Here is a 187545-nt window from a genome sequence, read left to right as displayed (position 1 = left end):
AAAGGCCGCACAGCGCACTGAACTACCTTGCGCCGTCAGAGTTTGCGGCGAAACATCGAGCAACCGCGGACGCTCCTACCGCTTTCCAGGAGTTGGTTTAAAGGGACTTTGCTAGAAGCCCATTGGCCCGATTGAAGGGGGCATGTCACGAGAGTGCGTAAGAATTATTTAATCGCTGACTGCGGCAGCCTTGAGGTGCGCAGTCAACTTTTTTGAGAATCTAGCTAGGCAGTGCCAGCTTTTTTGAGAGATCTGTGGAGGGTGTTTTCACATAAGATCGACAACGCCTTGATTTTTCTAGATGCGGTTGGTCAAGTATTTTGAGAGCCTACAGATATTACGTCGTCGCGCGCATCCCCCCAAAAAGCCCCATAAGTCAAAAGACCTACGGGGCTTTTTCCTTCTCACCCTTCCCCGCAGGGAATCCCGTCAATCGGGCATTCCGGGGTGCCGGGTGTCGACCGGGTGATGGCCTCGACCTTTTTCTGCGTCGCTTGGGGATCCGTCACCCAATCCCGGTAGAAGCCGAACGGGCAGTCGGCCACGCCGTTCACGCTTTCGCCGGAATGGATCGTCCCGGTGTAGCCACGGTGGAGTAGCTTGTAAAGATGGTTCTGCGACTGCATGTTCTTGCGGGCGTCGCGGATCGCGCTCACGGAAAGCTCGGCGTACTGCACGCCCATCTCCTCCTCACCGCACTCGCCGAGCGTGCGGCCGTCGAAGCCCACGATGGCCGAGTGGCCGAAGTACGAATACACACCGTCCCAGCCCGTGGCGTTCGCCACGGCGACATACGTGTTGTTCATCCACGCCATCGCCTTCGCTACGAGCACCTGCTGATCCTTGGCGGGATACATGTACCCCTGACAACGCACGACCAACTCCGCACCGTTCATCGTGCAGTCGCGCCAAATCTCCGGATAGTTGCCGTCGTCGCAAATGATCAGACTGATCTTCAGCCCCTTCGGCCCCTCCGTCACATAAGTCCGATCGCCAGGGTACCAACCCTCGATCGGCGTCCACGGCATGATCTTGCGGTACTTCTGTACGATCTCCCCGCGATTGTCGATCAGCACCAGCGTGTTGTAAGGGACCTTGTTCGGATGCTCCTCATGCCGCTCGCCCGTCAGCGAAAACACGCCCCACACGTTCGCCTTTCGACACGCCGCCGCAAAGATATCCGTCTCCTCACCCGGCACCGTCGCCGCAGTATCGAACATCTCCTGACGGTCGTACATGATCCCGTGCGTGGAATACTCGGGAAAGATCACGAGATCCATGCCAGGTAGTCCCTGCTTCATGCCGACCACCATGTCCGCGATCTTGCGCGCGTTCTCCAACACTTCCGCTTTCGTATGCAGGCGCGGCATCTTGTAGTTGACGACCGCAACCCCCACGCCGTCGCGGCTACTCGAAATATCCCCATGTCGCATGAATCCCTTCTCCTTCAAAACACATCGTCCGGTCGCACGGCCCCGCATAGTCGGGCCGCCCCTGACCCATTCAACGAATCAATGGCTGATCATCCAGGGCCGCCCTGCCGGCCGCTTCAGCCCACCTGTCGCGTCCGACGTCGGCGCACTCACCCCCGCCAACGACACCTTGCCGCCGGCGCAGCAACTGCATCCGGGCCGGTGACGCGACGACGGCCCGTCACCCGAATGTCGCGGCGCATGCGCCGCGCGCTCGTTCGTGGCATGCGCCGCGCGATTCGCATTTCCCATCAATGCCAGCGCCGGCGCCGTCATCACGCGCGTGCCCTCGCTGCCGCAATCGGGACAGTGACACGGCGTGTCGCGATCCGCGATCCGCCGCATCACGGTGAACGGCCCGCACGTCGCACATTCGAAGTCGTAAATCGGCATGTCTGCCTCCTGATGTCTTAACGCGTTGCGGTGTTCGTGACGTTCGCTGCGTCAGGCTTTCACCAGATCCGGCGAACACGGCATGTCGACGCCACCCTTCACATGACGAATCGGCCCGTCGGCATTCGGCCGGATGTCGAAGTCGAAAATCTGCGTCGGCAACCACAACGTCGCACACGCATTCGGAATGTCGACCACGCCGCTGATGTGCCCCTGCACCGGCGCACAACCCAACAACGAGTACGCCTGCGCCCCCGAGTAACCGAACTTCTTCAGATACTCGATGGCGTTCAGACACGCCTGGCGATAAGCGACCGTTACGTCCAGATAGTGCTGCCCGCCCTGCTCGTCGACCGAAATGCCCTCGAAAATCAGATAGTCGTTGTACGCCGGCGTGATCGGACTCGGCTGGAACACCGGATTGCGAATGCCGTACTTCGCCATGCCACCCTTGATGACGTTTACGCGCATATGCACCCAGCCGGCCATCTCGATGGCGCCGCAGAAGGTGATCTCGCCGTCGCCCTGACTGAAGTGAAGATCGCCGACGGACAATCCTGCCCCGTCCACATACACCGGGAAAAACACCTTGGAGCCGCGCGAAAGATCCTTGATGTCGCAGTTCCCGCCGTGCTCGCGCGGCGGAACCGTGCGCGCGCCCTCGGCGGCCGCCTTGTTGCGCGCATCGCCCGTGAGCTTGCCCATGTGAGCCGTGGCCGCAAACGGCGGATTCGCCAACGGCGGCACACGATCCGGCTGCGTCGCAATGAGGCCGACTTCACGCTCGTTCCATGTCTCGAGCAACTTCGGATCGGGAAGACAACCGATCAGTCCCGGGTGAATCAACCCCGCGAAATTCACCCCCGGGATATGGCGAGAACTCGTGTAAAGACCGTGGAAATCCCAGATCGATTTCTGTGCGTGCGGGAAATGATCGGTCAGAAACCCGCCGCCGTTCATCTTCGAGAAAAAGCCGTTGAAGCCCCACTGACTATCCTGCTTCGCACCGATGTCGAGCAGGTCGACGACCAGCAGATCGCCGGGCTCCGCACCATGCACGCCGACCGGCCCCGAAAGAAAGTGCACGATGGACAAGTCGATGTCGCGCACGTCGTCCGCGCTGTCGTTGTTCTTGATGAAGCCGCCGGTCCAGTCGTACGTCTCGAGAATGAAGTCGTCGCCCGGATTGACCCAGCACGCCATCGGAATGTCCGGATGCCAACGGTTGTGCACTTGCTCGTTTTCGTAGGCGGATTGGTTCAGGTCGACCTTGATGAGAGTGTCAGTCATTGCCCTCGCTCCTGGTTTTAAATGCCGGTGCCAGACACCAGCGATCAAATGACGCCTCGTGGCGCCGGGTTACACAGACAGGTATTCGCGGATACGCTCGGTGTCGCTGGCGTCGCGCGTGCTTTGATGCACGAAGCGTCCGCCCTCGATGACGAACAGCCGGTCGGCCACGTCCATCGCGAAACTCAGCACCTGTTCGGACACAACGACCGCGATGTTGCGCGTCGCACGTATCTGGTTGAGCGCTCGGGCAATATCCTTGATGACGGACGGCTGAATCCCCTCCGTGGGCTCGTCGAGCAGCAATACCTTGGGATTGGTGGCCAGCGCGCGTGCAATGGCGAGTTGCTGTTGCTGCCCGCCCGAGAGGTTGCCGCCCTTGCGACGGCGCATGTCGAACAACACGGGGAACAGCGCGTAGAGATCGTCGGGAACGGACTGACTCGCGGCGTTTTCGAGACCCGTCTGAATGTTCTCCTCGACGGTGAGCGAGGCAAAGATCTGACGCCCCTGCGGCACGTAACCGATCCCTTTGGCCACCCGACGAAAACTCTCGTCCTTCGACACATCGACACCGCCCACGCGAACGGTGCCGCGATTGGCGGGCAACATGCCGATCAACGATTTGAACAGCGTCGTCTTGCCCATGCCATTGCGTCCCATCACGGCAACGCTCTCGCCACTGGCGACGGAAAACCCGATACCGTGAAGCACCTCGCTCTGACCATAGCTGACGACGAGATCATCGACTTCCAACATGATGTGTCCTCCGATCAGTGTCCGAGATAAACATCGATCACCCGGGGATCGGACTGCACCTTGGCCATCGGGCCCTCGGCGAGAATCTTCCCCTGATGCATCACGGTGACTTTGTGTGCGATCCGCTCGACGAACGCCATATCGTGCTCGATAACGATCATCGAACGGTTCCGACAGATTCGGTCGAGCAGCTCCGCCGTCAATTCGCGCTCGCGCACACTCATGCCGGCAATCGGCTCGTCGAGCATCAACAGTTCGGGATCCTGCATAAGCAGCATACCAATTTCCAACCACTGCTTCTGCCCGTGCGACAGCAGGCCGGCTTCGAAGTCCAGCGACGCCGACAGTCCGATTTCGTCCGCGACGGCACGCACGCGGTCCGCCACCTCGGAATCGGTGCGGTAGAGCAACGCGCCGAACACGCCACGGCCTCTCGGGAACGACACTTCGAGGTTTTGCGCGACGCTCAGGTTTTCATAGATCGACGGTGTCTGGAATTTGCGACCGATCCCTTTGTGTACGCGCCGGAATTCAGCCAGCCTCGTAATTTCCTCGTTGCGAAACTTGATGCTGCCGGCCGTCTCTTTCGTCTTGCCGCAGATGAGATCGAGCAGCGTGGTCTTGCCAGCGCCGTTCGGTCCGATCACCACTCGCAGTTCGCCGCGCTCCAGATACAGATTCAGCGAATCGATGGCCTTGAAACCGTCGAACGACACGCTCAGGTCCTCGACCGCCAACAGAAAGTCGGTGTTGCTCATGCGTCATGCTCCTTTGTTCTCGGCGCCCAGGAAACGGCGAATGCGCGGACGCACATGCGCCTCGTAGAGACCGGCCAGTCCGTTCGGGAAAGCCATCACAACACCGATGAACATCGCTGCCATCAGATACAGCCAGAGGTTGGGGAAACTCTCCGAGAACCAGCTCTTGCCCAGATTCACGAGGATCGCGCCGTACACCGCACCGACAAGCGACATGCGTCCGCCAACCGCCGCATAGATCACCATTTCGATGGACGGCACGATGCCGACGAACGACGGCGACATGAAGCCGACCTGAAGCGTGAACATCGCGCCCCCCACGGCGGCGAGCAACGCCGCGAAGCAGAACGAGAACACCTTGAACATCGAGACGTCGTAGCCGGAGAAGCGCACGCGATCTTCCTTGTCGCGCATCGCCAGCAGCAACGTGCCCAGCTTGCCGCGCTGCACCCAGCGGCACACCAGCAACGCGACGATCAGCAATGCCGCGTTGACGAAGTAAAGAATGAGCTTCGCGTGGTCCGTACGAATGTCCCAGCCGAGCAACGTGCGCAGGTCGGTGATACCGTTCACCCCGCCGGTGTATCCCTGCTGCCCGATGATGAGCACCGACAAAATCAGCGCGACCGCCTGCGTGATGATGGCGAAGTACACCCCGCCGACTCGCCGCTTGAACATCGCGTAACCGATCACGAACGCGAGCACCGTCGGAACGATCAGTACCGCGAGAATCGAGACCGGCAGGTAGTGAAACGGCTTCCACCAATCCGGCAACGCGGTGAGCTGGTTCCAGTCCATGAAATCCGGAATGCCGGGGGTGGTCTGCGTGCTCGTGGCGGCCGGGCTCGACGCTTCGAGCTTGAGAAACATGGCCATCGCGTAACCGCCGAGCCCGAAGAAAACCCCTTGTCCGAGACTGAGCACGCCGCCATAACCCCACGCGATGACCAGACCGATCGCCACGAATGCGTAGGTCAGATACTTGCCCATGAGATTCAGACGGAAGGTATCGAGCGCGAGCGGAAACACCACGACGATGAGCGCAGCAAGTATCACGATGCCCGCGTAACCCGACGCGTCGAAGCGCGCGAGCGTTGCGCGCCAGCCGCTGGACGCCGCCTGCGGCTCCGGTCGGAGGGAGACGCCGCCCGCCGCGGTTTGGATGGGTTCCATATACATCTCTCCATACAGAAGATTCGGTAGACGACCGGCGCCCGGAAGCGCCGGTCGTCGGTTCACGGCCGACACCTGCGCCGCAAGACGCTGTGCCGTGAAGCCGTGTCATGCGGCTCGGTCATACGCGCCGGACTTTCGAGGCGAACAGACCTTGCGGGCGCATCATCAGAATGACCACGACGGTCAGCAGCGTGAGCACACGGGCAATCGAGCCGGAAAGGAAGAATTCGCTGATCGACTGCATTTGTGCGATGCCGAACGCCGACGCGACCGTACCGAGCAGACTTGCGGCGCCGCCGAAGGTCACCACCAGGAACGAATCGACGATGTAGAGCGAACCGCTGGTGGGGCCCGTCGAGCCGATGGCGGTGAAGGCCGCCCCGGCCACACCGGCGATGCCGCACCCGATGGCGAACGTCATGCGATCGGTGCGACGCGTGTTGATCCCTGCGGCGTTCGCCATGGGGCGATTAGCGACCGTGGCTCGCACGCGCAGGCCCCAGCGGGAGCGATACAGCGCGAGCAGGAGGCCGCCCGTCATGACGAGCGCGAGCGCCATCACGAACATGCCGCTGATGGGAATGTCGAGACCCGGCGCCGGCTCCCACGATCCCATCAGCCAGTCGGGCAGCGCCGGGCTGACTTCCTTCGGTCCGAACGTCGAACGAAACACTTGCTGCATGCCGAGGCTCAGGCCCCAGGTCGCGAGGAGCGTGTCGAGCGGTCGTCGGTACAGATGCCGGATCAGCGCCCATTCCGCGAGCCATCCCGCCGCGAAGGCGAACACGAAGGCGGCGACGATGGCGAAGAAGAAGTACACCGGCGCGAACACCGGCCAGACGTTCTGCGTCACCCACGAGAACATGTAGACCGTATAGGCGCCGATGGTCATGAACTCGCCGTGCGCCATGTTGATCACGCCCATCTGCCCGAAGATGACGGCGAGCCCGAGTCCCATCAGTAGCAAAACGCTGAACAGGCTCAGTCCCGCAAAGCCCTGCATCAGCGTGATATTGAAAATGTCGTTGGCGGACATCTGACGCTCCTCGCGCGACGACCGTGCGGTCATCGCGCCTGTGCGGGTTGACGGATTACATGTAGCCCTTCGGGAACGGATCCGGATGGATCGGCTCCGGCGAACTCGCCACGACCTTGAACTGGCCGTCGGCCTGTCCCTCGCCGATCAGTGAACGGCTCCACAGGTGATGGTTCGGGTCGACCTTCGCGTAGCCCTGCGGCGCATTGGCCAGCTCGATGCCGGCCGACGCGGCGACGACCTTGTTCACGTCGAAGCTGCCGGCACGCTCGCACGCGGCTTTCCAGATCCACGGCCCGAGGTAGGCAGCCTGCGTCACGTCGCCGATCACCGACTTCGCGCCGTAGCGCGCCTTGAAGGCGGACACGAACTTCTTGTTGTTGTCGTTATCGAGCGACTGGAAGTACTTCATCGAGGAATAGAAGCCCGCGAAGTTCTCGCCGCCGATGCCCAGCACTTCGTCTTCCGTGACGGACAGCGTGAGGAGGAACTGCTTTTGCGGCGTAATGCCGGCGGCCTTGAGTTGCTTGTAGAACGCGACGTTAGACCCGCCCACCACCGTTGCGAAAATGCAGTCGGGGCGTGCGAGCTTGATCTTGTTCATCAGCGAATTGAATTCGGTTGTGCCGAGCGGGTAATACTCCTCGCCGACGACCTTCGCCTTGAGATGCTGCTCGATATGGCGACGCGCGATCTTGTTCGACGTGCGCGGCCAGATGTAATCGGAGCCGATCAGGAAGAAGGTCTTCGCCTTCTTCGTGTTCGACGCCCAGTCGAGCGCCCAGAGAATCTGCTGCGTGGCTTCCTGGCCGGTATAGAAGACGTTCTTCGATTGCTCCAGGCCCTCGTAGAACGTGGGGTAGTAAAGCAAGCCGTTGTCTTTCTCGAACACGGGCAGCACGGCCTTGCGCGAGGCCGATGTCCAGCAACCGAACACCGCAGCGACATGGTCGTTTTCGAGCAGCTTCTTGGACTTTTCGGCGTAGGTCGGCCAGTCGGACGCACCGTCTTCCTGAATGACGTTGATCTTGCGGCCGAGCACGCCGCCCATGGCGTTGATCTGTTCGATCGCGAGCCGTTCTGCCTGAATCGAGCCCGTTTCCGAGATCGCCATCGTGCCGGTCGCCGAGTGCAACTGGCCGACGGTGACGGTGGTGTCGGTGACGGCGAGGCCCGTCGTGTTCACCTTGGCCGTCGGGGGCACCTGAGCGAATGACGTGCGCGGCAAGCCCAGCGCCATGAGCGGCGCAGCGGCGAGCCCGCCGAGCAGTCGCCTGCGCAACGGCGAAGCCATGCGCTCGTCATCTTCGAATCGATCGTCTGCGGACATCACGTTCTCCTGGTCTTAGGCCCTGTGCGAAGGCGCGTCGGGCGGGTTACACGGGTTTGAACGCAATGTAGGGAGCCAATTTGGCGATCGAAATACGTCGATTGACGTATTCCCCGAGGGGAGCGGTGGAATGTAATTTGCTTCGGGCCTTACACCCGCGTTGTCTACGACGTTTTTGCACCAATCCGGATCGTCTGCACGTCTTCATGGCCAAGATGCACCAAAGTTCAGTAACCGCGCCCAGTACCCAGCGCATCGTCAAGGTGCGGCGCGATTACAACGCATGGGTCGGCGACGAGACGCTGGAGGACTACGCCCTGCGCTTTACGCCACGTTCGTTTCGGCGCTGGTCGGAAGCGCGCGTCGCCAGTACCGCGATCGGCGGCGTGTCGTTTCTGGTGCTCGAGGCGATCGGCGGCAGCCTTGTCATCAATTACGGCTTCACGAATGCGGTCTGGGCGATCGCCGCCGTCTCGATCCTGATTTTTCTGACGAGCCTGCCGATCAGCTACTACGCGGCGCGGTACGGCGTGGACATGGATCTGCTCACGCGCGGTGCGGGATTCGGCTACATCGGCTCGACGGTGACGTCGTTTCTTTACGCGATCTTCACGTTTCTTTTCTTCGCGCTCGAAGCGGCCATCATGGCGCTCGCGTTGCAGCTGTATTTCCACATTTCGCTGGCGATCGCGTATGTCGTGAGTTCGCTCGTCGTCATTCCGCTGGTGATGTTCGGCATCACGCTGATCAACCGCTTGCAAAGCTGGACACAGCCGCTGTGGATCGTGCTGTTCGTGCTGCCTTACGCGGCGCTCCTGTGGCATCACCCCGGGCTGGTCGGCGAGTGGACCACCTTCGCGGGCTTTGCGCCCCAAGGCCGGGCGTTCAGCCTGATTGCATTCGGGCAGGCGTCGACGGTCGTGTTCGCGCTGATCGTCCAGATCGGCGAGCAGGTGGACTATCTGCGGTTCCTGCCGCCGCTGACGTCCCGAAATCGGAAGCGATGGTGGCTGGCGCTGTTATCGGCCGGCCCGGGCTGGATCGTGCCCGGTGCGCTGAAGATGCTCGGCGGCGCATTTCTCGCGTTCGTTGCCATTCAGAACGAGGTGGATGTCGCGCAGGCGGCGCAGCCCACGCAGATGTACCTCGTCGCGTATCACATCCTGCTCGATCCGGCGGGCCTGGCGAGCTGGGCGCTGCCGGTGATGACACTGTTCGTCATCGTCTCGCAACTCAAGATCAACGTGACGAATGCCTATGCGGGCTCGCTCGCCTGGTCGAACTTCTTTGCGCGTCTCACGCACAGCCATCCGGGACGCGTGGTTTGGCTCGTCTTCAACGTGATGATCGCGTTGTTGCTCGTCGAGATCGGCGTCTTCGAGGTCATCGGCAAAGTGCTTTCGCTTTATGCGAACGTCGCCGTTGCGTGGGTCGGCGCGCTGTGTGCGGACCTCGTCATCAACAAGCCGCTCGGCTACAGTCCGCGTCATATCGAATTCAAGCGTGCCCATCTCTACGATGTGAATCCCGTCGGTCTGGGCGCGATGTTGCTCGGTGTCGTGGCGGCGCTGACGGCTCGCGCGGGTGTCTTCGGTGAGCTTGGCGAAGCGATGTCGCTGTTTCTCGCCTTCGGTGTGGCGTTCGTTTGCGCGCCGGGCATCGCCATCGCCACGCGCGGCGAGTATTACCTCGCCCGCAAACCGCAATCGACCGGCGATGCGCGGTCGCTCAAGTGTGCGATCTGCGAGCATGCCTTCGAGCCGGAGGACACGGCGCACTGCCCGGCCTACGGCGGCACGATCTGCTCGTTGTGCTGTTCGCTTGACTCGCGTTGCCACGATCGCTGCAAGCCGCATGCGCGCTTTTCGGTGCAGGCCGACCGGGCGCTGCACCGTGTGTTTCCGCGCCTGCGCCTCGGGCCGGCGGCGTTGCGGCTGATTCGCTACGCCAGCCTCGTGCTCGCGATACTGGCGGTGCTGGCCGGCGTGCTCTATCTGATCTGGACGCAAAGCATGGCGTCGATCAGCGACGCCGAAGGCGGGATCATCGCGAGCAGCTTCCTGAAGATATTCTTCTCACTCGCGCTGGTGGGCTGCATTGCCGCGTGGTGGTTCGTGCTGGAGCGCGAGAGCCGGCGCGTCACGGAAGAGGAGTCGCAGCGACAAAACGAGTTGCTGATCCAGGAGATCGACGCGCACCAGAAAACCGACGAAGCGCTCAAGCGGGCAACCGCCGCCGCCGAATCGGCGAATCAGGCCAAGAGTCGCTACGTCTCCGGACTCAGCCATGAACTTCGCACGCCGCTCAACAGTATCCTCGGTTATGCACAACTGCTGATGCAAGCCCGGGACGAATTATCGCCAACGCGTTACAACGCCGTGCGCACGATTCACCGAAGTGGCGAGCATTTGCTCGCGCTGGTGGACGGACTGCTCGACGTGGCGCGCATCGAAGCGGGCAAGCTGCAACTGAACATCACGAAAGTGTCGCTCACCGATTTCGTGTCGCATGTGTCGTCGATGATGAGTCCGTTGGCGATGGAAAAGGCACTCGCCTTCGACGTGCAGGTGGTCGGTCGAATTCCTGCGACGGTGAAATGCGATCAGAAGTACCTCGGGCAGATTCTCACCAATCTGATCGGCAATGCGATTCGCTTCACGGCGGCCGGAACGGTGACGTTGCGTGTGAGTCACGCGCTCGACACGCTGAAATTCGAAGTGATCGATACGGGCCCCGGTATTCCCTCCGAAGAGATGGCGCGTCTTTTCCTGCCGTTCGAGCGTGGCGACGCGGCGCATGCGGACGATCACGGCGCGGGGCTGGGGCTGACGATCTGCCGCTTGCTCACCCACGCGCTCGGTGGCAGTCTCGACGTGCACAGCGAGGTCGGACGCGGCACGCACTTCGTCGTCAAGCTCTTTGCGCCGGCCGTGCAAAGCGCCCCCGATGTCTACACCGAGTTGGCGGCGATTCGCGGATACACGGGGCCTCGCCGCGCGATTCTGGTCGTCGACGATCTCGCCGACCAGCGCGGCATCGTGGTGCAATTGCTCACCCCGCTGGGTTTCGATGTGACGGAGGTCGGCAGCGGGCCGGATGCGCTGAGGTGGCTGGGCACCCATACCGCCGACGCGATCATCATGGATATCTCGATGCCGTTGATGGACGGCTATGAAACGAGTCGTCTGATTCGCGAGAACCAGTTGTCCGATGCGCCCGTCGTGCTGCTCTCCGCGAATGCTTTCGCCGACGACCGGGAACGCGCCAGCGCGACAGGTTGCGCCGGCTATCTGGCCAAGCCGCTGCGGGTGAATCTGTTGCTGGATAAGCTCGCGCAACTGCTCTCGCTCGAGTGGATTGCCGCCGACGCACCGGTGCTCCCCGCCACCACCGATGCCAGCGATGCCACCGCCATTCCATCCGATGCTGCCGATGCCGCCACCCTGTCGGCATCGACCGGCACTGCCTTGTTGGCGCCGTTCTTGCTGCGCATTCGCGAGCATCTCGATGTCGGTTATGTGCAGGGGGTGATCGAACAACTCGACGCGGCGCGCGCTGCGCATCCTGCCTTGTCCGCGCGGATCGACACGCTACGTGCCCTTGCCGAGCGCTTTAAGTTAAGGGAATTCGAGAATGAACTGGCCAGCCTGTCCCGTGCCACTCGCGCCTGATGTCCGGGCGACGACGAGCGACCCGTCCGAGTGGCTGGGAAACCGCCCTGTCGTGCTTATCGTGGACGATACGCCCGACAATCTCGCGTTCCTCTCCGATACCCTGCAAGCGAACGGTTATGCCGTGCTCGTCGCACTCAGCGGCGAGGCCGCGTTGAAGTGTCTGTCGCGCGTCACGCCCGATGTGGTGCTGCTCGACGCGATGATGCCGGCAATGGATGGATTCGAAACCTGCATGCTGATCAAGCGGGATCCGCGCCATGAGCATCTGCCGATCATTTTCATGACGTCGCTGACCGAAAGCGAGCATGTCGTCAGGGGCTTTCGCGTGGGGGGGATCGATTATGTGACGAAGCCGGTGCGCCCGGAAGAGGTATGCGCCCGCATCGGCGCGCACGTGGTGCGCTCGCGCGCGCAGTCATACGCGCAAGCGGCGCTGTCGCACGATGCGCGCGCATCGCTCATCGTCGCGGGGGACGGCACGATTTGCTGGCAGAGTCCGCAGGCCGCGCGACAGATCGCCGCGTACGGAAACACGGTTGGCGACACCGAGCGCGAAAGTTGCGGCGATACGCGGGGAGGCGAGGCCAACCCGCGATTACCCGCACCCTTGCTGCATTGGTTCGTCGAATGGCTCGCACACGGCGCACCACCTGACGTCGTGTACGAATTCGCGCTGGGTAACGTCAGGCGGTCGGCCACGGCCGCACCCACGACGAAGGCAGGTGAGTGGATCGTCACGCTGACGGAGGCCGACGACACGGCGCATTGCAATGCACTCGCCTTGCGTTTCGGCCTGACCGCACGGGAAGCGGAAGTCCTGCTGTGGGTGTCGCGCGGCAAGGCCAATCGCGACATCGGCGATATCCTCGGCATGGCGCCGCGCACGGTCAACAAGCACCTCGAACATCTGTTTCGCAAGCTGCATGTGGAAACCCGCGCCACGGCTGCGGCACTCGCGGTAAAAGTGCTCGATCGAATGTAAGTGCAATGTAGGGAAATCTTCTGCGAAACAGTGCAGCACAACTGATTGGCACTACATTGGATCACAGCACAAACCACCGTATTTCCCCTGATTTTTTCTTTTTTCGATCATGTCGCGATCCTAAATGGTGCAAAATGCTTTTTCTGCATAAGAATAAGCACCATTGATGGGCATCCGAGATGAAATATCAATCACTTGACGATTTCCTGCGCGCCACTCGCGAGCGCAATCCTGGCCAACCGGAGTTCCTGCAAGCTGTCACGGAGGTGATGGAGAGCCTTTGGCCGTTCATATCGCAGCATCCCAGATATGCCGAACACGGTTTGCTCGACCGTCTCGTCGAACCGGAGCGCACCGTCATGTTCCGCGTCTCGTGGGTCGACGATCATGGCGACGTGCAGGTCAATCGCGGCTATCGCATCCAGCACAGTTCGGCCATCGGACCGTACAAGGGCGGGCTGCGCTTCCATCCGTCGGTGAACCTGTCGATCCTCAAATTCCTCGCCTTCGAGCAGACATTCAAGAACGCGCTCACCACGCTTCCGATGGGCGGTGGCAAAGGCGGCGCCGACTTCGATCCGAAGGGCAAAAGTCCCGGCGAAGTCATGCGCTTTTGTCAGGCGTTCGTCAGCGAACTTTTCCGCCATGTGGGCAGCGACACCGATGTGCCCGCCGGTGATATCGGCGTCGGTGGCCGTGAAGTCGGCTTCATGGCCGGCATGATGAAAAAACTCTCCAATCGCGCCGATTGCGTTTTCACCGGCAAGGGGCTGTCCTTCGGCGGCTCGCTGATTCGTCCCGAGGCGACCGGCTACGGCACGGTGTACTTCGCCGAAGAGATGCTCAGGCAGGCCGGCCGCAGTTTCGACGGTCTGCGCGTCAGCGTTTCCGGTTCGGGCAACGTCGCGCAGTACGCTGTCGAGAAAGCGATGGCGCTCGGCGCGAAGGTGGTCACCGTTTCCGATTCGAGCGGCACCATCGTCGACGAAGACGGTTTCACCACCGAAAAGCTCGCCGAGTTGATGGACGTGAAGAACCATCACTACGGCCGCGTCAGCGACTACGCCAAACGTACCGGCGTCAGGTTCCTTGCGGGGGAACGCCCGTGGCAGATCCCGGTGGACGTCGCACTGCCGTGCGCCACGCAAAACGAACTCGACGCCGACGACGCCGAAACGCTGATCCGCAACGGCGTGATCTGCGTCGCGGAGGGCGCCAACATGCCGTCGACCAACGAAGCCGCGAAGCGCTTCGAAAGCCAAGGCATTCTGTACGCCCCGGGCAAGGCCAGCAACGCGGGCGGGGTCGCAACATCGGGGCTGGAAATGAGCCAGAACGCCATGCGCCTCTCCTGGCCGCGCGAGGAAGTCGATGCGCGGTTGCACGACATCATGCGCAGCATCCACGAGGTCTGTGTCCGGCATGGCCGTCGCGCAGACGGTTCGGTGAGCTACGTCAACGGCGCGAACGTTGCGGGCTTCGTGAAGGTCGCCGACGCGATGCTCGCGCAAGGCGTCATCTGAGCGCCACCGCTTACCGTTGCATCGCGTCGATGACGATGCGCTGCCTGGAGCGGCAGTGCATTTTTCTTTCGACGGGATTCTCCGATATCGGATGACGCCCGGCACACGCGATGACACCGCCTGCGCCGGGCGTGTCATTCGCTACCCGGCTTTCATCAGGCGCCAGAACGTGGTGCGGCTGATGCCCAGCGACCGCGCCGCAGACGCGCGATTGCCACCCGCCGCCCGCAACGCCGCAAGGGCGGTCTCGCGCGTGACGGCGGGAGGGCGTGCGTCGTCGTCGCTCGTTGCCGCCCGCTGCGCAGCGGGTCCCGATGCATGCCCCGCGCCCAATCGCTGCAACTCCGGAAAGACCTCGGGCAATGTCTGCCCATGTCGGACGGCATCGTGATCGAGATAGATCGCCGCACGCACGAGCAGATTATCCAACTCACGCACGTTCCCCGGCCAGTCATAGCGCGCGAAGAGCGGCGATAGCATGTCGAGGATGGAGGTCGACATGCGCGCATCCAGGCCGTACTGCACCGCGTTTCTCGCCAGCAACGTCTGTGCGAGCCGACGAATGTCGTCGCGCCGCTCGCGCAGCGCCGGTAGCGTCACTTGCAGCAAATTCAGACGGAAGTAGAGATCGGCACGGAAGCGTCCCTCGGCGACCAGCGCATTCAGATCCCGATGCGTCGCCGCGATCACCCGCACATCGACCGGCACCGCACGCCCCGAGCCGAGCCGCATCACCTCTCGCTCCTGCAACACGCGCAGCAGCCGGCTTTGCATCGCCGCGGGCATCTCGCCGATCTCGTCGAGGAAGATCGTCCCCGTGTGGGCGATCTCGAACAAGCCCGCTTTTCCGCCACGCCGCGCGCCTGTGAACGCCCCCTCGTCATGCCCGAACAGCTCGCTTTCGATCAACCCTTCCGGCAATGCCGCACAGTTGAAGGCGACGAACGGATTGCCGCGTCGCGCACTCGCGTTGTGAATGCCCTGCGCAACCAGTTCCTTGCCGGTGCCGCTCTCGCCCGTCAGTAACACGGTGGCGTCGTGCGATGCGCCCGCGCGTGCGAGACGTCTTACCTTCTCGATCTGCGGCGAGTCACCGACCAGGTCGGTAAGCTCATGCTTCGCCACGAGATGCTTCGGACGCTGTGTCGTGCGTAACGAACGATCGATGCGCTGCGCCATTTGCGCGTCCTGCACCGTGACGACTGCACCGGAGCGCATGCCGTGCTCGTAGATCGGCACGCAACTCGTGATGAACGCACGACCGTCGATATGCTCCAGTCGCTCCTCGATGGCCACGCCATTCTGCGACAGCTCCCGCAGCATCGGGCCGAGTTTGCGCGTGAGCTCGAACTGCCGTGCGCCATGGGTCGCGATTCGCTCCGCGTCCACATCCAGTAGCGTGAACATCGCCGGATTCACCGCTTCCAGTTGCCCGTTCTCGTCGAAGGCCGCCACCCCGTCGCGCATGTGCGCCACGATGGTGTTCAGGCGCATGCGCTTCGATTCTTTCTCGCGGCTCACGCGAGCCAGCTCGACAGACCGCTCGAAGGCCTCCTCCACCGCGCCGAGCGAGTACAGGAAGACGTGTTCGAGTCCTGCCTGCTGAGCGAAGTCGCATGCCATGCCCGGACCGATGATGACCTTGCAGCCTTGTGCGGCGAGCGTGTCGACGGCGTTCTGAACTTCGTCCACCGAGCGGTAGGCGCGCTGGCGAATCTGAATCTTCAGCAACTGGCCGAGGTCGTCCAGTTCGCGCGATACCGTCTCATGCAACACCAGCCCCAACGGCTGGTCGGGCCACGTGGTCGTGGCGCGGGTGATTGCACTGAGTACGTCGAAGCCGTTGACCTTCACCGTCACCACCGGCACGCAGAGGTTCTCGCGCAGATACGCGCCGTTCGAGCCGGCTGCGAGCACCACGTCGACCGCCCCCGATTCCACGTACGACTGCAACGCCGCCACGGCCGCGCCGTACCCCTCGCGCACCGCATAAAAACGCGCGCGATCGGTGTAACGCGGGGCGACCGTCTCGCAAAGGGTCTGCAAGCGGCTGATGCTCACGAGAGCGATGCCCGGACGACGGGCACGGGGGTCGCCAGGCAGCGATGCGGCGAGGGGCGACGGCTCCGCATCGGAAAGGCTGGGGGGCATGACGGTTGTCTCCGAAGTTTGCTGGCGGCGGGGCTGATAGCGCCGATGGCGCTGCGAAGCGTTTCACATCGCTGTTCTCGAAGTGTTTTACCGGCGTTTCATGAAACGTTTCAAGTCGCGTTCGCGAATTCTGCCACAGCCGCGGCAAACGGGCCGCACAGCACAAGCTCATGATTTGTCGACTGTTTTTTCTTCGTTCTCAAGTTGCCGATCGTCTGGCACACAGATTGCGGAAGCTGTCTCCATTTACCGATCCACCACACGGAGACCGCCATCATGACAACCGCGACCGCACAACGCCGCGCCGAATTCCGCCGCAAGGTCGACGCTCGCCGGGGCTTGCTCGTGCCCGGCGCCTTTAACGCCCTCTCGGCGCGCGTCATCGAAGACGCCGGGTTCGAGGCGCTGTACCTCACGGGAGCCGGCGTCACCAACATGTCGCTCGGCCTGCCCGATCTGGCGTTCATCGGGCTGTCGGAAATCGCCGAGCACACCGCGCGCGTGCGAGACGCCGTCTCGCTGCCGATCGTCGTCGATGCCGACACCGGCTTCGGCAACGCGCTGAACGTGCGCCATACGGTCCGCGTGCTCGAACGCAGCGGCGCCGACGCCATCCAGTTCGAAGATCAGGTGCTGCCCAAGAAGTGCGGCCATTTCAACGGCAAGGCCGTGATCGGTGCCGACGAGATGGTCGGCAAGCTCCGGGCCGCCGTCGATGCGCGTGAAGACGGCAATCTGCAAATCATCGCCCGCACCGATGCGGCCGCCGTACACGGCATCGACGCCGCCATCGAGCGCGGCCACCGCTTCATCGAAGCGGGCGCGGACATTCTCTTCATAGAAGCGACGGAAACCCTCGCCGATATCGAACGTCTGCCGGCGCTCTTCGAGCGTCCGCAACTGATCAACATCGTCATCGGCGGGAAGACGCCGACGCAATCGCAGTCGCGCCTGGCCGAACTGGGTTACGGCATCGTGCTTTACGCGAACGCCGCGCTGCAAAGCGCCGTGCTCGGCATGCAGAAGGCGCTGGGCACGTTGCGCGACAGCGGTCGGCTGGACGAAGACCCGTCGCTGGTGGTGCCGTTCGCCGAACGCCAGCGTCTCGTGAACAAGCCGTTCTACGACGCCCTCGACAAGCAATACGCGGCCGATTGAGCGGTTCGCGAACGTCGTGACCGCAACCCTTCGGAAGCACGCAGGACGGCAATGTGCCGCACGGCGCGTTGCCGCTTTTCACCGGTAGCAAAGCATTGCCGACGTCCCGCTGCAACCGTTGTTCGGGCTGCTGTCGGACGTGATCGGCCGCCGCAAGGTGCTGATGATTTTCGGGGTGAGCACCACACTCTTTTCCGTACCGCTCTTTACCGCACTGAGCCACACCAGGGATCCGCTGGTGGCGTTCGCCTTGTCGTTCGCCGGTCTGGTCATGCTCTCGGGCTTCACGTCGGTGCATATGCTCGCGAAAACGGAACTGTTCCCGCCAAGCATCCGTGCGCTCGCCGTCGCTTTGCGCCCTTTCCCTCGCCGATCCGCATGCCGATTCCCGAACCCGCCGGATTTGCGAAGCCGGTTCGCCGAACCGCAAAAGGCGGCGCGTTTTGCGTGGCATCTTGGTCGATCCATTGCTGTGGAGGTGCCTTCATGATGTCGTCCCCGATTCCGGATATCAGTCTCGTCGCGCCGTCCGACATGGAGGAGGCGTCACGCGCGAGCGCGACGCCCGATGTCGCGCAGGAGATTCAGGGCGTCGCCAACATTCCCGAAGCGCCCGGGCTATTGCCGTTTCCGCCAGTCCCCCCGGACCCGGATACGGCGTTTCAGTTTCAGTCGGAATTCCTCGGGTTCGGCGAGGCGGCGTCCGAGGACATCTTGTCGGATTGGCGCCGGGCCGTGCGGCGCGGCGGCGCAACGCTGGAGTGGCGGGCGTTCGTCGCACGATGGCAGGCGAGGATGTCCGGCGATCACACGCGTTACGCGCTGTTCCACCTGCTGATCTTCCACTTCGGCCGTCTGGAGCCGCAGTTGCGGCTTGCGGCGCTTGCGTGCTTTCTTACGGACGGTTCCGACGGGCGCGATGCGGTCAAGCGCAACTGGAAGCGGATCGGGCTGGGGGCGTTTTCGCGGGAACAGTGGCCGTCGGTGCAGCGGCTGCTGCGTGAGGCCGGCATGCTGCGATGAGTCGGCGGCACGGGCCGCCGGCGCGCGTCTCACGTCGAGACGAACGGGCGAAGGCGGCAAAAAGTAGAAAAAGCAGAAAGGGTAGAAAGAGCGGGCAAGGCAAACGAAAAAGGCAGAAGACCTTTCGATCTTCTGCCTTCTGAAACCTTGGTGCCGACGGCGAGACTCGAACTCGCACAGCTTTCGCCACTACCCCCTCAAGATAGCGTGTCTACCAATTTCACCACGTCGGCTTTGTCCTGCAAGGGAGCGCGATTGTAACGGGAAAATTAAGTTTTGTGAATGCTTCGCTCACGAAACCGCCCCGCCCTCGTCGTCCGTGTTCATCGGAAAGCGCGTACTCGCCGCTCGCGCCCGTGCCAACGTGGTTTGTCTCGGTCTTTGTCTCTATCTCTATCTGTGCCGTGCCCCGGTCCCTGGCGTCACGCCGCAAGCCGCTGCGAACCGCCGACCAGCGACAGCGACGATGCGTGGCCGCCGCCAAAGCCGTGAGCGTCGATGGCATGGCCTTCACGCAGACGGAAGCGCGCGACCGTCTCCGCGAGCACGCGGGCCTGTTCGCTGAGCATGGCCGACGCGGCCGCCGACTCTTCCACCAGCGCGGCGTTCTGCTGTGTGGCCTGATCCATCTCCGACACCGAGCGGTCGATCTGGCTGATGCCCGCGCTCTGCTCCGTCATCGCCCCGTGAATCTCGCTCACCAGACGCTGCACGCGGGTGATGCCATCGACGATCTCGTTCATCGTTGTGCCCGCCGCCTGCACGCGTTCGGTCCCGCTCTTCACGTTCTGCACCGACGTCTCGATCAGCGCCTTGATCTCCTGCGCCGCCGCCGCACTGCGCTGCGCCAGCGTACGGACTTCGCCCGCCACCACGGCGAAGCCGCGACCCTGCTCGCCGGCGCGAGCGGCTTCCACTGCCGCGTTGAGCGCGAGGATGTTGGTCTGGAAGGCAATGCCGTCGATCACGCTGATGATCTCGGTGATGCGCTCCGACGACTGGGTGATGGCGGCCATGGTGCCCACGGCGTCGGTCACGACCTGACCGCCGCGTGCGGCGGCGGCGCTCGCATCGTTGGCCAGACGCGTCGCATGCTCGGCGGTGTCGGCGGTCTGCTTGACGCTGGACGTCAGCTGCGTGAGGGCCGAGGACGTCTCCTGCAACGACCCCGCCGACGCCTCCGTGCGTTGCGACAGATCGCGGTTGCCCATTTCGATCTCGCTCGTGGCCGAGGTCATCGACGACACGCCGGTGCGTACGTCCACCATGACCGTGCTGATCTTGTCGACGAAGGCATTGAACGACTTCGAGATCTGCGCCACTTCGTCCTGACCGGAGACGTCCAGACGCCGCGTCATGTCGCCGTCGCCCGAACCGATGGTGTCCATCGCATCGCGCACCATCGACAGACGCTTGAACGCGCGGGATGTGAAGATCGACGCGATCAGCAGCGCAGCCAGCGTGAGCACGACGAGCGTGACGACGGTGGCCGTGAGCACATGCGTGAGACCGGCGGTGGCTTCGGCGCGGTCGAGAGCGACGACCAGATACCAGTCGGTGCCCGGAATGCGCTTGGCCCTGAGCAGCTTGGTCGTGCCGGACAACTCCATCGACACCGGCTTGGCGCCGTCGGCGCTCATCGCGACCAGCGAATCGGCGGTGAGGGTGGCCGACACATCGGTAGACGGCTTGAGCGAGTACTTGCTATCGGGGTGGGCGATCACCTGACCGTCGCCGGAGACCACGAGCGCGAGGCTCGACGGCGTCGGGTGCACGGCCTTGATGATGTCCTGCACGCCCGTGAGCGCCACGGCGCCGCTGAGGGCGCCGATGGTCTGCCCGTCGCGTACGAGCGGTGTGGTGAATGCTACGTAAGGAATGCCCGTCGACGAATCGCCATACGGCTTGGTGAGCGTCAGCTTGCCGGCGGCTACCGCACTCTTGTACCAGGGGCGCGCGGTCGGGTCGTAGTCCGGTGGCGTGGGGGCGGTGGAGAAGAACGTCTTGTCCGACCAGCCGATGCTCGTGATCGGGAAGTCGTTGGTCTTGCCCATGAGCTTCACGAGACCTGCCGGGTCGCCTTTCTCGACGACCTGCGACGTGGCGACGACGGCCTGTGCCTTGTCGGCGGACCAGCGCTCGATGGTGCCGGCGCTACCATCGGCCACGGCGGAGAGCGTTTGCTCGATGCTGGACATCATGCTGTCGCGCACGACCACGTAAGTCGTGATGCCTGAAAGGATCAACGCGCCGATCACTGTCAGAGACGTGATGAGCAGAATCCGGGTTCGCAACGAAGTGACTTTCATGAGCTTTCATCGGTAGGCTCGCGGGCGAGCCGTTGACAGGGGGGAGCCACTGCGCGGGCATGACTGCCGATGCCCTTGCAGCGAAACATTGATGCCATGGCAGCCATACTCTCTGGACTTACGGCTCAACGCAGCAGTAACTTTAGTGAGCGCAGATGAATACTCGTGCGTCGCACTTCAACGCAAGTCGCCATCCCCTTCAACACAGCACAACGCTCGCGGGATTCCTGTTTGGTTGGGTGAAACTGACGGGCTTTCGCGCTGCGCTTTTCGCCGCCCGTCGTTTTCATCGACGTCTTCAGCGACGCTCGCCATTCGAGTCGTCGATGAAGGGTGAATCGGTATCGGGATTGCCCTGCCGCAACGCCAGACGCGCCGCGTCGGCAAGCGCTTCGTAGCGTTTGCGAAAGCGCGCCAGTTCCTTCTCGTCGAGTTCTTCCAGATCGAGCAACGCGTTGTGCGCACCTTCCATGGCGCGGATCAGTTCATCGAGCTTGATGTGCATGGCCGCGGTGTCGCGGTTCTGCGTGTTCTGGATGAGGAAGACCATCAGGAAGGTGACGATGGTGGTCGAGGTGTTGATGACCAACTGCCATGTGTCGCTGTAACCGAACAGCGGTCCGGTCAGCGCCCAGATCAGGACCAGCGCGACCGCCAGCACGAACGAGACCGGACGTCCGGTCAGCGTGGAAAGGTAGCTCGAGAACTTCGAAAACCATTTGCCGTTCATGACCGTCTCCCATTGTTGAAACGATAGACCGATGATGGCACAGGCGTTGCCGGAGGAGATTCGCTACCGATCAAGACCATTCCCCAGGCGGTTGTGTCGCGAACGTCCCAAGTGCCATCGCGTTGATTCACGGTGCCAAAGCTGCGGGTCGAAAAGCGCAAGTGCGCCGCGCCATCGGTGCCACTCTGGAACTCCGATCAACGGAATTTGAAGGAGTGGGAACATGGATTCGATTTCAAAGGCGAACGTGGCGACAGCCGCCGTATCAAATGTCGTTCCCGAGGAAGCGATAGAGGACCTTACCGTCGCGCTGAGTCGTGACCTGCATGCCGCCGCTCAGGCGCCTGCCGATTCGTCGTTGCCTACGTCCGAGTCTACGCTTGCCTCATCACACACCAATATCGCGGTGTGCTCGGTAGGTCGCGTGGATAGTGAGGCGAAGGTCGAAACTGCAAAACAAGAGATGTGGCAAATGATTCGTGATGGAGTGTCCGCAGGACATGACATGATCATGCCGTACTCGTTTATTGCGCTGGATGAGGCGGGGCGGAAGCGAATAACCAAGCTGACCGTCGATTGGGTATTTTCTCCTGTCAATAGTGATACGGGAAAATGGTTCGATTGCCTGACGGAAAATGAGATGATCAGGGAATATCTGAAAGATACGGTTTCAGAGGAAATCAAAAATGAGGTAAAAAAATTCGCTGAATTGAAAAGTGTTCTCGGTGGCATTGATTACTACGATATGTTTCGCGGAAGGTCGAGCGACAGCATGGCGACACGTTTGGTGTCACCTATTAATATCGCGTTAAGTTCGGTAACGGGTGAGGACAGCGAGGCGCGGGTCGAAAGCGCGAAACAGGAGATGTGGCAATCGATTCGAGATGGCGTGAATAATTCACACGACATGATCATGCCGGCTTCGTTCATGTTGCTGGATGAAAGCGAAAAGAAGAGGGTTGCCAAGCTGACGGTCGAGTGGGTGTTCAGTCCTGTCAATCCTGGCTGTGAAAAATGGTTTAATAGGTTGATAGGAAATGAGGAAGTCAAACCATATTTAAAAGGAACCGTATCTAGGCGAATTTATTGTGATGTGAACAGTTATTGCTCACGTATTGTCCCTCACGGCAAGCCGCCGTTGTGGTATGTCCGCGAAAGGATTGGGCAACTTGGAATGTTTAGTAAGTGAGTCAGAGCATGGGGGCGATGGGGTTTTCATCCGGCAGACCTCTTGCATCGCTCCCCTGTCGAGCGTTCCGCCAACGTTAGTGATAACGAACGTTGGCAAGCGTAGAGTGCCGATAAGCGCTTTCCTATCGCTTTGTGTGGGATCGCGCCACGCGCATCCCGAATAGCAAAGACAGGGGGGGTATCGCAAAAGGTGGCGCTACGTGAGTGACAAGATGAAGACTCCATTCACTCAAGGAGTCAAAGGTCATGGACAACATCAACGCAGCCGGAACCACCGGATTGCAGTCGATCAGCTTGCCCGAGTCGTCGTCGCCGCAGCCCAATGCTCCCATCGCCGCAGATCTCGACAAGGCGCAATCCGCACCGACATCGGTGTCGATCCGCGCTAACTCATCGTTGTCGTTACCCGATTGGGCCTATTCGAAGTGGGCTTCCATGCACGAATCCCAGGATGGCAGAAGCTTCGATGAGCTGGTCGAAGCGCTGGCGTGTCAGCAAGATTGTTTGCCAAACGATGTATCGGTAGCTTTACTAACGAACATCAATTGCCTCGAATCATCGGTGAGATTCGGTGCGTTCAATGCGTTCAGGAACTCGGACCCGGCCGACAATAGCGGCCGGTTCGGTGCCATCGCCACTGACACGTGGCTGGAAAACTTTGCGGAAGATGTGCGGGTTGAGGTACGAGACGCGCTTAAAGGAATGACCATCCGTTCCTGAGCGCGGATCGAAATCAACCTGCGCTGTTCCCCGCCAGCGCGGGAAAACCGAGGGCTGTCGCCCCACAGCCCTCGGCCAGTTCGTCGTCGTGCGTCGAGAAAAGCACGCAGCGGTCTTTGCCCAGCGCAGCGAAAAGGTCGATGAGCACCGCCCGCGAGGGACCGTCGAGGCCCGCGCTCGGTTCGTCCGCCAGGATGACACGTGGCGCGCCGAACAGGAGCGCGCTCAGATAGAACTTGCGGCGTGTGCCCGTCGACATTTGGTCGAAGCGCTTCTCCATGTGCGGCATCAGGCTGAAGCGTTCGGCCAATGCAAGGACGTCGGCGCCCACTTCGGCGCCACGCTGCGCGGCGCGCTGTTGAAGAAACCCCCGCCCCGTTTGCGACGGCTCCGTCAGGCAATCGAAAGGTACGACCGCCAGCGCGGCTCTCGCCGCCTCGCGGGCGCTCTGCATCGAATGGCCGTCGATCCACACCTTGCCGTCCCCGGCATCGATCGTGCCCGCGAGCATGCCGAGCAGCGTGGTTTTGCCGCCGCCGCCTTCATCGCGCAATGCGAAGCAACCGGCGTCGGCGCACAAACCGAGATTCTCGAAAAGTATGAAATCGTCGAAACGCCGGGTGAGCCCTTCGAAGCGAAGCAGCGGCGTTCGAGACATGGCTTCGCTCATGACACTCATCTCACTCATTTCAGGTAAGCCTTGATGACGTGAAGTACGGGCGCCAGTTCGGCATCGCGGTTCGCCTGATCGGGCTCGTTGATGACGTGATCGACCAGATGACTTTCGATGACCGCGCCCATCAGGCCATTGATCGCGCCACGAATGGCCGCGATCTGCTGAAGGATCTCGACGCAGTCGTCCTCCTCGCTCAACTGACGCTCCAGCGCCTGCGTCTGCCCCTGAATGCGACGCACGCGTGCCAGCAATTTGTTCTTGTCCCGGATCGTGTGCACGGTCGGTCGCGCTCCTGTCTGTCACAAATTAGATGGAAAAAATCCTAACACAAATATACTAAGGGGGAGTATATTGCGCGAACGACATTCCCCTTATCGAGCGATGTGCCATGACCGAGTTTTCGACCCTTCTTCAGCAGGGCAATGCCTGGCTGTTCATTCCGAGCGCGATCTTGCTCGGCGCGCTGCACGGACTTGAGCCGGGGCATTCCAAGACGATGATGGCGGCGTTCATCGTCGCGGTGCGCGGCACCGTCGGGCAGGCGATATTGCTCGGATTGTCAGCAACGGCCTCGCACACGGCGGTCGTGTGGCTCGTTGCCATGGCAGGCTTGTACTTCGGCCGTAACTGGAATGCGGAAGCGACCGAATCGTATTTTCAGATCGCGTCGGGGGTGTTGATTCTCGTTATCGCGACATGGATGCTGTGGCGCACATGGCGCGACAACGTGCGCGCGAAGGCGCATGCGGGCGCACACACGCACCATCATCACGACCACGAACATCGTCACGACGACGGCCCTGCGCATGGCCACGCGCACGGTCATCGCCATGAATACGCGCAACCGTCGCATGCGGCGCCGCATATCCACGACCACACCATCGCGTCCTCCGGCGAGTATCAGGACGCTCACGAGCGCGAGCATGCCCGCGACATCGAAAAGCGCTTCGTCGGACGTCAGGTCACGACGGGGCAGATCGTGATGTTCGGGCTGACCGGCGGACTGGTGCCGTGTCCCGCGTCGATCACCGTGCTCCTGCTGTGTCTGCAACTCAAGCGCTTCGCGCTGGGGGCGGGGCTGGTGCTGTGCTTCAGCATCGGACTGGCGCTGACCATGGTGGCGTCCGGCGCGCTGGCGGCGCTCAGTGTGCGGCAGGTGTCGCGTCGGTGGACCGGCTTCGGCGAGTTCGCGCGCAAAGCCCCCTATTTCTCCAGTGCGCTGATCATCCTCGTTGGCCTGTATGTGCTGTATCAGGGGATGTCGCACGTTGGTGTCGCCGCGTGATCGACGCGTCAGCGTTTTGAAAGCCCGCAGGTTCGGCAGCGCGACGGCTGCGAACTGCGGACGTCGCTCGGCCCGGCTTCGAGTGCTCGTTCTGTACTGCGAAATGTGCGAGATCGCGATAAGCTCCCCGGGCGGTGCGGTTCGCCGCCCATATTCAGAAAAGTCCACCGGAGGGACCATATGACGCTGACCGAACTTCTTATCCCCACATTCGTGCAGATGCTGCGCAACCATTCGGCGTGGCTCGACCAAGCCGCCGCCTACGAGAAAACGCAGGGCAAGGACCCGGATGCCCTGATGACATTGCGTCTTTCGCCCGACATGTACCCGCTCGCCGCACAGGCGCGCTTCGCAAGCTATCTGTCGATGGAGCCGGTGTACCGGCTGCGTAGCGAAGCGATCCCGGAAGCCGCGCAGGCGATTCAGCGCGAGGGCTGGAACAGCGGGCAGCATCCGGGCACGTTCAACGAAGCGAAGGCGTGTCTCGCCCATGCGATCGCGTTTCTCGAAGCGTTGCCGGACAACGCGCTCGATGCTGGCGAATACATCGACATCGCACTCAAGCTGCCCAACGGTGTGATCTTCGACATGACCGGCGAGCAATACGCGCGCGACTGGGCGCTCGCGCAGTTCTACTTCCACACCAACACCGCTTACAGCATCCTGCGTCAGCACGGTGTCGCGCTGGGCAAGGCCGAGTACGTCGCGCATGCGCTCGCCTACGTGCGTCCGGGATCGTTGCCGACGGCGTGATGTCGACGACGAACGGGACTCGCGCGCCGGTCGTCCGGCCCGCGCCTCACTCCCCCATCAGAAACGGCGGCCCGAAGCGCGTGGCGATGTGTTCCGTCGACTCGAACAACTCGCGCAACACCTGACTCGTACATGTGGGTTGCACGTAGAGATAAAACGCGACGTCCGGCAAACGCGGCAAGCCGTCCGCTTCGGACAGCACGCGCATGTTCGCGTCGAGGAGTTCGGTCGTGCGCGCCGTCACGCCGAGGCCCGCACTGATCGCGGCCTTGATGCCGGTGAGCGTGGGTGAGATGAAGCTCGTGCGCCACGCGATGCCGGCCGCGTTGAGCCGTTCGATGGACAAGCGCCGGAACAGGCTCAGTTCGTCGGCCATGACGAGCGGCACGGGGGCCGCCGCGTTGAAAATGAAGTCGTCCGCGCAGATCCACACCATGGGCGACGTGCGCAACTTGATGCCGGGAAAGCCCTCGTCGTAACGCGTCGAGATCGCCAGGTCGAGTTCGTTGTCGCGTAGCGCGTCCATCAGATGCGGGCTGCGTCCCACGATGATTTCCAACTGCAATTCCGCCGAAAGCTTCGAGAGCCGCCGCAGCATGCTCGGCAGGATCGACTCGGCGACGTCGTGCGGCGAGCCGATGCGCAGCTTCTCCGCCGGGCCCCTCGTCTGCATGACCTGCACCGCCTGATCGTTGAGCGCGAGGATCTTGTTCGCGTACGCGACCAGACGCACGCCGTCGGTCGTCATCGTCTTCTGCCGCCCCTGCTTTTCGAACAGCGCACACCCCATTTCCTGTTCGAGCCGTTGCATTTGCTGCGTGATGGCGGACTGCGTGCGACCTACGCGCGTAGCGGCGGCGGCAAAGGTCTCATGCTGCGCAATCGCCACCAAAGTCCGCAGCAGATCGATATCGAGATTTCGCATGATCGTCCGGATAAACACTTCAGAGACGTTAATGTTTCCAAGATAAAAATTAAATTGTTCTTGAGGATTTTGGTGGATAACCTGCCTGACACTCAAGCAATATTTATGTGACTGGGGGTGGAAGCCAGCGCTGACTTGTCCCCCGCTAATCGATTTACGTCATAAGCTTTCCCGTAAATCGATGCACCCTTCGGTCGAACCCCCCAAGGAGACTCAGCATCATGTGGCAACGACACCTGGCAGCTGCGCTGTTCGCGACACTTGCGATGACGGGCATGGCGCACGCCGATCAACTGGCCGACATCAAGGCGCGCGGCACACTCGTGTGCGGCACGCAAAACGCCAGCGAGCCCTATGCCTTTCCGGACGCCGCCACGCGCAAGATCGTCGGCTTCGATGTCGACGTTTGCAACGCGCTCGCCAAGGGGCTCGGTGTGAAGCTCGAGCACCGTGCGCTGTCGACCGATGCCCGCATTCCCGAACTCAAGACCCGTCGCGTCGATCTGCTCGCCGCTGCGGTTGCGTGGATGCCCGCGCGCGCCGCGCAGGTCGACTTCAGCGATCAGTACTTCGTGGCGCCGATTCGCGTGCTGGTGCGCGCCGATTCGCCGGTGCAAACGCTCGAACAACTCGCGGGCAAGAAGATCGCGGCGTCCGAGGGGTCCAGCTCGGCGGCGGTGTCCGTCACGCGCCTGCCCGATTCCAATCTGCTGACCTTCCATGACATTTCGTCGGCGTTTCTCGCGTTGCAACAAGGCAAGGTGGAAGGACTCGTGGCAGGGCAACTGATCCTGGCGCGTTTCGCCAACGAAGCGGCCACCAAGGGCGGCCAGCAATATCGCATGCTCCCCAAGTCGGTGTTCGAAGAACGCTGGGGCGTGGTGATGAACAAGGGCGAGCCGGCGTTGCGCGAGGCCGTGAACAAGATCCTCGGCGACTACGACAAGTCCAACGGCTTGCAGGACAGCTTCGAGAAGTGGCTCGGCAGCAAGTCGGTCTACAAATTCACGCGCGACTACAAGGTCGAGCCGATCAAGGTGCAGTGAGCGAGACGTCGCGCAATGTTCGATCTCTCGTTCCTGCTGGAAGACGGCTACCTGAAACTGTTCCGCGACGGGGTACTGACCACGCTCCGGCTGTTCGTGGTCTCGGGGTTGCTGGCCATCGTGGTGGGCGTGGCGCTCACCACGTTGCGTGCGATGCCGGTGAAGCTCTTCAAGGGCTTCGTGATCGTGGTGGTGGAGTATCACCGCAACGTGCCGGTGTTGGTGCAGATCCTCGTGTGGTACTTCGGTGTGCCGCAGCTGCTGCCTGACGGCGTGCGTGACTGGATCAACGCGGGCAACACCGAGTTCTTCTTCGCGACGGTGGCGCTCGCCCTCAATGCCGGCGCGTTCATCTCGGAAGACCTGCGCTCGGGCCTGCGCTCGATTCCGCACACGCAGCAAGAAGCTGCGTGGTCCATCGGCCTCACGTACTTGCAGACGTTTCGCTACGTCATCCTGCCGCAAGGCATTCGCGTGGCGCTGCCCGCGCTGCTCAACCAGTCGCTGCTGCTTTTCAAGAACAGTTCGCTGGCGATGGCGATCGGCGTGCACGAATTGCTGTATCGCACGCGCCAGATCGATAACCTGACGTTCCGCACGTTCGATGTGTTTCTCGTGGCGACGATCCTCTACCTGATCGGCACGCTGGCCCTGATGGCGCTCTCCGAGCACTTCGCCAAACGCCGCACGGCGCCCTCGGGAGTCTGACGATGTACGAGATTCTTCACGATCATCTCGCGCTGTTCCTCGTCGGCAGCTGGCCGAACGGTCCGCTCGGCGGTGTCGCCGTCACATTGATTCTGTCGGCGCTCGGGCTGGTGATCTCGTTTCCGATTTCGGTGCTGATCGGCCTGGCACAGGTCTCGCCGTGGCGCTGGATGCGGCGTATCGCCGGCGTCTGGACACGGCTCGTGCGCGGCATTCCGTTGCTGATGATCATCTTCTGGGCGTACTTCGCGGTGCCGTTGCTCGTGGGCGCCGAGGTGTCGGCCTTCACGACGGCCGTGTGCGCGATCATCGTCTACGAAAGCGCTTTCCTGTCGCAGATCGTGCGCGCCGGGCTCGAAGGCCTGCCGCGCGGCCAGATGGAAGCGGCCCGCTCGAATGGTCTGTCGTGGCTGCAAAGCATGCGCTACGTGCAATTGCCGCAGGCGCTTGCGAACATGCTGCCGTCCATCGTCAATCAGTTCGTGTCGATCATCAAGGCGACGTCGCTCGCTTACGTGATCGGTGTGCCCGAGCTGACTTACTCGGCGGCGCAGGTCAACACGATCACGCTGACCAAACCGTTGCAGACGTTCCTTGTTCTCGCCGCTTTCTATTTCGTGCTGTGTTTCGCCATCTCGCGCTTCGCCGGGTGGCTGGAGCGGCGCATTGCCCGCCAGCGTGCAGGGCTGGCGTGAGGCGGCGCGCATCGAAGCACGCAAGGCTGGTCCCGAGGCATTCAAGACGTGGGGGCATTGGGACTGTGGGGACTTTGGGGACCTTTGGGATTTTGGGACTTTTGTGACCGAAAGTCCCGAAGCATTCAGGCATCAAGCAGGAGAGCACGCTCATGACCATGCTCGCATTCGAGAAAGTCGATAAGTATTACGGCGATCACCATGTCCTCAAAGGCATCGACGCCAGCATCGGGCGCGGTGAAGTCGTCGTCGTGTGCGGACCGTCAGGCTCGGGTAAGTCGACGCTGATTCGCACCGTTACGCGGCTCGAAGCCATTCAGAAGGGACGCATTCTTTTCGAAGGCCGCGACGTCGCCTCGCGCGATGTGAAGCTCAATCAGCTACGTGCGCGCATCGGTTTCGTCTTCCAGAGTTTCAACCTGTTTCAGAACCTGTCGGTGCGTCAGAACCTGATGCTCGGGCCGACGAAGGTGCTCGGCATGTCGCGCGACGAAGCCGTCGCACAAGCGGAATCGTTGCTCGCCAAAGTCGGCCTTGCCCACAAGATCGACGCCATGCCGGCGAACCTGTCGGGCGGCCAGCAGCAGCGTGTGGCGATTGCCCGCGCGTTGGCGATGAAGCCGCCGCTCATGCTGTTCGACGAACCGACGAGTGCGCTCGATCCCGAGATGGTGCAGGAAGTGCTGCAAGTCATGCGCTCGCTCGCGGACGACGGGCTCACCATGATGATCGTGACGCACGAGATGGGGTTCGCGCGCGACGTATCGAGCCGTGTCTGGTTCATGGATCAGGGGCAGTTGCTCGAAGACGCGCCGCCCACCGAGTTCTTCAGCCAGCCGAAGCACGCCCGGGCGCAGCGATTCTTGCAGGACGTGTTGCGTCCGTCGCCGATGATCAGCGTGCCGCGCGGCGAAGCCGTGCCCGCCTGACGACCGGTGCGTGACACCGCCGTCCCCAGACCGGATAACCACTCGACACACGACAACACGGCGACGTCGCCTCACATCGCTGCATACACCGCTGTATTACACCGCTGCATCACAACGCCGCATCACCAAGCACTACGGAGAAGACTTTCATCATGTCCACGTCCCCACTCCCCGAACAACGGCAGGCTGCCGTCGGCGAGGCCATCGCCGCCATGAAAGCCGCGCTGGCGCCGGCTGGCGAGACGCGCCCTGCACTGGCCGCCGTGCTCGAACAGGTCAAGTCGCTCGCCGCGCGCACCGCGCTGTGGAGCGAAGCCGACTTCCCGCCGCCGACCGACGGCGAACTGCAAGCGCGCTATCTGATTCACGAAGACGCCGACAAGACCTACGCGCTGTACCTCAACGTCATGCGTCCCGGCAAGAAGATCACGCCGCACAACCATACGACGTGGGCATGCATCGCGGCGGTCGACGGCGTGGAATACAACTACGTTTACCGTCGTACCGATGACGGCAAGACGCCCGGCGTGGGCACGCTGGAAGTGAGCGATACCGTCGTCGTCGATCCGGGCAACGGCATTGCGCTTGCTTCGGACGACATTCACGCGGTCGAGATCAGGGGCGAGGCGCCGATCCGCCACCTGCATATGTATGGCCGCGCGCTGGAGACGCTCACCGAGCGCATCACCTTCGATCTGGCCAAAGGCACCTATCAGGTGATGGACATCGGTGTGAAGACACGCCGCTGATTCCCTGATTCGCCCGCCGCACGGACTGCCGAGACGCATGTCGCCAGTCTCGGGCGGCGACCGATCTGCCTGAAGGCGCGAGCCGTCGCGCCGCCCGCATTACACCGCCCTTGCCGGCGGTGCGGGCCTGCTCATCCCTACGCTTTGGCTTCGGCCGGGCGGAAACCGACAACCGACGCAACGTTATGACTTCGTTCACTCCTCATTTTGTGCCGCCTGCCCGACTCAAGGCATGGCTGCACGACGGCGCCGAGATCGCCGTGTTCGACGTGCGCGAGCACGGCCAGTACGGCGAGGCGCACCTCTTTTACGGCGTGACGCTGCCTTATAGCCGTCTGGAAATCGACGTCGTGCGTCTGGCGCCGCGCCACGATGCGCGCGTGGTCGTGTACGACACCGACCAGAGCGTGGCCGTGTTGGCGGCGCAGCGTCTGCACGCGCTCGGCTACACCGATGTGTCCGTCCTCGAGGGCGGCACCGACGCGTGGCAGCAAGCGGGTTTTACGTTGTTCGCGGGCGTGAACGTCCCGTCGAAGACGTTCGGCGAACTGGTCGAGATGGCGTATCACACGCCACGTGTGACGGCACGTGAGCTTGCCGCGATGCGTGAGCGTGGCGACAACGTGGTGATTCTCGACGGCCGCCCGGTGAGCGAGTATCTGAAGATGACGATCCCGTCGTCGATCTGCTGCCCGAACGGCGAACTCGGCTATCGCATTCGCGAACTGGTGCCCGATACCAGCACGCCCATCGTGGTGAATTGCGCGGGTCGCACGCGCAGCATCATCGGCGCACAAACGCTGATCAATCTCGGCATTCCCAACCCGGTGATGGCGCTGGAGAACGGCACGCAGGGCTGGTATCTGGAAGACCTGCCGCTGGAGCACGGCAGCACGCGTCGCTATCCCGACGTGGTGACGCCGTCGAGTCTCGCGCAGATGCGCGAAGCAAGCGTCGCGCTGGCCGAGCGTTTCGCGGTGCCGGAAGTGGATGCGTCGACCTTTGCACAGTGGTCGAACGACCCGTCTCGCACGCTGTTCCTGTGCGACGTGCGCACCCCGGAAGAGTTTGCCGCAGGCACGCTGCCGGGCGCGCAGCATGCGCCGGGCGGGCAGTTGATTCAGGCGACGGATCAGTATGTGGGCGTACGTCACGCGCGCGTGGTGTTGTTCGATAGCGACGGCGTGCGTGCCCCGATCGTCGCGAGCTGGTTGCGTCAACTCGGTCACGAGGCCTACGTGCTGCGTGACGGTCTTGCCAGCGGCGCGTCGTTGCCTGCGCTGGCGAGCGGTGTGGCCACGACACTCCCGGAAATCGATGCCGGGGCGCTCGCCGCCGCGGTGGCCGACGCTCGCGTGACGGTCGTCGACGTGCGCCCGAGCATGAGTTTCCGCCGTGCGCATGTGCCGGGGGCGCAGTGGGCGATTCGTCCGCGTCTGCCGAAGCTGCCTGCGACCGGCGACGTGGTGCTGATTGCCGACGAGCACGGTGTCGCCGAGTTGTTCGCGGCCGACTGGCGTCGTGAAAATGTGCAGGACACGCGTACGTTCTCGCGGCTCGCGGGGGGCTTCAAGGCGTGGACCGACGCCGGATTGCCCGTGCAGACGACACCGGATTCGCCGCCCGATGCGCAGTGCATCGACTACCTGTTCTTCGTGCATGACCGTCACGACGGGAACAAGGCGGCGGCGCGTCAGTATCTGGCCTGGGAGACGGGCTTGCTCGCGCAACTGGACGAGCAGGAGCGAAGTGCTTTCCGTATTGGTGATGCCGCCGTCACCGGGTAAGCTGTGGCCCTGGCGTGCGCGATTTCCGTTCGAACGCGTCGCGCACGCCTGAGACGCATGACCTGACTCGACTTGATTCGCTCGAACCCGCTCGGACCCGCTCGGACCCGCTCGGACCCGCTCGGACCCGCTCGGACCCGCTCGAACCCTCTTCTACGCAGACCATGTCCCGACAAGCCCCCCCTCCTCGTCATTCTCGCCTTGCCACCCGTCTCGCGAAAGGCGGTGTCGACGCCGTCGTCGTTGGCGGGCGCGCCGTGAATCCGCCCGTAGTACGGGCGTCCACCGTTCTGTTCGACACCATGGGCGACTTGAACGAGGCACGCCGGCGGCGCGCAACCGAGCGCATGTTCACTTACGGCGCTCGCGGCAATCCCACGGGCTTTGCGCTTGAGGATGTGGTCGCAGGGCTGGAGGGGGGCTATCGCACGCGTTTGTTCCCGACGGGGCTCGCGGCGATCTCGATGGTGTTTCTGGCTTACGTGCGCCCGGGCGATCACGTGTTGATTGCCGACTGCGTGTATCAACCGGTGCGTCATTTCGTGGAGACGTTCCTGAAGCCGTGGGGCGTGCACGTCACGTTTTTCCGCGCGGACGGCAGTGACGCCGACGCGCACATCACCGCGCGCACCAAAATGATTTATATCGAAGCCCCGGGATCGCTCGTCTATGAGATGTGCGACATTCCGGCGCTGGCCGATCTGGCGCATCGTCATGGCGCGTTGCTCGTGGCGGACAACACGTGGGGATCGGGCGTGCAATGCCGTCCGCTGATGCTGGGAGCGGATATTTCGGTGATGGCCGCGACGAAGTACCTCAGCGGTCACTCCGACGTGATGATGGGCACCGTCACCACGACCCAGGACGTCTGGCAGACGCTATCGACGATGGCCGATGCGCAAGGGGCTGCCGTGAGTCCGGACGACGCGTATCTGGTGCTGCGGGGCACGCGCACACTGTCGGCGCGTTTGCAGATGCACGAATGTCACGCGATGGAGGTCGTGCATTGGCTCAATGGCCTGCCGGATGTGGCGCGTGTGTTCTGCCTCGCGTTGCCCACGGACCCGGGGCACGAGTTGTGGCGACGCGATTGCCTCGGCACGAACGGGCTGGTGTCGTTCGAGTTCGCGAACGCAACGCCGGCCCAAGCCGACCGGTTCGTCGACTCGCTGACGCTGTTCGGCATCGGCGCGTCTTGGGGCGGCTTCGAGAGTCTGGCGACCGTGTCGAACGTCGCCGGCACACGCACGTGCGAGGACTGGTCGAGTGCCGGGCCGATCGTGCGTCTGCACATCGGACTGGAAGATCCGCAGGATCTGATCGACGATCTTGCGGCGGCGTTCGAGACGGTTTTCGGCGGCTGATGGCCGGACGATTGCCTGACGAGGCGACGCGGGGGCGTTCGACACAGTGGGCGTACCCGACGCTGCCGCGGCTTTTGTCCGGTGTCGACGTCGGACCGTGCCGGATGGCGGTTCGCCGTTATTTGGCCGGTTCAGCCTTCGGGCGCAGGCCGTCGAGAGTGGTGAGAATGCGGTGCGCGGCACGGATGCGCTCGTCCATCGCATAGTTCTTGTTGGCGAGGAGCACGATACCCATCTGTTTCGACGGCACGAACGCCACGTACGTGCCGAAGCCATTGGTCGATCCGGTCTTGTTCACCCAGGCGACCGGTGACGGCGCCATCGGTGGCGCGAGTTCGCGCACCGGCGTCGGTTCGTACGCCATGCGCGACGAGTTGCCGTCGAGTAGTGTGTCGACCGTCACCGGATACGGGTACTGCTCCCAGATGACGTCCTGCGTCATCGGCGCGTCGAAGAAATAGCTCGTGCGCGTGGCGTACAACGCGTGGCGCAGACGACGGTCGTGCACGGTGTCACCGAGGTTGGCTTGCACGAAGCGCAGCAGATCGCTTGCGGTCGTCTTCACACCATAGGCCTCTTGTTCGAAGACGCCCGGATTCACGCGCACCGGCTTCCCGTCCTTATACCCCCATGCGTAGTTCGCCTGCTGATCTTCCGGCACACGGAGATACGTGTGTGCAAGGTTGAGCGGTCGCAAGACATGCTCGGTCATGAGCGAGGCAAAATCGCCATGCATCGCGCGGGCGGTGATCCAGCCGAGCGCACCGATGCTCACATTGGAATACGTGCGCACGGTGCCTGTGGGCTTCGCGGGTTTCCATGCCTTGAGGTACTGCGTGATTTCGTCGGTATTCGTGACGTTGTCCGGGACTTGAAGCGGCATGCCGCCCGTGGTGTGCGTGGCGAGATTGAGGAGTTTGACGTCCCCGAACGGCGTGTCTGTGAACTCGGGGGCGAAGCGGCTGACCTTGTCGGTGAGCGCGAACACACCGGCGGCTTGCGCGTAGGTCGCGAGTGTGGCGGTGAAGGTCTTGCTGACGGAGCCGATTTCGAACAGCGTGTTGGGGGTGACGGGTTTGTTGGCGGCTTTGTCGGCGACACCGTAATCGAAGACATAAGACTGTCCGTCGACGACGACACCGACGGCCATGCCCGGAATGTCCTGACGCGCCATGAGCGGCGTGATGGTTTCATCGACGAGCGATTTGATCTGTTCCTGACGGGGATTCGTCTGAACCTGCGCGCCGGACTCGGCGGCATAACTGCGCGCACTGAAAGCCATCCAGCTAATAGCGGCGGTGGCCGCAAGGGCGGCAAACAGAGTGATATGGGGTTTGGTCATCGACGCTCGTCTCCGTATGAGGGCTCACCGGGACGTACATTCTGCATCGCCGTGAGCTGTGGACGAAGCGTAAACCCAAAGGGGAGTAGGTTTTGGGTGGTTGTATGTAACTGTTGTAACGGTTGCAACTTACATGACATAAATCAAATGAAGCGCGCAATCGACATTGCGCGAAGCTTCCTGATCGGGACACCCAATGAAACGATGTAAATTGCGCAATCTCATCCGCGAAGTCCGTTGAAGCGGGGTTTCATCTCGGTGCTTAAGGAGAGCCGGGTATCAGCCATGCACGACGCCCGAAGTATCGCTCTTTGACTTCCCGAAAACCGCGTTTCGCTCATAGATCAATGATGCAATACCCGCGACCGAAACCACGGTGCTCAAAATCGGCATGATGGACAGTTGCGCAAGCATCGCTAGCACATTGACGATCACAGCCACCCCAAGGACGATCAACGCTATCCGCCAAACGACTTTCGTACACCGCTCCAGGCTCATGGCCATGACTGAGAATCCGAGCGTTATCAGAAATACGTTCGCGATGGTGCTCGCCAAAATCGATATTCTTTGAAGTAATGGTGCGCCGTTCAAAGAATAGTCGGTTCCGATCAACGCCAGTACAAGAACAAATGCGTTGAATACAGCAAAATAACAAAACGCAACTTGGGCAATCAGAAAATTGTCTTTTAGGGATTTCTTTTCCATCAAACATTCACTCTTATCAATCAGACTCCGGACTTCGCCGCGGCAGTATTCCGGCCCCGCATCGACTTCCGCCCACGAATGATCGAAATTACCCCTCCCATTGAGAGGATGCTCAGCAGCATCGGAAGCGGCCCGGGTTTGACGGTCATCAACTGCGAGCTCCAGATCAGATTTAGCAAGAAGACGCCTAGCGTCACTCTCCATGCCAGCATGGAGCAATTTGAGAGACGCCTTGCCAAAGCGTAATAGACGACGGCTGAGAATATTTCAAAAATCAAGGCAACGGTTAGGACGATCGCTCGCTGCTCAAAGGAAAGACCTGGGGCCAGAGAGTATGGACTGGCACCTGCCAACAAGATAAGCGCGTCCAAAATACTCAACATCGCCAGCAAGTAACACGCAACCTCTGCAAACGCGAAACTATCGTCGCCCACGGAATTATCAAAATGCTTTTCAAGTCTCACCTCTTTGCCAAATGCCCATGAGGGAGTTTTTTTGCGATTCATGTACCACAACTTAAAATTTCGCATTAGGGTTGGAAGTAGCGCTATCAGACAGACAACGGTTGCTCCGATAGTCGGAGCAAAAATATATAGAAGCCATTTCAAACTAGCGGTCCTCGTCTTTATCGGATGAGGTGTAGGTTTTTCTGGCTTTCTTGTATTCATTGTCGAATGGTTTTATGCCTAGCATGTGTGCGTTACTCGCTAGGCCTCCTAGAGCGGCAACGCCAAATCCGAGAAGTAAAAGCCACCCACCAAACGTGGCTGGTGGCACGTACTTCACGGTGATCACCATGATGGATATTCCGCTAATTACCAGAGCATCAAGTACCCAAGGGGAGAAATTCCCATTCTTAATTATCGTTATTTTCACTGCCGCCTCCTCTAGGATTTAAAAATTTTGACCAAATTTCATTAACTTTTGCTTGAGCTTCCTTCGCAGCCGAGCTGTTGTTGACGGCGTTGGCGGTTTCATTAATCGCGGGACTGAGAACAGGCACTCGGTCAGATAGGCGTTTCACAACGACACTGACGGCACCGTTGACCGCGTACTCACCAACATCAGGCTTCATAATTTGAACCACCGCGCCGGCGACAAGTCCAGTCGCTGTGGCAAGGTAAGATGCCGTAGCGAGCGCAGGTGCGTATGGGGTCGGCAAAGTGGCTCCCGCAGCAGTGATGGCACCAAATCGACCCGCAGAAGTTGACATGCCATCGGCAACATTTGCGACTGTCACTTTCAGGTCGGTTTCAACCGGGGTCGGCACGCAGGTGAAGTTGAGGGGAACCTGGCCCGGAATTGCGGATTCGTAAGTCGACATGATGAGCGCCTGCAGTTCTCTATCCATCAACGGCATCGATTGAACGATCAATGGATTTCCTTGCGCGTTTTCTACGCCGGTATTAATCCACCGTGCTCCAGGGTCCGAAGGCGTACGTTCGTTCAATTCCTCCGCCGTGTTAGGTGGTACAGACGAGCCATCAGAGTATTCAACGCCCATAAGCCGCAACTGATCTTCAACCTGTTCTTTGCGGTATTTGCCATTACTCCGGTTTGCGATGTGTTCAGCGAGCGTTCTATCCGGGGCGCCCAACTGCCGATTAAACCGATCCGTATTAAACCCAGTGAACGCGCCCGAACTACCACCGACCACCGCACCGACTGCAGTACCTAAGCCCGTTGCGACGATCTGTCCGAGGGCTTCGTCCATGTCGGCGTTTCCGGCGGGACGTTACTTGCGAATGTCATCGCTCACGCCGTTGAGTACCGGACCGAGCTTCGACGTCAGGCCTGCGCCCAAAGCACCACCCAACGTATTACCACCACCCAAACCCCGCGATGATTGCGCCATCGCTTCTCCGGCCGTCGTCGCCGCAATTAATTAGTAGGAACCAAGTGGCAAAGCGCATTATTCATTTAGCATCTAGCTCTGGATTCTGCTGGGTAGAACATATATAAATAACCATGGAATCTGTTGTTTTTTTCAATTTGCAAAATTGATGTTGAAGCGCCATCTTTGCAAAAAAAATCCTCCCCCTCCTGGGATCTAGAATAACGCCACCCGAGCGACCCCAAAAGGGATTTGTATTTATCAAACGAAGTAAAATTCCAATAATCAGGAGATATTTCTATTGAAATACTCGCGCTACCAATTTTCGTTTTTTGATCATCATTGAAATCAATTATTCCGTAAGAATTTTCACGGATAATTTTCATGTCTTCCCTCATCATCGCTCGCGCTGCCCTAATTTCATAGATTGACGGCCCGGTCGCGCATGAATAGACCATGCCCGCTGAAATTGCAATAAAGAAAACTATTGAAAAAAGAAATCCGCCACCATTTTTCAAAACCCACCTCTAATAGGTTTGCTCACTCCAGTCCCTGCGGATACTCCGACAGTGCCCATGCCTATTTCAATGGCATATTTACCACCGACTGACTTGTTAATGTTCACACAAATCCCAAAGCACCCCCCAGCCACGTAAGACGCCCCATCCAAGAATTCGTTTGTGGCGAAAACTGAGGAGCCCTGCTTATTAAGAACGAATCCATATACGACGCTTCTTGCAGGTGATACAGGAACGGCCCCACCCCCACCTAAATACACCGTGCCATCGTGAAGGTTCATTGCGACGTTTCCCGCCAGGCCGAGACCGGTTTTGTTGGCGCTAACATAGTCCGCCTCGAAGAGTGAGCGTGATAGGGGGCGTGCGAATTGTTCTGGCGCAGGAAGTCCCTCCTTACGCCCCAGTGAGAATAGATCGTGATATTCGGCGACTGAAGCTGTGAACAACATGCCTGCGTTTGCTCGAATGTAGGCCTCAGCTATTGAGTCTCCTTTAAGACTTCTGCTGGCTAACTCATCAACCATCCGATATCCGGTTTCCAACAGCATGACGTTGGCTTGTTCGAATGTCAGATTTTTTCCAGTCTCGTGCAAATACAGTTCAGCAAACTCTCGTGCATTACGTTTCGCCCACTTCTTCTCATCCGGATGCAACTGCCGATTAAACCGATCCGTATTAAACCCAGTGAACGCGCCCGAGCTACCACCGGCTACCGCACCGACGGCAGTACCTAAGCCCGTTGCGACGATCTGTCCGAGGGCTTCGTCCATGTCGGCGTTTCCTGTGGGGCGTTTCTTCCGGATGTCGTCACTGACGTCGTTGAGGACGCCGCCAAGCTTGGATGTCAGGCCGGCACCCAATGCGCCTCCCAATGCATTTCCTCCACCCAATCCCGCAACGAGCGCGCCGCCTGCCGCATGCATCGTGGCGCGATAGTCGCCGCCTTCAGACCATTGTTTCGCTTCTTCCAAGTACTGCGCTTTCAGCGCGGGATCATTGGTTTTCTCGGCCAGCTTCTTCGCCTCGTCCGCCTTCTTGTTCGCGTACGTTCCAATATCACGCGCCACCGCCTCGCCCGCAGCCGTCGCCGCTTGCATCAAACGTGACTGATCGCTGAGAAGATTCTGCAAATCTGGCGTCCGCGTGACCGTTCCGTTCAGGTCTTCAGTATCTCTGCTGAGATTTGCCAAATCCTGCGTCTGGTTCGCTGTGTCGGTGATGACAATCGTCCCTTCGCTCACGCCGGTGCGTGTCGTCGCGCGCTCGCTGCCGCTCTCCATTTGCGGCAACATCGGAGAAATCCCACCCTTGTTCTTGCCCGACGTCTTGCCAGTGGTACGTTCGTTAGCGCCCCCGTTGCCGACGGTGAACCCGCCGCCGAAGCCGAAACTGTTGGCGCTGTAGTCGGAGTGGTTTTCGATGTCGCTGAACGTCAGCGTGCCCGTCGTCAGGTGGTTCTGCGAGGCGTCCGCCGTACTCTCGATGTATGCGCCCTTCAGATCCGTATTCCCGGCGACGGCGATGTCGAAGCCGCCCCCGCCGGCCTGCAATCCCGATTGCTCCACCACGCCTGCGTAATTTCCACTCGCATTGCCGCGTGCATAGCTGGCGCTTCCAGAAGCCCCGGCCATGCTGAGGTTCACGCCGCCGCCCATGCTTTGTTGATGCGCGGATCCTTCGGTCGTGTCCTGCGCGCTCGCCACGTTCAGGCCTCCACCCACGCGCGCCACGACAGTCTTCGCATCGACAACCGCACCGACGATGTTCGTATCCCCACCGCTGACAATCACTGCGGCGTTGCTCGCGTTGATGTGCGTGTTGTTCTGGAATGTCGAGTCCGTATTGGCGTCGCCGTTCGCCTTCGACATGGATGCCGAAACGCCGAACCCGCTGGTCCCGTATGACACGCCGAAGCCGAGATTCTTCGATTGGTTATCGCTACGCGTCGACTCGGTGTTGGTGCTGTTGCGCAAGTTGACTTGATGGGTCGCCTGAAGGAGAACGTCCCGGGCGTCGACATCCGAACCTGTGACGTTGACGTCGCCCTTGCCCGAGGCGGCATCGCCAGTGGCGATTAGCGCGACGGCGCCACCCGCTCTGATGTGGCTGGCATCGTTCTGCGCCATATCCATCGACGACGTCGATTTGCTGCTCGATGACCCCCAGCTCAACTCGATCTTGCCTTCAGGAACTTCGCCCTTCTTCAGCGCATCGATCGCCGCCTTGCCTTCGCCATACGCGCTGTATGCGCCGCTCCCCGCCGCATAGCCGCGTAGTGCCGACACGCGGGCGTCGCCGCCGTTGTCCACCACTGCGCGGGTCTGATTCGCGACGTTCTGCACAGCGTCGATGACCGGCGACTTGATCGCCAGCGTGAAGCCGGAGCGCTTCATCTCGTGCGTCTCGTCCTGCTGCTGACGATTGACGGACGATTCCACTGTCACGTTCTGGCCAATCCCCGTGACGTCACCGTTCGCAACGATATCGCTTCCGCGAACCAGCAACTCGTTGCCGGCAATCCTGCTGACGTTGCCATCGAGTGCACCCACGAGACTCCTGGTTTGCGTCACGCGGCTCTCGTTCGTCCGGTCGCGCTGTTCGCTCGCGCCGTAAGAGATGCCCACCCCGCCGGAGGTACCGAATCCCGACCGCTTCGCCTCATAGAAGGAATGGCTTTCGCTCTGGTTATCCGTCGATTGAATCGTGAGATCGCGCCCCGCCTGAAGCGCGACGCCCTCACCCCCGACAATCGTGCTGCCGCGTACGCTCAGATCGTTACCCGCAACGATGGCGACGGCATCGGCGGAGATCATGCTGCCGTTGGCTTGTTCCGCCTTCGAATCCATCGTGCGCGTTGTGCGCTTGCTACTGGCGAAGCCACTGCGACTGCCTTCATGACGGCTACGATACTCATGCGTCTCGGCGACCTCGCCGACGATCACATCCCGCGCGGCCGCGAGCGTTGCCGTCCCACTTTCCAGTGTGACGCCGCTGCCTCGCAAGGCGATGTCGTTGCCGGACGCAATCGTGAGAGTGTCCCCCGCTCGCACGGTGGTACCCATGATGGTGTCATCGGACCGATACGACGACTCCGAGTAATCGCTGTCCGCGCTACGGCTTCGCACCGTGGACGTCGTCACCGCCGCCTGCAACGTGACGTTGCCACGGGCCGCAATCGCGCCGCCTCCCTTGAGATTGATGTCCGCCCCGGTCGCGCTCAGATTGCCGCCCACGCCGATATCGGAAACACCCCCCACAGTCGCTGCGCTGCCCGTCGCGGCGTTGATGTTGGTATCGGATACGCCGTTCGCCCGGGAGACGACCTTCTGCTCGCCCGTCTGCACGGTGTTCAGTTCCCAGTCGCCACCGATCGCCATGCCGAGATTTCCGCCGACGTTCAACGCGCCGGCGTTTTGCTCGAAGTTGCCACCCGTGGCGATCACCGCGTCGCCTGTGACGTTAAGCGTCGCGACGGGACCGAGCGTGGTCGAGGTGCGCGTCGCGCCCGTGTCGCTGACCTGATCGACACGGTTGACCGTGGTATCGAGTGTCAGATCGCCGCCCGCTTTCAGAGCGAGGCTACCGGCGTTGACCGTCGCTGAACTCAGATCGACGTCACCGACGGTAGACAACGTCATGAGTCCGCCGCTCTGCAACGCGCCGAAGGCGTTGTCGATGGCCTTGCCGTCGACGGCGAGCGTTCGCTCTGCGCTAAGCGTCCCGCTATTGGTGAGTCGCTGCGTGTCTTTCAGATCGACGTCGCGTGCCGCAATCAGTGGGCCGTTCAGGGTTTGCCGCCCCGTCTGCGCGAGGTAGACGACCGGTACCAGCACCGTCTGTCCGTCGACTACCTGCGTTTGCATTACGATCACATCGCTCGTTAGCGCGGCGACCTGTTCGGCCGACAGGCTCATGCCAAGCGACAAGTTCAGCGACCTGGAGAGCGCAGCGCCGGACGCCATCATCGCCTCGAACATGCGCTCCGTATCGCCGAAGGGACCGGGCACGGGGCGTCCGGTGAGCGCGGTGATCTGATTTCGGACCAACTGCTGCTCGTACATACCGTCGCCCAAACGTTTGATGACCGTTTGCGGATCGACGCCGATCTGCTTGAGGTAGTAGTCGCTGGAGATAAACGTCTTCGCGTTGGTAAAGGCGGGATTCGATTCGATGACGTAGGTGGCGCCCGGCGCGGTCGTCGGTCGGAACAGGCCGCCTTGCGGGATCGTCAGGTTCGCGATCACGTCGAGCGCGACGGCGCTGGCGATGACCGGATCGATGAGTATGCCGTCGTGCTGGAACGAAGCGACGCCGGTGTTTGCGCCGCTCGCATGCCCGTCGAAAGTCCCGACGTTTACACCCGTCGCATTCTGTCCTGGCAGTAACCCAAGCGACGGCGTACCCGCGTTCCCTGCGGTGTTCTCAATGCTGACACCCGAGCCCGACAGCGTGCCATTGGCGACAAAGCTCGATTCATAGGCGGGAAGCGCATAAGTACGAACGTCCGCAGGCGCGACCTGCGAATACCCACCGGGGCGGTGAGTCGTGAAGGTTGCGTCGCCGAAGGGAAGCTGCCAGTCATGCTTGCTGTTGTCGTAATTGTTGTAGTGGTAGTGTCCTGAGTATCTGACGCTGACCGCAGGGGCGGTCTGATCCCGCCAGCTGTTCTGATCCAGTGTCGCGGGCATCGCAATGTCACCCGTCGCGGAAACCGCGCTCCAGTAGTTCTGGAACAGGCCCACCGCCGACGCGTTCAGGTTCGCGCCCGACATGATCTGCGCCTGCGGGCTGATCGACGTCACGGTGTTGGCCGTCGCCACGCCCCAATACGATGTGAATATGTAATCGCTGTTCCATTCCCCGCCATGCGGTTGCTCGATGTAGACGCCGCCAATCGCGTTCGGATTCCGGGTATTCACCTCTCCCGTGCGTCCGCTCAGGCTGATGCCGAGACGCGTAATCAGCTCGGGATCGACCGAAGTGCTGAATCCCGAGGTTTGCATCGAGCGTCGGGTGTTAGTCACCTGATCCGCGTGAAGCGCCATGTCCTTACCGGACTGAATGAGGGCCGAGTGGTTTTGAATCCGGCTCGCGTTCAGGTAGCGACCGCTTACATCCTTGAGACCGGCAATCACGACACGGCCCAAACCATAGATGGCCGTCGTCGCCTGTGAATCGGTACCGGTCGTGTCGTCGACGTTGTCGATGACCGGTGCGAGCAACGCCAGCGTTCCGTCGGCATTCGTCGCGCCAATCAGGGCGCTCGCCCCGATGTTCGACAACCGCGATGTGGCGGTGAACGAGACATCGCCACCCACGAGCGAGCCGACATTTCGCAACGTGCGCGAACGCGTTGCCAAGGTGCCGCCTGCCGTGATCGAGCCGTAGTTTGTGATGTCGCCAGCGCTCACCGTCAAATGACGGATCGCCGAGAATGCGTTGCCGTTGGTGAACGTGCCCGGCAGCGTGATCGACAGATGGCGGCCCGCAGAGAATTGAAACGTCGGCTGGTGGGTGAAGTCTCCGCCGACGTCGATGACGACATCCTGAGTCGCACGATATCCGCCGCCACCAACGAGCGAGGCGGCACGGACGTCGAGATCGCGAGTGGCACCGATCTCACCGCCGGCGTTGGTGAGGACGCCCGTTGCCGCAAGCGAGATATCCCCGGGCAAGCCGGCGATATTGCCGATGTTGCCGCCGGTGTTGTCGAGTGTGTCGGCGCTGGCGCTGATGCTCGCACCGCTTAACTGCGCGCCGTCGGTATTGTCGATGGTGGCGGCCGTCACAGCCACACGACCGCTTCCGGTGACGACGCCGCCACGATTGACGATTCCGCCCAGGCTTCGCATCGCGGTGTCACCCTTCCCCAGATTGCCGACGAGGCCTTCAGCGTTGTCAATCGTCGCTGCGCGAGCCGAGAGTGAGTGACTGCCGCCCTCGGTGCCGGACTGAATCCGCCCCCCGGCGTTGCGCAAGTCGCCGTCGGTGTCGAGCGAGATGGGCCCCAGCGAGCGAATCAGGCCATGTGAATTGATGAGGTTGCCAAGCGTATTGGCCTGAAAGGCACCGCGTGCGGACAGCGCGCCTTGCGTGTTATCGAGATGCGCCGCGAGCACCGATAACGCACCGCCTGCCACAATCTCGCCGCCGACATTCGTTAGCGTTCCCATCCCCCCTCCCGGCGCGATGGTCAGCTTCCCCGCACTGGCGGACAGAATCTTCCCGCCGTTGTTGTTGAGCGACGATGGCGTCAACGTGAGGTCGGACCCCTTGCTTTGCAGCACGCCGCCCGCAGCGTTGTCCAGCAAACCGTTGACGTCGATCCGCATCGGACTTGCGCCGTAATGCGTGATCGTCCCGCCCCGGTTCAGAAGGTCGGTCGCCGTCAATGAGAGTTGGTTCGCTTTGAGCGTGCCGTGGTCGTTGTCAAGTGTGGTGCGGCTTGTCACCTCAAGGTCGGGCGAGACGATGGCGCCGCCGCGATTGGTCAGCGCGTCGACGTGTATCGTCGATTTCGCGCCCCCGGTGATGACACCGTCCGTGTTCGTCAGCGTCTTGCTGACAAGTGTGACGTCGCCGTTAGTGAGCCACTTGCCGCCCGCGTTGGCCAATGCGCCTCGGAGCGTTGCACTGAGTCCGCCTTTGCTACTGATCGAACCCGCTGAGTTGTCGAGATCGTCTGCGCGGATGATCGTGTCGCCATTGCTGCGCACGGTGCCGCCAACGTTGAGAATTTCGCCAGGTCCGCCATGGGCATCAAGCGTGAGCGTGCCGTTGCCTGCATGAGTGATGGTGCCGCCGTTGTTGTTGATTCGGACGGGCGATAACGCAAGGTCAGCGCTATTCGTTTGCAGCGTGCCGCCGGAAGCATTGTCGAACTCGCCGGAGATCTGGAGCGACATTGCGTCCCCGTGACGTACAGCGAGCACGCCAGTAAAAGCGTTCTTGTTTTCGTTGTTGGCATTGCAAAAGTTGAATGAGCGACGACACGCCAGGCGCAGAAACAGCCGAAAAATCTAAAGCGTTTGTGCTAATTCAACTTCTTGATATGGCTCAACGTTTTGGCGTCCGGACGCACTGGATGCCGCGAAGTCCCGAGACAAAAAAAACCGCCCTCAAGGGGCGGCAACACGCTGAAACAACACGGGGGGAGGGGGACAGCTTTTCAGCGCGTGGGTATGTGGTCGATGGATGTCGCGGTGTTTGAGATGCGACTTCGCACGTCGTGAAGTGACTTGGCGATCAGGCCGGTTCGAGTTCGCGATTGTCCGATTCGCGCATCACGCGAATGGCGTCGGCCGAAATCATCGCGTCGGCGTTGAGCGGCGGCACATCGCCGAACAGCGGACGGTAGACGAAATCGCCCGCGTCGATGGTCTCGTTCGTGAGCGCACATATGCCCGGATGCGGCGCTTTGCGGATGCGCCAGATCTGCGCACCGTAATTGCCGCCGGTCGCGTCGTTCCACGACACCGTAATCGTCAACTCGCTCGATATTTCCAGCACGCGCACGATGGGCGCGCGCCGTGTGTACGGAATCACCGGCTGACACACGACCGGCTCGGCATCGAGCATTGCCACGGTGTGTTGCCATGGGGAATAAGTCCCGCCCTGATCGCGTGCCGCACGCGATGCGCGTGACGCACGGGACGTCTTGGACGAGGCTGAAGACGAGGACGCCGCAGAGGACGTTCCAGAGGCGCGGCGGGTGCCGCTTCGGTTCGGGCAATTGGTTCGGTCGCTTCGCATGATCAGGCCAGCCGGATGCGCGGCCCGCGAAGGCCGCCGAGTTTTTCCGCGCTCATCAATATCGTCGCACGCGCAAATCCGTGCAGTGCATGCTGATGACGTCGGTACAACATGGCGTGGCTCCACTGCGCAAAGCGTCCGCGCACGATGCCACCTTTGAAGAAGCCGAATCGCCCGAGCGCCCCGAACGCGTTGTAGCCCGAGAGCGACAACGACGCGCCAGGATCGCGATAAGCGAACGGCGGAATTGCGCGGCCTTCGAGCCACGCGCCGAGATGGCGGCCCAGATGCGCCGCCTGTTGTGTCGCCACCTGTGCCGTCGGCGGCAATGCACACGCCCCCTGCCCCATGCTCAGCGATGCACAATCGCCAATGGCAAAGATGCGTTCGTCCTGCGCCGTCTGCAACGTGGCGCGAACCACGATCTGATTCGCTTCGTTGGTCGTCAAGCCGCCAATGCCGCGCAGACAATCCGGCGCCTTCACGCCCGCCGCCCACACCAGCAGATCGCCGGGAATCAACTGACCGTCGTCGCGGTAAAAACCGTCGCGATCCGCACACACGACGCGCGTTTGCGTCAGCACACGAAAGCCCAACCGTTCGAGCCTTGCTTGCGTCGACGCCGAAACGTCCGGCGGGAACGCGCCGAGCACACGTGCTCCGCGCTCCACGAGCGTGAGCTTCAGACGCTCGCGAATCTGCGGATCGCCATATCCCGCTGCGAGCGCGAACGAGTGGCTCAGCTCGGCAGCGAGCGCTACGCCCGTCGTGCCGCCACCCGCAATCACCACGCGCAATGCGTCGTCGTTCACGGCGCTGCGCAGCGCCTCGCATTGCAATGCGGCGTTGAACGCTTCCGCCTGGGGGCGGCTGTCGATGAAGTGACAGACGTCACGAACGCCTGGCAGGCACGCGTCGTCGGCCTGTGAACCGAGCGCGAGCACCAGCGCGTCGTAAGGCACCCGGCGCTCGCCGAGCAGGCGCTTGCCGTCGTGCCCGTCCATCTCCTCCAGCACAATCTCCCGACGCATGCGGTCGAGCCCGATCATGCGCCCCGCCTGATACGTGAAACCATTGCCGCACGCATGCGCGAGGTAGGCCACCTGCGTGTGAGCCACGTCGCACGTGCCTGCCGCAACGGTATGCAGCATCGGCTTCCAGAGATGGGTGGGATGACTGTCGACAAGTGTCACGCGCGCAGCGCCGGCACGGCCGAGCGTTTTGCCCAGACGAGTGGCCAGCATCAGGCCGGCGATACCGCCACCGACGATCACGATTCGGTTTGCGCGAGACATTTGGGGGGAAATGTCAATTCAACAAGTGATGAATAAGCGCATAATAGCGAGCGTGTACCCGGCATGTCAAATAGGAAGTGTCTGGGCAGGCAGGCGCGTTCGGGTCGGGTAGACTTGACGCATTGTTCTCGCGAATTCCACTCACGCATCACTCAATGACTCCGACCAAAGCCGTCTCGCAACCCGATCCGCCTCGCAAACGCACGCGCGGGCGTCCCACGTGCGATTGCACGCATGGGGCCGACGCGTTGCTGCTCAACGCCCGTCGCATCTTTGCGCAGCGCGGGTTCTATGCGAGTAGCGTGCGGCAGATCGCCGAGGCATCCGGTGTCGATGCTGCGTTGATTTCGCATCATTTCGGCTCGAAAGAGGCCCTGTGGGTCGCGGTCGTCGATCAGATCGCGGGACTCACGCATTCGATGGTCGAGCAGACGAACGCGCTGCGCGACGCACCGATGGCGCCGTTCGAGCGTATCGAGCACGCCGTGTGCCTGTTCGTCGAGGCCGTGTTCGAGAACCCGGACATCGGCATGTTCTTCTCGACCGCGGCGACTGAAGAAGGCGAGCGGCTCGATATCCTGACGCAACGGCTCGTGCGCCCGTATCGCGATGCCATGGTCCCGCTCGTCGCGGACTGGCTCGAAGCGCAGAAGCGTCCGGTGTCTGACGCCGACGTCATGTTCTTCATGCTCACGTCCGCCATCAGCAAGACGGTGTCGTATCGCCACATGATGGGGCCGTTCCTGCCGCCCGAAGGCATGGCCGATCTCAAACGCACCGTGCTCGATTGCGCGATGGCGCTGATCCGGCAGTGATGCGCCGGTAGTCTCGTGCCGATGCCGTTTGTCGTTTTGAGGTCGATCTGACGTCGATCCGGCACCGATACGGAATACTACGCAAGCGTCGTATAAGATAGCGGCACTCGGGCCGACTCCCGGCCCGTCTTATTTTTTCGATGCCCCCTATGTCGAACGAAATCAAACGTCTGCACACCAACGCTCGCATGAGCCAGATCGTGATCGCCAACGGTGTGGTGTATCTGGCCGGTCAGGTCCCCGATACGGCTAACGTGTCGGTTACGCAGCAAACTACCGAAATCCTCACCCGCATCGATTCGCTGCTTGCCGAAGCGGGCGTCGACAAGTCGCGTCTGCTCACCGCCAACATCTGGCTGTCGGACGCCAAGCACTTTGCCGAATTCAACGCCGTGTGGGACGCCTGGGTGCCCGAAGGCCACGCCCCGACCCGTGCCTGTGTGCAGTCGCCGCTCATGCGCGCCGGTCTCGAAGTCGAAATCGCCGTGACCGCGCTGGCGTAACGCGTCGCACCGGATGTCATCGCCGGTGGGTACTTCCCGGGCTCGCTGCCGCGAGTGTCGTGTGTGTTGTGTGTGTCGCGCGTGAGCCCACCCCCCTTCCTCGCTTTCTCCTGATCGTCTGACGACTCGTCAGGCGCACGCCCATGACGTTCGACGCGCTTGTGCTTGGTGCCGGTATCGTTGGTGTTTCCGTCGCGGTCCATTTGCAGCGACGCGGCATGTCGGTCGCGCTCGTCGACCGTAAATCGCCCGGCAACGAAACGTCGTTCGGCAACGCCGGGCTGATTCAACGCGAAGGCGTCTACCCCTATGCGTTCCCGCGCGATTTCGGCACCCTGCTCCGCTTCGCCCGCAATCGCTCCACCGATGTGCGTTACCACCCGTCGGCGATGGGGACCGTCGCGCCCTTTCTCGCGCGCTACTGGTATCACTCGGAACCCGCGCGCCACGCGGCGATTGCGCGTCATTACAGTACGTTGATCGCACATTGCGTGACGGAGCACCGCGAACTGATCGCCGCGTCGGGGGCAGAACATCTGCTGCGCGAAGGCGGCTGGGTGAAGGTGTTTCGCACCGGCGCTGCGATGCAGGCTGCGCAGCGCGACGCGCAGCGTTGGCGCGACGAGTACGACGTGCCGTTCGAGCGACTCGACGCGTCGCGGTTGCGCGATGCAGAGCCCTCGCTCACGCACGCCCTCGTCGGCGGGTTGCGCTACACGGCATCGGAGTCCGTCAGCGATCCGGGGGCGCTCGTTGCCGCCTACGCGCGATATTTCGAATCGCTGGGCGGTCGCGTGTTCACCGGCGACGCAACGTCGCTACAGCCGCACTGGTCGGTACGAACGGAAGCGGGCCGCATCGAAGGGCGTCGTGCAGTCGTGGCGCTCGGGCCGTGGGCCGACACCGTCACGCGTGCGCTGGGCTACCGCTTCCCGCTGGCCGTCAAACGCGGCTATCACATGCACTACCGCGCGCAGCCAGGCGCCACGCTGCATCAGCCGGTGCTCGATGCGGAGCACGGCTTTCTCATCACGCCGATGACGCGCGGCATCCGTCTGACGACAGGCGTCGAACTCGGGCTTCGCGACACACCGCCGACGCCGGTGCAACTGGCGGCCGTCGAACCGCTGGCGCGCGAGACATTCCCGCTGGGCGAGCGCGTCGATCCGACGCCGTGGCTCGGGCGCCGGCCCTGCACGCCCGACATGAAGCCGATTATCGGCCCGGCCCCCGATCATCGCGATCTGTGGTTCGCGTTCGGTCACGCGCATCACGGTCTGACGCTCGGGCCGGTGACGGGCCGTCTCGTCGCCGAGATGATGACCGGCGAGACGACGATCATCGATCCGTCGCTTTTCCGTGCGCAACGTTTCTGAGGGTGCACTCATTGCGGCATTTCTGCCTCGGACTCGACGTCGGGCGCGTGCGTCGCTTCACTGGCATCTGCGGCATCTGCGGCATCGCCGCCGATCACACTGATCTCGAATAGCGGCTTGCCGGCCAGCGAGCGCGCCTCAGGGTCTTCGGGATACGTCTTGAGCAACGGCAGGATGACCGAACCGCCGATGACGTTGCGACGGCTGTTATCCGCGGGCGACAGGCCCCAAACATTTTGATAGGTCATCGGCACGCGCGCGCCATCGCGCCCGGCTGACTCGGCATTGCCCAGGTACAGCATGATGTGCCCGTTGATGTGAATCAGTGTCATGAGCGGGCGTCCCTGCTCGGCCAGCGTGCGCAAGCGCGTATCGATATCGGCCTGGCGCAAATCGGTGCGTTTGCCCGCTTGCAACTGGTGGGACGAATGACGCGGCAGCCACACGCCGAACGGTGCGAAAAGACTGCGCGTCTCGGCGGAGCAGTCGTTGTAGAACAGCGTGTTGCCCCAGCCGTAGGGGCGTCCGATCTGTTGCTTCATTACCTGCGCCATGTGACGCGGCGTCAGCGTCCACGGCATCGGCACGAGGCTCGACGCGTCGAGCGCGGCCATGCGGATCTGCGCGCGACGCTGTGCGTCGGCCACGGGAATCATCGCCATCGGACGCCCGTCACGCGGGCGCGCCATGGGCAACACCGTGCCGATCGGCGCGAACGTCCGGTAGATCGCGCTCGCCGTGCCCGGCACGGTGTCCGCCAGCGGGACGTCGGCTTGCACGATAGCGCCGAGTTCACGCTGCGCCGCCGCGCGCCACACGGCGACGAAGCGTTCGTCGACTGCCGCCACCGTGCGCGCCTCGACCCAGCCGGTCAGATCGGGCGAATAGACGAGCAGCCATGCACCGTCGCGACTGCGCGCCAGCGTGTAGACGGGCGTGCCGGGGCGCAGCGCGGAGTCTTGCAGGGCGTCGAACGGATAGCCCTCGCCGGCTTCGCGGAAATCGTAGAACGCGGGATCGCGGGTCGGCAGCAGACGCACCAACGCATTGTCCACGGTGATGCCGCGACGCCGCGCATCGTAGGACCCGCTTGCGTGATCGGCGTCGAGTTGTGCGAGCGCCATGTTCGTTTCGATGGCGCGGTTCCATGCTGACGTGTGCGGCTGGAAGTTCTCCCCGTACGTTTTGCGCACACCGGCGCGGCCGTTGTCGAAGCGCCGCACGCGGCGTGCCTGGGCGTCCGCGAGGAGCGACATACCGGCCGCATTGAGTAACGACGTTGACAGCCACGTGCCGTTCCAGGGCGACGGATCGCGGGGGGCTGTGCCGAAGTATCGTGCGCGAAACGCCTCGAATCGCCGGTTCTGTTCCGATGCGGAAAGCAGCGGCCGATCGTAGCCGGGGGCGTCGGGTCGAATCCAGTGATCGACGTCCTGATCGTAATGCTCGATGGGGAAGCGGCCGACGTTGTCGCGTCCGGCCGGGATCGACGTCGCGTGTGGTTGCGACGTCGATGGCGTCTGCGGTGCGCCGGCACACGCGGCGAGCATGACGAGGGGCAGGAGGATCGCCAGATGCGCGATGCGTCCGGACATGCGGTCAATGAGGGAAATGCGGGAAATGCGGGAAATGCGGCAGGTGCGCGATGTGCGGCGCGATCGCGGCATGTGCCGCACGACGTCGGTCGGCACGTCGATCCGGTCGTGGATCGATGCGACGTCCGAGGCATCGACCGAAGTCGGCGGGAGGAGGCGTCGCATTGCGCCACGCGCCGCGTGAAGTGCACCCATGTCGTGCAGGAGAGAGCCGGAATCTCGTCATCCTACTCCATCCGCGCGCGTCGGCCGGGGCGCAATGCTGGGTCGATGCCCAATTCGCCCCGGCGTTCCGGATCACGTCTTCAGGTCGCTCACCAGCGCGCCGTGACGCTGCCGATTACCGTGCGTCCCGTGCCGTAGTAGCACTGCACGGTGCTGTTGCAGCCAGCGACGTAAGTGCGGTCGAACAGATTGCTTGCGTTGAGTTGCAAACGCCAGCGCCAGCCGATGTCCGCATGCAGCGAGGCATCGACGAGCGTCGTGCTCGCCACGGAGAAAGTGTTCGCCATATCGCCGGCCGTCTGTCCGAGATAGCGGATGCCGGCGCCCGCACCGAGCCTGGCATCGCCCACGCTGCCGAAGTTGTAGTCCGCCCACAGCGACGCCATGTTGCGCGGCACCCCATAGGGGCGCTTACCCAGATCGGCATTGTTGCTGCGCGTGACCTCCACGTCCTGATAGGTGTAGCTCGCCACCATGTTGAGCCGCGACGTCAGGCTCATGCGCGCTTCGAGTTCCACGCCGCGCGAGCGCACTTCGCCCGTCTGGATGGTGTTGCGCGTGTTGGCCGGATCGGCGGTGGAGACGTTCTGCTGCGTCAGGTTGAAGAGCGACGCCGTGAAGATGGCATCGGTGTTGACCGGCTGATACTTCAGGCCGATCTCATACTGCTGACCGGTCGTCGGTTGCAGCGGCGTGCCCGCGAGGTTGGTCGAGAGCGTGGGCAGGAAAGACGTCGAATAGCTGAAGTACGGCGACAGGCCAAGCGCCGATTCGTACAAGAGACCGGCGCGCCACGTGAACTTGTTCGGCGTTTGCTTCACCGAGGTTTTCGCGATGTTGTTGTCCGTCGTCGACCATGTGAAGTCTTCGCGCCCGCCGAGCGTGAGATACCAGCGGTCCCAGCGCATCTGATCCTGAAGGTAAAGGCCGAGCTGCGTTTGCGTCTGGTCGGTGCTGGTCGTCGGATTGGCGGGCAACACCCCCTTCACACCGTACACGGGGGCGTAGAGATCGAGCGACGGCGCGGTGCCCGACCATACGCGGTTCAGGAAGCGCTGCGTCTGGAAGTCCACGCCGCCGACCACCTTGTGTGCGACCGCGCCGGTGGTCGTGTCGTACTGCACGTTGTTGTCGAGCTGCCAGCCGTTCAGGATCGGTTCGGCCTGATACGCGGTGCGTTCATAGGTGCGTTGATCGGCCAGCAGTCGGGTGCCGTAGATCGACTTGTAGTCGAGATCCATGTGCGTGAAACGCGCCGTCGAGCGGATTTGCAGGGCGTCGCTCACGCGATGCTCGAAACGGTAGCCGGTCGCGACCTGCGTTTTGCGATAGCGGTCGAACGCGGGGTCGCCGGTGAGCCGTTCGCGGTCGATACGCCCCCAGCGCGACGGGTTCACCATGCCGAGCGCCGGGCCGTAGCTGACCGACGAACCCATGTTGTCCTGCGTGTAGTTGACGAACCACGTGAAGCTGGTGCGCGCGTTCGGACGCCAGGTGATCGCCGGCTGGATCATGATGCGGTCGTCGCTCACATTGTCCGTTTGCGCATTCGACATGCGGCCCAGCCCCGTAATGCGATACAGCAGCGTGCCGTCTTCGTTGGCCGGGCCCGTCATGTCGACGCGAAGCTGGCGGCGGTCGAAGGTACCGTAGTCGATGCCGATCTCGCGATACGGCTCGGCGCTCGGCGCCTTGCTCACGAGATTGACCAGGCCGCCGAGGTTGCCGGCACCGTAGAGGATCGAGCTGGGACCGCGCAGGACTTCCACGCGCTCCAGCGTGTACGGGTCGACGCGTACGGCGGCGTAACTGCCCGGACGGTTGGCGATCTGCGGCAGGCGCAGGCCGTCCCAGTAGACGTCGGCGTTGAAGCCGCGAATGTAGAACCAGTCGGCGCGGGTGTCGCTGCCATACGGGTCGGCGTTGATCCCGGCGGCGTACTTGAGCGCGTCCGTCACGGTCTGCACGGCCTGATCGTTCATCTGGTCGCGCGGGATCACGCTGATCGACTGCGACGTCTGCATGATCGACGTGTCCGACTTCGTCGCCGTGTCGCTGCGGGTCGCCACGTAGCCGACCACCGGCCCGCGCGCCACGTCGCGCTCGGCGCGGGCGTTGACGTTCGTTTGCGGCAGGGCGACGGCCGGACCGGCGGCCGCGTTCTGACCGGGCGCAACGATATAGCCGCCATTGGGCTGGCCGCTCGCTTGCAGGCCGGTGCCCTCGATCAGGATCGCCAGTGCGAGCGAGGGGGTGTAGGTACCGGACACGCCCGCCGTGCGCTTGTCGGCGATCTGGGTGGCGTCGTACGAAATCATCAACCCGGTCTGCTGAGCGAAGGCGACGAGCCCTTGTTGCAGCGAGCCGGCGGGGATATGCAGCGACTGTGCGGCGCGCGCGGTCGTGGCGGCCGATGAGGACGGCGGCGTCGATTGGGCGTGGGCGTTCGACGCGGTGAGCGCCCCGATGGCCACGATGGCGCTCAGCGCGAACAGCGCCCCGGTGGCCAGCGTGATGGCGCGTTGGGTGAGTTCTCGGGTTCGGGCGGTTTCAGCACGGACGGGCGTGCGGACACGGGCAACACGCGGGTGCGTGGGGCTGACGTGAGAAGGCATGACGGCGGATTCCTTTCGTTGGAGCATCGAAACATCGAAACGGGCTTTCCTGTCTATGCCCCGCGAGATGCGAAAACCCCTCATCCGACGTCAAAATTTTTGCTTGCGGCACTTCATGTGTGGTTGCGATCGCCGCCGATGGCGCGCAACGTGGGCGGACTGTCCGGCGATTTGCCGGCGCGGTTGTTCGCGGGGTCGCCGGGTTGCACGCGCACGAACCAGCGCGTGAACCGCTGTACCTCGACGGGCAACGCGCGCGCGAGCATATCGAGCACGCGGTCCGTGTCGTCAACCGGATAGATGCCGGAGACGCGCAGGCCCGCGACTTCCGGCGCACAACCGAGGTGGCCGCGCCGGTAGCGGCCGAGTTCCGTGAGGAAGTCGCCGAGCGGCATCGCGTGCACGACGAGCATGCCCTGCGTCCATGCGGCGGCGGCGCTGGCGATTGCGGCGTCGTCGAAGCGCGAGCGCACAGTGGTGGCGTCGAAGTTTGCGCCCTGCCCGGCGGTGAGGATCGCACCACCGTTTGCGGCGCCTAGTGCATTCGCAGGCACGACGCGTACCGCGCCTTCGAGCACCGCCACCGTGGCGCTGTTCTCGTGCTGACGAACGGTAAAACGCGTGCCAAGCGCCTGAAGGCTGCCTTGCGCGGTGTCGACGAAGAACGGGCGATGACCATGGTCGGCATCCGCACCGGTCGAGACGGCGATCTCGCCGCGCACCAGGCGCAGACGCCGGACATCCTGCGAGAAATGCACGTCCACAGCGGTGTCGGTATTGAGCGCGAGCAAGGTGCCGTCGGCGAGTTGCACGGTGCGTCTCTCGCCGACGCCTGTACTCAGGTCCGCGCGCCAGGCGCGCATGGCGTTCGAGTCGCCGACCGACCAGACGGCGCCCGTCGCGCCCGCGACCACGAGCAGACCGAGAGCACGCCGTCGTCCCTGATGGGGTTGCGGCACCCGGGCACGCACGAGCGTGTTGTGCGCGACAAGCGGGGGAATCGTCCGAAGATGCGCACCGAAGTCGACAAGGCGTTGCCACGCGAGTGCGTGACGTGCATCGGCATCGTGCCAGTGCCGCCAGGCCGCTTGCGTGTCGGCGTCGGTGTCGACGTCCGTCGCTTGCAGGCGCACGAACCACTGCGTGGCCGCGAGGGTGATCGCTTCGGGCAGCGGGGTCGTTGCGGCGGCGCTTTGACCGGATGGCGCGCGTGCACTAATGCGTGCGTCCCGCCGAAGCAGCAGGCGTGAAGCGCCTTGACGATATGGCGTTGCACCGTGGCGATGGAGATGCCGACGGCGTCGGCGATGTCGCGCTGGGCGAGGCCGTCGAGTTGGGACATCAGGAAAACCCGTCGCACGACCGGCGGCAGGCCGTCGAGACGCCGGTCGATGTCGATGAGCGTCTGAAGCAGGATCGCGCGGGTCTCCGGATCGGGCGCGACGGCCTCGGGCTGTGCGGCGAGCGCTTCGAGGTAAGCGGCCTCGATCTTGCGACGCCGGTGGAGGTTGGCGACGAGTCCCTGGGCGACGACGGTCAGGAAAGCGCGCGGTTCGCGCGGGCAGACCGGCGTGTCCTTGCTCAGCAGACGCACGAAGGTGTCGTGTGCGAGGTCGGCGGCGTCGCCGTGGTTGCCGAGCTTGCGGTGCAGCCAGTTGCGCAGCCAGCCGTGATGATCGTGATAGAGCGCGGCCACGCCGGCCGCGTCGGCGCGTGCGTGGTCTTGGCGTCCCCCGTTGTCGTCACGCATCATGGTGTTGGCTTGGCGGCGGAAATCCGCAACCGTCGCTGATTTAGCAGCTTCTGAGGTTAATGATAATCATTCGCATCATATCATGACCCATCGCGCGGTGACGGATGGAAAGCAAATCGGAATGTCGAGGGACCGATCCCGTGGCTGTGGCCGAGATGGCTGAAGTGGCCGACATCGCGAGATCACCCGCGCCGCACGGCGCAAGGCGTTGTGCGACGGATTCGGGGGGGCGTCCCGGAGAGGGACGCGCGCCTTCTGCCGGATTAAGACCACCGCCAACGCGGGAATCGATGGGTGCTGTACAAACATACAGTACAATCCCAGCGTGCCGGGCGACGCGTAGATGCTGCCAGCGACTGTCGTATCGGCCTGATAGAGTAGTCACCCCAAGGCGCGTATGCGCTTTCTCGCCTGCCCAGAGACCAAGTGGATAAGTCCTCCTCGAAACCCGTCCCGTCGGCCAGCCACGCCATCCGTATCCGTGGCGCCCGCCAGCACAACCTCAAGAACCTCGACATCGATCTCCAGACCGGCGAGATGACTGTCGTGACCGGACCGTCCGGCTCCGGCAAGTCGAGCCTGGTGTTCGACACGCTGTTCGCCGAAGGCCAGCGGCGCTATGTCGAGACCTTCAGCGCCTACGCCCGTCAGTTCCTGGATCGCATGGATCGTCCGCAAGTCGACCATGTGGAGGGGGTGCCACCGGCCATCGCCATCGATCAGACCAACCCCGTGCGCAGTTCGCGCTCGACGGTCGGCACGATGACCGAGCTCAACGACCACCTCAAGCTCCTCTTCGCGCGCGCGGCGGCGCTGTTCGATCGCGAGACCGCGCAGCCGGTGCGTCACGACACCCCCGAGACGATCTACGCCGATCTCATGGCGCGCACCGCGCAGAACGATCCGCGGCTGGTCGTCACGTTCCCGGTCGAACTGCCGGGCAGTGTCACGGCCGACGAGGTCGAGCAATGGCTCTCGGCCTCCGGCTACACACGCGTGCAGGCCGAGCGCGAAGTCACGACCGCCGAAGGCACGCGCAAGGTGCTCGATGTCGTTGCCGACCGCTTCCGTTTGCAAAACACCGAAAAGGCGCGCGCGATGGAGGCGATCGAATCGTCGCTCAAACGCGGCCGCGCGCGCGTGAACGTCTATGTGCTCACCGAGGACGGCGAGCCGGAAATCTGGCGTTACTCGCAAGACCTGCATTGCCCTGACAGCGATCTGCATTACGCCGATCCGCAACCGGCGCTTTTCTCGTTCAACTCCGCCTATGGCGCATGCGAGGCCTGTCGCGGATTCGGCCGCGTGATCGGCGTCGATCTCGGGCTGGTGATTCCGGACGAGCGCAAAACGCTGCGCGGCGGTGCGATCAAGACCATCCAGACGCCGGCGTGGAAAGAGATTCAGGACGACTTGCTGGAATATGCGGGCAAAGCGGGCATTCCCCGCGATACGCCATGGTCGAAGCTGTCGCCGGAACACCGCGAGTGGGTCATCGAGGGCGATCCCGACTGGCAGGGCGAGTGGAACAAGCAGTGGTACGGCATTCGTCGCTTCTTCGGCTATCTGGAGTCGAAGGCGTACAAGATGCACATCCGCGTGCTGCTCTCGAAGTACCGCAGCTACACCACATGCGAGACCTGTGGCGGGGCGCGTCTGAAGACAGAGGGCCTGCTGTGGCGGCTGGGCTCGAAAGAGAATGCCGACGCCGTGCTGCCGCCCGCGCAGCGCTTCATGCCGCGTGGCGTATCGTGGTCGCGTGAGCAGCTCGAAGCGCTGCCGGGCCTGACCATGCACGATCTGATGCTCATGCCGATCACGCGCGTGCGTCAGTTCTTCGATTCGCTCACGTTCCCCTCCAGCCTGCTCGACGATGCGCTCAAGCTCCTGCAGGAGGAAGTGGGCACGCGTCTGAAGTATCTGTGCGACGTCGGCATCGGCTATCTCACGCTCGATCGTCAGAGCCGTACGCTCTCGGGCGGCGAGGTGCAACGGATCAACCTGACGACGGCGCTCGGCACGTCGCTCGTCAACACGCTTTTCGTGCTCGATGAGCCCAGTATCGGGCTCCACCCGCGCGATATGGACCGCATCGTGGCGGCCATGCATCGTCTGCGCGACGCGGGCAATACGCTCGTGGTCGTCGAGCACGATCCCGCCGTAATGCTCGCGGCCGATCGTGTCATCGACATGGGGCCGGGACCGGGCGAGCGCGGCGGCCAGATCGTGTTCGACGGCACGCCCGAGGAAGTCCGCCGCGCCGATACGCTGACCGGCAGCTACCTCGGCGGACGCAAGCATGTGGCGAACGCGTCGAACTGGAAAGCGCGTCCGGTGGACGACGCCACGCCGCGCCTGACGCTCACTGGCGCGCGCGAACACAACCTCAAGCATGTGAGCGTGGACATTCCGCTGGGACGCCTCGTGTGCGTGACCGGCGTGTCCGGCTCCGGCAAATCGACGCTGGTGCAGGACATTCTCAGCCCGGCGCTGGCGCGTCACTTCGGCGACCCGACCGAAGCCCCGGGCGCACACGACGAACTCATCGGCGCCGAACAACTGTCTGGCGTGGTGTTCGTCGATCAGTCGCCCATCGGCAAGACGGCGCGCTCGAACCCGGCGAGCTATGTCGGGGCGTTCGACGAAATCCGCAAACTGTTCGCCGCCGAGCCGGTGGCGCTGCAACGCGGCTACAACGCGAGCACGTTCAGCTTCAACTCCGGTAACGGCCGCTGCCCGACTTGCGGCGGCTCGGGCTTCGAGCACGTGGAGATGCAGTTCCTGAGCGACGTGTATCTGCGCTGCCCGGACTGCGACGGCAAACGCTACCGCGCCGAAGTGCTCGACGTGAAGATTCAGCGCGCCGTGCCGGGCGAGGCGATGCGTGCGCTGAGCGTGTCGGACGTGCTCGAACTCACCGTCAATGAGGCCGTCAAGCTGTTCTCGTCCGATCGCGACGTGCTGCGCGTGTTGCAGCCGATCGTGGACGTCGGTCTGGAATACGTGAAGCTCGGTCAGCCGGTGCCCACGCTCTCGGGCGGCGAGGCGCAACGTCTGAAGCTTGCAGGGTTCCTCGCGGAAGCGGCCCAGAAGAAGACGGCCAGCGGCCAGAAGGTGGCGCATCGCGGGCGTCTTTTCATCTTCGACGAGCCGACGACCGGCCTTCACTTCGACGACATCGCGAAGCTCATGCGCGCGTTCGGCAAGTTGCTCGACAGCGGCAACTCACTGCTCGTCATCGAACACAACCTGGATGTGGTGCGCGCCGCCGACTGGATCATCGATCTGGGGCCCGAGGGCGGCGAAGGCGGTGGCGAAGTGCTGTGCGCAGGCACGCTCGTGCAGGTCGTGGCGTGCGATGGGTCGCACACCGGCCGTGCGCTTGCCGACTATGAGCGCACCGTGGTCGCGCCGGCGCTGGCCGCAGCGACGGGCAACGCCGACACGGCGGGCGGGTCGGGCGTGCCGCTGCAAACGGCGTTGCGCGCCGCACGCGCGCATCGCAAGCCTGCGGGCGGCGACGATATTCGTATCGTCAACGCGCGCGAGCACAACCTCAAATCGCTCGACGTCGCGATTCCGCGCGGCAAGTTCAGCGTGATCACCGGGGTTTCCGGGTCCGGTAAATCGACGCTCGCGTTCGACATTCTGTTCAACGAGGGACAACGCCGTTATCTCGAATCGCTCAACGCTTATGCGCGTTCCATCGTGCAGCCGGCGGGACGTCCGGAGGTCGATGCCGTGTACGGCATTCCGCCGACGGTCGCCATCGAGCAGCGGCTCTCGCGCGGCGGGCGCAAGAGTACCGTGGCGACGACGACCGAGGTCTGGCACTTCTTGCGTCTGTTGTACGTGAAGCTCGGCGTTCAGCATTGCATTCACGACGGCGCGCCGGTCACCGCGCAAAGCCCCGATTCCATCGTCGCGCAACTGATGCGCGACCGTCGCGGCCAGCATGTGGGCCTGCTCGCGCCGCTGGTCGTCGGACGCAAAGGGATCTACACCGATCTGGCGAAGTGGGCCAAGGCGCGCGGGCATTCGCATCTGCGTGTCGACGGTGTTTTCCTGCCCGTCGATCCGTGGCCGAAGCTCGACCGCTTCCGCGAGCACACCATCGAATTGCCGGTCGGCGATGTGGTGATCACGCCGGAGAACGAGGGACTGCTGCGAACGCTGCTCGCGGCGGCGCTGGAATTGGGCAAGGGCGTGATGCATCTGCTCGCGCCGCTCGACGGCCTCGGCGACACCATGTCCGGCGAGCAGCCAGGCGAAGGCATCGGCGAGATCGAGGTGTTCTCGGTCAAGCGCGCCTGCCCGGTGTGCGGCACGAGTTACCCGGATCTCGATCCGCGCATGTTCTCGTTCAATAGCAAACACGGCTGGTGCACCACTTGCGTGGGCACCGGGCTGGCGCTTACGCGCGAGCAGCGGGAAGCGTTCGACGATACCGTGCTCAATCAGGACAATCGCGGGCGCGAACACTCGCTGCCGTCGCAGGATCAGGAACCGGAGGGCGTGGGCGATCAGCCGTGTCCGGATTGTCATGGTGCGCGGCTCAATGGCGTGGCGCGCGCGGTGACGTTCGACGAACACGCTATTTCCGACGTCGCCCAATGGACCGTGACGGATGTGCGTGAGTGGATTCAGGGCCTCGAACTGACGGGGCGCGATGCGAGCATTGCACGCGATCTGATCAGCGAGATTCAGGGGCGTCTGGCGTTTCTGGAAGAGGTCGGCCTCGGGTACCTCACGCTCGATCGTGCCGCCCCGACGCTCTCGGGCGGCGAGTCGCAGCGGATTCGCCTCGCGGCGCAACTCGGCAGCAACTTGCAGGGCGTGTGCTACGTGCTGGACGAGCCGACCATCGGTTTGCATCCGCGCGATAACGGCATTCTGCTCAGCGCGCTGCGCAAGCTCGGCGATCAGGGCAACACGCTGGTCGTCGTCGAACACGATGAAGACACGATCCGCCGCGCCGATCACATCATCGATATCGGGCCGGGCGCGGGCAAGCGGGGCGGCACGCTCGTGGCGCAGGGCAATGTGGCGGATCTCGCGTCGCATCCCGATTCGCTGACGGGCAAGTTCCTCGCGCAACCGTTGCAACATCCGATTCAGCCGCGCCGGGAGGTGGTCGCACCGGCTGAGGTGATGAAGGCAACGAAGACAACGGGGGCAGCCAAGGGAGCGAAGGACGTTGAGCCGGTGCCGCCGAACTGGCTTACGGTGCACGGCGCAACGCTGCACAACCTGAAGCACGTGACGGCATCGCTGCCGCTCTCACGGCTTACGGCGATCACCGGCGTTTCGGGGTCGGGCAAATCGACGCTCGCACGCGACGTGCTCATGACGAATCTGCTCGATGCCGTGGGGCGCTCGGTGCTGTCGTCGCCGGCGGAGCGTCGTGCGCGCAAGGGTACGGTGCGTCATGCCGTGAAGGCCGACGGCAAACCGCGCGCCAAATCGGAAGCGCCGGCCGAGGTCAGGCGTCCGGTCGTGCACGCGTGGCATGGCTGCGAGTCGGTGACGGGCTGGGAGACGATCGATCGCGTGCTGGAAGTCGATCAGACGCCGATCGGCAAGACACCACGTTCGTGCCCCGCGACGTACATCGGCTTCTGGGACACGATCCGGCGCTTGTTTGCCGACACCCTCGAAGCGCGCGCGCGCGGCTATTCGGCATCGCGCTTCTCGTTCAATACGGGTGAGGGGCGTTGTCCGGCGTGCGAAGGACAAGGGGTACGGACCATCGGCATGAGCTTCCTCGCCGACGTGAAGGTGCTGTGCGATGTCTGCCACGGACAGCGCTTCAATGCCGAGACGCTGGCCGTGACATGGCGCGGCAAGAGCATTGGTGACGTGCTGACGATGGAGGTGGACGAAGCCGTCGAGTTCTTCGCGTCGATGCCGAGCATTGCGCACCCGCTGCAACTGATGCAGGACGTCGGGCTCGGTTATCTCACGCTGGGGCAGCCGTCGCCGACGTTGTCGGGCGGCGAAGCGCAACGTATCAAGCTGGTGACGGAATTGACCAAGGTGCGCGACGACATCACGCGTCGCGGTCAGAAGTCGCCGCACACGCTGTACGTGCTCGATGAGCCGACCGTCGGTCTGCACATGGCGGACGTGGCGCGTCTGATCAACGTGCTGCACCGGCTGGTGAACGGGGGGCATACGGTGATCGTCATCGAGCACAACCTCGACGTGATCGCCGAGGCCGACTGGATCGTCGACATGGGGCCGGAAGGCGGTAAGGACGGCGGGACGGTCGTTGCCGCCACGTCCCCGGAAGCCCTGGCGACGGTCAAGGCGAGCCACACCGGTATTGCGCTCAAGCCCGTGCTCGCACAGACGGCGGTCGCCGGCGCCGTGACCACGACGGCACCGGAAGCCGCCACGGCGAAGTAGGCTCGTTGGCGACGAAGCGACGAAGCGACGAAGCGACGAAGCGACGAAGCGACGAAGCGACGAAGCGACGAAGCGACGAAGCGACGCTGGGCGCGGTGACTGTGACGCTGCCCCGTGTTGCCCCTGAGGATTCGCGACTGTGACGGGACGCCCGAGTACGGCGTCCCGTTTTCATTTCTGCTCGCGCCTCGGGCCGAAGTCGAAGCGTGTTCGCAGGCACGGACAAGGACACGCCGGGATCGAACGCCCCGCGCACGCGAGTGAAACGCGGCGGTCCGGGGCGGTCAACCTCAGGTGACGGCAGGTCGGCGCACGACAGCAGAAACTGCTCTCGACCCTAATAATATATTTTTAAATATATCAAAAGAGCACTCAAAACACCCCCGCCATTCGGCGTAATCATCGAGAGTGTGCATTCACTTCCTAGGTGGCGTCTTCATGAGCCCTCCGTCAGAAATGTTTCTAATTATTTCTAATTCCACAATTAAAAATAGACAATTATCATCTTTATTGCGATTGATGACGGCAATAGACTGCAACTGTCGACGATGAATTGAACATCGCCTTTTTCAAACAGACAGGAGAATCATCATGAAGCGCACCCTTATTACCTCGGCTCTGGTTTCTGCAATGCTGGCCGTGTCGGCCGGTTCGGCTTTCGCCAGCGACGCGTTCGACGGTCCGTCGGAATTCTCGTGGGTGCCGCAGACCAGCGTGCTGACTCGCGCACAAGTTCGTGAAGAACTGGTGCAAGCGCAAAAGGCCGGCCTGCTGCAACAACACGACACGGTGTACCCGAAGGCCGTCGCGACGGTGGGCGGTGCGGTGTCGACCGTCACGCCGGGTTCGGTGGGCAACGCTCAACGCGCCGGTAGCACCTACTTCGGCAACTAATCGCGTTCGCAAATCGTTGGACTGGCTCGACCCCGCGAGCCTGCGCAAATCTTGCGCATCGTGACGCCGGGACGCAGTCTCCGATACCCAATCGGCCGCCTCAGTCGCGGCCGATTTTGTTTTTGTGGGCTCGCTCGCCCCCCTCACGGGTCGCCGGTGCAGTCTTCCCCCTGCTGGCCGGACTCGAAAACAACCGTAGGGTCCGTGACCGTTGCCGCGCGACGCCGCCATCCGAGACTGTGAATAACCCTGTAGATAAGGTTGTGAACAAGCTGTGTCGAGGATGTGGGCAACCCTGTGGATTGTCGGGGGGTAGCCTGTGGAAAGCGCGGGGAAAAGTACGGGAAAAATGCGGAAAACAGCGGGGATAACCGGTGAATATCTCGTGGATATGTGGTGGATATCCCATGCATCACCGGGGGATAAGCGCGTGGATTTCCTGTGGAAATCTCGGGATTTTCTGTGATTAAGCTGTGGATGAGCGGTGAGTAACTTTTCCGCTGTCAGTCCCAAAGCCCCGTCGTGTCGGCCTCCGTGGCCATCGGTGGCTTTGCCGTGCGAGCTTGTCCGCTGGCCCACGGTCATTGCGCATCGTGCGCTAAGCATCTGCGAATCGAAGATAAGGCGTGTGCAGGCCTGCGTTTAGAATGCCCTCGGAGACCTAATCAAATCGTCAGATCCGTTCCGTCACAGGAACGCAACGTCTATCCGGAGACAGTCGACATGAGCGGCACCCACGATACGCATGATACGAACGGCACGCATAGCGCTACCTCCCCGGGCGCCCAGGTGCCGCAATGGCGTCGCGAGACGCTGGCCGTACACGGCGGCTACCGTCCGGATCCGACGACGCGCGCCGTGGCGGTGCCGATTTATCAGACGGTCGCCTACGCATTCGACGACACACAGCATGGCGCGGATCTGTTCGACCTGAAGGTGCCGGGCAACATCTACACCCGCATCATGAATCCGACGCAGGACGTGCTGGAGCAGCGCGTTGCCGCGCTCGAAGGCGGCGTGGCGGCACTGGCGCTTGCCTCGGGGCAGGCAGCCGTGACTTACGCCATCCAGACGATCGCCGAGGCGGGCGACAACATCGTGGCGGCAAGCACGCTCTATGGCGGCACCTACAACCTGCTCGCGCACACGCTGCCGCTCTCGGGCATCACCACGCGCTTTGCCGATCCGCGCGAGCCGGAATCGTTCGAGCCGCTGATCGACGAGAAGACCAAGGCGATCTTCGCCGAATCGGTCGGCAACCCGTTGGGCAACATCACCGACATCGCAAAGCTCGCGGAGATCGCGCATCGTCACGGCATTCCGCTCATCATCGACAACACCGTGCCCTCGCCCTATCTGCTGCGGCCGTTCGAACACGGCGCGGACATCGTCGTGCATTCGCTCACCAAGTATCTCGGCGGACATGGCACCAGTCTCGGCGGCGCGATCGTCGATTCGGGCAAATTCCCCTGGGCCGAGCACAAGACACGTTTCAAGCGCCTGAACGAACCCGACGTGAGTTATCACGGTGTCGTCTACACCGAAGCGTTCGGGCCTGCGGCCTACATCGGTCGCGCGCGCGTAGTGCCGCTGCGCAATACCGGCGCCGCCATCTCGCCGTTCAACGCGTTCCAGATTCTTCAGGGCATCGAGACGCTCGCGCTGCGCCTCGACCGCATTACCGAGAATGCCCTGAAGATCGCGCAATTCCTGAAGACGCATCCGAAGGTGGAGTGGGTGAACTACGCCGGTTTGCCGGAGCATCCCGATCACGCGCTCGTGGAGAAATACCTGTCGGGACGCGGGCCGGGCATCCTGACCTTCGGCGTGAAGGGGGGACGCGCGGCCGGCGCAGCGTTTCAGGACGCGCTGCAACTCTTCACGCGTCTGGTCAACATCGGCGACGCCAAGTCGCTCGCCACGCACCCGGCGTCAACCACGCACCGTCAGCTCTCGCCGGACGAACTGCGCAAGGCCGGTGTGAGCGAGGAGACGGTGCGTCTGTCCATCGGCATCGAACACATCGACGACCTGCTCGCGGATCTCGATCAGGCGCTGCGCAAGTGAGTCAGCCGACGGATCGTGCGGCGGGCGCCTCCATCGATACGGCCGCCGCACGCCGCCACGCCGAAGCGCAGTGAGACGCTGCGTCAGCCCGTCGGCCGGTGAACTGCCCGGGGTCTGTTTCGACTGGGGAAACACGGCGCCGGGCCTGCCATGCCGGCGCAGGCCCCGAATGACCGGGCCAATCCTCAACCTCATTTCCTGCCAAGTCTGTCGGCGTATCATGCGCGGCATTCGGTCGTGGGCAGGCGACCGGTGCCGCCGTCATATGAGCGTCACACCATCGTCACAATGACGGCGTAATGTCCTTGCCCATTTTTCAAGGATTGCGCATGGACTATCTGCAAGTGCTCGTACTCGCCATCGTTCAAGGCGTGGCGGAACTGCTCCCGGTGTCGAGTTCGGCCCACGTCATCATGGCCGAGAAACTCATGGGTCTCGACCCGTCCACGCCCGCCATGACGTTGTTGCTCGTCATGCTGCACACCGGCACGATGCTCGCCGTCATCGTCTACTTCTGGAAGTCGTGGCGCGAGCGCTACTTTTCGTGGAAGCACGATTTCATCCATAACGCGAAGCAGGTGATCATTGCGACGGCGTTCACCGGTGTGATCGGTCTGGCGCTGATGGTCTTCATCGAGAAGGTGCTGATGCGCGGCGCCGAGCATGCCGAAATCGAGCACCTGTTCGGCAATCTCTATATCATCTCGGCCGGCCTCGCGATGGCGGGCGTGCTGATTCTGATTTCGGGGAGCAAGCGGCCGCCGATGGGCGATCGCCCGATCCGCGGCGCGGATTCCGCATGGATCGGCGCGGTGCAGGGTATCTGCCTGCCCTTCCGTGGTTTTTCGCGCTCGGGCTCGACCATCTCGACGGGCATGCTGCGCGGGCTCGACAAGTTGCGCGTGGAAGAATTCAGTTTCGCGCTGGCCGTCGTGCTCACGCCGCCGGTGATCGCCAAGGAGGCGTACCGCCTGTACAAATCGGGCGGCGCACAGACACTCTCGAGCCACTTCACGGCAGTCCTCACGCCGAGCCTCGTCGGCATGGTGTTCAGCTTCCTTGCCGGGCTCGTGGCGCTGCGCTGGCTGTCGCGCTGGCTCGAACACGGCCGGTGGTACCTGTTCGGCATCTATTGCCTCGTGGCGTCCGCCCTGGTGCTTGCCGCCAGCCAGTACCTGTAAGCCGAGGGCTTCGGAGGGCGACCGTCATGGCCGCCCCGCTCAGGTCGCATTGCCGCGCGGCATGTCTGGCGGAGTGCCTGGCGCGAAGGCGCGGGCCCGCGTTACGCCAATTCCGCAACGACATCCATGAATGCCGCGATGGCGCGTGACTCGCGTCGCTGCGCGAGGCAGACTACGACGGTCGTGGTTTCCACGCGCGCGTCGCCGATCGCAACGGTGGCGAGCCGCGCATCGGGCGTGTGCTCACGCGCCGAAACTGCCGCTATCCCCAAGCCCAGGATTACCGCTTCGCGAATCGCCTCGCGGCTGCCGATCTCTATCGCCACCGTGGGCGACACGCCTGCGTCCTGCATCGCCGTCTCCAGCGCGTGACGCGTGGTCGAGCCCGGCTCGCGCATGAGCATGGGTTCGCCATCCAGCGCCGCGAGCCTCACGCTGCGATGTCGCGCGAACCGGTGCGTGCGCGGCACGAGCAACACCACCGGATGCGTGCGATACGGCACCGCATGCAGACGCACGTCGTCGTGATACCGCGCCAGTACGGCGACGTCGGTGCGATACGCCAGCAAGCCCTCGATCATCTCCTCCGAATTGCCCGGCCGCATGGAGATGCGAATGCCGGGATAGCGCGGCTGGAAGGCCGCGACGATCTCCATCGCGTGATGCGGGCCGACCGCGCCCAGCCGCAATTCTCCCGTGCGAAGGCCGCCGTGTTCCTTGAGCAGGCCGAGCGCCTCGGCTTCGTCCGAGAAGATGCGCAGACTCACCGCGTAAAGCGCTTTTCCCGTTGGCGTGAGCGTCAGCCCGCGCCCGTGCCGGTAGAACAATTCAACGCCGTAGCTGTCTTCGAGCGCACGGATCTGCGTCGTCATCGTGGGCTGACTCACGTGCAACGCCTGCGCAGCGCGCGTGACGCTGCCGTGACGCGCGACGGCATGAAACGAACGCAACTGCGTGATCCGCATGGTGACGCTCCCATCACGAGGTATAGGTTTTGCCAATAGATTGGCGAAAAAATGTGAATTGGAAGTATAGAGCGACGCTCACCATAATCCAGCGCAATCTTCGTCACTCGATCGCAGCGTCTTGGCACGCGGCGGCAATCGTCTCACCATGACTGCACGTTCACGTTTCCATAATCCGGTCGACGTCCGCTTCGGTGTCGGAAGCCTCGCCGATTTGCCCGCGGTCGTCGGCAATCGTCGTACAGTGCTCGTCACCATGCCTGAGGCGCGTGCGCTCGGCATGACCGGGCAAATCGAAGCCATGCTCGGGCCGCGTCTTGCCGGGGTGATCGATCAGGTGAGTCCGAATCCGGACGTGCGCGAACTTGCACCGATCTATGGCGATTTCTGGCGGCGTTACGGGGAGTGTGAGGTGATCGTGGCGCTCGGCGGTGGCAGTGCGCTCGATACCGCCAAGCTGTTGATGGTCGCGGGCGACGAGAACGAGTTCGCCACGCTGGTCGATGCGCTCGATGCGTCTGATCCGGGCGGTGCCTTCAAGCCGACGCGCACCAAGCGGCTCATCGCCATTCCCACGACGGCAGGCACCGGCAGCGAAGTCACGCCCTGGGCCACGCTGTGGGACCGTCACGGCAAGCGCAGGAAATACTCGCTGCATCTGCCCGAGACGTGGCCGGAGGTGGCCATCGTCGATCCTTGCCTCACGCGCTCGTTGTCGCGCGCCGTCACGTTGCAAAGCGGTCTCGACGCGCTCTCGCATGCGTTCGAAGCGATCTGGAACGTCAATGCCAACCCCGTCTCCGATACGTTCGCCGTGACCGCCGCGCGCGAGATGATGCGCGTGTTGCCGAAACTCATGGCGTCGCCGGACGACATGGTGTTGCGCACACAAGCCGCGCTCGCCGCGCTTCAGGCAGGCATGGCGTTTTCGAACACGAAGACGGCTCTCGCCCACGCGATGTCGTACGACATGACGATTCGACACGGCTTGCCGCACGGCATTGCGTGCTCGTTCACGTTGCCTGCGGTGATGCGTCTGGCCATCGGCAAACGGGCCGACCGCGACGCCGTGCTGGCGCAAATCTTCGGTGGCGATATCGACGGTGCGCCCGACGCGCTCACGGCGTTCCTGAACGATCTGGGCGTGGCGACCGAGTTCTCCGCTTACGGCGTGAGCGAACCGGAGTCCGCGCAGATGATTGCCGCCGCGCTGGACGGTCCGCGCGGGCGCAATTTCATCGGTGCTATGGACGCGATCGACATTTTGGGGGATGAGATCCCTTGATACGGGACTACGGCCGGCCGGCGGAAGACCTCTGGCCGGCCTTTTTTATGCCCGACGAATCAATGACGTCCGGCGACGCTCAGCGGGATTTCACCCGCACGAGCGCTTCCTGTGCACGGCGCGAACGTGCGGCACGGCTGCGCAGATAGGACGCGGTGAGCAACGAGGCGCTCGCCAACAAAAGGAAAGAACCGAGGACAGCCATGGTAATGCTCCTGTGACTTACGACCGGCATCGTCCGCGGTGCGGCGCACCCTGCGAGCCACGATGTCGGCTGACTTCATCATGTTGTCACTCTACTGCTGACGCACTTCGCGATAAACCCCATCCGGTTAAACAGGCTGTTGCGCACGGCGCCATTGCTCGCCGAAACCCTCGCCAACCCCCCCGAATGTGACTCATATACCCACTTCAACGGCATTAAGTGTTTGATTTTCAATAGTTTTTACGAATCGGACGATCGGTTGCATTTCGTAGACGTTCAGTTGCGAAAAAACCACGGGTTTTCCCTAAGATTCAGTCATGCCAACGCGACGGACACCGCAACGCAGCAAAACGAAGTGCCCCCCGGCCTCGACGCTGATGATGCCCCGAACGCTAGCTGAATCCGAAGTTTTCAATCAATTGACAGGAGTCTCACCATGAACACCCGTATCCTTGCCGCCGTTGTCGCCGCCGCTTCGTTTGTCTCGGCTTCCGCTTTCGCCGACGCCCGTTATAACGACAACACCCCCGACCTCCAGGTCGCGACGCAAAGCCAGGTCAGCCGCGCCGAAGTACGTGCCGAGCTGGCGCAGGCAGCCGCCAGCGGCCAACTGAATCAGACCGAAACCGGCGCACCGCTGGTCACGGCAGCGCAAGCCCAGACGGTCCCGGCAGTCGCCCCGGCGACCCGCGCCGAAGTGCGCGCTCAACTGAGCGAGCGCAACGTGTTCGCCCAGGACAGCCGTTCGTAATCGGCACGCTTCACAGAACCTCCCCGGTAGTACAGCAGTACCGCAGCACCGCAGCACCCCGCATCGTCCCCCGGCGATGCGAAGCCGCCGACCTGAAAGGGCCGGCGGCTTTTTTATGGGCGTATCGCCAGGGTCCGGCGACGAATGCGACGAATGCGACGAATGCGACGGGGCGCGACAGCCGCGCTGTGAAATACAGAAGCGTCGCCGACGGCGGGTTCGTAGAATTCCCCGCCTTCGATCGCACGCCCGGCACCATGGGCGGTATCGCATGCCGTCCGACCCACTCTCCTCCTTCGGCCCTCCCCCCAAATGCCTCGTATCTTCTCGCCCGCGTCATTGCCACATGACGTTCGCTGTCGCTCCCTCACTGATTCCCGCCGCATTTCGCACAGCGGCAGTGGCACCGGCCATGCCGTCGCGCTCGCGTTGCGCGGTGCACGCCCCCTTACGCTGCATGACGAACGGGCACTGGAGACCGCGATTGCGCGGCGCGACACACGCGCCGCGCCCGCACCGGCGCGGTACTACTGCCTGTCGCCGTCCGAAGTGTCCCGAATCGCGCGTCGGCCCATCGATCCGCCGCCGCCCAAGCGTTATCTCGGCTTCGATCGCGTGGCACAGTCGCTGCGGCATATCGCCATCGCGGTGAACATGACGATGCGCGCGCGCTTGCAGGTCGACCCGCTGGAAGTTCAGGTCAGTGTCTTTGGCGGACGTTTGCATATCGCGTCGAATTTTCATGCGGATCGCATTCGCGAAGCGCTGCACCTCGCCCTGACGGACGACGCGCTCATGAAAGGCGCGCCGCGACGTCCCGCGCCGGGCGACGAGCGCAACTGGCACGCGATGGTGATGTCCCGCCGTGTGCGCGATATCGCCAAGCTCCGGCATCACTACGTGCACGGCTACGGCTTCGAGCGTATTCGCACGGCAGCGCGCGCGGAAGTGGCGAGGGGAATCGGATTGCCGCAGGACGGCGTGTCCTGCGCGCACAGCGCGCTTCGTCAGCTCGACGATGCGTTCGACACGTTGCGCCGGGTGCTGCAAGATGCCGCCGGCGCCTCCCCGACATTCGACGACCTGGTCGTGCACACGCCAATGCGCGACACACCGAAGCTCACGCCGTTGCCGCCCGGGGTCACGGAGACAATGCACGCCGAACAGTGCATCGAGTCGGCTATCGCGCAGAACGCCGACGTCTGGCATCGCGAAGCCGTGGCGCGATTGCTGCTCTCGCCTGACGCGCTGATCGTCGTGCCGATGGCGGGCCGTTTCGTGCCGTGCGCCGCATGTGCCGAAGTGGAAGCCGAGAGTCGTACGCACGGCGGCTTGTTCGATCCGGCCAACGAACGATTCGTGCTTCATCGCAGCAGCCGGCGTATCGGCATGGCATTCGCGAACGAGGTTCAGCACATTGCACAATCCACCCTGGCCGAAGCGCCTGCCGAGGCGGCGAGGCGCGCGCAAACGATTGCAGACCGGTTCGTGCACGCGCCGCAATCGCTGCGGGCGTACGGGAAACCGGTCGTGCTGGATTATTCGCTGGACACCGAGAGCGAAAGCTCGGGCAATGAGGCTTGAGCGCGCCTGCGCGTCGACGACGGTTGCCCGAACGGTGGTGTAGACGGGGCGGGTTAGTCGCCGTGGTCCGAAGGGGCGATGCGACGTGCGTCGTCCTTGAGTCGCGCGAGCATGGCCGCCCCGAGCGGGGTGTCGTTCAGATCGGCATAGGACGCACGCTCGCGGTAATGCAGCATTTCGCTCCCGTCGGTCACGCCGATCGATGCGGACATTATCTCGTGATACGAATGGTGATTCTTGGGCGGCATCAGGTTCGCCATCATCACCATGCGGGCTTCGGCGAGCGACGGCCAATCGGACACGTTGCCTGAGTAAGCCGCCATCTCCCGGCACTGCGCGTAGTGATTCAGATATCGCAGGGTATGCCCGCTCGGCCCCGAGATGACCGGCTTGTCGTGAACGATGGCGCCGAGCGCGAATTTCGCGATCTGCGGATCGTTGCGATCGGAAGTCCTGACCATGTTCGAGCGGTCGCCAGTGCGGTGCTGGCGCACCTGCGAGCCGATCGGGTTCAGATCACGGCCGTTCGCTTCGTCACCGGTGTACTCCGCCGTGCTCCATGTAATGTCGAGCAGATCGTGCAGCAACCGTGGGCGCTCTTCCGGGGTGCACTGGAACATGTACGCGACGGCGTCGCCGGTTGCGGCGAACCCGATGTCACGATAGACGCGCGCGACACCGGCGCGTTCGACGAGCGTGGCGAACGTGGTCTCGCCGCCGACGTGGTTGCGAACGCTGTCCCATCGCGTTTGCATAACGTGCCGGATACGGTTCGGCAGTTGTTTGGGCGATTTGATCTCGGCGATCGGCACGTCGAACTCGCGCAGGTTCCACGGATGCATGGGATTGTCGGGGTGCGGCGCCGCGTTGAACATGTTGCGGCGGCGCTTGGGGTTCGGCGCACCGGGGTCGTCGTAGTGCGGCGCTTCGGCCTTGATCAGCGTGGCCAGAACGTGCGCGTCCAGCGTGTTCTCGGATCTGAGGCATTCGTCGGCGCCGCCGATCCCCACGCGCTCGGCCAGAATCTTGGCTTGCGCGGGGCCGTCGAAATCCTCGAAACGCATGGGCGTGCCGGTCAGCTCACGAATACGTCGCGCGAGATCCCGAATTTTCGGTTCGTCGCACAATGCCTGGCCCAGCTTGCGCTCGAACTCCACGCGTGCGGCGGCCTTGGGATAGTACGGCTCGCAATCGAACAGATTCCGGCCGACCTCGACGTTTCGATAACCCTCGAATGTCGCACTGTCGGGCAACGACTCCAGCGAATCGGTACGGGCTCGCAGACCGGCGTGCAGGCGCAGCGCCGGGATGGGATGCTCGGGCGCCATCTGTACGTGCCGCTCCAGCGTTCGGTTGTCGAATTCGCTTGCCACGCTCGCCCGGCTCAGAAAGCGGGCGCCCAATGCCAGTTCCAGCAGATTGTCCACGGAACGGACGCGCGAAATGTCAGACTGCACTCTCAACATAGTGATTCAGTGAACCTCGTTTCTCAAAAACTCGATCAATGTGATGTATTCGGAAAAACAGACATTGATCCGGTGCTCCGAGGTTTCAGGCGATTCTCCATATTCGATATCCGTTAATCCAAACAACAAAAACCCCTCCCGCTCCTGAATGAAGAGCACGGGGGGCGGCTTATCTCCTGAAAAGCAATTTTTGATTATCAAGTGAATCAGATCGGGCTGATTCAGCATCGACGGGGGGACGTCGATACGGAAGTAAAGGTCGAACGAGTCAAGCGTGCCGTTGGATCGGAAGTAGACCGCATCGCCATTCTCCAGCGTGATGCCTGCGCCTGGAGACGCTTGTGATTGCAGGCGCGGCAGTCCGAAGCGGCGCCCCATGACGTCAAGAAAATCGTTCAGGCGACGTTGCGACATGCCCCCGTCGAATGCATGCGCGGTCGATTCGTCGACGTGATTCGTTGCGTCAAACGGCGTGCGGAAACTTCGATGCATGTGGCGCTTGTCCGGTCGTGGTGATAAGAGCGGCGCATGTTATCCGGTCGCCGTTACCTCGAATAGACAGGGTTCGGGTTTTGGGGCCAATCATGTGAATTGCTGCCGATATTTCCCGGCTGTGGCATTCGCGCAATTCGTATTGGAATCTTCTATTTCCTGCGAATGCGGAATGCTCTGACGATGGCGAAAAAAAAGCCGCCCGAAGGCGGCTGAAGGTCGGGTGAGACCAAGGAAAAGCTCCGTTGCGGCGGTTGTCAGACCGCCAGCGATTCGGTGAGCACGTTGCGTGCCGTGTCGAAGTCCGCCGCGAAACTGCGGCGCCAGTCGTGTCGCGTACCCTCGTCGATCCATGCGCCGTCGAGGCCGTTGTGCATGAAGCCGCGCAGGTCGTCGAGCGAGAACCCGAAGTGGCTGTACATCAACTCCCATGCCTGCGCCGGATTGACCTTGTGCAGCGTCGGGTCGTCGGTATTCGGATGCACCTTCAGGCCGAGACCCGGCATGCGGCGGATCGGATGATCTTCGGCCCAGCGCTCCGGCGTCAGCGTGCGCAGGTAATACGAATTCGTCGGCACGATCGTGAACACGATGCCGCGCTCCGCGCATTCGCGCGCAAGTTCGGGCGAGTCGACAATGGTATAGCCATGATCGATACGATCGCACTTGAGCAGCTCGACGGCGGTCTCGACGTTCGTCCAGGGCATCCCGAATTCGCCTGCGTGCGCCGTCGTCCTGAATCCGGCCAGACGCGCATTGCGATACGCCTTCCAGAAAAGCTCCGGCGGACGATCGTTCTCGCGATAGTCGATGCCGATGCCGATCACTTCGTCGGCGCGATGTGCCGCCATCCATTCGACCATTTCGACGGCTTCGCGCGGATCGGCTTCGCGGTCGATGCTCGGAATCAGACGGCCGACGATGCCGTGGTCGCGTTCGGCGTCGCGAATGGCGGCGACGATGCTGTCCTGCGCGCTCGCGTACGGGATGCCGGACGTGCGCACGGTCCCCGTCGGGTTCCAGAAAAATTCGCTGTAACGCACGTTGTGCGCGGCGGCGTCGGCCAGATATTCGTAGGCGATGCGGTGCAAATCATCCGGCGACGTGAGCAAATGCGCATCGAGCGCGCGCAACACCCGCAGCACGCCGATGGGCTTTTCGCCACGGGTGTAGAAGGCGTCGATCTCGGCGCGTTCGAGCGGTGCGTTCGACTTCTGCGCGAGCGCCACGAACGTGTCGTGACGCACCGCGCCCAGCAAATGGCAATGCAATTCGACTTTCGGCATCGCGCGGAAGAACGTGCGATGCGCCTCCTGAATCTGCACGCCCGTGCGTGCGGCGGGAACGAAGCCCGGTGTCTCTGTCATAACGTCTGATGTTGTTGATGGCGTCGGTAAAGCGAGGTGCCGGCAGGTCGGTCAGTGACGCCCCACGACCGTCCAGAAGTAGTACGCCAGCGGCAGGGCCAGCACGTACAGGCCCCACGGCAATTCCTTGAAGCGGCCCATCAGCGCCTTGACCAGCACGTAACACAGCAGACCGCCGGCGATGCCGGTGCCGAAGCTGTTCGAGAGCAGCGTGAGCAGCACCATCGCCAGCACGGGGAAGGCGTCGCTGAAATCGTCGAACGGCACATGGCGGATCGTGCTGAACATCGACAGACCGATCAGGATCAGCGCCGGGGCCGTAGCTTCCTTCGGAATGGCGAGCGCCACCGGCACGAAGAAGCACACCAGGGCGAACATCACGGCCGCCGCCACCGACGTCAGGCCGGTGCGGCCACCCGCTTCCACGCCCGCCGCCGACTCGACCAGCGCGGTGAGGGCCGGAATGCCCAGCAGCGCACCGCCGGTCGCGGCTATGGAATCGACGAGGAACGGACGGTTGATGTTCTCCATGTTGCCGTGCTCGTCGAGCAGGCCGGCCTTGCCGCCCACAGCGAGCGTCGTGCCGAGCGTGGAGAAAAATTCCGCCGCGAAGAACGCGAACAGATACGGCAACGCGGAAATCGTCAGCGCGCTCTTCAGGTCGAGCTGGAACGCCACGGGGGCGATGCTGTGCGGCAACGAGACGAACGACTCGGGCACCTTCGTCACGCCGAGCGGTACCCCGGCGAGTGCGGCGATCAGGATCGACCAGAGGATCGCACCCGGCACTTTGCGGCCTTGCAGCAGCACCGCCGCGCCCAGACCGATCAGGGCGACGATCGTGCCCGGCTTGCTGAAGTCGCCCAGCGCGAAGGCGTTCGTCTTGGCGTTGGCGACGACCATGCCGGCGTTGCGCACGCCGAGCACGGCGATGAACAGGCCGATGGAGGCGCCCAGACCGAGCTTGATGGCTGTCGGAATCAGGCGCGCTACCACACTGCGTGCGCCGATCACGGTCAGCAGCAGGAACAGCACGCCCGAGAGGAACGCGATGGCGATGCCCGTCTGCCAGGCCACGTGTTCGGTCGCGGCGAGCGTCACACCCACGATGACCGAGCCGCCGATACCGGGGCCGACGACGAACGGCAAGTTCGCGTAGAAACCCATGAGCAGCGAGAACAGCACGAACACCAGCATGACTGCGGTGGTGGCCGCGCCGCGATCCATGCCGCCGGTGGCGAGCAGCGACGGGATGACGACCATCAGATAGGCGGCGGCAAGGAACGTCGTGATGCCGGCGAGCACTTCGGTGCGAACGCTGGAACCGCGACGGCCGATGGCGAAGCGGCGCTCCAGCCAGCCGGCGGGGGCCGTGGAGGACGCTGCCTGTGTCGGGGTTGTCACGGGTGTCGCGTGTGCCGTATTGCGCTCAGGAGATGAGGTCTGCATAAGCCAAGGATAGAAGGTCTTTGCGTGGCACTTTACGTGCGTGCGACTATAAATAAAAAATGAAATTACTTATGATTCGATAATTCGAATCTATTCTTCGCGGCGTGCCTGGATTCCTGGCCCCTGCCGGTCTCCGTCAGCGTCGCAAGCGTGTTGTCTTGCCGTCACATGCCTCGCAAAGTGCGAGGCGTGCACAAGTGCATGATTGCGGTGTACAGCAGTGGCAGGCAGGCAACGACACCACCCGAGACGCAACTTCAGGAGCGCGCCATGGCGACTTCGTCCCGTCGTACCGAGAACACTAAGGCCAGGGCCGACGCGACGGCTGCCGCCAACACGGCAGCGGTCCCCGTTCCAGTTCCCGTCCCGGTGCCAGTCCCCGGTGCGCTCCCGGCGGCACCCACGCCACACGTGCCGCCGCTGCCCGCACTGACGCTGCGTCAGGTGCAGTACTTCGTGGCGCTGGCGCACTCGCGCAGCTTCACGCAGGCGGCGCAGGCGCTCTCGGTCACGCAACCCGCGCTTACCGCAGCGATCCGTCAAATCGAGTTCCTGCTCGGCGGGCGGCTGTTCGAGCGCTCCGCGCATCGTCTGACGCTGACGGAGGCCGGCACGACCATCCTGCCGCTGGCGGAGCGTCTGCTCAACGCCGCACGCGGCACATTCGACGACATGACGAGCACCTTCGCGCTGCAAGCGCAGACGGTGCGCATCGGCTTCATCCCTTCGGTCGCCGCACGGCTGCTGCCGGTGCTCGGCAGCTTGCGCGAGGCGTATCCGAACGTGCGGTTCGCACTCTCCGATTTGCCCAATAGCGAACTGGTCGCGGCCCTCGCCCGAGGCGAAATCGACCTCGGCGTCGGGATTCGCGACGAGGCGGACGAGGCCGGTCACGTGGCCAATACCGAAGGCTTTCGTTGTGACGATCTGTTCGACGACGAGATCGTGCTCGTTGCCCGCCGAGACGATCCGCTCGCCTCGGCGGCGTCCGTCAACTGGTCACAGCTCACCGAGCGGGATCTCGCCGTGTTCGTGCGCGGCAATGTCAGCGATTCGCTCCAGCGCACCGGAGGTTCGCAAAATCTGCGGCTCGAACCGAAGTACCGCATGGAGTACACCGAACCGCTCTATGCGCTGGTGCGCAGCGGCCTCGCGCTGGCGATCCTGCCCAAGCTCTATACCCTGCATTTGCACGATCCGGTGCTCGTCGCGCTCGACGTCGTCGCCCCGCGCGTGACCCGCACGGTGGCATTGATGTCGCTCGTGGGCAAGGAGCGTGGTCCGCAAGTGAGTGCTTGCCGCGACTGGATCGCGGAACATCTCGCGACATGACGCGCCCTGTGCCACACGATCCCGTGCGCCGGCGACGGCAGTCATCGGCGACGCGAAGGCTTGCGCGTCTTACCCCGCATGCAAAACGCGGCGGCCGGCAACGGTCACCGCGTTTTGCCTCGTCAAACGTCGTTCTGCGTGATTACGGCAGGCGCGCGATGCGTTCGAGCAGCGCGTCGTAGAAACGGTCGGCGTCGATGTCGGTGAGCCACATCGCGTTTGCCGGACGCTTCGTGCGGCCGTTCCAGTCCACCACCGTTTCGCCCAGCGTGAGCTGGCCCGTCGTCTCGACGGTCACGTTCACACGACGGCCGCCGTACATCGTCGGGTCGAGCAGATAGCCGATGGTGCACGGGTCGTACATCGGCGCTTCTTCCACACCACGGCGACGCTTCTGATACGCGACTTCTGCCGCGAGGATGTCCGCGACGATCGGACCGCAGCGATTTTTCAGCGCACGGAACGGCACGATGCGCGCCGGCGTGATAAGCGCCTTCAGGCTCACGTCGCGCGGCACCACGGTGACGGGCACGCCTGCGCCGAGCACGATGCTGGCGGCTTCCGGGTCCACGAAGATGTTGAACTCGGCGGCCGGCGTGTAATTGCCTCGCTCGAACCAGGCGCCGCCCATCAGCACGATCTCGCGGATGGCCTTGGCGCCTTCGGGAGCGGCCGTCAGCGCCGTCGCGATGTTGGTGAGCGGGCCGATGCCCACGAGCGTCACGCTACCGGGTGCTGCGGCGCGCAGGGTGTCGATGAGGTACGTCACGGCGTGCGGCTTTTCCAGCGGGCCGCGCGGCTCGTGCAGTTCCACACCATCCAGGCCCGAGCGGCCCATCACGTTCGCCGCCGTCACCAGTTCGCGCATGAGCGGCTTGGGGCAGCCGGCGTACACGGGCAGCGAGCGGGTCTTGTCGGCCCAGTCGCGCACGATCCGGGCGTTGCGCTCGGTCAGGCTCAGCGGCACGTTGCCGCCGACGACGGTGAGCGCCTTGAGGTCGATCTGCTCGCGTGCGCCGAGCGCGAAGAGAATGGCGATGGCGTCGTCCTGACCCGGGTCGCAATCGATGATCACGGTGCGACGCGTTGCGTCGTCCGCCGTGAGCGCCGACGCGCCCTCGGTCGACGTCATCCTGGCGAAAGCGGCGCCGGCGCCGGTCGTGCCGAGCGTGGCGAGCGAGGCAGCCAGCGACGTGCGCAGGAAACTGCGACGGCTGTGGTGGCGGGTCTCGCCGTCGTCGGTCGTGGCGGCGAAGTCGGGTGTGGGGTTCGGTTCGTTCATTGTCGTGATGTCGTCGAACTTGTGAAGGCTGTCGACCGACGCATCGATCGACGCTCGTGATGTCGCAGGCGCGCGGCCTGCGACATCACGTCTGCCGCTGTCAGAACGTGTGGCGCATGCCGAGCGTTACGGCCATCTGACGCTTGGTGCTCGATGCGGCGTAGCCGAAAAGCTGGGCGTATTTTGCGTCGCCGGCGGCTTGCTGGGCGTTCAGCGTGAGCGCAACGTCCGTGCGCTTGGACAACCAGTAGTCGGCTTGCAGGTTGACCTGATGCCATTGCGGACGCGTGTTGATCACATCGTACTTGCCTGCGGTGAAGCCGTACGCGGCGCCCAGCACGAGCGCCGGCGTGAGGTTGTAGTTCAGCGTCAGGTTGTAGTTCTGGAGGTGCAGGTGCGAGTTGTCGAGGTACGTGTAGTGCACGTCCGAGAACATCGCGCCGATGAGGGCCGGGCCCCAGCGATAGAAGCCGCCCGTGGCGAAGATGCGTTGCTGGCTGGCGAAGACGTTCGCACGCGTCGCGCTCTTCGAGAAAATCAGCAGCGGGCTGGCGTAGTCGTTGGCGATGGCGCCGTCGTTGTTGGTGCCGCTGAACGGGTGGTTGTATTGCGCGTACGCCGCGTTCCAGTCGAAGTTGCCGTACTTGTAGCCGAGGCCGAAGCTGTACGCGTTGTTGTTGCGGAACCCGGTGGCCGAGTTCGAGAAGCCGTATTGCGCCGTGCCGTGGAAGCCGCCGACAGTCGGGCTGACCCACTTCACCGAGTTCTGCATACGGATGTCGTTGTATCCGTTGTCGTTATCGCCGATGTTCACACCATTGCTCGAAATGATGATCGGGCCGACGTAATCGTGAACGGTGTCGTACTGACGACCGAGCGTGAACGTTCCCCAGGTCTTGTCCGACAGGCCGACGAACGACTGACGGCCGAAGGCGCGGCCGTTCTGCGAGCCCGTGCCGTTCATGAGGTTGAAGCCGGCTTCGAGCGTGAAGATGGCCTTGGTGCCGTTACCGAGGTCTTCCGAACCACGGAAGCCCCAGCGCGGATTCTGATTGGTGCCCGAGAGTGCCTGCCAGGTCTTGTTGCCGCCCTGATTACTCACGTAACCCACGCCGCCCGAAATCAGGCCGTAAATGGTGACGTTGCTTTGTGCGTGCGCGGCGGTGGCGCCGAGTCCCATTGCTGCGGCAAAGCCGGCAAAGCCCAGACGGGCCAGAATCGTGGTCTTCATGAGGTGTGGCTTTCTCTAAGGTCTGTCCGCGCGCTTGCGAGAGTTGGCGCGGTTCGGACGGAACTATAGGGAAGGGGGTTGTATAAATATAATTTTGATTTTTTATATATCGATAAGTTGAATCGATATAAGCGCGCGGGCCGCGTGGGTGCTGGGAAGCCCGGGAGAATGCCTCAAACGGGGGTGGGGTCGAGGGCGTTGCGCCGGGCAGACAGTGGGCTGCCGGTCGCTCAAAAAAGTCGCCGGCGGTCACGCGGCAACGTTTGAAACGCCGGTGAAATCCTTCAGCAGGTCCGTCGTTCTCGACGCTGGGGCCGTGCGCACCGTCGAAGAGGAAGAGATTCTGGCCCATGACGGCGCCTTTCACGTCGTCCGCACGACCGGCTAAGCGCGGCCCAACAGCACCGGCGCCTGCGCCACCAGATACAGCGCGGCGCCGATCAGGCCACCCACGAGCGTGCCGTTGATGCGGATGTATTGCAGGTCCTGTCCCACGCTCAGACGAATTTGCCGCGACAAATGCTCGGCGTTCCAGCCATGCACCGTCGCGCGGATATGTTCCGTCACGAAGTCGGCGAAGCCAGGGGCCATGCGCTCGGCCGCATCTCGGAGTTGCGCGTCGAGCGCCTTTCGTAACGACTCGCTGCGTGCGAGTTCCTGCCCGATCCACGCCGCCGCGCCCGTGATCTTCGCGCCGATCACCGAGTCGTCGCGTGCCAGATCCCGCTTCACCCAACTGCGCCATTCGTTCCACAGGCCGCCCACATAGGCGTTCAGCGCGGTGTCGCCTTTCAACTGCGTCTTGAAGCCGTCGAGCTTCGCCTGAAATTCGGCATCGTGCTTCAGTCGCTCGATCAGCCCCGCCACCGCGCGATCGAAGGCCTGACGCAACTGATGCGACTCGTCCGCCTCCATCTGCGCGAGCAGGCGCGTGACTGCCGCCGAGATCATGTCGGAGCCCTTGTTGCCGATCCATTCCGAGGGCAACACCTTTTCCTTCTTCGGATGATCGGCCTTGAGCCATTCGACGATGCGCGCTGAGATGAACTCGCGCGTCTGCGGCTCGTTGAGCAACTCGACGAGATAGTCGAGCGTCTCGTCGAGCAGGGCCTGATGACGTCCATCGCGCGTGAGCATGTCGAGAATCGCTGCGGCCGACTGCGACAGATCAAGCCGGTCGATCATCGTGTCGAGTGCGCGGCGAATGAAGGCCTGCACGTTGCGCTCGTCCATCACGTCGAGCACACCGCTCGTGACCTTCACGAGCACGGCGCTCAACTGACGCGTGTTCTCGTACGACCCGAGCCAGCGCGTGAGGGCGTCCGCCGGATTCTGCTGTTCGATGAGACGCACCACCGACGGCGTATCGAGAAACTTCTCGCGCACGAAGCGGGCGAGACCGTCGCCGAGCGCGTCTTTCTTGCGGATGAGGATGTTCGTGTGCCGCGAGAGGCCGGGGATCGGAATGCGCCGGAACAGCGCTTCGACGGCGAACCAGTCCGCGAGCCCGCCGACCATGGCCGCTTCGGCCGCCGCGCGAATCCATCCGGTGACGAAATGCACCGGCATGAAGAGCGTGGCGATGAAGATCGCCAGCGCGACGAGAAGCAACGAGAGTGCGCGCCGTTCGGCGCGTTGCAGGGCGATGGCGGGATCGATGGCATCCATGCGCAGCCGGCTCCTCACAAAAACGAAGACGCCTGACAGGTTACCCCGTCAGGCGAGCGGTGATAAGTCCCGACGAGACGCGTTCGGCTCGCCGACCATCGATCGCCGATCGCTTTCGTCCCCAGGCGTTGGGCGAATACGGGCACGGCGCGGAGCCATTATTGAAAGGCCTTGCAATGCGTACGCGCTCACACTGGGCTCGCGCGATGACCGTGATCGCTTTTGTCCAACGCCTTCGCGCACCGGGCGGTCTCGTCAACTGACACCTGTCGTGTCGGGCTGCCTTCTGGATGACCTTCGTAACACTTGAAAGGAGTCGCCTATGGATCCCATCGGTCAACAAACGGTATCGCCGCCTTTGACGTTGTCGGCACCGGCGCCAGCGGGTCGGAAAACCGACGCTGATTACGAACGCGAATTCATTCGCATGCTCTGCGGTACGCATCTCATTGTGGTTCAGGGCTTTCACTGGAGCTCGTACGCAGATACCCAAGGATTGAAGCAGTCGATGCGACGGGAGTTGGAGGCGCAGCGCGATAGCCAGCATGGGCAGCAGATCGTCGTTGTCAGCCGGGGGACCACCGAGAATATCGGCGTGGTCTACGACATCGCCAGAGATCTCGGGATGAGCACGGGATGTATCGTTGCGGAAGACGATGAGTTCAACTCACCGTGTCATCACACCTTTGTGGTCGATACGAGGGACGGCGAATGGAGCCGCGACAAATACGCACGCAAGCTGGTCATGCCGCAGTCGGGCAAAAACCTCTTTCTCTACGCACTGGAGATCGCCAATCGCCCCGGTGGCTGCGGAGGCAGCCTGTTGTGTTTCGGTGCGGACTCGGGGGTCTCCCTTCTGGCGGGCGACGTCAAGAATGCCGGGTATGAGGTCAAAATCTTCAAAGATCACCCGCCGGCGGACGCCGACGAACGCAGATTCTACGAGCGCACGGTCGATACCATGCGGCAGCGGGGGTTCGAGGTGATTGACGGCTGATAAAAAACGCCCGGCGGTGGAGAGCCGCCGGGCGCCGTGTTCCATGCGCCGATCCTGCCGTGTTGCATGGCGGGATCGGCTTCGTCCATCAACCGCGTTGCTGCGCCTTCAGTTCCAGGCGGTACTTATGCAGCAGCGGTTCGGTGTAGCCATTCGGTTGCGTCAGCCCTTCGAACACCAGTGCGCTTGCGGCCTTGAACGCCAGCGAACTGTCGAAGTTCGGGGCCATCGGCACATAGTGCTTGTCACCGGCATTCTGCTTGTCGACCACCGCCGCCATGCGCTTCATCGTCTCTTCGACCTGCTCTCGCGTGATGACGCCGTGACGCAACCAGTTCGCCAGATGCTGGCTCGAAATGCGCAGCGTCGCGCGGTCTTCCATCAGGCCGATGTCGTGGATGTCCGGCACCTTCGAGCAGCCCACGCCCTGATCGATCCAGCGCACGACGTAACCCAGAATGCCCTGCGCGTTGTTCTCGATTTCCTTGCGGATCTCCTCGGCGCTCCATTCGGCCTTAGCGACGACCGGCACCGTCAGCAGACCGGTGAGCAGTGCGTCGCGCTCCTTCGCGTAGTCGATCTTTTCGAGTTCCTGCTGCACCGCCTGCACATCGACGATGTGATAGTGCAACGCGTGCAGCGTGGCGGCGGTCGGCGACGGCACCCACGCCGTGTTCGCACCGGCCTTCGGATGCGCAATCTTCTGTTCCAGCATGGCGTGCATCAGGTCCGGCATGGCCCACATGCCCTTGCCGATCTGCGCGCGCCCGCGCAGGCCTGCGGCCAGACCCACGAGCACGTTGCTCTTTTCGTAGGCGGTGATCCACGCGGAGGACTTCATGTCGCCCTTGCGCATCATCGGGCCGGCTTCCATCGCGGTGTGCATCTCGTCGCCCGTGCGGTCGAGGAAGCCCGTGTTGATGAACGCCACGCGCGCAGCGGCGGCTGCGATACAGGCCGAGAGGTTGACGCTGGTGCGACGCTCCTCGTCCATGATGCCCATCTTGAGCGTGTTGCGCGGCAGGTCGTACAGGGCTTCGATGCGACCGAACAGTTCGTCGGCGAAGGCCACTTCGGCCGGACCGTGCATCTTCGGCTTGACGATATAGATCGAACCGGTGCGCGAGTTCAGCCGATGCTTGCGGTCGTGCAGCGAGGCGAGCACGGTGACCACGCCGTCGAGAATGCCTTCCGGAATTTCGCGGCCTTCGCGATCGGTGATGGCGGGGTTCGTCATCAGGTGGCCGACATTGCGGATGAACAGCAGCGAGCGGCCGTGCAGTTTCAAGGGCTTGCCGTCGGCGCCGGTGTATTCGCGGTCGGCATTCAGGCGGCGCGTGAAGGTCTTGCCGCCCTTGGACACGTCTTCCGTCAGCGTGCCCTGCATCAGCCCCAGCCAGTTGCGATACAGCTCGACCTTGTCGCTGGCGTCCACGGCGGCGACCGAGTCTTCGCAGTCGATGATGGTCGTGACGGCGGCTTCGACGAGCACGTCCTTGATATGGGCGGCGTCGGTCTTGCCGATCGGATGATTCGCGTCGAACTGGATTTCGAAATGCAGGCCGTTGTGCTTGAGCAGTACGGCCGTGGGCGCGGCGGCGTCGCCCTGGAAGCCGACGAACAGGGCCGGCGTGGCAAGGCCCGTCTCGCCGTTTGCGGTCGCCACGACAAGCTTGCCGCTCTCGACGCGGTACCCCGTGGCGTCCTTATGCGAGCCCACGGCCAGCGGTGCGGCCTGATCGAGGAAGCCGCGCGCGAAGGCGATCACGAGTTCGCCGCGCTTCGGGTTGTAGCCGGTGCCCTTCTCGGCGCCGCCGGTCTCGGGGATGGCATCGGTGCCGTACAGGGCGTCGTACAGGCTGCCCCAGCGCGCGTTGGCGGCGTTCAGGGCGTAGCGGGCGTTCGACAGGGGCACGACCAGCTGCGGGCCGGCCTGCTCGGCGATTTCGTCATCGACGTTCGCCGTGGTGGCTTGCACGCTCGCCGGTGCGGGCAGCAGGTAGCCGATCTTTTCGAGGAAGGCGCGGTAGGCGGCGGCGTCGGCGATCGGGCCGGGGTTGGCGCGGTGCCAGTGGTCGAGTTCGCCTTGCAGACGGTCGCGCTCGGCGAGCAGTGCACGGTTCTTCGGGGCGAGGTCATGGACGATGGCGTCGAAGCCTTTCCAGAACGCGTCGACATCGACACCGGTGCCCGGCAGGGCTTCCTTTTCGATGAACGCGATCAGATTGTCTGCGACCGTCAGGCCGCCACGCTGGGAAGTGGAAGTCATGATGCTGTACTCGAGTTTGAAAACCAGGTTGACGCGACTCCGTCCATCTTCCCGCCGACATGCCCGACGCATTTCGCGTCGGACCGATCGTCAGGTCGTCAGGTCGTCAGGAGAACGGACGTTAAGGGGCAGTCTTATATAAGAGTCTGAGTGTAATCCTTCTCCGGTCACTCGGAAACCCGGTATTTCGCGTGCCGGCGCCCCCGCAGCTTATAGGTGGCATAAGGGTTTGCGTATGACATCGACGCCGCGAGGCTTTGCGCCCGGTCGCCGAATTTTCGTGTGCAGTTGCAGCATTCGGTATGGCGTTTCACTTTATGAGAAATGCGGCGGATGAACGGCGGAAGTGCGGGGACGGCGATGGCTGCGGGATGTTGTCCGTTCGAGCGCCGGGTACACTCGATGTTTTCGCCGAGTGCGCACAACCCCCAAGACCATCCGCCCAAGGAGGCAAACGTCGTGAAACAGATCTTGATGATGAGCAGTTCCCGCAAGGGGCAGTCGGCGTATCTGGAACATGCCGAGGATCAGGTGAATGCCGTGCTCAAGGGCCGCGCGAAGCGAGTGCTGTTCGTGCCGTATGCGGGCGGCATCACGTTTAGCTTCGACGAATACGAGTCGCGCGTGAAGCCGTCTTTCGAGCGTTTCGGCTACGAGCTGGCGTCGATCCATCGATACCGGGACGCACGGGCGGCCATCGAACAGGCGGAAGCGGTCGTGGTTGGCGGCGGGAATACGTTCGTGCTGCTCGATCGCATGTACAACGCGGGCATCGTGGGATTGCTGCGTGAGCGCGTGAATGCGGGCATGCCTTACGTTGGGTGGAGTGCGGGGGCGAACGTCGTGTGTCCGACCATCCGCACGACCAACGACATGCCGATCGTCGAGCCACCGACGCTCAAGGCGCTGGGTGCGGTGCCGTTCCAGGTGAACCCGCACTTCATCAGCGGCAAGCCGGCGGGGCACAACGGGGAATCGCGCGAGGAGCGACTGGCCGAGTATCTGGCGATCAATCCGGACGAGAGCGTGGTCGCGATTCCGGAGGGGGTGGCGTTACACGTGCACGGCGACAGCGCAACGGTGCTCGGCGAGTTCGACGCGCTGCATTTCAGGCAAGGCGGCGCCGTCGACAAGATTGCGACGGGCAGCACGTTCGCGTTGGCGTCGATCTGATTTGTTGTGGCGCGTCGCGGTACCCGACGGCTGGCAATGGGGAACGCCGGGCGCGGCGTGCATCGCCATCGGACTCATTGTCTCGGTCTGGCGACCCACGGAAAATCGAACGAAGCATCGAACGAAGAATGCAACGAAAAATCCAACGAAAACCGCCACCCGGACGTGAGTCTCGGGTGGCGGTTTTGGGACTGGCGTCGACGGCGTGAGGCGCAGCAATCAGGCCATTTGCTCGCTCTGCCGCCTGGTGTCGTTTGGTGTCGTTTGGTGTCGTTTGGTGTCGCTTGGCGCCTCGCGGCTGCCGGTGACGTCGCGCGATCAGGCGTCGTCGTCGAGCCAGGGCACTTCGACATCGGTCAGGAAGGCGACCATCGCAAGCGGACGCGCTTCATGGCGGCCCATCTTGCCGTCTGCGCGGTGCCACACGACCCGGAACGTCTCGGGATGCTTGTCCGCGATCAGTTGCACGGTGCGCAACTCCTCTTCTTCCGCGTCTTCGATGGGGCCGTCGAACGACAGCACGAGCGCCTGCGGCCACACGCCGTCTTCCGGATCGTAGACCTTGTCGCCGTTCGGCACGTCTACCACCGCCTCGACGCCGATCGTCGCCGACGCCGCCACGATCATCTCGCCAAGCGCACGCAGCAGCGCCGTCGCACGGGCGGAGTTGATCTGACGCATGGCAAGATCGCCACGCGTCAGGGCTTGTTCCAGTTTGGGGTCGGTTTTTTGTTTGGACATGCGGTTCCTCGGTAAAACGTTAGCCACCTCGCGGCGACCGTGCCATGCCACTGCGACATCGGCCCACCCGCGGGGTTCCGATGCTACCACCGTCGTGCTCGCCGGGGGCGCATTACAATGCGGGTTTTTGTTTCGTCCCGAAGCCCGCCGTCATGGATTCTTCCAAACCCACCGATTCCGCCCCGACCGCCAACGCAGATAAGGCCGCGCAGGCCAGCGACGTCTATCTGCGCCTGCTAGGCGAAACCGCCAAAATCGACTGGAAGGATCTGGAATCGTTCTTTGCACGCGGGGTCCTGCTGTTCGTCTCGCCCGGCGTCGACCTCGTGTCGGTTGCCGAGGCCGTCGCCAACGACGACAAGGCGACCGTTACGCAATGGCTGACGTCCGGCATGGTGCAACGCATGCAAGCCGGGCAAGCCGCCGATTTCGCCGCACGCGCACCGGAGTTATGGGCCGTCGTCGTCGCGCCGTGGGTGCTCGTGCAGGAGCGCGGTATCGCCGCGTGAAACCGATGCGATACGCGCGTTCGGTTCCGATTTTTTTCGAAATTTCGTCTGACGCTTCGCATGGTGATTCGCACGGTGATTCGCGAGGTATGCCGAGCGTAACTTCGCGTGTTACTGCGTCGGCGACGCCGTGAATTATTCGGTAATTCCCGCTTCGACGAGGCGTCGCGTGCAGTCTTCGAGCAAGTCCTGCGCCACGACCGACGCGTAGGCATAGTCCGCGTCGAGCGATTCCGTCATTTCATGTGCGGTATAAAGGCCGGCCTCGCGTGAGAGCGTGCCGGCCAGCTCGCGCGCGAAGTCGTCGCTCAGCGACGACAGCAAACGCCGCTCGTCGAGGGGCAGTTGCAGCTTCGAGCGAGACAGCCACATCTGCGCGAGGGTCGCTCCCTGCTTGTCCGTCATCCATTGCCCATGCTCGTAGAACGCCGACAGGCGCTCGGCCGTCAGCGCGAACAACAGCGCGCGGCGAGTATTGAAATTCAGACGAATCGGTTGATTAGGTGTGGCTTCCGGCATGACGGCACCCGCAATTAGCGGACAAAAAATGGGGGATGAAAGCGGCAGAGGACAACAGCAGAGGAAAACAGCGGCAAAGGTATCACGCGAAGAGCCGCAGCAGCGCGTTGCGCGCATGACGAATCAGGTCGGTTTCGTCGGCGCTTCCCGGCAGCAGGTGGAATTCCGCGCGGGGCAACGGCGGCAGGCCGAGCGACGGCGGGCACACGATCAACTCGGGCGTGAGCGCCGATTCGTTCAGACACGAGATGCCCAGCCCCGCGCCGAGCGCCAACTGGAGGCCGGCCACACCGGCCGCCGAGTGCGAAACGCGATACGGCACCTTGTGTCGTTCCAGCACGTTGGCGATCAGCGTTTGCAGCGCACACGGGCGCGGTAACGTGACGAGCGGCAGCGGGGTATCGACGGGTTCGGCCAGCGTCGACGACATGGCCCACACGAGGCGCTCGCGACGCACCAGCGTGGCCGATGTGCCGGCCGTGTCGGCGTCTCCCATCGCGTCGTCGTTCGTGCCGACATCCTCATTCATCAGACGCAACGCCAGCCCCACGTCGAAATGCTCGCCCGTGAGCGCGGTGCGCTCGATCTGCGAGCTTTGCATCGCGCTCACGTGCAATCGCAGACGAGGATAAAGCCTCGTGAACCGCTTCAGCACCCGGCCCACGTCGTGCGGTCGGTAGTAGTCGGTGATGGCGATGCGCAACTCACCGTCCAGCAGCACGCCCTGAAGGTCCTCGAACGCGGCCTCGGAGAGTGCCGCGATCTGTCGCGCGTAGCCGACCAGCCGCGTGCCGGCGGGCGTCGGCCGCATGCCTTTACGCGAGCGCACCAGCAACGGTTGCCCGGCGCGCGCTTCGAGCTTCTTGAGTTGCTCGCTCACGGTCGATTGAGACAGGTAGATCTGCTGCGCCGCCGCCGAAATGCTGCCCGCGTCGTGAATGGCGATGAAGGTGCGTAATTGCGTGAGATCGAAGGCGCGGGCATTCATGGTGACGATTCTCCGGACGTGACGTGCCGACGGTAAGGCACGCCTGCGGTCATGCTGCGGGCGATGTCGCCCGGCGGCCCGGATCGCGGCGTCAGCCGGTCGGGCATCGGTCCGCCCCACGGAATGCGGCACTGTCGGGGCGATTTAATTCGGAAAACACGATATAAGTCATCGAATTTTCCCGCTTTTCCGATGGATTGTACATCCGTAGCATGCGGAGCATGGTGTCCGGGCTCACGCGTAACCGCGAGGCTGGACGCCACCGTCCTCCTCTCTGCGTCGCGACCCCGCAGGCCGCGCACCGTGTCACTTATGAATGAGCGTCTCTGTCCTGCCGCTGCCCCTGCCCCTGGCCCTGGCCCTACCGCTTCAGCGAACGCTGGGGCGAACGTCTGCCCCGCGACCGGCGCGGCGGCGTCTGTCTACCGCGCCGCGTCGCGCCCTGACCGCCGGCATCGCTGGAAGGTGCTCGGCGTGGGCGTTGCGGCCAATGGCAGCTTCGCCGCCGCGATGGGCGGCATTCCCGCCACGGCGGTACAGATGCGCAACGATTACGCACTGGGCACCGGCGATCTCGGCCTCGTGCTGGGCATGATCGGTTTGGGCATCGCCGTGTCCGAATTGCCCTGGGGCATGCTGACCGACCGCTGGGGCGACCGCAGGGTACTGCTCGTCGGATTGCTGGTGACGGCCGCAGCGCTGCTGGGCCTCGGGCGGTGGGGCGTGCCGACTGCGCATTTCATCCCGTCGATGCCGGCGCTCGCGACCGGCATGCTGACCATCGGTGTGCTCGGCGGCAGCGTGAACGGGTCGAGCGGACGCGCCGTCATGCGCTGGTTCCACGACGACGAGCGCGGATTGGCGATGAGCGTGCGGCAGTGCGCCGTGCCCATGGGCGGCGGCATCGGTGCGTTGGTGCTGCCCGGCGCTGCCCTGCACTTCGGCTTCGGCGCGGTGTTCATCGGTCTGGCTGTCGCGTGTGTCGCGGCGGCAGGCATGGCGTGGCTGTGGTTGCTCGAACCGCCCGAAGCGCCAGAAGCGCCGCAGGAACCGGCAAGAACGACGGGGGCCGCAACAGGCACGCGGGGCGTGCGGGGCACGCCGGGCACGCTCCGGGCGACCGGCTACTCGCCGCTGCGCGACGCGCGACTGCTGAGCACCGCCTTGGGAATGGCCGTGCTATGCATGCCGCAAGTCGCCGTGCTGACATTCGGGACGGTGTTTCTTCACGACTTCGCGCACGTGAGCGTGCTGACCATCTCGCTCACGCTGGGGGCCGTACAGACGGGCGCTGCCGTGACCCGCGTGTGGAGCGGACGCTTCACCGACAAGCGTCGCAATCGTCCCGCATATCTACGCGCATGTGCGATAGCCGTGGGCGTCGTGTTCGCGATACTGGGGGGGCTCGTTGCGATGCTCTCGATGCGTCCCGACTGGCTCGCGCATGGCACGCCGCTGATGATCGCGTTGCTGATTGCGGGCGGCGTGGTGGCGTCGGCGTGGCATGGTGTCGCCTTTACGGAACTGGCGACGCTCGCCGGGGCCTCTCGGGCCGGGACCGCGTTGGGTATCGGCAACACGGGCGTTTTCCTCACGATGTTCCTCACGCCGCTGACGATCCCGCTGCTGCTCTCGATTGGCGGATGGGGACTCGTCTGGGCGGGCGGCCTGATTTGTGCCGCGCTGGCATGGCCGCTCTTCGTCTGGTCGCACCGCGACCGCACGCCGACGTGAGTCCGACGGTCACGCGCTTGCCGGAACGTCAACAAGGCAGGTGCACGTGCTCCACGAGGAAGTCGAGAAACGCGCGCACCCGCGCGGGCAGATGGCCGCCCTGCCCAACGTACACGGCGTGCACCGGTTCCAGATCGCCGGGGTTGTAGTCTTCCAGGACAGTGACGAGGCGTCCGTCGCGCAAGTCGGCATCGATGTGATATCGCGAGTGACGTGCGATGCCGACCCCGAGAAGCGCGAGCTTGCGCATGGTCTCGCCATCGCTCGCGAGTACATTGCCCGCAGGAGGGTACAACGTCACGCCGCCTGCGCCGTCGCGAAACGGCAGGCCTTCGATGTGGCGCTCGAAGTTGAACGCCATGACGTTGTGACGGATCAGGTCGGCCGGCGTTTGCAGGGGCGCACTTCGCGCCAGATAGTCGGGCGACGCCACCACGTGCACGCGGCTCTCGCCGAGCTTACGGGCGACGAGTCGGGAGTCGCGCAACGGCCCCGCGCGCACGGCGACGTCGGCGCGCTGCGAGAGCAAGTCGACCACCGTGTCGGTAAGCGTCAGATCGAGGCGGATCTCAGGGTACTTCGCGAGGAACGCCGGGATGACCGGCAGCAGGTAGAGCGTGCCGATGGGCACACTCGAATTCACGCGCAGCAGGCCGTGCGGCACCGCTCCGGCGGCGGCCTCGCGTTCGGCCGCGTCGATGTCGGCCAGCACCCGCAGCGCGCGCTCGTGAAACGCGGTGCCCTCGGGGGTGAGTTGCAGGCGCCGGGTGGAACGATTGAACAGCCGTGCCCCCAGACGCCCTTCGAGTCGCGCCACCAGCTTGCTGACGGCCGATGGCGTCATGTGCAACGCGCGCGCCGCCGCCGAAAAACCACCCAGTTCCACGACCCGCGCGAAGACTTCCATGTCGCCTGAGCGGTTGACGTCCTGTCGCCCCATCGGAGGTGTCCTCGTTCTCGGTGTGTGCTGGTGACGGCGTTCGCGTCGTCTTGTGACGTGAAGTCACAAATGATTTTCCTTCGCGCAGTCTATTTCATCAATGCGAGGGCGTCTATATTCCGCACATCGGGTCGTTGCCGCCCGGCCCGGGCTAACGATGCATGTCGCACGTGTCGGTCGGGGCGCGGCGGCCATTCCACATTTTCAGACAGGATCAGACAGGAGTTTTCCGTGCCTATCGCTCTCTACGCCCTCACGGCCGGCGCCTTTGGCATCGGCGTGACGGAGTTCGTCATCATGGGGCTGTTGCTGAACGTCGGCGCCGATTTCGGCGTGTCGATCGCAGCCGCAGGCCTGCTCATTTCCGGTTACGCGCTGGGCGTCGTGGTCGGCGCGCCGGTGATGACTACGGCCACGGCCCGCTGGCCGCGCAAGACCGTGCTGCTCGTGCTAATGGCGATTTTCACCGTCGGTAACGCCGCTTGTGCGCTTGCGCCGAGCTACGGCGCGCTGATGGCCGCTCGGGTGCTGACGTCGTTCGCGCACGGTACGTTCTTCGGCGTCGGTTCGGTCGTGGCCACCGGACTGGTCTCGCGCGAGCGTCGTGCATCGGCCATTGCCATCATGTTCACCGGCCTGACGGTCGCCAACATTCTCGGCGTGCCGTTCGGCACGTGGCTCGGGCAACACTTCGGCTGGCGCGCCAGCTTCTGGGCCGTCACGCTGATCGGCGCCCTCGCCCTGCTCGTGATCGCCGCGTTCGTGCCGAAGATCGACGCCCCGAAGGATGCCGGCGACTGGCGTGCCGATCTGCGGGCGCTGGCGCGTCGTCCCGTCTTGCTCGGCTTGCTGACGACGGTGCTGGGCTGGGTCGGCGTATTCGGTGTGTTCACTTACATCGCGCCGCTGCTGACCGAAGTCACGGGGTTTTCCGAAGGCGCGGTCTCGCCGATTCTGCTGATCTTCGGCGGCGGTCTGGTCGTCGGCAATTTGCTGGGCGGAAAGCTTGCGGACCGCCGTGTCGTGCCGACGGTGCTGGGCAGTCTGCTGGCGCTGTCCGTCGTACTCGGCCTGATGACGTTCGCACTGCACTCGCACTGGCTGGCCATCGTATTCGTAGCGCTGCTCGGCGTGACCGCTTTCGCGACGGTGGCGCCGCTGCAACTCTGGGTGATGGAGAAGGCGTCCGGTGCGGGCGAGAGTCTGGCGTCGAGTTTCAACATCGCCGCGTTCAACCTGGGGAACGCCATCGGGGCGTGGCTCGGCGGATTCGTGATCGGCCACGGGCCGGGGCTGACGGCCGTGCCCTGGGTGGCCGCGCTCGTGCCGCTCGCCGGGGTGGGCGTCGCGTTGCTCAGCCTGCGTCTGGACCGTCGCGACGCGGCGCGTTCGCCGGCGCCGGTCTGCGAGACGCCCGCGACATAAAACGTTCGGCCGCCCGATGCACCCCGACGTGGCATGACATGCCGTCGGGACGCATCGGGCGGCTTGCCGTTAAGCCATCACCCCCATGATGACGCTGACGGCCGTGAAGGCGGCCGTCGCGCCGATCCCAAGCGTCAGTCCGCGCGCCGTGAGCGTGCGCTGCGGCATGACCGCCGCCAGCCGCGTGCCGCCGGGCAGCGCCAGTATCACTTCCGCCTGACCCGCGTCGTCGGCGATGGCGTCGACGACCCCGGACAAACGATTGGCCGTGGGCAATCCCGCGAGGTCGGCCCCGCGCGCGATTTCGATCCATGGCGCCTTGATGAGCGCGAACGCCTGCCCGCCCACCGCCAGCCCGAGCGATTGCGTGCTGTGATGCGTGAGCGACGCGGTGATCGCTTCACCACCGGGCAGCGTCAGCGTCACTTCGTCGTTCACCCCGCAGTGCCGGATCTGCGTGATCGTGCCGTGCAACTGATTGCGCGCACTGGTCTGAAGCCCGAGCCGCGCAATGACCGGCCACTGCTCGTCGAAGTGTTCGAGATCGTTGGCCACGCGCGCGAGGAATTGTTGCTGCGCGGCCTCCACGGCCCGAAACGCGGCGACGAGCTTCGCGCCGCGTGCGGTGAGGCGCGTGCCGCCGCCGCCGCGTCCGCCCGTGCTGCGGGCGACGAGCGGCTCGCCTGCGAGCTGGTTCATGGCGTCTACGGCGTCCCACGCGGCTTTGTAGCTCATGCCTGCGGCCTTGGCGGCGGCGGTGATCGACCCATGCGAAGCGATGTGTTCGAGCAACGCGATCCGAGCCTGTCCGCCAAGCGACGAGGCCCCGCGATGCAGCCATAGCGAACCGCTCACTTGCAAGGTGTCATTCGGTTCGTTGCGCGAAAAATTTTCTGGCGTTGAGAAAGGTTCGGAAACCATAATGATTTTTTTGATCAAACACAGCAGGTGGCCGCATTGTAGGGGGTGGGCGGACCAGCAGGTACAGACGCTGGCAGGGGAACTGTTGCGGCGCACCAACGAAGCGCGCTTCGAACGTCCGTTTGGGGGACGAATGGGGGACGTTTCTCCTCTACATTGAATTTGCCGCATGCCCCCCCAATGCCGGATCGTGTTGCGTCGGACTTGCAATTCTCAAGTTTTACGCGGCTTGACCGGGAATGCGACGTTTGCCGAAGTGCCCACTCACCTGACACAACAGAAACGGGGTGAAATGATGCGCGTCAGGAATATCAAGGAAACGGTTGACGGGGCTCGATACTATCGTCTGGTTCGCACGCTGCCAAACGGCAAGCGACATCAGATGCAAATCTCTTTCTCCGCGGGTGAAATGCGCTTCAGAAGTTTCGTCGCGCAGCGTTTGTGGCTGCTGCGCGCCGAAATGCGGGACAGTACACGGGCGGCGGCTGCGCCCGCGCCACGCAGCAACATGCCGCAGTTGGTCTTCTGATCCGACCGTGGTGTCGCCGGACAAGCGCCGGACCGGTGTTTTCACAGGTCCGGCGCTTTTTTCGCGTCCGTAAGTGTCCGTACTCCCTCGCCCGTCGGCCTGTCAGCCCGCCTTGCGCGGCGTGGGCGACGTGAGCGACGTGACGGGCGCCGTTCCCGACGAGCCCTTCTTCACTGCCGTGAGCCCCATGCCTGCATGGGCGATGGCGAATTGCACCAGTTCGTCGAACGCGATCGGCCGCGCAAACAGGTACCCCTGCGCATAAGTGACGTTGCGCCCGCGCAGGTAATTCGCCTGCATCTCGTTCTCGACGCCTTCCGCCACGATGGTCATGTCCAGCCGCTCGGCCAGATGGATGATGGAGTCGCAGATATTGCGCGTGACCACGTCGTCTTCGGTTACGGGTAGGAACTCCTTGTCGATCTTCAGATAGTTGAAGTCATAGCGCTTGAGATAACCGATGGAGTTGTTCTCGGCGCCGAAGTCGTCCAGCGCCGTTTCGATGCCGCGCCGCTGAAGCTCCGCCATCACGTTGCGCGCGGCCGCAGTGTCGCGAATCACATACCGCTCGGTGATTTCGGCGACCATCGGATACGTATTGTTGAGCGATCCGTAGTACCGCTCGATATCGTGGAGGATGGTCGTGTCGCGCAAATGCCGTTCGGCAAGATTGATGCCGATATGGAAGCCCTGCGGCAGGGCCCCCCGGGCGACGTCGTTACGAATCTGACGCAGCAAGGCGCGCGTGAGCTCGACGATCAGTCCGTTGTCCTCGGCTATCGGGATGAAAGCGTCCGGTCGCACCAGCCCTGCCACGGGATGATGCCAGCGCATCAGGGCCTCGGCGCCGGCACACCGCCCGGTGGCGAGTTCCATGACCGGCTGGTAGTACACCTTGAATTCGTTGCGCCTGATGCCGTGTGCGATCTGCCGCTTCATGAATTGCGCCGGACCGAGATGACGGAACGTGAGGACGCCGAGCAAAAATGCCACGATGCCGCCGAACGCCAGAAAAATCGGCGCCTGCTGCGTTGCCAGCGACTGCATCAGCGACGGACTGCCTGCCAGCGATGTCGTGAAATGCGCCGAGGTCAGCGAGACTTGCGCGCCGCGCGTCGCAATGCCCGCCGATTCCAGTCGCGGCCCTTCCGACGTGAGCGACACGTTGCCCACGGTCATCGCCGTCCAAGCCAGATCGCTGTTTTTGACGCTGTGCAGGGTCTCGGTGAGATAGATGCCGTCGACGAAGCCCAGCACGCCGTCGGTCGCCGATGTCGGTACATAGAGCGCCAGCGCGGGCGTGTCGCGCACGTATGGCGTGCCGCCCACGAGCAGCGTGCGCGTGCCCGTGAGCATCGGCACGAGGTCGGCCGGCAGCGGCATGTTCAGCGCGGTGTCGGAGCGAGTGACGGACGAGCAATAGAGTTGCCCGCGCGAGACGAGCCAGATGGAGCGGAAGTAGGGGCTGAGCGTACCGGTGGCCTGAAGGGCGGTGCTGACTTCGCCGCACGACCGTCCGACCCATAGGGTGGCGCCACGCAGCGTGCTCTCGGCTTGCGCGACGATGCGCTCGAGCGCATCGCGCTGACGCTGCGCCTCTTCCTGAAGCACCGACTGCGACAGATGATAGATGCGCAGCCAGCCCAGAAACAGGACGACAGCCAGCGTGACCGCCACCACAAGTCCGGTCACCAGCCACTGCACGACTCTGGAGTGTTGAATCATGTTTGCTGCCAACCAAGGAAGACGTGGGGGCCCTACGTCAACGGCGATGCATCGCGTGTTGCATGGCACAACGCGTCTTTTGACTCTACACGAATCCCCGACGGCGTCCGACCCCCGATAAACCCGCACAACGACCCGCACAACGACCAGCGCAATGCCCGGCTGACGTGCATGAACGGCGCGCGCCCCGTTTGTGCGAAATGGCCACCCCGCGACCTTCCGACGACGCGTCAGAAGGTTACTGAGGCCGCATTCAGCGTGGCACTTGGATGGCGTGATCGCGACAAAACTTGGCGTAACGGCGATTTACGCATGCTCTACACTTCACTCATTAACTTTCCGGTGGAAATTGGGATTAATCCCAACTTTCTCTTATCAATGGGCCGAGGCGCCCGAAACAGACCGGAGAGCCCCCGTTTTTCCAAGCCTTTGACGTCAATTTACCCAACCCATGTCGAGTCAACCTGCAACGTCCCTCCCCGGCGCCAGCGCGTCGGGCGCGCAGGGCACGGCGTTCCGCGTGCTGTCTGCCATCAGCTTCTCCCACTTGCTCAACGACATGATTCAGTCGTTGATCCTCGCCATCTACCCGCTGCTCAAGTCCGGCTTTCATCTGAGCTTCGGGCAGGTGGGTCTGATTACGCTGACGTACCAGGTCACGGCCTCGTTGCTGCAACCGGTCGTCGGTCTTTACACGGATAAGCATCCCAAACCGTATTCGCTGCCGGTCGGGATGGGTTTCACGCTCGTCGGGTTGTTGTTGCTGGCGGTGGCCCCGAACTTCGGCATGCTGCTCGTGGCGGCGGCGCTCGTGGGCATGGGCTCGTCGGTGTTCCACCCGGAGTCGTCGCGCGTGGCGCGTATGGCCTCGGGCGGGCGTCACGGCATGGCGCAGTCCTTCTTCCAGGTCGGCGGTAACGTCGGCTCGTCGCTCGGCCCCTTGCTGGCCGCTCTGATCATCGTGCCGAACGGCCGTGGCAGCGTGGCGTGGTTCTCGGTGGCGGCGCTCATCGCGATCTTCGTGCTGTTTCACGTGAGCCGGTGGTATGCAGTGCAACGTGCGGCGAGCACGGGCAAGCCGGCGGCGCGTCGGGGCGGCAACGTCCAGTTGTCGCAGGGCAAGGTGCTGTTCGCCATCGGCATTCTGCTGGTGCTGATCTTCTCGAAGTACTTCTATCTCGCGAGCATCAGCAGCTACTTCACGTTCTACCTCATCAGCAAATTCCAGGTGTCGGTGCAAAGCGCGCAGGTGCATCTGTTCGTGTTCCTGTTCGCGGTGGCGGCGGGCACGATGATCGGTGGCCCGCTGGGTGACAAGATCGGCCGTAAATATGTGATCTGGGGATCGATTCTCGGGGCTGCGCCGTTCACGCTGATGCTGCCGTACGCCAACCTGTTCTGGACCGGCATTCTGACCGTGCTGATCGGTCTGATCCTCGCCTCCGCGTTCTCGGCCATTCTGGTCTATGCGCAGGAATTGATGCCGGGCAAGGTCGGCACCGTGTCGGGGCTATTCTTCGGCTTCGCGTTCGGGATGGGGGGCGTGGGCGCCGCCGTACTCGGTCAGCTGGCCGACTCGACGAGCATCGACTTCGTCTATCACGTGTGTGCGTTCCTGCCGCTGCTGGGGATCGTGACGATCCTGCTGCCGGACGTCGAAGGACACAAGAAAACGTCTGCCGCGTGAGCGGTCGCGGGCGCGAGTTCAGTGCGCGCCAATCGGGAAACGCCGGATGAACAACCCCCAAGGGTTGAGGTTATGTCCAACGCTTGGGGGGCAGTTCACATCGCGGGGTCGGCGGTTTTTATCCGGATGACGCCCGAAGCACGTGCGGCGACGTCACGGACGACGGCAGGCAATGCACGATCAGTGCGCGATCAGCGGCGAAATCAGCGAGGAGATCAGGGCGTGCCGCGCTTCTGCAATTCCCAGCGGGCTTTCTCGTTCGCCCTGCACGCGGGCAACTTGAGCGTGACTTCCTGACCCTTGGCGGTGAGCAGCACCACCAGATCGCGACACGTCTTGTCGCCGTCTTTCTGGGTGTTGGTCGGCGTGATCTGTGCGGCAATGGCGACGGGGTTGCCCGTGCCCTTGTTGGTCCATTCGGTGGTGTCGTTGTCTTGTTTGTCGTCGAGGACGGTGCGGGCGGTTTTGGCGAACGACTCGTTGTCGGCCTTGCGCAGATAAGCCAGCGGCGAGTTGCTCATGAACGAGAGATTCGACGCGGCGAACGCGGGCGCGGCCACGCCGGCGCCGATGACGAGCGCGGTGCCCAGCACCAGCGAGCGGGCGCGAGAGGAGCGGATAAGCGACATTCGGAGTCCTTGATATTGTCGACAGGGGACGAAGCCTGCGCGATGCCGTGCCGGGCGATGCCTTCAGGGCGTGCACCGGGCGAGCGGCCGCAGGGGGGCACGACGATCATAAAAGAATCCGGCGGCGGCGTCATCTCGGCAAGGCGGGTGTCGTTGCGCCATGCGCGGGCTTCGCCGGGCCCCCTTCATGCTTTTGCCCTTTCCCTCACTCATCGTCGTTCCCGTCGTTCCCGCCTTTCCCGCCTTTCCCGCCTCACACCTCACGCCTCACCCGGCACCGCGCCCCGACACCACCTCGGCCACCTGAACGAGTGCAGCGTGCAGCGCGGCGTCGCTGCCCGGTGAGCCGAGCGCGACACGAATGGCCGACGGCGCGGGTTGCCCCGGCGCGGCAAAGGCATCGACGGGCGTGACCGCAATGCCTCGCGCCTGAAGGGCGGCCACGACATTGTCGCAGCGCATCGGCGCGGGCACGGGCAACAGGCGGTGAAACGCCCCGGCATAGCCCGTCGATCCCAGTCCCGCCAGACATTGCCGGGCGATCGCCTGACGCTGCGCCGCCACCGCCCGCTTACGCGCGATCCAGCCGTCTATCGTACCGTCGTTCAGCCAGCGCGACGCCAACTGGGCCATCAACGGAGCGGCACTCCAGACACTGGCCCGCATCGCGGCGTGCACGCGCGGCTGCCATTCGGACGGTGCGACGAGATACGCGATCCGCAGCCCCGGCGCGCCCGGTTTCGAAAGACTGCACACCTCGAAGGTGCGCTCGGGCGCGAGCAGGCGCAGCGGCGGCGGGGCGTCGGCCACGAGAAAGCCGTAAGCGCTGTCTTCGATCAGCAGCAGATCGTGGCGGCGCGCCACATCCACCAGCGCCAGGCGTCGGGCGAGCGGCATGACACTGCCCAGCGGGTTATGCAGCGTCGGCATCGTGTAGACGACCCGCAGACGCCCCGCATGCGTGCGGCAAAGCTTGTCCAGCGCCAGCGGGTCGAGGCCGTCCTGCGTCATCGGGAGGGCGACGAGCGGCACGTCGCGCATCGCCGCCAGCGCTTTCCAGCCGGGGTACGTCAGCGCTTCGACCGCGACGGGCTCGCCAGCACGGCACAGCGCCAGTTGCAGGACGTCGAGCGCATGCTGGCCGCCGGCGCAAACCACCACCGTCTCCGGGCGGACGGCGACGCCGTCGCGACGCGCGAGCCATCTTGCCGCCGCGCGCCGGTCCGACAGATGGCCGTCGTGCGGCGTATGGGCGAGCCACGCGCTCAGGTCTCCGCCGGCCGCCAAGTCGCGCAACGCTTGCCGAAGGGCTTCCGTCTGCTCGGGCAACACCGGATAGTTGAACGCCAGATCGACGCCCTCGAGCACCCCCGGCGCCGGCGCCCATTGCGCGAAGGCCGCCGCCGCACCCACAGCCGGAGCGCGCACGAAAGTGCCTCGTCCGACTTCGCCCACCGCCAGTCCACGTCGCGCGAGTTCCGCGTAGATGCGTGTGACGGTGGAGATCGCGAGGCCATGCGTATCGGCGTAGTCGCGTTGTGGCGGCAGGCGAGTCCCCGAGGCGAGTTCGCCGGCCGCGATGGCCGCAGCGAGACGTTCGACGTGATCGAGATAGCGGGCGGGGGCGGCCATGAAATAGGTGGGAAGAAGATTCGGAAGCGATGCCGGACCGATATTGATCTCAGGACAATTCAATAATTGCACTGGATGAATGGCATGGCAATACTGAGCGGGATGCTGTGCGGCCGGCCGTGCCCGCGGCATCGCCTGACGACCGGGTCGTCCCTTCGTTCCGGTCACGCCGTGCCCCTGATGGCGATCCCTTCCTCCGCTGAGCTCATGCCGCACCGAATTCCCTCCCCGAATCCCCGCCGGTGGCCCATCGCGTTACTCGCGCTGCAACTCTTTCTCGTGACGTTCTCCGTCAATCTGCAAGCCCCGCTGGTGCCGCACTATGCGGCGGCGAGCGGCCACGGCGCGGGCGCGCAGGCGCTGGCGTTCGCGTGCTATGTCGGTGCGCTCGTGCCGGCGCTGTTGTTCCTGGCGGGATTGTCCGATCGGGTGGGACGCCGCCTGCCGCTGGCCGTTGCATTGCTGCTGGGGCTCGTCGGGACATGGCTGACACTGCGCTGGCCGACGCTCGTCGCCCTGGGCGGTGCCCGCGCCTGCTACGGACTGGCGACGGGGTTGGTCGCGGGCAGCGGCACGGCCTATATGACGGAGTTGTACGGTGATCGGGAGGACGCCGCGACACGTGGCGCGGCGTTGGTGGCAGCGTCGACGTCGCTTGGCTTCGGCTCGGGCGCGCTGGCCACGGGGGTGTGTCTGATCGTCGCGCCGTCGACGCTGCCGCCTGCGAGTCTGTGGGCGTATCTGCCGTTCGCGTTCGTGGCGGCGCTCGCGGTGGCGGTGCTGCCTGCGCCTGCGCGTCGCCCGAACGTGCCCTGGTTGCGCTGGCCGGTACTTGCGCCCGGCACGGCGCCGCTGGGCGTGGCGATTCTGCTTGCGTGGGCGGCCGTGGGCGTGGTGATCGGCGTGGTGCCTTCGGCGCTGGCGGCGCACGGGCATGCGGCGTGGGCGGGCTTCGCGACGTTCTTCGTCGTCTCGACGGGGTTGCTGTTTCAGCCGGCCGCAAGGCGTATGGCGCCGGTGCGGGCGGTGCGCGTCGGTCTCGTGATCGTGCCGCTCGGTTTCGTGGTGCTGGCGCTCGGGGTGGTGTATGTCAATCTGCCGGTGTTGCTCGCCGGCGCGGTCGTCGCGAGTTCGGCGTGCTATGGATTCACGTATCTCGGCGGGTTGGCCGCCGTCAACGCAGCGGTCGACCCGGCGATGCGCGCGAGGGCGGCGGCAGGGTATTTTCTGTTCGCGTACTTCGGCTTTTCCGTGCCCGTCGTGACCAGCGGATGGCTTGCCGACCGCTTCGGCATGTCCGTCGCGCTCGCGCTATTGGCGGCCGCACTGATTGCGGGCAGCGCGGCGCTCGGAGTGGCGCTGCGCCGCGAGCGCCCGACGTCTGCGACGCTCAGGCGTCGGGTTTGACACGCCGCGTGCTTCCCCTGGCGACGTTGCCGCCTGCCGGGCTGACGTAAGCACCGGTGCCGTGCAACTGGTCTTCAGCCAGTTCCAGCGCGCGCACCGCCCCGCGTCCCTTACGGGCGAGCAGCATTTCGATGAGCGTCTCCACCACGGCAATGCCCGCCGTGATCGACGGGAAGAACGACGGACTTTCATGCGAGAACAGCACCGTGACGTCGGCGTCGAGCGCGAGCGGCGAGACGGTCGAGTCCGTGAGGGCGAGCACCCGCGCGCCGGCCGCGCGTGCAGCCCGGGCGACGATCAGCGCTTCGTTCGAATAAGGCGCGAAGCTGATGACCACCACCACGTCGCGCGCCGACAGCGCGCGCAGCTCCATCTCCAGCGTGCCCGCCTCGCCGCGAATCAGATGCACCGTCGGCCGGAACAGACGGTAGACGTACTGAAACGTGAAGGCGATGGGAAAACATGCGCGAAACCCCGCCACATGGACCGTCCCGGCATTGGCGAGCAACTCGACCGCCGCCCCCAGCGACGCATTCGCGCCGGCTTCCGTCAGATCGAGGTTGTTGTGCTGCACGCGGAACATTTCGGGCACCATGCGCGCGGCGTCGCCTTCGCGAATCACTTGCCGCGCACGGCTCGCATAGGGCTGCGGCCCGAGTCGAATCGATTCCAGAAAGAGCTCGCGCAGTCCGTGCCATCCGTCGAACCCGAGATGCTGCGCGAGCCGCACGAACGTGGCCGGTTGCACGCCCGCCTCGGCGGCAATGGCGCGCATGGAACTGATCGGCACGCGTTGCGGATGATCGAGCAGGAACCGCGCGCCCGCCTGAAATTGCGGACTGAGTTGGGAATAGCGCTCACGCAACAATGCGTTCAGTTGGTTGAGCGTCTTTGGCAGCGCGGTGGCTTGTGTCATTGGGGATGGCAACACGGCGACGAAAGAATGTAACGATTGTTGCATGAAAAGCCGTCATCGCGCACGCGCTTTCCCCGGGGGACTTAGGCTGTGATGAAACACCGAGTGTGGTACCGGGTTGCGCGAAGTGTTGCGAATACAAAGAACGTGAAACATATGTTGCAAACGATGGGCGATACGCCTACACTGAGCGCCATGGCTACGCGCCACGATGGCTGCATCGTCGTCGTTTCCGGCAGCATGCCCAACGACATTCACCCGTCTCTCAGCATCTTTTCGTCAGAGGTTCAGGCATGACTCACGTGTTTCACCGCAATCCGCGTCAGACGTTGCCCGTCGCGGTCGGCGGTCAGGGAATCGAGTTGATCGACAGCGACGGCAGGCGCTATCTCGATGCGTGCGGCGGCGCGGCCGTTTCCTGTCTGGGTCATGGACATCCGCGCGTGATCGAGGCGATGCAACGGCAAGCCGCGCAACTGGCCTATGCGCATACGTCGTTCTTCACGACGGAAGTCGCCGAGCAACTGGCCGACACGCTCGCGGCGAGCGCGCCCGGCGACCTGAACCATGTGTACTTCGTCAGCGGCGGCTCCGAAGGCGTGGAGGCGGCGCTCAAACTGGCGCGTCAGTATTTCGTCGAGATCGGTCAGCCGCAGCGTCAGTACTTCATCGCGCGTCGCCAGAGCTATCACGGCAACACGCTCGGCGCGCTGGCCATCGGCGGCAATGCGTGGCGGCGCGAACCGTTCCTGCCGCTGCTGGTGCCGGCGCATCACGTCTCGCCCTGCTTCGCCTATCGCGAACGTCTCGACGGCGAGAGCGATGCGGCGTACGTGCAGCGTCTGGCGGACGAACTCGAAGCGAAGATTCTGGCACTGGGCGGCGACACGGTGATTGCATTCGTTGCGGAGACCGTGGTCGGCGCCACGGCGGGCGCGGTGCCGCCGGTCGGCGACTACCTCAAGCGCATGCGCGCCGTGTGTGACAAGTACGGCGTATTGTTGCTGCTCGACGAAGTCATGTCGGGCATGGGCCGCACCGGCCACCTGTTCGCGTGCGAGGAAGACGGCGTCACGCCGGACATTCTGGTCATCGCCAAGGGGTTGGGCGCGGGGTACCAGCCGATCGGCGCGATGCTATGTTCCGACAGGATTTTCGACGCCGTGGTCGGCGGCTCCGGTTTCTTCCAGCACGGGCACACGTACCTCGGTCACGCGATGGCGTGCGCCGCAGCGCTGGCCGTGCAGCGCACGATCGCCGAGGAGCATTTGTTGGACAACGTGAAGGCGCGCGGCGCGCAGTTGCGCGCACGTTTGCGCGAGGTCTTCGCCGATCACCCGAACGTGGGCGATGTGCGTGGGCGCGGGTTGTTCGTCGGCGTCGAATTCGTGGCCGACCGTGCGACGAAGCAGACGCTGCCGACGGCCGACAAGACACACGCCCGTTTGAAGTCTGCCGCCAAGGCGCGCGGTCTGCTGATCTATCCGATGGGCGGGACGGTCGATGGCGTGCATGGGGATCACGCATTGATTGCGCCGCCGTTCATCTGCCGGTCGGACGACATCGAGCGCATCGTGGAGCGTCTGGCGTTGTCGGTCGCCGATGTCACCGGCGTGAAGGTCGGGGGCGTGGCATGACGCGGGCTTACGCGCTGGCCGTCGCACCTAACGGCGCCCGCCGAACGCACGCCGATCACCCGGCGCTGCCGATCACGCCGGACGAATTGGGCGCATGCGCCAAGGCCTGTCTGGACGCGGGCGCGGCCATGATCCACCTGCACGTGCGCAAGGCGGACGGTACGCACAGTCTCGAAGTGCCGGATTACGAAGCCGGGATCGCCGCCGTGCGGCGTGCCGTGGGCAACGCGCTTGTGTTGCAGGTGACGACCGAAGCCGTTGGCATTTACACACCGGCGCAGCAGATCGCGACGGTGCAGGCGTTGCGTCCCGAGGCGATCTCGGTGGCGTTGCGCGAGGTCCTGCCCGATGCGGCCCATGCGCCTGCCGCCGAAGCGTTCTTCGCGTGGCTATGGCAAACGCAGATCGCCACGCAGTACATCCTGTACGACACCGACGACGTCGCACATTACTGGCGGCTGCGCGCGCGCGGCGCGATTGCGCCGGGCCGTCACTGGGTGCTGTTCGTGCTGGGTCGATACAGCAAGGGCCAGTTGTCCTCGCCCACCGATCTTCTGCCGTTCCTGCATGCGTGGAAGACCGGGGCGGACGCGCTGGGCGAAGCGTCGGACGCCACGCCATGGGCGATGTGCGCCTTCGGACCGCGCGAGGCCGAATGCGCGCTGGCCGCAGTGTTGCAAGGCGGCCACGCCCGAATCGGTTTCGAGAACAATCTCTACCTGCCGGATGGCAGCGTTTCCCCGGACAATACGGCGTCGCTCGGCGCCCTGACGTCCGCAGCCGCGCCGTTGGCGCTCGCGCCCATGACGGCGGACGCCCTGCGCGAGCTTACCCGCTGAGGCTCGCCGGCCGACATCGGGACAGCGGTCCCTCGGGCACACCCCGTGCCCGGGAGTGCGCGACGAATCAGAAATAAACCCAAATACACGGCTTGACCGACGTTGCCCTCCCGGGCCGCTGTAATAGAATCGGCGTAACCTCAAAAAGCCCCGCGCTGCCCTTTCGGCGCCGGGCATGAACCCGAACGGGAGCGCGGCGTGAAACACTGGTCGATCCGACATCGCATTCTGGCCAGTTTTGGCCTGATCCTTGCCTTGATGGCCCTGATGGCAGGCGTTGCTTACACGCGGCTGTCCGCCATAGAAGCGGAGGCTCGCAGCGTGGAAGACGATTCCGCGCCGGGGCTTTACTACAGCACGATGCTGCGTGGCGCTTGGTTCGAAAGCTACCAGTTGCTCCAGCAGGTCGTCGCCATCGACGATAACGACCGCACGCGCGCGGTCGACCTCGACGCCCTGCGCGCGGCCGACGCCCGCATCGACAGCTGGATCAAGGATTACGGCACGACGGTCAATCGCCCGACGGACAAGATGCAATACGACGAAGTGCGCGGCACGCGCAACCAGTACGGTCGTATCAGCACGCAGGTCATCAAGCTTGTCGTCGATGGCCAGATGCCGGCGGCGCGCGCCATGCTCACCGAACAGCTTTACCCGGAGTGGGGGCGCGGACGCTCCGCTATCCAGCGTCTGGTCGATACCAACAAGACTTACGCGGACGAAGCCACGCATAACATCAGCGAAGCGGTGACGGCCGCCAAGGCCACGTTGCTCATCACGCTGGTCGTGACGCTGGCCGTGGCGATACTGGCCGGCTGGCTGCTGTTCCGCGCGATCAGCGTGCCGCTCGCGAGCGTGATGCAGATTCTGGAAGTCATGCGCGCGGGCGATCTGACCAAGCGTCTCGATCTGGAGCGACGTGACGAATTCGGTGCGCTGGAGTCGGGCTTCAACCGGATGACGGACGAACTGACCGGCCTCGTCGGGCAGGCGCAGAAATCGGCGCTGCAAGTGACAACGTCCGTGACCGAGATTGCGGCGACATCGCGTCAGCAACAGGCCACGGCATCGGAGACGGCGGCGACGACCACGGAAATCGGCGCCACCTCGCGCGAGATTTTCGCGACCTCGCGCGATCTGGCGCGCACCATGACCGAAGTCGCGGGCGTGGCCGAACACGCGGCGACGCTCGCCGGCACGGGACACGTCGGGCTGACGCGCATGGAAGAGGCGATGCGTCACGTGGTGGAGGCGGCGGGCTCCGTGAACGGCAAGCTCGGCATCCTCAACGAGAAGGCCGGCAACATCAATCAGGTCGTGACCACGATCACGAAGGTGGCCGATCAGACCAACCTGCTTTCGCTCAACGCGGCGATCGAGGCCGAGAAGGCGGGCGAGTACGGGCGCGGCTTCGCGGTGGTGGCGACGGAAATTCGTCGTCTTGCCGACCAGACAGCCGTGGCGACCTATGACATCGAACAGATGATCAAGGAAATCCAGTCGGCAGTGTCGGCCGGTGTCATGGGCATGGACAAATTTGCCGAGGAAGTGCGCCGCGGCATGGACGAGATGCGTCAGGTCGGCGATCAGCTCGCGCAGATCATTACGCAAGTGCAGACGCTGCCGCCGCGCTTCCAGGTCGTCAACGAAGGCATGCAGGCACAGGCAACCGGGGCGGAGCAGATCAATCAGGCGCTGGTGCAACTGTCCGAAGCTGCGCAGCAGACGGCCGAGTCGTTGCAGCAGTCCAGTCAGGCTATCGAAGAACTCAATCACGTCGCCAACGGGCTCAAGAGCGGGGTGTCGCGCTTCAAGGTGCAGGCGCTCCCGACGGGCCTGGTTTGAGGGCGCCGGCACGCTCGTCGTCATTCGCGGATACCGACATGCTGTTCTTGCGTTTTGCTATCGCGACCGATCACTACGTCATCGAAGCCGGCCATGTGGCCGAGGTATTGCCGTGGCTCGCGCTCAAGCGACTACCTGCGGCGCCCGCCTGGGTGGCCGGGGCATTCAGTTACCGGGGCGAGTCCGTGCCGGTCATCGATCTGACGTGTCTGGCGACGGGGTGCGGTGCGCCCGAGCGACGCTCGACACGGCTGGTGCTCGTCCACTATCCCGCACCCGGCCCGCAGGCGCGGCGGCTGGGCGTGCTCGTCGAGCGCGCCACCGATACCTTGCGTGCGGACGCTGCCGCGTTCAAGCCGAGCGGCATCGAACTGCCCGAGGGGCGCTATCTCGGCCCCGTGCTCGATACGGAAGACGGGCTCGTGCAGTGGGTGCACATCGACCGGCTGCTGAGCGACGAAGCGCGTGCGTTGCTGTTCGACGCCGCGAAGCGCGCCCTGAGCGACGAAGCCGGGGAAGCTAACGGACCCAGCGGACCCAGTGGACTCGGTGGATCCGGTGGATCCGACGATATCGACGAAGCGAGGGCCTCGTCATGAGCCACGTGCAAGACATCGAACGTTTGCTGCGCGACACGATGGGGCTCGACGCCGAGACGCTCGGCGTCAACGCTATCGAACGTGCGGTGCGTGCGCGTCTTGCCGTCCTTTGCACGCTTTCCGCCGCGATGCAGGACACCCCACCGTACTCGCGCTATTGGCAGCGACTGCAACAGTCGCCGCAGGAGCTTCAGGCGCTGATCGAGGCGGTCGTGGTGCCGGAAACGTGGTTCTACCGGCATCGCGACGCGTTCACGGCGCTCGCGCAGATGGCGCAGGAAGCCCGCGTGTCGCGTTGTGGCACGCCGCGCGAGGCGCAGCCCATCCGATTGCTGAGCCTGCCGTGTTCGACCGGCGAGGAGCCGTACTCGATGGCGATGACGATGTTCGACGCGGGATTCGCGGCGAACGACTTCACCATCGATGCGCTCGACATCAGCGAGCGCGCGCTCGCGGTGGCGCGAGCTGGACTGTACGGTCGCAATTCCTTTCGCGGCCCGCCGGACACGATGGTGTTCCGGGATCGCTATTTCACGGCGGAGCAGGAGAACTACCGCGTCGTGGACGCGCTGCGCCCGCAGGTGCGGTGGCATGCAGGAAACCTCTTCGATGCAACGCTCGTCGACCGGCTGGGCACGTTCGACTTCGTGTTTTTCCGTAACGTGCTGATCTATTTCGATCGCGACGGGCAGCGTCGCGCCATCGCTGCGCTGGAGCAACTCATGCGTATGGGGGCGACGCTGTTCGCCGGCCCCGCCGAGGGTGGCACGCTCACCAGCAACGGGCTGGCGCCGACCGGGCATGTGCAGGCGTTTTCGTTTCGCATTGCCGGGCCGGTGCGCGACGTGACGGTGCCGCCGGCAGGGTCGACGCGCCCGACGGGCACGCTCGCGACCTTCCATGTGGCGCCGCCGGTGAGCCCCATCGAGGCCGTTACGCAGCAGCGCACTCCGTCGCAGCATGTGGCGCACGTGGACGGCGTCCGAACTTTTGCGCCGCCGGTCGTCGCGGCGAGGGAACCGGTCGAGACCGCCGCCGCACGCGAGCCCGATACGACACCCCCTGCCGCCATCGACGCGATTGCCGGGCAATTGGCGCAGGCGGGTGCCGCTGCCGACGCCGGCGACTTCGTGCAGGCCGTGTCGTTGTGTCGCGCGGTGCTCGCGACGGACCGCGCCAACGCACAGGCGGAGTATCTGCTCGGACTGGTCGAAGACGCGAGCGGCGACGCATCCGGCGCCCTCATGCATTACCGTCGCGCACTGTATCTCGACCCGGGGCACTATGAGGCCCTGGTGCACTGCGCTGCGTTGCTCGATGCGCGCGGCGACGCCGTCGGCGCGAAGCGGTTGCTCGACCGGGCCGACAGAGCGGACCGTGCCGAGCGCAATCACACGACGACATCCGAATCGCATGACCAGACGCATCGCCACGGGACACGACATCGATGACCGATCACGAATTCGCGCCTGAGACCGGTCCCGTGTCCGGCGATCGCCAGAGTGCCGCGACGCAAACCGCCAAACCGGAGAGCGGCTCGCTGCACCGCAAGGCGGCGGAACTGCTCGACCGCCTGCCCGTCGTGCCGGCCGACCCGTCGCCCTGGCGTGCGGTGCCCAGCGGGCATGAAACGGTGCGGGGCGCTTCGTTGTTGCTCTTCCGTCTGGCCGACGAATGGCTCGCGCTGCCCGCTGCCGCGATCGAAGAAGTCGCGCCGATGCGGGGCTGGCACTCGGTGCCGGGACATCGTCAGCGCGCATTGCTGGGGCTCGTCAATTTGCGCGGTGCGCTCGTGCCGTGCCTGTCGCTCGGGGAACTGCTCGGGGTGCAACCTGCGCCCCAGACGCAGGGTACGCCGACGAATGCGCTGCGCGCGAGTACGGCGCGCTTGCTCGCGCTGCGTCACGGCCATCACCTGAGCGCTTTCCCTGTGACGGAAGTGCACGGCACGATCTCGCCTGCCAGTTCGGCATTCGGGCCGGTGCCGGCAACGGCGCTGGGGGCCTCGGACGGTTTTTCCGTCGCGGTGTTGCCCTGGCGCGAGCATATCGTCGGTGTGCTCGACCCGTTGCGCGTAGGCGCGGCGTTCGACCGGAGTCTCGCATGAGCGACGATCTGCAAAACGCCACGCTGCTCGACCTGTTCCGCATGGAGACGGAGACGCAGGCACAGGTGCTCGGCGACGGACTGCTGGCCCTCGAACGCGCCCCGACGGACGCCTCCCGGCTCGAAGCCTGCATGCGGGCGGCGCACTCGCTCAAGGGGGCGGCGCGAATCGTCGGCGTAGAGGCGGGGGTGTCGCTTGCGCACGTGCTCGAAGACGCCTTCGTTGCCGCGCAGCGCGGTGCGCTCGTGCTGGACGTGCCGCTCATCGACCGTCTGTTGCAGGGCGTGGATCTGCTCATGCGCCTCGCGCATCCGCCGGGGCGCGACCCGAATTGGGCGCAGGGTGCAGGCAAGGCGGAGATCGACACCTTCGTCGACACGTTTACGCAAACGCTGGCGTCGCTCGTCGAGGGCGAGGCGCAAGGTGCGGCCTCGCCGAATGAACCGACGGCCTTCGAGTACGCCAGCTACGGCACGACCGCCGGCGACACCGGCACGCAGACGCCCGCCGCAATGCCCGTTCCGGCGCCGCAAAACATATCGATGCCGGCACCAGCGCCGATACCGGCTTCGTCGGAGGCGGGGGGGCTGTCGGGATCGATGCCGGCGGCGATGCGTGCGTTGCCCGAAGTCGACGGCGCGCGCGATAGGCTCGATAGGCTCGATGACTTGCGCGGCGCCGATCCGCAACGCAAGTCCGAGGTGACGGACGGCGCCACGCGGGCGTTGCGCGTCTCGGCGGAAAATCTCGATCGCCTGTTGCGGCTGTCCAGCGAGGCATTGGTCGCGTCGCGCTGGTCGCAGCCGTTCGCACAATCGTTGCAGCGGCTCAAACGTCATCAGCACGACGCAGGCGATGCGCTCGACCGTGTGAGTTCGGCGCTTGCGCAGGTCGCGGATCGTTCGGACGACGATCGCCAGGTGCTGCTCTCGGCGCTGGCGGATCTGCGTCGTGCGCTCGGTGTCGGTGCCCAGTTGCTCGCGGAGCAGATTCACGAACTCGACGACTTCGACCGACGCTCGACACAACTCTCGCAGCGTTTGTACGACGAAGCGCTCGCATGCCGCATGCGGCCGATCGACGACCGGCTCGGCGGCTTCGCTCGCATGGTGCGCGATCTGGGCCGCTCGCTCGGCAAACCGGCGCGCCTCGAAATTCGCGGTGCCGATACGCAGGTCGACCGCGATATCCTCGATCAACTCGAAGCGCCGCTCGGGCATTTGCTGCGCAACGCCGTCGATCATGGGTTGGAAAGCCCGGCGGTGCGCGCGGCGGCGGGCAAACCGTCCGAAGGGGTCATCACCCTCAGTGCGCGCCACAGCGCGGGCCTGCTCCTCGTGAGCGTGGCCGACGATGGCGCGGGCATCGACCTGGCGCGCGTGCGCGATGCCGTCGTCAAGCGCGGACTGGTGACGACGGATACGGCGCAGCGTCTGGACGACAACGAGTTGCTCGAATTCCTGATGCTGCCGGGCTTCACGCTGCGCGACACGGTGACGGATGTTTCCGGGCGCGGTGTCGGCCTCGATGCCGTGCGCGCGATGGTGGCGATGGTGCGCGGCACGGTGCGCATCGAACACACGCCGGGGCGCGGCACGAAGTTCATTCTGCAATTGCCGCTCACGCTCTCGGTGGTGCGCAGTCTGCTCGTGGAGATTGCCGGCGAGCCCTACGCGCTGCCGCTTGCGAACCTGTCGCGCACGCTGGCGTTGCCGCAGGAACAGATCGATATGCTCGAGGGGCGTCCGCATTTCACGCTGGACGGCAGACAGATCGGCCTCGTCAGCGCGCAGCAGGTGCTTTGCGGCACCGAGCCGATGGGCGTATCCGGCGATCAGCCGGTGGTGGTCTTCGGCGAAGGCGAGGCGCGTTACGGGCTGGCCGTCGATAAATTCCTCGGTGAGCGTATGCTGGTCGTGCAGCCGCTGGACGCGCGGCTCGGCAAAGTGCCCAACATCGCCGCCGGTGCGCTCGCGGAAGACGGCTCGCCGTTACTCATCATCGATACGGCCGATCTGGTGCGCTCGATCGTCAAGGCGGTGGAGATCGGGTCGCTGGAACGTTTGCCGATGCGCGCCGCGCAGGTAAGCGGCCGCGGCCGCAAGCGCGTACTGGTCGTGGACGATTCCCTGACCGTGCGCGAACTCGAACGCAAGCTGCTCGCCGCGCGCGGCTACGACGTGAGTGTGGCCGTCGATGGGATGGACGGGTGGAATGCCGTGCGCAGCGAATCGTTCGATATGGTGATTACCGATGTCGACATGCCACGCATGGACGGCATCGAGCTGGTCACGCTCATCAAGCGCGATGCGCGCACGGCAGAACTGCCGGTCATGATCGTTTCATACAAGGATCGCGAGGAAGATCGGCAGCGCGGACTCGATGCGGGTGCCGATTATTACCTCGCGAAGGGCAGCTTCCACGACGACGCGTTGTTGCGCGCGGTCGTGGATCTCATCGGGGAGTCGGGGTCATGAGAATCGGTATCGTCAACGATTCGGTCATCGCGGTAGAAGCCCTGCGTCGCACGCTCGCGCAGCGGCCGGGTCTGGATGTCGTATGGGTGGCGCACGACGGTGAGCAGGCGGTACGCATGTGCTCGCCCGTGCCGCCCGATCTCGTGTTGATGGACCTTGTCATGCCGGTCATGGACGGCGTGGCGGCCACGCGCGAGATCATGCGCCGCACGCCGTGTCCTGTGCTGATCGTCACGTCGGACGTGGGGCATCACGCGAGCCTCGTGTACGACGCGATGGGCGCCGGCGCGGTCGATGCCGTCGATACGCCGGTGCTGGGCGTCTCTGACCTCGCGCGCCCGGCGTCGTCGTTGCTCGCCAAGATCGAGGCGATTGCGGCGCAGCAGGCCGATGCACGCGTTCCCCAGCCGAGTGCGCCGGTGCGCGCCACGACCGGCACCGACGCGCTGGTGGCCATCGGCGCGTCCGCAGGCGGCCCGGCGGCGTTGGCGACGTTGCTGGGGCGCTTGCCTGCGAACTTCGGCGCGGGCGTGATCGTCGTACAGCATGTGGATGACGCATTCGCCCCCGGCATGGCGGCGTGGCTCGACCAGCAGACGCCGCTCACGGTGCGGCTGGTCGAGGCAGGCGAGTGCCCTACCGCCGGCACGGTGTTGCTCGCGGGCGGTAATCGGCATTTACGAGTGGACGCGAGTGGTCGCTGCGTGTATACCGACGAACCCAGAGATGCGGTGTATCGTCCGTCCATCGACGTTTTTCTGCGCAGCGTCGCCGAGAACTGGCGTACACGGGCGGTCGGCGTGCTGCTGACCGGCATGGGCCGCGATGGGGCCGCCGGGCTCGGCGCAATGCGCACGCAGGGCTTTATGACGATTGCGCAGGACCGCGCGACCAGCGCGGTGTACGGCATGCCCAAAGCGGCAGCCGAGGCGGGTGCGGCCTCGCAGATTCTGCCGCTGTCGATCATTGCGCCTCAGTTAGTGACGCTGTTCGGCACCGTATAAGCAGAATGATGAAATCAGAGGATCAGAGGGACGAACAACGATGACGACAATCCCGCGCCAACCCAAATCCGATCCGCAGCCTATCGGCAGCGAGACCAACCTGAGCGAATCGTCGGCAATGGTATTGCTGGTCGACGATCAGGCAATGGTCGGCGAGGCGATCCGACGCGCGCTCAGCGGCGAGCCGAACATCGACTTCCACTACTGCTCGAATCCGGAAGACGCGCTGCGCGTAGCCGAGCAGACGCGTCCCACGGTCATCCTCCAGGATCTGGTCATGCCGGGGACCGACGGCCTCTCGCTCGTGCGCCAGTACCGCGCCAGCCCGCTCACGCGTGACATTCCAATCATTGTACTGTCGACGAAGGAAGAGCCGACGATCAAGCGCGAAGCTTTTTCCGCCGGAGCGAACGACTATCTGGTCAAGCTGCCCGACACCATCGAGCTGGTCGCCCGCATTCGCTACCACTCGCGCTCCTACATGAACCTGCTGCAACGCGACGAGGCCTACCGGGCGTTGCGCGAGAGTCAGCAGCAGTTGCTGGAGACGAATCTGGAGTTGCAACGTCTCACGCATTCCGACGGGCTTACCGGCCTCGCGAACCGTCGATACTTCGACGAGTATTTCGGCGCGGAGTGGCGTCGCGCCTTGCGCGAGCAGCGTGAAATGGCGCTGCTGATGATCGACGTCGACAACTTCAAGATCTACAACGACACCTACGGCCACATTGCCGGTGACGACGTGTTGCGTCGCGTGGCGAGCACGATGGCGGATGCCGCATCGCGTCCCGCAGATCTGGCGGCGCGCTTCGGCGGCGAGGAGTTTGTGATGGTGTTGCCGAACACCTCGGCCAACGGGGCGGCGGCGATCGCGGAGAAGGTGCGCGCGCAGATCGAAGCGATGGCGATTCCGCACGTAGGCTCGGCCAACGGCCGGCATGTGACGATCAGTCTCGGCGGCGCGGCGTTGGTGCCGCGCACGCACATGGCGTCGACCTCGTTGATCGAGTCGGCGGATCTGGCGCTGTATCGCGCCAAGCAACAGGGCAAGAATCGCGTGGAGATGCAGCCAGGCGCTTCCTGAGCCTGAGGAGGGTGCATGACCTTCGAGCTGTTCTATTGGCCGGGCCTGCAAGGGCGCGGCGAGTTTGTCCGCCTCGCCTTCGAGGCAACCGGTACCCCGTATGTGGAGATCATCCGGGGGGACGAACCCGGTCAGGGCATGGACGGGCTTCTGCACACGATGGACGATCCCGTTTGCGCCGATCCCCCTTTCGCGCCGCCCTTTCTACGCATCCGCCATGCCTCGGGCGACGAACTGATCGGGCAGACTGCGAACATCCTCGCCTATCTCGGGCCGTTGCTGGGGCTCGTCGGCGAATCGCCCCGCGCGCGCCGCTGGGTCAATCAGTTGCAATTGACGCTTTCCGATCTCGTGGCCGAAGTGCACGATGGCCACCATCCCATTGCCAGCCGTCTGTACTACAGCAACCAGCGCGCGGAAGCGCGTAAGCGTACGGCGGATCTGATCGACTTCCGTTTGCCCAAATTCTTCGGCTATTTCGAACGCGTGCTGGCGAACAATCCGCATGCGGGCGGATGGCTGTCCGAGGGGGCGATGTCGTACGCCGATCTGTCGCTGTTTCAGGTGATCGAGGGGCTGTATTACGCCTTCCCGCGTGCGATGTCGGGCTTCGCGAAGGCATTCCCCCGGTGTCGGGCAGTGCGCGATGCGGTCGCCGGCGAACCGCTTGTTGCGGCCTATCTGAAGTCGTCCCGGCGTATTCCGTTCAATACCACCGGCATCTTCCGGCATTACAAGGCACTGGATCGCGCCTCGCCGTTCTGAGGCGCCATCGCGCGCGCTTTATCGCTCCCCATCACGCGGGGAGCGCCTTATCGCCGGCGTTCAGCGCACGTTGCATGAGCACGGTGTCGATCCACCGTCCGAACTTGAAGCCGACGGACTTGAGCACGCCGACGTGCTCGAAGCCGCACGCGGCGTGCAGCGCGAGCGACGCCTGATTGCCGCTATCGCCCACATTCGCGATCAATTGCCGCCACGGGCCGCCTTCGCAGTGTGCGATGAGCGTGCGCAGCAGGGCGCGCCCGACGCCTTGTCCGGTGGCGTCCGCCGCGATGTACACCGAGTCTTCCAGCGTGAATCGATACGCCGAGCGCGGGCGGTAATACGTGGCGTAGGCGTAGCCGAGCACGTTGCCGTTGCGTTCGGCGACGAGATACGGCAGACCGGCGTCGCCGATCCGCTTGCAGCGCGCGCGCATCTCCGCTTCGTCGGGCGGGACTTCCTCGAACGACGCCGATCCGGTGAGCACGTGATGGGCGTAAATGGCGGTGATGGCCGGCAAGTCGTCGTCACGCACGGGACGCACGGTGCAAGCGCCGTGTGCGCGTTCGGTGCTGGCGAGGTGAGGCGTCTGCGTCGCGGGCGCCGCCGTGGACGAAGACGAATGCGAGGGGTCTGACGAGTGTGGCGCGTGTGGCGCGTGGGGCGAGTCGGACGACGACATGCTAACGAAGTGGAACGTTGGATTTCACAGCGGACCGGCCTTCCGGTCCGCGAATGTCAGTAGTGTGCGCCGTCTTCCATCATAAGAAAAGCTTGTGTTAATTATAAATTGCATAAGCTTCGCTTTGAGATGGGGGTCATGCGTCGGTCGTCTTCGGCTCGCCTTGGGAGATAGCGTCGGCTGGCGGCACGCCGCCGGCGCGCTGAACGGCATTGCCGTCCACTACCGCCGGTTCGGCATTCATGGCGTCGAGCCGTTGACGCACGAAGCCGATATGCTCGCGCAGCACGTAGAACTGATCGGCGTAGGCGAGCGGAATTTTCAGCCGGTTGACGGCGGCCTCAACGGCATCGAGCCGGTGACGCAGGCTTTGATATTCCGAGTGGGCGTTATCCGCCAGCGCCTCGCGCTCCAGCGCGATGAGCGCGCCGTACCAGCGATACAGCCGCGACTTCACGCGCCAGCTGTACAGCGACGGCACCAGCCGGAACGCCGGAATCAGCACCACGATGATCGGCACGAGCAACACGACGATCCGGTCGGCAAGGCTCGCGATCCAGAACGGCAGATGCCGGTACAGGAAGCCCTTGCCCGATTTGTAGTAGCGGGCGGCGTCGTCGGAAATCGGGAACTCGTGCACCTGCGCCGACGGGAATTCGTCCGCGCGTTGCAGCAGATTTGCCTTGCCGTGCACCTCGCGGGCGGCTTCGATCAGCAGATCGGAGAGCGCCGGGTGCAGGCTTTCTCGTGCGACAAGTTCGACCGTCGGGCTGATGACGTGCACGGGTTGTGCGGGCAGATTGCGTCCGAGATCGAACACGCCGCGCGGTAGCGTCAACTGATTGAGATACGTGAAGCGCCGCGTGTAGGCGTCGGCTTGCGCAAAGTCCATCAGGCGAACGCCGGGCGTGCGGATGAGCTTGCCCATCGTGGGGCCGGTGGCCGTGTCGCCGGTGAGCATCGCCGCGTCGACGCGGCCGTCGATGAGCGCCTGCGCGGCTTCCTGTCCGTCGTAGGCCGTGAGTGTGGTCGGGCCGCCCGGCTCGATACCGTTGGCCTTGAGCAACGTCAGCGCGAGCGCACGCGCGCCACTGCCTTCGCGGCCGATAGCGATGCGCTTGCCGGTAAAGTCGGAGAGTTTGGTGACGCGCGCGCCGCGATAGAACACCGAAATCGGCGCGTAGAACATGCTGCCGAGCGACACGAGGCCGTCGGTGTCGAGACCCTGCGACACGCCGCCCTGCACGAGCCCGAGGTCGACGTTCTGACGATCGTCGGCGAGACGTTCGATGTTCTGACGCGAGCCTTCCGATGGCAACACATTGAGTGTTATCCCATCGCGCGCGAGGATCGTTTTGTAGCGCTGCGCCGCATTCCAGAACGAACTGCCTTCCGGCCCGGCGCTCAGCGTGACAGTGCGCGGCGGGGCTGGTTGCACGAGCCACACGGCAAGCCAGATGGCCGCTATCGCGACAAGGACCACAGGGCCGAAGGAGACGGCGAGATCGCGCCAGGAAATCGCGACGAAGCGCGCACGGAGTCGCCGGTGGGCGGGTGGGTTCGGGTCAGTCGTCATCAGTCGATCGGGCGCGATCAGGCGGGCTTGTCCAACACCCGGCCGATCATACGCCATCTGCGTTGCTCATTTTCACTCAGCGATTGGCGAGGCTCTGCGCGAGTTGCTTCCAGAGGTGGTCGGCGGCGGGCGAAAGGCGGCGTCCGACGCGGGTCATCATCTGGCTGGAAAAGCCGGCGGCGATCGGATGATCGATGGGCACCGCGACCAGTTCGCCGAGTTCGATGCCGCGCCGCGCCGTGATCGCCGACATGAACGCCACGCCGAGGCCGGCGGCGGCGAGCGTTTGCGCCGTATTGAACAGATCGACGCGATAGGCGGGCGTCACGTTCAGGCGCGCCGTATCGAGCACCGAGTGCACGAATTGTTGCACGCCGTGCGTTTCCGTCATGAAGATGAGCCGCTCGTGCACCAGTTCCGAGGGCGGCACGCTGGTCATCTTCGCGAATCGGTGCGTGGGTGCGACCACCGCGCACAGCGCCTTCGCCGCGAAGGGGTGGATACGCATCGCGGGATCGTCTTCGGAGCGGGCGCACAGGCCGATGTCGACCACGTCGTCGCGCACGAGCGCGAGCACGGCCGGCGTAGGACCGGAGCGGATCTCGACGAGAATGTCGGGATAGCTCATCGAAAAGCGCTGCAACGCCTGTGCGATCAGGCGCCCGATGAAGCCCTCGCCCACGCCGATCGCCACCCGTCCGCGCTTCAGATGCCGGTATTCCTCGAGGCGTGCCGACAGATCGCGCTGACGTCGCTGGCCGTCGCGGTAATAGTCGATAAGTACCTGACCGATTTCGGTGACGATCACGTTGCGTCCGCGGCGCTCGATGAGCGGGAAGCGTAGACGCCGCTCCAGCGCCGCGATCTGCCGGCTGACCACCGACGGGTTCACGCCAAGCGATTCTGCGGCCATGCGCACCCCGCCGGTCGCGGCAATTTCGGCCAGGTATTTGAGCGAACGTTCGCCGATGTCGTCCATCCAGGAATCGCCGGTCATCATCTTGTTTCCCTGTTACGTTTGCGTGAACGCGCCGGTCTGACGCCTGCCGGGCAAGGTCGCCGACAACCGTCGGACCAAAGCGGCGGCGGGCATTGCCAAGTCATTGAATCGACGTTGGTTTTTGCTGTCGACACCGGCATCGTGCAGACTTTGGAAAGTGTCTGATTGTTGCCTTAAAAGCAACATTTTGACGTGCTTTGCGTCATGGGTGCGAAATTTCGTCGGTGCAATACTCCGCGGTATTCAAAAAGAGAGGAGCCCCGATGAGCGAGATTCGCTATTGCGAGGTGAGCGATCTGGCCGACGCGCGCGAGCAGTTGGCCGACATTCGACACCACATCCACCAACACCCCGAGCTGTCCTTCGAGGAAGTCGACACGTCGCGTTACGTGGCCGAGAAGCTGGAAAGCTGGGGATATCGCGTCACGCGTAACGTCGGCGGTCACGGCGTGGTGGCCTCGCTCACCGTAGGCACGAGTGCGCGAACGGTCGGGGTGCGTGCCGACATGGACGCCTTGCCGATTCATGAACAGACGGGGCTGGCTTACGCCAGCGTGCACGATGGCAAGATGCACGCCTGCGGCCACGACGGTCACACGACCGTCTTGCTCGGCGCGGCCCAGCAACTCGCCAAGACGCGCAATTTCGACGGCACCGTCAACCTGATCTTCCAACCGGCGGAGGAAGCCGGTTCGAACAGCGGTGCGGAGCAGATGATTGCCGACGGCCTGTTCGAGCGCTTCCCGTGCGAAGCGATCTTCGGTTTGCATAATCATCCGGGCGTGGCCACCGGCACGTTCGGTTTTCGCGCCGGCCCGCTCATGGCGGCGTGCGACACCGTGAAGATCCGCATTCATGGCCGTGGCGGCCATGCTGCGCGTCCGCATCTCGCGATCGATCCGGTGATGATCGGCAGCAGCCTCGTCATGGCGCTGCAAACGGTCGTCGCCCGCAACGTCGACCCCACGGAAGCTGCGGTGGTCACTGTGGGCACGTTCCATTCGGGCTTCGCTCCGAACGTGATTCCCGAGGATGCAACGCTGGAACTGAGCGTGCGCTCGTTCTCGGCGCAGGTGCGCGCCACGCTCGAAGCGCGCATCTGTGCGCTGGTGAAGTCGCACACCGAAGGGTACGGTGCGAGCGCCGACATCGAATACATCCGTGGCTATCCGGTGCTCGTGAATAGTGAAGCCGAGACCGAGTTCGCCCGCAGCGTGGCGCAGGAGCTGGTCGGCGCGGAGCACATCATCGCGCCGTTCCCGCCTATCGCGGGCAGCGAGGACTTCGCGTACTACCTGCAAAAGGTGCCGGGCTGTTTCATTCGCCTCGGTAACGGCGAAGGCAAGCCGATGCTGCACAACGCCAAATACGACTTCAACGACGACAATCTGACCATCGGTGCGGCCTTCTGGACGCGTCTGGTCGAACGCTTTCTCGCCAAGGACCGCGCATGAGCATTGCAACGCAAACCCAACCGCCGTCGTTCGCGGCTGACGGCGCATCGTCGTCGCAAATGTCGTCCGCGCAGCAGCGCAAGATCGTTTTCGCCGCCGTCATCGGCAACTTGCTGGAGTTCTTCGATTTCACGGTCTACAGCTATTTCGCGCTGACGATCGGCAAGCAGTTCTTCCCGGCGGACGATCCCATCACGTCGTCGCTGCTCGCCTTCGCAGTGTTCGCGGTGGGCTTCGTGATGCGCCCGCTCGGCGGTATCGTGCTGGGTCGCTACGCCGACCGCGCCGGTCGCAAGCCGGCGCTCACGCTCACCATCTTGCTGATGGCGCTCGGCTCGGCCGCCATCGGGCTTGCGCCGACGTATGCGCAGATCGGTCTCGCGGCCCCGCTGCTGATCGTGAGCGCGCGTTTGCTGCAAGGTTTCGCGCAAGGCGGTGAATTCGGCGCGGCGACGGCGACGCTGTTGGAAGTGGGCGGCGCCAAGAGTCGCGGTTTCCGTGCGAGCTGGCAGTTGGCCAGTCAGGGCGCTGCGGCCCTGCTCGGTTCGGGGCTGGCGGCGAGCCTCGGCTTTCTGCTCTCGGACGACACCATGCATAGCTGGGGCTGGCGTATCCCGTTCCTGCTGGGCACGCTGATCGCCCCGGTCGGGATCTATCTGCGTCGCCACATCCAGGAAGAGCCGCCGAAGGCGAAGGCCATTGCCGGTCGCGACGACCCGAAGCGCGGCGTGTACGTGCGCAACTGGTTCCTCACGATCTTCTCGATCGCGGGCATGTCCGTGTCGACGTATGTGATGATGTACTACATGCCGACGTACTGCATTCAGTACCTGGGTCTGCCGCCGAAGATGTCGATGCTCGCCGGCGTTGCCGCGAGCACGATCTCCTTGGTGATGTGCCCGATTTACGGCGCGTGGTCGGACAAGATGGGCAAGCGCAAGCCGCTTACGATGTTCGGACGCGTGGCGCTCATCGTCCTGCTGTACCCGGCGTTCTGGATCATGACGCATTACCCGTCGCTGCCGGTAGTGCTCGCCGCGCTGATCGTGCTGATGTTCTGCTACACGATGGGTTCGGCGCCTGCCTATGCGCTGATGCCCGAGAACTTCCCGAAGCATTTGCGTGCGGGCTACATGTCGAGCGCGTATGCGATTTCGGTGTCGGTGTTCGGCGGCACGGCCCAGCTCGTCGCAGGCTGGCTGATTCGCGTGACCGGCAACAAGATGACCCCGGCGTGGTACATGATCGCCTGTGTGGTCGTGTCGCTCATCGCCGTGTCGATGTTCGAAGAGACCGGGAACAAGGTGTTGGACGAGTAATTGTCGGGGAGCCGCACTAGTGTGTGATCCCTTGCTTGCCCCGTGATGCACTCATACAAACGCCGCGCACTCATGCGTGGCGTTTGTTATTTGGAAGATCGAATCCGCGCGACGTCGAGGCGAAAACCGGAGCCTGCAATGGCGCACGGCCGACGCAGTCGGATGAGTTGCCGAGCGAACAATTACGCGTCGTGAGCGCAAGGACGCGCTCGGAGGCGTGTTGAGTTTGTCGATGGACGTGTGGGCGAAGGCCGGTGAGGGAGGATCAAGCGTCATGCGGAGCACCTTTCACTAGTCAATCTGCGATCCCCCCACCCGCTATATGTGAAGAGTCTCAGATTCGGTATGCACGTCCATTTGCCTCAACCCTACAAGCGCATTACTTGGCAGGTTGAGATGCTGCGTGCCCGATGGATGCAAGTCGACCTCACGCTATACTTACCACGCTAGGCCCTGCCTAAAGGTAGCCACCTCTACCCGTTCGATACACCGAAGCGACTTCCGGCTCCAGACATGCTAATTACTCGACTCAGACTGAAAAATTGGCGTAACTTCAAACACCTCGATGTTCCGCTCGGGAGTCGAACGTACATCATCGGTGCGAATGCTTCGGGGAAATCAAACCTTCTGGACGTGTTTCGGTTTCTCCGAGACATCTGTCGACCCGCTGGCGGCGGGCTTCAGAAGGCTATCGAAGACCGAGGGGGATTAAAGAAACTGCGCTGTTTGCAGGCTCGAACCGACAACGAGGTTGAAATCTTCGTTGCGATCGCTGACGACATAGATTCCGCGCCGATATGGGAGTACACACTTGCTTTCAAGCCGGAAGGCAAAGGTCTACATCGGGTCTTAGTAACTCGAGAAACAGTTTCTCGTGCCGGGAAGTCGATACTGAATCGCCCTGATAAAGAGGATAAGTCGGACGAGTTGCGTCGAACGCAAACTGCAATCGAGCAGATCAACTCAAATACTGACTTCCGCGACATTGCTGACTTCTTCCGCGAGACCACTTATCTTCATCTCGTCCCCCAACTGTTGAGGCATACCGAGATCTCTTCACGTATTGCGGAGGGCGATCCATTTGGACAAGGGTTGCTGCAACGAATTGCGAAAACACCACAAAAGACACGGGACGCCCGCTTGCGACGGATCCAACAGTCCTTGGAAAAGGCGGTGCCGCAGTTCAATCAACTCAAGTTCGAGCAAGACAAGATCACGGGCCTTCCTCACTTGATGGCGTCCTATCAGCATTGGCGGACGCATGGAGCTTGGCAGCGAGAAGATCAATTTTCCGACGGTACTTTGAGACTTCTCGGACTCCTCTGGATGTTGCAGGAGAACAACTCATTGTTGCTGCTTGAAGAGCCGGAGCTGTCACTCAATGACGCGATAGTGACGCACATCCCACTCATGATTGATCGGGTGCTTAGGAAGCAAAAGGCATTTGGTCGACAGGTGATTATCACAACGCATAGTGAAGCGCTTCTTAGCAATCCTCTTGATGGCAGAGCAATAATTCTGCTGGAGCCTGCAAGTGACGGCACCCTGGCCCGCGTAGCGGACGAGCAGGAGCTTGGCTTAATGGAGGCGGGGTTGACGCCGGCGGATGTCTTGCTTCCCAAAACCCATCCGGAAGGCATCAATCAACTTGGACTGTTTGAATGACGACCGTTCTTGTCGTCGGTGAAGACGAACTGTGTTGCGTTATCGCAGAAGCGCTTCTCTCACATGTGGGAGTGCCATTTGAGATCAAGCAACGTCTTGTCTCGGGCGGCGAAAGCAAGTTTCGGCAGAAGATTCCCGCGATGAACAATGTCGCGGAGAATGTGATGCCGGTACTGATGATTGCAGATGCCGATCAGGCAGCATGCGTCGTCGAGCAACGAAACCTGTGGCTCCCCCGCAATCCCAGTATGCGTCTCGCAATGCGCTTAGCGGTACGAGAGGCGGAAGCATGGGTTTTGGCGGATCACGTTGGTTTCTCGAAGTTTGCAAACGTGAGCAAGGATGTATTCCCGACACGACCCGAGGCAGAGATTGACCCGAAGCAAACGCTTCTTGGAATTGTGCGGCGATGCAAGCGGCGAGAGCTTCGCGAGGAAATGCTGCCGCTCAAGGGGGCGACGTCTCCTGTAGGACTGGGTTACAACATCCACATGAGAGAGTTCGTACAGAAGTACTGGAGCGTTGGGCGAGCCGCCGGACGAGCGCCGAGTTTAGCCCGGGCGATCCCGAGGATTGAATCGCTCTTAACGCGCTAACCACCAAATGCAATGGTCGTCTTGTCTTTGCAAGTCGTGACATGCGCGTGTCGCTCATTGCCGTGTCGATGTTCGAAGAGACCGGGAACAAGGTGTTGGACGAGTAACGCGTCACTCCACCCGGCAGCGCAACGAGAAGGCGGCTCCCGTAAGGGGCCGCTTTTTTGTTTGCGTGAATGACTATGGCCCGGGGCGTTGCCGTCAGAGTCGTTCGAAGACGGCGGCAATGCCTTGTCCGCCACCGATGCAAGTCGTGACGAGCGCGTAGCGAGCGCCGGTGCGTTGCAACTCGTGGACCGCTTTCGTCACCATGACCGCGCCGGTCGCGCCGACGGGATGCCCGAGCGCAATCGCCCCGCCGTTCGCGTTGACGCGCGGGGTGTCGAGCGACATCTCCTTCAGAAACGCACCGATGACCGATGCAAACGCTTCATTGACTTCGATCACGCCCATGTGCGTGAGGCGAAGGTCCGCGCGCTTGAGCACTTCGCGCGTTGCCACGATCGGACCGATGCCCATCTCTTCCGGCAAGACGCCTACCCGTGCATGTGCGATGAGACGTGCAAGCGGGCGCAATCGTCGCGTTTGTGCATTGCGAACGGTTGTCATGAGCACTGCCGACGCCCCATCGTTGATGCCGGAGGCGTTGGCAGCGGTAATGGTGCCGTTTTCACGACGAAAGACGGGCTTGAGGTGCGCGAAATCGTCACTGCACGACGCGACCCGCACGCGCTCGTCGCGCGCAAAGCTGGCAGGCTTGCGTGCGGTGCCGACCTCGACCGGCACGATCTGCGCATCGAAGTAGCCCGCGTCGATGGCATGCACCGCGCGTTGGTGTGACGCCAGCGCGATGGCGTCCTGTTGCGCGCGGTCGATGTCGAAGTGCTCGGCGATGCGTTCGCCCAACTCACCCATATGGACACCGGTCATCGGATCGGTGAGACCGCCCATGAGCGTGTCGGTGGCGACGACATCGCCGGGGCGCGAGCCGAAGCGATTCGCAGGCAGCAGGTAGGGCGCGAGACTCATGGTTTCGGCCCCGCCGCCGATGGCGGTCTCGGCTTCTCCGGAATCAATGAACTGAGCGGCGAGGAGCACGGCTTCCAGCCCTGAGCCGCACAGGCGGTTGACGGTCAATGCGCCGGCGCGCGGTGCGACGCCGCCGCCGATGGCGACACGACGTGCAAGGTACATGTCGCTCGCCGATGTCTGGTGAACGTTACCGAAGACAACCTGATCGACCGTGTCGCCTGCGGTGCCAGAGCGATCCAGCAATGCCTGAACGACGGCGCTGCCGAGGTCGGCCGGCGTCTTCTCCCGCAACGCGCCGCCGAATTCGCCAATGGCCGTGCGTACGGCGTCGATGATGACAATGTCGTGGTTCATGGTTGCGGCCTCCAGGGGGGAGATCGACTATTGAGGAATGTCAGCGGGATCCATCGGTACCGGGGGTAAAGCGCGCGGGCCGGACAAGGCGAACGATTGAAGTGCGGGATCGTAACGGAAGACAACACCGCCGTTGTTTGCCGACAGATTGATTTCGACAATGGGCATGAAGCGGCCCGTCGTGGTCATGTAATCTCGCTGGACATACTGCGGTCCACTTAAGCTGCCGTTCATGTAGAAAAACGCGTCGATGCCGATTTCCAGTGGTGCGTTTTGGGGCCACGGAGCGAGAATCGCTTCATTCCATGGCCATGGGTAACCCGCCGAGAGATACGGACGGACTTCGAGACTGAGTTGGAACGACTCGGGATCGACATTCCACACGCAGTAGCCGCGAGTCATTCGGTAAGCATTGAACGTTGCCACGCTGTTCACCCCGACATCCTTGCATCGGACGTAACGCGAGCATCGGTCGGGTATGCCGGTGCTTGCATCCTGTGAGTAAATGCAGCGCATGACCATCGGGTGCTGCACGGGGGCTGCGAACTCGCTCATGACTATCCCGGAGTCATTACCTTTCCAATACAGAACATTGACGCCCGCATCGGCACGGAGATAAGAGAATGAGACACCTTGCGCTGCCACCGATCCGGGGCTAGGGTTCCACGCCTTGAACGTGGTTCCCCAGCCCGTGGTTCGAACGATGACGCCGTTGCAGTAGTAAGCGGAGCGACCATCGGGACACACTCGCCGGGTGTCTGCATAGCGCGCGTTGAGAATCGCAGCGGTGGTGTAGCCGTAATCCAGTTGATCGCGTTCGTCGTAGCCGAACGACGTTCCCCCGTTGGGCCTGAACAGCACCTGAAGGATCGGCAGCCACTGCCTCGTCTTGTTGTAGTACTGCCGCTGATACTCCAGCGCAGTCGACAGTTGGCCGCCATTGCCGATGTCGTAGAAGATGGCTTGCACGGCGAGCTTGTCGGGGGCCGCGGGATTCCACAGGCTGACGCCGACGCTGTTGGGCTGCCCCGGACACTCGACGCAAGGCGGCCCGCCCGACGCGCCTGGCGGCGGACATCCGCACTTCAGGTCGTAGGGCTGCCCGGTACCGAGCGCTGTCGGTCTGTCCGCGAGGATGAAGCCGACGGGGAGCGCAAGCCGGGGGGGGTCGATATCGCGTCTCACGTAATCGAGACGCGCGGTACCGTTCGCTGTCTCCGTTGGGCTCAGCGCAAAGAGATCACCGCCGATCGATGGGGGAACGCGCATCAGCACCCCCGAGCAGTCCTGCACGGGGCTGTTGACGAAGCACTTCGCGGGCGTCTTCTGGTAGGGTTGATTGACGACGTAAGCGATGTCGGCGCCGCTCAACGCCCATGCGGTGAATGAATGAACGACGATCCATCCCGCGAGCAGCAGGCGAATGCATCGAAGCGTGATGAAAGGGGCGCGTTGCATTGCTACTCCGGAATGTCGGCCGGATCCATCGGCACAGGAGGTAACGTGCGCGGGCCGGAGAGCGCAAACGATTGAAGCGCGGGGTCGTAGGAGAAGATCCTCCCGCTGGCGGCGTTGAAGTCGATCTTGATCAGCGGCATGAAGCGGCCGGTCGTCGCCATGTAATCGCGCTGCACGAATTGCCCGCCGCTCGCGTCGTTCGCCATAAAGAAAAACGCCTCGATGCCGATGCCCAGTGGAACGTTCTGCGGCCAGATCGCGATGATCGCTTCGTTCCACATGTGTCCGAGGTTCATTGGCAGACCCGGGCGTGAATCGATGCTCAACTGGAACGAGACCGGATCGACGTCGAACGCGCACATCGAATACGCCCGGTAATGGGCGCGAAACGCGGCGGGCGTGGTGATGTTCATCGCGTTACACAGCACCGGATAGGTCTTGTGGCAGCGATCGGGCGTGCTCGTGCCGGCATCCTGCGCGTAGATGCAGCGCATGCGAAGCGGGTATCGTGCCGGTGCGGCCAGTTCGCGCATGACGATGCCCGCGTCGTTGCCCTTCCAGTAAAGCGTGTTGACGCCCGCGTCTGCCCTCAGGAATGAAAACGAGACCCCTTGCGCGGAGACCGATCCCGGGCTGGGATTCCACGACTTGAACCCCGCGCCCCATCCCGTCACACGGACCAGCACGCCGTTGCAGTAGTAGGCGCTGCGCCCGTCGGCGCACACCCGCCGTGTGTCGGCGTAGCGTGCATTGAGGCTCGCGAGCGTCGCGTAGCCGATGTCGAGCTGATCCTGATCGTCGTATCCGAACGACGTTCCGCCGTTGGGTCGGAACAGCACCTGAAGGATCGGCAGCCATTGGCGCGTTTTGTTGTAGAACTGCCGCTGATACTCCAGGGCGGTCGCCAATTGTCCGCCATTGCCGACGTCATAGAAGATGGCTTGCACCGCCAGCCGGTCCGGCGTTGCCGGATTCCACAGGCTGACACCGGCGCTGTTGGGCTGACCCGGGCACTCGACGCAGGGCGGCCCGCCGGACGCCCCCGGCGGCGGGCAGCCGCACCTCAGATCGTAGGCCTGTCCGGCGCCGGCCGCCGTTGGCCGGTCGGCGAGAATGAAGCCGACGGAGTTCGCCAGACGAGTGGTCTCGATATCGCTGCGCACATAATCGAAGCGCGCGGTGCCGGCTGCCGTCTCCGCGGCACTCAGCGCGAAAAGGTCGCCACCGGCGGTGGGCGGCACCCGCATGAGCACGCCCGAGCACTCCTGTGCGGGGCTGTTGACGAAGCATTTTGCCGGGGTATTGCGGTAACGCTGATTGACGAGGTAGGCGACGTCTGCACCGCTCAACGCCCATGCGCCGAGCGAATGAGCGACGAGCCAGCCCGCGAGCAGCGGGCGAACGAATCGGAAAAGATCCAGGAGAACGTGTCGCATCGGTCGCTCCTTCGAACGACGTCCCGCCGACGCGCACGTCGGCGTCGGATGCAGGACAGTTCCGGTAGCTTAGGATGCACGCCCTTTCGCATCACCTGACAACGTTGACAGGGGGATGGCGTGCGGTGAGGTTGGCGTTGCTCAGTGAGGCAGCCACGCGCACCCGCCCCCCCAACACTAGTGCCCCCGCCCCCGCGATTGCGGATTGCTCGCGCACACTCTCAGCGTTGTGACGCTCCCTTATTGCGGAATTATTGCGGAATGTCCGTGGGATCCATCGGCACCGGCGACAAGGCGCGCGGGCCCGCCAGCGCAAACGATTGCCATGCCGGGTCGTATTGAAATACGTTACCGACCCCAGCCGTCAAGTTGACTCTTACGATTGGCATGAACCGCCCGGTCGTCGTCATGTAGTCGCGCTGCACGAACTGTGCGCCACCCATATCGTTGTCGATGAAGAAGAAGGCCTCGATACCGATCTGAAGCGGAACGTCCTGCGGCCACAAAGCGAGGATGGCCTCGTTCCACGGATAGGGATAGTTGGGCGACAGGTAGGGTCTGACGTCGATACTTAGCTGAAAGGCTTCGGGATCGACGCCGAAGCGGCAAAGCCCGCGTGCTCTGAATGTCGCCACGCTGTTCACGCCGGCAGCGACGCATGATTGAAGCCGTGCGCATCGATCCGGCACAGATGTGCCCGCGTCTTGCGCATAGATGCATCGCATTACCATCGGCCGCTGCACCGGGACCGCGAACTCGTTCATGATGATGCCCGCGTCGTTCGCGTGCCAGTACAACCTATCGACACGTGCATCGGCCCGGACGTATGAGAACGGGACGCCCTGCGCGGCGACCGATCCCGGGCTGGGATTCCATGACTTGAATGTCTGCCCCCAACCCGTAACGCGAATGATCACGCCACTACAAAAATATGCCGAGCGCCCGTCCGGACAGACTCTGCGCGTATCCGCATAACGTGCATTGAGGTTCGAGACGGTCGTGTATCCGTAGTCGAGTTGATCGCGTTCGTCGTAACCGAATACGGTAGCGCCTTGCGGCCCGAAAACGACGCGCAGAATCGGCAGCCATTGGCGCGTGCGGTTGAAGTAGGTACGTTGATACGCCAACGCCGTGGATAGCTGCCCGCCATTGCCCACGTCATAGAAGATGGCTTGCGCGGCGACGTTACCGGGCGTTGCCGGATTCCACGGAATGATGCCGACGGTGTTGGGCTGACCCGGGCAGTCGTTGCACGGCGGTCCACCGACGGACCCCGGCGGCGGACATCCGCAGAGCAAGTCGTACGGCCGTCCGTTTCCGGCTGCCGTCGGTCGATCTTCGAGGATGAAGCCGGCGGAGTAGCCTAGACGTGAGGTCTCGATATCGCGTCGTACGTAATCGACGCGCGCTGATCCCGAAGCCGTTTCGGCAGGCGTGAGCGCGAACAGATCGCCGTCGACAGTCGGCGGCACGCGCATGAGCACACCGGAGCATTCCTGTACGGCGCTGTTGACGAAGCACTTCGCGGGTGTCTTTTGATAACGCTGATTGACGAGGTATGCGACATCCGAACCGCTCAACGCCCACGCGGCGAACGCATGAACGAGCAGCCATACGGCCAGGAGATAAGGAAAGACTCTGAAGGCGCGCTGCATCGGTCGCTCCAATGAACAACGTCCTGTGAGTGCTTGCGGAACGACGGCATGCACTTAGGACGGTTGTGGTAGCTTAGGACGCAACGTCGAGCGCATCACCTGACAACGTTGACAGGGTGACACGGCGATTCGTGAACGGCTAACGACGCCCGGGACTGAATGCTCTACGAACAACGAACAACGAACAACGAACGGCGGGCGACCCTGCCGTCGCCCCGTTCGCTCGTCACCGCTTACCCGCCGAACCTGACCTCGCTATCCAACGGATATACCGGACGGTTCACGCGTGAGAACGGGAACAGCGCATAGTTCGAACTCGTCACGCCGTCGCTGTCGCACTCGACCAGCCCCGCCGAGATCGGCACGAAGACCGGGCGGCAGTACATGCGCGATTTGAGCAGCAGGAAGCGCTCGCTGCGGGGATCGAGCCCCACGCACGTGAACACGCCGTGATCCCATGGCTCATGCGTGCGCTCAGTCACGACGATGCGCGCCGGGCCGATGTCGAACAGCACGGTGCGTCCCATGTAGCAACGCTGACCCGTGTACGTCGGCCCCGTCACGACATACTCGCCGTCACTGATCTTACGCACGATGCCTGTCAGCACCGGCGGCGTCTTGGTAATACCCAGTTGCGTGAGCGCACGCTTGTTGCCCACCGCCAGCGTGACCTCTGCGCCCTCGCCCGCGGCGATCAACGTCGCCACGGCTTCCGGGTCGCACAGCGGGCCGACGCCGATGCCCGTCAGTCCGCCCGCCAGCGCGGCCTCCAGCACGTCCATCGTGTCGCACGTGCCGCCCGACATGCAGTTGTCGCTGTGGTCGAGCAGCAGCACCGGCTTGTCGGCACCCTCGGCCAATTGCTTCGCCTCGGCAATCGACGCGGCCAGCGGCGCACTGCGATAAACGAAACCGTCGCGCTCTTCCCACGCCTGCGCAGCGATACGATCCGCCACGGCTTGCGCACGCGCGACACCCTCCGCACCGTCTTCCGCCGTCACCACGACGCTGATGCACGGCGCCGGAATGTCCGCGAGCGAGAAGCCGGAGAACACCGACACCGCTGCCACACCCTCCTCGGCTTCGGCCTTTCGCGCGGCGTCCAGCGCGCGCTTCATCGCACCGCCGTGGCTCGTGCTGCGCAGTGAATGCACCATCAACGGCGGTTGCTGCCACACGACCGTCGGGCGACGTTTGCCCGCCAGCATCTCGAACAGCAGACGCCCGGCATGCTCGCCCGTCTCATACATATCGACGTGCGGATACGTCTTGAAGCCGACCACGATGTCGGCGTTGCGCACAATCTTGCGCGTAACGTTCGCATGCAGGTCGAGCGCCACGGCAATCGGCGTGTCGGGCGCGGCGGCGCGCACACGTTCGAGCAGATCGCCCTCCCCGTCGTCGCTGTTCTCGGCGACCATCGCGCCGTGCAGGTCGAGCAGGATCGCGTCGACGCCACTCGCAGCGGCCACGATGCGACGACACAGTTCGTCATAGGCGCTCGCCGCCACGGGCCCGCTGGGGTTCGCGCCCGCCGATACCGGCGTGACCATCTGTGCGCCCGCCGCCTCGGCCAGATCGATGAACGCGGCCATCGCCGTGCGCATGCCCTTGTTGTCGCGATAGGCGTCGGCGTCGTACGTCGGCCCGTGATTGCCGAAGGCGTCGAGCGGCGTGGGCACCGGCGAGAACGTGTTCGTCTCGTGGTTCATGCGCGCAATCATCACCTTCATGCGGCACCTCCCGCGCGTTGCAGCATCGCTTGCAGCAGCACGTTGCATCCGGCTTCGAGATGCGCCGGATCGGCGTCTTCGATTTCGTTGTGGCTGATGCCGTCCTTGCACGGCACGAAGATCATCGCCGTCGGTGCGACACGCGCGAGATACACCGCATCGTGTCCCGCGCCGCTGATCGCATCCATCGACGAATAGCCCAGCGTCTGCGCGCCGGTGCGTATCGCGTCGACCAGTTCCGGCGCGAACGGTTGCGGCGGGAAATACACGACCTGTTCGATGGCCACGTCGATGCCTTGCGTACGCAGGGCCGCGCACTCGGCGTGCAGCTCGGTATTCAGGGCGTCGAGCGTGGCGTCATCTGCCGCGCGAAGATCGACGGAAAGCTTCACGCGCCCCGGAATGACGTTGCGCGAGTTCGGATAGTTGTCGACCCAGCCGACCGTGCCGCGCGCGTGCGGCGCATGCGCGCATGCGATGCGATTGACGGCCTGAATCAACCGGGCTGCGGCGAGCAGCGCGTCACGACGCAATTCCATCGGCGTGGGGCCGGCGTGCGCTTCCATGCCGGTGAGGGTCACGTCGTACCAGCGCTGGCCGAGGGCGCCCTGCACCACGCCGATCGTCTTGTCGTGCGCTTCCAGCACCGGGCCTTGTTCGATGTGCGCTTCGAAGTACGCGCCGACTGCCCCGGGCTGGCCCACGGCAGACGCCGACCCCGCGTACCCGATGCTGCGGAGCGCTTCGGCGACGCTCACACCGTCATGGTCCTTCTGGGCGAGCGCGTGGTCGAGCGAGAAAGCCCCCGCGTAGACCCCGGAGCCCATCATCACCGGCACGAAGCGCGAGCCCTCCTCGTTGGTCCAGACCGCGACTTCGAGCGGAGCCTGCGTCACGATGTGGTTGTCGTTGAGCGTGCGCAACACCTCCAGCCCGGCGAGTACGCCGTAGTTGCCGTCGAACTTGCCGCCGGTCGGCTGCGTGTCGATGTGGCTGCCGGTCATCACGGGCGGCAGCGTATCGTTGCGCCCCGCGCGGCGCGCGAAGATGTTGCCGATGGCGTCGATGCGCACCGTGCAGCCGATCTCCTTCGCCCACGCGACGAACAGGTCGCGGCCCTGCCGGTCGAGATCCGTCAGCGCCAGACGGCACACGCCGCCTTTTTGCGTTGCGCCGATCCGCGCGAGTTGCATTAGGCTGCCCCAGAGGCGCGCACCGTCGATGCGCACTGCGGCAGCCGGTTGGTCGAGACGTTCCATGTTCTACTGATCCTTGAGAGTTGCGCCTTACGTCGCTTACGCCCTACGCCACGCCCACGCCGAGATAACGGTCCTTGACGACCTCGTCGGCGAGAAACGCAGCGTTGTCCGCGCCGTACACGATCACGCCCTGCTCGACGATGTAATGCCGGTCGGCAAGCTGCGTGCAGACTTCCAGATTCTGTTCGACGAGCAGGATCGCCACACCCGCCTGTTTGATGAGCTTCAACTGCGCCACGATCTCTTCGACGATCACCGGCGCCAGCCCTTCGACCGGTTCGTCGAGCATGAGCAGGCGCGGGTGGTTCATCAGCGCGCGCCCGATGGCGAGCATTTGCTGTTCGCCGCCGGACAGTTGCGCCCCGCCGTTCTTGCGCCGCTCCTGCAAGCGCGGAAAGATGCGGTAGATGTCGGCCAGTTGCCACGGCGAATCGCGTCGCGCGCCGAGCTTCAGGTTCTCCTCGACCGTGAGGAGCTTGAAGATGCCGCGATGCTCCGGCACGAAGCACACGCCGCGTGCCGCAATGCGGTGTGCGGGCTGCCCGGCCACCGGCTTGCCCATGAACGTGATGCTGCCCGCCCTGGGGGCGACCACGCCCGCAATGGTCTTGAGCGTGGTGGACTTGCCCGCGCCGTTACGGCCCAGCAACGTGACGAGTTCGCCGTCGCCGATATCGAGCGACACCCCTTGCAGGATATGACTCTTGCCGTAATAGCTGTGAATGCCCGCAACGTCGAGGATCATGCGCGGCCTCCGGTGATCATGTTGCCGAGATAAGCGGCGCGCACGCGGTCGTCGGCGCGAATGGCGTCCGGTTTGCCTTCGACGAGCACGCGACCCTGTTGCATGACGGTGATCGTGTCGGAGATGTCCATCACGATATTCATGTTGTGCTCGATCAGCACGACGGTGTGGTCGTCGCGCAGACCCCGGATGAGTTGCTTCATGTCGTCGAGATCGTCGATACCCATGCCGGACGTGGGTTCGTCCAGAAAGATTGCCTTGGGACGTGCCGCGAGCGCCATGCCGACTTCGAGGCGACGCTGCTGGCCATGCGAGAGCGAGCCGGCGGCAGTCTCGGCGTGACGCGTGAGCGCGAGTCGTGTGAGCACGTCGTCGACGACGGCAGCGCACGCACGCGGGCCGTCCGCCTTGCGCCAGCACGAGAGGGCGTGGCGTGGCGTGACGCCGAGCGCTGCCAGCCGCAGGTTCTCCCGTACCGACAGGTTCTGGAACAGCGCCGTCACCTGAAACGAACGGGCGATGCCACGCTGCACGCGGCGATGGTCCGCTTCGGTAGTGACGTCGTGGCCGTCGAACACGATGCGTCCACCCGAGACCGGCACGGTGCCCGTGAGCATGTGAAACAGCGTTGTCTTGCCCGCCCCGTTCGGACCGATGACGGAATGCACCGTGCGTGGCGCGACACGCAGGTCCACCCCGTGCAGCGCCGTGAACTTGCCGTAACGTTTGACGATGCCCGAGGCTTCGATAAGCGCGTCGCTCATGTCGGGTCTCCTTGCGTACGCTGTGAACGCTGTGTATCCGGTTTGCCGTCGGCCGCACGGGGTTTGCCGCTAACGCGCTGCCACAGCGATTCGCCCACCCCCCATAGCCCGCGATGCATGAACAGACTCACCGCGATGAGCAGCAGCCCGAGCAACAGCAGCCAGCGCGGCCAGAGCGTCGAGAGCCAGTCGGCGGCGAGCACATAGAACGCCGCCCCCAGGACCGATGCGAAAAGATTGCCCGTGCCGCCGATCACCGTCATCACGAGGATCATCTCGCTCGTGTGGTACTCGATGTTCGACAGCGGCGCGATGCCCGTCATCAAGGCGTGCAGGGCGCCGGCAAGCGCCGTGACCGCGCCGGAGATGGCGAACGCGACGAGCTTGAACGTCTTGACGTGATAGCCGATGGCCGCCGCGCGCGTTTCGTTGTCGCGAATGGCGAGCAGCGTGCGTCCGAACACCGAGTCCGCCACGCGCAGCAACCACGCGAAGACGATCAGGAAGATGACCGCCACGAAGGTGTAGTACTGCCAGGGCGTGTCCAGCGGGATCAGTGTCTTGCCGCCGATGGCCAGCGACTTGCGCGGAATGTCGAGCAGACCGTTGTCGCCGCCGGTCCAGTCGGTGGCCGTGTACGCGAGAAAGTAGAACATCTGCGCGCAGGCGAGCGTGAGCATCACGAAGTAGGTGCCTTTCTGCCGGATCGCAAAGCTGCCGACGATGGCCGCGATGGCCGCGCCGAGCACGATCGACGCGACGATGGCGGCCGGCATGGGCAGCGACCCGCGTGTGAGCAGAATGCCGAGCGTGTAGCTGCCCAGACCGAAGAAGATCCCCTGCCCGAACGACAGCAGACCGGTGTAGCCGAGCAGCAGATTGCAACCGAGCGCCGCGAGCGCATAGATCAGCACTTCGGTGGCGAGCGTGCCCGACGAGAGTGTGGCCGGCAGCATCAGTGTGACGGCGGCGGCGAGCAGCCAAAAACGGTAACGTACCAGCATCATCCCCTCCCGAGCAGGCCGTGCGGACGCATGAGGAGCACCGCCGCCATCGCCACGTAAATCATCAGTCGTGCGCCTTCCGGCCAGATCGTGCTCATCAGACTCTGCACGATGCCGATCACGAGACCGCCCACGAGCGCCCCGGCGAAGCTGCCCATGCCGCCGATGACCACGACGACGAACGCAATGCCCAGTGCTTCGATGCCCATGAACGGTTCGACGCCGCGCACAGGCGCCGCCAGCACGCCGGCAAGCGCTGCCGTGCCCGCGCCCAGTGCGAACGCGAAACTGAACACACGGAACACGTTGATGCCGAGCAACGACACCATCTCCGACGATTCGCTGCCGGCGCGCACCGCACTGCCAAGCCGCGTGCCTTCGAGCAGCCACCACAGCACGGCGGCGAAGACCGCCGTAAAGCCGATGAGAAAGAGCCGGTATTTCGGATAGATGAAGCTGCCCCACATCACCACGCCGTCGAGCGCTTCCGGCACCGCGACGTTATCGCCCAGTGGTCCCCAGACGATGATGACGAGTTCCTGCACGACGAGAGCGAGACCGACCGTCACGAGGATGTGGAACTCGTGCGCCTTCTCGTAAATGTGCGAGAGCAGGGTTTTTTCCGCGATCCATGCGAGCGCGCCGACGACGATCGGGCACACGATGAGCGCAAGCCAGAAAGACATGCCCCATTGCAACGCCTGATAGCAGAAGTACGCGCCGAGAAGATAGAAGGCGCCGTGCGCGAAGTTCACGAAGCGCAGCAGGCCGAAGATGATCGATAAGCCGACGGCGAGCAGGAAGTACAACATCCCGATCCCTACGCCGTTGATGATTTGCAGCAAATAGACGTTCATGCGCGTGCCGGAGAGCTTGGGTGCAGACGTGGAACACCTTGCGCCGCCCGGCGGTCGCCGAGCGGCACGGACGACACCTGCGGGGACCACGATACGGGTCCCCCCAGGCGGCAGACTTCGGATACCGTCGCCGGGCGATCTGCGGCGCGCACGGGTGAGCGTTGCGCCGCGTCATGACCCGCTGCCCCGCTTACTGCCCCGTGTATGACCCCGTGTGTGGGCTGTGATGACGCAGGACCGGTGACGACGACGGTATTGGCGCGCCGTCAGGCCATCTTGCACTCGGTCTTGTCGAGTGGCAGGAACGACTTTCCGGCGCTCACGATATCGGCGTAGTCGTCGGCATTCTTCATCTTCGCCTTCGCCTTGCCCTTGAGCAGATAGTAGTTCTTGAGCACCTGGTGATCGCCCTTGCGAATCTCTTCCGGTCCGGTCAGGCCGTCGTATTTCATGCCTTCCATCGCCGCGATGACCGCCTTCGGATCCGCGCTGCCCGCCTTGACCATACCGTCGAGCATGAGCTTGGTGCAGATGTAGGAGCCGGCGAGGCTGTAGTTCGGGTTCTGCTTGAAGCGGTCCTGCGTGCGCTTGACCAGATCGAGGTTCAGCGGCGAAGCCACCGCGTGCCAGTACTGCGCGCCGAAGTACACGCCGTCGCACAGGTCGGCGCCGAGTGTCTCGAATTGCTCCAGACCCGAGGCCCACGCCATCAGGATCGTGCAATTCTTCTTCATGCCGAAGCTCACCGCCTGACGCAGCGTGTCGGACGATTGCGAGCCGAAGTTCAGGATCAGCAGCACGTCCGGTTTCGCGGCGGCGGCGTTCGTGAGATAGCCCGAGAATTCCTTTTCCGTGAGCGAGTGATAGCTGTTGCCCACGTGCTCGATGCCCTTTTCCTTGAAGATGTTCTTCGCGGCGGTGAGCAGCCCTTCGCCGAATACGTATTGCGGCGTGATGGTGTACCAGCGTTTGGCTTTAGGCATCGATTCGATCAGCGGACGCACCGTCTGCTCGATCGCGCCGAAGGTCGGCACGGACCAGCGGAACGTGGCCGGATTGCAGTCCTTGCCCGTGATTTCGTCGGCGCCGGCCGTGGTGATGAAGATGCCGCCGGCCTTCTCCGCTTCCTTGCCCATCGCAAGCGCCTCGGACGACAGAATGCCGCCGGCGAAGAAGCGTGCCCCCTTTTGCTGCGCGATTTCCTGCACGCGGCGAATCGCCGTGGCCGGCTTGCCTTCGGTGTCGAGCGTGGTGTAGGCGAGCGGGCGGCCGAGTACCTTGCCATACTGCTCGACGATGAGTTTCATGCCGAGATCGGCGAACTTGCCGTTGGCGGCGAACGGCCCCGACATGGGCACCGGACAGGCCAGCTGAATAGCCCCGGAGCCTTGCGCGAACGCGTCGCGAGCGGTGAATAGGGAGCCAGGCAGAGACGCCGCGGCGGCGAGCTTCAACAGTTCACGACGATTCAATTGGATCTCCATGCAGGGGAGCAATCGTTCATGGGGTGCAAACGTCCACGCGTCACACGATGAGCGGTCATTGACCTGAAGAAGCGATCCGAGGCAGTGACCTTACAGCAGCGACTTGCAACGTCCGGGGCCTTATTCCTATCCGTCATATTTATTATGATAAATAGGATGGATTTGATCGTAGGTATAATGCTTTTTCGTGTCAATCGGAAAAAATTCCGAGCGGGCTCGTCCCGCACTTCGTTGTGAAATCGTTGTGACATCGTTGTATTACGCGGGTTTACGCGCACTTCGACGCACTTCGCGCGATACACGTCCGAACCGACTTCTGAGGCGCCACATGGCATTGGATGCGCAAACGGTGCGAGAGCCGTTGGAAATCAAACAACAAAAGCGTGGCGATCTGGTTGCCGAAGCCATCAAACGCCTGATCACGGAAGGCAACCTGTTGCCCGGCGATCGGCTGCCGCGCGAAGTCGAGTTGCAGCAGATGTTCGGCGTGTCCAAGAGCACGATTCGCGAAGCGCTCAAGTCGCTCGAAGTGCAGGGGCTCATCAAGGTGAGCACCGGGCCGTCCGGTGGTGGCATGGTCGTGGAGGTGCCGCTTGAGCGCACGTTCCAGCTCATGCAGAACTATCTTTTCTTCAAGGAAGTCAGCATCGACGACATCTATACGGTGCGTCAGTTGCTGGAGCCGGAACTCGCCGCCGGTGCGGTGCCGCATCTGACCGAGGCGGACTTCGCTGCGCTCGAGAACAACATGTCGTGTTGCACACCGGCGTCGCACGATCGTCGCGAACTGCTGCGCCAGCGGCAGGCCGACGTCGACTTTCACGACATTCTGGCGGCAGCCAATCCCAACAGCTTTCTGCGCTTCACTTGCGAACTCGTCAACGAGATGATTCGTCAACTGATCGTGTTCGGCAATGAGACACCGCGTCGCGAACACGAGAAGTTCGGCACGGCCAACGTCAACATTCATCGCCAGATCACCGACGCCGCGCGTGCGGGCGACGCCGAACGCGTGCGCGAGCTCATGCACTTTCACATGAAAGAGGCGCGCACCTACATCAAGCGCATGAACGGGAAATTGCGCGGCCGGCTGATTCTCGATTCGGATATCGCCGACATGCAGCAGCGCGTGCGCTCGCAACTCGGTGCGAATGCTGCGCCGGGTCCGCGTAAGAAGGTCGCCGCGAAGGTCGCCGCGAAGGTTGCATCGAAGGTCGCAGCGAAGGCGCCCGTCAAGGCGAAGGCAACGCCGCCCGCTGGTGAGGCCGGTGGGGCAAAACGGTCTGTCGCGCCTCGCAAACGACGTGTCGCGCCGGACTGATCCCGTCTCTCAGACTCTCATCGACGCCCCCGTCCAGTGACTCAGGGCAACACGGCCGCGGGCTGTTGCTGCGTGCAGCAGTGAATGCCGCCGCCGCGTCGCGCAATCGCGCGCAGCGGCAACTGCACGACGCGTCGATCGGCAAACGCCTGCTGCACGATATCGCGCGCGTGCGCGTCGGCTACCGCGTCGCCGAACGACGCCATCACCACACCGCCGTTCGGCAAATAGAAGTTCACGTACTCGGGCGCGAAGTCGGCATCGTTGGCGAGGTCGGCGGGCAGGGCGTCGAAGTCGGGCGCACGTAGCAGGCCGATGTCGAAGTGCCGCCCTCTGGCGTCGCGTGCGAGCAGCAGGGCGCGCAGATTCTCGCGCGCTTCGCGCGCCCACGCGTGATCGCCGTCCGCGCCCGTGGCGAGCAATACGCCGGGCCGCACGACGCAGGCGATGCCGTCGACATGCCCGTCGGTGATCGTATCGAGCGCCGATCCCGGCAGCCAGACCACGTGCGTCACGCCGAGCCAATGATGGAAGACCGCTTCCGCTTCACGACGGGTGAGTCCCGGATTCCGGTTCTCGTTGAGGATCGACGTCTCCGTCACGATCAGCGTGCCTGCGCCGTCGACGAGCAACGATCCGCCTTCGGCCACGATGGGGGCCTTCGAATGACCCATGGGCCTGTTGGCGCCGATCGCCCGTGCGACACGTTCGGCGACTCTCGCATCGGCGCCGATGGCCTGAAGCGCGGGCTTCCCCCATCCGTTGAAGTTCCAGCACAGCGCGTGCGACGTGAGCGCGTCGTCGAGCAGAAATGTCGGCGCGGTGTCGCGCATCCAGTGATCGTCGACCGGCATGGGGTGCAGCGTGGCGTTGGCGGGCAGGGCGCTGCGCGCCTCGTCGACGTAGCCGGGATCGACGGCGACGTGAAGCGGCTCGAACCGGGCGACGGCGTGTGCCACGTGAGCCAGTTCCATGAGCACGTTCGTGCGTCGGGTTCCGTCGATCACGGTGTTGCCCGGCCATGCCATCCAGCAGGCCGCATGGGGGTGCCACTCCGGCGGCATGCGCCAGTGGCCGATGGCGGTTGTGCTTGTCGCGAGGGGCTTTTGAGAAGGTGCCGTCATGAGTCGCGCTACCGTGTGAAAAATGCCGCCAGTGTAGGCGGCGCACGGCAGTCGCGGATGGCGTCAGCGCGCGGGCGGTTCCGCCAGATGGACGGTAAGCCGCTTGAGTGCACGCACCTGACGCAGCGCCACCCTCAGATCCCATGTCGAAATTAGGCCGATGCCTCCCTCTTCGTCGCTCAGCGGCTGTGCGTCGCGCTCGTAGACGATCAGCGCACCGACGCCGATCGGGGTGTTGTACAACTCGTGCCACGAGAACATGACGGTGTAGCCGTCCGCCCCCTGCGCCAACACATACGCGCGCGTGAAATCGCGCGCCTGCGGCAGTCGCCACTGCACGACGTCGAGCAGCGCCGTGAGCCGCACGCCCTTGTAATCGCTTGCGCCTCGCACCTTGCGTCCGGACAGGCAGACGACGTCCAGCGGTCCGGTCAGTTGCGTCGGCAAACGCATGAGGGCGCAAAGGTCGAAGGAATGCCGGCGTTTGACGGCACCGGACACGACGACCTCGCGCGACGTGAGCGGTAGCGGTGCCGACGACGTGGCCGGGCCGCCGCGGGTGAACGGCGCATCGTCGGCGGTGGGAGCGACCGTGAGCGCGGTGGTGAGGGCGGTGGTGAGGTGTGCGTTCTGCGCACGCCGTGGAGCGATGGGCATGGTGGGTTCGGTGTGTCGGCCTGGGGGTGCCGGTCGCCTCAATATAGCGGCCGGCCTCCATGCGGACATACGAAGTGCCTGATAGCGGCTATTCACGCGTCCTGAGACGGTTTTGCCCATGCGCGGGTCGCAGGACCTGCCGGGCTTACGGCAAGCCTGCATGCGTTGCGTCTAGCTGCCGTAGCGCGCCGTACGGGTGTTGCGGGCGGCCACCTCGGCCAGCGTGGCGCGCGCTTCCTGAACGTCTGCGAGCGTTTCGCCGCCTTGCAGGGCGTCGAGGGCGTCGCGCAGTAGCGACATGCATTCGGCGTCGCTCAGGCTGTCCGGTGTGTTGCCGCCGCCCAGACGCAACAGGCTGTGCGCGGCGCGCAGCGTGAGCATCGGCGACGCCTGCGCACGCGCGACCTGCAAGGCGTGTTCGAGCCATGGACGCACGGCGTCGTCGGGATGATGGCCTGCGCGCAGGAAGTCTCCCTTCTGGCGCAGAAACTCGGCCTGCCAGTGACCGTCGTTGCGACGCGCAGACAAATGCGCGCCGCGCTCCGCCGCGTGCAGCCCCAGGGCAATGTCGCCCGTGCCCGCGCAGGCTTCGACGAGCAGGCCGAAGAACATGCCTTCGACCCCGCCCATGATTTCGCTCAGACGACCGACGCTGTCGGTGATGCGCTCGAGCCCGTTCACGTCGCCGCGCGAGGCGAGCGCCCAGCCGCGAATCGTCTGCCCCGCGAGCGCCCACAGCGCCACGCCGGTCTCCGAAGCGACTTCGGTGGCCTCGCTCGCCAGCGCCTCGGCCGGCGCGACTTCGCGACGCAGGCGCCGCAACATCGCTGCGAACACCAGGGCGAAGGCGAAGGAGTAGCGGCGGCCTTGCTGGCGTCCCATCGCGAGTGCTTCTTCGCTGGCGGCGAGCGAAGCGTCGTGGCGTCCCGTGAACCAGTACGCCCAGGACAGGAACGACAGGCCGGTGATGCGGGCGTCTTCGCCCAGGCCCGTGTCCGCCCGTTCGGGACGATAGTGGGCGAGGCCGCGCTCGAGCGCCGCGATGGCGCCGCCGAAGTCGCCGTGACAGCACAGGCTGTTGCCCAGCGCGTAATACGCATGCGCGAGCAGAGGCGACGAGCCTGCCTGTTCCGCAATGAGGATGAGCTTGCGCGCGAGATCGATGCTGCGCTCGAAGTCACTCCACGAGCTGGAGCCGAGCCACAGTCCCCAATAGACCGGGAAGAGGGTGATGTCGTCACCCATCGGCTGCGCGAGCGCCAGCGCCGTCTCGAAGTTGTGACGCGCGGGTTCCGACCCGTAGCCGTGCAGCGAGACGAGCGGCACGCCCATCGCCATGCGCAGTTGCAACTCGCGCGGCGCGGTCTGGGCGCTGGTGCCGGTCTGGCGCAGCACGTCGAGCGCGCTCTGATAATGCGCGCATGCTTCGCGGAACGCCTGACGCCCGGTCGCGTACTGGCCTGCGAGGCGATAGTGCTCGATGGCGGCGTCCGGTTCGTCTGCCTGGCGGAAGTGCCATGCGAGCACTTCGGGTTCGGTCTGTAGCGATTCGTGATCGCGCATCGCCAGCGCGATGCGGCGATGCGCGTCCTGTCGGCGCTCTTGCGGTTGGGCGTCGTAAGCGGCTTTGTGCAGCAACGCGTGACGGAAGACGTAGCGGCCGAGGTCCTGACGTTGTACGAGGGCGCAAGCGACGAGCGTATCGAGCGCCCGCTCCACCAGCGCCATCGAACGGCCGCTTGCGGCGGCGAGCAGCTCGGCATGGAATTCGTGGCCGAGACACGACGCGAAGTGCGCGACCGGCTTGGCACTGCCCGCCGCGTCGATGCGCGCCATCATCAGTTCCTGAAGACTCGCGGGCATCGGCATGGCCGATACCACATTGCGAGCGCCTTGCTGCGCGGCGGTGGCGCGCGCTAACTCCTGAAGGAACAGCGGCACGCCTTCCGCCAGATGCACGATGCGCTCGCGCATGGCCGCCGGCAGCGCGACGCGCGGCGTGGCCGCCCGCACGATGGACGCCGCAGCGCCCGCGTCGAGCGGAGCGAGATCGATGCGCCGCATCCCTACGGTGTGACGCCACGGCAATTCGAATTCGGGGCGCGCACCCACGATCAGAAGGCGTCCGCCGGGCGCGTTCTCCGCCATCACCGCAAGCAATTCCTGCGTGGACGGATCGGCCCAGTGGGCGTCGTCGAGCACGATGACGCCGCCGTCCGGCAACAGCGACGCGAGCAATGTCGGCGCTTCGTTGAGGACGGCCTGCTTCCAGGCATGCGGCATATTGCCGTCGGCGTGCATATCGAACAGCGCGTGCAGGCGACGATGGGCGAGCCGGGCGGGTTGCGGAAGCTGCGCGGCCTCCGCCATCGATTGCGAACGCAGCCAGCGCGCGATCGGGTGAAACGGCGTGCCGGCGCCGTCCTGCGCGCAGGCAAGATCGATGGAGCGCAGTCCGCGCGCCTCGACGAAGTGACGCACCAGCGCCGTCTTGCCGATGCCGGCCTCGCCGATCACGAGGGCGAGCACGCCGTGACCGGTGCTGGCGTCGCGCATCGCCGCATGCGCGGCGGCGAGTTCGGCGAGGGCGGCGTCGCGTCCGAAGAGCATGGCCGCACGACGGCGCGAACGGCGCTCCGGCGTGGGATCGGGGTTGACGCGAAACACCGGGATCTCGCGATTGCCGTGACGCTCGCGCACGCTGCCGTGCGCTGTGGTCGCGATGGCAACGCCGATCAGGCGCTGCGTCGCATCGCAGATCACGACCTCGCCGGGCAGCGCCATGTCGGCGAGTTGCGTGGCGGAGCGCGAAACACGTCCGCCGGTGTCGGGACTGTCGTCTGCCGCGGAACTGATGACGAGTCCGGTGTGAACGCCTACACCGATGCCCACCCGTACGGTGCTCGCCTGCACGCAGCGCATGGCCGCCTCGACGGCGTGGCGGCCCGCGCCTTCCAGGGCGGTCGGATACCCGAAGTAGCCCAGCAGACCGCCGGTCGGCGTGCGCAGCGTGTAGCCCCACGACTGGCGCAGGATCGTCTCGCACTGCACGAGGGGCGGGCGCATCATCGCGACGAGCTGATCCGGATCGTCCACGCCGGTCGGTGCGAACTCGACGGCGACGACCGTGAGCTGACGACGCTCCGGACCGGTGGCGCGTTGCTCGATGCGAGCGGGCGGCGTCTCCAGCAATTGCGTGAGCGCCTCGCCGGGCAACTCGCCGAGTTCTTCGTGAAGGATGTCGCACAGCCGCCGGTACTCGGTTTCGGCGTCGTCGCGGCGTCCGGCGCGCAACAGCAGGGCGATCAGGCAATGCCAGCCGGCTTCGTCGAACGGGGCGAGCGCCACGAGCTGACGCGCGTGCGCGAGAGCCTGATCGAGGTCGCCGAGCCGTGCATAACCGTCGGCTAGCAAACGCTCGCCGAAAACACGGCGGCGCTGATATTCGTCGCGCTGCAACTCGATCCATTGTTCGAGATCGGGCGTGTCGCGCACGGACAGACCGTGGAGGAACGGACCTTGATACAGTGCCACGGCATCGGCCAGATGTTGCAGATGCGCGGCGAGATCGAGACCGGTGACGGCATCGAGCGTGCGGCTGGCCTGCTCGATCATGCTGGCGAACACGTGTGCGTCGATCCAGAGACCGGTCTCGGGGCGCAGTCGCACGACCTGACGGTCGGATTCGAAGAGTTCGTCGCCGAGGGTGTCGCGCAGGTGGAACAGCATGCGCTTGAGTTTGTCGCGGCCGCCCTGGCCGTCTTCGTCGGGCCAGAACAGGTCGGCCAGCGCGCCGCGCGTGTGATAGCCCGGCTGCAGGGCGAGATAGGCGAGCAGGCCGCGCGCTTTCGTGTACTTCACGGCGCAGGCCTGTTTGCCTTGTTCGACCCGCATCGGTCCGAGCAGGTAGAGCGATCTGGTGGCTTGCATTGTCCCTGGACGGCGAATAAGCAACACCGGCGAGCCTCGTGGGCGTTCGCCGGTGCTGCGAATTTCATGATGTCATCGCGTCAGATCGACGCGTCCGAAGCGCACGCCGGGCAGTCGATGCTGCCATCGGGGTCGGACTGCGGCCAAGCTGGCGCGACGCCAAGGCCGTTCCGGGGGGGCTCCGGCCGAATGCTTCAGGTATTACAGACGGAAGTATAAACAGGAGTATGAAATCCGTCGGCAATACCTTTAAAAAACATTCGTGATGACCCGCAGGGAAAGCGGTTGCGACGTCAGGCGGGCGCCTGCCAGATCGTTGCATCGGCCGCGTCGACGCGTTTGGGCAGCAACCCCGCTTGCGTGAAGACGTCGGCGATGCGTTGCTGTTCGGCGATGGCGTCGCGCACGACCGGTTGCACATCGTAGCTGCGTCGCTTGTTGGCGGCTTCGACGGTGGCGGCGTCCAGCCCCCATACCGGCGCGAGCTGCGCGGCGGCGTCGCGCGGGTTGGTGCGCACCCACTGACCGGTCTCGCGCAGCACGCGATAGACCTCACGCAGCACGGCGTCGTGATCGCGTGCGAAGGCGGGCGTGGCGAGGTAGTAGCGCTGGTAGCCCGCGAGGCCCCGAGCCGTGGTGAGCGTGCGCACCTTGTCCTGACGCTCCACGCTCGCCACGAACGGATCCCACGTCACCCAGGCGTCGACGTTACCGCTTGCGAAGGCGGCGCGCCCGTCGGCCGGCGTGAGATACGCGGGCTGCACGTCGTTGATTCGCAGCCCGACACTTTGCAACGCGGCGATGAGCAAATAGTGCACGCCGGCGCCCTTCGTCACGGCGATGCGTTTGCCCTTGAGATCCGCGAGCGTTTTGATGGGTGAATTCTGCGGCAACAGAATCGCCTCGGCGTCCGGCGACGGTGTCTCGCGTGCGACGTAGGCGATGCGCGCACCGGCGGCCTGCGCGAACACCGGTACCGTGTCGGCGACGTCTGCCGAGAAGTCGATGCTGCCCACGTTGAGCGCTTCCAGCAACGGCAGCCCACTCGTGAACTCGTGCCACGTGAGCGTGACGTTGTGCGGGGCGAGCGCTTGCGCGAGTGTGCCGCGCGCCTTGGCAAGCACGATCAATGTCGACGACTTCTGATATCCGATGCGCAGCGTGAGCGGCGCACCCGCCGCGCGGACGTCGCCGCTATGTGTCAATGCACCCGCCACGCCGAGCAGATTGAGCGCGCCGCCGGCGAGCATGGCGGCGCCGGTGTGCCGGAGGAAGTGGCGACGGTCAGGATATTGGGGATCGGCATCGACCGGGGCGCTCTGCTGAGCGGACGAGATGGAGTCGGGCTGGCGGGTCATGAGCGAAGCGAAGAAGCGGCGAGGGCCGAAGGGGTTCGAAAAGTCAGCGAAAGCGACGGGCCATGCGAGGCAAGGAAAGGCAAGGAAAGGCAAGGAAAGGGCGCACGGCGCCCGGACGCTATCCCGCCTTGTATCGCGATGTCCTGTCGTGACGCCAATAAGCGATTCGACTTTGCTTAGCGTCATCGCCGGCATATCCATATGCTGCGCGCCTTACTGCCCTCGCACCGTCCAACGCCGCCCTCGCAACCCTCCCGACGCTGGTCACTGCGCCAAATATCGCCAGACGAAACCAACATAAGGTGCAGAAAGTTGCCAATTCGGCCGGAAGTTCCCCGGCCGCAACGCCTCTTTTATTAGGGTAAACCCTTGTATGACGACGCGCGATTCCGTCAATAGCGATTCCATGTCGGCAAAGTAATTCGAATGCTTTCATTGCCTTACCGACAATCCGCCCTGTTTTGGTGCCTAAGTATTACGGCGTATTACAGAAAGTCTTGAGAATTCATCGGTTTAGCGCCACACCGGCATCTTGTAATGCAAATCATTCTTATTTATATTCGCGCCCCGGATCGTCTCCTGTGCATTTCTGCATATTCCGCTCACTTAGTTAAGACGCACCTGAACATCATGATGCAACGCAAGCCGCTGGCTCTCGCAATGATGGCGCTGTTCGCCGCGCCGATCGCCGTCACTTATGCCTCGCCCGCAATGGCGCAGAGCGCCGCTCCGAACGCCACGACCGCGCCGACCGCGGCGGCTGCCGTACCGTCGACGCCAGCCGCCGCGCTGCCGCAGACGGATGTCTCCGGTGCATCGATTCGTGAGGAATATCAGCGCGACGTGTCGAGCGTCGGCGGCAAGGTGCCTACGGCGATTCGCGACATCCCGCAATCGGTCACGGTCATCGACAAAGCGGTCATGCAGGCACAGGGCGCCACGTCGTTCTCCGACGCGCTGCGCAACTCGCCGGCGATCACGCTCGGCGGGGCCGAAGGCGGTCAGATCGGCAACAACATCAACCTGCGTGGTTTCTCGGCACGTACCGATATTTATCTCGACGGCTTCCGCGATCGCGGCCAGTATTATCGCGACACGTTCTATCTCGACGCCATCGAGGTGCTCGAAGGCCCGTCGTCGATGCTCTTCGGTCGCGGCTCGACGGGCGGCGTGATCAATCAGGTGAGCAAGCAGGCCAACCTCAAGCCGCTCAACGAAGTCTCCGGCACCATCGGCACGAACGACCGGTATCGCGGCTCGTTCGACTTCAATCGTCCGCTCTCGGATACCGCGGCCTTCCGCATCAACGGCTTCGCGCAGGACATCCACACCACGCGCGACGTGATGTACAACAAGGACTGGGGTGTCGCGCCGACGCTCAAGCTCGGCATCGGCACGCCCACGGAAATCACGCTTTCCGCGCTGATCGAACACAACCGCGACATGCCGGACTACGGCATCGTCGGCTACAACGGCAATCCGCTGCCCGTCTCGAAAAACCAGTTCTACGGCCTGACGACCGATCGCACGGTGCAGGACGTGATGAGCTTCTCGGCCAAGGTCAAGCACAAGGTCGACGACAGCCTGACGATCACGAACCAGACGCAATACAGCCGGTACGTCATCGACGCCATCGAGACATCGGCACACGCGGTCGGTATCTCCAACGGCAGAGGCGGCTTCACGGCGCTGCCGGTCGCGCCCACGGCAGGCATTCCGTCGTATTCGCTCGACCAGTTGTTCGTACAACTGCAAAGTCACGACCGTCAGATCACCGACACGGCGTTGTTCAATCAGACCGATGTCGTGAAAAAGTTCGATACCGGGCCGTTCAAGCACACGCTGATCGCCGGGGCAGAACTCGGGCGCGACACGTACGAGAACCAGACATATCTGCGCACGGGCGCGGGCCAGTCGCAGAGCTTCCTCGGCTGGATTCCCGCCAACAGTACGGCGTACTACTCGAATCTGCCGAACGTCACGACCTCCACCGGCAACTTCGCGAAAGGCTCGGCAGAGACGGTGGCGTTCTATGCGAACGACACGCTCGAACTCAATAAGCAATGGAAGGTCGTGGGCGGGCTGCGCTGGGATCGCTACAAGGCGCAGATCTCGAACACCGTCAGTTCGCCGGGATATGCCACGCAGACGGTCAACTACACGAGCGTGCGCACGGGCGTGATTTATCAGCCGACCGAGGCGCAGTCGTATTACTTCTCGTATGGCACGTCGTTCAATCCTTCGCTCGAAGCGTTGACCGTCACGAACAACACACAGGCGTTGGCGCCGGAGACGAACAAGTCGTTCGAAGTCGGCAGCAAGTGGAATCTGTTCGACGACAACCTCTCGATCAACACCGCCCTGTTCCAGGTGACCAAGAACAATGCACGGACGCAGACCGGCACGTCGGGCGACTATTCGAACCAGGGCAAGGTCCGCATTCGCGGTGCGGAAGTGAGCGCCACGGGGCACATCACGTCGAACTGGCAGGTGATGGGCGGCTACATGTTCCTGAACTCGCAGGTCTTGCAGGCGAACGACGGCACGCAGGGCAACGTGCTCGCGAACACGCCGCGCCACTCGCTCACGCTGTGGTCGACGTACACGCTGGGGCATTGGGAAGTGGGCGGCGGGATGAACTACATGTCGATGCGTTACGCAGCCAACACGAACCTGATTCGTGTGGGCGGCTACACGCGCTGGGACGCAACCGTGGCGTATCATCAGCCCAAGTACGACATCCGTTTCAACCTGCTCAACGTCTTCAACAAGACATATTGGGACGGGCTGATTCAGTCGGACGGCGGTCGCGCCACGCCGGGGATCGGACGCACGGCATTGCTTACGGGCACCTACCGCTTCTGATACCGGCGCCGACACTGCCGTCGATACTGTTTCCGACACGGTTTGTGTCGCCGCCCTGATCCCGAAGGACATCCACCGATGCTGCTCCGTATACCTAACGTGCTCACCGCCGAACAAGTGCGCTGGGTTCGCACGACACTCGACAACGCCGGGGACGCCTGGGTCGACGGACTGGCGACGGCGGGCTATCAGGGCGCGCCCGTCAAGCAGAATCAGCAAATCGACGAGCGCTCGAGCGTGGCCCGGGAGTTGGGCGACGTGATCCTCGGCGCGCTGGAGCGCAATCCGCTGTTCATCAGCGCCGCGTTGCCGAACAAGGTCTATGCGCCGATGTTCAACCGCTACGGCGCAGGCATGCACTTCGGCAACCATGTGGACGGGGCGATCCGTCTGCAACCGGGCAGCGGCATGCGCATTCGTACGGACATCTCGGCGACGCTGTTTCTCGCGTCTCCCGAGGAGTACGACGGCGGTGAACTTGTGATCGAAGACCAGTACGGCGCGCATCAGGTGAAGCTGACGGCGGGTGACATGGTGGTGTATCCGGCGACGAGTCTGCACCGGGTCAATCCGATCACGCGCGGCGTACGCGTCGGGTGCTTTTTCTGGGTGCAGAGCCTCGTGCGTGACGACACGCAGCGCACGTTGCTCTTCGACATGGACAACGCGATCCAGCGACTGAATTCGACCGACGCCGACGAGACCGCACGCCGCACGCTCGTGGGCTGCTATCACAACCTGCTGCGCGTCTGGAGCGAGACCTGAACGAAAAAACGCCCGGCCCCGGCTAACGGGACGGGCGTTGCACGGCAGCCGGGCCCTTCCGCCCGGCGGCGCTCACCTCGCGCTTATTGGGCCTGACCGGCAGGCGCCGGGGTCGGTGTCGGTGCGGGTGCCGGAGCGCCCTTGTGCATCTGGCCACGATGCTGCATCGCCTTGTCGTGCCACGCCTTCATCTTGGCCCAGCGCGCCTTGATGGCATTGCTCACGATCGTCTTCTGATCGTTGTTCAAACCGTTATACACGTTCAGCCACGCATCTTCGGTCTGGCTGCGGAGCTGGCGGTTCTGATCGAAGACCTTCTCGCGCGCGGCACGCATGCCGGCCAGATCCAGCACTTGCTGGTCCTTCGTCTGCGCGATCATCTGACGGAATTGCTCGCCGTTCTGGCGCATGGCGTCACGATTGCGCTGCGAGGTCGCGAGCGCCTGTTGCCAGGCTTGCTCCTGCTGGGCGTTGAGCTTGAGTTGATCGTGCAGTTTGCTGATGTTCCCCAGCCCCCAGGGGCCGTGGTCGCCGCGCATATGGTGCATGGCAGCGTGCGGTCCGGTGGCCGGCGCAGGGGTGTCTGCGGCATGGGCGAGGCCGAACATCGCGGTGGCGGCAACGACGGCCGACGCGGCGGCGATCTTCAGTTTGCGCATGGTGTGACTCCTTTCGATACTGCCGGAATTGGCAGCTTCAGAGTAAGTCATCAGTCAGCCTAACAAGTTGCAAAGTGCAACGGCTGTATTACCCAACGTTACCAGCGCCCGTATTGGCAACATTCCGAAACGACTCGGCCCGCCTTCTGCCGGAATCCGGCAGGGCGGGCCGCATGACCATCGCGCGATAGGGCGTGCGATGGCCGGTGGCTCGACACACGTGTCTTGCCGATCAGTCCCAGGCGCCGCGTCCACCCGACACGCTGTAACGGCCCGCGCCGAAGAGGATCACGCACAGGCCCGTGAACAGATAGAAGCCCTGGAGTTCCAGCGCCCAGCCGCCGGTCTTCGACAGATCGCCGAGTTGACTCAGGTGAACCAGGGCGAAGGCGACGATCATGTTGCCCACCACAAGCAGTCCTCCGAGGCGAGTCAGCACACCGAGAATCAGCAGGACCGGGGCGAGCACTTCACCCAGATAGGCGCCGTAGGCGAGAAACGACGGCAGACCGTGCGACGTGATCATGCCCTCGATAAAGCCCACACCGTTGATGACTTTGCTGACGCCGTGAAACAGCAGCAGGATACCGAGGGTAAGACGCAGGATCAGTTTGCCGAGATCGTCTCTGGTGCTCTGCATGGTGAAGGCTCCTTCTTGACTCGCTTGTTCGCGTAAGGGGGCTAAAAGATAACGGAGTGGCGCGCTTTCCGGTTCAGACGGACAGGGCGTGCCGGCCAAATGGGCACCACTGTATCAAATCGTTACGGCGCTGTCTGCGGGTGTCCCAACGATTTCATGGACATAGCGTCAGGCGGACATGACAGTCCGATTACAAGCCGTTACTTTTCGGACTGCCGCGTTACACGATGCCTGTCGGCGGGCGGCGCGCGGGCCTCGTTAATCCGCATAAGGACGCAGCAAGTTCGCCGGCAATCCCGCCGGCAGGCTCCGTCCCCCGTCAAATTTTCGACGACGCTTAAACGCTAAAAGGCATAAGGATTCCATCATGAACGTCCGTAAAACTCTGATTCTGAGCGCTGTGACCCTGGCCTTCGGTGGTGTGTTCGCCTCGCAGGCGTTCGCGCAGAGCACCGCGACCGAGACGTCGCGCGACATCAATCAGCAGCAGCGCATCGAGAACGGTCTGAAGAGCGGTCAGTTGACGGCCCGGGAGGCGTCGGGCCTCGAGAAGGGCGAAGCGAAGGTCGACAAGTTGCAGGCGCACGCCGACAAGACCGGCGATACTGCGGCGCAAAAGGCGCGCATCGCCAGCGCGCAGAACAAGGAAAGCGCGAAGATCGAGCAGCTCAAACACAACGATCGCGTGGCGAATCCGACGTCGAAGTCGTCCGAGCGTTTGCAGTCCGATGTACAGCGCAACGTCAATCAGGAAAAGCGCATCGCGCAAGGTCAGGTGGCCGGTACGCTCAATAACAAGCAGGTCGGCGGTCTGGAGAAGGGGCAAGCCCATGTCGACGCCGCCGAAGCCAGCGCAGCGAAGAACGGGCACGTGAGCGCAGGCGAGCAGGCAGGCGTGCAGCATCGCGAGAACAAGCAGAGCCAGCGTATCCGTCAAGAGAAGACCAGCGGATAAGCGGTTAACGTTCGACATTCCTTCGTAGTCCCCAGCGTCACCCGCCGAGCGGGTGGCGCTGTTGTTTTGCGGCTATCATCAGCGTCTGAACGCCGTGCGCCGGGGATACCGCTGGTGTGTGCCGGTGGCGCGCGCGACATGCAACGATGACGTCGGAACGATGGAGGATGACTCAGGATGGAACTGGTGCAAGCGCAGGAGATGCTTGAAGCCCTCGTCTCGCCGTGGGTGCGGCAGTTGAATTTGCAGGTCGAGGCGGTCGGGCCCGAGCAGAGCGAGTTGCGGTTGCCGTTCGATGCCGCTTTCCGGCACGGCGGGGGCGTTATCTGCGGCCAGACGTTCATGGCGGTGGCCGATACCGCGATGGTGGTGGCGCTTTGCGCTGCGCTCGGTGGCTTCCAGCCGATGACGACCGTCACGCTCAACACGCAGTTCATGCGGCCCGTCACGGAAGGCGATCTGCGCGTGATCGCACGGATTCTGCGTCGTGGCAAGAATCTGGTGTTCGGCGAGATCGAGATTTTCGACGCGCAGGGCAAGATGGCCGTGCACGCGACGACGACCTACGCGTTGCTTTGATGGCCAGGCGGCCAATCGCTCATGCGGCAGCGAGTTGTTGACGGCAAAGCGACATGGCAAGACAGAAGCGGGGGGACCAGGTGTTCGATCAGATCGTATTTGCCGGCGGCGGGAATCGTTGCTGGTGGCAGGCGGGATTCTGGGAGCGGGTCACGCGCGACGTGCCGCTGCGTCCACGCGTCATCACCGGCATTTCGGCGGGCGCGGCCACCGCATGCATGCTGCACATGCGGGCTTCCGAGTGGGTGATGGATTACTACCGGCAGGCGCTCGCGAACAATCGCAAGAACGCTTACTGGGGCAACCTGTTGCGGCGCGAGCGGGTGTTTCCGCACTACCGCATCTATCGGCAGGCGCTGCTCGACATCTACGACGGTCAGTTGGAGAAACTCGCCACGGGGCCGGAGATTCGCGTGGGCGTGTCGCACATCCCGCGCTGGCTCGGGCCTCGTACCGCAACGGCAGCCGGGCTGGTCGCTTACAACATCGACAAGCACTGGCGCCGCACGCTGCATCCGACGCTCGCGCGCAGCCTTGGATTTCGTCCCGAATTCGTGCGGGCGCAGGATTGCCGGACGACGGCGGAACTGGCCGATCTGATGCTGCAATCGTCATGTACGCCGCCGTTCACGCCGATCCTGCGACGCGACGGACGCGCGGTGCTCGACGGCGGCATGGTCGACAACGTGCCCGTCGATGCGCTCGACACCACGCCGGGGCAGGTGTTGGTGCTGGTCACGCGGCGTTATCCGCGACCGCAGATCTTCACGCAGCATCACGGCGGGCAGGATCGGCTATATGTGCAGCCGTCCGAGCCCGTGCCGATTTCCAGTTGGGATTACACGCGGCCCGAGAGGATGGCGCCGGCGTTCGCGCTGGGGCGCAAGGACGGCGAGACTTTCCTGCGGCATCTGGCGTCGATGCGGTAGGCATGCCGCCGGCGCAGCACCGGCGCGGGCCGATTCCGCGCCGACCCGTGGCCGATCAGGCGCGATCAGGATCTGGCGGAGCCGACAGCGGGCTCAGCGCCCGAAGCCGAGTAACGCTGCCGGGTTGGCCACGTGCGTGCGGTCGCCGTTCAGGAAATTGACGATGTTCTCGAAGGCCACACGGAAGTACAACTCGTAGCTTTCGTGTTCGACGTAGCCGATGTGCGGCGTGCAGACGCAGTTCTCCAGACGCAGCAACGGGTTGCCTTGCAGAATCGGTTCGCTCTCGAAGACGTCGATGGCCGCCATGCCGGGACGTCCGCGGTTCAGCGCCGTAATCAGCGCGTTTTCTTCCACCAGTTCCGCACGACTCGTGTTCACGAACAGCGCGGTCGGCTTCATTTGAAGCAGGTCTTCCAGTTTGACGAGATGGCGTGTTTCGTCGTTCAGGCGCAGATGAAGCGAGAGCACATCGCTTTGCGTGAAGAGTTCTTCCTTGCTGTTCGCCACGCGCAGGCCGTCGGCGGCTGCGGCTTCGCGCGAGCCTTCGCGACCCCACACCATGACTTCCATGCCGAACGCCTTGCCGTATCCGGCGATGAGCCGGCCGATCTTGCCGTAGCCCCAGAGGCCGAGCGTCTGAGCGCGCAGCACCTGACCGAGACCGAAGTTCTGCGGCATGCTCGACGATTTCAGCCCCGACTGCTGCCATGCGCCGTGCTTGAGGCTGGAGACGTACTGGGGAATGCGGCGCTGGGCGGCCATGATCAGCGCCCATGTGAGTTCGGCCGGTGCGATGGGGGAGCCGACGCCTTCGAGCACGACCACGCCGCGGGCGGTACAGGCGTCGATATCGATGTGATTGCCGGCGCGCCCGGTCTGGCTGATCACCCGCAACCGGGGCAGCTTGTCGATGAGCTGCGCGGTGATGGCCGTGCGTTCGCGGATCAGCACCAGCACCTCGGCTTCGCCGACCCGGGCGGCGAGTTGCCCGACGCCTTTCACCGTATTGTTGAAGACCTTGACGTCATGACCGGCCAATAGAGAGAAGCAATCGAGTTTGCGAACGGCGTCCTGGTAGTCGTCGAGAATGGCAATTTTCATGGCAAAACGTAATCGATTCGGCACAGAACGACGGCGTTCTGTGCAGACGGAACAATTGTCGGAGCCCGCCTCGATGGGCGAGCCTGCTTGTTCTTGACGTGGCGGCGTCAGCCCGGGCAAGCCCCGCGCCGGCCTTGTTGCGACGCAGCACCGGCGCATTTTATGCGGTGGTATGCTGACGCCTCGTTTTGCATAGTATGGCAGGTGTCCTGGCAACCATGGCGAAACCGCCTAAATACGATGGCGAAAAATCGAACCCACCCCGCAAAAGCAAGTCGGACCTGGTGAGCGAGACGCTTGATGCGCACGTATCGGTGCGCGTGTTGCCCCCTGCCGCTTCGCGTGTGCCGCCGTGGCCCTTGTCCGGTGTTCCGGATGGGCACGGCATGCGCCACGTTCCGTATCTCCCGCGGCCCGAGCCTGCATGCGCGCAAGCGATATGCACCGGCGACGGGCGCCGGGGCAGTGAGGCTTGTCCGGTATCCCCGACCGGATTGGCTGCCCGGCGACGCAAGGCGCCCGCATGGTGCCCCCATAAAAGGACGGCCGGTGTTCGCACCCACCGGCGCTTGAACGTCCGCTTCGATTTTCCGACTCTGCATGGAGACAACCCCCATGACGCAAGCCAGTGTGAGCGCGAATACGCTCAACGCCTCCTCCTCGTCCACTGTCGCCACCCGTGATCTGCCCGGCTGGGTGCGTCACCGCAAGCTGATCGACTGGGTGTCGCACATCGCGGCGATCACGCAGCCCGAGCGTGTCGTCTGGTGCGACGGCTCGCAGGAGGAATACGACCGTCTGTGCGAACAGATGGTTGCCGCAGGCACGATGAAGCGGCTCAACCCCGCCAAGCGTCCCAATTCGTTTCTCGCGCTGTCCGATCCCTCGGACGTGGCGCGTGTGGAAGACCGCACGTTCATCTGTAGCGAGAAGCGTGAAGACGCCGGCCCGACCAATCACTGGATCGATCCGCGCGAGATGCGCACCACGCTCGACGGGCTGTTCGAGGGCTGCATGCGCGGTCGCACGATGTACGTCGTACCGTTCTCGATGGGCCCGCTCGGTTCGCCGATCGCCCACATCGGTGTGGAGCTGTCCGACACCCCGTACGTGGCGGTGAACATGCGCATCATGACGCGCATGGGCCGTGCCGTGTACGACGTGCTGGGCGACGACGGCGAGTTCGTGCCCTGCGTGCACACCGTCGGCAAGCCGCTGGCCGCCGGCGAGAAGGACGTGGCGTGGCCGTGCAACAGCACGAAGTACATCGTCCACTTCCCGGAAACGCGCGAGATCTGGAGCTACGGCTCGGGCTACGGCGGCAATGCGCTGCTGGGCAAGAAATGCTTCGCGCTGCGCATCGCATCGACGATGGGGCGCGATGAAGGCTGGCTCGCCGAGCACATGCTGATCCTCGGCGTGACGTCGCCGCAGGGCAAAAAGTATCACGTGGCGGCGGCGTTCCCGTCGGCTTGCGGCAAGACCAATTTTGCGATGCTGATTCCGCCCAAGGGCTTCGAAGGCTGGAAGGTCGAGACCATTGGCGACGACATCGCCTGGATCAAGCCGGGCAAGGACGGTCGCCTGTATGCGATCAATCCGGAAGCCGGCTTCTTCGGCGTAGCCCCGGGCACGAGCCAGAAGACCAACCCGAACGCGCTGGCGACCCTCGGCGAAAACGTCATTTTCACGAACGTCGCGCTGACGGACGACGGCGACGTGTGGTGGGAAGGCCTGACCGACACGCCGCCGGCTCACCTGATCGACTGGCAGGGCAAGGACTGGACGCCGGAGAGCGCGAAGGAGACCGGTCGCAAGGCCGCGCATCCGAATTCGCGTTTCACGGCGCCGGCGTCGCAATGTCCGTCCATCGACGCCGACTGGGAGAACCCGGCCGGGGTGGCGATCGACGCGTTCATCTTCGGCGGTCGCCGCTCGACCACCGTGCCGCTGGTGACGGAGGCGCGGGACTGGACCGAAGGCGTTTACATGGCTGCCACGATGGGGTCGGAGACGACGGCGGCGGCGGCCGGTCAGCAGGGCGTGGTGCGTCGCGATCCGTTCGCGATGTTGCCGTTCTGCGGCTACAACATGGCCGACTACTTCCAGCACTGGCTAGATACCGGCGCGCATCTCGACAAGACCGGCGCGAAGCTGCCGAAGATCTACTGCGTGAACTGGTTCCGCAAAGGCGCCGACGGCAAGTTCGTGTGGCCGGGCTTCGGTGAGAACATGCGGGTACTCGCATGGATGCTTGGCCGCATCGACGGGACCGCGCAGGGCGTGGAGAACGCGTTCGGCATCACGCCGCGCTACGAAGATCTGAACTGGAGCGGGCTGTCGTTCACGCCGGCGCAGTTCGATGACGTGACGTCGATGGACGATGCGGCGTGGCATGAAGAGCTGAAACTTCACGCCGAGCTGTTCGACACGCTCAAGCATCATTTGCCGCAAGCGCTGCTCGATACGAAGGCCGACATCGAGCGTCGACTGAAGTCGTGATGCGTTCGAGGTCGACATGATGGCGGACTGAGCGCTCGCCATCGGCATTGCGCAACACGATCCCGCCGGGGGAAACCCCGGCGGGATTTTTTGTTGCCTTGTGAACCTTCCGAAAGGCACGTCGGCGGTGGCGTTATGCGCCATGTGAAGGATTTCTCCGGCGCCCGCGTCGAGGCGCACAACCCCTTCGCGCAGCAGGATTCACGACGCAGGCGTTTACAGTCGATTCTCCACCGCGAACTTGATCAGCTCCGCTTGTCCCTCGATGCCGAGCTTGCGTTTGATGTTGAGTCGATGGGTTTCCACGGTGCGCACGGACAAATCCATCTCCATGGCGATTTGCTTGTTCGAGAGGCCGTGCGCGATACGGGTCAGGATTTCACGCTCGCGCGGCGTGAGCGAATCGATGGGGGCGTGAGAGGTCGACGCCTGCACGACGCGCGCGGCAATCGCGGCGCTGTAATACGCCTCGCCTCGTGCCACGCGTTCGATGGCGGTCACGATCTCATGAGCGGGGGCGTCCTTGAGGACGTAACCGCGAGCCCCGGCGCGCACGGCCTGACGCACATATTCCGCGTTGTCGTGCATCGACAGAATCAGTACGGCGATGTGCGGAAACTGCTCGCGAAACTGCGCCGTCAATTCGATGCCGTTTGTGCCGCGCATGCTGATGTCCATCAGTGCGAGATCGGGCGACGATGTCTTCGCCCGCGTGAGCGCCTCCTGAGCGTTGCCGGCTTCGCCGACCACCTGCAAGTTGGGCGAGGCGTCGAAGCGGGCGCGCAGCCCGTCGCGAACGAGTGGATGGTCGTCGATCAGCAGGAGACGGATGGGATGGATTTGCATCATTTGCGGGAGGTTGCACGAAGCGCCGCTTTCACGGCGGCGGGCGTGAGCGGTACCCACGCGCTGATGGTGGTGAGGCCGGGCCATGACTGGATGCCGAGTGCGCCGCCCACGGCATCGAGACGCTCTCGCATATTGCGCAAACCGATACCGTGACGCGGGTCATGGTGCACGTCGCTCACGTCGAAGCCGCGACCGTCGTCGGCGATCGACAGGTGAATGCCGTCGGGTTTGAAGATGAGCAGGATCGACACGCGTGACGCGTGGGCGTGGCGCTCGATGTTGGTCAGCGCTTCCTGTGCGATGCGATACAGCATCGTCTTGATGTTGTCGTCGAGTGCGGGCGCTTCGCCTTCGACATTCATCTCGACCGGCAGCCCTGCGTGCGATCCGAACTCGCGTGCGAGCTGATCGATGGCGGCGGCAAGGCCCAGATCGTCGAGCATCGCAGGCCGCAGCGCTTGCGAGATGCGACGGACCTCGCCGAGCGTGCCGTTCAGGCGCTCGATCGCGACGCCGAGCGTGTTGCTGGCGGCGGCGGGGGATCCCGGCAAACGCATCGATGCGGATTCGAGCAGCAGTTTGACGGAGACGAGCAACTGACTGATGCCGTCGTGAAGCTCGCGTGAAATCCGGGCGCGTTCGAGCTCCTGCGATTCGACGACCTGCCGCGCGAGCTGACGCAGCTTGGCGTCGGCCGTCTTGAGTTCGGTGATGTTCACGACGAGTCCGCACAGCCCGACGATGGCCAGGCACGACGACGCGATGAGCGTAATCCAGATCAGCGTGCGGTCGATGTTCGCTTGCGCGCGATCGTCGGACTCACGCAGTGTGGCTTCCACATCGTCGAGATAAATCCCTGTGCCGATCATCCAGTTCCAGCGCGGCAGTGCGATGACGTAACCGAGTTTCGGCGTCATTTGCTGACGGGAAGGTTTCTCCCAGGCGTACTGGACATACCCGCCGCCGGCGCGCGCCGCAGCGATCAGGCGCTGAATCGTGAGCGCACCCGATTCGTCCCTGAGCGACCAGAGATTGTGGCCGACCAGTTCGGGCTGGCGCGGATGCATGAGGCTGCGGCCCTCGAGATCGTAGACGAAGAAGTAGCCGTCCTTGCCGAACTCCATGCGTGCGAGCGTCGCGAGTGCCGCTTCGCGTGCGGCGGGGGTGTCGGGGCCGTCGTACAGCGGCTCGATGGCGTTGCGGGCGAGGCCCACGTAATGCAGCAGCTCGGCCCGCTTGTTGGCCAGCGATGTGGTCTGCACGGCGTCGTGCTGCGCGCGTGAGAGCTCGTTCCCTTGATGTCGCACGGCCAGTGCGATGGCGATCATCGCCAACGCGACCGGCAGGAGCGACAGGATGAAAAATTTCTGTCGGAGATTCATGGCATTCGAGGCGCCTGCAATGCCGCGTTCCGCTGATTTCAGGGGTTTGCGCTACGTAATAGCACGTAGCGGGCCTGCGTAGTTCCGCGCTTGTGGCACGGCGGGCAAACGCCAATACTACACGCCGAATTGTGGCCGGGGCTGCGGGGCGCAGTGTAGCGCACAAGTCGCGCGTTTCGCACAAGTTGCGTAAGCCCCATGCCGGTGCCGGGCAAGTGCTCGCCGGGTTCGCATATCCCTATGCGGCGCTTGAGTACGACGTTGCCGGCGTGTCGCTGTGATGAGACCCCCGCAGAGGGGCGTGCACAGCGGGTCGACGCAGTGCGCTGCGGTTCGAAGCGGACCTTCGACGGGTCCTTGACGCTCACACGGCGTCGCACCAAGAGGCGGGATGGCGCTCAAACGGCGTGATCCCGGGGTTGCTGCCCTGCCCACTTAGGCAGGCAGTTCCGAGGAGAGACAATGAATCGCATCTGGCAACAACTGCCCTGGGCAGCGGTGGCCGTCGTCGGCGCGTGCGCGCTCGGCACGGTGGCCCTATCGCGCGGCGAAACCGTCAGCGCACTTTGGATCGTGATCGCAGCCATCTGCGTCTATCTGATCGCGTATCGCTTCTACAGCAAGTTCATCGCCACACGCGTGGCACAACTCGACGGCACGCGCATGACGCCCGCATGGCGTCACAACGACGGCCTGGACTACGTGCCGACCAACCGCTACGTGTTGTTCGGTCACCACTTCGCCGCGATCGCGGGCGCCGGCCCCCTCGTCGGCCCGGTGCTCGCCGCGCAGATGGGGTATCTGCCCGGCATGCTGTGGATTCTCGCAGGCGTGGTGTTTGCCGGCGCGGTGCAGGACTTCATGGTGCTGTTCATCTCCACGCGTCGCGACGGCCGTTCGCTGGGCGATCTGGTGAAGGCCGAACTCGGCATGATTCCCGGCGTGATCGCGCTGTTCGGCGCGTTCCTCATCATGATCATCATTCTCGCCGTGCTGGCGCTGATCGTGGTCAAGGCGCTCACGGGTTCGCCATGGGGCACGTTCACCGTCGGGCTGACGATTCCCATTGCGCTGTTCATGGGCGTCTACACGCGCTTCATTCGTCCGGGCCGTATCGGCGAGGTGTCGATCATCGGCTTCGTGATGCTCATGGCCGCGATCTACTTCGGCCAGAGCGTGCACGACAGCGAAACCCTCGCGCCGCTGTTCACTTTCGACGGCAAGCAACTCACGTGGATGCTGATCGGCTACGGCTTCGTGGCGTCCGTGCTGCCGGTGTGGCTGTTGCTCGCACCGCGCGACTACCTGTCGACGTTCCTCAAGATCGGCACGATTCTGGCGCTCGCCATCGGCATTCTGGTCGTCGCGCCCGAACTGAAGATGCCGGCGCTCACGCAGTTCGTCGACGGCAGCGGCCCGGTCTGGTCGGGCAAGCTGTTCCCGTTCCTCTTCATCACGATCGCCTGCGGCGCCGTGTCCGGCTTCCACGCGCTGATCTCCTCGGGCACCACGCCCAAACTGCTCGATAACGAAGTCAATGCGCGTTTCATCGGTTACGGTGGCATGCTCATGGAGTCGTTCGTGGCCATCATGGCGCTGGTGGCGGCGTCGGTGATCGACCCGGGCGTCTACTTCGCGATGAACAGCCCGGCCGCCGTGATCGGCACGACGCCGGAAGCCGTCGCACAGGTTGTTTCGGGCTGGGGCTTCACCATTACGCCGGACGTGCTGACCGCGACCGCACAGGCCGTGGGCGAGCACACGATCATCTCGCGCGCCGGCGGTGCACCGACGCTCGCCGTCGGCATGGCGCACATTCTCCATCAGGTGGTGGGCGGCGAAGCGATGATGGCGTTCTGGTACCACTTCGCGATTCTGTTCGAGGCGCTGTTCATTCTGACGGCCGTCGATGCAGGCACGCGCGCCGGCCGCTTCATGCTGCAAGACTTGCTGGGCACGTTCGTGCCGTCGCTCAAGCGCACGGAGTCGCTGCCCGCGAACCTGCTCGCCACGGTACTGTGCGTGGCGGCATGGGGCTACTTCCTCTACCAGGGCGTGGTCGACCCGCTGGGCGGCATCAACACGCTGTGGCCGCTGTTCGGCATCTCGAACCAGATGCTGGCCGCCATCGCGCTGATTCTGGCGACGTGCGTGCTGTTCAAGCTCAAGCGCGAGCGCTTCGCCTGGGTCACGGTCCTGCCGACCCTCTGGTTGCTCGCCTGTACGCTCACGGCCGGCTGGCAGAAGATGTTCGATCCGGACCCGAAGGTCGGCTTCCTCGCCCACGCCGCGAAGTATCAGGCGGCACTCGCCGACGGCAAGCTGCTCGCACCGGCCAAGTCGGTGGCGCAGATGCGGCAGATCGTGTTCAACGATTATGTCGATGCCACGCTCGCCGGTGTATTCATGTTCGTCGTGGTGTCGGTGGCGGTGTTCGGTGTGCGCACGATTGTCGTGGCACGCCGCGCCAATAAGCCGACGGCGAAGGAAACCCCGTTCGAACCGATGCCGGCCGGCCCCCGGGTCTGACGCCCGCATCAAGGCACAGGAGGCGTCATGCTCGACGAAGTTGGCAAGGTCGGACGGTATCTGGGGCAGGCCATGCGGCTGATGGTCGGTCTGCCCGACTACGACACGTACGTGGCGCACATGCAGGCCACGCATCCGGATCAGCCGGTCATGAGCTATGAAGCGTTCTTCCGTGAGCGTCAGGAAGCCCGTTACAGCGGCAAGCGCGGTGGCCGCTGTTGCTGATCGGCACGACCGACTCGGAATCGCCAGATTCGCCGATGTGATCGATCACCCTTCGATGACGTCGGCGATACAAGAACGCCCGGTGGAGATCCCATCGGGCGTTTTGCCGTCTGGTAATGCGATGTGACGCCGCGTGTGATCCGTTACAGCACCTTCGCGCATCGGTCGTTGGCGGCGCTGCGACGATAGCCGTCGAACACTTGCGCCACGACCCGCACCAGCAGGCGACCGGCGGGCAGAACGCGCAGTCCGTGGGCGTCGATGGCGACGAGGCCGTCTGCGCACAGATCGGCCAACTCGCCCAGTTCGGTCGCGAAGTACGATACGAAATCGATGCCGTGAGCCCGCTCGACGGCGCTGAAGTCGAGCGCCATGTGGCACATCAGCCGCGAGATGACATCGCGCCGGATGTGGTCGTCCGTGTCGAGTTGCACGCCGCGCGCGATGGCCAGACCGCCGGCGTCGATGGCCTCGTAATACGCTTTCAGCGTCTTCTCGTTCTGTGCGTAACTGTCGCCGATGCGCCCGATGGCCGACATGCCGACGCCGATGAGATCGCAGTCGGCCCGCGTGCTGTAGCCCTGGAAGTTGCGGTGCAGCGTGCCCGCCGTCTGCGCGAGCGCGAGTTCGTCGTCCGGGCGAGCGAAGTGATCCATCCCGATATAGACGTAACCGGCATCGGTCAGACGCGTGATGATCGTTTGCAGCAGCGCGAGTTTTTGCCGCGCGTCGGGCAATGTCTCCGGCAGGCAGCGCTGCATCTTGAATTGCTGCGGCAGATGCGCATAGCTGAACACCGACAGCCGCTCGGGCGCCATCTCGATCACGGCGTCGAGCGTGTTCGAAAAGGATGCCGCGGTCTGATGCGGCAACCCATAGATCAAGTCGAAGTTGACGGACTTGAAGCCGCAACTGCGCGCGGCGTCGAGAGTGGCCTCGACCAGGGCGCGCGGCTGCACGCGATGAATCGCTTCCTGAACGCGCGGATCGAAGTCCTGCACGCCGATGGACAGTCGATTGAACCCGAGCGCCCGCAGCGCGCGAATCGATGCCGGCCCGGCGCTACGCGGGTCGATCTCGATGGCGTACTCGGCGCTGTCGTCATGCGTCATCACGAACTGTCGGCCGATGGCGTCGATGAGCGACGCGATTTGCTCCAGTGAGAGGAACGTCGGGGTGCCGCCGCCCCAATGCATCTGGGAGAGCGTGCGGCCGGCGCCGAGCAGCGACGCCTGTCTCGCGATCTCCGCATGCAGGCGCGCCACGTAAGCGTCGGCATGCGCGCGATTGTTCGTGACGATCTTGGTGCATGCGCAGTAAAAGCACACGGTATCGCAGAACGGTACGTGCAGATATAGCGAGATCGGTCGGCCGGTGCGCTTGGATTGCGCGGCCGCGCGTGCGTAGTCGCCAGCGCCGAAGTCGTCGCGAAACTGGAGCGCCGTGGGGTAAGACGTGTAACGCGGTCCGTTGATGTCGTAACGGCCAAGAAGGCGGGCGTCGACGTGCACCGGTGTGTACGGCGCCGACCGGGGGGACAGTCCCTTGCGCGACTTGCAGGGGGAGGATCCATGGTCATGGTGCTGGGCACCGGCGCTGGAGGACGTGCAGCCGGGGCACGGTGTGCCGCCGTGCGGATCATCGGGCGCGCTGGCGCAAGGCGTCGACAAAATAGGAATGGGATTCATGACGAGGCCTGTAACAATCGGTGATATTCGACTGTAGCGGCGCCCTGAACGCCGCGCCGTGACCTGCGTCAAACACCCCGCTGGCAGTACGCATGCTGCGTGTGCGCGAGATCGATCGTCGAGACATTGCGCAAAACCGCGCATTGAAAGCTCATTTGTGCGTCGTCGCGCGCATACGGGGCGGCTGCGGTGCGTCGAAATCGTTGCCGCGTCAGGCAATTTTTCGTCGCCTACGGTAAGCTACGCCCTAAATACAGCTTCACTACTGCTTCATCGAAGTCCCCCGCCGTGTCGACAGCCCTGGCGGCACGCGCGAGGCTCGCCCCGGAATCCCCGGGGCGGCGGTCCGACCGGTGCCCGCGGGTATCCGCAGTGCCGGTAACTCGCCGGTCCGCCCATACTCGTTGTTGCCGAAACGACGCGGCACATCACGATTGGAAACAACATGGACCGTCTGCAATCGATGCGCGTTTTCGTCAAAGTGGCCGATAACGGGAGTTTTGCCCGTACGGCCGCCCAGATGGATCTGTCTGCCGCTGTGGTTACGCGGCACGTCGCGGAACTCGAATCGCATCTCGGCGTTCGTCTGCTCAACCGCACCACCCGTAGCCTGTCGCTGACCGGCGCCGGTCAGGTGTATCTCGAACGCTGCCGGCAGATCATCGACGAAGTCGACGAAGCCGATGCCCTCATCTCCAGCGCTTCGCGCGATCCGAAAGGCACCTTGAAGGTCGTGGCACCGGTGTCGTTCGGTGTGCGTAACCTCGCGCCACTGGTCAAGAAGTATCAGGAACTGCACCCGAAAGTCGTGGTGGACCTCACGCTGACCGACCGCGCGGTCGATCTGGTGGAAGAGGGGTACGACTGCGGAATTCTGCTCACGCGCATGATCAACAGCGAAAGCCTGATCTCGCGCGTGCTCGCCGAAACGCGCGTGATGCTGTGCGCTTCGCCCGCCTATATCGCCGAACATGGCGAGCCGGTCACGCCGCAGGAACTGGGCGAGCACGGCGTGCTGGGCCTGCCGAGCGAATTCTGGAGCGACGACCGTGTGTTCTCCGGGCCGGATGGCGAAGTCAGGGTGCGCGTGCAGAACAAGCTCATCTGCAACAACACGGCGTTGCTGCGTCAGTCGGTCTTGTTGGGGCACGGCATTGCGTTCCTGCCGTCGTATCTGGTGGGTAACGACGTGCGCGACGGCGATCTCGTCGCGCTCATGCGCAATTATTCCCAGACTCCCATCGACGTCTCGCTTGTCTATCCGAGCCGCAAGTATCTGTCGGCGAAAACGCGTGGCTTCATCGATCTGACGGTCGAATATTTCCGTCAGAACGAGAGCATTTCTGCTGCCGAGCGCTGGGTGCCGCCCAAGGTGTCGTCGAGCGCACCGGCCACGCCGACCAGCGAGATGCCGGTTTGATACGATCGTTGCGACGTTTTCAAGGCGCTGGATGACGAAACGGCCGCTTCCTCACGGAAGCGGCCGTTTTTCATTGCCTCGGGGATGCGGGGCGATGCGGTGAAGCCTAGACCACGGCCACGAGACGCCCGACGCTCAGAACGGCGCGTCGTCCTCGTCGAACGCGGTGTCGTCGGACTTGCCGGCGGCCGATCGGGTCGCCGGTTTGGCCTTCGCGGTCGTCTTCTTCGCGGCGGCCTTCTTGGCCGGCGCCTTGGCCGCAGCGGTCCGGGCGGCGGTCTTGCGTGCCGGGGCCACCTTTTCGTCGCTCTTCTCGCTGTCCTTCCCGCCTTCGTCCGCGCCTGCCTTCGCGGCGGTCTTCTTCGGGGCCTTCGCCTCGAATTCGAAGCCGATCTTGCCGTCCTTCTGCTTGGCCAGATAGGCCTTGAACGTACGGCCGGTGCGCGACGACTTGAAGTTCGTCAGCAGATCCGTCTTGCCTTCGGTGAGCAGTTTGTGAATCTGCTCGCGCGTAATTTCCTGCTGGAGAATCACCTTGCCCGATGTGAAGTCGCACGTCTTCGGATTGGCGACGGCGTTCTCGCAGACGTAACGCATGCCGTGCTCGAACACACGCCCGTTGCACTTCGGGCAATGCCCCACCGGCTCCTGACCCGTGAAGTCCGGGGCTTCGCCGTCTTCGTCGCCATTGTCCTGACCGAAGTCGAATTCGAGCTTGTAGCCCATTTCGTCATCGGGCGAGAGCTTGATGATGGCCGAGAACGGACGTCCCATCTTGCTGCGAAAGCCCGAGAGCGGACCGATGGTCTTGTTGCGCAGCAGTTCTTCGACTTCCGGGATTTCGAATTGACGTCCGCCGGGAATCTTCGAGATCGAGAAGTTGCAGTTCGTGCAGGCGAAGCGTCGATAGTTCTCCTTGACCACGCCGCCGCAATGCGGGCACGGCGTGCTGAGCGTCGCGTAATCGCCGGGGATGGTGTCGGAGTCGTATTCCTTCGCCCGCTTGACGATGGTCTGCGTCATTTGCGCGATTTCGTGCATGAATTCGTCACGCTTGAGACCGCCGCGCTCGATTTGCGAGAGCTTGGCTTCCCATTCGCCCGTGAGTTCGGGCAGCGTGAGTTCGTCCACGCCGAGGCCGCGCAACAGCGTCATCAACTGGAACGCCTTGGCCGTCGGATGCAGTTCACGGCCTTCGCGCACGAGGTACTTTTCCGTGAGCAGGCCTTCGATGATAGCCGCGCGCGTGGCCGGTGTGCCGAGGCCCTTGCCGGCCATCGCCTCGCGCAACTCGCCGTCTTCGACGAGTTTGCCCGCGCCTTCCATCGCGGAGAGCAACGTGGCTTCGCTGTATCGCGCGGGCGGCTTGGTTTGCAGACCGACCGCCGCTACCTTGTCGACGCCGACCTTCTCGTCCTTGGCAACCGGCACGAGGTTCGGTTGTTCTTCCTTCGCGTTCTTGCCGTCCTTGCCTTCGTCCGCGCCTTCCTTGCCGTAAATGGCGAGCCAGCCGGCCTGCACCAGAACCTTGCCCTCGGTCTTGAAGTGATGACCGACCACTTCCGTGATGCGGGTCGTCACCTGATACTCGGCCGCCGGGAAGAACACCGCCAGGAAGCGCTTGACCACGAGGTCGTACAGCTTCTGCTCCGGCTCGGAGAGGTTCTTCGGCGCCTGAAGCGTCGGGATGATGGCGAAGTGATCGCTGATCTTGCTGTTGTCGAAGATCCGCTTGTTCGGCTTCACCCAATCCTTGTTCAGGATCTGGTTGGCGAACTGGTGGTAGTTGTTGCTCTCTTTGAGCACCGCCATCGTTTCTTTGACGGTCGCCAGATAGTCTTCCGGCAGCGCCCGGGCGTCGGTACGCGGATACGTGAGCACCTTGTGCTTTTCGTACAGCGCCTGCGCCAGACCGAGCGTGTTCTTCGCCGAGAAGCCGAAGCGGCTGTTGGCTTCGCGTTGCAGGCTCGTCAGATCGAACAGCAACGGCGAGAGCTGGCTCGACGGCTTGGATTCTTCCGTGACGGTGCCGTGCTTGCCGCGCACCGCCGCCACGACCGACTCGGCCGCCGCCACACTCCACAGGCGCGAATCGCGCTGCTCGGGGTCGAATTCGTTGCGCTTGAAGTTCGGGTCGAACCAGCGGCCTTCATAGAAACCGGCGGCAGCCACGAACTCGGCTTTGACTTCCCAGTAATCGCGCGATACGAACTTGCGAATCTTCTCTTCGCGCTCGACCACGATCGACAGCGTGGGCGTCTGCACGCGCCCGACCGTCGTCAGGAAGAAGCCGCCGCCCTTGCTGTTGAAGGCGGTCATGGCGCGCGTGCCGTTGATGCCGACCAGCCAGTCGGCCTCGGCACGGCTGCGCGCGGCGTCGGCCAGCGGCAACATGTCGTCGTCGGTGCGCAGGCGCTTGAAGCCGTCGCGGATCGACTGCGGCGTCATCGACTGGAGCCACAGACGCTTGACCGGCTGCTTCGCCTTCGCATGCTGCGCGATCAGACGGAAAATCAATTCCCCTTCGCGTCCCGCGTCACAGGCGTTGATCAGGACATCCACGTCCTTGCGCTTGATGAGACGGGTGAGCACCTTCAGACGCGACTCGCTCTTGGCGATCGGCTTGAGGTCGAAGTGCGGGGGAATCACGGGAAGGTTGGCGAAGCTCCACTTGCCGCGTTTGACTTCATAGTCTTCCGGCGCGCCGATTTCGACGAGGTGGCCAACCGCCGAGGAGACGACGTAATCGTCGTTCTCGAAGTACTCGTCATGCTTGGTAAAGCCGCCCAGCGCCCGCGCGATGTCATTCGCGACAGACGGTTTCTCGGCAATGATCAGAGCTTTTGACATGACGTTAAGTAATGTTGAGGGGGTGTCGCCAGGCGACATTCGTTGGCTTTATAACATATAGCCAATCCGGCGTTGCCGTTGGGCCAGGCACGAGGCGTGCCTGAAAGCGGCACATCATAAGCGCGTCGCAAGCCGGCGGCAAGGGTGGCGCCGGCCCGGCCGTGGCGGTGCTGTGGCGCGGCACCGACGCGATTCCGAATGGGCCGCCGCCGCGTTCCGGCAGGTGTGATCGGCGCGCGGCCGGCGTCAATCGGCAAGCAGATGCTCGCGCAGCGCCGGCGCGACGACCGTGGCGTTGCCCAGCACGCCGGTGTCGAGCATCCGCTCCAAAATGCCGATGGCCGGCAACACCGGGCCGAAGAAACGGGCCTGTCCTGCGGCCTGGGGCGCGTCCTGAACCAGCAGGGTCGGGAAGTTCTCGATGTCGTGATCGTCGAGCCAGTCGGCGTGCGTTTCGATATCCACCCAGACGAAGCACAACTCGGGACGCTTTGCCGCCAGTTGCTCGAACGTCTGCGCATATTCACGGCAGGTGCCGCACCACGCCGCGCACAGACAGGCCACGAGACGCTTGTTGCCCTCGGCCAGCGCAGCGGCAAGCGCGGGACGGTCGGCGACGGGATCGAAAACGGGCATGGTGTCGGTGATATCGGGTTCGGGATTGGGGGACGGGCAGGGCACTCTTGGTGAAACACAACAGTAGCGCTCAGCGACGCTCAGGAGGCTCGCGACGCACGAACCGGCCGCCGGGCAGCCGGGCGATGCGGCCGTCGAGCTCGAGCGCGCCGAGCTGCGAGAGCACGGCGGCGATGCTCAGGCCGGAGCGCTCGCGCAGGGTGTCCGCGCTGACGGGATCATACCCCAGCGCTTCCAGGATCGCTGTCGTGCCCGGTGGCGGGGCGGTCGATGCGCCGGAGGTCGGCGATTCGCGCTGCATGGTGGCGTGGACAGCCGCCGGGCGGGTGGCGTTCCCCACATCGCTTCCCTCGTTGCTTCCGCCGTCGCTTCCATCGTCGTTCCGGTCACCGTCCCATCCATCGTGCCCACGCGGCACGTCGTCGCAGGTCGGTGTCGCCGCCGGGGAAGCGCCGCTGTGGGTTCGGGGCCGCCGCGCGGTGCTGCACGGCCTGCCGGTGTCGCGCGCTGCGCTCGCCGACGTCACCGGCGCGGCGATGCCCATGGCCTCGAACACATCCTCGACGCAGCCCGCCAGCGTCGCACCGTCCCGTATCAGCACATGGCAGCCCTGGCTCTGCGGCGCGTGGATCGAGCCGGGCACGGCGAGCACGTCGCGCCCGAGTTCGCCCGCCAGACGCGCCGTGATGAGCGAGCCCGAGTGCGTCGTGGCCTCCATGACCACGGTGCATCGCGCCAACGCAGCGATGAGTCGGTTGCGACGCGGGAAGTGCTCCGGCCGGGGCGGGGTGCCGATGGGAAACGCCGAGAGCAGCAGACCGCGCGCCGCGACGCGCTCGGCCAACGCCCGGTGGCGTGCGGGATAGACGACGTCTGCGCCGGTGCCGATCACCGCGCACGTGCCCCCCACCGTCTCGAGCGCGCCTTCGTGCGCCGCCGCGTCGATCCCGGCGGCGAGCCCCGACACGACGGTCACGCCCGCGTCTCCCAAGGCCCGGGCGAAGTGCCGGGCGTTGTCGCGTCCCTGCGGCGTGGCGCGGCGGCTGCCGACCAGCGCTGCGGCCATGTCCCCGGCGTTGCCGGTGCGGTTCGCGAGCCCGGCATCCCCCCGACAGTAGAGGATGGGCGGTGGGTCGCCAAGGGTCAGCAGCGCGCGGGGATAGGCCGGTTCGCACAAGGTGACGACGGCGCATCCCGGGCGATCGGCCCATTCGCGCGTGAGGGCGATCCGTGCGTGCAGTTCGGGCGATGTCCGCGCCAGCAGACGGGTGGCGATTTCCCGTGGAATCACGTCCGCCAATGCGGCGCGCGAGACGCCGAAGATCGCGGCAGGCGGGCCGAACGCGGTCAGCAGACGGCGCACCGCACCGGGGGGCACGCCCGGCGTGTGGCATAGCCGCAGCCAGTCCGCGATTTCCTCGCGATCGGCGCCGATCCGTGCTTGCGGCGCAGGGGGCGCCGCGGTCGGTGTCGACGCCACAGGTGCGAGGTGATCAAGGTGGGCGACGTGCGTGGCGGGGGCATCTCCCGCAGCGCAGGGGGCGTCGGTCAGGCAGGTGGGGCGGGCGTTGCCGGCGACAGCGGGCGTTTCGATCGCCAGCACTGGCGGGAGCGCTATGCTAAAATTTTTCATCATCCGGTAAGCATTGACCGGGGGGCCAGGGCAGGCGGAGCGCGGCGAGCGTCTCGCCATGCACATCAGCCATCGCACGATTGTGCGTCGGCGCTCGCCCGCGTGGCAATGCGGCGAATTCCCGTTTTTATCATGGCATTACTACCCATTCTTCAGTATCCCGATCCGCGTCTGCACAAGGTGGCCAAGCCGGTCGCCGAGGTGGACGACCGGATCCGTCAACTCGTCAAGGACATGGCCGAGACCATGTACGACGCCCCCGGCATCGGCCTCGCGGCCACGCAGGTCGACGTCCACGAGCAAGTCATCGTGATGGACCTCTCGGAAACGCGCGACGAGTTGCGCGTGTTCATCAACCCGAAGATCGTCTGGCGTAGCGACGAGCAGAAGGTCTACGAAGAGGGTTGCCTCTCCGTGCCGGGCATCTACGACGAAGTCGAGCGTGCCGACCGCGTACGTGTGGAAGCGTTGAACGAGAAGGGCGAGACGTTCGTGATCGATGCCGACGACCTGCTCGCCGTGTGCATCCAGCATGAAATGGATCACCTCAAGGGGCGCGTGTTCGTCGAATACCTCTCGCCGCTCAAGCGCAACCGCATCAAGGCGAAGATGAAGAAGCAGGCCGAGCGCGCCTGAACGTCGCCCGTCTTCCTGCCGTGAGGGCCGCCCGCCGTGGGCGCGCCCGGTAAAGTCCTCTATACTTGCAGCGCTCGCGGGCTACACGCCAGCCTTCTGCCGCTGCGACGGGGCGTCTCGAACGTCTGCCGTCGGACCCACACCCCGACTGTTCACCGAGATGTCCATCGCCACCCATAAGACCGCCTCGTCTGCCTCATCCCCCTCGTCCGCTTCGTCGTCCGCGTCGCCGTCATCCCGTGCTCGCACGATCTACTGGCTGAGCGCCGCGCTGCTGTTCGCGTTTCTGCTCGCGGGCCTGTTCGATCGCGATCCGTGGAAAGCCGACGAGCCGTATTCGGTCGGTATGGTGCTGAACTTCTTCCGGGGGCACGACCTGATCGTGCCGCACGTGGCGGCCGACCCCTTCGTAGAGAAGCCGCCGGTCATGTACTGGACGGGGGCGTTGTTCGCGCGGCTTACGTCCGACGTGCTGCCGGTCTTCCAGGGTGCGCAAATCGCGGTGCTCGCGTGGCTCGTGATCGCGGTGATCTGTGTAGGTCGGCTGGCGCAACGCCTGTATGGCGCCGACACGTTCCACTGGCTCGCGCCGATGCTCATGGTCGGCAGTTTCGGCGCCATCGAAAACATCCACAAGCTGACGGCGGACGTGCCGCAACTGGCGGGCGCGGCGCTCGCGCTGGCGGCGCTGGCGCGTCTGGCCCAGGCCCGAGCGGTAAACTCCGCGCGGCTTTGGGGGCTGCTGTTCGGCACGGGCGCGGGCATCGCGTTCCTCAGCAAGGGCCTGCTGGTGCCGGGCGTGCTCGGACTCACCGCGCTCGCCGTACTCCTGCTGCCGGCCTATCGCACGCGACGCTATGCGGCGTCGCTCGGTTGGGCGGTGCTGGCGTCGCTCCCGTGGCTGATCGTTTGGCCAGTGCTGTTCTGGCGCGCCTCCGAACCGTTGTTCATCGAATGGTTCTGGGATAACAACTTCGGTCGCTTCTTCGGTTTCGTGCATCTCGGCGGCGAGCGCAAGTCGTACTGGAACGACGTGACGAGCCTGCTCGGACTCACGTTTCCCGCCGGTTGGCTCGCGCTCGGCGCGCTGATCGCGCAACTGCGACAGGGCGGCGTGCGACGCTTCGCCGCCGCGTGTCCCGAACTCGCCATGCTGTGGCTGTACGTCGGACTGTTCGTGCTGACGCTGGTGGTCTCGTCGGCCATCCGCGATATCTATATGTTGTCGCTCTTCCCGGCGATCGCCGTGTTGGGGGCGGGGGTGCGTCTGCCGTCCTGGCTGGAGAAGACGTGGTCCGGCGTGGCGCTGGTCCTCATGAGCGTGCTGGGGCTTTTCCTGTGGGTACGGTGGGGGCTGCAACTGACCGGAAACGGACATGTCGCCGCCGGCCCCATCGGCAAATGGCTGCCGCTCGACTATGTATTGCCGTTCTCGCCGGGACTGGTGCTGGCGGCGCTCGTGATCGCCGCACTGTGGGGCGCGGCCATCGTGCATCGTCGTCGACTCGGCGCGCTGGTTTTCGGGTTTGCCGGCCTGTTGTTCGTATGGGGAACGCTCTCGACGTTGCTGCTGCCGTGGGTCAACGAAGCACGCAGCTACCGCACGCCTTTCGCCGCGCTCCAGGCTGCGCTGGTGAAGGCGCCAAAGACGGACGCCTCGGGGGTGAGCGCTTGCATCGGGTCATTCAACATGGGCGAGTCGGAGCGGGGCATGCTCGACTATTTCATCGATGTCCGGCCGGTGCAGCTGGCGAGCCTCGCAGACGCGCCGCGCTGCGGTACGTTGCTCGTGCTGGACAAGGCCAATGCACGGATTGCCGTGCCGGACGACGGCTGGCAGGAGATCTGGCAAGGCGGCCGCGCGGGCGATACGAACGAGCGCTTCCGTGCCTTCGTCCGATCCGCTGCGCCCACGGCATCGGCTGCCGCCCCGACAGCCACGGTCGCCGCACCGGCCTCAGCCGTCCGGTAAGTCGACGCACATCCCAGTCACACCCAGTCACATCCAAGCGGTCAGCAGGAGGAAGTTCATCATGACGCTTCGCATCGTTTTCGCCGGCACACCGGAGTTCGCACAAACCGCGCTTGCCGCTATCGATGCTGCTGGCTTCCCGGTGGAGTTGGTGCTCACTCAACCGGATCGTCCTGCCGGGCGGGGCATGAAGCTGCAAGCCAGCCCGGTCAAGCGGTATGCGCAGTCGCATGGCATGCCGGTGGCGCAGCCCCCGTCGCTGCGTCGCAACGGCAAGTCCCCCGAGGAAGCGTCGGCCGCGATCGAACAACTGCGTGCGCTCGCACCGGACGTCATGGTCGTGGCCGCCTACGGCCTGATCCTGCCGCAGGAAGTCCTCGATCTGCCGCGCTACGGCTGCCTGAACATTCACGGCTCGCTGCTGCCGCGCTGGCGTGGCGCCGCGCCGATTCATCGCGCCATCGAAGCGGGTGACGCCGAGACCGGCATCACCATCATGCAGATGGACGCCGGTCTCGACACCGGCGCGATGATCCTGCGTGAAGCCGAGCCCATCGGTGCGCAGGACACGACGGCCACGCTGCACGACCGCATGGCGGCGCTGGGCGGCAAGCTGATCGTCGACGCGTTGCGTCAACTGGCGCGCGATGGCCACCTGCCGTCCGAGCCTCAGCCCGAAGCGGGCGTCACTTACGCCGAAAAGATCGCCAAGCATGAAGCGGTGCTGGACTGGGGCAAACCGGCCGAAATGCTGGCCCGTCAGGTGCGGGCGTTCGATCCGTTCCCCGGCGCGCTGGGCACGGTGCACGACACGCCCGTGAAGCTGTGGCGCGCCAGCCCCGTCGCAGGTCGATCGGGCGCCGCGCCCGGTACGGTGCTCGAAGTGAGCGCTGACGCCATCGTGATCGCCTGCGGCGAAGGCGCGCTGCGCGTGACCGAATGCCAGAAGCCGGGCGGCAAGCGTTTGCCGGTGCGCGAATTCCTCGCGGGTTTTGCCTTGGCGCCGGGCGACGTATTGACGTCGGGCGAAACGCCTTGAGCTTTTTGGGACGACGCGTTCTGTTCATCAAAACAGTACGAAAATGACGCAAAACGTCGCGGAAGTCGCCCCGAATCGCGGTGAACGTCTGAAAAACGTGCGCAGGAGTCACACCGGACGTTGAATTTTCGAGAGGCGTCGCCATCTAACGCCCGAGGACACGCAAAGTGCGTGACTCTATGAGGTCATCAAGAATTTGCAGAGGAGAACACCATGTTCAATTGGATGAAGACCACCCTGCTGATGGCGGCCATCACCGCGTTGTTCATGGTGGTGGGCGGCATGATCGGCGGCAAGCAGGGCATGATGCTCGCGCTGGCGTTTGCGCTCGCGATGAATTTCTTTTCGTACTGGTTCTCGGACAAGATGGTGCTGCGCATGTACAACGCGCAGCAGGTCGACGAAACCAGCGCCCCGCAGTTCTACAACATGGTGCGCGAGTTGTCGCAGCGCGCCGGCCTGCCGATGCCGAAGGTGTTCCTCATCAACGAGGATGCCCCGAACGCATTCGCGACCGGCCGCAATCCGGAGAACGCTGCCGTGGCGGCGACGACCGGTATCCTGCGTGTCCTCTCCGAGCGTGAGTTGCGCGGTGTGATGGCGCACGAGCTGGCGCACGTGAAGCACCGCGACATTCTCATCTCGACGATTTCCGCGACGATGGCCGGCGCGATCTCCGCGCTCGCCAACTTCGCCATGATCTTCGGCGGCCGCGACGAAAACGGCCGTCCGGCCAATCCGATCGCGAGCATTGCCGTGGCGATTCTCGCGCCGCTGGCCGCATCGCTGATTCAGATGGCGATTTCGCGCGCGCGCGAGTTCGAAGCGGACCGGGGCGGTGCGGAAATTTCCGGCGACCCGCAGGCGCTCGCGATGGCGCTCGACAAGATCCACCGTTACGCGCAGGGCATTCCGTTCGATACGGCCGAGCAGCATCCGGCCACGGCGCAGATGATGATCATGAATCCGCTGCGCGCGGGTGGGTTGCAGAACTTGTTCAGCACCCACCCCGCGACCGAGGAGCGTATTGCCCGGTTGATGGAAATGGCGCGTACCGGGCGCTACGAGTGATGTCGCCTCAGGGCTTCGGCGGCGACGTCCAGATCGCCTCGCCCTGATAGATCACACGAACGGTTCCGTCGTTGGCGACATACAGGTACGCACCGGCATGGTTCTCCGTGCTGGTCGCCCAGAGCGGTTTGCCTGTGGTGTCGTAGCTGACGAAATTGCCGTCGCCCTGCATGAGCAACCGGCCGCTGGCATTGGCCGGCTTGCCGATCGTTGCGGCGAGCGTGCCGTCGCGGTACAGGCCGGCGGTGCCGTTGCTCTCCTGACGCAGGCTCATGTGGCCGTCGCACGACGACACCGACGCCGTGCCTGTGATCGCCTGATTCGGCTTGAGCACGCCGCACTCCGGAATGCTCGAATCGAACGGCCCCGGATCTGTCGGCGTGGTGCGCGTGTAGCCGGGTACCCCGTGGAAGAGGTTGCCGATCTCGTGCGCCATGCGCAGGTTCCAGTCGTGCGGCAAGCGCAGGCCGTCCTGATCGAGGTTGACCCACTGAAGTTGTGATGGCGTCTCCGAGGCGTTGCTCGCGAGCTTCAGCAACGACGTGCCCTCGCCGACTTCGTCGAACATGGCGATCTTGATCGTGCGAACGCCGGCGCTACGGTCGTCGTAAGCCTGATGCCAGAAGAACGCGCCGCCTCGGGAATGCGCGCCGATGGTCGGGCGGTTGCCGTTCGCGCGATCGCGTCCCGACGAAGCCGGCAGCACGGTCGGCATGTAGAGCTGCCCCGAGGCCCGGGTGGCGTCGAGCTGCGGCTTGATGCGGTTGCGCAGTTGCCAGTCGAGGTCGTCCTCGGTGCTGTAGGAGCCGACGTTCCAGGGCTGGATGACGTCGAGCATTGCGAGGGTGTCCTTCCACTCCGGCAGTTCCATCCAGAACGGACTCACGCCGCCGATCACCGTCGTTTGCGCCGTGTTCTTGAACCAGGCGATCACGCGCCGCGCGAGCGCCGGCTTCACCCCCCACAATTCGTCGGCCGGACGTCCGATACCCCAGAGCGACACGACGGGCTTGCCATTGTGCTTCTGGTAGCCGGGGTTGTCGAGAATGTGCAGGTCGTTGACCAGATGGGTCCAGTCGGCCGTGATCTTGTTGAAGAGCGCATCTTCCTCCGCCTGACTGTGCGTGTCGTTGAACATGCCGCTCATGTCGTACTCGATCATGATGCTGCGTCCGTTGTCGCGCGCGGCCTGAAAAGCGTTGGTGAGGACGATGTCCCGTTCGGCGTAGTACGAGTCCAGCGAGCCGAGAAAGCGCTGGAGCATCGCGCCGTCGATGCCGTATTCGCGCATCCAGCGGAAGTGCGTCTGTGCAGTGCCCGACGACAACGACGTGAAGAAGTAGGCCTGCTGGCCGTTGACCGTCAGACCGGGCACGGCGCAACGCGACTGAACCGGATACTCGGTGGTGATCGGATAGCCCGGCACGCTCACCATGTTCGCGTCCGGCACGACCTGCGAGATGTACGACCAGTGGAACCAGTTGCTATCCGGGCCGGGGTCGCCGGGGCAATGGAACCAGCCCTGATAGGCGGCAAAGACCTGATCGTTCAGCGTGCTGGTGTCCGGGTTCTGCGCCTGGGCCGCGGTGGCGACGAGCAGACTGAGCAAGAGTGCTGGGAGATGGCGTTTTCGCATGATGGGCGTTGGGATGGGCGTTAGTACGCAGGTTGGTATTGAAGGGCGGAACGTCGTGGACCAATCTGACATCAACCCTCACGGCCCGGGCGCGCTATGCGAAGCCGGCGCTCGTCGCGCGAAGCGGGCGTCTGATGAAATGCCGGGGCGCCCGGGATGTCGTGTCTCGCAGACGGGTGCGAAGTGAGGGCTGACGCGCTTGGTGTCGCCCCTGCGGCAGGGGCAAGTGTCGGGCGCAATGGGGGGGCGTCAGTCTGCTATCCTGTCGCCCGACAGCCGTCTGATAGCCTCACATGCCCGCCGTCGCGCGGGCATGTTCGTTTGTAGAATGCCCATGCCGCAACCGAGTCTGCCCACCGAATCCCTGGCCTACGCGCTGCAACGCGCCGCTCAGGCCCTCGAATCCGTCCAGAAGGGCACCGCGTTGCCGCAGGCACTCGCGCAAGCGACCACTCAGTGCGCGCCGACCGTGCGCGCTGCCGCCCAGGATCTCGCCTATCGCGCCGTGCGTCGTCTGGGAAGCAGCCGAGCGTTGCTCGCCCTGCTGGTCAAGCCCACGCTTCAGGCGCGCGTGCGCGATATTCTTTTGTGCGCGCTCGCCCTGCTACAGGACGATGCCGAAGGTGCTGCGTACACCGAATTTACCGTCGTCGATCAGGCGGTCGAGGCGATCGCCGCGCAACGCCGCACCGTCGCCGCCAAGGGACTGGCCAATGCGGTCCTGCGGCGCTTCTTGCGCGAGCGCACCGAACTGATGGCGGAAATCGCCACTCAACCCGAAGCCCGCTGGAACTACCCGACGTGGTGGATCGACACCTTGCGCGACGCCTATCCCGAGCAATGGGAGACGTTGCTCGCCGCCGGCGACAGCCGCGGTCCGATGACGCTGCGTGTGAACACCCGGCGCGTGAGCGTGGCGCAGATGCAGGCGAGCCTGGGCGCCGCCGGCATGGACGCCGAGGTCATCGGCCCGGTGGCGTTGCGTCTTGCGCAGGCGGTGCCGGTGGATCGTCTGCCGGGGTTCGCAGACGGCTGGGTCTCGGTGCAGGACGCCGGTGCGCAACTGGCCGCGCCGCTCGTGCTCGGCGAGTCGCCGCGTGCGGGCATGCGGGTGCTGGACGCCTGCGCCGCACCCGGCGGCAAGACCGGGCACCTTCTGGAAATGGCGGACGTTCACGTCACGGCGCTCGAATCGGATCGCACGCGGGTGCCGCGCATCTACGAGAATCTCGAACGTCTCGGGCTGGAAGCCGACGTGCGCATCGGCGACGCGGGCAACCCGTCGAAGTGGTCCGGCGGGGGCTGGGACGGCGTGCCGTTCGACCGGATTCTGGCCGACGTGCCGTGCTCGGCCGCCGGCATCGTGCGGCGTCACCCGGACATTCGCTGGCTGCGTCGCGAGGCCGATATCGCCGCGCTGGTGGAGGAGCAACGGCGTATTCTGCTGGCGCTCTGGAACACGCTGGCCGTGGGCGGCGAGCTGATTTACGCGACGTGTTCCGTCTTTCCGTCGGAAAACGAACGACAAGCGCAATGGTTTGAACGGGTTCGCACAGATGCGGTACGATTGGACGCTCCCGGGCAACTGCTGATGACTCCCGGCGGCGCCCACGACGGTTTCTACTACGCTCGTTTCCAGAAACGGTGACATTCTCCCAACGGCTACTGGCCTGCCTGCTGCCGCTGCTGCTGAGCGTCTTCGCGCTCGGCTACGCGACACCCGCGCTCGCCGACAACGACATCCAGGTGCGCGAGGCACGGCTCGAACCGTCCGACGGCGGCTGGTCGCTCGACGCGCGCTTCGCTTTCGAGCTCAACAACAGCCTCGAAGATGCCGTCAATCGCGGCGTCTCCCTCTATTTCACGACGGACTTCGAACTCACGCGCTCGCGCTGGTACTGGTTCGACGAGAAGGTGGTGAATACGTCGCAGAGCGTGCGGTTGTGGTTCCAGCCGCTCACGCGGCAATACCGTGTTTCGAGCAATAACGGCAACAGCAATAGCGGTGGCCTGCAACTCGGCTTCGGTTCGTTGCGCGAGGCGCTCGCGCTCGTGCGCAACGTGAGCGGCTGGCGGGTGATCGAAAAGGGCGTGGTCAAGTCGGGCACGCAGTATCAGGCGTCCGTTCGCATGCGACTCGACAATGCCCTCATGCCCAAGCCGTTTCAGATCGACGCGGTGAATAACCGCGACTGGAACCTCAGTTCGGACTGGGCACGCTTCCTGTTCTCTCCGGCGCAAGCGCCGGCCGCCGCGAGCCTGTCGATACCCGCGATGGCTGCGGCACCGGGGGCGCAGCCGCCCTCCACCGCCTCTACCGCCTCCGCCTCGTCCGCCGCGTCCGCTTCCACGGTTTCCGCCGCCGCCTCTCCCTTCTCGATGACGCTGGCACCGCCCAGCACGTCGACGGGCATCGGTCTGACGGGGCTCACAGCGACGGCATCGTCCGATATGTCGAGCAGCGCGCCCCGGATGACGGGCAAACTGCCGCTCGCCTTCAACGCGGCGGCGCCGCCCGGAGCTGCCCGTGTCAAATAACGGCGGCGGCCTGCTCAAGCATATCGTCATCCGCACGCTGATCGTCACGATGGCGCTGGTCGCCATCGGCCTGTTCGGCCTGCTGGCGCTCGCGTCGGCCAATACCGAGTTCTTCGATCGTTACTACTCGCTGCTGTACACGGCGAACATTGCCGTCGCGATCATCTTCATCTTCATCGTCGGCGCGCTCGTCTGGATCATTCTCGTGCGGTTGCGTCAGCGACGCTTCGGTACGCGTTTGCTCGCCAAGCTCGCGATCTTCTTCGCACTGGTCGGTGTGCTGCCCGGCGGCATCATTTATCTGGTGTCGTTGCAGTTCGTCTCGCGCAGCATCGAGTCGTGGTTCGACGTGCGTGTGGAGACCGCGCTCGATTCCGGGCTGGAACTCGGCCGTGCGATCCTGAACAACGGTTTGTCGGATCTGAGCGCGAAGGCGCAACTGGTGGCCGACAATCTGGCGTCGAGCGGCGACAAGGGCGGCACGCTCACGCTGCTTCGCATGCGCGACCAGTTCGGCTTGCAGGACGCGACCATCGTCGATGGCAACGGACGGGTGCAGGCTTCCGCATCGAGCAACTTCAATGCGCTGGTGCCCGATTTGCCGACGCCGCTCATGCTGCGTCAGGCGCGCTCGCAGTCGCGCGGTTACACGGCGATCGAAGGCGGCAGCGAAGGCTACGACAAGCGCGAGGGGCATGATCAGCTTCGCTGGCGGGTCGTGATCCGGATTCCGTCGACCTATACCTCGTCGTTGCAGGACGACGAACGGTTCCTGCAGGTCACGCAACTGGTGCCGGCCAATCTCGCGCAGAGCGCCGAGGCCGTGCAGAACGCCTATCGCGAATATCAGGAAAAGGCGCTCGGGCGCACCGGGTTGCGCAAGATGTATATCGGCACCCTCACGTTGTCGCTGTTCCTCGCCACCTTCGTGGCGATGATGCTGGCGCTGGCGCTCGGCAGCCAGCTGGCGCGACCGCTGTTCCTGCTCGCGCGCGGCACACAGGAAGTGGCGGCGGGCGACTTGTCGCCGAAGGGGGAGGTGCGCACCAACGACGAACTCGGCTTCCTCACGCAGGCGTTCAATGCGATGACACGCCAGTTGTCCGACGCGCGGGCTAACGTCGAACGCAATCGGCTCGCACTCGAAAGTTCGAAGGCGCACCTGGAAAGTATTCTGTCGAGCCTGACGGCCGGGGTGTTCGTGTTCGATCGCGACTTCCGCCTGACGACGGCCAACGCCGGCGCCGAACGCATTTTCAAGCAAAGTTTTCAGGGTGAACTGAATCGCTCGCCCGCCCATATCCCGGCGCTGGTAGAGTTCGGTGAGACGCTGCGCCGTGCGTTCGCGGATCGCGACGCCAACGCCGACCTCGGCCCGGGGGGGCACTGGCAGCAGCAGATCGGCTTGACGCTGCCTGGCGAAACCGATGGCGTGACGTTGCTGGTGCGCGGCTCGCACCTGCCCGAACCGATGATGGCGGTGGCCGGTGTGCCCACGCGTGCGGGTGGCGGATATGTGGTGGTGTTCGACGACATTAGCGACGTGATCTCGGCACAGCGCTCGGTGGCGTGGGCCGAGGTGGCGCGACGGCTGGCTCATGAGATCAAAAATCCGCTCACCCCGATTCAGTTGTCGGCGGAGCGGTTGCAGATGAAACTGTCCGACAAGCTGCCGCCGGCCGACGCCGAGGTGTTGCGCAAGGGGGCGACGACCATCGTCAATCAGGTCGCGGCGATGAAGCGCATGGTCGACGATTTCCGGGACTACGCGCGCCTGCCGCCTGCCATCATGCATCCGCTGCAAATCAACGAGCTGATCGGCGAAGTGCTGACGTTATATGGGGTGGATGAAGGGCGTGGCGCGATTCGGCCGTATCTCGATGCCGATCTGCCGGAGATTCGCGGCGACTCGACGCAATTGCGACAGGTTATCCATAATCTGCTGCAGAATGCTCAAGATGCCGTCGGCGGAACCGAAAACCCTCTTATCACGGTGGAAACGAAGACAGTAGAATACGCAGGAACGGATGTGCATCCGGGTGAACCGAAGCGCACGGCAGTGCGTCTGACGATCACGGACAACGGGCCGGGTTTCCCGGCGCGCATTCTGACCCGCGCCTTCGAACCCTACGTGACGACCAAGGCGAAGGGCACCGGCCTCGGGCTGGCGATGGTCAAGAAGATCATCGATGAGCATCAGGCGCGCATCGATCTCCGTAACCGGCCATTGCCCGAGGGTGAAGGCAGTGCAGGTGCACAGATTTCGATCTTGTTTACTCAATTGGCTGACGACCAGGAACTGCCGCGCAACAAGCCGGCAGAACACACGAAGGTAGCGTAAATGGCAACCATTTTGGTGGTGGATGACGAAATGGGGATCCGGGAGCTGCTCTCGGAGATTCTGAGCGACGAGGGGCATGTCGTGGAGGTGGCGGAGAACGCGCATGAAGCGCGCGTGTTCCGTGCCGCCCATACGCCCGACCTCGTGCTGCTCGATATCTGGATGCCCGATACCGACGGCGTGACCTTGCTCAAGGAATGGGCGGCCCAGCAACTGCTGACCATGCCCGTGATCATGATGTCGGGACACGCCACGATCGACACCGCCGTCGAGGCGACCAAGATCGGCGCCCTCAACTTCCTGGAAAAGCCCATTGCCCTGCAAAAGCTGTTGCAGGCCGTGGAGCAGGGGCTGGCGCGCGGCAAGCGCGAGGCCGCCGGCGGTGCGACGGGGGCTTTCGACGCCGATGACGACGCGCTCGAGACCGGCGCGTTCGGCGAGAGCGAGGCGCGCCATCCGGGGGCCGGATTGAACGGCGCCGCCTCGCATCACGTGCCGCTCGGCGCGAACGATAGCGACGGCGTGAGCGGCGTGGCCGGCACGGGCATGTCTGCCGACATCTCGTTCGATGTACCGCTGCGCGAAGCGCGCGACGCCTTCGAGCGCGCTTACTTCGCCTACCATCTGGCCAAGGAGCACGGCAGCATGACGCGTGTGGCCGAGAAAACCGGGCTGGAGCGCACGCACCTGTATCGCAAGCTCAAACAACTGGGCGTCGAACTGTCCAAGAGCAAGACCTGACGCCATGGCGACGCGACGCGCCCCCGTGCTGCGTCATGCCGCTTTTGCGCAGATTTTTTCAGTAAAGTGACGATAAGGGCTTGCGCAAAGCGCATTCAGTCTCTATAATCGCTTTTCTCTTGGCCCGGTAGCTCAGTTGGTAGAGCAGCGGATTGAAAATCCGCGTGTCGTTGGTTCGATTCCGACCCAGGCCACCAAATTCGAAGGGCTTGCGCATATCGCAAGCCCTTTTTGCGTTTGAATCAAAACGCTGCCCGATGATGGGTATAACGGCCCGGCGATAGCGACGCGGGGCAACGCGGTTCAAAATCGCGTGACATATCCCGCACGCGGGTTGCCCCGGAGGGTCCGGCAGGGCCGAATCGCTTGGTATCCGACGGCAGCCGCAAGCGCGTGCCCCGGCCCGAATCGTCTTGCGGTCCCGACGTCATGTTGTCCTGGCGTCTCGACGCCGCGACGGCGAGGGCGATACTGCTAGCGCATGATCATGACGACAAGCACCGATTCCGCTCTGGTTCTGTTCTCCGGTGGACAGGATTCGACCACCTGCCTCGCGTGGGCGCTCTCGCGCTATGCGCGCGTGGAGACGCTGGGTTTCGATTACGGGCAGCGCCACAGCGTGGAGCTGGAGTGCCGCACCGATGTGCTTGCCAAGCTGCGTGAGCGTTTCCCGCAGTGGGCGCCGCGTCTGGGCGACGATCACATGATCGATCTGGCGATTCTGGGCCAGATCAGCGAGACGTCGCTCACGCGCGAGACCACGATCGCGATGGCGGCCAATAACCTGCCGAATACGTTCGTGCCGGGCCGTAATCTGCTCTTCCTGACGATTGGTGCGACCATTGCCTATCGGCGCGGTCTGCGCGTGCTGGTCGGCGGGATGTGCGAGACGGATTTCTCGGGCTATCCGGACTGCCGAGACGACACCATGAAGGCGCTTCAGGTTGCGCTCAATCTGGGCATGGACCAACGCTTCGTGGTCGAGACGCCGCTCATGTGGATCGACAAGGCCGATACATGGCAGATGGCGCAGGATCTGGGGGGCGACGTGCTCGTCGAAACGGTGCGCGAAGATACCCACACCTGCTACCTCGGTGAGCGCAGCGTGTTGCACGCCTGGGGCTACGGGTGCGGCGAATGCCCGGCATGTGAGTTGCGCCAGCGCGGCTATGAGGCGTGGCGCGCGCGAAGTGGCGCACAATAACGTATTGCGAGCGCGAGCGCGAGCGTGCGCCGTAGCGTCCCGTGACGAATTTCCGGATGCCGGCATAACCGGATCCCATTGAAGTTGAGTCTCAAACCGAACCATTTCATCGAGAGAGTCGAGTCGAGCGCATCATGACGTACGCGGTAAAGGAAATCTTCTACACATTGCAGGGCGAGGGCGCTAACGCCGGCCGCCCGGCGGTGTTCTGCCGGTTCGCGGGTTGCAACCTGTGGACGGGGCGCGAAGAAGATCGTGCCGAGGCCGTCTGCCAGTTTTGCGACACGGATTTCGTCGGCACCGACGGTGAGAACGGCGGCAAATACCGCACCCCTGCCGATCTGGTCGCGCAGATCGTGGCGTTGTGGCCGCAGGAAGACCGCGCCCACCGGTTCGTGGTGTGCACGGGCGGCGAGCCGTTGCTCCAGCTCGATGCGCCGCTTATCGACGCGCTGCACGCCGAGGGTTTTCGCATCGCGGTGGAAACCAACGGCACACAGGTCGTTCCGGAAGGCATCGATTGGGTGTGCGTGAGCCCGAAGGCGGATGCCGAGATGGTCGTCACGCGAGGCGACGAACTGAAGGTCGTCGTGCCGCAGGATCGCCAGCGTCTGGCCGATTACGAAGCGCTCGACTTCACGCACTTCTATCTCCAGCCGATGGACGGTCCGCTGCGCGATACCAACACGAAGTTGGCGATCGACTACTGCAAATCGCATCCGCGCTGGTCGCTGTCGATGCAGACGCACAAATATCTGAATATTCCCTGAGCCGTTGCTGTGATTACGATTACCCGGAAACTCGAATTCGATGCGGGCCACCGCATTCCCGATCACCGAAGCCAGTGCCGCAATCTGCACGGGCATCGTTACGTGCTCGAAATCACGCTCGCCGGCGAAGTGAGCCGTGAGAGCGGTGCGTCCGACAACGGAATGGTGATGGATTTCGCCGATGTGAAGTCGCTCGCCAATGAGCATCTCGTGTCCGTGTGGGACCACGCGTTCCTCGTCTACGAGGGCGATACCGCCGTGCGCACTTTCCTTGAGACGATGCCCGATCACAAGACCGTGGTGTTCGACCGCGTGCCCACCGTCGAGAATCTGGCCGCGGCGGCGTTCGACAAGCTGAGCCATGTGTTCGACGCGCGCTACGGCCGCGACCTGCGTCTGGTGCGTCTGCGTTTGTACGAGACGCCGAACTGCTGGTCGGAAGTCACGGCCTGAGCCTGTCGGGCGCCGGATGCACGGGCTTGGCCGACGCCGCCGTCCAATCTCGCGGTTTTGGGACGACGCCCGACGTGAGACGGATCCGATACTTCGCCCGCGAATGCGACGGCAAGCACAGAGCGCATGACCGAAAGTGCCAACCCGCCAGACCCCGTGTCTGGCGGGTTTTTCATTTTCGGAGAGGTCATGACAAGAATTTCAGCGTCCGCCGTGGTGGCGAGAGAAGCCCAGACCGGCATCAGACTATTCTCGGTGCGCCGTATCGATTCGCAGGAAGACCTGCGCTCGATCGATAACGTCGCCAATCGGCGGCAGGCGCGTGCCGTGGCCCCTGAAGCGTCGCGCCGCGTGCGGCAGGGCGACGAGGCGTTCCGGACCGACGTCGTGAGCGTGCGCGCGCTGCGAGCGCCTGGCGGCATGGGGGGCATGGGGGGTATGGGGGGCATCAGGACGACCGCCATCGTACCGAGCGCGCCCGAGGCCGTCGCCGACGTGCGCACATTCGCCGGACCGGCGTTTGGCGATCCGCCACCTCCCTATGCACCCCCGGGGTGCGTGCCCGAGGGTTTGCCGCCGTGCGCACCGCCGTCGTATGCGTCTTGTGTGTCGTGTGGCGTCGTGCCGCCCGGCGCACCGTCGCTCCCCGACCCGCCGCCCTCCTATTCGCAGCCGTCGCTCGACTGGTATCTGCGCGAGGGTTATCCGCGCTCGGACGTCTGATGCGAGGGCGGCTCATCTGCCGGAGGTCGAACGCAGCCGACAGCGGCCCACTCAGGTCAGCCGGGTTTGACGTGGCCCTCAGGGCGTCGAATCCGATATCGACCGGGCGCCATGCCACAGCCGCCTGACGCCGTCTGAGCGATATTCCGCGCGCCGGAGACGGTCTCCAGCCCGTTTCTCTCTCAGGAGTCGCTCATGCCCATCCGCAACCCCATCGACACCCGATTCCCATTGCCCCGCTGGCCTTCGCGGGAGGGGCTGCCGTCCGACGCGTGCATTTCGTTGCCGCCGACACCACGTCCGCTCGAGGGGCGCCGGCGTCTGGTACAGGAACTGTCGACGATGGCGAACCGGACGGCTTCGCTGCCTTCTCCTTCGCTGATATCCGACGCCCTCGTACGAGGAAGCCATGGCGAGCGACCGGCCCGCTGCCGCCGCGCCGTCGGGGGCGACAATGACCCCACAGCACACGTCGCCGGGCGACGCGCTATGATGCGGCTGGCGCAACATCACGCTCGATCCGTCAATCGGTCGATCCCATCGTCCGATAAGACACCCGATACCACGAAGGGGACACACCCATGAAGACGCTGCTGCGCGGCCTGCTGACCGCATTCCTGTTCACCGTTTTTGCCGTGCCGGCGACGTCGGCATTCGCAGAAGACAAAGTCGTGTACCACATCAACGATGCGGAGCATCAGGCGCTGGCCGGCCTGCGTAACATCCGCAACCAGCTCGACACCGTGCCGGATACCAAGATCGTGGTCGTCGCGCATTCGCAGGGCGTCGATTTTCTGATGGAGAACTACAAGGACGCGGCGACCGTCGGGCCGCTGATTTCCGCATTGCACGCACGCGGTGTGAAGTTCGAGGTGTGTGAAATCACCCTCAAGCAGCGCAACCTGAAAAAGGATCAGTTCGTGCTCGACGCGGATTTCACGCCGTCCGGCGTGGTGGAACTCACGCGCTTGCAGCAAAAGGGCTATGCTTACCTCAAGCCGTAAGCCCGTCGCATGCCGCAAACCGAAACCCCGGCCTTCGCCGGGGTTTTTTTCTTTCGAAGGCGCATCGCGAACCACTGAGGAGCCCGAAGGCGGCGGATACGGTCCGGTCGGCGCGCAGTGATGATGTCGGGCTGCACACGATTGCGCGTTTTTTGCATGTTGCGTCCCGGCAAGGCATTTTTGTTTGGCGCACAATACGCGCACGCTCGCTCACGGAGATGCCCCATGCGATCTGCCGTCCCAACGTCTTTCGCCCTGCCCCGGCGGCTTGCCGTCCTCGCCCTCGCGCTCGTCGGCGTGACGTGCGGGCCGATCTTGTACGCGCTCGCTGCTGCGCAGGCCCCGGCGCAGGCGCTCACCGATCAGGCCGTGCATCACTACGAAGCCGGGCAGCGGACGCAGGCGTTGGAAGAATTCCGCCGCGCGGCAGAGCAAGGCAACCGGCTCGCGCAATTCGATTACGCCATGATGCTGCTCAACGGCGAGGGCGCGAATGCCGATCCCGACGGCGCGGTGCACTGGCTCGAGCGTGCCGCCAGCGCGGGCATGACGCAGGCCCAATACGTCTACGCCAAGATGTTCGACGACGGTTACGTCGTGGGCAAATCCATTGCGCAGGCGAACCTCTGGTACGAGAAAGCCGCGAAGCAAGGACATGTTCAGGCGCAGGCGGCCATTGCCAACGAGTACTTCATCGGACGCGGCGTTCCGAGGGATTACAAGACCGCGTTCAGTTGGTACGAAAAGGCCGCACGTGGCGGAGATCTGCCGTCGCAATACATCGTGGCGAGCTACTACGAACGGGGCTACGGCGTCGTGACCCCCGATCCCGAGCGCGCACGGCTGTGGTACGAGAAGGCCGCTGCGCAAGGCGATGTCGCCGCACAGGGCAAGCTCGATGCGATGAATCGGGAACGCACCCAGCGTGCTTCGCCGACGCCCGGCGCGGCGGCGGCTAAATAGCGCATCGCACCTTGCAAATCTTGATCGCTCTTATTCCGATTGCGAAGAATCCCATCATGAATCGCCGATAGCCGGTCGGTATTCTCAACCTCAACGAATTCATTGTTGAGGAGCGCGAACGACGAACATTGCCGGG

General features: G+C 63.9%; 145 protein-coding genes, 2 tRNA genes and 2 pseudogenes. 74 read left to right on the top strand and 75 right to left on the bottom strand.

From position 1 onward, the window contains the following. Positions 1-404: 404 nt before the first annotated feature. From PAN31108_RS05395 to urtA, 8 genes are all read right to left on the bottom strand, one after another. Positions 405-1433 (bottom strand): aliphatic amidase, encoded by a 1029-nt coding sequence (locus PAN31108_RS05395; RefSeq protein ID WP_150667826.1) that lies wholly within the window; start codon positions 1431-1433, stop codon positions 405-407. A 78-nt stretch (positions 1434-1511) separates the two neighbouring features. Further along, on the bottom strand, positions 1512-1865 hold the full coding sequence (locus tag PAN31108_RS05390) for an FmdB family zinc ribbon protein (protein WP_150667825.1): 354 nt from the start codon (positions 1863-1865) through the stop codon (positions 1512-1514). Positions 1866-1916: 51 nt separating this feature from the next. Continuing rightward, positions 1917-3155 carry a formamidase gene (fmdA, locus tag PAN31108_RS05385; protein ID WP_150667824.1) on the bottom strand — a complete coding sequence of 413 codons (1239 nt, stop codon included), beginning with the start codon at positions 3153-3155 and terminating at the stop codon, positions 1917-1919. Between the two features lie 69 nt (positions 3156-3224). Continuing rightward, complete coding sequence (gene urtE / locus PAN31108_RS05380; protein ID WP_150667823.1) at positions 3225-3914, bottom strand: urea ABC transporter ATP-binding subunit UrtE; 690 nt, start codon at positions 3912-3914, stop codon at positions 3225-3227. A gap of 14 nt (positions 3915-3928) precedes the next feature. Beyond that, positions 3929-4672 carry an urea ABC transporter ATP-binding protein UrtD gene (urtD, locus tag PAN31108_RS05375; RefSeq protein WP_150667822.1) on the bottom strand — a complete coding sequence of 248 codons (744 nt, stop codon included), beginning with the start codon at positions 4670-4672 and terminating at the stop codon, positions 3929-3931. Between the two features lie 3 nt (positions 4673-4675). Continuing rightward, positions 4676-5845: an urea ABC transporter permease subunit UrtC gene (urtC, locus tag PAN31108_RS05370; protein WP_150667821.1), complete on the bottom strand. Its 1170-nt coding sequence runs from the start codon at positions 5843-5845 to the stop codon at positions 4676-4678. A gap of 121 nt (positions 5846-5966) precedes the next feature. Then, entirely contained in the window at positions 5967-6884 is a 918-nt protein-coding gene (urtB, locus tag PAN31108_RS05365; RefSeq protein WP_150667820.1) for an urea ABC transporter permease subunit UrtB, read from the bottom strand. A gap of 55 nt (positions 6885-6939) precedes the next feature. Beyond that, positions 6940-8214, bottom strand: a complete 1275-nt coding sequence (urtA, locus tag PAN31108_RS05360) for an urea ABC transporter substrate-binding protein (protein WP_150667819.1) — start codon at positions 8212-8214, stop codon at positions 6940-6942. Positions 8215-8429: 215 nt separating this feature from the next. On the opposite strand from urtA, the gene PAN31108_RS05355 reads away from it, so the two are divergent. From PAN31108_RS05355 to gdhA, 3 genes are all read left to right on the top strand, one after another. Further along, entirely contained in the window at positions 8430-11885 is a 3456-nt protein-coding gene (locus PAN31108_RS05355) for a hybrid sensor histidine kinase/response regulator (protein WP_370819574.1), read from the top strand. Further along, on the top strand, positions 11848-12870 hold the full coding sequence (locus PAN31108_RS05350) for a response regulator transcription factor (RefSeq protein ID WP_150667817.1): 1023 nt from the start codon (positions 11848-11850) through the stop codon (positions 12868-12870). Before PAN31108_RS05355 ends, PAN31108_RS05350 begins: the two co-directional genes overlap by 38 nt. Positions 12871-13049: 179 nt before the next feature. Next, on the top strand, positions 13050-14393 hold the full coding sequence (gene gdhA / locus PAN31108_RS05345) for an NADP-specific glutamate dehydrogenase (protein ID WP_150667816.1): 1344 nt from the start codon (positions 13050-13052) through the stop codon (positions 14391-14393). Between the two features lie 141 nt (positions 14394-14534). Here the strand turns inward: gdhA and prpR are convergent, their stop codons facing one another. Next, complete coding sequence (gene prpR / locus PAN31108_RS05340) at positions 14535-16544, bottom strand: propionate catabolism operon regulatory protein PrpR (RefSeq protein WP_150667815.1); 2010 nt, start codon at positions 16542-16544, stop codon at positions 14535-14537. Positions 16545-16820: 276 nt separating this feature from the next. On the opposite strand from prpR, the gene PAN31108_RS05335 reads away from it, so the two are divergent. The 3 genes from PAN31108_RS05335 to PAN31108_RS05325 all read left to right on the top strand — a co-directional run bounded on the left by PAN31108_RS05335 (position 16821) and on the right by PAN31108_RS05325 (position 18725). Further along, positions 16821-17702, top strand: coding sequence for an isocitrate lyase/PEP mutase family protein (locus PAN31108_RS05335; RefSeq protein ID WP_150667814.1), 882 nt, complete (start codon positions 16821-16823; stop codon positions 17700-17702). Positions 17703-17820: 118 nt separating this feature from the next. Next, positions 17821-18192, top strand: coding sequence for a hypothetical protein (locus PAN31108_RS05330; protein WP_246183785.1), 372 nt, complete (start codon positions 17821-17823; stop codon positions 18190-18192). Continuing rightward, positions 18189-18725: a hypothetical protein gene (locus tag PAN31108_RS05325; RefSeq protein WP_150667812.1), complete on the top strand. Its 537-nt coding sequence runs from the start codon at positions 18189-18191 to the stop codon at positions 18723-18725. The genes PAN31108_RS05330 and PAN31108_RS05325 overlap by 4 nt, the downstream gene beginning before the upstream one ends. Before the next feature lie 148 nt (positions 18726-18873). Here PAN31108_RS05325 and PAN31108_RS05320 read toward each other — a convergent pair. The 3 genes from PAN31108_RS05320 to PAN31108_RS05310 form a co-directional block, all read right to left on the bottom strand. Continuing rightward, positions 18874-18958 (bottom strand) — tRNA-Leu (locus tag PAN31108_RS05320). A 189-nt stretch (positions 18959-19147) separates the two neighbouring features. Then, positions 19148-21034, bottom strand: coding sequence for a methyl-accepting chemotaxis protein (locus tag PAN31108_RS05315; RefSeq protein ID WP_150667811.1), 1887 nt, complete (start codon positions 21032-21034; stop codon positions 19148-19150). 298 nt (positions 21035-21332) lie between these two features. Then, the gene (locus PAN31108_RS05310; protein ID WP_150667810.1) at positions 21333-21764 is read right to left on the bottom strand and encodes a low affinity iron permease family protein; all 432 of its coding nucleotides are present in this window, start codon (positions 21762-21764) and stop codon (positions 21333-21335) included. A 223-nt stretch (positions 21765-21987) separates the two neighbouring features. On the opposite strand from PAN31108_RS05310, the gene PAN31108_RS05305 reads away from it, so the two are divergent. Together PAN31108_RS05305 and PAN31108_RS05300 are read left to right on the top strand one after the other, a co-directional pair. Then, on the top strand, positions 21988-22953 hold the full coding sequence (locus PAN31108_RS05305) for a hypothetical protein (protein WP_150667809.1): 966 nt from the start codon (positions 21988-21990) through the stop codon (positions 22951-22953). 248 nt (positions 22954-23201) lie between these two features. Beyond that, the gene (locus tag PAN31108_RS05300) at positions 23202-23675 is read left to right on the top strand and encodes a hypothetical protein (RefSeq protein ID WP_150667808.1); all 474 of its coding nucleotides are present in this window, start codon (positions 23202-23204) and stop codon (positions 23673-23675) included. A gap of 13 nt (positions 23676-23688) precedes the next feature. Here PAN31108_RS05300 and PAN31108_RS05295 read toward each other — a convergent pair whose 3' ends face one another. Both PAN31108_RS05295 and PAN31108_RS05290 read right to left on the bottom strand, forming a co-directional pair. Continuing rightward, positions 23689-24363, bottom strand: a complete 675-nt coding sequence (locus PAN31108_RS05295) for an ABC transporter ATP-binding protein (protein WP_246183784.1) — start codon at positions 24361-24363, stop codon at positions 23689-23691. Beyond that, on the bottom strand, positions 24360-24629 hold the full coding sequence (locus tag PAN31108_RS05290; RefSeq protein ID WP_150667807.1) for a metal/formaldehyde-sensitive transcriptional repressor: 270 nt from the start codon (positions 24627-24629) through the stop codon (positions 24360-24362). Before PAN31108_RS05290 ends, PAN31108_RS05295 begins: the two co-directional genes overlap by 4 nt. Before the next feature lie 110 nt (positions 24630-24739). Here PAN31108_RS05290 and PAN31108_RS05285 point away from each other — a divergent pair, with 110 nt between their 5' ends. Together PAN31108_RS05285 and PAN31108_RS05280 are read left to right on the top strand one after the other, a co-directional pair. Then, positions 24740-25636 (top strand): nickel/cobalt efflux protein RcnA, encoded by an 897-nt coding sequence (locus PAN31108_RS05285; RefSeq protein WP_150667806.1) that lies wholly within the window; start codon positions 24740-24742, stop codon positions 25634-25636. Between the two features lie 180 nt (positions 25637-25816). Continuing rightward, the gene (locus PAN31108_RS05280) at positions 25817-26389 is read left to right on the top strand and encodes a DUF1993 domain-containing protein (protein ID WP_150667805.1); all 573 of its coding nucleotides are present in this window, start codon (positions 25817-25819) and stop codon (positions 26387-26389) included. 46 nt (positions 26390-26435) lie between these two features. On the opposite strand, the gene PAN31108_RS05275 is transcribed toward PAN31108_RS05280, so the two are convergent. Then, a complete protein-coding gene (locus PAN31108_RS05275) occupies positions 26436-27314 on the bottom strand; it encodes a LysR substrate-binding domain-containing protein (RefSeq protein WP_150667804.1) in 879 nt (292 codons plus the stop codon). Positions 27315-27535: 221 nt separating this feature from the next. On the opposite strand from PAN31108_RS05275, the gene PAN31108_RS05270 reads away from it, so the two are divergent. The 7 genes from PAN31108_RS05270 to metC all read left to right on the top strand — a co-directional run bounded on the left by PAN31108_RS05270 (position 27536) and on the right by metC (position 34592). Further along, the gene (locus PAN31108_RS05270; RefSeq protein WP_150667803.1) at positions 27536-28360 is read left to right on the top strand and encodes a transporter substrate-binding domain-containing protein; all 825 of its coding nucleotides are present in this window, start codon (positions 27536-27538) and stop codon (positions 28358-28360) included. Between the two features lie 15 nt (positions 28361-28375). Next, entirely contained in the window at positions 28376-29068 is a 693-nt protein-coding gene (locus tag PAN31108_RS05265) for an amino acid ABC transporter permease (RefSeq protein ID WP_150667802.1), read from the top strand. A 2-nt stretch (positions 29069-29070) separates the two neighbouring features. Next, positions 29071-29763 carry an amino acid ABC transporter permease gene (locus tag PAN31108_RS05260; RefSeq protein ID WP_150667801.1) on the top strand — a complete coding sequence of 231 codons (693 nt, stop codon included), beginning with the start codon at positions 29071-29073 and terminating at the stop codon, positions 29761-29763. 158 nt (positions 29764-29921) lie between these two features. Beyond that, positions 29922-30692 (top strand): amino acid ABC transporter ATP-binding protein, encoded by a 771-nt coding sequence (locus PAN31108_RS05255; protein WP_150667880.1) that lies wholly within the window; start codon positions 29922-29924, stop codon positions 30690-30692. Positions 30693-30844: 152 nt separating this feature from the next. Continuing rightward, positions 30845-31441 (top strand): cysteine dioxygenase family protein, encoded by a 597-nt coding sequence (locus PAN31108_RS05250; protein WP_150667800.1) that lies wholly within the window; start codon positions 30845-30847, stop codon positions 31439-31441. A gap of 185 nt (positions 31442-31626) precedes the next feature. Further along, positions 31627-33228 (top strand): rhodanese-like domain-containing protein, encoded by a 1602-nt coding sequence (locus PAN31108_RS05245; RefSeq protein ID WP_150667799.1) that lies wholly within the window; start codon positions 31627-31629, stop codon positions 33226-33228. 164 nt (positions 33229-33392) lie between these two features. Beyond that, positions 33393-34592, top strand: a complete 1200-nt coding sequence (gene metC / locus PAN31108_RS05240) for a cystathionine beta-lyase (protein WP_150667798.1) — start codon at positions 33393-33395, stop codon at positions 34590-34592. Between the two features lie 118 nt (positions 34593-34710). Here metC and blaPNC read toward each other — a convergent pair whose 3' ends face one another. From blaPNC to PAN31108_RS05195, 8 genes are all read right to left on the bottom strand, one after another. Further along, positions 34711-35934 (bottom strand): PNC family class C beta-lactamase, encoded by a 1224-nt coding sequence (gene blaPNC, locus PAN31108_RS05235; RefSeq protein ID WP_150667797.1) that lies wholly within the window; start codon positions 35932-35934, stop codon positions 34711-34713. A 279-nt stretch (positions 35935-36213) separates the two neighbouring features. Then, positions 36214-36639, bottom strand: a complete 426-nt coding sequence (locus tag PAN31108_RS05230) for a hypothetical protein (RefSeq protein WP_150667796.1) — start codon at positions 36637-36639, stop codon at positions 36214-36216. A 20-nt stretch (positions 36640-36659) separates the two neighbouring features. After that, positions 36660-37145 carry a hypothetical protein gene (locus PAN31108_RS05225; RefSeq protein WP_150667795.1) on the bottom strand — a complete coding sequence of 162 codons (486 nt, stop codon included), beginning with the start codon at positions 37143-37145 and terminating at the stop codon, positions 36660-36662. Positions 37146-37495: 350 nt separating this feature from the next. Further along, positions 37496-38353: a hypothetical protein gene (locus tag PAN31108_RS05215; RefSeq protein ID WP_150667793.1), complete on the bottom strand. Its 858-nt coding sequence runs from the start codon at positions 38351-38353 to the stop codon at positions 37496-37498. A 206-nt stretch (positions 38354-38559) separates the two neighbouring features. Then, positions 38560-38859 carry a hypothetical protein gene (locus tag PAN31108_RS05210; RefSeq protein WP_150667792.1) on the bottom strand — a complete coding sequence of 100 codons (300 nt, stop codon included), beginning with the start codon at positions 38857-38859 and terminating at the stop codon, positions 38560-38562. A gap of 128 nt (positions 38860-38987) precedes the next feature. Next, on the bottom strand, positions 38988-45896 hold the full coding sequence (locus PAN31108_RS05205; RefSeq protein ID WP_150667791.1) for a hemagglutinin repeat-containing protein: 6909 nt from the start codon (positions 45894-45896) through the stop codon (positions 38988-38990). A gap of 340 nt (positions 45897-46236) precedes the next feature. Then, entirely contained in the window at positions 46237-46569 is a 333-nt protein-coding gene (locus tag PAN31108_RS05200) for a DUF3331 domain-containing protein (protein ID WP_246183797.1), read from the bottom strand. Positions 46570-46745: 176 nt separating this feature from the next. Then, positions 46746-48038, bottom strand: a complete 1293-nt coding sequence (locus PAN31108_RS05195) for an NAD(P)/FAD-dependent oxidoreductase (protein WP_150667789.1) — start codon at positions 48036-48038, stop codon at positions 46746-46748. A 155-nt stretch (positions 48039-48193) separates the two neighbouring features. Here PAN31108_RS05195 and PAN31108_RS05190 point away from each other — a divergent pair, with 155 nt between their 5' ends. The 3 genes from PAN31108_RS05190 to PAN31108_RS05180 all read left to right on the top strand — a co-directional run bounded on the left by PAN31108_RS05190 (position 48194) and on the right by PAN31108_RS05180 (position 50732). Next, entirely contained in the window at positions 48194-48853 is a 660-nt protein-coding gene (locus PAN31108_RS05190; protein ID WP_150667788.1) for a TetR/AcrR family transcriptional regulator, read from the top strand. Between the two features lie 149 nt (positions 48854-49002). Continuing rightward, on the top strand, positions 49003-49356 hold the full coding sequence (locus tag PAN31108_RS05185) for a RidA family protein (RefSeq protein WP_150667787.1): 354 nt from the start codon (positions 49003-49005) through the stop codon (positions 49354-49356). Positions 49357-49499: 143 nt separating this feature from the next. Continuing rightward, a complete protein-coding gene (locus PAN31108_RS05180; protein WP_150667786.1) occupies positions 49500-50732 on the top strand; it encodes an NAD(P)/FAD-dependent oxidoreductase in 1233 nt (410 codons plus the stop codon). Between the two features lie 8 nt (positions 50733-50740). On the opposite strand, the gene PAN31108_RS05175 is transcribed toward PAN31108_RS05180, so the two are convergent. The 4 genes and pseudogenes from PAN31108_RS05175 to PAN31108_RS05155 form a co-directional block, all read right to left on the bottom strand. Further along, positions 50741-52327, bottom strand: a complete 1587-nt coding sequence (locus PAN31108_RS05175) for an SH3 domain-containing C40 family peptidase (protein ID WP_174994857.1) — start codon at positions 52325-52327, stop codon at positions 50741-50743. A gap of 314 nt (positions 52328-52641) precedes the next feature. Next, the gene (locus tag PAN31108_RS05170; protein ID WP_174994856.1) at positions 52642-55167 is read right to left on the bottom strand and encodes a TonB-dependent siderophore receptor; all 2526 of its coding nucleotides are present in this window, start codon (positions 55165-55167) and stop codon (positions 52642-52644) included. Between the two features lie 113 nt (positions 55168-55280). Beyond that, complete coding sequence (locus tag PAN31108_RS26585) at positions 55281-56327, bottom strand: FecR domain-containing protein (protein ID WP_281350038.1); 1047 nt, start codon at positions 56325-56327, stop codon at positions 55281-55283. A gap of 134 nt (positions 56328-56461) precedes the next feature. Then, positions 56462-56917: pseudogene (locus PAN31108_RS05155) on the bottom strand (sigma factor); the annotation flags it as partial. Positions 56918-57346: 429 nt separating this feature from the next. Between PAN31108_RS05155 and uvrA the strand changes: the two are divergent. From uvrA to PAN31108_RS05135, 4 genes are all read left to right on the top strand, one after another. Continuing rightward, a complete protein-coding gene (uvrA, locus tag PAN31108_RS05150; protein ID WP_150667782.1) occupies positions 57347-63328 on the top strand; it encodes an excinuclease ABC subunit UvrA in 5982 nt (1993 codons plus the stop codon). A gap of 591 nt (positions 63329-63919) precedes the next feature. After that, positions 63920-64222 carry a DUF4148 domain-containing protein gene (locus tag PAN31108_RS05145; RefSeq protein WP_150667781.1) on the top strand — a complete coding sequence of 101 codons (303 nt, stop codon included), beginning with the start codon at positions 63920-63922 and terminating at the stop codon, positions 64220-64222. Between the two features lie 723 nt (positions 64223-64945). Then, positions 64946-66289, top strand: coding sequence for an O-acetylhomoserine aminocarboxypropyltransferase/cysteine synthase family protein (locus PAN31108_RS05140; protein ID WP_246183782.1), 1344 nt, complete (start codon positions 64946-64948; stop codon positions 66287-66289). 329 nt (positions 66290-66618) lie between these two features. Continuing rightward, positions 66619-67470, top strand: a complete 852-nt coding sequence (locus PAN31108_RS05135; protein ID WP_150667780.1) for an undecaprenyl-diphosphate phosphatase — start codon at positions 66619-66621, stop codon at positions 67468-67470. Between the two features lie 101 nt (positions 67471-67571). Here the strand turns inward: PAN31108_RS05135 and PAN31108_RS05130 are convergent, their stop codons facing one another. Next, on the bottom strand, positions 67572-68435 hold the full coding sequence (locus PAN31108_RS05130) for a LysR substrate-binding domain-containing protein (RefSeq protein WP_150667779.1): 864 nt from the start codon (positions 68433-68435) through the stop codon (positions 67572-67574). A 148-nt stretch (positions 68436-68583) separates the two neighbouring features. Between PAN31108_RS05130 and psrA the strand changes: the two genes are divergently transcribed. Beyond that, a complete protein-coding gene (gene psrA / locus PAN31108_RS05125; protein WP_150667778.1) occupies positions 68584-69720 on the top strand; it encodes an iron-containing alcohol dehydrogenase PsrA in 1137 nt (378 codons plus the stop codon). 79 nt (positions 69721-69799) lie between these two features. Here the strand turns inward: psrA and PAN31108_RS26975 are convergent, their stop codons facing one another. Beyond that, positions 69800-69925 (bottom strand): hypothetical protein, encoded by a 126-nt coding sequence (locus PAN31108_RS26975; protein WP_281350035.1) that lies wholly within the window; start codon positions 69923-69925, stop codon positions 69800-69802. A 436-nt stretch (positions 69926-70361) separates the two neighbouring features. Here PAN31108_RS26975 and PAN31108_RS05120 point away from each other — a divergent pair, with 436 nt between their 5' ends. Both PAN31108_RS05120 and PAN31108_RS05115 read left to right on the top strand, forming a co-directional pair. Then, positions 70362-70676: a DUF4148 domain-containing protein gene (locus PAN31108_RS05120; RefSeq protein ID WP_150667777.1), complete on the top strand. Its 315-nt coding sequence runs from the start codon at positions 70362-70364 to the stop codon at positions 70674-70676. A 312-nt stretch (positions 70677-70988) separates the two neighbouring features. Continuing rightward, a complete protein-coding gene (locus PAN31108_RS05115; protein WP_150667776.1) occupies positions 70989-72260 on the top strand; it encodes a hypothetical protein in 1272 nt (423 codons plus the stop codon). Positions 72261-72313: 53 nt separating this feature from the next. On the opposite strand, the gene PAN31108_RS05110 is transcribed toward PAN31108_RS05115, so the two are convergent. The 4 genes from PAN31108_RS05110 to PAN31108_RS05095 all read right to left on the bottom strand — a co-directional run bounded on the left by PAN31108_RS05110 (position 72314) and on the right by PAN31108_RS05095 (position 76989). Beyond that, positions 72314-73687 carry a hypothetical protein gene (locus tag PAN31108_RS05110; RefSeq protein WP_150667775.1) on the bottom strand — a complete coding sequence of 458 codons (1374 nt, stop codon included), beginning with the start codon at positions 73685-73687 and terminating at the stop codon, positions 72314-72316. A 45-nt stretch (positions 73688-73732) separates the two neighbouring features. Continuing rightward, on the bottom strand, positions 73733-74218 hold the full coding sequence (locus tag PAN31108_RS05105; RefSeq protein WP_150667774.1) for a hypothetical protein: 486 nt from the start codon (positions 74216-74218) through the stop codon (positions 73733-73735). Between the two features lie 257 nt (positions 74219-74475). Further along, on the bottom strand, positions 74476-75585 hold the full coding sequence (locus tag PAN31108_RS05100) for an adenosine deaminase family protein (RefSeq protein ID WP_150667773.1): 1110 nt from the start codon (positions 75583-75585) through the stop codon (positions 74476-74478). Positions 75586-75636: 51 nt separating this feature from the next. Continuing rightward, a complete protein-coding gene (locus PAN31108_RS05095) occupies positions 75637-76989 on the bottom strand; it encodes an NCS2 family permease (RefSeq protein ID WP_246183781.1) in 1353 nt (450 codons plus the stop codon). A 315-nt stretch (positions 76990-77304) separates the two neighbouring features. Between PAN31108_RS05095 and PAN31108_RS05090 the strand changes: the two genes are divergently transcribed. Further along, on the top strand, positions 77305-78366 hold the full coding sequence (locus PAN31108_RS05090) for a LysR family transcriptional regulator (protein WP_150667771.1): 1062 nt from the start codon (positions 77305-77307) through the stop codon (positions 78364-78366). Between the two features lie 142 nt (positions 78367-78508). Here the strand turns inward: PAN31108_RS05090 and PAN31108_RS05085 are convergent, their stop codons facing one another. The 3 genes from PAN31108_RS05085 to PAN31108_RS05075 all read right to left on the bottom strand — a co-directional run bounded on the left by PAN31108_RS05085 (position 78509) and on the right by PAN31108_RS05075 (position 82547). Continuing rightward, the gene (locus tag PAN31108_RS05085; RefSeq protein ID WP_150667770.1) at positions 78509-79648 is read right to left on the bottom strand and encodes a nucleoside hydrolase; all 1140 of its coding nucleotides are present in this window, start codon (positions 79646-79648) and stop codon (positions 78509-78511) included. Positions 79649-79748: 100 nt separating this feature from the next. Next, positions 79749-80879 carry a porin gene (locus tag PAN31108_RS05080; RefSeq protein WP_150667769.1) on the bottom strand — a complete coding sequence of 377 codons (1131 nt, stop codon included), beginning with the start codon at positions 80877-80879 and terminating at the stop codon, positions 79749-79751. Between the two features lie 384 nt (positions 80880-81263). Next, entirely contained in the window at positions 81264-82547 is a 1284-nt protein-coding gene (locus tag PAN31108_RS05075) for a DUF445 domain-containing protein (RefSeq protein WP_306440132.1), read from the bottom strand. A gap of 322 nt (positions 82548-82869) precedes the next feature. Between PAN31108_RS05075 and PAN31108_RS05070 the strand changes: the two genes are divergently transcribed. Continuing rightward, positions 82870-83544 (top strand): hypothetical protein, encoded by a 675-nt coding sequence (locus tag PAN31108_RS05070; protein WP_150667768.1) that lies wholly within the window; start codon positions 82870-82872, stop codon positions 83542-83544. Positions 83545-83632: 88 nt separating this feature from the next. Here the strand turns inward: PAN31108_RS05070 and PAN31108_RS05065 are convergent, their stop codons facing one another. Next, the gene (locus PAN31108_RS05065) at positions 83633-85813 is read right to left on the bottom strand and encodes a malate synthase G (RefSeq protein ID WP_150667767.1); all 2181 of its coding nucleotides are present in this window, start codon (positions 85811-85813) and stop codon (positions 83633-83635) included. A gap of 459 nt (positions 85814-86272) precedes the next feature. Between PAN31108_RS05065 and pepE the strand changes: the two genes are divergently transcribed. Next, positions 86273-86986, top strand: a complete 714-nt coding sequence (pepE, locus tag PAN31108_RS05060) for a dipeptidase PepE (protein ID WP_246183780.1) — start codon at positions 86273-86275, stop codon at positions 86984-86986. Positions 86987-87304: 318 nt separating this feature from the next. Here the strand turns inward: pepE and PAN31108_RS05055 are convergent, their stop codons facing one another. Next, positions 87305-87727, bottom strand: coding sequence for a hypothetical protein (locus PAN31108_RS05055; RefSeq protein WP_150667765.1), 423 nt, complete (start codon positions 87725-87727; stop codon positions 87305-87307). A gap of 152 nt (positions 87728-87879) precedes the next feature. On the opposite strand from PAN31108_RS05055, the gene PAN31108_RS05050 reads away from it, so the two are divergent. Beyond that, positions 87880-88236 (top strand): DUF2288 domain-containing protein, encoded by a 357-nt coding sequence (locus tag PAN31108_RS05050; protein WP_150667764.1) that lies wholly within the window; start codon positions 87880-87882, stop codon positions 88234-88236. A 135-nt stretch (positions 88237-88371) separates the two neighbouring features. Here the strand turns inward: PAN31108_RS05050 and PAN31108_RS05045 are convergent, their stop codons facing one another. Together PAN31108_RS05045 and PAN31108_RS05040 are read right to left on the bottom strand one after the other, a co-directional pair. Next, positions 88372-88755, bottom strand: a complete 384-nt coding sequence (locus PAN31108_RS05045; RefSeq protein ID WP_039394469.1) for a hypothetical protein — start codon at positions 88753-88755, stop codon at positions 88372-88374. A gap of 82 nt (positions 88756-88837) precedes the next feature. After that, positions 88838-89743: a LysR family transcriptional regulator gene (locus PAN31108_RS05040; protein ID WP_150667763.1), complete on the bottom strand. Its 906-nt coding sequence runs from the start codon at positions 89741-89743 to the stop codon at positions 88838-88840. A gap of 312 nt (positions 89744-90055) precedes the next feature. Here PAN31108_RS05040 and PAN31108_RS05035 point away from each other — a divergent pair, with 312 nt between their 5' ends. Further along, positions 90056-91477: an MFS transporter gene (locus PAN31108_RS05035; protein WP_150667762.1), complete on the top strand. Its 1422-nt coding sequence runs from the start codon at positions 90056-90058 to the stop codon at positions 91475-91477. Between the two features lie 28 nt (positions 91478-91505). On the opposite strand, the gene PAN31108_RS05030 is transcribed toward PAN31108_RS05035, so the two are convergent. Beyond that, positions 91506-92417 (bottom strand): LysR family transcriptional regulator, encoded by a 912-nt coding sequence (locus tag PAN31108_RS05030; protein WP_150667761.1) that lies wholly within the window; start codon positions 92415-92417, stop codon positions 91506-91508. A gap of 231 nt (positions 92418-92648) precedes the next feature. Between PAN31108_RS05030 and PAN31108_RS05025 the strand changes: the two genes are divergently transcribed. After that, the gene (locus PAN31108_RS05025) at positions 92649-93842 is read left to right on the top strand and encodes an MFS transporter (RefSeq protein WP_150667760.1); all 1194 of its coding nucleotides are present in this window, start codon (positions 92649-92651) and stop codon (positions 93840-93842) included. Positions 93843-93911: 69 nt separating this feature from the next. Here PAN31108_RS05025 and PAN31108_RS05020 read toward each other — a convergent pair whose 3' ends face one another. The 3 genes from PAN31108_RS05020 to PAN31108_RS05010 all read right to left on the bottom strand — a co-directional run bounded on the left by PAN31108_RS05020 (position 93912) and on the right by PAN31108_RS05010 (position 97017). Continuing rightward, entirely contained in the window at positions 93912-94763 is an 852-nt protein-coding gene (locus PAN31108_RS05020) for a TOBE domain-containing protein (protein WP_150667759.1), read from the bottom strand. A gap of 220 nt (positions 94764-94983) precedes the next feature. Then, positions 94984-95337 carry a hypothetical protein gene (locus tag PAN31108_RS05015; RefSeq protein WP_150667758.1) on the bottom strand — a complete coding sequence of 118 codons (354 nt, stop codon included), beginning with the start codon at positions 95335-95337 and terminating at the stop codon, positions 94984-94986. 57 nt (positions 95338-95394) lie between these two features. Further along, positions 95395-97017 carry an EAL domain-containing protein gene (locus PAN31108_RS05010; protein ID WP_150667757.1) on the bottom strand — a complete coding sequence of 541 codons (1623 nt, stop codon included), beginning with the start codon at positions 97015-97017 and terminating at the stop codon, positions 95395-95397. 451 nt (positions 97018-97468) lie between these two features. Here PAN31108_RS05010 and PAN31108_RS05005 point away from each other — a divergent pair, with 451 nt between their 5' ends. Beyond that, positions 97469-98704 (top strand): MFS transporter, encoded by a 1236-nt coding sequence (locus PAN31108_RS05005; RefSeq protein WP_150667756.1) that lies wholly within the window; start codon positions 97469-97471, stop codon positions 98702-98704. 215 nt (positions 98705-98919) lie between these two features. On the opposite strand, the gene PAN31108_RS05000 is transcribed toward PAN31108_RS05005, so the two are convergent. Together PAN31108_RS05000 and PAN31108_RS04995 are read right to left on the bottom strand one after the other, a co-directional pair. After that, positions 98920-99333: a hypothetical protein gene (locus tag PAN31108_RS05000; RefSeq protein ID WP_150667755.1), complete on the bottom strand. Its 414-nt coding sequence runs from the start codon at positions 99331-99333 to the stop codon at positions 98920-98922. A gap of 267 nt (positions 99334-99600) precedes the next feature. Further along, positions 99601-100965, bottom strand: coding sequence for an aminotransferase-like domain-containing protein (locus tag PAN31108_RS04995; protein WP_174994855.1), 1365 nt, complete (start codon positions 100963-100965; stop codon positions 99601-99603). A gap of 207 nt (positions 100966-101172) precedes the next feature. Here PAN31108_RS04995 and PAN31108_RS04990 point away from each other — a divergent pair, with 207 nt between their 5' ends. Further along, entirely contained in the window at positions 101173-102372 is a 1200-nt protein-coding gene (locus PAN31108_RS04990) for an MFS transporter (RefSeq protein ID WP_150667753.1), read from the top strand. Here PAN31108_RS04990 and PAN31108_RS04985 read toward each other — a convergent pair. Further along, positions 102356-103288 (bottom strand): MurR/RpiR family transcriptional regulator, encoded by a 933-nt coding sequence (locus tag PAN31108_RS04985; RefSeq protein WP_150667752.1) that lies wholly within the window; start codon positions 103286-103288, stop codon positions 102356-102358. The genes PAN31108_RS04990 and PAN31108_RS04985 overlap by 17 nt on opposite strands. Before the next feature lie 293 nt (positions 103289-103581). On the opposite strand from PAN31108_RS04985, the gene PAN31108_RS04980 reads away from it, so the two are divergent. From PAN31108_RS04980 to PAN31108_RS04935, 10 genes are all read left to right on the top strand, one after another. Next, positions 103582-104925, top strand: a complete 1344-nt coding sequence (locus PAN31108_RS04980; RefSeq protein WP_150667751.1) for an aspartate aminotransferase family protein — start codon at positions 103582-103584, stop codon at positions 104923-104925. Next, the gene (locus PAN31108_RS04975; RefSeq protein WP_150667750.1) at positions 104922-105764 is read left to right on the top strand and encodes a beta-keto acid cleavage family enzyme; all 843 of its coding nucleotides are present in this window, start codon (positions 104922-104924) and stop codon (positions 105762-105764) included. Before PAN31108_RS04980 ends, PAN31108_RS04975 begins: the two co-directional genes overlap by 4 nt. A 198-nt stretch (positions 105765-105962) precedes the next feature. Then, positions 105963-107609, top strand: coding sequence for a methyl-accepting chemotaxis protein (locus tag PAN31108_RS04970; RefSeq protein WP_150667749.1), 1647 nt, complete (start codon positions 105963-105965; stop codon positions 107607-107609). A gap of 38 nt (positions 107610-107647) precedes the next feature. After that, complete coding sequence (locus PAN31108_RS04965; protein WP_150667748.1) at positions 107648-108208, top strand: chemotaxis protein CheW; 561 nt, start codon at positions 107648-107650, stop codon at positions 108206-108208. Next, positions 108205-109659 (top strand): CheR family methyltransferase, encoded by a 1455-nt coding sequence (locus PAN31108_RS04960; RefSeq protein WP_150667747.1) that lies wholly within the window; start codon positions 108205-108207, stop codon positions 109657-109659. Before PAN31108_RS04965 ends, PAN31108_RS04960 begins: the two co-directional genes overlap by 4 nt. Next, positions 109656-110315 (top strand): chemotaxis protein CheW, encoded by a 660-nt coding sequence (locus PAN31108_RS04955; RefSeq protein ID WP_150667746.1) that lies wholly within the window; start codon positions 109656-109658, stop codon positions 110313-110315. Before PAN31108_RS04960 ends, PAN31108_RS04955 begins: the two co-directional genes overlap by 4 nt. Further along, the gene (locus PAN31108_RS04950; protein WP_150667745.1) at positions 110312-112792 is read left to right on the top strand and encodes a hybrid sensor histidine kinase/response regulator; all 2481 of its coding nucleotides are present in this window, start codon (positions 110312-110314) and stop codon (positions 112790-112792) included. Before PAN31108_RS04955 ends, PAN31108_RS04950 begins: the two co-directional genes overlap by 4 nt. Next, entirely contained in the window at positions 112789-113796 is a 1008-nt protein-coding gene (locus PAN31108_RS04945) for a chemotaxis response regulator protein-glutamate methylesterase (RefSeq protein ID WP_150667744.1), read from the top strand. Before PAN31108_RS04950 ends, PAN31108_RS04945 begins: the two co-directional genes overlap by 4 nt. A gap of 40 nt (positions 113797-113836) precedes the next feature. Continuing rightward, positions 113837-114880 (top strand): diguanylate cyclase, encoded by a 1044-nt coding sequence (locus tag PAN31108_RS04940; protein ID WP_503124995.1) that lies wholly within the window; start codon positions 113837-113839, stop codon positions 114878-114880. 15 nt (positions 114881-114895) lie between these two features. After that, entirely contained in the window at positions 114896-115645 is a 750-nt protein-coding gene (locus PAN31108_RS04935; RefSeq protein WP_150667743.1) for a glutathione S-transferase, read from the top strand. A 31-nt stretch (positions 115646-115676) separates the two neighbouring features. On the opposite strand, the gene PAN31108_RS04930 is transcribed toward PAN31108_RS04935, so the two are convergent. The 3 genes from PAN31108_RS04930 to PAN31108_RS04920 all read right to left on the bottom strand — a co-directional run bounded on the left by PAN31108_RS04930 (position 115677) and on the right by PAN31108_RS04920 (position 118903). Continuing rightward, entirely contained in the window at positions 115677-116327 is a 651-nt protein-coding gene (locus PAN31108_RS04930) for a GNAT family N-acetyltransferase (RefSeq protein ID WP_150667742.1), read from the bottom strand. Positions 116328-116463: 136 nt separating this feature from the next. Further along, positions 116464-117903: a TAXI family TRAP transporter solute-binding subunit gene (locus PAN31108_RS04925; RefSeq protein WP_246183779.1), complete on the bottom strand. Its 1440-nt coding sequence runs from the start codon at positions 117901-117903 to the stop codon at positions 116464-116466. Positions 117904-117979: 76 nt separating this feature from the next. Beyond that, entirely contained in the window at positions 117980-118903 is a 924-nt protein-coding gene (locus tag PAN31108_RS04920; RefSeq protein ID WP_246183778.1) for a LysR family transcriptional regulator, read from the bottom strand. 263 nt (positions 118904-119166) lie between these two features. On the opposite strand from PAN31108_RS04920, the gene PAN31108_RS04915 reads away from it, so the two are divergent. The 4 genes from PAN31108_RS04915 to PAN31108_RS04900 all read left to right on the top strand — a co-directional run bounded on the left by PAN31108_RS04915 (position 119167) and on the right by PAN31108_RS04900 (position 123937). Further along, positions 119167-120357 (top strand): M20 aminoacylase family protein, encoded by a 1191-nt coding sequence (locus tag PAN31108_RS04915; RefSeq protein ID WP_150667741.1) that lies wholly within the window; start codon positions 119167-119169, stop codon positions 120355-120357. Continuing rightward, a complete protein-coding gene (locus PAN31108_RS04910) occupies positions 120354-121676 on the top strand; it encodes an MFS transporter (protein ID WP_174994854.1) in 1323 nt (440 codons plus the stop codon). The genes PAN31108_RS04915 and PAN31108_RS04910 overlap by 4 nt, the downstream gene beginning before the upstream one ends. Before the next feature lie 513 nt (positions 121677-122189). After that, positions 122190-123341, top strand: coding sequence for an AAA family ATPase (locus tag PAN31108_RS04905; protein WP_150667740.1), 1152 nt, complete (start codon positions 122190-122192; stop codon positions 123339-123341). Next, the gene (locus tag PAN31108_RS04900; protein ID WP_150667739.1) at positions 123338-123937 is read left to right on the top strand and encodes a hypothetical protein; all 600 of its coding nucleotides are present in this window, start codon (positions 123338-123340) and stop codon (positions 123935-123937) included. The genes PAN31108_RS04905 and PAN31108_RS04900 overlap by 4 nt, the downstream gene beginning before the upstream one ends. 201 nt (positions 123938-124138) lie before the next feature. Here the strand turns inward: PAN31108_RS04900 and PAN31108_RS04895 are convergent, their stop codons facing one another. The 11 genes from PAN31108_RS04895 to PAN31108_RS04845 all read right to left on the bottom strand — a co-directional run bounded on the left by PAN31108_RS04895 (position 124139) and on the right by PAN31108_RS04845 (position 137706). After that, positions 124139-125323, bottom strand: a complete 1185-nt coding sequence (locus tag PAN31108_RS04895; protein ID WP_150667738.1) for an acetyl-CoA C-acyltransferase — start codon at positions 125321-125323, stop codon at positions 124139-124141. A 27-nt stretch (positions 125324-125350) separates the two neighbouring features. Further along, positions 125351-126781 carry a hypothetical protein gene (locus PAN31108_RS04890; protein ID WP_150667737.1) on the bottom strand — a complete coding sequence of 477 codons (1431 nt, stop codon included), beginning with the start codon at positions 126779-126781 and terminating at the stop codon, positions 125351-125353. A 2-nt stretch (positions 126782-126783) separates the two neighbouring features. Further along, positions 126784-128217 (bottom strand): hypothetical protein, encoded by a 1434-nt coding sequence (locus PAN31108_RS04885; RefSeq protein ID WP_150667736.1) that lies wholly within the window; start codon positions 128215-128217, stop codon positions 126784-126786. A 251-nt stretch (positions 128218-128468) separates the two neighbouring features. Then, positions 128469-129872: a hypothetical protein gene (locus tag PAN31108_RS04880; protein ID WP_150667735.1), complete on the bottom strand. Its 1404-nt coding sequence runs from the start codon at positions 129870-129872 to the stop codon at positions 128469-128471. 233 nt (positions 129873-130105) lie between these two features. After that, complete coding sequence (locus PAN31108_RS04875; protein WP_150667734.1) at positions 130106-131605, bottom strand: M81 family metallopeptidase; 1500 nt, start codon at positions 131603-131605, stop codon at positions 130106-130108. Continuing rightward, positions 131602-132864, bottom strand: coding sequence for a Zn-dependent hydrolase (locus PAN31108_RS04870; RefSeq protein WP_150667733.1), 1263 nt, complete (start codon positions 132862-132864; stop codon positions 131602-131604). The genes PAN31108_RS04875 and PAN31108_RS04870 overlap by 4 nt, the downstream gene beginning before the upstream one ends. Positions 132865-132907: 43 nt before the next feature. Next, positions 132908-133609: an ABC transporter ATP-binding protein gene (locus PAN31108_RS04865; protein ID WP_150667732.1), complete on the bottom strand. Its 702-nt coding sequence runs from the start codon at positions 133607-133609 to the stop codon at positions 132908-132910. Further along, positions 133606-134373 carry an ABC transporter ATP-binding protein gene (locus PAN31108_RS04860; RefSeq protein WP_150667731.1) on the bottom strand — a complete coding sequence of 256 codons (768 nt, stop codon included), beginning with the start codon at positions 134371-134373 and terminating at the stop codon, positions 133606-133608. The genes PAN31108_RS04865 and PAN31108_RS04860 overlap by 4 nt, the downstream gene beginning before the upstream one ends. After that, entirely contained in the window at positions 134370-135377 is a 1008-nt protein-coding gene (locus PAN31108_RS04855) for a branched-chain amino acid ABC transporter permease (protein WP_246183795.1), read from the bottom strand. The genes PAN31108_RS04860 and PAN31108_RS04855 overlap by 4 nt, the downstream gene beginning before the upstream one ends. After that, positions 135377-136234, bottom strand: a complete 858-nt coding sequence (locus PAN31108_RS04850; protein ID WP_150667730.1) for a branched-chain amino acid ABC transporter permease — start codon at positions 136232-136234, stop codon at positions 135377-135379. The genes PAN31108_RS04855 and PAN31108_RS04850 overlap by 1 nt, the downstream gene beginning before the upstream one ends. A gap of 266 nt (positions 136235-136500) precedes the next feature. Beyond that, positions 136501-137706, bottom strand: a complete 1206-nt coding sequence (locus PAN31108_RS04845) for an ABC transporter substrate-binding protein (RefSeq protein ID WP_150667729.1) — start codon at positions 137704-137706, stop codon at positions 136501-136503. Positions 137707-138046: 340 nt separating this feature from the next. On the opposite strand from PAN31108_RS04845, the gene PAN31108_RS04840 reads away from it, so the two are divergent. Next, positions 138047-139039 (top strand): FadR/GntR family transcriptional regulator, encoded by a 993-nt coding sequence (locus PAN31108_RS04840; RefSeq protein WP_246183777.1) that lies wholly within the window; start codon positions 138047-138049, stop codon positions 139037-139039. Positions 139040-139080: 41 nt separating this feature from the next. Here the strand turns inward: PAN31108_RS04840 and PAN31108_RS04835 are convergent, their stop codons facing one another. The 4 genes from PAN31108_RS04835 to PAN31108_RS04820 form a co-directional block, all read right to left on the bottom strand. Next, positions 139081-140163, bottom strand: a complete 1083-nt coding sequence (locus PAN31108_RS04835) for an agmatine deiminase family protein (protein ID WP_150667728.1) — start codon at positions 140161-140163, stop codon at positions 139081-139083. 63 nt (positions 140164-140226) lie between these two features. Next, positions 140227-140820, bottom strand: a complete 594-nt coding sequence (locus tag PAN31108_RS04830) for a molybdopterin-dependent oxidoreductase (protein WP_150667727.1) — start codon at positions 140818-140820, stop codon at positions 140227-140229. A gap of 171 nt (positions 140821-140991) precedes the next feature. Then, positions 140992-144750: an AfsR/SARP family transcriptional regulator gene (locus tag PAN31108_RS04825; protein ID WP_150667726.1), complete on the bottom strand. Its 3759-nt coding sequence runs from the start codon at positions 144748-144750 to the stop codon at positions 140992-140994. Between the two features lie 293 nt (positions 144751-145043). Then, on the bottom strand, positions 145044-146000 hold the full coding sequence (locus PAN31108_RS04820; RefSeq protein ID WP_150667874.1) for an aliphatic sulfonate ABC transporter substrate-binding protein: 957 nt from the start codon (positions 145998-146000) through the stop codon (positions 145044-145046). Between the two features lie 738 nt (positions 146001-146738). Between PAN31108_RS04820 and PAN31108_RS04815 the strand changes: the two genes are divergently transcribed. Further along, positions 146739-148973, top strand: a complete 2235-nt coding sequence (locus PAN31108_RS04815; RefSeq protein WP_150667725.1) for a TonB-dependent receptor — start codon at positions 146739-146741, stop codon at positions 148971-148973. Between the two features lie 78 nt (positions 148974-149051). Further along, positions 149052-149738, top strand: coding sequence for a Fe2+-dependent dioxygenase (locus PAN31108_RS04810; protein ID WP_150667724.1), 687 nt, complete (start codon positions 149052-149054; stop codon positions 149736-149738). 83 nt (positions 149739-149821) lie between these two features. Here PAN31108_RS04810 and PAN31108_RS04805 read toward each other — a convergent pair whose 3' ends face one another. Both PAN31108_RS04805 and PAN31108_RS04800 read right to left on the bottom strand, forming a co-directional pair. Beyond that, the gene (locus PAN31108_RS04805; protein ID WP_150667723.1) at positions 149822-150397 is read right to left on the bottom strand and encodes a Spy/CpxP family protein refolding chaperone; all 576 of its coding nucleotides are present in this window, start codon (positions 150395-150397) and stop codon (positions 149822-149824) included. Between the two features lie 232 nt (positions 150398-150629). Continuing rightward, positions 150630-151037, bottom strand: a complete 408-nt coding sequence (locus PAN31108_RS04800) for a DoxX family protein (RefSeq protein WP_150667722.1) — start codon at positions 151035-151037, stop codon at positions 150630-150632. Positions 151038-151404: 367 nt separating this feature from the next. On the opposite strand from PAN31108_RS04800, the gene PAN31108_RS04795 reads away from it, so the two are divergent. The 3 genes from PAN31108_RS04795 to PAN31108_RS04785 all read left to right on the top strand — a co-directional run bounded on the left by PAN31108_RS04795 (position 151405) and on the right by PAN31108_RS04785 (position 153500). Further along, positions 151405-151992, top strand: coding sequence for a hypothetical protein (locus PAN31108_RS04795; protein WP_150667721.1), 588 nt, complete (start codon positions 151405-151407; stop codon positions 151990-151992). A gap of 177 nt (positions 151993-152169) precedes the next feature. Then, positions 152170-152571: a PaaI family thioesterase gene (locus PAN31108_RS04790; protein ID WP_150667720.1), complete on the top strand. Its 402-nt coding sequence runs from the start codon at positions 152170-152172 to the stop codon at positions 152569-152571. An 80-nt stretch (positions 152572-152651) separates the two neighbouring features. Next, a complete protein-coding gene (locus tag PAN31108_RS04785; RefSeq protein ID WP_150667873.1) occupies positions 152652-153500 on the top strand; it encodes a patatin-like phospholipase family protein in 849 nt (282 codons plus the stop codon). 93 nt (positions 153501-153593) lie between these two features. Here PAN31108_RS04785 and PAN31108_RS04780 read toward each other — a convergent pair whose 3' ends face one another. Next, entirely contained in the window at positions 153594-154604 is a 1011-nt protein-coding gene (locus tag PAN31108_RS04780) for a D-2-hydroxyacid dehydrogenase family protein (RefSeq protein ID WP_150667719.1), read from the bottom strand. 615 nt (positions 154605-155219) lie between these two features. Here PAN31108_RS04780 and PAN31108_RS04775 point away from each other — a divergent pair. Continuing rightward, positions 155220-157106: a phosphoenolpyruvate carboxykinase (GTP) gene (locus tag PAN31108_RS04775; protein ID WP_246183775.1), complete on the top strand. Its 1887-nt coding sequence runs from the start codon at positions 155220-155222 to the stop codon at positions 157104-157106. A gap of 216 nt (positions 157107-157322) precedes the next feature. Here PAN31108_RS04775 and PAN31108_RS04770 read toward each other — a convergent pair whose 3' ends face one another. Continuing rightward, complete coding sequence (locus PAN31108_RS04770) at positions 157323-157952, bottom strand: response regulator (protein ID WP_150667871.1); 630 nt, start codon at positions 157950-157952, stop codon at positions 157323-157325. Then, a complete protein-coding gene (locus tag PAN31108_RS04765; RefSeq protein WP_150667718.1) occupies positions 157952-159337 on the bottom strand; it encodes a cache domain-containing protein in 1386 nt (461 codons plus the stop codon). Before PAN31108_RS04765 ends, PAN31108_RS04770 begins: the two co-directional genes overlap by 1 nt. Positions 159338-159799: 462 nt before the next feature. On the opposite strand from PAN31108_RS04765, the gene PAN31108_RS04760 reads away from it, so the two are divergent. Both PAN31108_RS04760 and PAN31108_RS04755 read left to right on the top strand, forming a co-directional pair. Next, a complete protein-coding gene (locus tag PAN31108_RS04760) occupies positions 159800-161866 on the top strand; it encodes a carbon starvation CstA family protein (RefSeq protein WP_150667717.1) in 2067 nt (688 codons plus the stop codon). A 27-nt stretch (positions 161867-161893) separates the two neighbouring features. Next, the gene (locus PAN31108_RS04755; protein ID WP_150667716.1) at positions 161894-162091 is read left to right on the top strand and encodes a YbdD/YjiX family protein; all 198 of its coding nucleotides are present in this window, start codon (positions 161894-161896) and stop codon (positions 162089-162091) included. Between the two features lie 143 nt (positions 162092-162234). On the opposite strand, the gene hemN is transcribed toward PAN31108_RS04755, so the two are convergent. Continuing rightward, entirely contained in the window at positions 162235-163779 is a 1545-nt protein-coding gene (hemN, locus tag PAN31108_RS04750; RefSeq protein ID WP_246183774.1) for an oxygen-independent coproporphyrinogen III oxidase, read from the bottom strand. 445 nt (positions 163780-164224) lie between these two features. Between hemN and PAN31108_RS04745 the strand changes: the two genes are divergently transcribed. Then, the gene (locus PAN31108_RS04745) at positions 164225-165199 is read left to right on the top strand and encodes a LysR family transcriptional regulator (RefSeq protein ID WP_150667715.1); all 975 of its coding nucleotides are present in this window, start codon (positions 164225-164227) and stop codon (positions 165197-165199) included. 135 nt (positions 165200-165334) lie between these two features. Here the strand turns inward: PAN31108_RS04745 and PAN31108_RS04740 are convergent, their stop codons facing one another. The 3 genes from PAN31108_RS04740 to dprA form a co-directional block, all read right to left on the bottom strand. Beyond that, positions 165335-168049, bottom strand: coding sequence for a DNA topoisomerase III (locus tag PAN31108_RS04740; RefSeq protein ID WP_150667714.1), 2715 nt, complete (start codon positions 168047-168049; stop codon positions 165335-165337). Positions 168050-168295: 246 nt separating this feature from the next. Then, positions 168296-168685 (bottom strand): thioredoxin family protein, encoded by a 390-nt coding sequence (locus tag PAN31108_RS04735; protein WP_150667713.1) that lies wholly within the window; start codon positions 168683-168685, stop codon positions 168296-168298. 70 nt (positions 168686-168755) lie between these two features. Beyond that, a complete protein-coding gene (gene dprA / locus PAN31108_RS04730; RefSeq protein ID WP_174994853.1) occupies positions 168756-170321 on the bottom strand; it encodes a DNA-processing protein DprA in 1566 nt (521 codons plus the stop codon). A gap of 129 nt (positions 170322-170450) precedes the next feature. On the opposite strand from dprA, the gene def reads away from it, so the two are divergent. The 4 genes from def (at position 170451) to htpX (ending at position 175036) form a co-directional block, all read left to right on the top strand. After that, positions 170451-170954, top strand: a complete 504-nt coding sequence (def, locus tag PAN31108_RS04725; protein WP_150667711.1) for a peptide deformylase — start codon at positions 170451-170453, stop codon at positions 170952-170954. A 160-nt stretch (positions 170955-171114) separates the two neighbouring features. Then, entirely contained in the window at positions 171115-172926 is a 1812-nt protein-coding gene (locus PAN31108_RS04720) for an ArnT family glycosyltransferase (RefSeq protein WP_150667710.1), read from the top strand. Positions 172927-172987: 61 nt separating this feature from the next. Continuing rightward, positions 172988-173965 (top strand): methionyl-tRNA formyltransferase, encoded by a 978-nt coding sequence (gene fmt / locus PAN31108_RS04715; RefSeq protein ID WP_150667709.1) that lies wholly within the window; start codon positions 172988-172990, stop codon positions 173963-173965. Positions 173966-174178: 213 nt separating this feature from the next. After that, positions 174179-175036, top strand: coding sequence for a zinc metalloprotease HtpX (htpX, locus tag PAN31108_RS04710; protein ID WP_150667708.1), 858 nt, complete (start codon positions 174179-174181; stop codon positions 175034-175036). A 7-nt stretch (positions 175037-175043) separates the two neighbouring features. On the opposite strand, the gene PAN31108_RS04705 is transcribed toward htpX, so the two are convergent. Beyond that, the gene (locus tag PAN31108_RS04705; RefSeq protein WP_150667707.1) at positions 175044-176672 is read right to left on the bottom strand and encodes a glycoside hydrolase family 71/99 protein; all 1629 of its coding nucleotides are present in this window, start codon (positions 176670-176672) and stop codon (positions 175044-175046) included. A gap of 334 nt (positions 176673-177006) precedes the next feature. On the opposite strand from PAN31108_RS04705, the gene rsmB reads away from it, so the two are divergent. The 11 genes and pseudogenes from rsmB to PAN31108_RS04650 all read left to right on the top strand — a co-directional run bounded on the left by rsmB (position 177007) and on the right by PAN31108_RS04650 (position 187409). Further along, entirely contained in the window at positions 177007-178320 is a 1314-nt protein-coding gene (rsmB, locus tag PAN31108_RS04700) for a 16S rRNA (cytosine(967)-C(5))-methyltransferase RsmB (RefSeq protein WP_150667706.1), read from the top strand. Further along, positions 178317-178913 (top strand): annotated as a pseudogene (locus PAN31108_RS26705) (DUF4390 domain-containing protein); the annotation flags it as partial. The gene rsmB and the pseudogene PAN31108_RS26705, both read left to right, overlap by 4 nt. Before the next feature lie 346 nt (positions 178914-179259). Beyond that, positions 179260-181551: a sensor histidine kinase gene (locus PAN31108_RS04690; protein ID WP_281350037.1), complete on the top strand. Its 2292-nt coding sequence runs from the start codon at positions 179260-179262 to the stop codon at positions 181549-181551. Continuing rightward, complete coding sequence (locus PAN31108_RS04685; RefSeq protein ID WP_150667704.1) at positions 181552-182292, top strand: response regulator; 741 nt, start codon at positions 181552-181554, stop codon at positions 182290-182292. A gap of 121 nt (positions 182293-182413) precedes the next feature. Then, positions 182414-182489: transfer RNA gene (locus PAN31108_RS04680), tRNA-Phe, on the top strand. Positions 182490-182773: 284 nt separating this feature from the next. Next, a complete protein-coding gene (gene queC, locus PAN31108_RS04675; protein ID WP_150667703.1) occupies positions 182774-183496 on the top strand; it encodes a 7-cyano-7-deazaguanine synthase QueC in 723 nt (240 codons plus the stop codon). A gap of 134 nt (positions 183497-183630) precedes the next feature. Continuing rightward, entirely contained in the window at positions 183631-184266 is a 636-nt protein-coding gene (gene queE, locus PAN31108_RS04670; protein ID WP_150667702.1) for a 7-carboxy-7-deazaguanine synthase, read from the top strand. Positions 184267-184275: 9 nt separating this feature from the next. Continuing rightward, on the top strand, positions 184276-184719 hold the full coding sequence (queD, locus tag PAN31108_RS04665) for a 6-carboxytetrahydropterin synthase QueD (RefSeq protein ID WP_150667701.1): 444 nt from the start codon (positions 184276-184278) through the stop codon (positions 184717-184719). A gap of 189 nt (positions 184720-184908) precedes the next feature. Continuing rightward, entirely contained in the window at positions 184909-185442 is a 534-nt protein-coding gene (locus PAN31108_RS04660) for a hypothetical protein (RefSeq protein ID WP_150667700.1), read from the top strand. A gap of 581 nt (positions 185443-186023) precedes the next feature. Then, the gene (locus tag PAN31108_RS04655) at positions 186024-186446 is read left to right on the top strand and encodes a DsrE family protein (RefSeq protein ID WP_150667699.1); all 423 of its coding nucleotides are present in this window, start codon (positions 186024-186026) and stop codon (positions 186444-186446) included. A 225-nt stretch (positions 186447-186671) separates the two neighbouring features. After that, on the top strand, positions 186672-187409 hold the full coding sequence (locus tag PAN31108_RS04650) for a tetratricopeptide repeat protein (RefSeq protein ID WP_150667698.1): 738 nt from the start codon (positions 186672-186674) through the stop codon (positions 187407-187409). Positions 187410-187545 lie beyond the last annotated feature (136 nt).

It is taken from the genome of Pandoraea anhela, from assembly GCF_902459655.1.
GTDB classification, from domain to species: domain Bacteria; phylum Pseudomonadota; class Gammaproteobacteria; order Burkholderiales; family Burkholderiaceae; genus Pandoraea; species Pandoraea anhela.
This window is presented reverse-complemented; position numbering and strand designations above follow the sequence as displayed.

Coding starts and splice junctions, on each gene's coding strand:
- PAN31108_RS04880 (WP_150667735.1), bottom strand. CDS start 129,872: ATGCAGCGCGCCTTCAGAGTCTTTCCTTATCTCCTGGCCGTATGGCTG.
- def (WP_150667711.1), top strand. CDS start 170,451: ATGGCATTACTACCCATTCTTCAGTATCCCGATCCGCGTCTGCACAAG.
- PAN31108_RS04945 (WP_150667744.1), top strand. CDS start 112,789: ATGAGAATCGGTATCGTCAACGATTCGGTCATCGCGGTAGAAGCCCTG.
- PAN31108_RS04895 (WP_150667738.1), bottom strand. CDS start 125,323: ATGAACCACGACATTGTCATCATCGACGCCGTACGCACGGCCATTGGC.
- PAN31108_RS04840 (WP_246183777.1), top strand. CDS start 138,047: ATGGCATTGGATGCGCAAACGGTGCGAGAGCCGTTGGAAATCAAACAA.
- PAN31108_RS04720 (WP_150667710.1), top strand. CDS start 171,115: ATGTCCATCGCCACCCATAAGACCGCCTCGTCTGCCTCATCCCCCTCG.
- PAN31108_RS04795 (WP_150667721.1), top strand. CDS start 151,405: ATGAACGTCCGTAAAACTCTGATTCTGAGCGCTGTGACCCTGGCCTTC.
- urtD (WP_150667822.1), bottom strand. CDS start 4,672: ATGAGCAACACCGACTTTCTGTTGGCGGTCGAGGACCTGAGCGTGTCG.
- PAN31108_RS04780 (WP_150667719.1), bottom strand. CDS start 154,604: ATGAAAATTGCCATTCTCGACGACTACCAGGACGCCGTTCGCAAACTC.
- PAN31108_RS04655 (WP_150667699.1), top strand. CDS start 186,024: ATGAAGACGCTGCTGCGCGGCCTGCTGACCGCATTCCTGTTCACCGTT.
- queE (WP_150667702.1), top strand. CDS start 183,631: ATGACGTACGCGGTAAAGGAAATCTTCTACACATTGCAGGGCGAGGGC.
- PAN31108_RS05185 (WP_150667787.1), top strand. CDS start 49,003: ATGTCGAACGAAATCAAACGTCTGCACACCAACGCTCGCATGAGCCAG.
- PAN31108_RS04775 (WP_246183775.1), top strand. CDS start 155,220: ATGACGCAAGCCAGTGTGAGCGCGAATACGCTCAACGCCTCCTCCTCG.
- htpX (WP_150667708.1), top strand. CDS start 174,179: ATGTTCAATTGGATGAAGACCACCCTGCTGATGGCGGCCATCACCGCG.
- PAN31108_RS04650 (WP_150667698.1), top strand. CDS start 186,672: ATGCGATCTGCCGTCCCAACGTCTTTCGCCCTGCCCCGGCGGCTTGCC.
- PAN31108_RS05135 (WP_150667780.1), top strand. CDS start 66,619: ATGGACTATCTGCAAGTGCTCGTACTCGCCATCGTTCAAGGCGTGGCG.
- PAN31108_RS05070 (WP_150667768.1), top strand. CDS start 82,870: ATGGATCCCATCGGTCAACAAACGGTATCGCCGCCTTTGACGTTGTCG.
- blaPNC (WP_150667797.1), bottom strand. CDS start 35,934: ATGACCAAACCCCATATCACTCTGTTTGCCGCCCTTGCGGCCACCGCC.
- hemN (WP_246183774.1), bottom strand. CDS start 163,779: ATGAATCCCATTCCTATTTTGTCGACGCCTTGCGCCAGCGCGCCCGAT.
- PAN31108_RS05265 (WP_150667802.1), top strand. CDS start 28,376: ATGTTCGATCTCTCGTTCCTGCTGGAAGACGGCTACCTGAAACTGTTC.
- PAN31108_RS05140 (WP_246183782.1), top strand. CDS start 64,946: ATGAGCGGCACCCACGATACGCATGATACGAACGGCACGCATAGCGCT.
- PAN31108_RS04860 (WP_150667731.1), bottom strand. CDS start 134,373: ATGAGCGACGCGCTTATCGAAGCCTCGGGCATCGTCAAACGTTACGGC.
- PAN31108_RS04820 (WP_150667874.1), bottom strand. CDS start 146,000: ATGCTCGCCGGCGGCGCGCTCAATCTGCTCGGCGTGGCGGGTGCATTG.
- PAN31108_RS05180 (WP_150667786.1), top strand. CDS start 49,500: ATGACGTTCGACGCGCTTGTGCTTGGTGCCGGTATCGTTGGTGTTTCC.
- PAN31108_RS04980 (WP_150667751.1), top strand. CDS start 103,582: ATGACTCACGTGTTTCACCGCAATCCGCGTCAGACGTTGCCCGTCGCG.
- PAN31108_RS05280 (WP_150667805.1), top strand. CDS start 25,817: ATGACGCTGACCGAACTTCTTATCCCCACATTCGTGCAGATGCTGCGC.
- PAN31108_RS04960 (WP_150667747.1), top strand. CDS start 108,205: ATGAGCCACGTGCAAGACATCGAACGTTTGCTGCGCGACACGATGGGG.
- PAN31108_RS05255 (WP_150667880.1), top strand. CDS start 29,922: ATGCTCGCATTCGAGAAAGTCGATAAGTATTACGGCGATCACCATGTC.
- fmdA (WP_150667824.1), bottom strand. CDS start 3,155: ATGACTGACACTCTCATCAAGGTCGACCTGAACCAATCCGCCTACGAA.
- PAN31108_RS05245 (WP_150667799.1), top strand. CDS start 31,627: ATGACTTCGTTCACTCCTCATTTTGTGCCGCCTGCCCGACTCAAGGCA.
- psrA (WP_150667778.1), top strand. CDS start 68,584: ATGACTGCACGTTCACGTTTCCATAATCCGGTCGACGTCCGCTTCGGT.
- PAN31108_RS05040 (WP_150667763.1), bottom strand. CDS start 89,743: ATGAATGCCCGCGCCTTCGATCTCACGCAATTACGCACCTTCATCGCC.
- PAN31108_RS04815 (WP_150667725.1), top strand. CDS start 146,739: ATGATGCAACGCAAGCCGCTGGCTCTCGCAATGATGGCGCTGTTCGCC.
- PAN31108_RS05000 (WP_150667755.1), bottom strand. CDS start 99,333: ATGTCGCTTATCCGCTCCTCTCGCGCCCGCTCGCTGGTGCTGGGCACC.
- PAN31108_RS05075 (WP_306440132.1), bottom strand. CDS start 82,547: ATGGATGCCATCGATCCCGCCATCGCCCTGCAACGCGCCGAACGGCGC.
- PAN31108_RS04830 (WP_150667727.1), bottom strand. CDS start 140,820: ATGCCCATCGCTCCACGGCGTGCGCAGAACGCACACCTCACCACCGCC.
- gdhA (WP_150667816.1), top strand. CDS start 13,050: ATGAAATATCAATCACTTGACGATTTCCTGCGCGCCACTCGCGAGCGC.
- PAN31108_RS05190 (WP_150667788.1), top strand. CDS start 48,194: ATGACTCCGACCAAAGCCGTCTCGCAACCCGATCCGCCTCGCAAACGC.
- PAN31108_RS05020 (WP_150667759.1), bottom strand. CDS start 94,763: ATGGTTTCCGAACCTTTCTCAACGCCAGAAAATTTTTCGCGCAACGAA.
- PAN31108_RS04985 (WP_150667752.1), bottom strand. CDS start 103,288: ATGACACAAGCCACCGCGCTGCCAAAGACGCTCAACCAACTGAACGCA.
- PAN31108_RS05055 (WP_150667765.1), bottom strand. CDS start 87,727: ATGTCCAAACAAAAAACCGACCCCAAACTGGAACAAGCCCTGACGCGT.
- PAN31108_RS05395 (WP_150667826.1), bottom strand. CDS start 1,433: ATGCGACATGGGGATATTTCGAGTAGCCGCGACGGCGTGGGGGTTGCG.
- PAN31108_RS04660 (WP_150667700.1), top strand. CDS start 184,909: ATGACAAGAATTTCAGCGTCCGCCGTGGTGGCGAGAGAAGCCCAGACC.
- PAN31108_RS05090 (WP_150667771.1), top strand. CDS start 77,305: ATGGCGACTTCGTCCCGTCGTACCGAGAACACTAAGGCCAGGGCCGAC.
- PAN31108_RS05080 (WP_150667769.1), bottom strand. CDS start 80,879: ATGAAGACCACGATTCTGGCCCGTCTGGGCTTTGCCGGCTTTGCCGCA.
- PAN31108_RS26975 (WP_281350035.1), bottom strand. CDS start 69,925: ATGGCTGTCCTCGGTTCTTTCCTTTTGTTGGCGAGCGCCTCGTTGCTC.
- rsmB (WP_150667706.1), top strand. CDS start 177,007: ATGCCGCAACCGAGTCTGCCCACCGAATCCCTGGCCTACGCGCTGCAA.
- PAN31108_RS04935 (WP_150667743.1), top strand. CDS start 114,896: ATGACCTTCGAGCTGTTCTATTGGCCGGGCCTGCAAGGGCGCGGCGAG.
- PAN31108_RS04930 (WP_150667742.1), bottom strand. CDS start 116,327: ATGTCGTCGTCCGACTCGCCCCACGCGCCACACGCGCCACACTCGTCA.
- PAN31108_RS05170 (WP_174994856.1), bottom strand. CDS start 55,167: ATGCCTTCTCACGTCAGCCCCACGCACCCGCGTGTTGCCCGTGTCCGC.
- PAN31108_RS05105 (WP_150667774.1), bottom strand. CDS start 74,218: ATGCATCGAAGTTTCCGCACGCCGTTTGACGCAACGAATCACGTCGAC.
- PAN31108_RS04765 (WP_150667718.1), bottom strand. CDS start 159,337: ATGAATCTCCGACAGAAATTTTTCATCCTGTCGCTCCTGCCGGTCGCG.
- PAN31108_RS05045 (WP_039394469.1), bottom strand. CDS start 88,755: ATGCCGGAAGCCACACCTAATCAACCGATTCGTCTGAATTTCAATACT.
- PAN31108_RS05225 (WP_150667795.1), bottom strand. CDS start 37,145: ATGAATCGCAAAAAAACTCCCTCATGGGCATTTGGCAAAGAGGTGAGA.
- PAN31108_RS05305 (WP_150667809.1), top strand. CDS start 21,988: ATGGATTCGATTTCAAAGGCGAACGTGGCGACAGCCGCCGTATCAAAT.
- PAN31108_RS04855 (WP_246183795.1), bottom strand. CDS start 135,377: ATGCTGGTACGTTACCGTTTTTGGCTGCTCGCCGCCGCCGTCACACTG.
- PAN31108_RS05120 (WP_150667777.1), top strand. CDS start 70,362: ATGAACACCCGTATCCTTGCCGCCGTTGTCGCCGCCGCTTCGTTTGTC.
- PAN31108_RS05065 (WP_150667767.1), bottom strand. CDS start 85,813: ATGACTTCCACTTCCCAGCGTGGCGGCCTGACGGTCGCAGACAATCTG.
- PAN31108_RS04685 (WP_150667704.1), top strand. CDS start 181,552: ATGGCAACCATTTTGGTGGTGGATGACGAAATGGGGATCCGGGAGCTG.
- PAN31108_RS04790 (WP_150667720.1), top strand. CDS start 152,170: ATGGAACTGGTGCAAGCGCAGGAGATGCTTGAAGCCCTCGTCTCGCCG.
- PAN31108_RS05295 (WP_246183784.1), bottom strand. CDS start 24,363: ATGAGTGAGATGAGTGTCATGAGCGAAGCCATGTCTCGAACGCCGCTG.
- PAN31108_RS05215 (WP_150667793.1), bottom strand. CDS start 38,353: ATGGACGAAGCCCTCGGACAGATCGTCGCAACGGGCTTAGGTACTGCA.
- PAN31108_RS04910 (WP_174994854.1), top strand. CDS start 120,354: ATGAGCATTGCAACGCAAACCCAACCGCCGTCGTTCGCGGCTGACGGC.
- PAN31108_RS04745 (WP_150667715.1), top strand. CDS start 164,225: ATGGACCGTCTGCAATCGATGCGCGTTTTCGTCAAAGTGGCCGATAAC.
- urtB (WP_150667820.1), bottom strand. CDS start 6,884: ATGTCCGCCAACGACATTTTCAATATCACGCTGATGCAGGGCTTTGCG.
- PAN31108_RS05115 (WP_150667776.1), top strand. CDS start 70,989: ATGCCTCGTATCTTCTCGCCCGCGTCATTGCCACATGACGTTCGCTGT.
- PAN31108_RS05355 (WP_370819574.1), top strand. CDS start 8,430: ATGCACCAAAGTTCAGTAACCGCGCCCAGTACCCAGCGCATCGTCAAG.
- metC (WP_150667798.1), top strand. CDS start 33,393: ATGTCCCGACAAGCCCCCCCTCCTCGTCATTCTCGCCTTGCCACCCGT.
- PAN31108_RS04755 (WP_150667716.1), top strand. CDS start 161,894: ATGCTCGACGAAGTTGGCAAGGTCGGACGGTATCTGGGGCAGGCCATG.
- PAN31108_RS04955 (WP_150667746.1), top strand. CDS start 109,656: ATGACCGATCACGAATTCGCGCCTGAGACCGGTCCCGTGTCCGGCGAT.
- PAN31108_RS04770 (WP_150667871.1), bottom strand. CDS start 157,952: ATGCAAATCCATCCCATCCGTCTCCTGCTGATCGACGACCATCCACTC.
- PAN31108_RS05195 (WP_150667789.1), bottom strand. CDS start 48,038: ATGTCTCGCGCAAACCGAATCGTGATCGTCGGTGGCGGTATCGCCGGC.
- PAN31108_RS04920 (WP_246183778.1), bottom strand. CDS start 118,903: ATGATGACCGGCGATTCCTGGATGGACGACATCGGCGAACGTTCGCTC.
- PAN31108_RS05210 (WP_150667792.1), bottom strand. CDS start 38,859: ATGAAAATTATCCGTGAAAATTCTTACGGAATAATTGATTTCAATGAT.
- PAN31108_RS05310 (WP_150667810.1), bottom strand. CDS start 21,764: ATGAACGGCAAATGGTTTTCGAAGTTCTCGAGCTACCTTTCCACGCTG.
- PAN31108_RS05390 (WP_150667825.1), bottom strand. CDS start 1,865: ATGCCGATTTACGACTTCGAATGTGCGACGTGCGGGCCGTTCACCGTG.
- PAN31108_RS05205 (WP_150667791.1), bottom strand. CDS start 45,896: ATGTCGCTCCAGATCTCCGGCGAGTTCGACAATGCTTCCGGCGGCACG.
- PAN31108_RS05300 (WP_150667808.1), top strand. CDS start 23,202: ATGGACAACATCAACGCAGCCGGAACCACCGGATTGCAGTCGATCAGC.
- PAN31108_RS04965 (WP_150667748.1), top strand. CDS start 107,648: ATGCTGTTCTTGCGTTTTGCTATCGCGACCGATCACTACGTCATCGAA.
- PAN31108_RS04975 (WP_150667750.1), top strand. CDS start 104,922: ATGACGCGGGCTTACGCGCTGGCCGTCGCACCTAACGGCGCCCGCCGA.
- PAN31108_RS05145 (WP_150667781.1), top strand. CDS start 63,920: ATGAAGCGCACCCTTATTACCTCGGCTCTGGTTTCTGCAATGCTGGCC.
- PAN31108_RS05100 (WP_150667773.1), bottom strand. CDS start 75,585: ATGACAGAGACACCGGGCTTCGTTCCCGCCGCACGCACGGGCGTGCAG.
- PAN31108_RS04995 (WP_174994855.1), bottom strand. CDS start 100,965: ATGGCCGCCCCCGCCCGCTATCTCGATCACGTCGAACGTCTCGCTGCG.
- PAN31108_RS05050 (WP_150667764.1), top strand. CDS start 87,880: ATGGATTCTTCCAAACCCACCGATTCCGCCCCGACCGCCAACGCAGAT.
- PAN31108_RS04810 (WP_150667724.1), top strand. CDS start 149,052: ATGCTGCTCCGTATACCTAACGTGCTCACCGCCGAACAAGTGCGCTGG.
- PAN31108_RS04915 (WP_150667741.1), top strand. CDS start 119,167: ATGAGCGAGATTCGCTATTGCGAGGTGAGCGATCTGGCCGACGCGCGC.
- PAN31108_RS05335 (WP_150667814.1), top strand. CDS start 16,821: ATGACAACCGCGACCGCACAACGCCGCGCCGAATTCCGCCGCAAGGTC.
- PAN31108_RS05010 (WP_150667757.1), bottom strand. CDS start 97,017: ATGATTCAACACTCCAGAGTCGTGCAGTGGCTGGTGACCGGACTTGTG.
- PAN31108_RS04870 (WP_150667733.1), bottom strand. CDS start 132,864: ATGGAACGTCTCGACCAACCGGCTGCCGCAGTGCGCATCGACGGTGCG.
- PAN31108_RS04885 (WP_150667736.1), bottom strand. CDS start 128,217: ATGCGACACGTTCTCCTGGATCTTTTCCGATTCGTTCGCCCGCTGCTC.
- PAN31108_RS05130 (WP_150667779.1), bottom strand. CDS start 68,435: ATGCGGATCACGCAGTTGCGTTCGTTTCATGCCGTCGCGCGTCACGGC.
- urtE (WP_150667823.1), bottom strand. CDS start 3,914: ATGTTGGAAGTCGATGATCTCGTCGTCAGCTATGGTCAGAGCGAGGTG.
- PAN31108_RS05030 (WP_150667761.1), bottom strand. CDS start 92,417: ATGGGGCGACAGGACGTCAACCGCTCAGGCGACATGGAAGTCTTCGCG.
- PAN31108_RS04890 (WP_150667737.1), bottom strand. CDS start 126,781: ATGCAACGCGCCCCTTTCATCACGCTTCGATGCATTCGCCTGCTGCTC.
- PAN31108_RS04865 (WP_150667732.1), bottom strand. CDS start 133,609: ATGATCCTCGACGTTGCGGGCATTCACAGCTATTACGGCAAGAGTCAT.
- fmt (WP_150667709.1), top strand. CDS start 172,988: ATGACGCTTCGCATCGTTTTCGCCGGCACACCGGAGTTCGCACAAACC.
- PAN31108_RS05175 (WP_174994857.1), bottom strand. CDS start 52,327: ATGTCCGGACGCATCGCGCATCTGGCGATCCTCCTGCCCCTCGTCATG.
- PAN31108_RS04800 (WP_150667722.1), bottom strand. CDS start 151,037: ATGCAGAGCACCAGAGACGATCTCGGCAAACTGATCCTGCGTCTTACC.
- PAN31108_RS05270 (WP_150667803.1), top strand. CDS start 27,536: ATGTGGCAACGACACCTGGCAGCTGCGCTGTTCGCGACACTTGCGATG.
- PAN31108_RS05005 (WP_150667756.1), top strand. CDS start 97,469: ATGTCGAGTCAACCTGCAACGTCCCTCCCCGGCGCCAGCGCGTCGGGC.
- PAN31108_RS05285 (WP_150667806.1), top strand. CDS start 24,740: ATGACCGAGTTTTCGACCCTTCTTCAGCAGGGCAATGCCTGGCTGTTC.
- PAN31108_RS04835 (WP_150667728.1), bottom strand. CDS start 140,163: ATGACGGCACCTTCTCAAAAGCCCCTCGCGACAAGCACAACCGCCATC.
- PAN31108_RS04940 (WP_503124995.1), top strand. CDS start 113,837: ATGACGACAATCCCGCGCCAACCCAAATCCGATCCGCAGCCTATCGGC.
- PAN31108_RS04805 (WP_150667723.1), bottom strand. CDS start 150,397: ATGCGCAAACTGAAGATCGCCGCCGCGTCGGCCGTCGTTGCCGCCACC.
- PAN31108_RS05085 (WP_150667770.1), bottom strand. CDS start 79,648: ATGAACGAACCGAACCCCACACCCGACTTCGCCGCCACGACCGACGAC.
- PAN31108_RS04850 (WP_150667730.1), bottom strand. CDS start 136,234: ATGAACGTCTATTTGCTGCAAATCATCAACGGCGTAGGGATCGGGATG.
- PAN31108_RS05230 (WP_150667796.1), bottom strand. CDS start 36,639: ATGGAAAAGAAATCCCTAAAAGACAATTTTCTGATTGCCCAAGTTGCG.
- PAN31108_RS04875 (WP_150667734.1), bottom strand. CDS start 131,605: ATGAAGGTGATGATTGCGCGCATGAACCACGAGACGAACACGTTCTCG.
- prpR (WP_150667815.1), bottom strand. CDS start 16,544: ATGCCCCCCAGCCTTTCCGATGCGGAGCCGTCGCCCCTCGCCGCATCG.
- PAN31108_RS04740 (WP_150667714.1), bottom strand. CDS start 168,049: ATGTCAAAAGCTCTGATCATTGCCGAGAAACCGTCTGTCGCGAATGAC.
- urtC (WP_150667821.1), bottom strand. CDS start 5,845: ATGGAACCCATCCAAACCGCGGCGGGCGGCGTCTCCCTCCGACCGGAG.
- PAN31108_RS04705 (WP_150667707.1), bottom strand. CDS start 176,672: ATGCGAAAACGCCATCTCCCAGCACTCTTGCTCAGTCTGCTCGTCGCC.
- PAN31108_RS05035 (WP_150667762.1), top strand. CDS start 90,056: ATGAATGAGCGTCTCTGTCCTGCCGCTGCCCCTGCCCCTGGCCCTGGC.
- urtA (WP_150667819.1), bottom strand. CDS start 8,214: ATGTCCGCAGACGATCGATTCGAAGATGACGAGCGCATGGCTTCGCCG.
- PAN31108_RS04900 (WP_150667739.1), top strand. CDS start 123,338: ATGACGACCGTTCTTGTCGTCGGTGAAGACGAACTGTGTTGCGTTATC.
- queC (WP_150667703.1), top strand. CDS start 182,774: ATGATCATGACGACAAGCACCGATTCCGCTCTGGTTCTGTTCTCCGGT.
- PAN31108_RS05325 (WP_150667812.1), top strand. CDS start 18,189: ATGATGTCGTCCCCGATTCCGGATATCAGTCTCGTCGCGCCGTCCGAC.
- PAN31108_RS05200 (WP_246183797.1), bottom strand. CDS start 46,569: ATGCTCGATGCCGAGCCGGTCGTGTGTCAGCCGGTGATTCCGTACACA.
- PAN31108_RS05275 (WP_150667804.1), bottom strand. CDS start 27,314: ATGCGAAATCTCGATATCGATCTGCTGCGGACTTTGGTGGCGATTGCG.
- PAN31108_RS04760 (WP_150667717.1), top strand. CDS start 159,800: ATGAATCGCATCTGGCAACAACTGCCCTGGGCAGCGGTGGCCGTCGTC.
- PAN31108_RS04950 (WP_150667745.1), top strand. CDS start 110,312: ATGAGCGACGATCTGCAAAACGCCACGCTGCTCGACCTGTTCCGCATG.
- PAN31108_RS05350 (WP_150667817.1), top strand. CDS start 11,848: ATGAACTGGCCAGCCTGTCCCGTGCCACTCGCGCCTGATGTCCGGGCG.
- PAN31108_RS04690 (WP_281350037.1), top strand. CDS start 179,260: ATGGCGCTGGTCGCCATCGGCCTGTTCGGCCTGCTGGCGCTCGCGTCG.
- PAN31108_RS04905 (WP_150667740.1), top strand. CDS start 122,190: ATGCTAATTACTCGACTCAGACTGAAAAATTGGCGTAACTTCAAACAC.
- PAN31108_RS04825 (WP_150667726.1), bottom strand. CDS start 144,750: ATGCAAGCCACCAGATCGCTCTACCTGCTCGGACCGATGCGGGTCGAA.
- PAN31108_RS04990 (WP_150667753.1), top strand. CDS start 101,173: ATGCCGCACCGAATTCCCTCCCCGAATCCCCGCCGGTGGCCCATCGCG.
- PAN31108_RS04735 (WP_150667713.1), bottom strand. CDS start 168,685: ATGCCCGTTTTCGATCCCGTCGCCGACCGTCCCGCGCTTGCCGCTGCG.
- PAN31108_RS05250 (WP_150667800.1), top strand. CDS start 30,845: ATGTCCACGTCCCCACTCCCCGAACAACGGCAGGCTGCCGTCGGCGAG.
- PAN31108_RS05260 (WP_150667801.1), top strand. CDS start 29,071: ATGTACGAGATTCTTCACGATCATCTCGCGCTGTTCCTCGTCGGCAGC.
- dprA (WP_174994853.1), bottom strand. CDS start 170,321: ATGATGAAAAATTTTAGCATAGCGCTCCCGCCAGTGCTGGCGATCGAA.
- PAN31108_RS05315 (WP_150667811.1), bottom strand. CDS start 21,034: ATGAAAGTCACTTCGTTGCGAACCCGGATTCTGCTCATCACGTCTCTG.
- PAN31108_RS04925 (WP_246183779.1), bottom strand. CDS start 117,903: ATGACGACTGACCCGAACCCACCCGCCCACCGGCGACTCCGTGCGCGC.